This is a genomic window from Chromobacterium subtsugae (assembly GCF_001676875.1).
Classification (GTDB): Bacteria; Pseudomonadota; Gammaproteobacteria; order Burkholderiales; family Chromobacteriaceae; genus Chromobacterium; species Chromobacterium subtsugae.
In genome coordinates this window covers 1-182,144 of sequence record NZ_JYKA01000008.1, presented here as the reverse complement: position 1 = coordinate 182,144, position 182,144 = coordinate 1, and the positions used below count along the sequence as shown (strand labels likewise).

General features: G+C 65.2%; 154 protein-coding genes, 4 tRNA genes, 4 CRISPR repeat arrays and 1 riboswitch. Of the genes, 73 read left to right on the top strand and 85 right to left on the bottom strand.

What is annotated here, in order from left to right; translation table 11 throughout:
* Nucleotides 1-65 precede the first annotated feature (65 nt).
* The 5 genes from MY55_RS12860 to MY55_RS12840 all read right to left on the bottom strand — a co-directional run bounded on the left by MY55_RS12860 (nt 66) and on the right by MY55_RS12840 (nt 5,467).
* Nucleotides 66-2,378 (bottom strand): Tex family protein, encoded by a 2,313-nt coding sequence (locus MY55_RS12860; protein WP_043575265.1) that lies wholly within the window; start codon nt 2,376-2,378, stop codon nt 66-68.
* 59 nt (nt 2,379-2,437) lie between these two features.
* On the bottom strand, nt 2,438-2,794 hold the full coding sequence (locus MY55_RS12855; RefSeq protein ID WP_043575267.1) for a SpoIIAA family protein: 357 nt from the start codon (nt 2,792-2,794) through the stop codon (nt 2,438-2,440).
* A 42-nt stretch (nt 2,795-2,836) separates the two neighbouring features.
* Complete coding sequence (locus tag MY55_RS12850) at nt 2,837-3,649, bottom strand: DMT family transporter (RefSeq protein WP_043575269.1); 813 nt, start codon at nt 3,647-3,649, stop codon at nt 2,837-2,839.
* A gap of 92 nt (nt 3,650-3,741) precedes the next feature.
* Nucleotides 3,742-4,269 (bottom strand): hypothetical protein, encoded by a 528-nt coding sequence (locus MY55_RS12845; protein ID WP_043575271.1) that lies wholly within the window; start codon nt 4,267-4,269, stop codon nt 3,742-3,744.
* Between the two features lie 88 nt (nt 4,270-4,357).
* Nucleotides 4,358-5,467, bottom strand: coding sequence for an aromatic ring-hydroxylating oxygenase subunit alpha (locus MY55_RS12840; protein WP_043575273.1), 1,110 nt, complete (start codon nt 5,465-5,467; stop codon nt 4,358-4,360).
* A 634-nt stretch (nt 5,468-6,101) separates the two neighbouring features.
* On the opposite strand from MY55_RS12840, the gene MY55_RS12835 reads away from it, so the two are divergent.
* The 3 genes from MY55_RS12835 (at nt 6,102) to MY55_RS12825 (ending at nt 11,118) form a co-directional block, all read left to right on the top strand.
* The gene (locus MY55_RS12835; protein WP_047244341.1) at nt 6,102-7,295 is read left to right on the top strand and encodes an acetate kinase; all 1,194 of its coding nucleotides are present in this window, start codon (nt 6,102-6,104) and stop codon (nt 7,293-7,295) included.
* Between the two features lie 15 nt (nt 7,296-7,310).
* On the top strand, nt 7,311-9,386 hold the full coding sequence (gene pta / locus MY55_RS12830) for a phosphate acetyltransferase (protein WP_043575275.1): 2,076 nt from the start codon (nt 7,311-7,313) through the stop codon (nt 9,384-9,386).
* A gap of 223 nt (nt 9,387-9,609) precedes the next feature.
* Nucleotides 9,610-11,118 (top strand): methyl-accepting chemotaxis protein, encoded by a 1,509-nt coding sequence (locus MY55_RS12825; RefSeq protein WP_047238162.1) that lies wholly within the window; start codon nt 9,610-9,612, stop codon nt 11,116-11,118.
* Between the two features lie 18 nt (nt 11,119-11,136).
* On the opposite strand, the gene MY55_RS12820 is transcribed toward MY55_RS12825, so the two are convergent.
* From MY55_RS12820 to MY55_RS12810, 3 genes are read right to left on the bottom strand one after another with little or no spacing between them, the layout of a single operon-like run.
* Nucleotides 11,137-11,778: a response regulator gene (locus MY55_RS12820; protein WP_043575278.1), complete on the bottom strand. Its 642-nt coding sequence runs from the start codon at nt 11,776-11,778 to the stop codon at nt 11,137-11,139.
* Nucleotides 11,775-12,905: a histidine kinase gene (locus MY55_RS12815; protein ID WP_081284685.1), complete on the bottom strand. Its 1,131-nt coding sequence runs from the start codon at nt 12,903-12,905 to the stop codon at nt 11,775-11,777. Before MY55_RS12815 ends, MY55_RS12820 begins: the two co-directional genes overlap by 4 nt.
* Entirely contained in the window at nt 12,902-14,176 is a 1,275-nt protein-coding gene (locus MY55_RS12810; protein ID WP_053006831.1) for a sensor histidine kinase, read from the bottom strand. The genes MY55_RS12815 and MY55_RS12810 overlap by 4 nt, the downstream gene beginning before the upstream one ends.
* Nucleotides 14,177-14,515: 339 nt before the next feature.
* Between MY55_RS12810 and MY55_RS12805 the strand changes: the two genes are divergently transcribed.
* Nucleotides 14,516-15,178: a hypothetical protein gene (locus tag MY55_RS12805; protein ID WP_157889295.1), complete on the top strand. Its 663-nt coding sequence runs from the start codon at nt 14,516-14,518 to the stop codon at nt 15,176-15,178.
* Nucleotides 15,179-15,210: 32 nt separating this feature from the next.
* Here MY55_RS12805 and MY55_RS12800 read toward each other — a convergent pair whose 3' ends face one another.
* From MY55_RS12800 to MY55_RS12790, 3 genes are read right to left on the bottom strand one after another with little or no spacing between them, the layout of a single operon-like run.
* Complete coding sequence (locus tag MY55_RS12800) at nt 15,211-16,011, bottom strand: metal ABC transporter permease (protein ID WP_047238651.1); 801 nt, start codon at nt 16,009-16,011, stop codon at nt 15,211-15,213.
* The gene (locus MY55_RS12795; protein ID WP_053006891.1) at nt 16,004-16,798 is read right to left on the bottom strand and encodes a metal ABC transporter ATP-binding protein; all 795 of its coding nucleotides are present in this window, start codon (nt 16,796-16,798) and stop codon (nt 16,004-16,006) included. Before MY55_RS12795 ends, MY55_RS12800 begins: the two co-directional genes overlap by 8 nt.
* Complete coding sequence (locus MY55_RS12790; protein ID WP_047244320.1) at nt 16,795-17,664, bottom strand: metal ABC transporter solute-binding protein; 870 nt, start codon at nt 17,662-17,664, stop codon at nt 16,795-16,797. The genes MY55_RS12795 and MY55_RS12790 overlap by 4 nt, the downstream gene beginning before the upstream one ends.
* Before the next feature lie 120 nt (nt 17,665-17,784).
* On the opposite strand from MY55_RS12790, the gene MY55_RS12785 reads away from it, so the two are divergent.
* The 7 genes from MY55_RS12785 (at nt 17,785) to MY55_RS12755 (ending at nt 28,562) form a co-directional block, all read left to right on the top strand.
* Nucleotides 17,785-18,423, top strand: coding sequence for a DUF1826 domain-containing protein (locus MY55_RS12785; RefSeq protein WP_047238649.1), 639 nt, complete (start codon nt 17,785-17,787; stop codon nt 18,421-18,423).
* Between the two features lie 31 nt (nt 18,424-18,454).
* Nucleotides 18,455-19,666, top strand: coding sequence for a zinc metallochaperone GTPase ZigA (gene zigA / locus MY55_RS12780; RefSeq protein ID WP_065202450.1), 1,212 nt, complete (start codon nt 18,455-18,457; stop codon nt 19,664-19,666).
* A gap of 75 nt (nt 19,667-19,741) precedes the next feature.
* Complete coding sequence (gene hrpA, locus MY55_RS12775; RefSeq protein WP_065202449.1) at nt 19,742-23,677, top strand: ATP-dependent RNA helicase HrpA; 3,936 nt, start codon at nt 19,742-19,744, stop codon at nt 23,675-23,677.
* Nucleotides 23,678-23,822: 145 nt separating this feature from the next.
* Nucleotides 23,823-24,890: an HD-GYP domain-containing protein gene (locus tag MY55_RS12770; RefSeq protein WP_157889294.1), complete on the top strand. Its 1,068-nt coding sequence runs from the start codon at nt 23,823-23,825 to the stop codon at nt 24,888-24,890.
* Nucleotides 24,891-25,008: 118 nt separating this feature from the next.
* The gene (locus tag MY55_RS12765; RefSeq protein ID WP_065202447.1) at nt 25,009-26,466 is read left to right on the top strand and encodes an alkaline phosphatase; all 1,458 of its coding nucleotides are present in this window, start codon (nt 25,009-25,011) and stop codon (nt 26,464-26,466) included.
* A gap of 20 nt (nt 26,467-26,486) precedes the next feature.
* Nucleotides 26,487-27,845, top strand: a complete 1,359-nt coding sequence (locus MY55_RS12760; RefSeq protein ID WP_043575294.1) for an alkaline phosphatase — start codon at nt 26,487-26,489, stop codon at nt 27,843-27,845.
* A gap of 63 nt (nt 27,846-27,908) precedes the next feature.
* Nucleotides 27,909-28,562 (top strand): hypothetical protein, encoded by a 654-nt coding sequence (locus MY55_RS12755; RefSeq protein WP_065202446.1) that lies wholly within the window; start codon nt 27,909-27,911, stop codon nt 28,560-28,562.
* Here the strand turns inward: MY55_RS12755 and MY55_RS12750 are convergent.
* Complete coding sequence (locus tag MY55_RS12750; RefSeq protein ID WP_065202445.1) at nt 28,541-29,317, bottom strand: AraC family transcriptional regulator; 777 nt, start codon at nt 29,315-29,317, stop codon at nt 28,541-28,543. The genes MY55_RS12755 and MY55_RS12750 overlap by 22 nt on opposite strands.
* Nucleotides 29,318-29,412: 95 nt before the next feature.
* Here MY55_RS12750 and MY55_RS12745 point away from each other — a divergent pair, with 95 nt between their 5' ends.
* The gene (locus MY55_RS12745) at nt 29,413-30,561 is read left to right on the top strand and encodes a Bcr/CflA family efflux MFS transporter (protein WP_065202444.1); all 1,149 of its coding nucleotides are present in this window, start codon (nt 29,413-29,415) and stop codon (nt 30,559-30,561) included.
* On the opposite strand, the gene MY55_RS12740 is transcribed toward MY55_RS12745, so the two are convergent.
* Complete coding sequence (locus tag MY55_RS12740; protein ID WP_065202459.1) at nt 30,537-31,295, bottom strand: YdcF family protein; 759 nt, start codon at nt 31,293-31,295, stop codon at nt 30,537-30,539. The two genes, MY55_RS12745 and MY55_RS12740, sit on opposite strands and share 25 nt — an antisense overlap.
* 43 nt (nt 31,296-31,338) lie before the next feature.
* Nucleotides 31,339-32,109: a substrate-binding periplasmic protein gene (locus tag MY55_RS12735; protein WP_065202443.1), complete on the bottom strand. Its 771-nt coding sequence runs from the start codon at nt 32,107-32,109 to the stop codon at nt 31,339-31,341.
* A gap of 195 nt (nt 32,110-32,304) precedes the next feature.
* On the opposite strand from MY55_RS12735, the gene MY55_RS12730 reads away from it, so the two are divergent.
* Nucleotides 32,305-33,021: a substrate-binding periplasmic protein gene (locus tag MY55_RS12730; RefSeq protein WP_157889293.1), complete on the top strand. Its 717-nt coding sequence runs from the start codon at nt 32,305-32,307 to the stop codon at nt 33,019-33,021.
* A gap of 119 nt (nt 33,022-33,140) precedes the next feature.
* Here the strand turns inward: MY55_RS12730 and MY55_RS12725 are convergent, their stop codons facing one another.
* From MY55_RS12725 to MY55_RS12685, 9 genes are all read right to left on the bottom strand, one after another.
* Nucleotides 33,141-33,851 carry an ABC transporter ATP-binding protein gene (locus MY55_RS12725; protein WP_043575309.1) on the bottom strand — a complete coding sequence of 237 codons (711 nt, stop codon included), beginning with the start codon at nt 33,849-33,851 and terminating at the stop codon, nt 33,141-33,143.
* Nucleotides 33,848-34,618, bottom strand: coding sequence for an ABC transporter ATP-binding protein (locus tag MY55_RS12720; RefSeq protein ID WP_043575311.1), 771 nt, complete (start codon nt 34,616-34,618; stop codon nt 33,848-33,850). Before MY55_RS12720 ends, MY55_RS12725 begins: the two co-directional genes overlap by 4 nt.
* 2 nt (nt 34,619-34,620) lie before the next feature.
* Nucleotides 34,621-35,712, bottom strand: coding sequence for an ABC transporter permease subunit (locus MY55_RS12715; protein ID WP_047237220.1), 1,092 nt, complete (start codon nt 35,710-35,712; stop codon nt 34,621-34,623).
* A 15-nt stretch (nt 35,713-35,727) separates the two neighbouring features.
* Nucleotides 35,728-36,657, bottom strand: coding sequence for a branched-chain amino acid ABC transporter permease (locus tag MY55_RS12710; protein WP_043575315.1), 930 nt, complete (start codon nt 36,655-36,657; stop codon nt 35,728-35,730).
* Between the two features lie 668 nt (nt 36,658-37,325).
* Nucleotides 37,326-38,672, bottom strand: a complete 1,347-nt coding sequence (astB, locus tag MY55_RS12705) for an N-succinylarginine dihydrolase (RefSeq protein WP_043575317.1) — start codon at nt 38,670-38,672, stop codon at nt 37,326-37,328.
* A 151-nt stretch (nt 38,673-38,823) separates the two neighbouring features.
* Complete coding sequence (astD, locus tag MY55_RS12700) at nt 38,824-40,284, bottom strand: succinylglutamate-semialdehyde dehydrogenase (RefSeq protein WP_043575319.1); 1,461 nt, start codon at nt 40,282-40,284, stop codon at nt 38,824-38,826.
* Complete coding sequence (astA, locus tag MY55_RS12695) at nt 40,281-41,318, bottom strand: arginine N-succinyltransferase (RefSeq protein ID WP_043575321.1); 1,038 nt, start codon at nt 41,316-41,318, stop codon at nt 40,281-40,283. Before astA ends, astD begins: the two co-directional genes overlap by 4 nt.
* 12 nt (nt 41,319-41,330) lie before the next feature.
* Entirely contained in the window at nt 41,331-42,350 is a 1,020-nt protein-coding gene (gene aruF, locus MY55_RS12690; protein WP_047237219.1) for an arginine/ornithine succinyltransferase subunit alpha, read from the bottom strand.
* 142 nt (nt 42,351-42,492) lie between these two features.
* Entirely contained in the window at nt 42,493-43,707 is a 1,215-nt protein-coding gene (locus MY55_RS12685; RefSeq protein WP_043575325.1) for an aspartate aminotransferase family protein, read from the bottom strand.
* Between the two features lie 465 nt (nt 43,708-44,172).
* Here MY55_RS12685 and MY55_RS12680 point away from each other — a divergent pair, with 465 nt between their 5' ends.
* From MY55_RS12680 to MY55_RS12655, 6 genes are all read left to right on the top strand, one after another.
* The gene (locus MY55_RS12680; RefSeq protein WP_065202442.1) at nt 44,173-45,681 is read left to right on the top strand and encodes a carbohydrate porin; all 1,509 of its coding nucleotides are present in this window, start codon (nt 44,173-44,175) and stop codon (nt 45,679-45,681) included.
* A gap of 56 nt (nt 45,682-45,737) precedes the next feature.
* Nucleotides 45,738-46,856 carry an NHL repeat-containing protein gene (locus MY55_RS12675; RefSeq protein WP_047258314.1) on the top strand — a complete coding sequence of 373 codons (1,119 nt, stop codon included), beginning with the start codon at nt 45,738-45,740 and terminating at the stop codon, nt 46,854-46,856.
* Entirely contained in the window at nt 46,853-48,133 is a 1,281-nt protein-coding gene (efeB, locus tag MY55_RS12670) for an iron uptake transporter deferrochelatase/peroxidase subunit (RefSeq protein ID WP_047237217.1), read from the top strand. The genes MY55_RS12675 and efeB overlap by 4 nt, the downstream gene beginning before the upstream one ends.
* A gap of 51 nt (nt 48,134-48,184) precedes the next feature.
* On the top strand, nt 48,185-49,186 hold the full coding sequence (locus MY55_RS12665; RefSeq protein WP_065202441.1) for an iron ABC transporter substrate-binding protein: 1,002 nt from the start codon (nt 48,185-48,187) through the stop codon (nt 49,184-49,186).
* A 76-nt stretch (nt 49,187-49,262) separates the two neighbouring features.
* Nucleotides 49,263-50,879: an ABC transporter permease gene (locus MY55_RS12660; protein WP_099049644.1), complete on the top strand. Its 1,617-nt coding sequence runs from the start codon at nt 49,263-49,265 to the stop codon at nt 50,877-50,879.
* Nucleotides 50,867-51,982 (top strand): ABC transporter ATP-binding protein, encoded by a 1,116-nt coding sequence (locus MY55_RS12655; protein ID WP_047258317.1) that lies wholly within the window; start codon nt 50,867-50,869, stop codon nt 51,980-51,982. Before MY55_RS12660 ends, MY55_RS12655 begins: the two co-directional genes overlap by 13 nt.
* 83 nt (nt 51,983-52,065) lie before the next feature.
* On the opposite strand, the gene MY55_RS23485 is transcribed toward MY55_RS12655, so the two are convergent.
* The 4 genes from MY55_RS23485 to MY55_RS12640 all read right to left on the bottom strand — a co-directional run bounded on the left by MY55_RS23485 (nt 52,066) and on the right by MY55_RS12640 (nt 56,899).
* Complete coding sequence (locus MY55_RS23485; RefSeq protein ID WP_146008457.1) at nt 52,066-52,419, bottom strand: hypothetical protein; 354 nt, start codon at nt 52,417-52,419, stop codon at nt 52,066-52,068.
* A gap of 208 nt (nt 52,420-52,627) precedes the next feature.
* Nucleotides 52,628-53,380: a substrate-binding periplasmic protein gene (locus MY55_RS12650; protein ID WP_052258061.1), complete on the bottom strand. Its 753-nt coding sequence runs from the start codon at nt 53,378-53,380 to the stop codon at nt 52,628-52,630.
* Nucleotides 53,381-53,481: 101 nt separating this feature from the next.
* Entirely contained in the window at nt 53,482-53,928 is a 447-nt protein-coding gene (locus MY55_RS12645) for a lipocalin-like domain-containing protein (RefSeq protein ID WP_043575333.1), read from the bottom strand.
* Nucleotides 53,929-54,262: 334 nt separating this feature from the next.
* Nucleotides 54,263-56,899, bottom strand: a complete 2,637-nt coding sequence (locus MY55_RS12640) for a family 20 glycosylhydrolase (RefSeq protein ID WP_065202457.1) — start codon at nt 56,897-56,899, stop codon at nt 54,263-54,265.
* A gap of 421 nt (nt 56,900-57,320) precedes the next feature.
* Between MY55_RS12640 and MY55_RS12635 the strand changes: the two genes are divergently transcribed.
* The 11 genes from MY55_RS12635 (at nt 57,321) to MY55_RS12585 (ending at nt 72,728) form a co-directional block, all read left to right on the top strand.
* On the top strand, nt 57,321-59,450 hold the full coding sequence (locus MY55_RS12635; protein WP_065202440.1) for a TonB-dependent receptor domain-containing protein: 2,130 nt from the start codon (nt 57,321-57,323) through the stop codon (nt 59,448-59,450).
* Between the two features lie 116 nt (nt 59,451-59,566).
* Nucleotides 59,567-59,848 (top strand): DUF2218 domain-containing protein, encoded by a 282-nt coding sequence (locus MY55_RS12630; protein ID WP_043575337.1) that lies wholly within the window; start codon nt 59,567-59,569, stop codon nt 59,846-59,848.
* Between the two features lie 10 nt (nt 59,849-59,858).
* Complete coding sequence (locus MY55_RS12625; RefSeq protein WP_065202439.1) at nt 59,859-60,968, top strand: ABC transporter substrate-binding protein; 1,110 nt, start codon at nt 59,859-59,861, stop codon at nt 60,966-60,968.
* A complete protein-coding gene (locus tag MY55_RS12620; protein ID WP_065202438.1) occupies nt 60,965-62,032 on the top strand; it encodes a FecCD family ABC transporter permease in 1,068 nt (355 codons plus the stop codon). Before MY55_RS12625 ends, MY55_RS12620 begins: the two co-directional genes overlap by 4 nt.
* On the top strand, nt 62,029-62,799 hold the full coding sequence (locus tag MY55_RS12615) for an ABC transporter ATP-binding protein (RefSeq protein WP_065202437.1): 771 nt from the start codon (nt 62,029-62,031) through the stop codon (nt 62,797-62,799). Before MY55_RS12620 ends, MY55_RS12615 begins: the two co-directional genes overlap by 4 nt.
* Nucleotides 62,800-62,930: 131 nt before the next feature.
* On the top strand, nt 62,931-66,833 hold the full coding sequence (locus MY55_RS12610; RefSeq protein WP_065202436.1) for a non-ribosomal peptide synthetase: 3,903 nt from the start codon (nt 62,931-62,933) through the stop codon (nt 66,831-66,833).
* 209 nt (nt 66,834-67,042) lie between these two features.
* A complete protein-coding gene (locus MY55_RS12605; RefSeq protein ID WP_065202435.1) occupies nt 67,043-68,221 on the top strand; it encodes an isochorismate synthase in 1,179 nt (392 codons plus the stop codon).
* Nucleotides 68,218-69,825: a (2,3-dihydroxybenzoyl)adenylate synthase gene (locus tag MY55_RS12600; protein WP_065202434.1), complete on the top strand. Its 1,608-nt coding sequence runs from the start codon at nt 68,218-68,220 to the stop codon at nt 69,823-69,825. The genes MY55_RS12605 and MY55_RS12600 overlap by 4 nt, the downstream gene beginning before the upstream one ends.
* A 5-nt stretch (nt 69,826-69,830) precedes the next feature.
* Nucleotides 69,831-70,709, top strand: a complete 879-nt coding sequence (locus MY55_RS12595) for an isochorismatase (RefSeq protein WP_065202433.1) — start codon at nt 69,831-69,833, stop codon at nt 70,707-70,709.
* A gap of 2 nt (nt 70,710-70,711) precedes the next feature.
* Nucleotides 70,712-71,476 carry a 2,3-dihydro-2,3-dihydroxybenzoate dehydrogenase gene (gene dhbA / locus MY55_RS12590; RefSeq protein WP_047244338.1) on the top strand — a complete coding sequence of 255 codons (765 nt, stop codon included), beginning with the start codon at nt 70,712-70,714 and terminating at the stop codon, nt 71,474-71,476.
* 145 nt (nt 71,477-71,621) lie between these two features.
* On the top strand, nt 71,622-72,728 hold the full coding sequence (locus MY55_RS12585) for a 3-deoxy-7-phosphoheptulonate synthase (RefSeq protein WP_208856038.1): 1,107 nt from the start codon (nt 71,622-71,624) through the stop codon (nt 72,726-72,728).
* Nucleotides 72,729-72,827: 99 nt separating this feature from the next.
* On the opposite strand, the gene MY55_RS23480 is transcribed toward MY55_RS12585, so the two are convergent.
* From MY55_RS23480 to rimP, 10 genes are all read right to left on the bottom strand, one after another.
* Nucleotides 72,828-73,151, bottom strand: a complete 324-nt coding sequence (locus tag MY55_RS23480; RefSeq protein WP_146008456.1) for a hypothetical protein — start codon at nt 73,149-73,151, stop codon at nt 72,828-72,830.
* A gap of 187 nt (nt 73,152-73,338) precedes the next feature.
* On the bottom strand, nt 73,339-73,752 hold the full coding sequence (locus MY55_RS12580; RefSeq protein WP_152681994.1) for a hypothetical protein: 414 nt from the start codon (nt 73,750-73,752) through the stop codon (nt 73,339-73,341).
* A 101-nt stretch (nt 73,753-73,853) separates the two neighbouring features.
* On the bottom strand, nt 73,854-74,036 hold the full coding sequence (locus MY55_RS12575) for a hypothetical protein (RefSeq protein WP_065202432.1): 183 nt from the start codon (nt 74,034-74,036) through the stop codon (nt 73,854-73,856).
* 191 nt (nt 74,037-74,227) lie between these two features.
* Complete coding sequence (gene pnp / locus MY55_RS12570; protein WP_043575359.1) at nt 74,228-76,372, bottom strand: polyribonucleotide nucleotidyltransferase; 2,145 nt, start codon at nt 76,370-76,372, stop codon at nt 74,228-74,230.
* Nucleotides 76,373-76,567: 195 nt separating this feature from the next.
* Complete coding sequence (gene rpsO / locus MY55_RS12565) at nt 76,568-76,837, bottom strand: 30S ribosomal protein S15 (RefSeq protein WP_043575361.1); 270 nt, start codon at nt 76,835-76,837, stop codon at nt 76,568-76,570.
* Nucleotides 76,838-76,931: 94 nt separating this feature from the next.
* Nucleotides 76,932-77,855, bottom strand: a complete 924-nt coding sequence (gene truB / locus MY55_RS12560; protein WP_047237642.1) for a tRNA pseudouridine(55) synthase TruB — start codon at nt 77,853-77,855, stop codon at nt 76,932-76,934.
* On the bottom strand, nt 77,852-78,268 hold the full coding sequence (gene rbfA / locus MY55_RS12555) for a 30S ribosome-binding factor RbfA (protein WP_043575366.1): 417 nt from the start codon (nt 78,266-78,268) through the stop codon (nt 77,852-77,854). Before rbfA ends, truB begins: the two co-directional genes overlap by 4 nt.
* Nucleotides 78,269-78,437: 169 nt before the next feature.
* Nucleotides 78,438-81,326: a translation initiation factor IF-2 gene (infB, locus tag MY55_RS12550; protein ID WP_065202431.1), complete on the bottom strand. Its 2,889-nt coding sequence runs from the start codon at nt 81,324-81,326 to the stop codon at nt 78,438-78,440.
* A gap of 39 nt (nt 81,327-81,365) precedes the next feature.
* Nucleotides 81,366-82,844 (bottom strand): transcription termination factor NusA, encoded by a 1,479-nt coding sequence (gene nusA, locus MY55_RS12545; RefSeq protein ID WP_043575369.1) that lies wholly within the window; start codon nt 82,842-82,844, stop codon nt 81,366-81,368.
* Nucleotides 82,845-82,895: 51 nt separating this feature from the next.
* Nucleotides 82,896-83,321, bottom strand: coding sequence for a ribosome maturation factor RimP (rimP, locus tag MY55_RS12540; RefSeq protein ID WP_065202430.1), 426 nt, complete (start codon nt 83,319-83,321; stop codon nt 82,896-82,898).
* Between the two features lie 311 nt (nt 83,322-83,632).
* On the opposite strand from rimP, the gene MY55_RS12535 reads away from it, so the two are divergent.
* From MY55_RS12535 to MY55_RS12510, 6 genes are all read left to right on the top strand, one after another.
* Nucleotides 83,633-85,312, top strand: a complete 1,680-nt coding sequence (locus tag MY55_RS12535) for a long-chain-fatty-acid--CoA ligase (protein ID WP_065202429.1) — start codon at nt 83,633-83,635, stop codon at nt 85,310-85,312.
* Nucleotides 85,313-85,429: 117 nt separating this feature from the next.
* Nucleotides 85,430-86,560: a PilT/PilU family type 4a pilus ATPase gene (locus tag MY55_RS12530; protein WP_043575375.1), complete on the top strand. Its 1,131-nt coding sequence runs from the start codon at nt 85,430-85,432 to the stop codon at nt 86,558-86,560.
* Between the two features lie 9 nt (nt 86,561-86,569).
* Nucleotides 86,570-86,920: an arsenate reductase gene (locus MY55_RS12525; RefSeq protein ID WP_043575377.1), complete on the top strand. Its 351-nt coding sequence runs from the start codon at nt 86,570-86,572 to the stop codon at nt 86,918-86,920.
* Entirely contained in the window at nt 86,917-88,050 is a 1,134-nt protein-coding gene (gene dapE, locus MY55_RS12520) for a succinyl-diaminopimelate desuccinylase (RefSeq protein WP_065202428.1), read from the top strand. The genes MY55_RS12525 and dapE overlap by 4 nt, the downstream gene beginning before the upstream one ends.
* Before the next feature lie 135 nt (nt 88,051-88,185).
* A complete protein-coding gene (locus tag MY55_RS12515; protein ID WP_043575381.1) occupies nt 88,186-88,815 on the top strand; it encodes a MarC family protein in 630 nt (209 codons plus the stop codon).
* Nucleotides 88,816-89,143: 328 nt separating this feature from the next.
* Nucleotides 89,144-90,484, top strand: coding sequence for a methyl-accepting chemotaxis protein (locus MY55_RS12510; protein ID WP_065202427.1), 1,341 nt, complete (start codon nt 89,144-89,146; stop codon nt 90,482-90,484).
* Between the two features lie 6 nt (nt 90,485-90,490).
* Here the strand turns inward: MY55_RS12510 and MY55_RS12505 are convergent, their stop codons facing one another.
* From MY55_RS12505 to MY55_RS12495, 3 genes are all read right to left on the bottom strand, one after another.
* On the bottom strand, nt 90,491-91,156 hold the full coding sequence (locus MY55_RS12505) for a tetratricopeptide repeat protein (protein ID WP_047244410.1): 666 nt from the start codon (nt 91,154-91,156) through the stop codon (nt 90,491-90,493).
* A 157-nt stretch (nt 91,157-91,313) separates the two neighbouring features.
* Nucleotides 91,314-91,769: a hypothetical protein gene (locus tag MY55_RS12500; RefSeq protein ID WP_047237209.1), complete on the bottom strand. Its 456-nt coding sequence runs from the start codon at nt 91,767-91,769 to the stop codon at nt 91,314-91,316.
* Between the two features lie 189 nt (nt 91,770-91,958).
* Nucleotides 91,959-92,498 carry a hypothetical protein gene (locus MY55_RS12495; protein ID WP_065202426.1) on the bottom strand — a complete coding sequence of 180 codons (540 nt, stop codon included), beginning with the start codon at nt 92,496-92,498 and terminating at the stop codon, nt 91,959-91,961.
* Nucleotides 92,499-92,742: 244 nt separating this feature from the next.
* Here MY55_RS12495 and ccoG point away from each other — a divergent pair, with 244 nt between their 5' ends.
* Nucleotides 92,743-94,083 (top strand): cytochrome c oxidase accessory protein CcoG, encoded by a 1,341-nt coding sequence (gene ccoG / locus MY55_RS12490; protein WP_043575392.1) that lies wholly within the window; start codon nt 92,743-92,745, stop codon nt 94,081-94,083.
* Nucleotides 94,084-94,102: 19 nt separating this feature from the next.
* The gene (locus tag MY55_RS12485) at nt 94,103-95,488 is read left to right on the top strand and encodes an aminotransferase-like domain-containing protein (RefSeq protein WP_043575394.1); all 1,386 of its coding nucleotides are present in this window, start codon (nt 94,103-94,105) and stop codon (nt 95,486-95,488) included.
* Here MY55_RS12485 and MY55_RS12480 read toward each other — a convergent pair.
* Complete coding sequence (locus tag MY55_RS12480; RefSeq protein WP_065202425.1) at nt 95,480-96,370, bottom strand: LysR family transcriptional regulator; 891 nt, start codon at nt 96,368-96,370, stop codon at nt 95,480-95,482. The two genes, MY55_RS12485 and MY55_RS12480, sit on opposite strands and share 9 nt — an antisense overlap.
* Nucleotides 96,371-96,497: 127 nt before the next feature.
* Here MY55_RS12480 and MY55_RS12475 point away from each other — a divergent pair, with 127 nt between their 5' ends.
* A complete protein-coding gene (locus MY55_RS12475; RefSeq protein ID WP_065202424.1) occupies nt 96,498-97,595 on the top strand; it encodes an agmatine deiminase family protein in 1,098 nt (365 codons plus the stop codon).
* 399 nt (nt 97,596-97,994) lie between these two features.
* Entirely contained in the window at nt 97,995-98,147 is a 153-nt protein-coding gene (locus tag MY55_RS22655) for an H-NS histone family protein (protein ID WP_080770242.1), read from the top strand.
* 90 nt (nt 98,148-98,237) lie between these two features.
* On the opposite strand, the gene MY55_RS22650 is transcribed toward MY55_RS22655, so the two are convergent.
* From MY55_RS22650 to MY55_RS23475, 3 genes are all read right to left on the bottom strand, one after another.
* Entirely contained in the window at nt 98,238-98,441 is a 204-nt protein-coding gene (locus MY55_RS22650; RefSeq protein ID WP_076097984.1) for a cold-shock protein, read from the bottom strand.
* Between the two features lie 463 nt (nt 98,442-98,904).
* Nucleotides 98,905-100,245, bottom strand: a complete 1,341-nt coding sequence (locus MY55_RS12470; protein WP_043575411.1) for a glutamine synthetase family protein — start codon at nt 100,243-100,245, stop codon at nt 98,905-98,907.
* 13 nt (nt 100,246-100,258) lie between these two features.
* Nucleotides 100,259-100,420, bottom strand: coding sequence for a hypothetical protein (locus MY55_RS23475; RefSeq protein WP_155294745.1), 162 nt, complete (start codon nt 100,418-100,420; stop codon nt 100,259-100,261).
* A 187-nt stretch (nt 100,421-100,607) separates the two neighbouring features.
* On the opposite strand from MY55_RS23475, the gene MY55_RS12465 reads away from it, so the two are divergent.
* The 3 genes from MY55_RS12465 (at nt 100,608) to MY55_RS12455 (ending at nt 107,584) form a co-directional block, all read left to right on the top strand.
* Complete coding sequence (locus MY55_RS12465; protein ID WP_065202423.1) at nt 100,608-103,919, top strand: DUF748 domain-containing protein; 3,312 nt, start codon at nt 100,608-100,610, stop codon at nt 103,917-103,919.
* A gap of 164 nt (nt 103,920-104,083) precedes the next feature.
* Nucleotides 104,084-106,939, top strand: coding sequence for an adenosylcobalamin-dependent ribonucleoside-diphosphate reductase (locus MY55_RS12460; RefSeq protein WP_065202422.1), 2,856 nt, complete (start codon nt 104,084-104,086; stop codon nt 106,937-106,939).
* A gap of 366 nt (nt 106,940-107,305) precedes the next feature.
* Entirely contained in the window at nt 107,306-107,584 is a 279-nt protein-coding gene (locus MY55_RS12455) for a hypothetical protein (protein WP_047244415.1), read from the top strand.
* Nucleotides 107,585-107,617: 33 nt separating this feature from the next.
* Here the strand turns inward: MY55_RS12455 and MY55_RS12450 are convergent, their stop codons facing one another.
* Nucleotides 107,618-108,547 carry a LysR family transcriptional regulator gene (locus MY55_RS12450; protein WP_244270683.1) on the bottom strand — a complete coding sequence of 310 codons (930 nt, stop codon included), beginning with the start codon at nt 108,545-108,547 and terminating at the stop codon, nt 107,618-107,620.
* A 94-nt stretch (nt 108,548-108,641) separates the two neighbouring features.
* Between MY55_RS12450 and MY55_RS12445 the strand changes: the two genes are divergently transcribed.
* Both MY55_RS12445 and MY55_RS12440 read left to right on the top strand, forming a co-directional pair.
* A complete protein-coding gene (locus MY55_RS12445) occupies nt 108,642-109,640 on the top strand; it encodes an MBL fold metallo-hydrolase (RefSeq protein ID WP_047237201.1) in 999 nt (332 codons plus the stop codon).
* A 127-nt stretch (nt 109,641-109,767) separates the two neighbouring features.
* The gene (locus MY55_RS12440; protein ID WP_043575761.1) at nt 109,768-110,655 is read left to right on the top strand and encodes a substrate-binding periplasmic protein; all 888 of its coding nucleotides are present in this window, start codon (nt 109,768-109,770) and stop codon (nt 110,653-110,655) included.
* A gap of 144 nt (nt 110,656-110,799) precedes the next feature.
* On the opposite strand, the gene MY55_RS12435 is transcribed toward MY55_RS12440, so the two are convergent.
* The gene (locus MY55_RS12435) at nt 110,800-111,708 is read right to left on the bottom strand and encodes a LysR family transcriptional regulator (protein WP_047237200.1); all 909 of its coding nucleotides are present in this window, start codon (nt 111,706-111,708) and stop codon (nt 110,800-110,802) included.
* Between the two features lie 100 nt (nt 111,709-111,808).
* Here MY55_RS12435 and MY55_RS12430 point away from each other — a divergent pair, with 100 nt between their 5' ends.
* Nucleotides 111,809-112,792, top strand: a complete 984-nt coding sequence (locus tag MY55_RS12430; RefSeq protein ID WP_043575417.1) for a zinc-binding dehydrogenase — start codon at nt 111,809-111,811, stop codon at nt 112,790-112,792.
* 42 nt (nt 112,793-112,834) lie between these two features.
* On the opposite strand, the gene MY55_RS12425 is transcribed toward MY55_RS12430, so the two are convergent.
* Nucleotides 112,835-113,395, bottom strand: coding sequence for a murein L,D-transpeptidase catalytic domain-containing protein (locus MY55_RS12425; RefSeq protein ID WP_052878113.1), 561 nt, complete (start codon nt 113,393-113,395; stop codon nt 112,835-112,837).
* A 149-nt stretch (nt 113,396-113,544) separates the two neighbouring features.
* On the opposite strand from MY55_RS12425, the gene MY55_RS12420 reads away from it, so the two are divergent.
* Entirely contained in the window at nt 113,545-114,666 is a 1,122-nt protein-coding gene (locus MY55_RS12420) for an MBL fold metallo-hydrolase (protein WP_065202421.1), read from the top strand.
* Nucleotides 114,667-114,732: 66 nt separating this feature from the next.
* Here the strand turns inward: MY55_RS12420 and MY55_RS12415 are convergent, their stop codons facing one another.
* The 4 genes from MY55_RS12415 to aptA form a co-directional block, all read right to left on the bottom strand.
* Nucleotides 114,733-115,176, bottom strand: coding sequence for an SRPBCC family protein (locus MY55_RS12415; RefSeq protein WP_065202420.1), 444 nt, complete (start codon nt 115,174-115,176; stop codon nt 114,733-114,735).
* Between the two features lie 55 nt (nt 115,177-115,231).
* Nucleotides 115,232-115,804, bottom strand: a complete 573-nt coding sequence (locus MY55_RS12410) for a GNAT family N-acetyltransferase (RefSeq protein ID WP_052941513.1) — start codon at nt 115,802-115,804, stop codon at nt 115,232-115,234.
* Nucleotides 115,805-115,886: 82 nt separating this feature from the next.
* The gene (locus MY55_RS12405) at nt 115,887-117,380 is read right to left on the bottom strand and encodes a CoA-acylating methylmalonate-semialdehyde dehydrogenase (RefSeq protein ID WP_065202419.1); all 1,494 of its coding nucleotides are present in this window, start codon (nt 117,378-117,380) and stop codon (nt 115,887-115,889) included.
* A 32-nt stretch (nt 117,381-117,412) separates the two neighbouring features.
* Nucleotides 117,413-118,750 carry an omega-aminotransferase AptA gene (aptA, locus tag MY55_RS12400; protein ID WP_065202418.1) on the bottom strand — a complete coding sequence of 446 codons (1,338 nt, stop codon included), beginning with the start codon at nt 118,748-118,750 and terminating at the stop codon, nt 117,413-117,415.
* 99 nt (nt 118,751-118,849) lie between these two features.
* On the opposite strand from aptA, the gene MY55_RS12395 reads away from it, so the two are divergent.
* Complete coding sequence (locus MY55_RS12395; protein WP_043575426.1) at nt 118,850-119,758, top strand: LysR family transcriptional regulator; 909 nt, start codon at nt 118,850-118,852, stop codon at nt 119,756-119,758.
* Nucleotides 119,759-119,768: 10 nt separating this feature from the next.
* Here MY55_RS12395 and MY55_RS12390 read toward each other — a convergent pair whose 3' ends face one another.
* The 3 genes from MY55_RS12390 to MY55_RS12380 are packed head-to-tail and all read right to left on the bottom strand — an operon-like array spanning nt 119,769 to nt 121,699.
* Complete coding sequence (locus tag MY55_RS12390) at nt 119,769-120,059, bottom strand: hypothetical protein (protein ID WP_157889292.1); 291 nt, start codon at nt 120,057-120,059, stop codon at nt 119,769-119,771.
* A 39-nt stretch (nt 120,060-120,098) separates the two neighbouring features.
* A complete protein-coding gene (locus MY55_RS12385) occupies nt 120,099-120,449 on the bottom strand; it encodes a DUF1304 domain-containing protein (protein WP_236849613.1) in 351 nt (116 codons plus the stop codon).
* A 38-nt stretch (nt 120,450-120,487) separates the two neighbouring features.
* Nucleotides 120,488-121,699, bottom strand: coding sequence for an MFS transporter (locus MY55_RS12380; protein ID WP_065202416.1), 1,212 nt, complete (start codon nt 121,697-121,699; stop codon nt 120,488-120,490).
* A 158-nt stretch (nt 121,700-121,857) separates the two neighbouring features.
* Here MY55_RS12380 and MY55_RS12375 point away from each other — a divergent pair, with 158 nt between their 5' ends.
* From MY55_RS12375 to MY55_RS12355, 5 genes are all read left to right on the top strand, one after another.
* Nucleotides 121,858-122,376 (top strand): methylated-DNA--[protein]-cysteine S-methyltransferase, encoded by a 519-nt coding sequence (locus tag MY55_RS12375; RefSeq protein ID WP_043575436.1) that lies wholly within the window; start codon nt 121,858-121,860, stop codon nt 122,374-122,376.
* Nucleotides 122,377-122,531: 155 nt separating this feature from the next.
* Nucleotides 122,532-122,795, top strand: a complete 264-nt coding sequence (locus tag MY55_RS12370) for a hypothetical protein (RefSeq protein ID WP_047238666.1) — start codon at nt 122,532-122,534, stop codon at nt 122,793-122,795.
* A complete protein-coding gene (locus MY55_RS12365; RefSeq protein WP_152680433.1) occupies nt 122,788-123,027 on the top strand; it encodes a hypothetical protein in 240 nt (79 codons plus the stop codon). The genes MY55_RS12370 and MY55_RS12365 overlap by 8 nt, the downstream gene beginning before the upstream one ends.
* Entirely contained in the window at nt 123,020-123,922 is a 903-nt protein-coding gene (locus tag MY55_RS12360; RefSeq protein WP_052878115.1) for a sensor histidine kinase, read from the top strand. The genes MY55_RS12365 and MY55_RS12360 overlap by 8 nt, the downstream gene beginning before the upstream one ends.
* 29 nt (nt 123,923-123,951) lie before the next feature.
* Nucleotides 123,952-124,698 (top strand): LytR/AlgR family response regulator transcription factor, encoded by a 747-nt coding sequence (locus MY55_RS12355; RefSeq protein ID WP_043575442.1) that lies wholly within the window; start codon nt 123,952-123,954, stop codon nt 124,696-124,698.
* A 3-nt stretch (nt 124,699-124,701) separates the two neighbouring features.
* Here MY55_RS12355 and MY55_RS12350 read toward each other — a convergent pair whose 3' ends face one another.
* From MY55_RS12350 to ggt, 3 genes are all read right to left on the bottom strand, one after another.
* Nucleotides 124,702-126,351, bottom strand: coding sequence for a methyl-accepting chemotaxis protein (locus MY55_RS12350; RefSeq protein ID WP_065202415.1), 1,650 nt, complete (start codon nt 126,349-126,351; stop codon nt 124,702-124,704).
* 177 nt (nt 126,352-126,528) lie between these two features.
* The gene (locus MY55_RS12345) at nt 126,529-126,963 is read right to left on the bottom strand and encodes a GNAT family N-acetyltransferase (protein ID WP_043575444.1); all 435 of its coding nucleotides are present in this window, start codon (nt 126,961-126,963) and stop codon (nt 126,529-126,531) included.
* A 59-nt stretch (nt 126,964-127,022) separates the two neighbouring features.
* Nucleotides 127,023-128,696, bottom strand: a complete 1,674-nt coding sequence (gene ggt / locus MY55_RS12340) for a gamma-glutamyltransferase (protein ID WP_081284682.1) — start codon at nt 128,694-128,696, stop codon at nt 127,023-127,025.
* A gap of 205 nt (nt 128,697-128,901) precedes the next feature.
* Here ggt and MY55_RS12335 point away from each other — a divergent pair, with 205 nt between their 5' ends.
* A complete protein-coding gene (locus tag MY55_RS12335) occupies nt 128,902-130,092 on the top strand; it encodes an EAL domain-containing response regulator (protein WP_043575447.1) in 1,191 nt (396 codons plus the stop codon).
* A gap of 8 nt (nt 130,093-130,100) precedes the next feature.
* Here MY55_RS12335 and MY55_RS12330 read toward each other — a convergent pair whose 3' ends face one another.
* From MY55_RS12330 to MY55_RS12315, 4 genes are all read right to left on the bottom strand, one after another.
* Complete coding sequence (locus MY55_RS12330) at nt 130,101-130,844, bottom strand: copper homeostasis protein CutC (protein WP_065202414.1); 744 nt, start codon at nt 130,842-130,844, stop codon at nt 130,101-130,103.
* 125 nt (nt 130,845-130,969) lie between these two features.
* The gene (pflA, locus tag MY55_RS12325; protein ID WP_047244423.1) at nt 130,970-131,749 is read right to left on the bottom strand and encodes a pyruvate formate-lyase-activating protein; all 780 of its coding nucleotides are present in this window, start codon (nt 131,747-131,749) and stop codon (nt 130,970-130,972) included.
* Nucleotides 131,750-131,865: 116 nt separating this feature from the next.
* Nucleotides 131,866-134,193: a formate C-acetyltransferase gene (pflB, locus tag MY55_RS12320; RefSeq protein ID WP_047244424.1), complete on the bottom strand. Its 2,328-nt coding sequence runs from the start codon at nt 134,191-134,193 to the stop codon at nt 131,866-131,868.
* 270 nt (nt 134,194-134,463) lie between these two features.
* Nucleotides 134,464-135,246 carry a formate transporter FocA gene (locus MY55_RS12315; protein ID WP_047250358.1) on the bottom strand — a complete coding sequence of 261 codons (783 nt, stop codon included), beginning with the start codon at nt 135,244-135,246 and terminating at the stop codon, nt 134,464-134,466.
* Between the two features lie 1,094 nt (nt 135,247-136,340).
* On the opposite strand from MY55_RS12315, the gene MY55_RS12310 reads away from it, so the two are divergent.
* From MY55_RS12310 to MY55_RS12300, 3 genes are all read left to right on the top strand, one after another.
* Nucleotides 136,341-137,639, top strand: coding sequence for an HAAAP family serine/threonine permease (locus MY55_RS12310; RefSeq protein ID WP_043575455.1), 1,299 nt, complete (start codon nt 136,341-136,343; stop codon nt 137,637-137,639).
* Nucleotides 137,640-137,847: 208 nt separating this feature from the next.
* Nucleotides 137,848-139,248 carry an L-serine ammonia-lyase gene (locus tag MY55_RS12305; RefSeq protein WP_043575456.1) on the top strand — a complete coding sequence of 467 codons (1,401 nt, stop codon included), beginning with the start codon at nt 137,848-137,850 and terminating at the stop codon, nt 139,246-139,248.
* Between the two features lie 138 nt (nt 139,249-139,386).
* A complete protein-coding gene (locus tag MY55_RS12300; RefSeq protein WP_043575457.1) occupies nt 139,387-140,052 on the top strand; it encodes an HAD family hydrolase in 666 nt (221 codons plus the stop codon).
* A 3-nt stretch (nt 140,053-140,055) separates the two neighbouring features.
* Here MY55_RS12300 and MY55_RS12295 read toward each other — a convergent pair whose 3' ends face one another.
* Both MY55_RS12295 and MY55_RS12290 read right to left on the bottom strand, forming a co-directional pair.
* Entirely contained in the window at nt 140,056-140,646 is a 591-nt protein-coding gene (locus tag MY55_RS12295; protein WP_047258339.1) for a LysE family translocator, read from the bottom strand.
* A 12-nt stretch (nt 140,647-140,658) separates the two neighbouring features.
* Nucleotides 140,659-141,066, bottom strand: coding sequence for a DUF2000 domain-containing protein (locus MY55_RS12290; protein WP_047244425.1), 408 nt, complete (start codon nt 141,064-141,066; stop codon nt 140,659-140,661).
* 231 nt (nt 141,067-141,297) lie between these two features.
* Between MY55_RS12290 and MY55_RS12285 the strand changes: the two genes are divergently transcribed.
* Nucleotides 141,298-142,179 carry a LysR family transcriptional regulator gene (locus MY55_RS12285; protein ID WP_047258340.1) on the top strand — a complete coding sequence of 294 codons (882 nt, stop codon included), beginning with the start codon at nt 141,298-141,300 and terminating at the stop codon, nt 142,177-142,179.
* 59 nt (nt 142,180-142,238) lie between these two features.
* A CRISPR array of direct repeats spans nt 142,239-143,304; the repeat unit is 29 nt; unit sequence CGGTTCATCCCCACGGGCGTGGGGAACAC.
* Between the two features lie 94 nt (nt 143,305-143,398).
* Nucleotides 143,399-143,672: direct repeats of the CRISPR family, unit length 29 nt; unit sequence CGGTTCATCCCCACGGGCGTGGGGAACAC.
* Between the two features lie 101 nt (nt 143,673-143,773).
* Here the strand turns inward: MY55_RS12285 and cas2e are convergent.
* The 11 genes from cas2e to MY55_RS12230 all read right to left on the bottom strand — a co-directional run bounded on the left by cas2e (nt 143,774) and on the right by MY55_RS12230 (nt 156,739).
* Entirely contained in the window at nt 143,774-144,076 is a 303-nt protein-coding gene (gene cas2e, locus MY55_RS12280) for a type I-E CRISPR-associated endoribonuclease Cas2e (protein ID WP_047244616.1), read from the bottom strand.
* Nucleotides 144,057-144,974: a type I-E CRISPR-associated endonuclease Cas1e gene (gene cas1e, locus MY55_RS12275; RefSeq protein WP_065202413.1), complete on the bottom strand. Its 918-nt coding sequence runs from the start codon at nt 144,972-144,974 to the stop codon at nt 144,057-144,059. The genes cas2e and cas1e overlap by 20 nt, the downstream gene beginning before the upstream one ends.
* Before the next feature lie 10 nt (nt 144,975-144,984).
* Entirely contained in the window at nt 144,985-145,584 is a 600-nt protein-coding gene (gene cas6e / locus MY55_RS12270; protein ID WP_043575463.1) for a type I-E CRISPR-associated protein Cas6/Cse3/CasE, read from the bottom strand.
* Nucleotides 145,559-146,218, bottom strand: coding sequence for a type I-E CRISPR-associated protein Cas5/CasD (cas5e, locus tag MY55_RS12265; protein ID WP_065202412.1), 660 nt, complete (start codon nt 146,216-146,218; stop codon nt 145,559-145,561). Before cas5e ends, cas6e begins: the two co-directional genes overlap by 26 nt.
* A gap of 1 nt (nt 146,219) precedes the next feature.
* Entirely contained in the window at nt 146,220-147,356 is a 1,137-nt protein-coding gene (gene cas7e, locus MY55_RS12260) for a type I-E CRISPR-associated protein Cas7/Cse4/CasC (RefSeq protein WP_043575465.1), read from the bottom strand.
* A 27-nt stretch (nt 147,357-147,383) separates the two neighbouring features.
* Nucleotides 147,384-147,917, bottom strand: a complete 534-nt coding sequence (casB, locus tag MY55_RS12255; protein ID WP_043575466.1) for a type I-E CRISPR-associated protein Cse2/CasB — start codon at nt 147,915-147,917, stop codon at nt 147,384-147,386.
* A complete protein-coding gene (casA, locus tag MY55_RS12250; protein WP_043575467.1) occupies nt 147,910-149,457 on the bottom strand; it encodes a type I-E CRISPR-associated protein Cse1/CasA in 1,548 nt (515 codons plus the stop codon). Before casA ends, casB begins: the two co-directional genes overlap by 8 nt.
* Nucleotides 149,454-152,171, bottom strand: a complete 2,718-nt coding sequence (locus MY55_RS12245; RefSeq protein ID WP_047258693.1) for a CRISPR-associated helicase/endonuclease Cas3 — start codon at nt 152,169-152,171, stop codon at nt 149,454-149,456. Before MY55_RS12245 ends, casA begins: the two co-directional genes overlap by 4 nt.
* Nucleotides 152,172-152,382: 211 nt before the next feature.
* Nucleotides 152,383-152,826, bottom strand: coding sequence for an RES family NAD+ phosphorylase (locus tag MY55_RS12240; RefSeq protein ID WP_043575468.1), 444 nt, complete (start codon nt 152,824-152,826; stop codon nt 152,383-152,385).
* On the bottom strand, nt 152,823-153,296 hold the full coding sequence (locus tag MY55_RS12235; RefSeq protein WP_052258067.1) for an antitoxin Xre/MbcA/ParS toxin-binding domain-containing protein: 474 nt from the start codon (nt 153,294-153,296) through the stop codon (nt 152,823-152,825). The genes MY55_RS12240 and MY55_RS12235 overlap by 4 nt, the downstream gene beginning before the upstream one ends.
* 111 nt (nt 153,297-153,407) lie before the next feature.
* A CRISPR array of direct repeats spans nt 153,408-154,352; the repeat unit is 29 nt; unit sequence CGGTTCATCCCCACGCCCGTGGGGAACAC.
* Between the two features lie 143 nt (nt 154,353-154,495).
* Entirely contained in the window at nt 154,496-156,739 is a 2,244-nt protein-coding gene (locus MY55_RS12230; RefSeq protein ID WP_244270682.1) for a glycoside hydrolase, read from the bottom strand.
* A gap of 123 nt (nt 156,740-156,862) precedes the next feature.
* On the opposite strand from MY55_RS12230, the gene earP reads away from it, so the two are divergent.
* From earP to serS, 4 genes are all read left to right on the top strand, one after another.
* Entirely contained in the window at nt 156,863-158,008 is a 1,146-nt protein-coding gene (gene earP, locus MY55_RS12225; RefSeq protein ID WP_043575469.1) for an elongation factor P maturation arginine rhamnosyltransferase EarP, read from the top strand.
* 61 nt (nt 158,009-158,069) lie between these two features.
* Nucleotides 158,070-158,633: an elongation factor P gene (gene efp / locus MY55_RS12220; protein ID WP_031296347.1), complete on the top strand. Its 564-nt coding sequence runs from the start codon at nt 158,070-158,072 to the stop codon at nt 158,631-158,633.
* Nucleotides 158,634-158,702: 69 nt separating this feature from the next.
* Nucleotides 158,703-160,562: direct repeats of the CRISPR family, unit length 29 nt; unit sequence CGGTTCATCCCCACTCGCGTGGGGAACAC.
* Between the two features lie 210 nt (nt 160,563-160,772).
* Nucleotides 160,773-162,092 (top strand): replication-associated recombination protein A, encoded by a 1,320-nt coding sequence (locus MY55_RS12215; protein WP_043575470.1) that lies wholly within the window; start codon nt 160,773-160,775, stop codon nt 162,090-162,092.
* 15 nt (nt 162,093-162,107) lie between these two features.
* Nucleotides 162,108-163,391: a serine--tRNA ligase gene (serS, locus tag MY55_RS12210; protein ID WP_047237144.1), complete on the top strand. Its 1,284-nt coding sequence runs from the start codon at nt 162,108-162,110 to the stop codon at nt 163,389-163,391.
* Nucleotides 163,392-163,440: 49 nt separating this feature from the next.
* Here the strand turns inward: serS and MY55_RS12205 are convergent, their stop codons facing one another.
* The 4 genes from MY55_RS12205 to phaR form a co-directional block, all read right to left on the bottom strand.
* Nucleotides 163,441-165,963: an EAL domain-containing protein gene (locus MY55_RS12205; RefSeq protein ID WP_043575472.1), complete on the bottom strand. Its 2,523-nt coding sequence runs from the start codon at nt 165,961-165,963 to the stop codon at nt 163,441-163,443.
* 141 nt (nt 165,964-166,104) lie between these two features.
* Nucleotides 166,105-167,196: an RICIN domain-containing protein gene (locus MY55_RS12200; protein ID WP_167595296.1), complete on the bottom strand. Its 1,092-nt coding sequence runs from the start codon at nt 167,194-167,196 to the stop codon at nt 166,105-166,107.
* A gap of 161 nt (nt 167,197-167,357) precedes the next feature.
* Entirely contained in the window at nt 167,358-168,680 is a 1,323-nt protein-coding gene (locus tag MY55_RS12195) for a tetratricopeptide repeat protein (RefSeq protein ID WP_065202410.1), read from the bottom strand.
* An 82-nt stretch (nt 168,681-168,762) separates the two neighbouring features.
* A complete protein-coding gene (gene phaR / locus MY55_RS12190) occupies nt 168,763-169,323 on the bottom strand; it encodes a polyhydroxyalkanoate synthesis repressor PhaR (RefSeq protein ID WP_043575473.1) in 561 nt (186 codons plus the stop codon).
* A 183-nt stretch (nt 169,324-169,506) separates the two neighbouring features.
* Here phaR and MY55_RS12185 point away from each other — a divergent pair, with 183 nt between their 5' ends.
* Both MY55_RS12185 and MY55_RS12180 read left to right on the top strand, forming a co-directional pair.
* Nucleotides 169,507-170,061 (top strand): phasin family protein, encoded by a 555-nt coding sequence (locus MY55_RS12185; protein WP_043575474.1) that lies wholly within the window; start codon nt 169,507-169,509, stop codon nt 170,059-170,061.
* Between the two features lie 130 nt (nt 170,062-170,191).
* Nucleotides 170,192-171,325 (top strand): M14 family metallopeptidase, encoded by a 1,134-nt coding sequence (locus MY55_RS12180; protein ID WP_047237146.1) that lies wholly within the window; start codon nt 170,192-170,194, stop codon nt 171,323-171,325.
* 60 nt (nt 171,326-171,385) lie between these two features.
* On the opposite strand, the gene MY55_RS12175 is transcribed toward MY55_RS12180, so the two are convergent.
* The 3 genes from MY55_RS12175 to ygfZ form a co-directional block, all read right to left on the bottom strand.
* Nucleotides 171,386-173,107 carry a hypothetical protein gene (locus tag MY55_RS12175; protein ID WP_047237147.1) on the bottom strand — a complete coding sequence of 574 codons (1,722 nt, stop codon included), beginning with the start codon at nt 173,105-173,107 and terminating at the stop codon, nt 171,386-171,388.
* Between the two features lie 161 nt (nt 173,108-173,268).
* Nucleotides 173,269-173,574 (bottom strand): H-NS histone family protein, encoded by a 306-nt coding sequence (locus MY55_RS12170; RefSeq protein ID WP_043575478.1) that lies wholly within the window; start codon nt 173,572-173,574, stop codon nt 173,269-173,271.
* Between the two features lie 96 nt (nt 173,575-173,670).
* Complete coding sequence (gene ygfZ, locus MY55_RS12165; RefSeq protein ID WP_052258071.1) at nt 173,671-174,696, bottom strand: CAF17-like 4Fe-4S cluster assembly/insertion protein YgfZ; 1,026 nt, start codon at nt 174,694-174,696, stop codon at nt 173,671-173,673.
* A 220-nt stretch (nt 174,697-174,916) separates the two neighbouring features.
* On the opposite strand from ygfZ, the gene MY55_RS12160 reads away from it, so the two are divergent.
* The 6 genes from MY55_RS12160 (at nt 174,917) to MY55_RS12135 (ending at nt 177,441) form a co-directional block, all read left to right on the top strand.
* Nucleotides 174,917-174,992, top strand: a tRNA-Asn gene (locus tag MY55_RS12160).
* 35 nt (nt 174,993-175,027) lie between these two features.
* Nucleotides 175,028-175,103: transfer RNA gene (locus MY55_RS12155), tRNA-Asn, on the top strand.
* A 26-nt stretch (nt 175,104-175,129) separates the two neighbouring features.
* A tRNA-Asn gene (locus tag MY55_RS12150) sits at nt 175,130-175,205 on the top strand.
* An 85-nt stretch (nt 175,206-175,290) separates the two neighbouring features.
* Nucleotides 175,291-176,148 carry a DMT family transporter gene (locus tag MY55_RS12145; protein ID WP_043575480.1) on the top strand — a complete coding sequence of 286 codons (858 nt, stop codon included), beginning with the start codon at nt 175,291-175,293 and terminating at the stop codon, nt 176,146-176,148.
* Between the two features lie 55 nt (nt 176,149-176,203).
* Complete coding sequence (gene mscL, locus MY55_RS12140) at nt 176,204-176,665, top strand: large conductance mechanosensitive channel protein MscL (protein ID WP_043575482.1); 462 nt, start codon at nt 176,204-176,206, stop codon at nt 176,663-176,665.
* 31 nt (nt 176,666-176,696) lie between these two features.
* Nucleotides 176,697-176,845: riboswitch (yybP-ykoY riboswitch) on the top strand.
* 29 nt (nt 176,846-176,874) lie between these two features.
* On the top strand, nt 176,875-177,441 hold the full coding sequence (locus MY55_RS12135) for a TMEM165/GDT1 family protein (protein WP_043575484.1): 567 nt from the start codon (nt 176,875-176,877) through the stop codon (nt 177,439-177,441).
* A 50-nt stretch (nt 177,442-177,491) separates the two neighbouring features.
* Here the strand turns inward: MY55_RS12135 and MY55_RS12130 are convergent, their stop codons facing one another.
* From MY55_RS12130 to MY55_RS23470, 4 genes are all read right to left on the bottom strand, one after another.
* Nucleotides 177,492-179,291 (bottom strand): methyl-accepting chemotaxis protein, encoded by a 1,800-nt coding sequence (locus MY55_RS12130; RefSeq protein ID WP_047237148.1) that lies wholly within the window; start codon nt 179,289-179,291, stop codon nt 177,492-177,494.
* A gap of 80 nt (nt 179,292-179,371) precedes the next feature.
* Nucleotides 179,372-179,977 carry a methyltransferase domain-containing protein gene (locus MY55_RS12125; RefSeq protein WP_043575488.1) on the bottom strand — a complete coding sequence of 202 codons (606 nt, stop codon included), beginning with the start codon at nt 179,975-179,977 and terminating at the stop codon, nt 179,372-179,374.
* A 15-nt stretch (nt 179,978-179,992) separates the two neighbouring features.
* The gene (locus tag MY55_RS12120; RefSeq protein WP_043575490.1) at nt 179,993-180,373 is read right to left on the bottom strand and encodes a DUF1289 domain-containing protein; all 381 of its coding nucleotides are present in this window, start codon (nt 180,371-180,373) and stop codon (nt 179,993-179,995) included.
* A 182-nt stretch (nt 180,374-180,555) separates the two neighbouring features.
* Nucleotides 180,556-180,708: transfer RNA gene (locus MY55_RS23470), tRNA-Pro, on the bottom strand.
* 139 nt (nt 180,709-180,847) lie between these two features.
* On the opposite strand from MY55_RS23470, the gene MY55_RS12115 reads away from it, so the two are divergent.
* The 3 genes from MY55_RS12115 to MY55_RS12105 all read left to right on the top strand — a co-directional run bounded on the left by MY55_RS12115 (nt 180,848) and on the right by MY55_RS12105 (nt 182,084).
* A complete protein-coding gene (locus MY55_RS12115; RefSeq protein ID WP_065202409.1) occupies nt 180,848-181,135 on the top strand; it encodes a restriction endonuclease subunit S domain-containing protein in 288 nt (95 codons plus the stop codon).
* 55 nt (nt 181,136-181,190) lie between these two features.
* Nucleotides 181,191-181,610 carry a hypothetical protein gene (locus tag MY55_RS12110; protein ID WP_065202408.1) on the top strand — a complete coding sequence of 140 codons (420 nt, stop codon included), beginning with the start codon at nt 181,191-181,193 and terminating at the stop codon, nt 181,608-181,610.
* Between the two features lie 165 nt (nt 181,611-181,775).
* Nucleotides 181,776-182,084 (top strand): H-NS histone family protein, encoded by a 309-nt coding sequence (locus MY55_RS12105; protein ID WP_065202407.1) that lies wholly within the window; start codon nt 181,776-181,778, stop codon nt 182,082-182,084.
* The last annotated feature ends 60 nt before the right edge of the window (nt 182,085-182,144 follow it).

Below are 182,144 nucleotides of genomic sequence, written 5' to 3'. Positions count from 1 at the left end.
AAACCCCGAAAACAAACAGGCCGGCGCACCCGCCGGCCTGTTCCAATAGCTCTATATAGTCAAACTCAGCTCTTGCGCAGTTTGGCGAAGGCCGCCGCCATCGCGGTATCGCCCTGCGGCGCGGCAGACTGGCCACGCTGCTGGCGCGGACGGCTGTCGGCGCGGGCGTCGCTTCGGCCGCTGCGGCTATTACCCGCGCCGACCTCGTCGTCCAGCCGCATCGTCAGTGCGATGCGCTTGCGCACCACATCCACTTCCAGCACCTTGACCTTGACCACATCGCCAGCCTTGACCACCTTGCGCGGATCGTCGATGAATTTATTGGACAGCGCCGAGATATGCACCAGCCCATCCTGGTGCACGCCGATATCGACGAAGGCGCCGAAGTTGGCGACGTTGGTGACCACGCCCTCCAGCACCATGCCCGGCTGCAAATGCTTGATGTCCTCGATGCCGTCCTGGAAGGCGGCGGTCTTGAACTCCGGACGCGGATCGCGGCCCGGTTTGTCCAGTTCTTTAAGAATATCCATCACGGTCGGCAGGCCGAAACGCTCGTCGGTGTAGTCGGTCGCGCGCACCGACTTCAGGAAGGCGGAGTCGCCGATCAGCGATTTCACCTCGCGGCCGGCCTTGGCCACGATCTTCTCCACCACCGGATACGCTTCCGGGTGCACCGACGACGCGTCCAGCGGGTTGTCGCCGCCGGCGATGCGCAGGAAGCCGGCCGCCTGCTCGAAGGTTTTGTCGCCCAGACGCGGCACTTTCAGCAACTCCTTGCGAGTGCGGAAAGCGCCGTTCTGGTCGCGGTAGGACACAATATTGGACGCCAGCGTCGCATTCAGGCCGGAGATGCGCGTCAGCAACGGCGCCGAAGCGGTATTGACGTCGACGCCCACCGCGTTGACGCAATCCTCCACCACGCCGTCCAGCGCGCGCGCCAGCTGGCTTTGGTTGACGTCGTGCTGATACTGGCCGACGCCGATGGATTTGGGGTCGATCTTCACCAGTTCGGCCAGCGGGTCTTGCAGGCGGCGGGCGATCGACACCGCGCCGCGCAGGCTGACGTCCATGTCAGGGAATTCCTTGGCCGCCAGTTCGGAGGCGGAATAAACGGAAGCGCCGGCTTCCGACACCACGATCTTGGTCATGGAAAGTTGCGGGAAGGCCTTGATCAGGTCCTGCGCCAGCTTGTCGGTTTCGCGGCTGGCTGTGCCGTTGCCGATGGCGATCAGGTCTACCTTGTGGCGGGCGCACAGCGCGCCGAGGATGGCGATGGATTTGTCCCATTCGCGGCGCGGCTCGTGCGGATAGATGGCGGTGGTATCGAGCACCTTGCCGGTATCGTCGACGACGGCGACCTTGCAGCCGGTGCGCAGGCCCGGGTCCAGACCCAGCGTCGCGCGGCGGCCGGCCGGCGCCGCCAGCAGCAGGTCATGCAGGTTGGCGGCGAACACCTTGATCGCTTCGGCGTCGGCGGCTTCCTTCAGCCTCGACACCAGCTCCAGCTCCAGCGACAGGAAGATCTTGGCGCGCCAGCACAGGCGCACGCCGTCCAGCAGCCACTTGTCGGCGGCGCGGCCGGCGTCCCGGATATCGAAACGGTCGGCGATCAGCAGCTCATAGCCGGAACGCTCGGTGATCGGCGTTTCATCCGGCTGGTATTTCAACGCGACATTCAGCACGCCTTCGTTGCGGCCGCGCAGCAAGGCCAGCGCGCGGTGCGACGGAATGGCCTTGATGGCCTCGCGGTGATCGAAGTAATCGGAGAACTTGGCGCCCTCGGTTTCCTTGCCGGCCACCACCGTGGCCGCCAATTCGCCCTCGCTCCACAGCTTTTCGCGCAAGCGGCCCAGCAGCTCGGCATCCTCGGCGAAGCGCTCCATCAGGATGGCGCGCGCGCCGTCCAATGCCGCTTTGGCGTCGGCGACGCCGGCTTCGGCGTTGAGGTAGGTTTCTGCCAGCGCGTTAGGGTCTTGCGTCGGATCGGCCAGCAGGCTGTCGGCCAGCGGCTCCAGGCCGGCCTCGCGGGCGATCTGCGCCTTGGTGCGGCGCTTGGGCTTGTAGGGCAGGTAGATGTCTTCCAGCGTGGTCTTGTTGTCGCTGGCATAGAGCGCCGCTTCCAGCTCGGGGCTGAGCTTGCCCTGCTCGGCGATGCTCTTGAGTATGCTGGCGCGGCGGTCGTCCAGTTCGCGCAGATAGACCAGGCGCTCGGCCAGGTTGCGCAGCTGGGTGTCGTCCAGCCCGCCGGTGACTTCCTTGCGGTAACGGGCGATGAAGGGAACGGTGGCGCCGCCGTCTATCAGTTCGATGGTGGCGGCCACCTGGGATTCGCGGACGGCAAGCTCAGCTGCCAGGCGGCTGGAAAGGCTTTTCAGCATCGGTTCTTATTCTTTCGAATGGAACAAAAACCGCTACTGTAGCGCCATCCGCGCCAAAATCAAGCGGCGACCGGCCGCGCCAGCCAGGCCTGAGCCTCTTCGGTCAGATCGAAATACTGGACATGGGTATGCGACAGCAGGCCGGCGATATGGGTGGCCAGCCGGATCCACACGTCGCCCACCACGATGGCGACGCGGCCCAGCTTCTCCTCGTGGGCGCGCATGAACTTCACCTCTTCCAGCGCCATGTCCAGCGTGAAGTCCTTCAACTCCGACAGGTCCAGCAGCATGTCCGGCTTGTCGCGCTCTTCCAGCCGCTTGAGCAGCGCCTGCTCCAGCAGCTGGAAATCGGCCAGCGTGAATTCATTGAACAAGGCCACGTCCAGGCCATAATCCTGCTCGCGAATCGAGATCATCCACTTCTCCCTTCAAACGGTGATGGCAACCTTGACTGTATTCTAGCGCCGACTAGCCAACATGCCGCTGACCACGATCAAGCCCATCGCCAGCAGCGACGCCGGCGACAGCGCGTCGCCCCACACCAGCGCGCCGATCAGGCTGGAAAACACCACGGTCAGATAAGACAGGTTGGCCGCGGCCAGCTTGCGCCCCACCTTGTAGGCGCGGGTCATCGCCAATTGCGCCAGCGTAGCGCTGACGCCAAGGCCCAGCAACAGGCCGACATTGTCCAGCGTCACCGGGTGCCAGCGCTCCAGGCACATCAGCAGCACGCCGCCGACCGTGGAGATCAGCGCGAAATAGAACACCACCCGCCACTCGGCCTCGCCCTGCCGCCCCAGTTCGCGCACATGCAGGTAGGACCAGCCGGCCAGAAAGCCCGACGCCAGGCCCATCAAGCCGGCAAACCAGGCGTCGCCGGACAGCGTGGGCCGCAGCAGCAGCGCCACGCCGGCGAAGCCCAGCGCCAGCCCGGCCATCGCCTGCGCCGGCAAGCGCTCCCGCAGCAAGACCACTGACAGCAGCGCCAGAAACATCGGCGAGGTGTAGGTCAGCGTGGACGCCGTCGCCAGCGGCAGATGGGCGATGGCGTAGAACGACATCAGCAGCGAACTGTAGCCTATCACCCCGCGCTGCAGATGGTAGCGCAGCAAAGGCGTGGCGAAACGCTCGCGCCGCCACAGCGCCGCGCCGCCCAGCGCGACCACGCCGATCAGCGTGCGCCAGAACACCAGTTCGGTGGACGAGAATTGCTGCGCGCCCAGCTTGACGAACAACCCCATCAAGGCGAACAACGCCGCCGCCACCACCATCCAGCCGGACCCCAGCCGGAATCCGCCCTGCCTACCCTGCGCTACCACATCCTTACCTTTGCTTCCCATCCCCGCGGGGAAAATCGACGACTTCACTTCCTGGCCAGCGCCACGCTCAGACAGATGGCCTCCATCTGCCGGCGATAGGTCTTGAATTCCGACGCGTTGGCGGTGCAGCGCGCCTCCAGCAGCCGATTGCGGTCCACCAGCTGAATCACATGCAGATTATGGCGCACAATCCACAGCCGGTTGGAGACGAAGCGGCCGTCGCGGTATTCGGTCACCAGCCGGCCGGCTTTTGGATTGACGCGGACGAAGTTGGCGGCCTCGCGGTCGCCGTCCTCATTGCGGAACGCCGCCGCCAGCCGCGGCAGCGTGTCGCCGCGCCGCGGCTTGCGCACGCCGATCTGCACCTCGATGGCGGCGCGCTCGCGCTGATCGGCCTTCGGCGGCACCACCCGCAGCACGCGCACGCCGTCGGTGATGCTGGGGCGCACCTTCCAGCCCGGCGGCAGCGTGAAGCGGACTTTGCTGACCGGATCGGCATAGCTGGCAGCCTGGGCCATCGTGCTGCCCAGCAGCAGCGCGCCGAAAACAACCATGCGGAGAATTGCGGACATCGTCCTGGCCGTTGTTTGAAGATTGAAGAGGATAAAAAAAGGCGCGGAATCTTCCGCGCCCCTGCATTATGGCATTCAACTTGCCACTTTAACCAGCCAATGCCAACCCCATCTGGCGGCGATAGTATTCGTGGAAGTGCTGCATGCCCTCCTCGGTCGGCGACTGGTACGGCCCCACCTCGCTGACGCCGGCCATCCACAGCGCCTTGCGGCCCTCGTGCATGCGGATGCAGATTTCGTCGTCTTCCTTGGCGGTTTCGAAGTAGGCGGCCTGCTCGGCCTCGATGAATTCCGGCTCGAACCACACCACGTCTTCCGGGTAGTAGAACTCGGTGATCACCGTGCACTTCTCCGGGCCGCGCGGAATCACCACGCTCACCACCAGCACGTGCGGATACCACTCCACCATGATATTGGGGTAGTAGGTCAGCCAGATGGCACCGAACTCCGGCTGCTGCTCGGCGTAGCGGCGGCGCACTTCCTCGTGCCATTTGCCGTACACCTTGGAGCCGGCGCGCGCCAGGCGGTTTTTCACGCCCACGGTCTGCACGTGGTAGCTGTCGCCCCATTCCCACTTCAGATCGCCGCAGTCGACGAAATTGCCGAGGCCGGGATGGAAGGGATCGACGTGGTAGTCCTCGGAATACACCTCAATGAAGGTTTTCCAGTTGAAGTCGTACTCGGCGGACTGCGTCGAATGGAAGGCGTAGCCGTCAAAAGCCATGTGCTTGGCCACGCCCAGCTTGGCCAGGTCCGCCGCCACGTTGCGGCGCGCGTCGAACAGCAGGCCGTTCCAGCGCGTCAGCTCGGTCTGGCCCAGGTTCAGGCACGGCGTTTCCGGAAAATGCGGCGCGCCCACCAGCGTGCCAGCGGCATCGTAGGTCCAGCCGTGCAGATTGCAGACGATATGGTTGCCGTTGCCGCGGCCTTTATAGATGATCGCCTGTCGATGGCGGCAGACGTTGGAGATCAGCTTGATCTCGCCGTCGACGTTCTTGAGCATCTTGCCGTGCCCCAGCCATTCCAGCGTGTGATAGTCGCCGGCATTGGGCGCCATCAATTCGTGGCCGTAGTACTGGGGAGCGTCGGCGAACAGAAGCTCCTGCTCCCTGGCGTAGAACCCGGGATCGAAATAGGTATGAATGGGCAGCTGGGCTGCAGATGCTTGGAGCAGCTGCGCGGAAGCCAGATCAGACATTATTCCCACACCTCCGTGGAAGAAGATATAAGACCAGCCGAATCTCGCTCGGGACGAGTTTGCGGGACTATCAAAAACAATCAATCAAAACAAGGCCGAACCTTGCATTACGAGGGCGGAATTATGCCCTCGCCCCTCCCCCGGGGCAAGCGTTAATTCTATGTGACAATCCGCGCCAAGCCCCCGCTTGCGGGGCGATATCGCTGTCAAGCGTCCTCATCGCAAACAATCTGCGCGGCAGTTAATGCAAATCAAAGACTTGCCACTTTGAGTGCAGTGCAACATTAGAAGCTATTAATTTATGGTGGTATACTCTGGTCCATGTCCTTACTACATCGACTGTCAGAATTCCATCACAGACGGGCCGGCAAGCGGCGCCCGGTCCGAAAATACCGGCTCCGGACAAGCTAAGCCCTTGATGTAATGCGGCTGCGGGCTGCGGCGCCCTCGAAGCGCGCCCCCTGCATGTCAGGCTAGCCAAAGCAGCCGCGATACGCTACCACACGGTAAGAAGCCCGCCTCGGAAACGCCGCGGCCGGCCAGGCCGCCAGCGGCAGTTAATTGAGCGCAAACACTTCGCCGTGGATTTTTTCACCGATTTCATTCATTTTTTTCAAATTACATGTTCAAGCCTATGAATTCCAGCATCCTCGTCATCAATTGCGGCAGCTCTTCCCTGAAATTCGCGCTGATCGACAGCGCCAGCCACGAAGCGGTCATGACCGGCCTGGCTGAGAAACTGGGCCTGGCCGACGCCTGCATCACCTTCAAACACAATGGCGACAAGCAAACCGCCCTGCTGTCCGCTCCGGACCACGCCGCGGCCATGCACGCCATCATCGAGAAACTGCAACAAGTGTCGCTGCTGGACAGCGTGAAGGCCATCGGCCACCGCGTGGTGCATGGCGGCGAACACTTCAAGCAATCGGCGCTGCTGGACGAAAACGCCATCAACGAAATCGAACGCTGCATCAAGCTGGCCCCGCTGCACAATCCGGCCCACATCCTGGGCATCCGCACCGCGATCCAGGAATTCCCGAGCCTGCCGCAAGTGGCCGTGTTCGATACCTCCTTCCATCAGACCATGCCGGAAAAGGCTTATCTGTACGCCGTGCCGATGAAGCTGTACCGCGAGAACAGCCTGCGCCGCTACGGCATGCACGGCACCAGCTACCGCTTCGTCGCCGAAGAAGCCGCCAAGATGCTGGGCAAGCCGGCCGATGAAACCAGCCTGGTGATCGCCCACCTGGGCAACGGCGCCTCCATCTCCGCCATCCGCAACGGCAAATGCGCCGACACCTCGATGGGCCTGACCCCGCTGGAAGGCCTGGTGATGGGCACCCGCTCCGGCGACATCGACCCCAGCGTATTCGGCTACCTGGCTACCGAGCGCGGCATGGACGTGCAGGCCGTCACCAATATGCTGAACAAGGAATCGGGCCTGCTGGGCCTGTCCGAGCTGTCCAACGACTGCCGCGAGCTGGAAGACGCCGCCGCCAAGGGCCACGAAGGCGCCAAGCGCGCGCTGGAAGTGTTCGCCTACCGCCTGGCCAAGTACGTGGCCTCGATGAGCGTGGGCGCGGGCCGTCTGGACGCCGTGGTGTTCACCGGCGGCATCGGCGAGAATTCGTCCTTCCTGCGCGCCGAAGTCATCAACCAGCTGGGCTTCTTGGGCCTGAAGCTGGACGCCGCCGCCAACGAAGCGTGCATCCGCGGCAACGCCGGCCGCATCACCGCCGCCGACTCCGTGCCGGCGCTGGTGATCAACACCAATGAAGAACTGATGATCGCCATGGACACCGCCGAACTGGCCGGTCTGGCCAAGTAAGGAAAGCAAGCGATCATGCAGACATTCTTTCTTGCCCCAACCGGTTTCAACGCCGGTCTGACTTCGGTGTCGCTGGGCGCGATCCGCTCGCTGGAACAAGCCGGCCTGCGCGTAGGCTTCGTCAAGCCCATCGCCCAGGACACCAAGGATGGCGAAGTCGAGCGCTCCACCCACTTCGCCCAGGCCATCTGCCGCCTGAACCCGCCGCAGCCGATCAGCATGGAGCGCGTCGAGCACCTGCTGTCGCAAGGCCAGGTCGACCAGCTGATGGAAGAGGTGGTCAGCCTCTACCAGCAAGCCGCGCAAAACGTCGACGTGGTGATCGTGGAAGGCCTGGTGCCGGACCAGAAGCAGGTGTTCTCCACCTTCCTCAACACCAAGATCGCCCGCAACCTGCAAGCGCAGACCATCCTGGTCAGCTCGGTGAAGGATCTGGGCGCGGCGGAAATCGCCGAACAGCTGGAAATGAACATCCAGGCCTTCGGCGGCCAATCCATCGCCGGCTACATCCTCAACCATGTGCTGCCCGGCGCCGACCGCGCCGAACTGGCGCGCGAGGTGCAGCAGTCCGGCAATCTGAAAAAAACCGGCCTCGCGCTGCTGGGCGTGATCCCGTACCAGCCGGAGCTGCTGGCGCCGCGCACCCAGGACGTGGCCCGCTACCTGAACGCCAGCGTGGTGCACGCCGGCCAGCAGGCCAGCCGCCGCGTGCGCAATATGGTGGTGGCGGCCCGCACCGCGCCTAACATCGTCAACCTGCTGAAGCCGGGCGCGCTGATCATCACCCCGGGCGAGCGCGAAGACGTGGTGATGGCCACCTCGATGGCCGCGATGAACGGCGTGCCGCTGGCCGGCCTGCTGCTGACCTGCGACTCCGAGCCGGATCCGCGCATCCAGCAGCTGTGCCAGCAAGCCTTCACCGGCGGCCTGCCGGTGCTGGCCACCTCGCTGAACTCGATGGAAACCGCCAGCGCGCTGAACGCGATGAGCCACCAGGTGCCGTCCGACGACCTGGAGCGCATGGGCAAGGTGATCGATCATGTCGCCGAGTTCCTCGACGTGTCGACGCTGAAGCAAAGCGTCGGCGAGCCGCGCGAAATCCGCCTGCCGCCGCCGGCCTTCCGCTTCCAGCTAATGGAAAAGGCGCGCAAGGCCAACAAGCGCATCGTGCTGCCGGAAGGCAACGAGCCGCGCACCATCCAGGCCGCCGCCATCTGCCAGGAGAAAGGCATCGCCCGCTGCGTGCTGCTGGGCAAGCGCGCCGAAATCCTGCAAGTGGCCGAAGCCCAGGGCGTGACGCTGCCGGCATCGGTCGAGATTCTGGATCCGAACGAAATCCGCGGCCAGTATGTCGCGCCGATGGTCGAGCTGCGCAAGGGCAAGGGCCTGAACGAGCCGATGGCCTTGGCGCAACTGGAAGACACCGTGGTGCTGGGCACCATGATGCTGGCGATGAACGAAGTGGATGGCCTAGTTTCCGGCGCCGTGCACACCACCGCCAACACCATCCGCCCCGCGCTGCAGCTGATCAAGACCGCGCCGGGCTCCAGCATCGTGTCGTCCGTCTTCTTCATGCTGATGCCGGAGCAGGTGTACGTGTACGGCGACTGCGCGGTGAATCCGGACCCGACCGCGGAACAGCTGGCCGACATCGCCATCCAGTCCGCCGACTCGGCCGTGGCCTTCGGCATCAACCCGCGCGTGGCGATGATCTCCTACTCCACCGGCTCGTCCGGCAGCGGCAGCGACGTGGAAAAGGTGCGCGAAGCCACTCGCATCGCCCAGGAAAAGCGCCCGGACCTGCTGATCGACGGCCCGATGCAGTACGACGCCGCCTCGGTGGAATCCGTCGGCCGCCAGAAGGCGCCGGACAGCCAGGTGGCCGGCCGCGCCACCGTGTTCGTGTTCCCGGACCTGAACACCGGCAACACCACCTACAAGGCGGTGCAGCGCTCCGCCAACGTGGTGTCGGTGGGCCCGATGCTGCAAGGCCTCAGGAAGCCGGTCAACGACCTGTCGCGCGGCGCGCTGGTGGACGACATCGTCTACACCATCGCGCTGACCGCGCTGCAGGCCGAACAGCAAGGCTGATCCTCGGCCTGCCGTTCCCGATGCCGCCCGCGCCCGCCGCGGGCGGCATTTTTTTCGCTCCAACCCTCTCCTTCCCGTCGCATCCTGCGTTTTTCGCGCGCGGACCCGATGTGCATATTGCCGCTGATCAAACATTTGTTTTAAAGTGGCTGCCATCGCGCCCTGGCAATAAAACCTTACAAATCAGGGCGATTCAATCTGGGACATCCTTGGAGGGGAATCCATGTCTATACAGGCCATCACAGAATGGTTCATCCCGGACGCGGTCCGGCAGATTCCGGAGCAGGCGATACGCGCCCGCACCGTGGTCGGCGTCGGCCTGCTCGCCGGCCTGATGGCGCCGCTGTTCGCCGTCGAATACCTGGAGCTGGGCCACTATCCGATGGCCGAAGGCATCGCGCTGGGCGGCCTGGGCCTGCTGTGCGGCCCTCTGCTGCTCAAGCTTTGCGGCGCGGTGCGCTTCACCGCCGAATTCATCACCAGCTGCATGTACGCAATGGTGTGCTGGATGGTATATGTCAACGGCGGCATCCTCTCCACCAGCCTGATGTGGTTCGCCGCCATCCCCTTTACCGCGGTGTTCATCGGCACCCGCCGCTCCGGCATGTTCTGGCTGGCGATGTCGCTGGCCGCCGTCGGCGTCGTGATGTGGCTGTCGGCGACGCCCGGCGGCATTCCGACCAGCCCGCTGCCGCGCGAGGCCTTGCCCAAGCTGCAGGCCAAGTCGCTGGCCGGCCTGTCGCTGGTGGTGCTGGTGCTGGCGCTGGCCTTCGACAAGGCCAAGAGCAAGAGCTTTGAAAAACTGGAAAGCGCGCGCCAGGACGCCGAACGCGCCAGCCTGGCGCTGTCGCAGATGATGGAGCAGATCAGCCGCTCCATCCGCGACGCCTCCAGCGCCAGCCGACAGATAGCCGACAGCACCGGCAGCATGGCCCGCACCATGGCCGATCAGCACCAGCGTTCGGAAAACATGGTGGTGGTGGCGCAGCAGATGGCGGTGGTCACCAGCCAGAACGCCGAGCAGTCGAGCACCGCCACCCAGCTGGCGCAAACCGCCGGCAGCGCCGCGCTGGCCGGCGGCGAGGCGATGGACCAGGCGGTGGCGCAGCTGGGCCGCGCCGGCGAAGTGATAGGCCACGCGGCCGGCCGGCTGGAAGAGCTGGGCCAGCGCAGCGCCGAAGTCAGCGGCATCGTCCAGCTGATCCGCGACATCGCCGACCAGACCAATCTGTTGGCGCTGAACGCGGCGATCGAGGCCGCCCGCGCCGGCGAGCTGGGCCGCGGCTTCGCGGTGGTGGCCGACGAAGTGCGCAAGCTGGCCGAGCGCACCCAGAACGCCACCCAGGACATCGAAAGCAAAATCCGGGTGATCGTCGACGGCACCAACCAGGCCATGGTGGCGATGCGCGACGGCAACCGCCAGATGCAGGCCGGCCGCGACAACGCGCAGGACGCGCAGCAGAAGCTGTCCGGCATCATCCGCGAAACCGGCGAGCTGGCCGGCCTGCTGAGCCAGGTGTCGCAGGCGGAAACCTGCCAGAACCAAGGTTTCGCGCAGTTCGCCGGCGATATCGTCGCCGTCGGCGAATCCACCCGCAGCCTGTCCGGCGAAACCCACAACATCGCCGAAGCCATCCGCCGGCTGGACGCGCAGATGGAAACCCTGCACCAGGCGGTGAGCCAGCCGGCACACGCGCCGGCATCGACTAGACGCGAACCGAGCCGGGCCTGAGCAGAGAGGGAGCTGGGTTCAGATGTAGCCCAGCTCCAAGGCGCGCAACACCGCGCGCACCCGATCGCGCACGCCCAGTTTGGACAAGATGCTGGAGACGTGATTCTTGATCGTGCCCTCGCTTGGCCCCAGCGCTTCCGCGATCTCGCGGTTATTGAAACCGCCGGCCATCAGCGCCAGCACTTCCACCTCGCGGCCAGTCAGCCTTTCCGGCAAATCGAGGGAGGGAAAGCTTGCCCCGCCGCCGCGCACGCCGTCCAGCACGCGTTCGGTCAGCCCCGGACGAAACAAGGTCGCCCCCGCCGCCACGTTGCGGATCGCCTGCGCCAGCCGCTCCAGCGAGATGTCCTTCAGCAGAAATCCGCGCGCGCCCAAACGCATGCCGGCCAACAGCGCCTCGTCGTCATCGAACGTGGTCAGCAGCAAGGTCGGGGGCATGCCGCCGCGAGTCTGCAGGGCTTGCAATAGCGCTATCCCAGACATGACCGGCATGCGCACATCCAGCAACAGCACATCGGGCCTCTCCCCCTGCAACAGCGCCAGCGCCTCGGCCCCGTCCGCGGCCTCGAGCGCCACCCGGATGTCGCCGGTCAACTCCAGCAAACCGCGAATGCCGCTGCGCACCAGTATCTGATCGTCAATCAATCCCACGCGTATCATCGCGCCGCCTCCTGCCACACGGTCGTCCATTCGCCTTCGCCGCTCATCGACAGGCGCAGCTCCGCGCCGCCTTCGCCCTGCCCCCGCAGCCACAGGCGGCAAGACCGGCCGCCGGCGCGCTCCAGCGCCTGGCGGGCCGCGGAAAACGCCCGCCACGCCGCATCGTCCGCCAGCGCCGGCATCGGCTCCAACACCAACTCCGCTTGCGGCCGGACGCCGGCGCACAACAAACGCAGCGCCTCCGCCAATGGGGCTTGCTGTTGCCGCCGCTCCATTCCCACCAGGGTCCGCACCTCGGCCAGCATCTGCCGCGCAGCCTGCTGCGCCGCGCGCAGCGGCGCATCCGCCTCGCCTGCTCCGCGCCGCAACAACAGCTCCAGTTGCAGATTCAAGGCCGACAAATGATGGCCGATGCCGTCGTGCAATTCGCGGGCTACCCGCACCCGCTCGCGATTTCCGGCCGCGCCGGCCAACAGTTGCCGGGCGGCAAGCAGGCTGGCGCGGGTCGCTTCCAGTTGCGCGCGGCGGCGGCGTTCCGCCGCGCCCAGGCAACCAATGCCGAAGGTCAGCAGCTGGAAGCCACCGCCGACGACAGCGTCCTGCCACAACAACCAAGACCGCTGCTCCAACGGCGGGGCATGGACATTGGAGCCGCTGACATTGCACATCAGCTCCTTCGCCGGCAGACGCTGCAGCTGCCAGGCGCACGCCAGCAGCAGCGCCAGCACTTGCCCGCCCAAGCCGAGCCAGGCCGCGCGCGGCGGGAACAATAACGCAAGCTCGGCAGCGGTCAGCAATAGCAACTTGTCGTTTGTCAGCAAGGCCAGCGCGATCTGCAAAACGACCAGGCCGGCTTTCGCCGTCGCCCCCGGCGCGCGCGCGCCAACCGCGCTGGCCCGCCACAAGGCCCAGCCAAACGCCGCAAAACCCAAACCGTAGGCCGCCATCGCGCCGGGCAGGCCGATGGCCGGTCCCGTCAACAGCGGCAGTCGTTCGCGCATATGCGCCAATCCGGCGTCTCCTATGGGCCATAGGATGGCGATCTGCTGCAGCGCCAAAGCTAGACAAGCGGCCAAGCCGACCACCCGCAACAGGGTTAGCGGCGATGGTGTCGAGTTCGCGCTCATGACGCCTCTCCGGACAACGGCAGCCAGATGCGCAGGCAGCAGCCGCCGGATGCCGGCGACAGGATGTCCAGCGTGCCGCCGCGCGCTTCCACCCGCTCGCGCATGCCGATCAACCCATGACCTGCCCGCTTCGCCTCTGGCGCAGCCAGCCCCTTGCCGTTATCGCTGACGGTCACCGCCACGCCGGCGCCCGATCGCTCCAGCCTCACCACCGCGCCGGCGGCGCCGGAATGCCGCAAGGCATTGCTCAAGGCCTCCTGCACCGTGCGAAATATCGCATGCGCCAGCGTGGGCTCGCTCAACGTCAACGCATCCTCCATATCCAATCTGACCAGCGGCATCGGGATGCCGCGGCACAAGGTATTCAGCGCCTCGCGCAAGTCCAAGGATGCCAGGGCATCGCCGCGCGCGACGCCGCGCAGCTCCTCCGCCAGCCGGCTCGCGCCCTCGCGCGCCGCGGCGATCTGCGTGTCAGCCTCAGCGCCCAACTTAGCCTCAGCCAATCTCAGCTGCAGCTGCAAGGCCGCCAGTTGATCCGCCGCCAGCCGCGCCACTCCCTCGGCGATGCGCGCGCGCTCGGCTTCGCGCACCGCCTCGGTCAGCAGCAATTGCGTCGCCTGCAGCTCCGCATTGGCCTGCGCCTGCCGATGCCGCCCCCGCAACGCTTCCGCCCAGCCATAGCCCACACAGAAGGCGAAAGCCTGGAAAACCAGTCCTTGCAGCCAGTCCAGCGCGGCCACCGTCCAGAACGGCGGCGGCAGCGCACCGGCGATATTGCAGGCCGGATGGCCGTTTCCCACGCGCGCCAGATAAGGCAACAGCGCCGCATCGATCAAGGCCGCCTGCAACAGCGCCCCGGCCGCCGCGCCGCGCCAGGGCAACAGAAAGGCCAGTTCGGCCGCCACCAGATACCCAAGTCCCGGCTCGGTCCATGGTTCCAGCACGGCTGCGATGATCATCTGCCCCGCCAGCCATGGCCACCATCGCCGTGGCGGCGCCTCGCTCGACAAGCCGCGCCGCAGCGCAATCATGAACAGCAGCATCAGCGCGGCGAACACCAGCAAAGCCGCGTCACGCAAGCTCAGCCAACCGCGCAAGCCATGCGCCAGCCAGGCAGGCCACAACCAGGCAGCGGCCTGCTCGCGCAGCGCCGCTTCCGGCAGGGGCCATAAGTCAACGCCGCCAGACGCCAGCATCAGCGCGCAAGCCAGCAGCAGCGCGCGCCGGAACCAGGCGGAACCGGAGCCGATGGCATGGAGATAAGGTCGCATGGAGAAGGCTTTTTCCCGCGTCAATATGAAAAGCGCGGCCCATGCCGCGCAATATGCGCCAGCGTAACACAAGCCATATGTCATGCAGCCTGCGCTCTTCATGGAAAATCCCGGCCTGGCCCAACCATGCGCCAACGGCCACGCCGCCCACCTCAATCCTTCCAGCATTCCGCTCTCCCGCTTGTATTGGCAACAAGTCTGCCGCTCGCCGCATCGCGCCGGGAGTGCCGTTAGTCATGCGCGCCGTCTCTATCTTTCGGCACATGCGGACAGCATGGCCTGCCGCGACAATGCGCACACCCGGCTCGCCTGAGCCTTCAATCAACGATGAGGATTGCCATGAAAGCTAAATTCGCGATGACGGCCTGCGGCGCGCTGGCCATGCTGTACCTGGCAGCCGCGCATGCCGACGACACCTTCGGCTACGCCAAGCTAGGCACCGGCGTGGAGCTCGGCGTCGGCCGCGCCCTGGACAACGGCCTGGCGCTGCGCCTAGGCATCGCCGACACCTTCCGCTACAAGCACGACAAGGCGCTGGACGGCACGCCCTATCAGTTGAAGTCCAAACCCAATCCCGCGCTGGCGGCCAGCCTGGATTGGCGCCCGCTCAGCGACAGCGGCTTCAGGTTGAGCGGCGGCCTGACCTTGTCCGGCAAACCCAGGGAGGATCTGAACTTCGCGGCCAATGGCGCGGGCAACTACACGCTGGGCGGCAACCGTTATGCCGCGTCCGCCGTCGGGCCGCTGACCGGCAAGATGGAATACCAGCCACTCGGGTCTTATCTGGGTATCGGCTGGGATTTCGCCGTGCCGGGCGCATCCGCCTGGCGCATCACCTCCGACCTGGGCGCGCAGCTTCAGTTTGGCGGCAAAGCTACGCTGAGTCCGGCGGCCGGCGTCAGCGCCCAGGACCTGGCGGCGGCACAACAGAAGCTGGACCACGACCTGGGCGGCACCCGCTTCCGGCTGAGCGCCGGGGTGGGCCTGTCTTACGCGTTCTGATGGCAAACGCCGGGGCGAGCGCCCCGGCGGTGCTATCCGCGCATCACGCGCAGGCCTCGCGCGCCGCCCGCTGCCAGATAGGCAGCGCCGCTGAGGGTGGTGATCCAGAAGCTGGACGGCCAGTCGGTGTAGTAAGCCAGCGCGATGCCGCCCCAGGCCTCCCCCAGCGCCAGCAGCGCCGCCAGGCCCACGCCGACGCCCAGCCGCGCCGTCAGCTTCTGCGCGGTGGCTGCCGGCCCCACCATCAGCGTGAACACCAGCAGCACGCCGACGATCTGGATGCAGCCGGCGGTGGCCAGCGCCACGATAGCGAGAAACAGCATGGACAGCCGGCGCAGCGACACGCCCTTGGCCTCGGCCAGCTCCGGCTGCAGGCTGCAGAACACCAGCGGCCGCGAGATGAAAGCCAGCGCCGCCAGGCACAGCAGGCCCAGACCGGCCAGCGTCCACAGCGTGGCGGTGTCCACGCCCAGCACGTTGCCGAACAGCAGCGCCGTGGCTTGCGTGGCATAGGCGGTGAAAAAATGCAGGAACAGCATGCCCAGGCCCAGCGCCAATGACAGGATGGCGCCAATGGCGATGTCGCTGCCCTGCAGCCTCTCGCCCAATGCGCCCATCGCCACGCCCCCGCACAGCGTGACCAGCGTCATGCCCCATAGCGGCGGCAGCCCCAGCAGCGCCGCGCCGGTGGCGCCGGCGAAACCGACGTGCGACAGCGCGTGGCCGGCGAAGGTTTGGCCGCGCAGCACCAGGAAATAGCCGGTCACCCCGGCCACCAGCGCCACCAGGCCGCCGGCGATGAAGGCGTTGATCATGAAATCGTATTCAAACATCGTGACAGTGCGCCTCCCGCTCCACTTCCACCTCCCCCGACATCACGAAGATGCGGTCCCTCATTCTCACCACGTCTATCGGCGAGCCGTACAGCCGCGACAACACCGGCCGGGTGATCACCTCGTCCACCGTGCCCAGCGCCGCCTGGCCGCGGCCCAGGTACAAGACCTGGTCGATGGCCGGCAGCAGCGGGTTAAGCTCATGCGCGCTGAACAGCACGGTGATGCCGAAATCGCGCTGGATGCGCGACACCAGCTCCACCACCCCGCGCTGGTGGTGCGGGTCCAGGCTGATCAACGGCTCGTCCAGCAACAACAGCCGCGGCCGCCCCAGCAGCGCCTGCGCCAGCAACAGCCGCTGGCGCTCGCCGCCAGACAGCTCGGAGAGCGGACGCCGCGCCAACGAGCCGGCGCCCACGGTGTCCAGCGCCCACCCCACCTCGCGCCGCGCCGCGGCATCCAGCAGCGGCAAACCCCAGCGGTGGCCGCGGCAGGCGCTGGCGACGAAGTCCCAGCCGCACAGCCGCAGATGGGCGGCGTGGCTGCGCAGCTGCGGGATGTAGCCCACAGCCGGATTGCCGCGCCGGGCCGGCTGGCCCAGCACCCGCACGCTGCCGCGGTCCACCGCCTGCAGGCCGAGCATGGTCCGCATCAGCGTGGTTTTGCCGGCCCCGTTGGGGCCGAGCACGCCGATGAACAGCCCCTGCCCGATCTCCAGGCTGACATCGGCCAGCACCTGGCGCTGGCCATAGCCGACGCTGACGCCGGCCAGCGACACCGCGCTCACTTGCCGGACCCGCCCAGCGCCTTGTCCAGCGCGTTCAGCTGCGACAGCATCCACTCCTGGTAATGCTTGCCGGCCGGCGCGGTCTCCGTCACGCCCACCACCGGCACCTTGGCGGCGCGCGCCACTTTCTGCACCCGCTTGGCGGACTGGTCGGATGCCTGGCTGTTGTAGAACAGCACGTTCACCGCATGGGTTTTCAGATCGTTTTCAAAGGCGGCGATATCGCTGGCCGCCGGCTCGGTGTTGTTCATCACCGCCAGCTGGAATTTTTCATTGCGCATTTTCAGGCCCAGCGCCTCCGCCATATAGCCGAACACCGGCTCGGTGGCGGTCACCGGCTTGCCGGCGTATTTGCCGCGCAAGGCTTGCACTTTGGCGTTCAGCGGCTGCAGCGAGGCCAGGAAATGCTGCAGATTGTGATCGTAATCGGCCTTGTGCGCCGGATCGGCGCTTTCCAGCCCGCTGGCGATCGCCTTGGCCACTGCCGGCATGGTGGCCGGGTCGTACCACAGATGCGGGTTATCGCCAGTCTTGCGCTTCAGCAGCTCGCCGGCCACCACGGTCTTGCGCTGCGGAGCCTTGGCGGCGGACAGCAGCTTGTCCATCCACGGGTCGTAGTCTATGCCGTTGTACACCACCAGCCGGGCATCGCTCAGCGCCTTGGCTGTGGATGCGCTGGCCTCGAACAGGTGCGGGTCCTGGTCCGGATTGCTCAGGATGCTGGTGACGCGGACATGGCTGCCGCCGATCTGCTGCGCCACATCGCCGTAGAAGTTTTCGCCGGCGACGACATTGACCGCGGCATGAGCCAGCAACGGCGAGCAAACGAGCGCGGCAACAAGCGCGAGGCGGGGGAATCGTTTCATCTTTGCAATCTCCATGATTAAGGGGGCGGTTGGCGCCGGTGCTTTTTGTTATGTTATAACTTGCCCGTTATTTTATGTAATGCTATAACATTCTGCAAATCATTCGCATCATTCCTCGCCATGACCGCCGACGCCACCGCCGAAACCATCCACCTTTCCGATAACTTGGCCAGCCTTGCGGCCATCTTCGACGCCGACGCCGAGCTGTGCCTGTACCGCCGCCCGCCCAACGCCGCCATCGCCGGCTATCTGCGCCGCGCGGAGCAAAACGGCCTACTGGGCCTGGGCTGGCGGCGGATAGTGACGCCTGGGGAAAGCGCCGACTTGCCGCTGGCCGACCTGCCCGGCCGCGACGCGCTGCAAGCCGACATCGACTGGCTGTGCGAGCTGTACGCCACGCTGACCGGCTGTCCGCAAGTGGGCGCCCGGCTGGAGGTGCTGAGCCGCCCGATGTGCCCGCGCTTCCACGTGGACCGCGTCGGCCTGCGCCTGCTGTGCTGCTACCAGGGGCCGGGCACCGAATGGCTGCCTTCCCCCGCGGCAAACCGCTCTCGGCTGGGTTCGGCCGCGCAGGGCCTGCCCGATGCGGAATCCGGCCTGATCCTCGACGCCGCCGCCATCGGCAGCGCGCCGCCGTTCGCCGTGCTGCTGCTCAAGGGCGCGGAATGGCCGGAATCCAAGGGCGGCGTCATCCACCGCTCGCCCGCCCCGCATCCCGGAGAAGCCCGCGTGCTGCTGGCGCTGGACGCGGTGTGGTAGCCCCCTCTTTCCCTCATTTCAAGGAGCACACATGAACAAGCTGCCGGTAACGGTGCTGTCCGGCTTTCTAGGCGCCGGCAAGACCACGCTGCTGAACCACATCCTGGCCAACCGCGAAGGCAAGCGGGTGGCGGTGATCGTCAACGACATGTCCGAAGTCAACATCGACGCCCGCCTGGTGCGCGAAGGCGGCGCCCAGTTGTCGCGCGCCGAGGAAAAGCTGGTGGAGATGAGCAATGGCTGCATCTGCTGTACGTTGCGCGAGGATTTGCTGCTGGAAATCCGCCGCCTGGCGGCGGAAGGCCGCTTCGACTACCTGCTGATCGAATCCACCGGCATCTCCGAGCCGCTGCCGGTGGCCGAAACCTTCACTTTCCGCGACGACGATGGCCGCAGCCTGGCTGATCTGGCGCGGCTGGACACCATGGTGACGGTGGTGGATGCCTGCAATTTCCTGCGCGACTACGCCTCGCGCGACAGCCTCACCGATCGCCAGGCCAGCCTGGGCGAGGAGGACGAGCGCACCGTGGTGGATCTGCTGATCGAACAAGTGGAGTTCTGCGACGTCATCGTGCTGAACAAGACCGATCTGATCAGCGCCGAAGCGCTGGTGGAGCTGGAGGGCATCCTGCGCTCGCTGAATCCGCGCGCCGACATCGTGCGCAGCGAGTTCGGCTGCGTGCCGCTGGACAAAGTGCTCGATACCGGCCGCTTCGACTTCGACGCCGCGGCCGAAGCGCCGGGCTGGCTGGCCGAACTGCGCGGCGAGCATGTGCCGGAAACCGAGGCCTACGGCATAAGCAGCTTCGTCTACCGCGCGCGCCGTCCCTTCCATCCGCAGCGGCTGTGGCAATGGATGCGGCAGGAATGGCCGGGCGTGGTGCGCTCCAAGGGCTATTTCTGGCTGGCCAGCCGGCCGCAGTTCGCCGCCTTGTGGTCGCAAGCCGGATCGGTGGCCCGCCATTCCTGCGCCGGGCTGTGGTGGGCGGCGCTGGACCGCGCGGAATGGCCCCAGGACGAAGACAGCCTGGCGCTGATCCGCGCGCGCTGGCAAGAGCCGTTCGGCGACCGCCAGCAGGAGCTGGTGTTGATCGGCATGGATATGGACAAGCAGGCGCTGAAGGCCGGCTTCGACGCCTGCCTGCTGAACGATGCCGAACTGGCCGGCGGCATGGAGACCTGGCAAACGTTGGAGGACCCGTTCCCACGCTGGGAAATCCGCGAGGAGGAAGCCGAGGCCTGATGCCAAGCGCGGGCGGCTCGCCGCCGCCCGCTCTGCTATAATCTGCGCTTTCCGCAATTCTCCGTTCTTTAGCCGATGACACCTGCCGCCAGCCTCGCCGACCTGAAATCCGCCCTGTCCTGCTGCCTGATCCGCGACCGCCACATCCTGCGCCGCAAGCTGGCCGACGCCGCCGACCGGCTGAAGAAAAACCAGTCCGCCGACAAGCTGCTGGCGGACATCGCCAACCAGGTGGAGCGCTCGCGCGGCCGCGCCGACGCCCGCCGCGCGCACCTGCCCAAGCCGGAGTTCGACGACGCGCTGCCGGTCAACCAGAAGCTCGCCGACATCAAGAGCGCGATAGACAAGAACCAGGTGGTGATCATCTGCGGCGAAACCGGCTCCGGCAAAACCACGCAGATTCCCAAGATCTGCCTGGAATTGGGCCGCGGCGTGTTCGGCCTGATCGGCCACACCCAGCCGCGCCGGCTGGCCGCGCGCTCGGTGGCGACGCGCATCGCGCAGGAACTGGGCTCGCAACTGGGCGAGCACGTCGGCTTCAAGATCCGTTTCACCGACAAACTGTCGGAAAAGTCGGTGATCAAGTTGATGACCGACGGCATCATGCTGGCGGAGACACAGACCGACCGCCACCTGGAAGCGTACGACACCATCATCATCGACGAGGCGCACGAGCGCAGCCTGAACATCGACTTCCTGCTGGGCTATCTGAAGCAGCTGCTGCCGCGCCGGCCGGACCTGAAAGTCATCATCACCTCGGCCACCATCGACGCCGACCGCTTCGCCCGCCATTTCGACGGCGCGCCGGTGATCGAGGTTTCCGGCCGCACTTTCCCGGTGGAAGTGCGCTACCGGCCGCTGAAGCAGCGCGATGAAGACGAGCGCGAGATGGAGATGGAGGACGCCATCGTCGACGCGGTGGACGAGCTGTCGCGCCAAGGCCCCGGCGACATGCTGGTCTTCCTGCCCGGCGAACGCGAAATCCGCGAGACAGCGGAAAAGCTACGCAAGTCCGGCATCCGCGGCTACGAGATCCTGCCCTTGTTCGCGCGGCTGTCCAACGAAGACCAGCAGAAGATCTTCAAGCCGTCCGGCGGCCGCCGCATCGTGCTGGCCACCAACGTGGCGGAAACCTCGCTGACGGTGCCCGGCATCAAGTACGTGATCGACACCGGCCTCGCCCGGCTCAACCGCTACAGCCCGCGCGCCAAGGTGGAGCAGTTGCAAGTGGAAAAGATTTCGCAGGCCGCCGCGCGCCAGCGCTCCGGCCGCTGCGGCCGGGTGGCCGCCGGCATCTGCGTGCGCCTGTACGCCGAGGACGACTTCAACGCCCGCTCGCCGTTCACCGACCCGGAAATCGTCCGCTCCAACCTGGCGGCGGTGATCCTGCGCATGGCCGCGCTGCGCCTGGGCAAGGTGGATGCCTTCCCCTTCCTGGAAGCGCCGTCCAGCCGCCTGATCGCCGACGGCTACCAGGTGCTGACCGAGCTGGGCGCAGTGGACGACAAGGGCGAGCTGACGCCGGTCGGCAAGGAGTTGTCGCGCATTCCGGTGGACCCGAAAGTGGGCCGCCTGCTATTGGCCGGCCGCGACTTCCACTGCATGCGCGAGGTGCTGATCATCGCCGCGGCGCTGTCGATCCAAGACCCGCGCGAGCGGCCGTTCGAAGCGCGCGACGCGGCGGAGAAGGCCCAGGCCCGCTTCAACGACGAGAAGTCCGATTTCCTGTCTTTCCTGCACCTGTGGGACTTCTTCTCCGACGCGCTCAAGCACAAGAAGTCCAACCGCCTGCTGGTCAACACCTGCCACGACCACTTCCTGTCCTACCTGCGGCTGCGCGAATGGCGCGAGCTGCACGCGCAGCTGGCCGAGATCGCCAGCGAGCTGGGCCTGATCAAGCGCGACGAAGCCCACGCCGACGCCGAGCAGCCGGACGCGCAGATGACGCTGAAAAAGCGCCAGCAGCTGGACGCCGTCGCCTATGAAAACCTGCACAAGGCGCTGGTGACCGGCCTGATCGGCAACATCGGCATGAAAAACCAGGAAGGCGACGACTACCAGGGCGCGCGCGGCGTCGCCTTCCACGTCTTCCCTGGCTCCGGCCTGAAGAAAGCCAAGCCGAAATGGCTGGTGGCGGCCGAACTGGTGGAAACCACCCGCCTCTACGCCCGCTGCGTGGCCAAGATCGAGCCGGAATGGGTGGAGAAGCTGGCGCCGCACCTGGTCAAATACCACTACTTCGAGCCGCACTGGGAAAAGAGCCGCGGCGAAGTGGTGGCCAGCGAGCGCGTGACGCTGTACGGCCTGACGCTGATTCCGCGCCGCGCCGTCAGCTACGGCCGCATCGCGCCGGAAGAAGCGCGCGAACTGTTCATCCGCGGCGCGCTGGTGAATATGGACTACGTCAGCAACGCGCCATTCTTCCAGCGCAACCAGCAGCTGATCCGCGAAGTGGAGCAACTCGAGCACAAGGCGCGCCGCCAGGACGTGCTGGTGGACGAGGAGGCGCTGTACGCGTTCTACAGCGAGCGCATCCCAGCCGAAGTGGTGGACGCCGCCAGCTTCGAAGCCTGGCGCAAGGAAGCCGAGAAGGCCGAGCCCAAGCTCTTGCACCTGACCCGCGACGAGCTGATGCGCCACGCCGCCCAGCACGTGACCGAAAACCAGTTCCCGGAATGGCTGGAGCTGGACGACGGCAAACTGAAGCTGCGCTACCGCTTCGAACCCAAGCATCCGCTGGACGGCGTCACCATCGACGTGCCGCTGGCCATCCTGAACCGCCTGACGCCTGCGGCGTTCGAATGGCTGGTGCCGGGCATGATCCGCGACAAGCTGCAGCAATTGATCAAGGGCCTGCCCAAGCAGATCCGCCGCTGCTGCGTGCCGGTGCCGGACTTCGTCACCCGCTTCCTGCTGAGCAATCCGGACTTGCAGCAACCCATCGCGCCGCAGCTGGCGCGCTTCATCCTGCGCGAGACAGGCGGCGTCAAGGTGGACATCGACGAATTCAACGCGCAAGAGCTGCCGGAACACATGCTGTTCAACTTCCGGGTGATAGACGACGGCAAGCAGGAAATCGGCCTGGGCCGCGACCTGGCGGCGCTGCAGAAGCAGTTCGGCCAGGCGGCGCAGCTGACCTTCCGCGACACCAGCGCCGACTTCGAGCGCGACGACGTCAAGACCTGGGACTTCGGCGAACTGCCGGAAAGCATACAGTTCGCCCGCGGCCGCCAGCAGCTCACCGGCTACCCGGCGCTGACGCTGGAGGACGACAAGGTGGCGATCCGCCTGTTCGACACCCAGCTGGCCGCCGAGCGCCACCACCGCCAGGGCGTGGTGCGCCTGCTGCAGCTGCAGTTGAAGGAACAGATGAAGCAGTTGTCCAAGGGCCTGCCCGGCATCACCCAGATCGGCCTGCAGCTGCGCGCGGTGGCCAATGTCGACGAGCTGATGGCCGACGCCATCGCCTGCATCTGCGACCGCGCCTTCATCGGCGAGGACGCGCTGCCGCGCAATGAGAAAGCCTTCAACGACCAAAAGAACCGCGCCCGCACCCGCCTGCCGGCGGTGATCCAGGCGGTTTCGCAATACCTGCAGCAAATCGCCGCCGAATACACGCCGCTGGGCAACAAAATGCAGAAGCACAAGCTGGGCTACGACCTGAAGCCGCAGCTGGACAGCCTGGTCTACAAGGGCTTTCTCGCCGCCACGCCGTGGAGCCAGCTGCCGCAGCTGCCGCGCTACATGAAGGCGATGAGCCTGCGCATGGACAAGCAGCCGGCCAACCCGCAGCGCGACGGCCAGCGCGCGGCGGAAATCCGCGACCTATGGCAGAAATGGCAACAGCGGGTGGCGGAGCAGAGCGAGCAGGGAGAAGCGGCGCCGGCGCTGCTGGAATTTCGCTGGATGATAGAAGAGCTGCGGGTCGGCCTGTTCGCCCAGGAACTGAAGACCCCCTATCCGGTTTCGGTGAAGCGCTTGCTGAAAGCATGGGCAGACCTGCCGCGCTAGGTGTGAAAACTACCAGCTTGCGATGACAATAGATTATCATCCTGTAAACATTGACGTCGCAAGCGGGCCCATCATGCCTTTGGATTCCACAAAAAAACCAACCAGGGTCTACTCGTCCATGGTCGACATCGGCAAGGAATTGTCGATGGACGTCTATTCCAAAAACGGCTTTTTGCTGCTCAAGCGCGGCCATTACGTGCTGACGCCGGAATTGAAGCAAAAACTGGTCAATATGGGCTTCGCCGAAGGCAAGTCCGAGGCCAGGCCGGTGGACAAGCCCATTCTGAACGACAGCAGGAAACATTCGCTGTTCGAGGACATCGCCTTCTTGCAGCAGCGCGTGCGCAGCATGCTGTATTACGCGCTGGCCACCCCGGGTTTCGAGGCCAGGGCGATGGAGATCGCGCTGACGCTGATCCGGCTGGCCGAAACCCACCCGGACGCGCTGATCGCCTCCATCTTCCTGGTGCCGTTCGCCGAATACAGCGTCGCCCATTCGCTGCACACCGCGGCGCTGCTGGCCATCCTGTCCCGCAGCATCGCCCTGCCGCCGCGCCACCGCGAAACGCTGATCTGCGCGGCGCTGACGATGAACATCTCCCAGATCGAGCTGCAGAACGAGCTGTTCGGCCAGCCGGGCAGCCTCAGCGCCGAACAGAGGCAGGCGATCAGCGACCACCCGCTGATGAGCTCGGCCATCCTGCGCGAAGCCGGCGTCGACGACCAGCTGTGGCACACGCTGGTGCAAACCCACCACGAATCCTGGCACGGCAACGGCTACCCCCACGGCCTGTCCCGCGAACAGATCCTGCCGCCGGCGCACATGCTGCGCCTGGCCGACATCACCTGCGCCAAGCTGCTGCCGCGCCGCTACCGCTCCGCGCTGCTGCCGGCCACCGCGCTGGGGCAGATCTTCCAGCGCAAGGACAGCGAGTTCGACCAGTCCTTCACCACGCTGCTGATCCGCGAGCTGGGCATATACCCGCCCGGCAGCTTCGTGCGCATCGCCAGCGAGGAAATCTGCGTGGTGATCTCGGCCGGCGCCAAGCCCAGCGCGCCCATCGTCGCCGCCATCCGCCGCGCCGACGGCCCGCCCTACGGCGAACCGCTGCTGCGCGACACCAACAAGCCGGGGCTGAAAGTCCTCGCGCCCTGCCCCGCCGGCGACGCCAAGGTGAGAGTGTCCTTCCTCGCCCACCTGTGGAAATGCTGACGCGCCCGCCGCATGACATTTAACATTTTCTTATTCAAAGCTTAACCTCAGCTTATTTGGGCAGAAACCAGCAAAAAATAATATTTGTGCGCATTTTTTAATAAAAAAGGTTATTCAAATGCGCACTTTCAGTCTCAGCCTTCCATTTCTCATGGCCATCAGCCTGGCCGCCTGCAACAGCGGCGGCGGCAGCGCCGCCAACCGGCCGCAGGACAACGCGGAAAGCCGTCCGCCGGCGGCCAGCGCCAAGAACGTCATTTTCTTCCTCGGCGACGGCATGGGCATCGCCACCACCACCGCCGCCCGCATCTACTCCGTCGGCGAAGACGGCCAGCTGACAATGGACACGCTGCCGGAATCCGGCTTCGTCAAGACCTTCTCCAACGACGCCCAGGTCACCGACAGCGCGCCGTCGATGTCGGCCTACATGACCGGCGTCAAGATGAACAACGAAGTCATCTCGATGTCCACCGACACCGTGGCCAAATCACCCAAAGCCGACCTGACATCCAACTGCGGCGCCGGCAACGGCAAAGCGGTGTCCACGCTCTTGGAGCTGGCCAAGGCCGGCAACCGCGCCACCGGCGTGGTCACCACCACCCGCGTCACCCACGCCACCCCGGCCGCCACTTATTCACACGTCTGCCACCGCGACGCCGAAGCCGACATCGCCGCCCAGCTGGTGCCCGGCGGCGCGCTGTACAACGCCGCGCTGAAAGACGGCGTGGACGTGGTGTTCGGCGGCGGCCGCCAGTTCTTCCTGCCCAAGGCCGCCGGCGGCAAGCGCGCCGACGGCCGCGACCTGGTGGCGGAGCTGAAAACCCGCGGCTACGGCTACGCCGCCGACAAGGCCGGCTTCGACGCCATCGATCCGGTCCGGACCCGCCGCGCCGTCGGCCTGTTCACCGCCAGCCACATGAGCTACGACCTGGACCGCGACGCCGCCAAGGAGCCCAGCCTGGCCGAGATGACCAGCAAGGCCATCGCCATGCTGGCCGGCCGCAGCGACAAGCAGGGCATGTTCCTGATGGTGGAAGGCGGCCGCATCGACCACGCCCTGCACGAAACCACCGCCAAGAAGGCGCTGCAGGACACCGTGGCCTTCGACCAGGCGATCCAGGCCGCGATCAACGCGATGCAGCAGAAAGACCCCGGCCTGAAAAACACGCTGATCGTCGTCACCGCCGACCATGACCACACCCTGGTGCTGAACGGCTACGCCAAGCGCACCGGCAAGACCGCGCCGGGCAACCCCGGCGTGCTGGGCCTGGCCAAGGATTACGTCAGCGGCAAGAACCTGGTCGACGCCGACGGCATGCCCTACTCCATCATCGGCTTCGGCAACGGCGAAAACCGCGTCGCCGGCGACCGCAGCGCGGCCACCGCGCTGACCGACGACGCGGCTTCCGCCAACGACTACCACCAGGAAGCGGCGATACGGATGCCGGCCGGCGGCGAAACCCATGGCGGCACCGACGTCTACATCGCCGCCATCGGCCAGGGCGCTGACAGCGTCCACGGCTTCCTGGAAAACATCGAAGTGTTCGGCCTGGTCAAGAAGGCCGCCGGCCTGTAAACGCTCTGGAGAAAAACAATATGCAAACCGTGATGAAAACCCTGCTGGCCGCCGCTGCGCTGGCGGCGCTGTCCTCCGCCCCCGCCCGCGCCGCCGGCGAAGCCAAGAACGTGATCTTCTTTCTCGGCGACGGCATGGGCCCGGCCACCGTCACCGCAGCCCGCATCTACCAGTACGGCGAGGGCGGCAAACTCAATATGGAGAAGCTTGACCGCACCGCTCGCATCAAGACCTTCTCCAATGACGCGCAGACCACCGACAGCGCGCCGTCGATGTCGGCCTATATGACCGGCGTGAAGATGAACAACGAGGTGATCTCGATGTCGTCCGACACCCGCGCCATCGAACCCAACAGCGACGGCACCGGCAACTGCGGCGCGAACAACGGCGCGCCGGCCGCCACGCTGCTGGAGCTGGCCAAGGCCAAGGGCAAGGCCATAGGCGCGGTCACCACCACCCGCGTCACCCACGCCACCCCGGCCGCCACCTACGCCCACGTCTGCCACCGCGACGCCGAATCCGACATCATCGCCCAGGCGGTGCCCGGCGGCGCCGGCTACAACGCCAGGCTGGGCGGCGGCCTGGATGTGCTGATGGGCGGCGGCGGCAAGTTCCTGCTGCCCAAGGCCAGCGGCGGCAAGCGCGCCGACGGCCGCAACCTGCTGCAGGAATTCGCCGCCACCGGCTACCCGGTGCTGCAGACCGGCAGCGACCTGGCCGCCTTCGACGCCAAGTCCGCCAGCCGCGTAGTGGGCATCTTCGGCAAGGACCACCTGGAATACGAGCTGGACCGCGTCAAGAACAAGGTGGACCAGCCCAGTCTGGCGCAGATGACCGCGGCGGCGATAGACGTGCTGTCCAAAAACAGCAACGGCTACGTGCTGATGGTGGAAGGCGGCCGCATCGACCACGCCTTGCACGGCACCAACGCCAAGCGCGCGCTGACCGACGCCATCGCCTTCGACGACGCGATCAAGACCGCGCTGGCCAAGGCCAACCTGAGCAACACGCTGATCGTCGTCACCGCCGACCACGACCACACCATGACCATCAACGGCTATTCCAAGCGCGGCAACCCCATTCACGACATCTCGCGCAGCTATGTCGACGGCCAGCCGGCGAAGGACGCCGACGGCGCCGTCTACACCACTCTGGTGTTCGGCAACGGCCCCAACCGCAAACCGACCCGGGTGTCGGTGGATTCGGCCGCCGCCACCGCCGACGACTACCAGCAGGAGACCGGCATCCGCCTGTCCAGCGAAACCCATGGCGGCGGCGACGTGATGCTGATGTCCGGCGGCGCCGGCAGCAAGGGCTTCAAGGGCGTGATGGACAACACCAGGGTGTTCGGCCTGGTGAAAACCGCGCTGGGCCTGTAAACCGCCGCGCCATCGCCGCGCGGCTCCTGCCGCGCGGCTTTTCCTTTATCGAATGGAATGCCGATGAAAATGCTGTTGCTCTCCCTGCTGCTGGCGCTGGCAGCTCCCGCCCGCGCCGCGGCCCCCGACCTGCAGGCCGTGGTGCATTACGAAACCGTCAGCCTGGGCGCCGACGGCGTCGAGAAAACCATCCGCTACCGCGAAAAGCTGGTGCGCCAGAATGGACATGTCTGGCGCGAGCGCCTGAACGCCGGCGCGCCGCACCGCCACGACGACGACGGCCACCAGCACCTGGACTTCGCCGCCGCGCCACGCCATGTCTGGCTGGACGCCCAGGGGCGGCCGCAACTGGAGTTCATCCACGCCGGCAAAAAAGAGAGGATCCAGACCGCGCCGCGCGAATGGAGCGATGTCGGCTTCAACGGCTCCTGGGCGCAGGCCAGCCAGTTGGTGGACATCAGCCAGCTGCGCGGCTTCTCGCTGCGGCAGGAGGAAAAAGACGTCGCGCGCTACAGCAAAACCAGCGCCCAGGGCAGCAAGACGCTGCGCTGGAGCCAGCGCTGGCAGCTGCCGCTGGAAGTGGAAGTGCGCTCGGCCGACGGCCGCCAGCGCGAAACCATACGAGTCAGCCCGCAGGCTCTGGCCGCCGGCACCGTTCCGCCTTGGCGGCAATACGCGCGCTGGCCCGTCCGCGACTACCTGGACACGCTGGACTGAGCGCGCCGCGCCGGCGTCGCGCCGGTGTGCTGGCGGAAAAAGGCGATGAAGGCGCTGTCGCTGGCGAACGCCAGCCGCTGCGCCGTCTCGCTCGTCCCCATCCCGTCGGCCAGCATTTCCATCGCCCGCAGCAGGCGCCACTGCTGGCGCCAGGCCTGGTAGCTCATGCCGGTGTCGCGGATGAAGATGCGGCTGATGGTGCGCTCGCTGGCCCCCACCGCGTCCGCCAGTTGATTCAGCCGCGGCGGCTGCGCCCCGCCGCGCACGCCATCCAGCCATGAGGCCAGCCGGGCATCCGCCGGAAACGGCAGCCGCCAGTTTTCTCCCCGCGCCGCCTGCAACTCCTCGCCGAACACCGCCAACAGGCTGCGTTGCCGCTCCGCGGGCAAATCCCATGGCCACCAAGCCATCCGCTCTATCACCTCGCGCAGCAGCGGATTGACCTCCACTACCTGCAAAGGCGGCGCGGGGAAAGGCAAGTCGACGGCGAAATACAGCGAACGGTAAGCGACCACGCCGCGCATCCGCACCCGGTGCGCGGTGCCGGCCGGAATCCAGGCGGCGCGGCTGGGCGGCAGCAGGCACAGCGTATCCGCCAACTCGATGGTGATGCAGCCGGCGGCGGCGAACAGCAGCTGATGGCGGCGGTGGCAGTGGCGGCCGGAGTCATGCACGCCCATGTCGGCGGCGATGCCTATCATCGGCGCGTCGAAGCCGTCGGCGTCGAATGCCTGATCAGCGGGAATCCAAGCCATATGTCCGATTTTAAATAAATAAAGTCCTTATCATTGTAATCAGACAAACCGCCTTTCTCTAGACTGCCAATCGTCAAGAAAGAAAGGAAAAAACCATGAAAACGACGACCCGTCCGGCGCTGTGGCTGCTGACGGCGCTGATCACATTCCCGCAGCTGGTGGAAACCATTTACAGCCCGGCGCTGACCGACATCGCCTTCGCCTTCGGCGTCAGCCAGGCGCAGGCATCGCAAACGCTGTCGGTCTACTTCCTGGCCTTCGCCGCCGGCGTGGCGCTGTGGGGCTGGCTGAGCGACCGCATAGGCCGCCGCCCGGCGATGCTGCTGGGTTTGGCCTGCTATGGCGCCGGCTCCGCGCTGGCGCTGGCCGCGAACGATTTCAACATGCTGTTGCTGGCGCGGATGATTTCCGCGCTGGGCGCGGCGGCCGGCTCGGTAGTGGTGCAGACCATGCTGCGCGACAGCTACGATTCCACCCGGCTGGCCCGCGTGTTCTCGCTGCTGGGCGCGACGCTGGCCTTGAGCCCAGTGCTGGGCCTGCTCAGCGGCGGCTGGCTGGCCGGCCGCTTCGGCCACCACGGCGTGTTCGCCGCCTTGCTGCTGCTTGCCGTCGCGCTGCTGGCGCTGACTGCCCTGCAGCTGCCGGAAACCCGCCCGATAGGCACGGCGCGCCCCGATATGGCCCGGCTGGCCGGCCAGATGCTGCGCGACGCCGAACTATGGCGCGACGCGATGCTGGTGGCGCTGTTCAACACCATGCTGTTCAGCTACTACAGCCTGGCGCCCTTCCTGTTTCAGCGGCTGGGCTGGAGCCCGGAGCAGTTCGGCGGCTCAGGCGCGGCGCTGGCCGCGGCGTCATTGGCGGGCAGCTTGCTGAATCGCAGATTGTTGGGACGTGGCCTCCAGTCAGAACAGCTGGTGCGGGCCGCCTGCCGGCTGGCCTTGCTGTCCGGCCTGGCGGCCTGGCTGCTGCAGGCGTCGGCCTGGATCTTGTTGCCGGCCGCCGGCGCGGTGATAGCCTTCAGCATCGCCATTCCCAATGTGCTGAGCCGGGCGCTGCGCCATTACCGCGATCAGGCCGGCGCCGCCGGCGCGCTGTTCGGCCTGTCCTATTACCTGTTGCTGAGCCTGGGACTGGCGCTGGCCGGATTGGCGCAGCAGTTGGGGATGACGCTGACGCTGGCCGCCCTGCTGGCGCTGGCCTGCCAGCGGCGCCAGGCTCAGCCCGTCGGCCGGATGCGGTAAAACAGCAGGCCCAGGCGTTCGCTCAACAAGGTGCGGCACTCCGCCATCGCGTTGCCGCTGGGAATGTAGAGGAAAGCGGCGGCGCCGTCGTAGCGAATCAGCCCGGTGGGCGCCGGCAGCACTTGCAGGCCCTGGCGCCGGAAAAACGGCACCGCCCGCGCCAGGTGCCAGCCCTGGCTGACCAGCGCGATGCGCTTCACCCCGGCGGCCTGCAGCATCGGTGCCGACAGCTGCGCGTTTTCCAGCGTGGTGTTGGAGCGCAGCTCCACCCAGCGCGGCTTGAGGCCGTAATCCTCGCGCAGCGCCCGCGCCATCACCGCGCCTTCGGCCTCGCCGCCGCTCGGCGCGCCGCCGGTCACCAAAATCGGCTTGCCGCTGGCGCGGGCGAGGTAAGCGCCGTAACGCAGCCGCGTCAGCGTGTCGCCGCCCGGAGCGTTGCCGCCGAACTCTTCCGCCGGACGCTTGCCGCCGCCCAGCACCACGATGGCGTCCACGTCCGCCAGTTGCGCGGCGTCGATCACCGGATAGCGCTCCAGTCCATGCGCCAGCCAGATGGCGGTCTGCGGTATCGAAAGAAAATAGGTCAGCGCCACGCCGGACGCCAGCAGCAGCCGGCCGGCATGCGGACAACGCCGTATCAGCATGCCGCCGGCAATGATGGGCAGCAGATTGAGAATCGGCGGCAGCAGCAGCGCCCCAAGCAGCCGATGCGCCAAAACGGTGACGCTATACATGGTTTCCCCCTTGCAAGAAGACGCGGCGGCCCCGCCGTCCATTTCATTTTTCTGCGGCCGCCGCCGGCAATGGCTCGCCAGGCAGCCAGCGGCGGTAGATGGCGGCGAAGCTGCCATCCCGCTTCATGTCGTCCAGCGCCCGCTGCCACGCCGCCACCACCGCGTCGGAAGTTTGCGGCGAAAAGGCGATATAGCCCCAAGTGCGGATGAAGGTGTAGGCCTTGCGCACATCCGCCGGCTGATACCCCAGCTGCGCCAATTGTGTCGGCAGCGTGGTGTTCTCGCTGGCGATGACGTCGGCGCGCCCCCGCATCAGCATCGACACCATCTGGTTGGGCGTGGCGATGGCGCTGAGATTGGAAAAACCCTGCGCCGACAGCGTCAGTTGCAGATACCAGTCGCGCACCACCAGAATCTGGTCCAGCTTCCTCGCATCGTCCAGCGACACCAGCTTGAGCTTGCTGTCGCGGCGGACGAAGAAGCTGCCCAGCGTGGCGGTGACCGGTCCCACCCATTTGAACAGATGCTCGCGCTCGGCGATCCGATTGGTGTTGAACAAAGCTGTGTTAGCCTGGGTTTGCGCCAGCAGATAGCCGCGCGCCCAGGGCATCACGGTGATCGGGTCGTGGCTGCCGACCCGGCGCTGGATCTCCCGCACCACCTCCACCACCAGCCCCGCCGGCTGGCCGTTCTGGCTGAAGGTGAGCGGCGGATCGTCCTCGGTCAGGATATGCAGCGCCGGCAGCTGCGCCGCGGCGGACTGCGACAACAGCAGGACGAACAGTGCGGCGGACAGCGGGAAATAACGGCTCATGGCAGTCTGCGCCAGCAAGGGGCTTACCCTGAATTTAGCGAAATCGCCGCCTTTACTCAATCGGAGCCGAGCCAATCAGGCCTAGCGGCCGAGCATGCGCATCCGGGCTTTGTCGTTATACTCGAATAGGGCAGACGCCGCCGCCGCATGGCGGCAAACATGGGAGAGACGATGGCCAGCTGGAAATACGCGCTCATGCTTGTGGTTTCCCTGTCCCTCCGCGCCGGCGCGGCTTGCGCCGGCGAAACGCTGACGCTGGCGGCTTCCGAATACCCGCCCTATATGTCGTCGCAGATGGCGAACGGCGGCGTCGCCGTCGCCATCGTCCGCGAAGCCCTGCGCCGCGCCGGCTATTCGGCCAAAGCGGTCTACATGCCGTGGGCGCGCGCCGTCAACGAAGCTCGCGACGGCCATCTGGACGGCATCGTCGGCCTGTGGACCACGCCCGAACGCCTGCAGCGCTTCCTGTTTTCCCAAGCCTTCCTCGACAACCACATCGGCTTTTTCAAGCGCAGCGGCGACCCCATCCGCTACCGCGCGCTGGCCGACCTCAAGCCCTACACCATAGGGATCGTGCGCGGCTACGCCAACTCCGAGGCCTTCGACGCCGCCCGCCTGCAAACCGACGAAACCTTGAGCGACGCCAGCAATCTGTCCAAGCTGGCCGCCCATCACATCGACCTCGCCTTGATAGACCGCGGCGTCGCCAATTACCTGCTGGGCGGCAGCCTGGTCGCCCTCGCGCCCAAGCTGGAATGGCTGCCGCCGCCCGTCGTCGTCTACCCGATGCACCTGGGCATCTCCAAACGGCTGCCGCAGGCGGAAAAACGCATCCAGGACTTCAATCGCGGCCTGGAGACGATGCGGCAGGACGGCACGCTGGACAAGATGCTGAAAGAGGCCAAAATCTGAGCGCCCGCCGCCCGCCCAGCCGCGGGTTTGCATTGCCAGGATTCCCTGGCGGGCAGCCAAACAAAAATCCCCCGCCGGCAGGCCGGCGGGGGATTTGCGATATCGGCGAGCGAATCGCCTTATTCGCCCAGATAGGCGTTGCGCACGCGCTCGTCGTTGAGCAGCTCCTTGGCGTCGCCGCTCATGGTGATGCGGCCGCTTTCCATCACGTAGCCGCGCTGCGACACTTCCAGCGCCAGTTTGGCGTTCTGCTCCACCAGCAGCATGGTCACGCCCTGCTTGGCCACCATCTGGATGATCTCGAAGATCTTCTCGACGATGATGGGCGCGAGGCCCATCGACGGCTCGTCCAGCAGCAGCAGCTTGGGTTTGGACAGCATCGCGCGCCCCATCGCCACCATCTGCTGCTCGCCGCCGGACAAGGTGCCGGCCAGCTGCAGTCGGCGTTCCTTCAGCCGCGGGAACAGCTCGTAGACATGCTCGATTTCGCTCTGGATCGCCTCTTTGTCGTTGCGGTAGTAGGCGCCCATCTGCAGGTTTTCTTCCACCGTCAGCTTGGCGAACACGCCGCGGCCTTCCGGCACCATGGCCAGACCGTGGCGGACGAAGTCGTAGGAAGGAATCGACGCCACGTCCTTGCCGTCGTAGACGATGCTGCCGCCCGACTTCTTCACCATGCCCACCAGCGTCTTCAGCGTGGTGGTCTTGCCGGCGCCGTTGGCGCCGATCAGCGTCACCAGCTCGCCCTGGTCGATGTGAAAATCTATCCCCTTGACCGCCTGAATGCCGCCATAGGCCACTTGCAGGTTTTTGACTTCCAGAATGCTCATGCGTGGGCCGCTCCCAGGTAGGCTTCAATCACTTTCGGGTTTCGGCGCACTTCTTCCGGCACGCCTTCGGCAATCTTCTTGCCGTAGTCCAGCACAGCGATGCGGTCGCACAGGCCCATCATCAGTTTGACGTCGTGCTCGATCAGCAACACGGTCACGCCGCCGTCGCGGATCTTGCTCATCAGCTGTTTCAGCTCTTCGGTTTCGCGCGGGTTCATGCCGGCGGCCGGCTCGTCCAGCGCCAGCAGCTTGGGCTCAGTGGCCAGCGCGCGGGCGATCTCCAGCCGGCGCTGGTGGCCGTAGGACAGGTTGCGGGCGCGCTCTTCGGCCACGTCGGCGATGCCGACATACTCCAGCAGCTCCCAGGCCTTGGCCTCGATGGCGCGCTCTTCCGCCATGGTGCCGGGGTCGCGCAGCACCGCGCCCAGGGCGCCGGCCTTGGAGCGGATGTGGCGGCCCACCATCACGTTTTCCAGCGCCGTCATTTCGGCGAACAGGCGGATGTTCTGGAAGGTGCGGGCGATGCCGGCGGCCACCACCACGTGCGGCTTCTGCTGGAACAGATTGTGGCCGTCGAACTCGAACTTGCCCTCGTCCGGCACGTATAGGCCGGTCAGCACGTTGAACAGCGTGGTCTTGCCGGCGCCGTTCGGCCCGATCAAACCGTAGATTTCGCCCTTGTTGATGGTCAGGCCGACGTCGCTCAACGCGTGCAGGCCACCAAAACGCTTATGAATGCCTTCGATTTTCAGCAAAACTTCAGCCATGATTAACCTTTCTGCGCAGCCGCTTCTTCTTTGGCGTGCTGGAATTCAGCCTTGCGGCGCTTGGACGGCCACATCCCTTCCGGGCGGACCAGCATCATCACAACCATGGCAAGGCCGAACAGCAGCATGCGGGCGTTTTCCGGATCGATCAGCATCCGGCCGAAGGTTTTCATCTGCAGCGGGCCGATCACGTCGCGCAGGATTTCCGGGGCGATGGTCAGCACCACCGCGCCCAGGATCACGCCCGGGATATGGCCCATGCCGCCCAGCACGATCATCGCCAGAATCATGATGGACTCCAGCAGGCTGAACGACTCAGGGGAAACAAAGCCCTGGAACGAGGCGAACAGGCCGCCGGCCACGCCGCCGGACAAGGCGCCCAGGCCGAAGGCCAGCAGCTTGATGTTGCGGATGTTGATGCCCATCGCCGCGGCGGCGATGTCGTCCTCGCGCAGCGCCACCCAGGCGCGGCCGATGCGGGAGTGCTGCAGCCGCCACACCATGATCACCACCGCCACGGTCAGCGCCAGAAACAGGTAGTAATACAGGTACACGCTGTGAAAGCTGAGGCCGAACAGCTCGATGGTCTGGCCCAGGCTGACGCTGCCGACATGGATGGGATCGATCAGGTTGACGCCCTGCGGACCGTTGGTGATGTTGATCGGCGCGTTCAGGTTGTTCATGAAGATGCGCACGATCTCGCCGAAACCCAGCGTCACGATGGCCAGGTAGTCGCCCTTCAGCCTCAGCACCGGCGTGCCCAGCAACACCCCGCCCAGCGAGGCCAGCGCCGCGCCCAGAGGGATGGTCAGGAAGAACAGCCAGTGGATGTCGAAATGCGGCGAACTGAGCAGCGCGTAGGAATAGGCGCCGATCGCGTAGAAAGCGATGAAGCCCAAGTCCAGCAGGCCGGCGAAGCCCACCACGATGTTCAGTCCCAGCGCCAGCATCACGTACAGCAGCGCGAAGTCGATGATGCGCACCCAGGAATTGCCCAGCGCGCCGCCCACCACGAAGGGCAGCACCAGCAGCGCGATGGCGCTGAGGGCGAACAGGCCCATCTTCTTGTTGGTGTCCAGAGTATTCAGATTCATGTTTCTCTCTCCGGATCAGGCGCGATCGGCCATTTTTTCGCCCAGCAGGCCGGACGGACGGAAGATCAGCACCGCGATCAGCACCATGAAGGCGATGATGTCCTGGTAGTTGGAGCCGAGGAAGCCGCCGGTCAGCGTGCCGATGTAGCCTGCGCCCAGGCTTTCGATGATGCCGAGCAGAATGCCGCCGGCCACCGCGCCGCCCAGGTTGCCGATGCCGCCCAGCACCGCGGCGGTGAACGCCTTCAGGCCGATCATGAAGCCCATGTAATAGTGGGCCTGCTCATAGTTGGTGGCCACCATCACGCCGGCGATGGCGCCGAGGCCGGAGCCGATGACGAAGGTGGTGGAGATGATGGTGTTGACGTTGACGCCCATCAGGCCCGCCACCGCCGGGTTCTGGCTGGTGGCGCGCATCGCGCGGCCCAGCTTGGTCTTTTCCACCATCAGCAAGAGGCCGGCCATGATGGCCAGGCACAGCACGACGATGACGATCTGCAGCTTGGTGATGCTGGCGCCGAAGATGGTCACCACGTCATGGTCGAGGATTTGCGGGAAGGGGATGTAGTTGCGGCCCCAGATCAGGATGGCGACCTGCTGCAGCACGATCGACACGCCGATGGCGGTGATCAGCGGCGCCAGGCGCTGTTTGCCGCGCAGCGGCCGGTAGGCGATGCGCTCGATGGCGAAGCCCAGCAGCATGCAGGCGGGGATGGCCACCAGCAGGCCGATCAGCACCAGCGCCGGACCCGGAAGGTTGACGCCCATGCCCATCAGGGTGGTGATGACGGTGATGGTGACCATGGCGCCGAACATCACCACTTCGCCGTGGGCGAAGTTGATCAGGCCCATGATGCCGTACACCATGGTGTAACCCAGCGCGATCAGCGCGTAGATGCTGCCCAGAACGAGTCCGTTCAGGATTTGTTGCAGAAAAATGTCCACGTTTGGAGATCTCCTCTGATTGTCGACCGGCAGCTTGCGGGATGAATCCTCTTATTGACTGCTGCCTGTTGTAGCACCCGCGGCGGGCCTTTTTCTTGGCTTCTGTCCGACAGGCGAACCGATTATCACCATGTATCCAATCGACTGTCAATTGCGAAGATTCGCCAAAAAAACAGCTGCGCAAAAAGCATTTAATTCAATATATATCATTGATTAATATGGACTTTATCAACACCTCTCCAGGTGGAATTTTTCCAGGCTGATGATTTGACAAAACTCTTTCCCTTTCCATGCCGTTTTTACATTTCGGTCATAATTCCCATTCTTTTTATTCACATTCGAACATGCCCTGCCCGCCTGAAGCCAGCTTTGCGAACAATCAGACATGAGCTTCGTTCACTTGCATACAATCTACAGTATTAGCCGCTATCTATTCGGCCAAGGCGCTGCCGCCAGAAAAATTAATCTGCGCAGATTGTTGCCAGTTGTGACGCCCACCCCACACCAGCCAAGCGTATGCAACAACCATGCCAATTCTCACCATAGTCCGCATTTGGTATGGCGCGGCCGCAATTTGTTAACAGCCGTGGGGCGCGCAATGCGAACGGCCCGCCGCGCTTTTCGCGCGGCGGGCCGTTGTGCCAAGCCTGCTGGCTATGAATGCGGACTCAAGCCAGCTGGAAGGGATAGACGCTGCCCAGGCCCAGAATGCGGGTCAGCTCATCCAGCGCGCCGCGGCATTCGGACAGCAGCTGCGGGTCGGCCAGGTCGGCCGGCGCCAGGCGGTCGCGATAATGGCGGTCCACCCAGCCGTTCAGCTCGGCGAACAAGGCGTCGCTCATCAACACCTTGGGATTCACTGCCGCCAGCTCGGCCTCGTTCAACGCCACCCGCAGCCGCAGGCAGGCCGGGCCGCCGCCGTTCTGCATGCTCTGCTTCAGATCGAACACGCGGATTTCATCGATCGGCCCGCCGCTGGCTGCCAGCTTCTGCAGATAACGCCATACCCGTTCGATGTTGCGGCACTCTTCCGGCACCACGATCAGCATCTTGCCGTCCGGCTTGGACAGCAGCTGGCTGTTGAACAGATAGCTCTTCACCGCCTCCTCCACCGTCACCTCGGCGCGCGGCACCTCGATGGGCACGAAGCGGCCGCCGCGGGCGGCCAGCTTGCGGGCCAGCTCCTCCAGCACGTCGGCCTGATTGAGGAAGGCCTGCTGGTGATGGAATAGCACCTCGCCGTTGCCGACCGAGATCACGTCGTTGTGGAACACGCCGGCGTCGATGGTGTCAGGGTCTTGCTGCGCGTACACCACGCCGGCCTCGTCCAGGCCATGCAGCCTGGCCACCGCCTGGCTGGCCTCCAGCGTCTGCCGCGCCGGGAACTTGGCCGGCTTCGGGTAGCGCATGTCGAAAGCCGCCGCGCCGAACACGAAGAACTCCACCCCCGGCTGGCCATAGCCGGCGCAGAAGCGGGTATGGTTGGCCGCGCCTTCGTCGCCGAAGTGCATCTGCGCCGGCAACGCCGCGTGCACGGCGAAGCGCGCCTCGTCGGCGAACATCGCCCGCAGCACGCGGCCGGTGGTCGGATGCTCGATCGAGCGGTGGAACTTGTTGTTCAGATTGGCCGGCGTGAAATGCACGCGGCCGTCGGCGGTGTCGGCCGACGGGCTGACCGTGGCGGCGTTGGCGGTCCACATGCTCGACGCCGAGGTCGCCGCCGCCAGGATGGCGGGCGCTTCCTTGGCGGCGCGGGCGATCACCTCGGCGTCGCTGCCGCCGAAGCCCAGCTTGCGCAAGGACGCCACGTCCGGCCGCTCCTGCGGCGCCAGCACGCCCTGCTTGAAGCCCAGGTCGTGCAGCGCCTTCATCTTTTGCAGGCCCTGCTTGGCCGCCAGCTTGGGATTGGATGCCGCGCTGACGTTGCTGGTGGACGCGACATTGCCGAAGGACAGGCCGCTGTAATTGTGGGTCGGGCCGACCAGGCCGTCGAAATTCACTTCATAGGCGTTCATTTGGAGAATGCTCCCTTGCCTCAATCCATCTGAATGGCGAGGACGGTCCGCCGGATCGCCTCGCCATATTGCTCATGTCCCGCCATCAGACGGCGCCTGTCGGCGCCGCCCCCTCTCCCGCGAGGAAGAGCGCTTGGGGGAGAAGGCGCGCTTACAACACGATGCCCGGCGACAGCTGGGCCGGCAGCGCCAGAGTGTCGCACTCCAAGGACGCCACCGGGTAGGCGCAGTAGTCCGCCGCGTAGTAGGCGCTGGGGCGATGGTTGCCGGACGCGCCGATGCCGCCGAACGGCGCGGCGCTGGAGGCCCCGGTCAAAGGTTTGTTCCAGTTGACCACCCCGGCGCGCGATTCCAGCCAGTAACGGTCGTACAGCTCGCGGCTGTCGGACAGCACGCCGCCGGCCAGGCCGAAGCGGGTGTCGTTGGCGATGGCGATGGCCTGGTCGAAATCGCCGTAGCGGATCACCTGCAGCAGCGGGCCGAAGAATTCCTCGTCCGGGCGGACCACGGCGGTGGTGTCGATGATGCCCGGCGTCAGCATCGCCGCGCCCGCTTCCAGCCGGCGCATCGCCAGCAACGGCTTGCCGCCGGCGGCGAGCAGCGCGTCCTGCGCCTTCAGCAGCGCGTCGGCGGCGGCATTGGAAATCACTGCGCCCAGGAACGGCGCCGGCTCGGCATCGAACTTGCCAACGCGCAGCTTGCCGGCCACCTCGACCAGGCGGGCGACGAAGGCGTCGCCCCACTCGCCTTGCGGCACCAATAGGCGGCGCGCGCAGGTGCAGCGCTGGCCGGCGGAGACGAAGGCCGACTGGATCACGTGATGCACCGCGCCGTCCACATCGGCCACGGGGCCGACGATCAGCGGGTTGTTGCCGCCCATCTCCAGCGCCAGTATCTTGTCCGGGCGGCCGGAGAACTGCTTGTGCAACAGCGCGCCGGTGGCGGAGCTGCCGGTGAAGAACAGGCCGTCCAAGCCCTCATGGCCGGCCAAGGCCACGCCGGTGTCCTTGGCGCCTTGCGCCAGGCCGATCACGCCGGCCGGCAAGCCCGCCTCGGCCCACAGCTTGACGGTGATCTCGGCGGTCCACGGCGTCAGTTCCGATGGCTTGAAGATCACCGCGTTGCCGGCCAACAGCGCCGGCACGATGTGGCCGTTGGGCAGGTGGCCGGGGAAGTTGTACGGACCGAACACCGCCACCACGCCGTGCGGCTTGTGGCGCAACACCGCCTGGGCGTCGCCCATCGCCGCGGCGCGCTCGCCGGTGCGCTCGGCCAGCGCCTTCAGCGAGATGTCTATCTTGCCGACCATGGTGGCGACTTCAGTCGTCGCCTCCCACAGCGGCTTGCCGGTTTCCTGGGCGATGACGCGGGCCAGCTCGGCCTTGCGCTCGGTCAGCAATTCGCCGAAGCGGCGCACCACTTTGGCGCGCGCGTCGAGACCGGCGCGCGCCCAGGCCGGGAAAGCGGCGCGCGCAGCCTGCACCGCGGCGTCCACCTGGGCGCCGCTGGCGGCGCGGCCGCTCCACAATGGCGCATTGTCGGCCGGATTGGTTTTGGCCATGGCTACGCCGTCGCCGGCCAGCCACTTGCCATCGATGAACAGACTGCTCATTGCACTGCCTCCTTCGGCGTCAAGGTCACGCAGCGGACATGGCCGCCGTCCTGCACATCCAGCGCCCGCGCCAGCTCAGGCGTCAGGCAGAATTCGCCTTGCGGGCGCACCGCTTCCACCAGCACGCTGCGGAAACCCGCCAGCGCGTCGTTGCATACCAAGTACCATTCGCGCTCGCCCTGCGGCAGCGGGTCGCACACCTTGGCCGGCAGCCGCTGGCTTTCCTTCACCGCGCGGATATCGCTGACATAGGCCTGGATGGTGGGGCCGGCGTCGAAGATGTCGACATAGCCTTCATAGCGGAAGCCTTCCGACTCCAGCAGCGCCACCGCCGGGCGGGTGCCCTCGTGGGTCTGGCCGATCACCGCCTGCGCCTCCGGCGGCAGGAAGTCGACATACACCGGGTGCTTGGGCATCAGCTCGGCGACGAAGGCCTTCTGGCCGACGCCGGTCAGGTAGTCGGCCTTGGCGAAATCGATGGAGAAGAAGTGGCGGCCCAGCGCCTCCCAGAACGGCGAGTTGCCGGCTTCGTCGGACACGCCGCGCATTTCGGCCACCACCATCTTGCCGAACAGCTGCGGAAACTGCGCCAGGAACAGGAAGCGGCACTTGGACAACAGGCCGCCGTTGCGCTTGACGCGGTAGTCCGGGTGCAGGAACAGCGTGCACAGCTCGGAATAGCCGGTATGGTCGTTAGACAGGAACAGCGTCTCGTGGCGGCTGTACACGCCCAGCTCTTCCGAGGCGTGGACGATGGTGCCGACGCGGTAGTTGTACCAGGGCTCCTTCAGCCCCACCGCGGCCTCGATCGCGCAGATGCCGGCCACCGCGCCGGTGTCGGAATCTTCCAGCACGAACACATAGCAGTGGTCCGCCTTGTCCAGCTCGCCGGAAAAAGACAGCACCGAGCGCGCGATGCGGCGCGACAGCCGCTCCTCGTTCACCGGCAGCGTGGTCAGGCCGATGCCGGCGCTGCGCGCCAGGTTCATCAAGCCGTCCAGGTCCTTGTGTTCAACGGGACGAATAAACATCATGGCCGGTTCTCCTCACTCTGCCTGCAGACCGGCGACGCGCACCCGGTCGCCGCTGGCCACGCCCAGCGCCCTGGCGGCGTCGGGATTGATGAAGGCCACGCCGTCGACTACGGCGACGCGGGCGGCGGTGGCGGCGAAAGCCGACAGGCGCTGGTTGCTCACCAGCTGCAGGCTGGCCTGCGCCGGCAGGCTGGCCTGGATTTCCACCGGATGGCTGCGGCTTTGCTCCACCGTTTTCAGGCGGTCGAGCTCGGCGGTCAGCACCGCGCCGCCGTCGAAGATGTCCAGGTAGTTGTCGGCCTCGAAGCCTTCGTTGCACAACAGCCGGCACACCCGCTCGAAATCGGGATGGATCTGGCCTATCGCCTGCTGCGCCTCGTCCGGCAGCAGCGGCACATAGATCGGGTAGCTGGGCATCAGCTCGGCGATGAAGGTCTTGCTGTGGCTGACGAAGGCCTGCTCTACCTGCAGAAAGTCCAGATTGAAGAAGCGGCGGCCGATGGCGTTCCAGAACGGCGACTGGCCGGCCTCGTCGTGGATGCCCTGCATTTCGGCGATGATGCGGCGGCCGAAGCGCTCGCGCTCGCCGGCGATGAACAGCAGCCGGGCGCGCGACATCAGCTCGGCGGCCAGTTGATCCAGCCCGCCCTCCACGTAGAAGCCGCAAAGCTGCACGGTGCCGGTCAGGTCGTGGCAGATGTTGAGCACGTGGATGCGGTTGTTGACCTTGAGCGCGCGCGACGCATGCACCGCCGTTTCGCTGCGGTAGCTGTAGAAGGGCTCGTCGAAGCCCGCCGACGCGCAGATGGAGGCGGTGCCCACCACCGCGCCGCCATGCTCCAGCACGAACATATAGTATTCGCTGCCGGCATCGCCGATGGCTTCATGCTCGAAAGCGCGGATCGATTGCTGGATGCGCTCGAACAGTTTCTCGCGGTTGCTGGGCAGGCTGGTGACGCCGATGCCGCTGGCCTGGGCCAGCCTCTCTATCGCCGGCAGGTCCGAAGTCCGGATGGGACGCACGGTAAACATGGGAAATCCTCCCTCGTTGCGCAATGGCCGGCCCGAAAACCGGGCGCAGCCGCAGCCGCGACCCGGCGCAAAACGGGGTCGTGGCGATGGTATCGGGGTAGCTTGGGGGGCGCCGCATGAAGTGGTCCATGCGGCGCGGCGCTTACTTGGCGGCCGCCATTTCGGCGACGGCGGCCTCCAGGCGCTTCAGGCCTTCGTCGATGTCGGCGTCGCTGATCACCAGCGACGGCGCCAGACGCAACACGCTCAGGCCAGCCACCAGGATCATCAGCTGCTGCTTTTCGGCGGCCTTCAGGAATTCGCGGGCGCGGCCGTTGTATTCGTCGGTCAGCACGCAGCCGATCAACAAGCCCTTGCCGCGCACCAGCTTGAACACCTTGTGCTTGGCGTTGATGGCTTCCAGGCCGGCCACCAGGCGCTGGTGGCGCGCCTCGACGCCTGCCAGCACTTCGGGCGAGCTGACGATGGACACCACCTTGTGCGCCACCGCGCAAGCCAGCGGGTTGCCGCCGTAGGTCGAGCCGTGGGTGCCGATGACGAAGCTCTTGGCCACCTTCTCGGTGGTCAGCATCGCGCCGATCGGGAAGCCGCCGCCTATGCCCTTGGCGGAGGACAGGATGTCAGGCGTCACGCCGTATTGCTGGTAGGCGTACAGCGCGCCGGTGCGGCCCATGCCGCTTTGCACTTCGTCGAAGATCAGCAGCGCGTTGTGCTGGTCGCACAATTCGCGCGCGGCCTTGAGGAAGGCCGGATCGGCCGGCAGCACGCCGCTCTCGCCCTGGATCGGTTCGATCACCACCGCACAGGTCTTGTCGGAGATGGCCGCCTTCAGCGATTCGATATTGTTGAATTCGAAGTGGGCGATGCCGCCCGGCACCGGGCCGAAGCCTTCGGTGTACTTGGGCTGGCCGCCGACGCTGACGGTGAACAGCGTGCGGCCGTGGAAGGAATTGACGCAGGACAGGATCTGGTTCTTGTCCGCGCCGAAATGATCATGAGCGTACTTGCGCGCCAGCTTGAACGCGGCCTCGTTGGCCTCGCCGCCGGAGTTGCAGAAGAACACGCGCTCGGCGAAGGTTTTTTCCACCAGCAAGCTGGCCAGCTTCAGCGCCGGCTCGTTGGTGAACACATTGGACACGTGCCACAGCTTGTTCGCCTGTTCGGTCAGCGCCGCCACCAGCTCCGGGTGGCAGTGGCCCAGCGAGTTGACGGCGATGCCGCCGGCCAGGTCGACGAATTCGCGGCCGTCCTGGTCCCACACGCGGGAACCCAGGCCCTTGACCGGGATGAAGCCAGCCGGGCCGTAGTTGGGCACCATGACCTGGTCGAAATCAGCGCGGGATACGGTATTGCTCATTGATGGTTTCCTTCCTTGTTCTGTCGTGCGTTTTTTTATGCTGTCGATCGATTCTAAATTAAGCCGGCCGCGCCCCACTATCCGGGATGCGACATGGGCGTATAGAAAGTTTTACGCTGCCCGATTTAAATTGTCAGACAAAATACAGTCTATTCTTTCTCATCCGGCATGCCTGCTGCAAAAAATGCAGCAATCTCGTCAACCAAACAAGAATGATTGTCGTTTATTGAGAGGAACGCGCGGCGATCCCGGCAAAACCACCGGATGCTGCGAAGCAGCATAGCGCACAAACGCCATGCGGCTCCAGCTGTGGCGCGCTGATTTCGCTTTTTATGCGAATTCATTGCGAAATAGCACGCCGCTCGTCCGCTTGGCGCTGGCAATCATCGCGCCACGGGATATAACAGTAATAAGAATCAATTAGAACAGTGCCGCCAGGCGGCCGAAGAATGGAGAATCGACAACGTGAAACGCCCCTTCCTGCCGAACGCGGCCGCCAAGCCGCTCCGGATCTCCTCGCTGGCGCTGGCCGTGCTGCTGGGCTGCGGCCTGCAGGCCGCCCACGCCGAGGAAACCGACGCCGCAGCCAATCCGGCCGACCTGCCCGAGGCCGACCAGGCGATCAAAGCCAAACCCGACAACCAGTGGACCGGCTGGTGGAACCGCTCCACCCTGCTGGGCGACATGGGCGGCCTGCGCTCGGCGCTGGGCCGCCAGGGCGTCACCCTGGGCCTGACCGAGGCCAGCGAATACCTGCGCAACGTCAGCGGCGGCGTCAAGTACGGCGGCGACTACCAGGGCCTGGCCACCCTGACCCTGGGCCTGGATACCCAGCGCGCCGGCTGGTGGAACGGCGGCAGCTTCAATGTCAGCGCGCTGGACATCCACGGCAAGGCCTTCACCGCCGATCACGTCGGCAGCATCCAGAGCGCCAGCGGCATCGAGGCCGACCGCGCCACCCGGCTGTGGGAGGCCTGGTTCCAGCAGCAGCTGAACGGCGAGCGGCTGGACGTGAAGATCGGCCAGCAGAGCCTGGACCAGGAATTCATGGTCACCCAGTACGGCGGCGCTTTCATCGGCACCATGTTCGGCTGGCCGGCGGTGCCGTCGGCCGACCTGCCGGCCGGCGGCCCGGCCTACCCGCTGTCCGGCCTGGGGGTGCGCCTGCGCGGCAAGCTGGGCGACAACATCACGCTGCTGGGCGGCGCCTTCGCCGGCGACCCCACCCGCGACGTCAGCCAGAACCCGAACGACCCGCAGCAGCTGAACAAGCACGGCACCACCTTCAGCCGCCACGGCGGCACGCTGTTCATCGGCGAGATGCAATACGGCCGCAACCTGCCGTCCAACGGCGCGGTGGAAGCGCCGCGCGGCGCGACCGGCATCGCCGGCCTGCCCGGCACCTACAAGCTGGGCTTCTGGTACCTGAACCAGAAAACCGCCGACACCCGGATGGACGTCAACGGCCAGCCCATCGCCCTCACCGGCGCCAACCCGCAGCTGCACAGCGGCAACTACAGCATCTACGCGGTAGCCGACCAGACGGTGTGGCGTCCGGCCGAAGACAGCACCCAGACGCTGAACGTGTTCACCCGACTGATGGGCGCGCCGGGCGACCGCAACCTGGTCAGCTTCTCCGCCAACGCCGGCGTCACGCTGACCGCGCCGTTCGCCGGCCGCGACAACGACACCGTCGGCCTGGCGGTCGGCTATGTCAAGGTAGGCAACCACGCCGCCGGCAACGACGCCGACACCGGCATCGCCAACGGCAACTTGGCCTATCCGGTGCGCAGCGATGAAACCCAGGTCGAAGCCACCTACATTTATCAATTGACGCCATGGTGGCAATGGCAGGCCGACCTGCAGTACGTGCGCAACGTCGGCGCCGGCGCGGTGTCGCCCAACGACCCGACCCAGACCCAGCGCATTCCCAACAACTGGGTGGTGGGCCTGAAGACCACCATCACCTTCTGAGTCAGAACCTGCAGACAGGCCGGACCACCGATCCGGCCGCAATGGAGAGAGTAAAGATGAAGCGGAACTTCTCGCGCCGCGGCCTGGCCGCCGCCGCCACCCTGCTGGCCCTGGCCGGCGCGGCCCATGCCGACGGCGCCTTCCTCGCCGGCATCAAGCGCCACACCATCCTGGCCAACACCGTGCCCGACAACGGCGACCAGAACCCGTACGCGATCGCGGTGTCGCCGGTGAGCGCCGGCAAACTCAAGCAGGGCGACGTGCTGGTGGACAACTTCAACAACGCCGCCAACCTGCAGGGCCTGGGCAGCACCATCGTCAACTACCACCCGGACAGCAAGAGCCTGACCCTGTTCGCGCAAATCCCGCGCACGCTGCCGCAGTGCCCGGGCGGCGTCGGCCTGTCCACCGCGATGACGGTGCTGAAAAGCGGCTGGGTGATAGTGGGCAGCACGCCCAGCAACGACGGCACCACCGATACCAAGGGCGCCGGCTGCCTGATGGTGCTGGATTCGTCCGGCAAGCTGGTCGACACCTGGGCCGGCGCCGACATCAACAACCCCTGGGGCAATATGGCGGTGATAGACAACGGCGACAAGGCGACCCTGTTCGTCAGCAACGCCGGCTTCGGCGTCGGCAGCGCCAAGGGCACGCCGCCGGTGGTGAACCTCGCCACCGTGCTGCGGCTGGAGCTGGACATCCCCGCCGGCCAGCCGCCCAGGATCGTCAGCCGCACCGTGGTGGCCAGCGGCTTCGGCGAGCAGGCCGACAAGGGCGTGTTCCTGATCGGCCCCACCGGCCTCGCCTACGGCAAGGACGACAAGCTCTACGTATCCGACGCGCTGGGCAACCGCATCAGCGAGATCTGGGACGCCACCACCCGCACCACCAGCGCCGGCATCGGCCGCACCCTGACCCACGACGGCCTGCTGCTGCGTCCGCTGGCGCTGGCCACCACGCCGCAAGGCCACCTGCTGGTCACCAACGGCTCCAACGGCAAGGTGGTGGAAATCGACCCGGCCAACGGCGAGCAGCTGGGCGCGCGCTGGATAGACGCCAACAAGGCGCAAACCCCGCCCGGCAACGGCGACCTGTTCGGCATCGCCATGACGCCGGAAGGCGACGGCTTCTATTTCGTCGCCGACGACAACAACAACCTGGTATTGGCGAAATGACAGACCGCGACAAGCCGAAACAGCCGTCCCGGCGCGGCTTCCTCAAAGGCGGCGGCGCGCTGGCGCTGGCAGGCTGGCTGGGCGGCGGCAAGGCGCTGGCCGCAGCCGCCGGCCACACCAAAGCGGCGGCGCAGCCTGGCCGCGAGCCCTTCGACGGCGTCCACCAGGGCGGCATCCTCACCCCGCAGCAGCAGAACAGCTACTTCGCCGCCTTCGACCTGCAAACCGCCAAGCGCGAAGAGGTGATCGCCCTGCTCAAGGCCTGGACCGAGGCCGCGCGGCGGCTGAGCCAGGGCCTGCCGGCGCGCGCGCTGTCGGGCCAGAGCGACAAGGCGCCGCTGGACTCCGGCGAAGCCGTCGGCCTCGCCACCGCCCGCCTGACCCTCACCTTCGGCTTCGGCCCCGGCCTGTTCAGCAAGAACGGCGTCGACCGCTACGGCCTGGCCAAGCACAGGCCGGAAGCGCTGGTGGACCTGCCCAAGTTCAATGGCGACCAGCTGGTGCCGGAAAAGAGCGGCGGCGACTTGTCCATCCAGGCCTGCGCCGACGACCCGCAAGTGGCCTTCCACGCGGTGCGCCAGTTGGCCGCCATCGCCGACGGCATCGCCAGCGTGCGCTGGGTGCAGACCGGCTTCGCCAGCGGCGCGCCCGGCGGCGGCACCCCGCGCAACCTGATGGGCTTCAAGGACGGCACCAACAACCCGTCCACCAAGGACCCGGCGCTGATGAACCAGTTCATCTGGGTCGGCGACGAGGGCGGCTGGATGAAGAACGGCAGCTACCTGGTGGTGCGCCGCATCCGCATCGCGCTGGAGCACTGGGACAAGACCGAGCTGGGCTTCCAGCAGGAAGTGGTGGGCCGCTACAAGGACAGCGGCGCGCCGCTGGGCCAAAAGCATGAATTCGAGCCGATGAACCTGGCCGCGGCGGACAAAGACGGCAACCCGCTGATTCCGGACACCGCCCATTCGCGCGTGGCTTCGCCGCAGGAAAACGACGGCGCCCGCATCCTGCGCCGCGCGTATTCGTACAACGACGGCGCCAACTTCTACGCCGAGCGCTGGCCGCCCTGGCGCCAGGGCGTCGAATACGACGCCGGCCTGTTCTTCATCGCCTACCAGCGCGACCCGCGCACCGGCTTCATCCGCATCAACAAGAAGCTGGCGGCGATGGATATGATGAATCAGTACATCACCCATGTCGGCAGCGCCGTTTTCGCCTGCCCGCCCGGCGCGCGCCCGGGCGGCTACATCGGCGAAGCCCTGTTCCAGCTCTGAACCATCCAACCGGACGCCGCCCGGCGGCGTCCACAAGGGAGCCACCAAGCCATGAAACGCAAACTGATCTCCGCCCTGCTCGCCGGCTCGCTGCTGGCCGCCAGCCAGCTATCCACGGCCGCCAGCCTAGTGCTGTACAACGCCCAGCATCCGCAAACCATCAAGCTCCTGACCGCCGACTTCGAAAAGATGAGCGGCATCAGCGTCAAGGTCCGCTCCGGCGAAGGCCCGGAGTTGTCCGCCCAATTGCTGGCCGAAGGCAAGGCCTCGCCGGCCGACGTCTACTTCGCCTCCAACTCGCCCGAGCTGATGCTGCTGGAAGGCAAGCAGATGCTGGCCAAGCTGCCGGCCGCCACCTTCTCCGCCATCCCGGCGCGCTACAGCTCGCCGCAGGGCGAATGGGTGGGCGTGATGGCGCGTGAAAACGTGCTGGTGTTCAACAACAAGCTGGCCGCCGGCGCCCAGATGCCGGCCTCGCTGCTGGACCTGGCCAAGCCGCAATGGAAGGGCAAGCTGGCCATCGCCCCGTCCGACGGCGACTTCCTGCCGCTGGTCAGCGCGGTGCGCGCGCTGAAGGGCGAGCCGGCGACGCTGGCCTGGCTGAAGGGCCTGCGCGACAACGCCCAGACCTTCGACGACAACGAAGGCGTGGTGGCGGCGGTGAACCGCGGCGGCGTGGCCGTCGGCATCATCAACAACTACTACTGGACCCGCCTGCAGGTGGAGCTGGGCAGCAAGGGCATGCACAGCCAGTTGTACCACTTCGGCAACGCCGACGTCGGCGCGCTGATCAACGTCTCCGGCGCCGGCATCCTCAAAACCGCGCGCAACGCCGACGCGGCGCAGAAGTTCCTCGCCTACCTGGTGAGCCCGCGCGCGCAGCAGCTGATCGCCAAGAGCAACATCACCTTCGAATACCCGCTGCTGCCAAGCGTGGCGCCGGCCCCGCAGCTGAAGCCCTTCAACCAGCTGAACCCGCCGCCGCTGGACATGCAGAAGCTGGGCGACGACAGCCAGTCGGCCAAGCTATTGCGCCAGGCGGGCCTGCTGTAACGCCCGCGCCGGCCGCGAAAGCCGCGCAGCTTGGGGCTTTCGCGGCGCATCAGGCTTTTCCAATGAGGTTTTCAGGATGAACATCGCCATGCGCCTGGCTGGCGGCAGCAGCCGGCGGCCCGCCGGCCTCATCGTCAGCGCCGCCCTGGTGGCGCTGCTGGCCTTGCTGCCGCTAGGCTTTACCCTGTGGCAGGCGGCCAGCGTCGGCTCCGGCGACGCCGCCGAACTGCTGCTGCGCCCCATCGTCGCCCGGCTGGCCGGCAACACCGCCTTGATCGTGCTGGCCAGCACCTTCAGCTGCGCCGTGGCCGGCACCGCCTCCGCCTGGCTGGTGGAGCGCACCCGCTTGCCCGGCCACCGGCTGTGGGCATTGCTGTGCGTGGCCCCGCTGGCCATTCCGCCCTTCATCACCAGCTTCGCCTGGGTGTCCATCAGCCCGGATCTGCAGGGCTTCTGGGGCGCCTGGCTGGTGCTGACCACCGCCTACACGCCGCTGGTCTACCTGCCGGTGTCGGCGGTGCTGCGCAATATGGACCCGGCGCTGGAGGAAACCGCGCGCTCGCTGGGCCTGTCCGCCTGGTCCTGTTTCCGGCGCGTGACGCTGCCGCAGCTGAAGCCGGCGCTGCTGGGCGGCATGCTGCTGGTGGCGCTGTCGAGCTTGTCGGAATTCGGCGCCTTCATGCTGCTGCATTTCCACACCTTCACCACCGAAATCTACGCCGAATACCGCGCCAGCTTCGACAGCGCCGGCGCGTCGCTGCTGGCCAGCGTGCTGATGGCCGCCGGCGTGCTGATCCTGCTGGCCGAACTGCGCGTGCGCGGCGAAAGCCGCTACCAGCGGCTGGACCGCGGCGCGCGCCGCGCCGCCGGCCGGCTGGAACTGGGCTGGAAACGCTGGCCGGCGCTGCTGTGGCTGGTGCTGCAAGGCTCGGTCACGCTGCTGGCCCCCATCGCCACCATTCTGTACTGGACGCTGCAACCAGGCGCGGACGCGGTGACGCCGGCCGAGGTGTCGCCGCAGCTCTTGCTGTCGGCCACCGCCACCTCGCTGGGCCTGGGCCTGGCCGCCGCCGCGCTGACCACGGTGCTGGCGCTGCCGCTGGGCTATCTGCTGGCGCGCCATCCCGGCCGGCTGGCGCATTTGCTGGAGCGGGTGGTCTATCTGGCTCAGGGCGTGCCGGGCATCGTCATCGCGCTGGCGCTGGTCAACCTAGCCATCCAGTGGCTGAAGCCGCTGTACCAGAGCGCGCTGATGTTGGCGCTGGCCTACGCCATCATGTTCCTGCCGCTGGCGCTGGTCAGCGTGAGGAGCGCCTTGATGCAGGCGGAAAACAAGCTGGAAGAGCTGGCGCGTTCGCTGGGGCTCAACTGGTGGCAGGCGCTGTGGCGGGTGGTGCTGCCGCTGGCGGCCCCCGGGCTAGGCGCCGCCGCCAGCCTGGTATTCGTCTCCGTCATCACCGAACTGACCGCCACGCTGCTGCTCGCGCCCATCGGCACCGAGACGCTGGCCACCCAGGTATGGGCCGACACCGCCGCGCTGGCCTTCGCCGCCGCCGCGCCGTACGCCGCCATCCTGATCGCGCTGTCGCTTCTCGCCACCTGGCTGCTGATGTCCTGCCTGGGACGCGGCGCGGTGCTGGGCGGCCAGCCGCAACCATGGAATCAACAGGAAGATCCGCCATGTCGGAACTGAAAATAGAGAAGCTGGGCAAGCGCTTCGGCGAGCACCGGGTGCTGGACGACATCACCCTGACCGTCGAACAAGGCTCGCTGCTGGCCTTGCTGGGGCCGTCCGGCAGCGGCAAGACCACGCTGCTGCGGCTGCTGTGCGGCTTCGAGCGCTGCGACGAGGGCAGCATCCACATCGGCGGCCGGCTAGTGAGCAGCCCGCAGCTGTACCTGCCGCCGGAGAAGCGCCAGATCGGCTACGTGCCGCAGGAAGGCGCGCTGTTCCCGCACCTGTCGGTCTCGGACAACATCGTCTTCGGCCTGCCGCGCGCCGAGCGCCGCGAACGCCGCCGGGTGGCGGAGCTCTTGGACATGGTGGGCCTGCCGGCCGACTTCGCCGCCCGCGCGCCGCAGCAATTGTCCGGCGGCCAGCAACAGCGCGTCGCCTTGGCGCGCGCGCTGGCGCCCAAGCCGGCGCTGGTGCTGCTGGACGAGCCGTTCTCGGCGCTGGACGCCGCGCTGCGCGCCGAAACCCGCCAGGCGGTGGCCGACGCGCTCTCCGCCAGCGGCACCACCGCGCTGATGGTGACGCACGACCAGGCCGAAGCGCTGACCATGGGCCGCCAGGTGGCGGTGCTGTGGCAGGGCAAGCTGCTGCAAGTGGCCGCGCCGCAAACGCTGTACCAGCGCCCGGCCAGCCCGGAACTGGCCGACTTCGTCGGCGACGCGGTGCTGCTGCCCGGCCGCGCCCAGGGCGGCGAGGCCCACTGCGCGCTGGGACGGCTGCCGCTGCTGGACGGCATGCCGCAAGGCGAAGTCAATGTGCTGCTGCGGCCGGAGCAAATCCGCCTGCTGCCGGCATCGCCCGACCACGCGCGTCAGGCGAAAGTGCTGGACGTCAGCTTCAGCGGCCACGACGCCAGCGTGCGGCTGATGCTGGACGACGGCAGCCTGCTGGCCGCCCGCGTCCCCGGCCACCGCTGCCCGCAGCCCGGCCAGACGATGGCGCTGCAAGTGGAAGGCGCTGTCGCCTGTTTCGCCGCGCCCGGCAGCGCCAGCAGCGGCGGCGGCAATATCGCCACCACCCGCCTACAGCACAGCCCGGCGCTGTTTAGACAGGAGAAGTGAACCTTTATCTTCAGCAGAGAACAAAGCCCACTCTCGTAAAAAAGCCTTCCCGATATGGGAAGGCTTTTTCATTTCCGTTACTGCTAGAACTCATCCTTACCCTCAGCAAACACACCACCAGACTTCAGATGCTCGAGGATTTTCAACGCCAAGTAGCCATAAACAATCTCAGGTTTAGTGTCATTCTGAACATACCGAATATGTGTAACCGTGTGAGCTGTGCCTAGCCGCAGATTGGCCTCAACTACGCCCTTCACGACGCTAGCAATAACCTCTGCTTCGACTAACGGCTCATGACAGCATCCCCCTTTAGGCGGCAAACACTCGCAAGCCGGCTTATCTTGCACTCCGGCACCTAAACGGATCTGCAATAGATTATGCTTGGGACCTGTAATCATAAAAGCAGCTATAAATTCACCAAAACGAACAAAATGCATGTAATGTTTTTTAACGCAGAGTTAACTAGGCCCTAGGCTAGGCTGAATAGAATGAAGCTCAACGCTTACCAAGAAAATCATTATGAGCGTTATAAATCCCAAAGTAAACACTGAATTTATTGGATTCAGCCCAATCTATAACCGAGCCAAACCGCCAGTCAAAAAAGAATGGAATCCATCCTACTAACCTACATCCTATCTCTTTAATTCATTGAACCGCCTTGTCAGTCAGCCTGTATTTTTTCTTGAGCTCCATAACCAAAGGCTGGTTTTTAGCAAGGAATTCATTGAATTGCTTGATCACCTCTCCTTGGCGGATGCTGGAAAGGGAAAAATCATTGCTTTCAAAGGGAAGCTTTTTATCAAAAACTAGCGCGCCCGGCTTGTGAATCACCACATCAAGGTAGTAGTTGATGACTATCGGGCTGGCATAGACCGCGTCGTAGTGCCCCGTCATCCCCAAAGCGATCACCTTGCCGAACGAATCCTCCTGATAAACCCGAATGCTTCCATTATTGATCTTTTGCCGCATGGTCTGATCAAAAGGCCAAGGCGTAAACCCTCGCATGGTCACGATAGCCTGAAGCGAATCCTCGGACAATTGATCTATCTTCTCCGGCTTCACCAGCAATCCTTCGCTGACATTGACTACGGGATCGCTATAGAGGACGGATTTCCCTTTTTTCATGTCCGCTTGCCAATGCGGGTTGTCCGGATATTTGAAATCAATCGAATTGTCATTCAGAAATGTATGGAACAGCCTTGAAACTGGAAGCGGCATGTAAGTAAATGAATGGCCGGATTGTTTTGCAAATGCGTCAAGCAAGTCTCTGCCATAGCCGGAGAATTTTCCATTGGCGTAACTATGCAGCGGGTAATAGTCAATTTCTTCCACACCTACGACAAAGGAATCGGCAGCGGCGCTGCCAATGAATGCCGTGCAAAGAAGCGCCGTCACCATTGATGCCAGTCTCATTTCACACCACGCAATCACATCGACATGCATTGAAAAACATGAGCGAAGCCTCCTGCTTGAAAAGGTGGCTCTGGCAGACCAGAGGCTCATTGCGAACACAGCCCGGACGACTCCCGCACCAACCCAAGCACTCCTCGTCCCATTGCATTGTCCGCCGCCAACGGGTTCGGCATCCAGGCGGTGAAGACGACCAGCGCATCGCCATCCAACTGGTAGAAACGCTGCTGCTCGGTGCCGTTCCAGGCTTCGTTCCAGCAGCTGTCCACCTGGACGATGAAGCTGTCCGCATCCACCCTATATCGTCCGGTATAGGCCATCACAGTGCGATAGAGCGCGGCCTGTTGCGCGTCGGTGCCTCCCGGTTCGCGCGCCTTGGCGGTCACCAGCACCATCATCCGGCCGTCGGCGCCGAAAATCAGGCGGCCATTTGGGTCGGCTCCCCATGGCTGGGTACGCGCTTTCGATTCCTGCAGCTCCAGCTCAAAAGAAAGCAGCCGCCAACTGCCGTGAAGCCTGCTATCGCGCTCTGACATATTCCATCCTGTCGCCATTTGCCTGAATGGTTCTGCCTGCTGGCTGCAAGGCAAGCCGACTTTCCACCGCCGTAAGCAGCTCCGCGGGATGCTCGGCATCGCGCGAATCCGCAGACTACAACCATGCTAGCACAAGGGCATAGCCATGCCGGATGAAGCAGGCGCCAGCTATTCAACAAGCGTCCGCGCCCATGCCTTTTAAAGATTCATGCCAATAAAAACAGCGAGCCAAAGGCCCGCCGTTTCTTTGCCAAACCGATCTGGCATTCCAAACGCACCCGCACAAGACATCGCGGTTTTCATAGCACGGACCCGCATCTGGCCCGCGCCCCCTTCACTGTCCGGACAGGCTCTCCGCCCGGCCGGCGCGGCGGCCGTCCTGCGAGACGCCGCGCCAGTAATTCGCCTGCACCTGCTGGCCGGGCTGGTAGGTTTGCCAGCCATGGCCGTCGTACGAATATTGCAGGCGCGCGCCCGGCCATTCCGTCGTCGCCGTCTGGCCCTGGCTGCCGGTCCGCACCGCCGGCATCGACACCCGGTAGCCGACGCCGGCATGTTCCAGTTTCGGCGCTTCGCGCCAGCCCAGCACCGCGGCGAACTGCTGCCAGTCGGCGTTCAGCGCCGCCTTGTCCACCAGGTGCGTCACGCCCAGCTGGTAGGTTTCGCCCACCGTGTAGGGCCGCTCCCACGCCGCCTTGTGCCAGGCGCGCTCGGCCAGCGCCAGCAGGCGCGGATAGACCATGGTTTCGAACTCGGCGTCGGTGCGCATCACCTCGGTCCAGGCCTGGCCCTGGATGCCGGCGTAGCGCGCCGGCGCGGCGGCGCTGGTCACCGCGAACGGCTGGCCCTGGCGGTCCGGCATCACTTCGGCGTTTTGCGGCAGGTTGTCCGGCGCGAAACTGAACACCTTGTAGCTGTCGGTATCGCGCGAGGCCCAGTAGTAGCCGTGCTCGCGCGGGTTCAGCTCATAGGGGAAGTCGAAATACAGGTAGTCCGGCATGGCCAGCACGGTCTGGAAGCCCTTGGCGGCATAGCCGTTCACCGCCTGCGCCGCGCCCCAGTACAGCGTGTCCCATTCGGTGACCATGGTGTTGCGGGTGGCGAAGTCCGACGCGCCGCTGGCGCCGGCCACGCCGTCCTGCCACGCCGCCATCGTCGGGATGCCTTGCTCGGCGACGATGCGGCTGGCCGTCTGCGCAAACTTCAGCGGCAGCTGGTCCACGCTGCTCAGTTGCCCCTGGGCGATCTGCGCGAGGCAAGCCGGCGAGCGGCCCCATGGCTTGTCCTGCTGCGCCATGTTCACCTTGCCCTTGGACGGGTCGCCGCCGCTGGCGTCCTGGAAGCCGGCGCCCAACAGGATGTTCTTGGCCTCGTCGCCGCCGAAATGCCAGATCTGCAGCGGCTGGCCGGCCTCGCGGTGCATCTGTGCCACTTCGGACACCAGCTTGGCGACGAAGCGCGCGCTGCCCGGCACGCAGGGATTGAAATAAGTGCGGCGGTCGTAAAACTGCACCGACAGCGTATTGGATTGGTCCTGCGGATCCAGCAGCCGGTATTCGGCCGCCGCCTGCGGCCGGCCCTGCGCCGCCAGCTTGCGATAGCGCGCCTCCATGGAGACCACGGCGGCGCGGGCGTGCGCCGGCATGTCGAACTCCGGAATCACCTCGATGAAGCGGGCCTGGGCGTAGCGCACCAGGTCGATGTAGGCGGCGCGGGTCAGGTAGCCGCCGCCGGACTGGTTGGCCGGACCGGAGCCCAGCTGCGGCACCAGGCACTGGGTTTCGCTCAGGTCGTGGCAGCGGCGCGCGCCGACCTCGGTCAGCTCCGGCAGGCCGGGAATCTGCAGCCGCCAACCTTCGTCGTCGGACAGGTGCAGGTGCAGCTTGTTGAGCTTGTAGGCGGCCATCTGATCTATCAGCCGGCGCACGGTGGCCGGCTGTTTGAAGTTGCGAGCCAGGTCGGCCATCATGCCGCGGTGGGCATAGCGCGGCGCGTCCTCCACCGTCATCCATTGCGCCTTGCCGCCGTTTTGCGGCAGCAGGCCCAGCAGCGTCTGCACGCCGTAGAACACGCCGGCGGCGTCGTAGCCTTCCACCTTCACGCCCTGCCGGCCGATCTGCAGCCGGTAGCCGCCGGAGACGGCGATATCGGCCGGCAGCCGCGTACCGACCACGCCGCCCGCCACCCGGCCCCCGGCCGGCCGCAATCCCAATTGCGCCGCGCGCTGGGACAGCGCCTGGCTTTGCGCCGGGCTCAGGCCGGACAGACTCAGGCTCAGCCCTTTCACCTCCAGCTGGCCGCCGCCCAACTGCTGCCGCAGCGCGGCCGGGATGACGCGGTTGGCCACCTGGGCGGCCGACAGCTGCTGACCGCGCTGGGTGAATGTCAGATAGCGTTGCTGCGGCGTGGCCAGCGGCCGCAGCTCGCCGGCCGGGTTCTTCCAGTTGTCGCCGCGCAGCGGCAGCAAGTAGCTGGCCTCGTCGCTGCCATCGTGCGCCAACAAGGCAGGCGCCTGGCCGTCCACCACCACGTAGGGGCGCGGCAGCACATCGCTTTCCTGCAGGATCCAGTATTCGTCTATCAGCGGCAGCTCCAGCCGCTGGCCGGCGGCCAGGCCCTGGAAAGCGGCGGTGGGCGTCACCTGGTACAGGTCGCCGGTGATGTGGCGGATGGCGAACTGCGGCGTATCCAGCTTCAGGATGCGGCGGATGCTGTGCAGGTACAGGCTCCAGCCGCCGCCGGCCGGCACCGCCTGGCCGCCCTGGTTTTCCAGAATCAGCCGCCCTTTCAGGCAGGACGCCCAGTCCGCGCCCAGGTCGGAACACGGCGCGCCGGCCGCCGCGCCTCTGTTGCTGTCCACCGCCACCCGCATCGACAGGCTTTGCCCCAAAGCCGCCGCGTCCGGCGCCGCCCACGCCGCCGTTGTCGCCGCGGCCAGCGCGGCCGCGCCCAGCAATCGCTTCACGCTCATCATCCACTCCCCGTTTATGCACTGCGCCATGAGCTGGGCCGCCATGCGGCGTCCCACTGGAATTTCCACTCGCGACCATCATGCGAATGACATTTGGCATTTAAGTGGTATTAGAGGTGGTATGCAAGCGGTATCGACACGCCTGCTTGATGCAAGGCAAGCGCATCCAGATTTGCGGCGCGCGGCGGACAGCCGCCGCCGGTGTCCTGGATGGCGGCGGTTTTCACGCGCGCGAACCTCGCCACTACGTCGCGCCAACGATAATGAAAACAATTCCTATTTACACAAAATAGACTTAATGCGAAAATAGCGGGCCATTTGACATTCTATTGCGCATTTATTCCATAAAAACGCAGCAACGATCGCCGCAGCGCGCCTGCCAAGTGGACATACGTTCCGTGATGAACTCTGGGTAATCAAAATGAAAAAAAATCGCCTCCCGCCTCGCGCCGTCGCCAGGCATGGTTTCCGTCTCGCCCTGCTGTCCGCCGCGGCAGGCAGCCTGCACATTCCCGCGGCCTTCGCCGCCGAATCCGAAGCGGTGCTGCCGTCGGTGGTGGTGACCGCCTCCGGCTACGAGCAGAAGATCAAGGAAGCCCCGGCCAGCATCTCGGTGATCACCCGCGAAGACCTGGAAAAGAAGCCGTTCACCAATCTGACCGATGCGATCCGCGACCTGGAAGGCGTCAACATCAACGGTTCCGGTCCGGGGGACAAGGACATTTCCATTCGCGGCATGCCCGGCGAATACACGCTGCTCCTAGTGGATGGCCGCCGCCAGAACACCCGCGAATCCCGCAGCCGCGGCACCGGCGGCTTCCAGCAGTACCAGATTCCGCCAATGGAGGCGATTGAGCGCATCGAAGTGGTGCGCGGCCCGATGTCGTCCTTGTACGGCTCCGACGCGATGGGCGGCGTGGTCAACATCATCACCCGCAAGGCGCCGAAGGAATGGCACGGTTCGATGACGCTGGGCGGCACCATCACCCAGCATTCAGATGAAGGCAATACCGGCCAGAGCAGCTTCTGGGTCGGCGGCCCGCTGGTGAAAGACCTGCTGTCGCTGCAAATCTACGGCGCGCTGAACAACCAGGCCGAAGACAACATCTACTACTCCAACAGCGGCGATGGAGGCAAAGTTGCGACTCACGCCTCAGACATCAACGCCAAACTGACCTTTACCCCGAACAAGGACAATGAGATCACGTTCGAGGCAGGGCACAACGAGCTGCGCAAGACCACCACGCCGGGCAAGAGCGTGGCCTCCCTAATAAAAGTCAAGGGAGGCTTTGGACCGAATACAAAAGACGACTATTTCGACACCAGGGATCACTGGAGCCTGAGCCACAACGGCAAATACGGCATCATCCGCTCCAATGTCGCGCTGTATCAGGAAATCGAGAAGCCCAGCCACAGCGCCAACAATATCGACGATGGCAAAGGCCTGAAGCTGACCAACACCACGTTGGATGGCCAGCTATCCTTCCTGTTCGACAGGCACACACTGAAACTCGGCACCCAAGTCGGCCAGCAGGTTGGCGACAACATGCGCGCCCAGGAAGCCATTGCCGGCTTCACCGGGCCGGCCAATCCGAACAAGATCACCGTCAATACCTGGGCACTGTTCGCCGAAGATACCTACGACATCACCGACAGCCTGAAGCTCACCGGCGGCGGCCGTCTCGACCACCACAGCGTGTTTGGCAGCCATTTCACGCCGCGTCTGTACCTGGTTGAGCAACTGAATTCGCAGTGGACTCTGAAAGGCGGCGCCGGCAAAGGCTTCAAGGCCCCGACCATCCGCCAGAGCACCGGCGGCTACTGCATGCGCACCGGGGCAGGCAACGAAGCAGGCGTTCTGTGCGGCAACTCCAATCTGAAGCCGGAGGAAAGCACTTCCTACGAGGCCAGCCTGCATTTCGATAACAACAAGGATCTGAGCGCCAACGCCACGCTGTTCTACAACGACTTCAAGAACAAGGTGGTCAGCTACGGAACGGATAAATTCTCCAATCAATACGATCCTGGTATCTCACCCGCTCGCATCTACGTCTACGACAACGTCGACTCCGTGAACATCCGCGGCCTGGAGCTCTCCGGCAGCTGGGCGTTCGCGCCGCGCTGGACCGTATCCGGCAACTACACCTACACCAAGTCCAAGCGCCACGGCGGCAAGGAAACCAGTTTCGGCGGCCAGTCTCTGGATGGCATGCCGCTGGACAAAACGCCTGAGCATGCGGGCAACGCCAAGCTGGCCTGGAACCCGATGGAAAAGCTGGATCTGTACACTCGCCTGAACTTCGAAGGCAAGCAGTACTACACCGGCTTCCGCAACGGCGCCAACGTCGCCCGCACTCGTGGCGGCTCCAGCACCTGGGACCTGGGCGGCACTTACCGCATCAACAAGACCTTCGACGTCAATTTCGCCGTGTTCAACGTCGGCGACCGCAAGGTGGCCATCGATGATCGAGGCCGCTACAACGGCCTGGACGGCAACTGGATGGTCGACGAGGGCCGCCGCTATTGGCTGACCCTGAGCGGCAAGTTCTAAACCCCGCGCTCCCCATCCGCACCGCAAAAGCGGACGGGAAGCTACGCACGGCAGTTGCCGGACCCCATCGGTCCGCCAACTGCCTGTTCCCGTTTTAAAAGAATGGAGAAATCATCATGCTGAGCAGCCGCGCTTCCCTCACCACCGCCAACGCCGACAAGGTGCTGTACAAACTGTGCAAGCACTACGCGCTGAAGGTGCCGGTGGATTTCGACACCGAGCGCGCCCATGTGCAGTTCCCCATCGGCACCTGCGACATCCAGCGCGCGGGCGACACGCTGGACATGGTGTGCGCGGCGGACGCGGCCGACAAGCTGGCCAAGATCGAATTCATCATGGACGAGCACCTGGGCTTGATGGCCAAGCAACCGGAACTCAAGCTCGACTGGCAAAAGTAAAGGACGCCCGATGAAGACCGTATTCTCCCGTTTGCTGGCCGCCACGCTGATCGCCGCCACCGCGCTGTCGGCCCAGGCCGCCACCATCACCGACATCGCCGGCCGCAAGGTGGAAGTGCCGGCCAAGGTGAACCGCATCCTGCTGGGCGAAGGCCGGCTGTTCTACTCGCTGGCGCTGCTGGAAGGCAAGCAGCCTCTGGCCCGCGTCGCCGGCTGGCAGGGCGATTTCCGCCAGCTGGACCCGCAAACCTACGCCCAATACAAGAAACGCTTCCCGGAGATCGACCGCATCCCGCTGATCGGCAAGACCAGCGAAAACTCGGTCAGCGCCGAGAAGGTGCTGACGCTGAAGCCGGACATCGCCATCTTCAGCATTTCCGGCCACGGTCCGGGCCTGAACAATCCCATCGTCCAGCAGCTGCAGGCGGCCAAAGTGCCGGTGGTGTTCGTCGATTTCCGCAACGCGCCGCTGGAGCACACCGTGCCCAGCCTGCGCATCATGGGCAAGGCGCTGCAGCGCGAGGCCGAGGCCGAGCGCTTCATCCGCTTTTACCAAAGCCGGATAGACGCCATCCGCAAGACGGTGGCCGCCATCCCGGCGCAGCAGAAGCCCAATGTCTTCCTTGATCTGCGCGCCGCCGCCTTCCCCAACGTCACCAGCGCCGGCAAAGGCAGCCTGGGCGAGCTGGTGGATGCCGCTGGCGGCGTCAATATCGGCGACAAGCTGATTCCCGGCGCGGTGGGCGAGGTGAACATGGAACACGTGCTGGCCTCCAAACCCGACTGGTACATCGGCACCGGCACCGCCGACGCGGCCGACAAGATCGGCATCCAGTTCGGCGCCGACATCTCGCCGGCCCAGGCCCGCGAATCGCTGGCCCGCGCCGCCGCGCGCAAACCGGTGGGCGCGCTCGCCGCCGTGCGCGACGGCCGCACCTTCGGCGCCTGGCACCACTTCTACAACACGCCCTACCACATCGTGCTGCTGGAAGCCTTCGCCAAGACGCTGCAGCCGGCGCGCTTCGCCAAACTGGACCCGGACGCCAGCTGGCAGCAGCTGCACCGCGACTTCCTGGCGATTCCGCCGCAGGGCACCTACTGGGTCAAGGGAGGCAAATGAACGATTCCACCCTGCCCCCGCTCACCGCCGCCGCGGTGAGCGGCGACTACCGCCGCGCGCTGCTGCGCCGGCTGCTGCTGGTGGCCGGCCTGTTGGCGCTGCTGGCGCTGTCGCTGTCGCTGGATGTCACCACCGGCGCCAGCGGCATGCCGCTGGCCGAATTCTGGCGCACGCTGCTGGAACCGTCCGCAGCCGATCCGGCCACCGCCGTCATCGTCTGGGACATCCGCCTGCCCTACGCGCTGATCGCCGTCGGCGCCGGCCTGGCGCTGGGCCTGGCCGGCGCGGAGATGCAGACCGTGCTGCACAACCCTCTGGCCGACCCATTCACGCTGGGCCTGCAGCCGGCCGCTGCCTTCGGCGCGGCGCTGGCGCTGCTGCTGGGCATCAGCCTGCCCGGCATTCCCGCGTCGTGGATGCTGCCGGTCAATGCCTTCGTGTTCGCGCTGGGCTCGGCGCTGCTGCTGAACCTGGTGGCGCGCTGGACGCGGATGGCTGCCAGCGGCGTGGTGCTGTTCGGCATCGCGCTGTTCTTCAGCTTCAACGCCCTGGTGTCGCTGCTGCAATTCGTCTCCACCGCCGACGCGCTGCAAGACCTGGTGTTCTGGCTGATGGGCAGCCTGTCCCGCGCCGACTGGCCCAAGATCGGCCTGATCTTCGCCGCCTTCGCGCTGATCCTGCCGTGGTCGCTGGCCAACGCCTGGCGGCTGACCGCGCTGCGCCTCGGCGAGGACCGCGCCGCCAGCTTCGGCATCGACGTGCGCCGGCTGCGGCTGACCGCGCTACTGCGCGCCAGCCTGCTCACCGCGCTGGCGGTGGCCTTCGTCGGCACCATAGGCTTCATCGGCCTGATCGCGCCCCACATCGCCCGCAGGCTGGTGGGCGAGGATCACCGCTTCTATCTGCCGGTGAGCGCGCTGACCGGCGCCGCCATCCTGTCCATGGCCTCGGTGGTCACCAAGAACCTGATTCCCGGCGTCATCGTGCCGGTGGGCATCGTCACCGCGCTGGTGGGCATCCCCTTCTTCATCGTCATCGTCTTGCGCAACGGAGGCCGGACATGAGCGAGCAGCTGTCCATCGAGAACCTGTCGGTCAGCTACGGCAAGCGCCGCGTCATCGACAAGCTGTCCGTCCCCTGTATGCGGGCGGGCGAGGTCACCGCCCTGCTCGGCCCCAACGGCAGCGGCAAGTCCACCCTGCTGCGCGCGCTGGCCGGCCTGCAGGGCGGCGACGGCCTGGTCCGCCTGCGCGGCCGCCCGCTCAGCCGCCAACGCGGCGAGGTGGCCTACCTGCCGCAGACGCTGCCGCCCAGCGTGCACCTGACAGTGTTCGAATCGCTGATGGTGGCCGGCCAGGCCACCGCCGCCGGCCTGTTCCGCCGCCACGACGACCAGCAGGTGTTCGCGCTGCTGCAATCGCTGGGCATCGACCACCTGGCGCTGCACTTCCTCGACCAGCTCTCCGGCGGCCAGCGCCAGCTGGTGGGCATCGCCCAGGCGCTGATCCGCGAGCCGGCGGTGCTGCTGCTGGACGAGCCGCTGTCGGCGCTGGACCTGAATTACCAGTTCCACGTGATGGACCTGCTGCGGCGCGAAACCCGCCGCCGCGGCATGGTGACGGTGATCGTGCTGCACGACCTGAACGCGGCGCTGCGCCACGCCGACCGGGCGCTGATGCTGAAAGCCGGCCAGCTGCTGGCCAACGGCGATCCGGACCAGGTGATAGACGCCGCCACGCTGCAAGCGGTCTACGGCGTCAACGGCCGGGTGGAGCGCTGCTCGCAAGGCGTGCCGCACGTGCTGGTGGACGGCCTGGCCGCCATCCGCTGAGCCGGGGACGGCAGCCGGCTGCCGTCCCGCCGCCACAATCACATTGAAATTGATACTCAATCGCATTTATGATGTCAGCCTTCGCTCAGAGGCCGCCAAACGGCCCGCAACCATAACAGGCAGACATCCCCATGACCGAGACTCCCACGCGCCTTCCCGTCAGCCATGCCCAATACGGCATCTGGATGGGGCAGCGGCTGGCGCCCGACAATCCGGGCTACTGGACCGCCGAAGCCACCGAGCTTGACGGCCCGCTGGACATCGACGCCTTCCGCGCCGCCGCCGCCGCCGCGCTGGCGCACTGCCCGGCGCTGCGCATGCGCTTCGAATTCGACGGCGAACAGCTGTGGCAATGCCCGCAAGCCGCCCCCGCGCAAGCGCTGCCCTGGCACGACCTGAGCGGCGCGGCCGATCCCGAAGCCGCGGCGGATGCCTGGATGCGCGAAGCGCTGTCCCGCCCCTGCGACCCGGCGGCGGACCCGCTGCACCGCAGCGCGCTGCTGCAACTGGGACCTCATCGTTTTCTGTGGTATGTGCAAACCCACCATATCGCGCTGGACGGCTTCGCCTACGGCCTGCTGGCCAAGGCCGTATCCGCGCGCTACAACGCCGCCCAACGCGGCCAGGACGCGCCGCCGCTGCCCGACTGGCGGCTGGAGCCGGTGCTGGCCGAAGACCAGGCTTACCAAGCGTCCGAACAGCGCGAGCGGGACCGCGCGTTCTGGACCGCGCGGCAACAAGCCTTCCCTCCCGCCGCCACATTGGCGCCGCCGCAACCGCTGGCCGACAGCGTGCGCAAAGCCGGCCGCGCGCTGACCGCAAGCCAGATCGACGCCTGGCAGCGCGCCGCCAAGGCCTGCGGCGTCAACTGGGCCGCCTGGCTGATGGCGGCGACCGCTGCCTGGCTGGCACGCCGCAGCGGCCGGCGCGCCATCACCCTGGGCCTGCCGGTGATGAACCGCATGGGCTCGGCCGCGCTGGCCGTGCCGTGCATGGCGATGAACATCGCGCCGTTCAGCCTGCGGCTGGACCCGGCCGCCAGCCTGGGAGAGCTGGCCCGCCAGGCCGCCGCCGGCCTGCGCGACATCCGCCCCCACCAGCGCTACCGCTACGAATGGCTGCGCGGCGATCTGGGCCGGCTGGACGGCCGCCAGCGGCTGTTCGGCCCGGTGCTCAACCTGATGCCCTTCGACCGCCACGCGCCGTTCGACGGCCTGAAAACCCGCATCCGGCCGATCAGCTCCGGCCCGGTGGAAGATCTGTCGATCAACATCAGCCTGCTCAACACCGAATGGCGGCTCAGCCTGGAAGCCCATCCGGACGCCTATCCGGCCGAGCGGCTGGACGCGCTGTGGCATGAGCTGCCGCAATGGCTGGACCAACTGGCCCATGCCGAGCCCGGCACGCCGCTGGCGAGCTTGCTGCCGGACTTGCCGCCGCTGTCCATTCTGCAAGGCCCGGCGCTGGAACGGCCCGCTGTCCCGGTGATGGAGCGGCTGGCCGCGCAGGCCGTCGCGCAGCCCGACGCGGTCGCGCTGGAAGGCGAAGGCCAGGCCCTCAGCTACCGCCAGTTGCTGGACCGCGCGCGCGCGCTGGCCGGCCGCTTGAAGGCCCAGGGCCTGGAAGACGGCGATCGCGTCGCCATCCTGCTGCCGCGCTCGGTGGACGCCATCGTCGCCATCCTCGGCACGCTGTGGGCCGGCGGCTGCTATGTCCCGCTCGATCCGCTCGGCCCATCGGCCCGGCTGGCCATGGTGCTGGACGACGCCCGCCCCAGGCTGGCGCTGACCCATCGCCGCTGGGCCGCGCTATGCGGCGACGCGCCGGCGCTGTGCCTGGACGAAGCGCCGGGCGAAGACGCGCCGCGTCTGGACGCTTGCGCCGCCGGCGTCGACAGCCCGGCTTACCTGCTCTACACCTCCGGCTCCACCGGCAAGCCCAACGGCGTGCTGGTCGGCCACCGCGCGCTGGCCCACTTCGTCTCCAGCGCCGGGCAGTTCTACCGCGTCCATGCCGGCGAGCGCATCCTGCAGTTCGCGCCGCTGCATTTCGACGCCAGCATCGAGGAAATCTTCCTGGCGCTGTGCCACGGCGGCACGCTGGCATTGCGCGACGACGCGATGCTGGAATCGATGCCGGCCTTCGCCGACGCCGTCGCGCGGCTGAAGATAGACGTGCTGGACCTGCCCACCGCCTTCTGGCACGAGCTGGCTTACGCGCTGACGCCGGAATTGGCCGGCCGGCTGTCCCGCGTCCGCCTCGCCATCATCGGCGGCGAGGCCGCGCTGACCGAGCGCGCGCGCCGCTGGCGCGAGCTGCTGCCGGATGCCACGCTGCTCAACAGCTACGGCCCCACCGAGGCCTCCATCATCGCCACCGGCGCCGCGCTGTCCGGCCCGGACGCGGTGTGGGACGGCGGCGACGACATTCCCATCGGCCTGCCGCGCCCCGGCGTGGCCGCCGCCATCGTCGACGCCGGCCTGCAACCGGTGGCGCAGGGCGAGGAAGGCGAGCTGTGCCTGCTGGGTGACGCGCTGGCCATCGGCTACCTGGGCCGCGACGAGCTGACCGCCCGCCGCTTCGTGGCGCTGGACGCGCTGCCCGGCGCGCCGCGCGCCTACCGCACCGGCGACCGCGCCGTCTGGCAGGGCGGCCAGCTGCGCTTCCTCGGCCGGCTGGACCACGAGCTGAAGATCAGCGGCCTGCGCATCGACCCGGCCGAAGTGGAAAACGCGCTGCTGGCCTGCCCCGGCGTGCGCGAGGCCGCGGTGATCGGCTTGCCGCAGGCCGGCGGCGGCTACACGCTGGCCGCCTTCCTCGCCGCCGACGCGGAGCCGGATGCCGGCGCGCTGCGGCGCCAGTTGGCCGAACGGCTGCCCGCCGCCGCCATTCCCGACCGCTGGCAATGGCTGGAACAGCTGCCGCGCAACGTCAACGGCAAGATAGACCGCAAGCAACTGGCCGCGCTGAGCGATGCCCCGGCCCGCGACGCGTCCCCGGCCGCCGAGGCCACGCCGCTGGAGCGGCAGATCATGGAAGTGTGGAGCCAGGTGCTGGGCCGCATGCCGGAAGGCCCGCACGCCAACTTCTTCGCGCTGGGCGGCAAGTCGCTGCAGGCGATCCAGGCCGCCAACCGGCTGGCCCAGCTGCTGCAGCGCGAAGTCGCCGTATCGGCGCTATTCAGCTACAACACCGTCGCCGCGCTGGCGCAGGCGCTGAGCGCGCCGGCCGCCCACCGTCCGCCATCAGCGAGCCAGGGCGGCGAGTTCGCGCCGCTGCTGACCATCCAGCCCGGCAAGCTGCCCGCGCTGTTCTGCCTGCATCCGGCGGAAGGATTGTCCTGGTGCTATCTGGGACTGGCGCGCCACCTGCCGGACACCGCCATCTACGGCCTGCAGGCCACCGGCATCCAGGGCGAGGCGCCCGCCAGCTTCGACGCCATGGTGGCCGATTACGTCGCCCGCATGCGCGCCGTCCAACCGTGCGGCCCGTACCGGCTGCTGGGCTGGTCGCTGGGCGGCGCGCTGGCGCAGGCGATGGCCGCCGCGCTCGCCGCCGCCGGCGAAACCGTGGAGCTGCTGGCGCTGATGGACAGCTACCCCGCCGCCTGCTGGGAAACGCGGCCGCAACCCCAATTGCACGACGCCTTGGTGACGGTGCTTAGCGTCAACGGCGAGGTGGACGCCGACGCCGACGGACTGCCGCTGGACAACGAGGCCATCTACCAGCGCCTGCTGCGTCCCGGCAGCCCGCTGGCGCCGCTGGGCCGCGCCGCGCTGGAAAAACTGGGCCAGGCCTCGTTGCACGGCATGCGCCTGTTCCGCGACAGCCGCACGCCGGCCTACGCCGGCGACGTGCTGTTGTTCCGCGCCGGCCGCCACCCCGGCGACGCGCCGACGCCGGCCGACTGGCAGCCCTATCTGCAAGGCCGGTTGGACTGCGTGGAGCTGGACTGCGACCACTTCGGCATGAGCGATCCGGAACCGATGCGCCGCATAGGAGAAGAGCTGGCCCGCCGCTTGCAATCTATTTAACGCGGTCAATCCGGCGCGGCCGCCGCCGCGCCACCCCGCACGATCATGCCAAATCCATTCATGATCGTGCTTTTTCACGCCCATCAACCCCCAAATACCCTGACTTTACGCTATTCCCAACGCATGGAATCGGCAGCATCCAGTTGACAACCTTCTGCTTTGAATATACCTTGAACGATAATTATTATCATTATCATCGGAGTTAAGCCATGCACACCCAGTCGGCCGCGACCGGCAACGCCGAAGACGGCGAGTTTTATTTCCTGTCGTCCCACCGCAGCCTGAAGGCCGGCGGCATACACTCCCGAATCGATACCCCCGCGCGCGGCGCGCTCGACGCCGGCAGCGCCTTTTCCCGCGAAGTGGCCGAAGCCTTCGCCCGCGCCCGCGCCGACGGCATCGCCTCCCCGGTGCTGATGGGTGCCATCCCCTTCGACATCGATCAGCCGTCCGAACTCTTCATCCCCGCCCGCCACGCCTTCTTCGACCGCCAAGAACGCTTGCAGGCTGCCACCCAGCGCGCCGGCGACGGCGGCAAGGTGGTCGGCTCGCGCAGCATCCCGGACGAGCAAGGCTTCAAGGCAGCCGTCAGCCAGGCCATAGAGCGCTTCGGCCGCGGCGAGATCCGCAAGGCGGTGCTGTCGCGCGTGCTGGAAGTGGACTTCGACCGCCCGGTGTCGGCGGAGCGCGTGTTCGACGCCGTCTGCGCGCAAAACCCCAACGGCTACCAGTTCCAGCTGCCGCTGGCAGGCGGCGGCCGCCTGGTGGGCGTCAGCCCCGAGCTGCTGCTGCAGAAGGAAGGCGCGCGCGTGCGCACCTTCCCGCTGGCCGGCTCCGCCAAGCGCCAGAGCGACCCGGCGGCCGACGCCGCCGCCAGCGCCAAGCTGCTGGATTCGTCCAAAGACCATTACGAGCACAGCCTGGTCATCGACGACATCCAGAACGTGCTGGGCCCCTATTGCGCCGAGCTATCCATCCCGTCCGCGCCGTCGCTGCTGGGCACCCGCGCGATGTGGCACCTGGGCTCGCCAATAGACGGCGTGCTCGCCGACGCCTCGCTGCCGATTTTGCAGCTGGCCTGCCGCCTGCACCCGACGCCGGCCATCTGCGGCTTCCCCACCCAGGCTTCCCGCCAGCTGATCCGCGAGATCGAGCCGTTCGAGCGCGGCGTGTTCAGCGGCATCGTCGGCTGGTGCGACGAGCATGGCAACGGCGAATGGGCGGTGACCATACGCTGCGCCACCGTGGCCGATACCCGCGTGCGGCTGTTCGCCGGCGCCGGCATCGTCGCCGCGTCCACCCCGGAGTCGGAATGGGCGGAAACCCAGGCCAAGCTGGGCACCATGCTGGGCGCCTTCGGCCTGTCCGGCCAGGAGGCGGCGGCATGAGCGTAGCCTTCACCCGCTGGCCCGACGACCTGGCGGCGCGCTATCGCGCCGCCGGCTACTGGAACGACCAGCCGATGACCGAGATGCTGGCCCGGCAATGCCGCGAGCGTCCCGACGCGCCGGCCGTGCTGTGCGGCGAGCGCGAGATCAGCTACGCCGAGCTGGACCGCCGCGCGGGCAACCTGGCCGCCTGGCTGCTGGCGCGCGGCGTGGCCCGCCACGACACCGCGCTGGTGCAGCTGCCCAATGTCGCCGAGTTCTACATCGCGCTGTTCGCGCTGTTCAAGATCGGCGCCGCCCCGGTCAACGCGCTGTTCAGCCACCAGAAGCTGGAGCTGTCGGCCTACGCCCGCCAGATCCAGCCCAAGCTGCTGATCGCCGACCGCCGCCACCCGCTGTTCGGCGACGACGCGATGGCGGACGAACTGGCGGCCATCTCCCCGGCGCTGAGCGTGCGCCTGTTCGCCAACGACGAGCTGGAAGCCGTGCTGGAGCGGGACTGCGGCGGCCTGCCGGAGCAAGCCGGCCCCAGCGCCGCCGACGAAGTGGCGTTCTTCCAACTGTCCGGCGGCAGCACCGGCACGCCCAAGCTGATTCCGCGCACCCACAACGATTACTTCTACAGCGTGCGCCGCAGCGCCGAAATCTGCGAGCTCGGCCCGCATACCCGCTTCCTGTGCGCGCTGCCTGCGCCGCACAACTTCCCGCTCAGCTCGCCGGGCGCGCTCGGCGTGTTCCACGCCGGCGGCGCGGTGGTGTTGGCGCCTAATCCGGAAGCGCTGGCCTGCTTCGCGCTGGTGCAGCGCCACCAGGTGGACATCGCCGCGCTGGTGCCGCCGGCCGTCGCGCTGTGGCTGCAAGCCGCGCCCGGCCGCGAATCCCAGTTGAAGAGCCTGAAGCTGCTGCAGGTCGGCGGCGCCAGCTTCGCCGAAGCCACCGCCCGCCAGGTGCCGGAAGTGCTGGGCTGCAAGCTGCAACAGGTGTTCGGCATGGCCGAGGGCCTGGTCAACTACACCCGCCTGGACGACGGCGACGACATCGTCTATGGCTGCCAGGGCCGGCCGATGAGCGACGCCGACGAAGTGAAGGTGGTGGACGAAGCCGGCCACCCGGTGCCAATCGGCGCGCCGGGCATGCTGGCCACCCGCGGCCCCTACACCTTCCGCGGCTACTACCTGGCCCCGGAACACAATGCCCGCGTATTCGACAACGAAGGCTTCTATTACTCGGGCGACGTGGTGGTGGCCGACGAGCGCGGCTACCTGCGCGTGGTCGGCCGGGTCAAGGACCAGATCAACCGCGGCGGCGAGAAGATCGCCGCCGAGGAGATCGAGCACCTGCTGCTGCAACACCCGCAGGTGGCCCAGGCCGCGCTGGTGGCGATGCCCGACGCGATGCTGGGCGAGAAGAGCTGCGCCTACGTGGTGGCGCATGAGGACGGACTGAAATCGGTGGCGCTGCGCCGCTTCCTGCGCGAGCAGGGCGTGGCCGACTACAAGCTGCCCGACCGTTTCGAACTGGTAAACACCCTGCCGCTGACCCATGTCGGCAAAATAGACAAACAAGCGCTGCGCGGCATGCTGGCCGCCGCGGCCGGAGCCTGAACACCATGAGCATTCCCAAGCTGAACGCCTACCCGCTGCCGCAGGCGGCCGACTTCCCCGCCAACAAGACCGACTGGCGCGTGGAGCCCAAGCGCGCCGCGCTGCTGATCCACGACATGCAGCGCTACTTCCTGGCCTTCTACGGCGAGGACAGCGCGCTGGTCAATGAACTGGTATCCAAAGTGGACGCGCTGCGCCGCTGGGCCGACAGCCACGGCGTGCCGGTGATCTACACCGCGCAGCCCACCGAACAAAAGCCGGAAGACCGCGCGCTGCTGAACGATATGTGGGGCCCGGGCCTGACCACCGCCGATCCGGCGGTGCAAGTGGTGACCCCGCGGCTGGCCCCGCGCGAGCAGGACACCGTGCTGGTCAAATGGCGCTACAGCGCCTTCCAGCGCAGCGACCTGCAGGAAAGAATGCAAGCCTGGGGCCGCGACCAGTTGGTGATCTGCGGCGTCTACGCCCACATCGGCTGCATGATGACCGCCTGCGACGCCTTCATGCGCGACATCCAGGCCTTCATGGTCGGCGACGCGGTGGCGGACTTCAGCGAGGAAGAGCACAAGATGGCGCTGCGCTACGTGGCCACCCGCTGCGGCGCGGTGATCTCGCAGTCCGACCTAGCGGTTGCCGGCGGCGACGCCGCGCTGACCCGCGAATGGCTGAAGGCCCAGGTGCTGACCGTGCTGGAAGACGGCGACGACAGCCTGGCCGGCGGCGACAACCTGCTGGACTACGGCCTGGACTCCATCCGCGTGATGGAGCTGGTGGCGCAATGGCAGAAGCTGGGCCTGGAAATCGGCTTCGAAGATTTGGCCCAGGACCTGACGCTGGACGGCTGGTGGGCCGCCATCGAGGCCAAGCTGCCGCAGGAGGCCTGATCATGGTCGGACTGGATTTCACCGGCCAATGCGTGTGGGTGACCGGCGCGGCCCAGGGCATAGGCCAGGAGGTGGCGCGCCGCTTCGTCGAGGCCGGCGCGCGCGTCGTGGCGCTGGACCTGCAGTTCGAACAAGCGGCCGCGCATTGCGGCGTGATGCGCGAGCTGCCGCTGGACATCCGCGACGCCGACGCCGTGGCCGCGCTGTGCCGCCGCCTGGCCGAAGAGGACGCGCTGCCGGACGTGCTGGTCAACGCCGCCGGCGTGCTGCGCCTGGGCGCGTTCGACGCGCTGTCGGTCGACGACTGGCAGCAGTGCCTGGCCGTCAACGTCAGCGGACCGTTCTACCTGCTGCGCGCGCTGATGCCGCACTTCAAGGCGCGCCGCGCCGGGGCCATCGTCAACGTCGCCTCCAACGCCGCCCACGTGCCGCGCATAGCCATGGCCGCCTACGGCGCGTCAAAGGCGGCGATGGCCAGCCTCAGCCACAACGCCGCGCTGGAGCTGGCGCCGTACGGCGTGCGCTGCAACGTGGTGTCGCCCGGCTCCACCGACACGCCGATGCTGCGCGGCATGTGGCAGGACGAGCACGGCGCCGCCAGCACCATCGCCGGCAAGCCGGAAGCGTTCCGCCTGGGCATCCCGCTGGGCAAGCTGGCCACCCCGGCCGACATCGCCGGCGCGGTGCTGTACCTGGCTTCCGACCTGGCCGGCCACGTCACGATGCAGGACATCGTGGTGGACGGCGGCGCCACCCTGGCCGCCTAGCATGCGGCCGCCGCGACGAAAAGCAGGCCTGCGCGCCGCCGGCGCGCGGCCGCCCTGTCGCCGACACCGGGGCCGCGCGCCGGCCCTGCCGCAAACGACGGGCTGAATCCGCGGCTCGTTTGCGGATCATCCTGTGGAGAACATCATGACTACGCTTGCCAGGCCGGAACACGGCCTACTCGCGCCCGAACACGGCCACGCGTCGCCGCCGTCCAGCCAGGCCGACTACCGCTCGATGGCCAGCCCCGCCGAATTATTGCGCAGCCTGCCGGCCAGCGCGCGCGCCAGCGCCTCGGTCCATGCCGGCCGCGACGCGGTGAAGAAAGTGCTGAACGGCAGCGACCCGCGCTGGCTGGTGGTGGTGGGCCCCTGCTCCATCCACGACCCGCGCGCCGGCCTGGACTACGCCGCCCGGCTGGCGGAGCTGGCCGCCGAACTGGACGACACGCTGCTGATCGTGATGCGCGCCTACTTCGAAAAGCCGCGCACCAGCGTGGGCTGGAAGGGCCTGATCAACGACCCCTATATGGACGACAGCTACTGCGTCGATGAGGGCATGCACATCGCCCGGCGCTTCCTCTTGGCCGCCGCCGAACTGGGCCTGCCGCTGGCCGGCGAGGCGCTGGACCCGCTATCGCCGCTGTACTTGGCCGACCTCTACAGCTGGACGGCGATCGGCGCGCGCACCACCGAATCGCAAATCCACCGCGAACTGGCCTCGGCGCTGGACAGCGCGGTGGGCTTCAAGAACAGCACCGACGGCACGCTGGACGCGGCGCTGAACGCCATCGTCTCCGCCAGCGCGCCGCACGCCTACCTGGGCATGGGCAAGGACGGCCGGGTGGCGGTGGTGAACAGCCGCGGCAACCCGCACTGCCACCTGGTGCTGCGCGGCGGCGGCGGCCGGCCCAACTATGATTCGGTGAGCATTGCGCTGGCCGAACAGGCGATGAAGAAGCACGACATCCCGCCGGCCATCATGGTGGACTGCGCGCACGCCAACTCGTGGAAGCAGCACACGCTGCAGCCGCGCGTGCTGGCCGACGCGGTATCCCAGATCCGCCACGGCAACCGCAGCATCCGCGCCTTCATGCTGGAAAGCTTCATCGAGCCGGGCAATCAACCCATCCCGGCCAACCTGGCCGAGCTGCGCTATGGCTGCTCGGTGACCGATCCCTGCGTGGACTGGAACACCACCGCCGACATCCTGCGCGACGCCCGCGCCAAACTGCGGCCGCTGCTAAAACATTGAGCGACCGCTTGCGGGCCATGTCGCCAACATGGCCCGCTACCTCGCTAACCTTAACCATTCCTTCTCGGTCACATGCCAGGCTCACCCGCCGGTCAACCCTCAGGACAAGTGCTGCCCATCGTCAAAAGCTCCTGAACTTACTAGGGCTTGGGCAATCTGTGAAACAAGTCCGGCCTCTGGAAAGAAGCCAAGCTTATGCAACTGCTGCAGTACCGTTTCAAATTGGCGGTAAGAAATTGCATGACCTTCCGCTGCGTTGTTGGCAAGATTCTCCAACTCGGTCGCGAGCAGTAATATTTGACCTTGCTTTTCTTGCGTCTCATTGGTACCCGCTAACTCTGGCCCAATTTTGATAAAGCATCCAGAAGTTGATCGAACGTGATCCGCAAGAGTCCTGAGTACACTTTCCGCCGAGTGTCTCATATCATTCTCCTTCGCTTCAGCACACCCCAGATATACATGCAGGCCAAACAAAGCGCGGTTTAAAATTATCAAATTAACTCACCTGCGGCCAAATCCGCGCCACAATGGTTGCCTCCTCTAAAGATGCACCTCTTCCTTGCACTGCGATGGTCGCTAGCCAACTCATGCAGCGAACGAGGCTAATCCTCTAAGGCTCCATTTGCTGAAGCTGAGCCTGCTCCCTATCCGGCCCAGGCGGCAGATAATGCTGGATCTGCTGCAGGAAAACCGTTCCCGCCGCCAGCAAAGCCAATGCGGCGACGCATCGTTTCAGCCAGCGCAGCCGCAGCGTCAATATCCAGACCAGCCAACTGCCGATGCTGACCAGCAAGGGCAGGAACTGGGTGAACAGCGAGATCGCCCCATAATACTGGGGCAAACGCGGATTCATATAGCCGATGCCGATCACGAACAGGACAAAACCGTAAAAACACCAAGCGAAAACCACGCCAGGCACAAATACAATGATGCGCATCGCCAGCGACCTGCCCTCAGCGCAAGCTTTCTCCGCATCCTCAACCCGCACCGCATCTCCCGCGCCAAACCCGCCATTCCATCCCAACCCGCCATTCCTGACAAGCAGGCCCAAGCAACAAACAAATTGATCGGCAAGCCAGATCCGAGCGTGCCGCCACAGCGCAGTCGCCAGCCTAGCCGCGCTTACTAGCGCCGAGATGGCGCGCCGTATGCCGCATAGTACTGTTCGAAAACAGTGGTCAGCTCGTCAAAACCCATGCTGGCTGAAATGTAGATCGGGCTACCGCGCGTTTTCCAGCTGATGCGCGCCAGCATTTGCTTGAACAATCCGAGCTCGCGCAAGTATTTTTCAGGCTCCGCCACATCCATCGCGTCTTTCTCTCTGCCTCCGACCCGCCACTTAATACCAAAATCATACGATAAAATTTATTTTCGGCATTTTAACATGGCGCTTTCGAAATCCGCCCATCGCCGCATCCCAGCCCACGCACGAAAAAACCCCCGCCGGGGCGGGGGTTGTCGTTTGAGTCCGGCCACCCCGCAGGATGGCGGCAAACTGCTTACTGGGTCTTCAGGCCGAAGGAATCAGCGGTCGCCTGGGCGGTTTTCGCTTCTTCTTCCAGCAGGGCCTTGATGGACAGGCGGATGCGGCCGCGGTCGTCCATTTCGATGGCCTTGACCTTCACCACTTGGCCTTCCTTCAGGTAGTCGGCCACGTTCTTGATACGCTCGTTGGCGATCTGAGAAATGTGGACCAGACCATCCTTGCCCGGCAGGATGGAAACGATGGCGCCGACGTTGTTGTCGAGGATCTTGACCACGGTGCCTTCGTACACCTTGCCCACTTCCACTTCAACGGTGATCTCTTCGATGCGCTTCTTGGCCGCTTCCGCGCCCTCGTTGCTGATCGAAGCGATGGTGATGGTGCCGTCTTCCTCGATGTTGATCTCGCAGCCGGTGTCCTTGGTGATGGAGCGGATGGTTTCGCCGCCCTTGCCGATCACTTCGCGGATCTTTTCCGGGTTGATCTTCATCACGTACAGGCGCGGAGCGTGGGCGGACAGTTCTTGCGGGCCGTCCACGGCTTCCTTCATCAGGCCCAGGATGTGCAGACGGCCTTCCTTGGCCTGGTCCAGCGCAACCTGCATGATTTCCTTGGTGATGCCCTGGATCTTGATGTCCATCTGCAGCGCGGTGATGCCCGAAGCGGAACCGGCTACCTTGAAGTCCATGTCGCCCAGGTGGTCTTCGTCGCCCAGGATGTCGGTCAGCACCGCGAAGCGGTTGCCTTCCAGGATCAGGCCCATGGCGATGCCGGCCACGTGCGCCTTCAGCGGCACGCCGGCGGACAGCAGCGACAGGCAGCCGCCGCACACGGAAGCCATCGACGAGGAGCCGTTGGATTCGGTGATTTCCGACACCACGCGCATCGAGTAGCCGAATTCGTCTTCCGGCGGCAGCACCGCTACCAGCGCGCGCTTGGCCAGGCGGCCGTGGCCGATTTCACGGCGCTTCGGCGGACCCATGCGGCCGGCTTCGCCGGTGGAGTACGGCGGGAAGTTGTAATGCAGCATGAAGCGCTCGGTGTATTCGCCGGCCAGCGCGTCGATGATTTGTTCGTCCTGCTTGGTGCCCAGCGTGGTCACGACCATCGCCTGGGTTTCGCCGCGGGTGAACAGCGCGGAGCCGTGGGTGCGCGGCAGCACATTGTTGCTGATGCGGATCGGACGCACGGTGCGGGTGTCGCGGCCGTCGATGCGCGCTTCGCCTGCCAGGATCTGGCCGCGGACGATTTCAGCCTCCAGGCCCTTGAAGATGCCCTTGATCTCGTTGGCCACCAAGGTGTCGGTGGTTTCGTTGATCAGCGCAGCCTTGACTTCGGCCCAGGCTTCGTTGATGACCACGGTGCGCGCTTGCTTCTGGCGCAGGCGGAAAGCGTCGGCCAGCTTGGCGCCGGCGATGCCGCGCACTTGGGCGATCAGCTCTTCGTTGGCTACCGGAGCGGCCCAGTCGAACATCACCGGGTTCACTTCGTCGGCCAGTTCGTTGATGGCCTTGATCGCGGCTTGCATCTGCTCGTGGCCGAACACCACGGCGCCCAGCATCACGGCTTCGGACAGTTCCTTGGCTTCGGATTCCACCATCAGCACGGCGCGCTGGGTGCCGGCGACAACCAGGTCCATCTGCGACGATTGCAGTTCGGTCTTGGTCGGGTTCAGGATGTATTCGCCATCGGCGTAGCCGACGCGGGCGGCGCCGATCGGGCCGGCGAACGGCAGGCCGGAAATGGCCAGCGCGGCGGAAGCGCCGATCATCGCCGGAATGTCGGAATCCACTTCCGGATTCAGCGACATCACGGTGGCGACGATCTGCACGTCATGGTAGAAGCCTTCCGGGAACAGCGGGCGGATCGGACGGTCGATCAGGCGGCTGGTCAGCACTTCTTTTTCCGACTGTTTGCCTTCGCGCTTGAAGAAGCCGCCCGGGATTTTGCCGGCGGCGTAGGTGCGCTCCAGGTAGTCTACGGTCAGCGGGAAGAAGTCCTGGCCCGGCTTGACTGACTTGCCGCCAACCACGGTCACCAGCACTACGGTGTCGTCTACGGATACGATGACGGAGCCGGATGCCTGGCGGGCGACTTCGCCGGTCTCCAGGGTGACGGTGTGGCGGCCGTACTGGAACGATTTGGTGATCTTGTTGAACACGAGGGTTTCCCTATCTTGAGTTCGATTATCAAAACACGCGAGCCGGAAAAAACAACGGGAACCCCTAAAAATTCTGACCTGCACGATAGATCGGAATTCTTAGAGGCTCCCCCCGTTGTTACGACAATATGGCCCGCTTTGCTGCCGGTGTGAAAAAGTCGCAGCAAGCTGCGACTTTTTCAGAACCGTTGCCGATTACTTGCGCAGGCCCAGGCGGGCGATCAGCGCGCGGTAAGCGTCAGCGTCGGTGGTCTTCAGGTAGTCCAGCAGACGGCGGCGACGGCTAACCATCTTCAGCAGACCACGACGGCTGTGGTGGTCCTTGGTGTTGGCCTTGAAGTGGGGGGTCAGGTCGTTGATGCGCGCGGTCAGCAGGGCAACCTGCACTTCGGACGAACCGGTGTCGCCTTCAGCGCGTTGGAAGCTCTTGACGATTTCAGCTTTTTGTTCGGCGGTCATTGCCATTTGGATTACTCCAGTTTCATTTAGGGGGTTTGAAAACCCGACAAGTGCGGCGAGCCGGAAAACCAACCCATTCCACACTCCGGTAGTTTGCCGCTCAGGACGTTGCCGCCTGGTTGGCCAGGAGCCGGATCGGATGCAGGCGACCATCGTCGCGCGCCTCGCCCAGCCCCATGAAGCGCCGGGTAGACTTTTGGTATACCCGGAAGCGCTGCATTTTCTCACACTTTTCAGCAAAAAGCACGGCTTGTCCGTTCATGAACTTGCCGATTTCGCCGTCGGCCAGTTCGGTTTCCGGAAAATGTTGCACCAGCACGTCGGCCGGCAGCAGCAAGGCTTCGCGCCCGGCCATCTCCAGCGCCTCCAGCGCCGCCAGCGTGTGCGCTTCGTCCAGGCCGAAGCCGCCGGTGGCGGTGCGGCGCAGCGCGGTCAAATGCGCGCCGCTGCCCAAGGCTTCGCCGATGTCGCAAGCCAGGGTGCGGATATAGGTGCCCTTAGTGCACAGCACGTCGATTTCGGCAGACACGCCGTCGAAGGCCAGCAGCTCCAGCTTGCGGATGGTCACCCGGCGCGCCTCGCGCGGCACTTCGATGCCGGCGCGCGCGTATTCGTACAGCGGCTTGCCCTGGTGTTTCAGCGCCGAATACATCGGCGGCACCTGGCTGATTTCGCCGCGGAACGACGCCAGCGCGGCTTCCAGCTGTTCGCGGCTGAAGCTGACCGGCCGCTCGGACACCACTTCGCCCTCGACATCGCCCGTCGTCGTCACCGCGCCGAATTTCACCGTGGCGCGGTAGCCCTTGTCGGCGTCCAACAGATACGAGGAAAACTTGGTGGCCTCGCCCAGGCACACCGGCAGCAGCCCGGTGGCCAGCGGGTCCAGCACGCCGGTATGGCCGGCCTTGGCGGCGTTCAGCAGCCAGCGCGCCTTTTGCAGCGCGTTGTTGCTGGAGATGTCGTAAGGCTTGTCTATCAGCAGCACGCCGTCGATCTGGCGCTTGGTGCTGCGCGGCTTGCTCATTCCTTGTCGCCTTCGCCCGCTTCTTCGCCAGGCGCGGCGGTGCCGAATTTTTCCGCGTCTTCGCGCGCCACCTGATTGATCAGGCTGGTCAGGTGCATGCCGCGCTCCACCGACTCGTCGTAGACGAAATGCAGCTGCGGCATGCTGAACATCTTGATGCTGCGGCCCAGTTCGTTGCGCAGGTAGCCGGCGGAGCTTTCCAGCGCCTCCTGGGTGGCCGCGCGGGTGGATTCCACCATTACGGTGTAATACACCTTGGCGTGCGAGTAATCGCGGGTCACTTCCACCTGGGTGATGGTGATCCAGCCCGCGCGCGGGTCTTTCAGGCCGGTGCGGGTCAGTTCTGCCAGCTCGCGCTGGATCTGCTCGGACACGCGGTCGGCGCGGGAGAAACCTTTTTTGGCTTTTGCCATGTCACTTCCAATTCTGTTCTGTCGCGGCCGGTTCGGCCGCCTGGCCGCAAACCCCGGCAAAGCGCACGCCTGTCGGCATGCGCTTTGCGGGTTTTTGCAGCATCGATATGAAAAAGGGCGAGCGCCCGCCGGCCTTTCGGCCAACCGGCACCCGCCCCTGGCGTTCCCCTTACAGGGAGCGCGCCACTTCCACGATCTCGAACGCTTCCAACTGGTCGCCTTCTTGGATGTCGTTGAAGTTCTTCAGCATCAGGCCGCATTCGTAGCCTTGACGCACTTCCTTCACGTCGTCCTTGAAGCGCTTCAGCGATTCCAGTTCGCCGGTATGCACCACCACGTGGTTGCGGATCAGGCGGACCGAAGCGGTGCGCTTGATCATGCCGTCGGTGACCATGCAACCAGCGATGTTGCCGACCTTGGACACCGAGATCACCTGACGGATCTCGACGGTACCCAGAATCTGCTCCTTCTTCTCCGGAGCCAGCATGCCGGACAACGCAGCCTTCACCTCGTCCACGGCATCGTAGATGATGCTGTAGTAGCGGATGTCCACGCCTTCGTTTTCGGCCAGCTTGCGCGCGGCGGCGTCGGAGCGGGTGTTGAAGCCGATCACGATGGCCTTGGAGGCGATCGCCAGGTTGATGTCCGATTCCGAAATGCCGCCCACGCCGGAGTGCAGGATGGAGACGCGCACTTCGTCGGTGGACAGTTTTTGCAGGCTGCCCGCCAGCGCTTCGTACGAACCCTGAACGTCGGCCTTGATGATCAACGACAGGGTCTGCACTTCGCCTTCGGTCATCTGGGCGAACATGTTCTCCAGCTTGGAAGCCTGCTGCTTGGCCAGACGCACGTCGCGGAACTTGCCGGCGCGGAACAGCGCGATTTCACGCGCCTTCTTCTCGTCGGCCAGCACCATGGTGTCCTCGCCCGCTTGCGGCACGTCGGACAGACCCAGGATTTCCACCGGGATAGCCGGGCCGGCCGATTCGATCGGCTTGCCGTTTTCGTCCATCATCGCGCGGACGCGGCCGAAGGCGGTGCCAGCCAGCACCACGTCGCCCTTCTTCAGGGTGCCGGACTGAACCAGCAGCGTGGCGACCGGACCGCGGCCCTTGTCGAGGCGGGCCTCGACGATGATGCCCTTGGCCATCGCGTCGACCGGAGCCTTCAATTCCAGCACTTCGGCTTGCAGCAGGATGGCTTCCAGCAGCGCATCGATATTGGTGCCCATCTTGGCGGACACTTCGATGAACTGGGTATCGCCGCCCCAATCTTCCGGGACCACTTCGTGCGACACCAGCTCCTGGCGGATGCGCTCGACGTTGGCGCCCACCTTGTCGATCTTGTTGACCGCCACCACCATCGGCACCTTGGCGGCCTTGGCGTGGTGGATCGCTTCGATCGTTTGCGGCATCACGCCGTCGTCGGCAGCCACCACCAGCACGACGATGTCGGTGGCCTTGGCGCCGCGGGCACGCATCGCGGTAAACGCTTCGTGGCCCGGGGTATCCAGGAAGGTGATCATGCCGCGCGGGGTTTCCACGTGGTAGGCGCCGATGTGCTGGGTAATGCCGCCGGCTTCGCCCGCGGCGACCTTGGCGCGGCGGATGTAGTCCAGCAGCGAGGTCTTGCCGTGGTCGACGTGGCCCATTACGGTCACCACCGGGGAACGTGGCAGTTCCACCACTTCGACAGCTTCGCCATCGGTCACTTCCAGGTAGGCTTCCGGATCGTCCGCCTGGGCGGCCTTCGGCTTGTGGCCCATTTCTTCCACGACGATCATCGCGGTTTCCTGGTCCAGCACCTGGTTGATGGTCACCATCATGCCCATCTTCATCAGGGCCTTGATCACTTCCACGGCCTTGACGGCCATGCGGTGGGCCAGTTCGGCCACCGTGATGGTTTCCGGCACCAGCACTTCATGGACGATCGGTTCGGTCGGGGCCTGGAAAGCGTGCTGATTGTTGCTTTGCTTGTGCTTGCCCTTGCCGCCGCGCGACTTCCAATCGTTGCCGGCGTCGCCGCCCTTGGTCTTCAGACCGCCGCGGCCGCCCTTCTTGTTGTCATCCCAGCGGTCGCCGCCCTTCTTGTTGCCGCCTTTCTTAGCATCCGGACGGCCGGCGACGGTAGCCGGAATCGCCGGAGCGCCGGGCGCGCCAGCCGTAGCCGGACGCGGGCCGCGGTTATCGCCAGCCGGGCGCGGGCCGCGGTTGTCGCCAGCCGGACGCGGGCCACGGTTGTCGCCAGCCGGGCGCGGGCCGCGGTTGTCGCCAGCCGGACGCGGGCCACGGTTGTCGCCAGCCGGGCGCGGGCCGCGGTTGTCGCCAGCCGGACGCGGGCCGCGGTTGTCTCCAGCCGCCGGACGCGGGCCGCGCTCATCGCGCTGCTCTCGTTGCGGTTCCGGCGCGCGCGGGGCCTCCACCACCGGAGCCGGCTGCGATGCGGCCAGCTTGGCTGCCTGACGGCGCTCTTCGCGTTCGATCTTTTCGCGCATCAGCTCTTGCTGACGGGCGCGGAATGCCGCCTGGCGCTTTTCCTCGGCTTCACGCGCGGCGATTTCTTCCGGCGACAGGATGGAGGCCACGGTGCGGGCCGCCGGAGCCGGCTTCGGTTCCGGCTTGGGCTCGACCTTGGGTTCCGGCTTCGGCTCAGGCTTGGCCTCCACCTTCGGCTCCGGTTTCGGCTCCGGTTTCGGTTCCGGTTTGGCTTCCACCTTGGGCTCAACCTTGGGCTGCTCGATCTTCGCCTCCACCGGAGCAGCCGCCTTCGGCGCCTCTTCCGGGCGAACGACCACGCGCTTCTTGCGGGTTTCCACGGTCACGGTGCCGCCGTCCGCCTTCTTCACTTCGGAAGTGGACTTGCGGGTCAGCGTGATGTTGGAATCCTCGCGGGCGCCATGAGAGCGCTTCAGGTAGTCCAGGAGCTGGGACTTGTCTTGCGCCGACAGTGTGTCTTCCGGCGAGCGCTTGCTCACACCGGCAGCCTTCAGCTGTTCCAGCAGGCGTTCCGGCGTGAGATTCATCTCACCGGCAAATTGTTTTACATTCGTCAAAACCATGCGTCTTCCCAAATTCCGTAAATACTTCCCGAGAAAGCCTTACTGGTTGAACCAGTGTTCGCGCGCCTTCATGATGATGGCGCGTGCAGCTTCCGCTTCCATGCCGGTCATGTCCACCAGATCGTCAACGGCCAGGTCGGCCAGATCGTCGCGGGTGGACACGCCGCCTGCGGCCAGCTTGCGAACCAGCTCGGCATCCAGGCCTTCAACGTCCTTCAGGTCGTCGGATACATTTTCAACCTGCTCTTCGGACGCGATGGCCTGCGTCAGGAGCGCATCACGGGCGCGGCTACGCAGCTCGCCCACCAGCTCCTCGTTGAAGCCTTCGATTTCCAGCATTTCTTCCAGCGGCACATAGGCCACTTCTTCCAACGCGGCGAAACCTTCGCCGACCAGCTTCGCGGCGGTCTCTTCGTCCACGCTCAACGCGGTGACGAACAGCTGACGCAACGCAGCGTCTTCCGCCTGGTTCTTCTCTTCCGCCTCGGCGACGGTCATGATGTTCAGGTACCAGCCGGTCAGCTCTGCAGCCAGCTTGACGTTCTGGCCGCTGCGGCCGATGGCCAGCGCCAGCTGCTCTTCCTCGACGATCACGTCCATGCTGTGATTGTCTTCGTCCACCATGATGCGGCTCACCTCAGCCGGCGACAGCGCGTTGATCACGAACTGGGCCGGTTCCGGCGCCCACAGCACGATGTCGACCCGCTCGCCCGCCAGTTCCTGCGTGACGGCCTGTACGCGGGAGCCGCGCATGCCGATGCAGGTGCCTTGCGGATCGATGCGCGCGTCGTTGGCCTTGACGGCGATCTTGGCGCGCATGCCCGGGTCGCGCACGGCAGCGCGGATTTCCAGCATGCCTTCGTCGATCTCCGGCACTTCCAGCTCGAACAGCTTGGTCAGGAATTCCGGCGCGGTGCGCGACAGGATCAGCTGCGGGCCGCGGCCCTGGCGATCGATGCGCAGCAGGTAGGACTTCACGCGGTCGCCCACGCGCAGGTTTTCCTTCGGAATCATCTGGTCGCGCGGCAGAACGGCTTCCAGCTTGCCGCACTCGACGATGGCGTTGCCGCGCTCGATGCGCTTGATGGTGCCGATCACCAGGTGCTCGCGGCGCTGCAGGAACTCGTTCAGGAGCTGCTCGCGCTCGGCGTCGCGGATGCGCTGCAGGATCACCTGCTTGGCGGTCTGCGCGCCGATGCGGCCGAACTCGACCGCTTCCATCGCGTCTTCGATGACGGCACCGACCTCCACCCGCGGATCGCGCTCGCGGGCGTCGGTCAGACCGATTTCCTTGCTCTCGGACTCAAGCAGGTCGTCCTCCACCACCGTCCAGCGGCGGAAGGTCTGATGCTGACCGGTGTGGCGGTCGATCTCGACGCGCACATCCATCTCGTCATCGGTAAACTTCTTTTTGGTTGCCGAAGCAAGCGCCATCTCAAGGGCGGAAAACACCACATCCTTGCTGACATTCTTTTCGCTCGCCAGGGCATCCACCAGCAACAAAATCTCGCGACTCATGCATTCCTCTCCGAATTTTGTCCTTTTACGTGGCCCAGTGCCGCGCCGACCTCAAAACTCAGGCTCAATCCTGGCCTTGTCGATATTGGCAAACGGTATCGCCACGATGCGGCCATCCACCTCAAGCTTCACGGAGCCGTCTTCGACCCCGGCAAGACGACCGGTAAATTTCTTCTGCTGCTCGATCGGCATGCGCGTCTTGATCTTGGCGAGCTGACCTGCGAAACGGACAAAATCGGCTTCCTTCTTCAGAGGACGATCCAGGCCCGGCGAAGACACTTCCAGCCGCTCGTAGTCCACGTTCTCGACCATGAAGAGTCGAGTGAGGTGATTGCTCACCAGCACGCAGTCTTCCACGGTGATGCCACCGGGCTTGTCGATAAATACGCGAAAACCGCCACCCGGGGTGATTTCAAAATCGACCAACTCGTAGCCGAACCCCTGCAGTGTGCTTTCCAGCAGCAAACGAACATCCATTGCTTTTTCCACAAATAAAAAATGGGCGAAACGCCCATCCCTAACCGCTGCGATTGTAACCTATTTCCAAAGAAAAGAAAACCTTGTAGCCCCTCCCGCCTCCAGCCGGAGGCCGGGCTATGCCAGACAATTTTTGCGAGACGATTTCAGTTACGGTACATTACCGCGGATCAAACCCAAGTTTGAGCGCAGCGGCCCGAAGCCGCCAAGACAACGACTAAAAAAATAGCGACACGCTAAACCGATTCGCCTCCGGCCCGCCGGGGGCGATGCTCGCTAAAACAACCTGCACGACGGAGAAACCCGGATTTATGGACAAGGTGTGGCTTAAAAACTACCAGGCTGGGGTTGCCCACGAAATCGACATCAATCAGTTCCAGTCGGTGACCGAGGTGTTCGACCGCAGCGTCAAGAAATTCAGCGATCGGCCCGCCCTCGCCTGCATGGGCAAGGTGCTCAGCTACGCGGAGCTGGACGCGCTCAGCGGCCAGTTCGCGTCCTTCTTGCAGCACAAGCTGGGCCTGGCGAAGGGCGACCGCGTGGCGGTGATGATGCCCAATCTGCTGCAATACCCGCTGGCGGTGTTCGGCACGCTGCGCGCCGGCGGCATCGTGGTCAACGTCAACCCGCTGTACACCCCGCGCGAACTGGAGCACCAGCTGAAGGACTCCGGCGCGGAAACCATCGTCATTCTGGAGAACTTCGCCGGCGTGCTGGAGCAGGTGCTGCCGCGCACCCGGGTGAAGAACGTGGTGATCGCCTCCATCGGCGACATGCTGGGCTTCGCCAAGGGCGCGCTGGTCAACTTCGTGGTGCGCAAGGTGAAGAAGATGGTGCCGCCGTGGCACATTCCCGGCCACATCCGCTTCAACGACGCCCTCTCCGCCGGCGCGGCCAAGCCTTACGTCAAGCCGGCGCTGACCCACGACGACATCGCCTTCCTGCAATACACCGGCGGCACCACCGGCGTGGCCAAGGGCGCGGAGCTGCTGCACAAGAACATCGTCGCCAACATGCTGCAGGCCAACGCCTGGGTCAAACCGCTGATCCGCGAAGGCCAGGAAGTGATCGTCACCGCGCTGCCTCTGTACCATATATTCTCGCTGACCGCCAATCTGATGGTGTTCACCAATATGGGCGCGCTCAACCTGCTGATCACCAATCCGCGCGATATCCCGGGCTTCATCAAGGAGATGAAGAAATACCCGGTGACCTGCATCACCGGCGTCAACACCCTGTTCAACGCGCTGCTGAACCACCCGGAATTCTCCAAGCTGGACTTCTCCACCTGGCGCCTGACGCTGGGCGGCGGCATGGCGGTGCAAAAAGCGGTGGCGGACAAGTGGAAGGCCGTGACCGGCGTGACCCTGGCCGAAGCCTACGGCCTGACCGAAACCAGCCCGGCCGCCTGCATCAATCCGATGGACCTGAAGGAATACAACGGCACCATCGGCCTGCCGATTTCGTCCACCGACATCGAGATCCGCGACGCCGAAGGCAAGCCGGTGGCCCAGGGCGAGCAAGGCGAATTGTGCATCCGCGGCCCGCAGGTGATGCGCGGCTACTGGCAGCGCCCGGATGAAACCGCCAAGGTGCTGGGGGCCGACGGCTTCCTCGCCACCGGCGACATGGCCATGGTCACGCCGGAAGGCTTCGTCAAGCTGGTGGACCGCAAGAAGGACATGATTCTGGTATCCGGCTTCAACGTCTATCCGAACGAGATCGAAGACGTGGTGGCCAGCCACCCGGACGTGCTGGAAGTGGCCTGCATCGGCGTGCCCGACGACAAATCGGGCGAGGTGGTCAAGGTGTTCGTGGTGAAGAAGAACCCCGCCCTCACCGACAAGGACATCATCCGTCACTGCCGCGAAAACCTCACCGGCTACAAAGTGCCCAAGCTGGTGGAGTTCCGCAGCGAGCTGCCCAAGACCAACGTCGGCAAGATCCTGCGCCGCGCGCTGCGCGACCAGGAAACCGCCAAACCGGCCTGACGGACGCATCCGCCGTCCCAGCAACCGCCGCGCCCCGCCCGGCGGTTTTTTGTTGCCCGCCGCCGGCGCGGCTACACTGAAGCACAGGCGCCGCCGACCGGCGCGGGAGAGCCACCGATGCTGATGCTGCCCTTCTTCAAGCTGATGGCCGAGCGCAAGGCCAGCGACCTGTTCATGACCAGCTTCTCGCCGCCGATGCTGAAGCTGGACGGCGACCTGCAACCGGTCAACGACAAGCCGCTGACCGCCGACATGGTCAAACAGCTGGCCTACAGCCTGATGAGCGAAGAAGAAATCGCGGTTTTCGAACGCGAGCGCGAGATGAACCTGGGCCACCCAGTGCCAGGCCTCGGCAGCTTCCGCGTCAACATCTTCTGGCAGCGCGGCTCGGTCGGCATGGTGGTGCGCTACATCCTGCCCAGCATTCCCTCGCTGGAGCAGCTGCAGCTGCCGCCCATGCTGGCGAGCCTGATCCAGCAAAAGCGCGGACTGATCCTGGTGGTCGGCTCCACCGGCTCCGGCAAGAGCTCCACCGTGGCGGCGATGCTGCAAACGCGCAACCAGACCATGAAGGGCCACATCCTCACCGTCGAGGATCCCATCGAATTCCTGTACCGGCACGACAAATCCATCGTCAACCAGCGCGAAGTCGGCTTCGACACGCTGTCCTACGCCCGCGCGCTGAAAAACGCGATGCGCGAGGCGCCGGACGTGCTGATGATAGGCGAGATCCGCGACGCGGAAACCCTGGGCCACGCCATCACCTACGCCCAGTCAGGCCACCTGTGCATCTCCACGCTGCACGGCAACAACAGCTATCACATGCTGAACCGCGTCATCAATTTCTTCCCGCCGGAAAGCCGCAATACCTTGCTGATGGACCTGTCGGCCTCGCTGCGGGCGGTGGTGTCGCAACGGCTGATCGCCACGCTGGACGGCGGCCGGGTGCCGGCGATCGAGCTGATGATCAACACGCCGCACATTTCGGAGTTGATTCGAACCGGAGAGATAGACAAAATCAAGGAGGCCATCGAGAGCAGCATGAGCGATGGCTCGCAAACCTTCGAGCAGGCGCTGTTCCAGCTGTACAAGGCCGGACGCGTCAGCCTGGACGAGGCGTTGAAAAACGCCGATTCGCCGACCAATCTGTACTGGCTGGTCAATCAGTCCAAGGAAGGCGCCGCGGACAAGAACAAATCTGGCCCCGACAGCGCGGCCAGCTTCGACAGCATCAAACTGGACCTGTAAACCCACCCCATGATTACCCTGTACGGCATTCCCAACTGCAGCACCGTGAAGAAGGCCCGCCAATGGCTGGCCGACAACGGCATCGACTACACCTTCCACGACTTCAAGAAACAGGGCATAGACGCCGAGCGCCTGTCGGCCTGGGCCGAGCAAGTCCCGCTGGCCAAGCTGGTGAACCGCCAGGGCACCACCTGGCGCGCGCTGCCGGACGCGGCCAAAACCGCCGCCGACACCCGCGACGGCGCCATCGCGCTGATGCGGGAGCAAACCTCGGTGATCAAGCGCCCGGTGCTGGAGTGGGACGGCAAGGTCGGCGTCGGCTTCTCCGAGGCCGACTGGGCGGAGCGCTTCGGCAAATGAGCGCGACGCTGGATCTGGCCCGCGAATTGATCCGCCGCGATTCCGTCACCCCGCGCGACGAAGGCTGCCAGGCGCTGATGATAGACCGCCTGGAGGCCATCGGCTTCAAGGTGGAGAAGATGCGCCACGGCGACGTCGACAACTTCTGGGCGCGCAGGGGCGGCGCCGGCCCGCTGTTCTGCTTCGCCGGCCATACCGACGTGGTGCCCACCGGCCCGCTGGAAAAATGGGACAGCCCGCCGTTCGAGCCCACCGTGCGCAACGGCCTGCTGTACGGCCGCGGCGCGGCGGACATGAAGGCGTCGCTGGCCGCCTTCGTCACCGCCTGCGAGCGTTTCGTCGCCGCCCATCCGGACCACGAGGGCTCGCTGGCGCTGCTGATCACCTCCGACGAGGAAGGCGTGGCGGTGGACGGCACGGTGAAGGTGGTGGACGCGCTGGAGGCGCGCGGCGAGACGATAGACTACTGCATCGTCGGCGAGCCGACCTCCGAGCAGCGGCTGGGCGACACCATCAAGAACGGCCGCCGCGGCTCGCTGTCCGGCCGCCTGGTAGTGCACGGCATCCAGGGCCACATCGCCTACCCGCAGCTGGCGAAGAACCCCATCCACCTGATGGCGCCGGCGCTGGCCGAATTGGCCGCCACCCGCTGGGACGAAGGCAACGACTTCTTCCCGCCCACCAGCTGGCAGGTGTCCAACATTCAGGCTGGCACCGGCGCCACCAATGTCATCCCCGGCCACTGCGAGCTGCTGTTCAACTTCCGCTTCTCGCCGGAAAGCCCGGCAGACAGCCTGAAGGAACGGGTGTGCCAGATCCTGGACAAGCACGGCCTAGGCTACGAGCTGCACTGGCAGCTGTCCGGCCAGCCCTTCATCACGCCGCCGGGCGCGCTGACGGAAGCCTTGAGCGCCGCCATTGCCGAAGTGGCCGGCTCCAAGGCCGAGCTGTCCACCACCGGCGGCACCTCGGACGGCCGCTTCATCAAGCGCATCGCCCGCGAGCTGGTGGAGTTCGGCCCGATCAACGCCACCATCCACAAGCTGAACGAGTGCGTGGAAGTGGCAGACGTGGAGCCGCTGTCCGATATCTACCGGCGCACGCTGGAGTTGCTGCTGGCCAAGGCGTGAGCGCCGCCGCTTCGCTATGCTGAAACCGGCAGGGATGCCGGTTTTTTTCTTTTCGCCGCGCCGCTGGCGCAGCCGTGGTGGTTTGCGTCCCCCCTTTGAATGTGCCCGACAACGCTAACAGGTAAGCTCCGCGACATGGAAATCGAAATCGCCAAAATCTTCATCGCCCTGCTGGTGCTGGTCAATCCGCTCGGCGCCATCCCCATTTTCATCAGCCTGACGCCCAATGCCAGCCAGGAAGAACGCCAGAAGATAGCCAAGACCACCGCCATCGCCGTGGCCGTGGTGCTGTGCCTGTTCGCGCTGGTCGGCCAGACCCTGCTGCGCTTTCTCGGCATCAGCATAGGCTCGTTTCAGGTGGGCGGCGGCATCCTGCTGATGCTGATCGCCATCGCGCTGATGAACGCCAAGCCTGGCCCCACCAAAACCACCAAGCAAGAAAGAGAAGAAGCCGGCCACAAGACCAATATCGCGGTGGTGCCGATGGCCATCCCGCTGATGACCGGCCCCGGCACCATCTCCACCGTGATCATCTACGCCACCACCGCCCATTCCTGGGTGCAGGTGGTCTATCTGCTCATCAGCGGCCTGCTGGTCGCCATCACCTGCTACGGCGCGCTGGTGCTGGCTTCGCCGCTCACCCGCCTGCTGGGCCAGACCGGCATCAACATCGTCAACCGGGTGATGGGCATGCTGCTGGCGGCGGTATCGGTGGAAATCATCGTCGACGGCGTCTACCGGCTGTTTCCGCAGCTGACGCGCTGAACACCGGCGCCGCCGCCGGCGCATAGGGCCGGCGGCCGCCGCGTTCAACGCATGCCGTCGCCGGATCGACCGCCTGATTGACGCCATCCAGCGGGGTCCCGCGCCGCACCACGCAGCCCCCGTTCCGCTGATGAACCAGAAAATCCATAGCCCTCTGCGCTCGCCGCCAGCCGGCGCCGCCTGATTTCAAAATCCGCCGCGGCGCCGAATGCACGCTCCTGTCTACAAGCCAGCCTCTCGCATTTGCCACTTGACTAAGCAGTTGCGGCTTTCATACACCGAATAAACACAAGCGCGCACACCATCTATCCGTTGAGGATATCTGAGCATGTTCAATCAAAAGCTGAAGTCCGACCTGAGTCACGCTCTGTCGCAACTGGAAGGGCAGAAAAGCGTGCTGGATGCGCTGGACCGGTCGACTGCCATCATCGAATTCAGCCCCGACGGCATCATCCTGGCCGCCAACGCCAATTTCGAACAGACCATGGGCTATGCCGCCGCCGAGATCATCGGCAAGCATCACCGCATGTTCTGCCCGCCGCAGCTCGCCGCCAGCCAGGAATACCTGGCTTTCTGGCAAATGCTGCGCGAGGGGCGCTTCGTCAAGGATCAGTTCAGGCGCATCGCCAAGGATGGCCGCACCGTCTGGCTGGAGGCCAGCTACAACCCCATCCGCGACCACAACAACCAGGTGGTCAAGGTGGTCAAGTTCGCGCTGGACATCACGCATGAAGTCAAGATCGCCCACGAGGCGAGCAACACCATGAAAGCGGTGGGGCGCTCGATGGCGGTGATCGAGTTCACGCCGGACGGCGTGATTCTCGCCGCCAACGCCAATTTCCTGGCCGCCACTGGCTACAGCGCCGATGAGATCGTCGACAAGCACCACCGCATCCTCTGCCCCGCCGACTTCGTCAACAGCCCGGCCTACGAGGAACTGTGGCGCACGCTGAAACAGGGTGTGTTCGTCACCGGGCGCTTCGAGCGCCGCCACAAATCGGGCCGGCCGGTCTGGCTGGAAGCCAGCTACAACCCGATCTTCGACGACGATGGCGCGGTATGCAAGGTGATCAAATTCGCCACCGACATTTCCGACCAGGAAACCGCCCGCCAGGAAGACCTGCGCCTGGTGCAGGAGGCTCACCGGCTGTCGGCGGCGTCGGACAGCGCCTCCAACGACGGCCAGCAGGTGATCCGCGACACCATCCGGGCAATGAACGTGATCGCCGACAGCGCCGGCAAGTCGGCCCGGCTGATCGAAGACCTGGAACAGAAAACCGGCCGCATCACCACCATCGTCAACACCATCCATGAGATCGCCGACCAGACCAATCTGCTGGCGCTGAACGCGGCGATCGAAGCGGCGCGCGCCGGCGAGCAAGGCCGCGGCTTCGCGGTGGTGGCCGACGAGGTGCGCAAGCTGGCCGAACGCACCAGCGCCTCCACCAAGGAGGTGACCGAGATGATAGACGACATCAAGACCGGCACCGGCAGCGCCACCGACAGCATCCACGAAATGCTGGTCAAGGCCCAGCTGGGCGAGGAACACGCCAGCGTGGCCAGCACCTCGATAGACGAGATCCGCGCCAGCACTTCGCAGCTGGCCGACGTGGTCAACCATTTCTCCGCGGTGCAGGCCAACTCGACCCACCCGCCGCGGGGCAGCTAGCCCGCGCTAGCGCTGCACCGAACCGGCGCCGCTGCGCACGGCTTCGATGAGGCCGCCTACGCTGCGGTCGTTCGGATGGCCGGCTTGATAGGCTTCCAGCTCGCGCAACGCGGCGGCCTTGTCGCCCAGCGCCAGATAGGCCATGCCCAGCGAGTAGAGCGCCTCCTGCTGGCCCAGCTCCACTGCCCGGTCCAGATGCGGCAGCGCTTCTTTGGCATGTCCCATGCCGGCCAGGAAGCTGCCGTACAGATAGTGGGCGTTGGCGTTGTCCGGCTCTCTTTGCAGTACGGCGGCGAAGGCGGCCTGGGCTCGCCCGCCGGACTTCGGCACGTCCAGGTTGTAAGCCATGCTGTTCAGGAAACCGGCCCGCATCAGCAGTTCGGTGTCGGCCTGGCCGCCGCCGGCGACGATTTCCAGCATGTCGGACAGTTTCTTGGCGTCATTGAGGGCCTGGCGCTTGTCGCCTTGGCTGTCGAACGCGGGCGGATAGTTGCGCGCGTGTCCGGCCAGATCGTCCAGCACGCGGTCCAGATACTCCAGGTTCAGCCGGTACGACGCATCGCCCTCGGCATGCGGCATCAGCATCTGGCGCATGTCGAAATGGCCGTAAGGCTGGGCCTGGGCCACGCCGAAGGCCAACAGCAGACTACAGGCGAGAATCATCTTTTTCATATCGCATTCTCCCAATTCATCACGGAAGCCGGCAATGCCCCCGCACGACGCGCAGGCTCGTGGCCGGGTTAAAGCGTCAACAGTCTCCGACATAGCAAGCCGGACAGCGCCCCGCCGGGCAAGCCGGCGACGGAAAACAAGATCAACATGATGACTATCATGTCACTGCGGCCTCCACCGATGCAGAGCAAAAATCCGCCGCCCCCCATACCGCCAGCAAGCTGCACAAACCGCCGGTTCTGGGCGCCACAGCTCGCGCCCGCTCGTAGCCGCTGCCCGCGATCACTTTGCGGATCACGCGGGTAAAAAGCCACCCGGCCAGACAAGAGGGAAACAATGCCAAAAACATGGCTGTCGGCAGCATGAAGTACAGCACAAAGGGCCTGCTCTCCTCAGAGGGAGACGGCGCCAGCAGCAGTACCGCCGCAGGCGTCAAAACACCCACTATCGCAAAGCGGGCGCAGACGCCGCGGCTGCGGAGCTCCATCCGGCTAAGCCCGGTTTCCGGCGCACCGGCGCCGGAAGAAAACCTATTCGGCCCCGCCAGCGCCTCGCGCGGCAGCAAGCCCAACGCGCAATAGGCCAAGCCCAGCAATAAAAACGGCCACCACATATTCCACCCCTCCCGGAGTCGCGATGCGGGTGCGGAATTCATCCGCGCATCGCGCCACAAGCTGCTCAATTGCTTGCCAACATAGCACCGGCGGCGGGCGCGCCGAAGCGACCCGCCGCCGACAGGATGGGAACATGGGAAGGCGCAGGACTGGCAGGATCCGGGAGAGTGATGGGCGCGGCAGGCGCCTCAGTTCTTGATGAAAAACATGCCGTAGATGGCCAGCAGCCAGAGTATGCCGCCCAACACAATCGCGGCGATGTTCCAGCCGCTGTAGCCGTCGTTGCGCGCATGGCCGGGAGCCAGCGCCTCGTTGGCCCGGCACGCCGCCGCCTGCACCGGCAACAGCAGCAGGATCGCGGCGTGGCTGACCAGCCAGTAAGGCTCGGGCAGCTTCCACAGCAGGCAGATGACAACCCAACCCGCCGCCAGCGGCCCGGCCGCCAGCCCTTCCACGCTAGCGCGCTCGCAGTCGTCGTGAATGCGGCGGAACAGCGCGTAGCAAAAGAAATAGCCGAACAGCGCGCGCCAGAAAGGCCAGATATCGCTGCCTTCCCGCTGCTTCACCCGCTGCCAGTGGCGATACATCCAGTAGACCTGGTACATCCCCAGCGTGCTCAGCGACATGACGAAAAGCTTCTGCGGCGAAACGGCGAAAAACGCCGGCTGCTGATCCGCGTCTTCCACGCCGTCTTGCCCGGGCGCGGGCTGATCATTGATATAAATCATGAAATTTCCACTTCGTTCAAAACCCTATGCGGCGCAAATATACCATGCCCGCCATCCCGGCCGCCGCGCCGGCAAGCGGCCGCAGCCGGCCAAACCCTTGCAGGAAGCGGTTCCGCGCCAAGCCTAGCCTGCCGCTGTAGGTATACAGCCGCATCTGTGCACATAATCCGGCGCAGTTCTGTGCATTGTTTGTACCGATGCCCGGCAGTACAAATGACCCATCCTTCATCATGCGATGGCAGCCATGTCCAAGCTCGAAACCAAACCGATCAAGATCTATCCCCGCCTGACCAGCGGGCGCTTCAACACGCTGCGCGTCTCGATGGTGGCGTTGACCCAGCTGGTATTCTTCGGCCTGCCCTGGCTGCAATGGAACGGCCGCCAGGCGGTGCATTTCAACCTGGCCGAGCACCACTTCCTGATCTTCGGCATCAGCCTGTGGCCGCAAGACTTCATCTACCTGGCCGCGCTGCTGGTGGTGTGCGCGCTGGGCCTGTTCCTGTGGACCACGCTGGCCGGCCGGCTGTGGTGCGGCTACAGCTGCCCGCAAACCGTGTACACGCAGATCATGATCTGGATAGAAAGACTGGTGCAGGGCGACCACAACGCCCGCCGCAAGCTGGACGCGGCGCCGATGAGCGCCGGCAAGTTCGCCAAGAAGGGGCTGACCCAGCTGCTGATGGGCGCGTTTTCGCTGTGGACCGGCCTGACCTTCGTCGGCTACTTCACCCCGATGCGCGAGCTGGCGACGCTGAACATGGGGCCGTGGGACCTGTTCTGGACCTTGTTCTACGCCGGCTTCACCTGGCTGCTGGCCGGGGTGCTGCGCGAAAAGGTCTGCCTGCACATGTGCCCGTACGCCCGCTTCCAGGGCGCGATGTTCGACGACCACACGCTGGTCATTTCCTACGACGCCCGCCGCGGCGAGCCGCGCGGCAAGCAGCAGGCGCGCAGCGAGGCCAAGACCAAGGGCTGCATAGACTGCGGCATCTGCGTGCAGGTCTGCCCCACCGGCATCGACATCCGCAACGGCCTGCAATACGAATGCATAGGCTGCGCCGCCTGTATCGACGCCTGCGACCAGGTGATGGACAAGATCCAGGCGCCGCGCGGGCTGATCAGCTACACCAGCGCCCAGGCGCAGCAGGGCCAGCCCGCGCCGGCCAAGTCGCTGCACCGGCCGCGCATCGTCGTCTACTCCTGCCTGCTGGCCGGCATCATCACCTTGTCCACCACCGCGCTGGCGCTGAAGAAGCCGTTCAAGGTGGACGTGCTGCGCGACCGCGCCAGCCTGGTGGAACAAACCGACGACGGCCTGCTGCAGAACCGCTACAACCTGCGCCTGATCAACACCACGGAACAAACCCAGCGCTACAGCCTGGCGGTGGAAGGCCTGCCCGGCATCCGGCTGGACCAGCCGGACCAGATCATCGCGGTGAAGCCGGCGCAAACCGAAACCGTGGCAGTGCGGGTGCAGGCCGATCCGGAGCACGCCGGCCGCGGCGCCCACCCCATCCACTTCGTGATACGCTCGTTGGGCGATGACGTCACCATCAAGGAAAAGTCCAGCTTCATCGGAGAATGAGGCGGATCGGAATCAGCACATGAACAAGACCGGGCAATTGAGCCAACGTTTCCGCCACGCGATAGAACAGGGCCACCTGCGCGCCGGCGACCGCATGCCCTCGCTGCGCAAGGTATGCCAGGACCACAAGATCAGCATCACCACCGCGCAGCGCGCCTACGCCGAACTGGAGAAACTGGGGCTGATCGAATCGCTGCCGCGCTCCGGCTTCCGGGTGCTGGCGCGCAGCGCCGTCCTGCCCAGCAACCTGCCGCTGCAAAGCGACGGCAGCGGCATCCGCATCGAACACCTGACCAGCGCGCTGCCCATGCCCTGGGGCTGTCCGTACATGAACCCGGCGCTGATCAACACCACCCCGCTCAACCGCGCCCTCACCCGCGCGCTGCGCGACTACCGCTACGCGCTGTCCGGCAACGGCAGCACCGGCTACGAAGGCCTGCGGCGCGAGCTGACCCTGCGTTATCTGGCGCAGGGCGTGGAGCTGGACGGCGACGAGCTCTTGGTGACCTGCGGCGGCATGGAAGCGCTGAACCTGGCGATACGGGCGGTGACCAAATTGTCCGGCAGCGCGGCGATGCTGGTGCTGACCCCGGCCTTCCCGGCGCTGTTCGACCAACTGGAGCAACTGGGCATCGCGGCGCACACGCTGGCCACGCCGCCCGGCCAGGCGCTGGACCTGGAACGGCTGGAGCAACTGATCGTCCAGCACCAGCCGGCCGGCATCCTGGCGATGGCCAACTTCCAGCACCCCACCGGCCTGACGATGAGCGACCATGACAAGGCGGCGCTGCTGGCGCTGGCGGACCGGCACCGCCTGCCCATCATCGAAGACGACACCTACCGCGAGCTGTACTTCGGCGAAAGCGCGCCGCTGCCTTTGAAGGCCTACGACCAGAAAGGCAGCGTGCTGTACTGCTCGTCATTCAGCAAATCGCTGGCGCCGGGCTACCGCGTCGGCTGGATCGCCGCCGGGCGCTACCGCGACAGCATCCTGGGCCTCAAGCTGTGCAGCTCGCTGTCCACGCCGCTGCCCAGCCAGATGGCGCTGTCGCGGCTGCTGGCCGGCGGCCACCACGAGGACATGCTCAGCCTGCTGCGCAGCCGGCTGCAGGCCAACTGGCTGGCGATGCGCCAGCAGCTGGACAGCCACATGCCGGCCGGCAGCCGCCAGATCGCGCCGCAAGGCGGCTATTTCCTGTGGCTGGAGCTGCCGGAAGGCACGGACTGCCGCCGCCGGCTGGCCCAGGCGATGCAGCAAGGCATCCATTTCGCGCCGGCGCCGCTGTTCTTCCAGGACAATCAGCCGCGCTTGAACGCGATGCGGCTCAACTTCAGCTTCTACGACCCGCTGCAGCAGCACAACGGCGTGGCGATGCTGGCCGAAGCGCTGGCCGCGCTAGACTGAAGCCGCCAGCCCTGCCTTGGCCAGCAGCCAATCCGCCACCGCCGCCACGATGGCGGCGCGCGGCTCGCCGTCGGCGCGTGCCAGCCAGTACTGCGCGCCGGCGGCGGCAGGATAGCCCGCCAGGCGGCGCAACCGCCCATCCGCCAGCGCTTCATCCGCCAGCAGCGCCGGCAGACAGGCCGCCCCCTGTCCGCGCAGCGCCGCGTCCAGCAGCAGCCGGGCATCGTCGTAAACGCCGGCGCGGCGAAAGCCGGCCAGGTGGCCGCGAAACAAGCCGCCGGCGCGCGCGTCGGTGAAGCCGTCCTCCAGGCAGAGCAAGCCGGCCAGCTCGGGATGCCGCTCGATGGGCGCCGCCTCCAGCCGCCGCGCCAGCTCCGGCGCGGCCGCCACCACCCACTCGTCGCGCAGCCAGGGCCGCTCCGCGACGCCGGCCTGCTGCAAGGGCCGGTCGGCGATCACGATGTCGACGTCGATTTCATCGATGAAGCGCGCGCTCTCGTCGGTGGACAGCAACAGGCTCAATTGCGGCAGCCGCCGCTGCAAATCCGCCAGCCGGGGCTGCAGCCAACCATGCGCCAGCCCCGCCGGACACACCAGCACCACCAGACCCGGATCCATATAGCCGGCGATCCGCCCCAGGCCGCCCTGCAGATTGTCCAGCGCCCGCCGCACGCTTTGCTGCAGCACTTCCCCGGCCACCGTCAGCTCCACGCCGCGCCCCACCCGGCGGAACAAGGGCTGGCCCAATTGCGCCTCCAGTTGCTGCACCTGGTGGCTGATCGCCGATTGCGACAGGCACAGCTCGTCCGCCGCGCGGGAAAAATTGCCGTGCCGGGCGGCGGCCTCGAAGCCCAGCAGCAGTTTCAGGGAAGGAGTGCGCATCGCCGAATCATGAAAAAAGTTGATTAATAGCCGCAATTATCATCAATTTTCAAAATAGCGGCCAACACGGACAATGGCGACGACTATTTGATAAACCAGCGGCGCCCGCCGCCTTCCGGAGTACGCCATGAATCGACGCCGTTTTTTGCGACACGCCTCCCTGCTGTCCGGCAGCGCCCTGCTGCTGGGCGGCGCCCTCGCCGCCCCGCCGCGCCCCGCACAGTCCGGCTGGCGCATACCGGATGAGGGCGAACCGCACGCAGCCACCTGGATGGCCTTCGGCGCGCGCGCGGACATCTGGGGCGAGCGCCTGCTGGGCCCGGTCCGGCAAAACCTGGCCGGCATCGCCCGCGCCATCTCGGCGTTCGAACCGGTGGCGATGCTGGCGCCGAAAGACAGCCTGGAATTGGCGCGTCAATTGTGCGGCGACGGCGTGCGCCTGATCGAGCAGCCGCTGGACGACCTGTGGATGCGCGACACCGGACCCGTTTTCGTCAAGGACGCCCAGGGCCGCGCCGCCGGCGTCGGCTTCCATTTCAACGGCTGGGGCGGCAAGCAGGCGCATGGGCGCGACGCCAGGGTGGCAGCCGCGGTCTGCGCGCAATCGGGCCGGCCGCTGCTCTCCAGCCGCCTGGTGCTGGAAGGCGGCGGCATCGAAGTGGACGGCCAGGGCACCGCCATCATCACCGAAAGCTGCGTGCTCAACCCCAACCGCAACCCTGGCCTGGGCAAGGCCGCCTGCGAGGCCGAACTGAAGCGGCTGCTGGGCGTGGACAAGGTGATCTGGCTGCCCGGCGTCGCCGGCCGCGACATCACCGACGGCCACACCGACTTCTACGCCCGCTTCGCGGCGCCCGGCGTGGTGGTGGCCGGCCTGGACAGCGACCCGTCGTCCTACGACTACGCGGTGACGCGGCGCCATCTGGCCATCCTGCGCACCGCCCGCGACGCCCGGGGCCGCCCGCTGGAAGTGGTGGAGCTGGAAGGCCCGTCCAGCGTGCGTCCGCGCTTCGAAAACCGCGAATTCGCAGCCGGCTACGTCAACTTCTATATCTGCAACGGCGCGGTGATCGCCCCGCAATTCGGCGACTCCCGCGCCGACGCCAACTGCCGCGCCATCCTGCGCGAACTATTCCCCGGCCGCGAAGTGGTGCAGCTGGACATCGACGCGGTAGCGGCAGGCGGCGGCGGCATCCACTGCACGACGCAGCAGCAGCCGGCGTAGGTCTGCGCTGGATGGCCACTTAAGTGATGAGGCAAACTGTCCTTGCCGGATGCGAAGGGCCGCCCGATTGCGGGCCCCCCAGCGGTAGCCGAAGGCCATAGCAACCTTGACCGACATGTCAAACGCATGCCAAGCATCGTAGAATGCGAACCCGGCCTTCACCGGATGCATGAGGCCAACCCAACCGCCAGGCATCGCACCGATTGGCGTGTTGGGCAGAAGCGGCGCGACGCCCGGCGAATGACGCAGCGTGGCGGAAAGGTCGAGGCCGGGTATCGCACCCTACGATTGCACCGTACGGCCGTAGAACTCCGGACCAAGAAGGTTGGGCTTCGCAAGCTTAGCCCAACGGTCCTTTGCTCAAGCTGGCTTTCTCATTGATCTGCATGCGATTTATCGATAGGTTTTGCTAGCAGGCCTAAGAAGCCGGTAGAGGAAAAGTACCGCCATCCTGCTGATGCTTCCCTAACTTGGTGTGGACGCGGTCGTAAGCCGCTGTGGGGGCAAGCACTGCTGGATCAAGGCAAGACGCAGGAAGAGCTGGCTATTTAATCGCTATCTCGGTAGACATCCAGCAATGCCGAAACGGAAGGCCTAGACAAAAAAAAGCCCCTACAGGGCTTTTTTGATAGCAGCGATAAATTAAAGAGGCTGAATGCCAGTTGCTGCCGGACCCTTTTGGCCCATACCTCGGGTGTAGCTCACCTTTTGGCCTTCATGCAGGGATTTGAAACCATCAGCACGAATTTCAGAAAAATGAGCGAACAGATCATCACCACCATTGTCCGGCGTGATAAAACCAAAACCTTTTGCGTCGTTGAAAAACTTAACGGTACCCGTTTCCATAATGCACTCCTTGTGTTTGTAAAGGGCAATAAAATCGCCAAAAGCATGATAATCAAGGAATAGATAAGGAAACTATGTAGACCAACTGGGTGGGCAACGAGGTGTCGATAGATATGACGCTTGAAGATCCTGCCTTTTTGATTGTGCACAGGTTACTTTTCAATTGTCAACATAATTTTGCAGTTGAAAATTTAGACTCCCCACATCCACAGCAAAATGCATAAATAATTTTAAAATCCATTGAAACCAACTGATCTATTTCTTTTGCACATTAGGCTCATATTTGAGCCTTATTTTTATAGCGTTTCCCAATCCGTTCCATGATGTCGCCTGCCAAATCGCACTGCCCAGGGCGGAGGCGCGACGCGCACTTGCTCCTGCCGCCCTCCCCCTTCCGCCGCCTGACACAAAAATGCCTTCCAGCCGATTAAGGCGGGAAGGCGTGGACACACAGCAGGTACGATTAGACGTGCAACAGCAGAAACCGCCGCTCCCAGGGGCTGATCACGTCGAAATACTCGCGGTACTCCACCTCCTTGATCGCGGCGTAGGTTTCGACGAAATGCTCGCCGAACAACTCGGCCAGCGGCTTGCAGCGCAACAGCATGTCGATGGCGTCATCCAGATGGCGCGGCAGCTGGTGCGGCTGCTCGTAGGCGCTGCCGGTCAATGGCTCGGACGGCTGGATGCCTTCCCGCATGCCCAGGTAGCCGCAGGCCAGGCTGGCCGCCATCGCCAGGTAAGGATTGACGTCCACCCCGGCCAGCCGGTTTTCCACCCGCCGCGCCTCCGGCCCGGAATGCGGCACCCGCAGGCCGCAGGTGCGGTTGTCGTAGCCCCAGGACAGGTTGATCGGCGCCGAGGTGTAGCGGCTGAGACGGCGGTAGGAGTTCACATAGGGGGCGAAAAACGGCATCGCCGCCGGCAGGTAGCGCTGCAGGCCGCCGATGAAATGCAGGAAATCCGGCGACGGGCCGCCGTCCTGCAGGCTGAAGATGTTGCGGCCGCTGGCGATGTCCACCACGCTCTGGTGCATGTGCATGGCGCTGCCGGGCTGGCCCTGCATCGGCTTGGCCATGAAGGTGGCGTACATATTGTTGCGGATGGCCACTTCGCGCACGGTGCGCTTGAACAGGAACACCTGGTCGGCCAGCTGCAAGGGGTCGCCGTGATCCAGGTTGATCTCCATCTGCGCGGTGCCCATCTCGTGGATCAGCGTGTCCAGCGCCAGGCCTTGCGCCTCGCACCAGTCATACATCACGTCGAAGATGTCGTCGTATTCATTGACCGCATCGATGCTGAAGCTTTGCATGCCCGCTTCGGTGCGGCGGGTGCGGCCCACCGGCGGCCTGAGCGGCAGGTCCTCGTCCGGCTGGATTTCCACCAGGTAGAACTCCATCTCCGGCGCGATCACCGCCTTCCAGCCCTTGTCTTCGTATAGTTTGAGGATGCGCTTGAGCACATTGCGCGGCGCCAGGTCCACCGCGTCGCCGGCGAAGGAGTAACAGTCGTGGATGATCTGCGCGGTGGGTTCCTTGTTCCACGGCACCGGGCGCAGCGTGCTGGCGTCGGGGATCAGCTTCATGTCGGGGTCGGCCACCGAGGTGAAGTCGCGGTCGGGGTAATCGCCGGTCACCGTCATCGACAACACAGCCTCCGGCAGACGCAACCCCTCGGCGGGGTTGTATTTGTGGCGCGGCACGATCTTGCCGCGGGCGAGGCCGGTCATGTCCGGGATCAGACACTCCACCTCGGTGATATGGTGTTCGTCCAGCCATTGATTGATTGCATTGGCACTATCCATTGAAACCTCTGTCTTATGTATGGGTACCGGAGCTACCCAGCAGCCTGGCCGGATTGGCCAGGGTGTGGCGCCGCCCGGCCTGCAGCAGGAACAGGCAGCGGTCCGCCAGCAGCGGCGTGGCCGCGTCTGTTGAAAATAAGATGAATGACCGGCGTGGCCGGTAGCTTTGTTGCAAGATAATCAACCTTTCCTGATAAAAATTTGGCAAATTTTGCGTTCAATATCTTGAACACCTGCCCATCCTAGCCAGCAGTCGGCGCCGTCGGCAACGGTTCGCCCCCATTCCGCCGTCAACTTTGGTCAACAATAGGACAAACAACGCAACAGGACGGCAGGGCCAAAGTGTATTAGAATTAATCGATATGAATACCCATGTTCAGGCCGACGCGGCCGCCCCTTCCCCCTCTCCCCGCAAACCCCGCCGCTGGCTGCGTTGGCTGGCTGTCGCCCTCGCGCTGCTATTGGCGTTTTGGGCCTTTCTCGGCCTGGCCGGGCCGCGCCTGCTGCAAAAGGCCGCCGCCGACTGGGCCGGCAAGCATGGCCGCCAGCTCAGCATCCAGCAGGTGCGCATCACGCCCTGGAGCATGGAGCTGGCGCTCGACGGCGTGGCGCTGCGCGAAGGCGACGGCCGCCCGCTGTTCCTCGCCCGCCGCCTATACCTGAACGCCGACCTCTACGCGCTGCTGCTGGGGCGCTGGCAAGCCAGCGAATTCACGCTGGACAGCCCGCAGCTGTGGCTGGAGCGCGGCGCCGACGGCATGTGGAACTGGGAAAAGCTGGCGGCCGACCTATCCGGCCCGCCCAAACTGGAAGACGGCACCGCGCCGGAAAAGTTGCCGCGGCTGAAGATCGCCGCGCTGAATCTGCGCAGCGGCCAGATCCGCCTGAGCGACCATAACGACGGCCAGCACGAGCGCTTCCGGCTGATGCCGATCAACCTCAACCTGGCCGACCTGTCCACGCTGGCCGAAAACGGCCGCTACGCGCTGCACGCCGAACTGCAAGGCGGCGGCCGCTTCGACTGGAAAGGCAGCATGCGGCTGCAGCCGCTGCAATCCAGCGGCGAGGCCAGCATGCAGGACCTGCCGCTGGCGACGGTCTGGGACTACGTCCATCCCTATTTCGCGACGGCCAAGCCGCAGGGCGCGCTGTCGGTCAACGCCCGCTACCAGTTTGAAATGAACGGCAGCCGGCCCGACCTCACCGTGTCGCCGATCCGCGCCAGCCTGAAAGACCTGAAGCTGGCGGCGCCGGGCGGCGCCAGCGAGCTGTCGCTGCCGGAATTGACAGTGGAAGGCGGCGCGCTGGACCTGTCGCGCTCGCTGCTGACCATCGCCAAGGTGGAGTTGAACCATGGCCGCGTCAGCGCCGGCCGCGGCGCCGACGGCATGGTGGACTGGCTGCGCGCGCTCCCCGCCGCGCCCGCCGCCGCCAAACCGGTCCAAGCCGCCAAACCGTCGCCCTGGCTGGTCAAGGTGGATAGCCTGCGTCTGAACCAATGGCATGCGCAGTGGCGCGATGACGTCTTCGTCAAGCCGATGGCGCTGCAAGCCGACATGCCGCGCATGCAAGCCAGGATTTCGCTCAGCCCGGAACACGGCCTGCAGTTGGGCGATCTAGGCCTCAGCCTGGCCGGCGTCAAGCTGGGCTCGGCTGGCGCGCCTGACTGGCTGACGCTGGACGGCGCCGAGCTCGCGCCGTCGCAGATCGACCTCAAGCAACAGCAGCTGAAACCCGGCGACCTGACCCTGCGCGGCCTGCAAGTGGCGCTGCAGCGCGAGCGCAACGGCCAGCTGCAACTGCAGCAGCTGTTGGCGCAGCGGCCGCCAAAAGCGGCCAAGGCAAAGGCCGACGGCGACGCCAAGACGCCGGCCTGGAAATTCAGCTATCCGGCCATCCGGCTGGAAGACAGCCGGATGAACTGGCGCGACCTGACCCTGGCCAAGCCGCTGGCGCTGAGCATGGACCAGCTGTCCGGCCAGCTTGCCACCCGCGACGGCCAGCAGCTGGCGCTGGACATCGCCGGCCGGATGGGCGGCGGCAAGCTGGCCGCCAAGCTGGACCTGAACCCGGACAAGCTGGCCGCCCGCGGCAGCGTCAAGCTTGACGCGCTGCCCATCGCCCCGCTGGCGCCGTACGCGCTGGCCGGCACCCCGCTCAAGCTCTCCGGCGGCGCACTGTCCGCCGACCTGCAGCTGGACGCCGCCTCCGCCAGCCAGTGGAAGCTGGCCGGCCAGTTGAAACTGGCGAAAATGGCGCTGCAGGAGCCGGGCGAAGCGCTGCCGCTGCTGGGCTGGAACAGCCTCAGCCTCAGCAGGCTGCAAGTGCAGGGCATGCCGCTGAAGGCCAGCATCAACGACGTGCGGCTGGACCAGCCGCGCGCGCGGCTGATCCTGGATCCGCAGCGCCGGCTCAACTGGCAGAAGATCTTCGCCGGCGCGCCGGCGGCCAAACCCGCGCAGCCTGCCGGCAAGAGCGCGCCGCTGCCGCAGGTGGACGTGCACAGCATCCACGTGCAGAACGGCGCGGTGGAGTTCGCCGACCACGGCATGACTCCAGACTTCGCCACCCGCATGCACCATCTGCGCGGCAGCATCCAGAACCTGTCGACCCGCGCCGGCGGCCGCGGCCGCATCACGCTGGACGGCGCGGTGGACCAGTACGGCGAGGTGAAGGTGCGCGGCGCGCTGTCGCCGACGTCGCCGACCGACAGCACCGACATCCATCTCGACTTCCACAACCTGGCGCTGAACAACCTGAATCCGTATTCGATGAACTTCGCCGGCTGGCAGGTGAAGGACGGCCGCCTGTCGCTGGAGCTGCGCTATCTGCTAGAGCACCGCCAGCTGAAGGGCGAGAACCGCATCGTGATCGATTCCATCCAGCTGGGCGAGGAACTGCAGGGCGACAAGTCGCCGCACCTGCCGCTGCGCCTCGCCGTGGCGCTGCTGGAAGACAGCAACGGCCGCATCGACCTCGATCTGCCGGTGGCCGGCAGCCTGGACGACCCGCAGTTCAGCTACGGACAAGTGGTGTGGAAGGCGCTCGTCAACATCGTCACCAAGGTGGTCACCGCGCCGTTCCGCGCGTTGGGGGCGCTGCTGGGCGGCGATGGCTTCGACGACATCCGCTTCGTCGCCGGCGAAGCCCACGTCAGCCCGCCGGAGCGCGAAAAGCTGGACAAGGTGGCGGCGCTGATGGCCAAGCGGCCGAAGATGCAGCTGGCCATTTCCGGCGGCTACGCGCCGGACGAGGACAGCAAGCAGCTGGCGCGCGCGCGCGTCGACGCCGCGGTGCTGGCCGCCGCCGGCCACGCGCCGATGGATGACGAGCCGCTGGCTTCGCTGGACCTGAAAGACGCGCAGATCCAGTCGGCGATCAAAACCGTCTACGGCCAGCGCATCGGCCGGCTGAAGCTGCTGGGCCACACGCTGAAGCCCGGCGGCCCGTCCGGCGCCGAACTGGCCAAACTGCTGCGCGACGAGATGCTGGCGGCGGAAAAAGTCAGCCAGGCCGATCTCGTCAAGCTGGCGGAACTGCGTGGCGCCAACGCCCGCAAGGTGATGCTGCGCCATGCGCCCGACCTCGCCGAACGCGTGACGCTGGACGCGCCGCAAAAAACCTCGGCCAACCGCGACGGCGTGGAGCTGGCGGTGAAAATCACCGCGAAATAGCCCCCGGCGCCGCATCCGGAGTACAATCCCAAACGGCGCCGGAACACAACAACTTGCGTTTCACCCCATCACGGCGTAACAACATATAGTGTGCTACGCCGTTTTTCATGCGCAGCCGGCCATGCCATCGTCGTTGAACACCGTTTCAGAAGGATGAGCGCTCCATGCAGCAGGAAAACATCGCCGCCATGGCGGAACAGGACATCTCGCGCGAGGTGTTGCTGGAAAAGTACGCCAAGAATGGCGAACAAAGCGTCAGCGAAGTGCGCCGCCGCGTCGCGCGCGCGCTGGCCGGACTGGAACATGACCCGGCCCGTTTCGAGCCGCTGTTTTTCGAGGCGCTGGACCACGGCTTCATCCCCGGCGGCCGCATCAATTCCGCCGCCGGCACCGAGCTGTCCGCCACGCTGATCAACTGCTTCGTGCAGCCGGTCGGCGATTCGGTGTCAGAAACCGAACACGGCAAGGCCGGCATCTACCAGGCGCTGCTGCAGGCGGCGGAAACCATGCGCCGCGGCGGCGGCGTCGGCTACAACTTCAGCCGCATCCGCCCCAGGGGCGCGCATGTGAAAGGCACCAACAGCCGCGCTTCCGGCCCGGTGTCCTATATGCGCGTGTTCGACCGCAGCTGCGAGACGGTGGAATCGGCCGGCGCGCGGCGCGGCGCGCAAATGGGCGTGCTGGACGTCAGCCATCCGGACGTGGAAGCCTTCATCCACGCCAAGGATCAGGGCGATCTGCGCAACTTCAATATCTCGGTCGGCGTCTCCGACGCCTTCATGCAGGCGGTGGAAGCCGACGCCGACTGGCAGCTGACCCACGCGGTGGAGCCGGCGTCCGACGCCTTCCCCGACAGCTTCCGCCGCGAAGACGGCCTGTGGGTGTACCGCACCGTGCGCGCCCGCGCGCTGTGGCGGCAGATCATGGAATCCACCTACGACCACGCCGAGCCCGGCGTGCTGTTCATGACCCGCATCAACCAGGACAACAACCTGTCCTACTGCGAGGTGATCGAATCCACCAATCCCTGCGGCGAGCAGCCGTTGCCCGACTACGGCTGCTGCGACCTCGGATCGGTCAACCTGACCCGCCACGTGCGCGCGCCGTTCGGCGACAAGGCCCACTTCGACTTCAAGTCGTTCGAGAAGGTGGTGCGGATGTCCATCCGCATGCTGGACAATGTGCTGGACCTGACCGTGTGGCCGCTGCCGGAACAGGAGCGCGAGGCGCAGAACAAGCGCCGCGTCGGCCTGGGATTCACCGGCCTGGGCGACGCGCTGATCATGCTGAAGATACGCTACGACAGCGAGGAAGGCCGCCGCTTCGCCGCCCGCATCGCCCAGAGCATGCGCGACGCCGCCTACGACGCCTCGGTGGATCTCGCCATCGAAAAAGGCGCCTTCCCGCTGTTCGACGCCGACGCCTACCTGGCCGCGCCGCACTGCGCCAGCCGGCTGCCGGACAAGATCCAGGCGCGCATCCGCAAGCACGGCATCCGCAATTCGCACCTGCTGTCGATCGCCCCCACCGGCACCATCTCGCTGGCCTTCGCCGACAACGCCTCCAACGGCATCGAGCCGCCGTTCTCCTGGTTCTACACCCGCAAAAAGCGGATGGCCGACGACACGCAGCAGGAATACCTGGTGGAAGACCACGCCTACCGCGTGTGGCGGATGCAGGGCGGCGACACCGCGCGCCTGCCCGACTACTTCGTCTCCGCGCTGGAAATGAGCGCGCTGGACCACATGCGGATGGTGGCCGCCGTCGCGCCCTTCGTCGACACCGCCATCTCCAAGACCGTCAACGTGCCGGCCGACTACCCGTTCGCCGACTTCGAAAGCCTGTACCTGGAAGCCTGGCGCAACGGGCTGAAAGGCATCACCACCTACCGCCCCAACAATGTGCTGGGTTCGGTGTTGTCGCTGGAGCCGGCGCAAGCCGCCGCCGCCGCGCCGGAAGACCTGTCCGGCGCCGCCAACGACCCGGACCGCCGCGTAGTGCTCAACACCGCGCCCACCCCGGCGCTATCCAGCTTGAAATGGCCGAACCGCCCCAAACTGAAGGAAGGCAACCCGTCGTGGACCTTCATGGTGGAAGGCGACGCCGGCGATTTCGCCGTGGTGGTCGGCCACATGGAAAACGGCCGCGTCCAGCCGTTTGAATGCTGGGTCAACGCCACCGAAGTGCAGCGCGGCCTGTCCGCCATCGCCAAAACGCTGTCGATGGACATGCGCTGCCGCGACCGCGCCTGGCTGGCCGCCAAGCTGGACGCGCTGTCGCGAACCAACGGCGACAAGCGCTACCAGTTCACGCTGGGCGACAAGGCCATCCACGCCACCTCGGCCGCCGCCGCGCTGGGCCAGGTGGTGCGCCACCGCGTCGAGCAACTGGGCGCGCTGCGGCTGGACGCCGGCGAAGCCACGCCGGTGATGGACGCGCTGTTCGCCCGCAAGGAGCCGAAATCCGGCAGCGACGGCACCATGAGCTGGTCGGTGGACGTGGTGAATCCGCAAACCGGCGATGACTTCGTGCTGTTCATCAAAGAGCTGATCCTGCCCAACGGCAAGCGCCGGCCGTACTCGGTATGGCTGGCCGGCGCCTACCCGCGCGAACTGGACGGCCTGTGCAAGATGCTCTCCCTCGACATGCGGGTGATAGACCCGGCCTGGATAGGCCTGAAGCTGCGCAAGCTGCTCAACTACGCCGAGCCGCAGGGCGACTTCTTCGCCCGCATTCCCGGACTGGAAAAATCGCAAAGCTGGCCATCCACCGTCGCGTATCTGGCGCGGCTGATCATCCACCGCTACGCGATGCTGGGCGTGCTGACCGAGGAAGGCGTGCCGCTGGAGGAAATGGGCGTGATGGCGCCGGAGCAGAGCGACCTGTTCGCGCTAGAAGCGCCGGCCCAGCTCAAGCCGCTGGCCGGCAAGGCCTGCCCGGAATGCGGCAACCACGCGCTGATAAAAAAAGACGGCTGCGAGTTCTGCACCGCCTGCGGCCATGTGGGGGCATGCGGCTGAGTCAAGCGCGATGCTGCGCAGTTTTTTCCTCCGCCCCGCGGCCTCAAGCCGCGGGGCTTTTTCGTCGCCGCGCGGGAAAACAACCACGGCCCCCGCCACGATCCCGGCCATCCCATCCACGCGGGGCCGCTCCAATGGATTCCGTGCTCCGCGGCACTTGATCCACATCGCCCTCTGCCAACCAGCGCCAACGCGCCATCCGCTAGCGTGTTGGCCGCTTAATGGCGAAATGGCCTCGTTTTTACTTAAAACCTGATTTGACGTAATCCAACCGCCCGGCTTTTAAAATAAACATGGTTTTATTAGACGGCCTCTCGCTTTCGGTGGAAGAATGTCCGCAACACGCAAAACCACACCGGAGAAAAAATGAACGCCTGGATGGTCATCGCGGTTTTGCCGATCGGCGCCGCGTCATTCTATTTTCTGGCCTACCAGCCGGCCGCGCAGAAGTACTGGCTGCGATTCCCCACGCTGGAGAAATACCGGCAAGACCATCCAGCCAGCCATAGCCATGGCGTCCCGCATTGCCACGTTTGCGGCGGCAGCGACATTCTCTCCGTCGGACTATTGCGGCCGGTGGAATACCGCCGCATCTACCAATGCGCGCAGTGCCAGACCAAGCTGTGGCGCGCCATGGAACCCTGAGCCAGACCTCGGCGCGCCAGAACTCCGCCCCCGTCAAACCAGCGGCGTCCGCGCCGCCTCCGCCACCACGCCGCGCAGCCATTCCAATGCTGGGTCCTTGTCCTTGGCCGCATGCCAGAACATCGACAACTCGATTTCCGGCGACGGCAGCGGCAAGGGATGCGCATGCAGATCCTGGCAATACGCCCAATGATCGGCTAGCGCCGCCGGCACGCTGGACAGCGCCGCCACTTCGCGCAGCAGGCTGGGCAGGGTGCTGAACTGCTGGGTGGTGTATTGCACCTGCCGCCGCAGGCCGCGCGCTTCCAGCAATTGGTCTATGCCGCTGCGGAACGCGCCGCGATAAGTGACCAGCACATGGGGATGGGCCACATAATCCCGCAGGGTGAGCGGGCCGGCCAGCGGCAGCCGCTTTCCGTGATGAACGCAGCTGAACCCCATCCTGGCCAGCGGAACGCTGCGCAGCCAAGCCGGCTTGTCCGGCAGCGTCGCCACGCCCAGCTCCATTTCATGCCTCTCCAGCATGGCCGCGCCCTGGAAGGGGTCGGTGGCCTTGACGGCGACGCGGACGCGCGGCGCCTGGCGGCGCAGTTCGGCGAAAACCCGCGGCATCAGCCAAACCTCCACCCAGTCCGGCATCGCCAGCGTGAAAGCTCGTTCGGCGCCGGCCGGATCGAAACGCTCGGAATGAAACAAGGCCGCCTGCACATCCTGCAATGCCGGCAACAGCTCGGCCTCCAGCCGCAAGGCGCGCGCAGTCGGCTCCATGCCGCCGGCGCCGCGCACCAGCAGCTCGTCGTCGAACAGGCTGCGCAGCCGCGCCAGCGCGCCGCTCACCGCAGGCTGGCCGATGAACAACCGCTCGGCCGCGCGCGATACGCTGCGTTCGCGCATCAACACCAGGAAAGTCACCAGCAGGTTGAGATCAACCGCGCGAAAATCTCTTTCGCTGATAGTCATCATCTTTTCAATCGATTTGAATGATATGACTGCGTATTGGAACATGATCAGGCCACGCGAGCAAACCGCTTGCGCTACCGCCTGATAAGGAACCAACATGCCTCAGCTCCGCCAATTGAAAGCCATCGCCGCCGCCGTCGCCATCAGCGCGGCAACCCTGCTCTCCGCAACCTCCAGCCTGGCCGCCGCGCCGCAAATCCATGCCCAGGCGCCGGGCTATTACCGGATGATGCTAGGCCGGTTCGAAATCACCGCGCTGTCCGACGGCACCGTCAAAGTGCCGCTGGACAAGCTGTTGCATGGCGAGTCCCCGGAGCAGATCCGGCAGCAGTTGGAAAACGGCTTCCAGACGCCGGGCCATGCGGAAACCTCGATCAACGCCTTCCTGATCAACACGGGCTCCAAGCTGCTGCTGGTGGACAGCGGCGCCGGCGACCTGTTCGGCCCCAGCGCCGGCAAGCTGCCCGCCAATATCCGCGCCGCCGGTTACCGGCTGGAAGACATCGACGCCGTGCTGCTCACCCATGTGCACCTGGACCACTCCGGCGGCCTCACCGTGGCCGGCAAGGCAGTCTTCCCGAACGCCGACGTCTATCTGAATCAAAAGGAGGAAGACTTCTGGCTGAACCCGGCCAACCGCGCCAAGGTGGCGCCGGCGCAGCCATCCGGCTTCGATCAAAGCAAAGGTTTCGCCCAGGCCCAGGCTTCGCTGGCGCCCTATCTCGCCGCCCATCGCGTGAAGGCTTTCGCCGCCGGCGCCGAGCTGTTCCCCGGCATACGCGCCATCGCCGCGCCTGGGCACACGCCGGGGCACACCTTCTATGAGGCGCAGAGCCAGGGCCAGCGCATGCAGTTCTGGGGCGATACCGTGCATGCCCAAGTGGTGCAGTTCTCTCAGCCGCAGGTGAATATAGACTTCGATGTCGACTCCTCCGGCGCGGTCAAACTGCGGCGCCATGCCTTTGCCGACGCCGCGGCCCATGGCTATTGGGTAGCCGCCGCGCACATCTCCTTCCCCGGCATCGGCCATGTCCGCCGCGACGCCAAGGCCTACGCCTGGATTCCGGCCAATTACAGCGAGGACATGGGAAACTGAGCCCACGATGCCGCGCCCCGGCAAACCGGGAAGGGAAAGAAGGGGCAAATAGAAAACAGGCCGCGGTTTTCTTTTAACCGTGGCCTGCCCCTATTTTCTCTTCCATCCGCTGTCCTATTCTTTGTTCATGAACGCAAAAACCTGCCGCCTCCTCGCCCTCATTCTGCAAGCCTGCTGCGGACTGCGGGCCATGGCGGAAACCGAGATCGTCTATCCGGCGCCGGAATCGCCACGCGATGTCAGACATGCCGACATTCTGGAATTGTTGAACGGCGCGCTGGCCCATACGGATAAGCGCTATGGTCCGGCGCTCGCCAGGCCATCGCTCGAGCCGATGAACAAGAACCGCCAATTGCTGTCGCTGACACAAGGCCAGGGCCTCACGCTGATGTGGGGCTCAATCAGCCGCGAACTGCAGCAAAAGACTTTGCCGGTATACATTCCGCTACGCAAAGGCCTGCTGGGCTACCGCATCGCGCTGATTCGACGAGACCGTCAAGACGAGTTCAACCGGACAGCCTCGCTCGCCGATCTGAAAAAGTTCAGCCTTGGCCAGGGGCGCGGCTGGGCGGATGTCGATATTCTGCGAGGGGCCGGATTCCATGTGATCACCAACGAATATCCACAGCTGTTCGGCATGATAGAAGCTCGTCGGATCGATCTATTTCCTCGCGGCATCAACGAAGTGTATGCAGAATACGCAGCGCATCGCGACCAGACGCCGTCTTTGGCGGTGGAAGCGCATTTAGCGCTGCATTACGCCAACCCCTACTATTTCTACGTAGCCAAGGACAACGCCGCGTTGGCGCAGCGGCTGGAACAGGGCTTGCGCCTGATGATGCGCGATGGCAGCTTCGACGAAATCTTCTGGCGCTATAACGGCCAGGCGATACGCCAAGCGGACCTGGCGCACCGCGGCATCATAGAAATCCCATCCGACGATACGCTGACGCCGCGCAAGGTTCTCAAGGATTCCCAGCTTTGGTTCGACCCGCGCGGCGCGGCGTACCGATAAGTTCGCCAGGAGGCGCAGCCCCCAACCCCGGCTGCGGCTGCGGCTGCGATTGATGCTGGACAAATAGGGCATAGGCCGCGTTTTCGCATCGCTCCGCGCCTAGCCGCCGCGCTCAAGAAAACCAGCGGCCCTGCCGCATGACGCTCAGCGGAGCTGAGCGCCGCCTGGCCGCCCTTCGCCCTCCGCCGCCAGGAAGGACCAGAGCGCGGACGCCACGGGGCCGGCGGGACGGCCGCGCAAGCGCGCGGCGACGATGTCCAGCGCGCTGCGCCGGAAATGCCGCCCCTCCAGCGAAAGCAGCGCGCCGCTGCGCAGCTCCTCCGCCACCAGATGCAAGGGCATATGGCCCCAGCCCATGCCGCGCACGATCAAGTCTTTCTTGGTGTATTGATCCGCCACCGTCCAACTCGGCGCCTCCTTCACCACAAAGTAATCGCGCCCCGGCGCCTGCGCGGAATCCCGTATCACCACCTGAACATGACGCGCCATCTGCTCCGGGCTCACATCGCGGGAAATGGGGCCATCCAGAAAACCCGGCGCCGCCACCGGCACCAGCTCCACCCGGCAGACATCCGTCCATTCGAAACGCGTGTCCGACTTATCGACGTGATGCAGGATCAAGTCCGCGTCCTCGGCAAGCAGCCTCTCCCACGGACCGCTTATCGCCTCGAAGTGGAGGTGCAGCCGGGTATGCGGCCAGTTCCGGAAAAAGCGCCGCAGCAAATCCAGCGCCTCCGCATTGGGCGTGAGATCGCCCACTACTACGCGCAAGTCCGTTTCTTCGCCACTCCGCAGCTGGCCGCACATCGTGCCCAGGCTAGCCGCCTGCGCCAGCAAGGCCTGGGCCTGGCGATGGAACGCCTCGCCTTGCGGCGTCAGCCGGACGCGATAAGACGCGCGGTCCAGCAAGCTCAAGCCCAGACGCGCCTCCAGATTCTTGATCGCCGCGTGGACGGCGGGATGGCTGCGGTGCAGTTTCAGCGCCGCCGCCTGGAAGCTGCCTTCTCTCAGCACGGCATCCAGGCAGACCAACTCATGCAGTGTGAAGTCCATTGTTATTTAATCTTACAATCTTTTGTTAATCTTTTGAATTTTTTCAACATGCTCCGCTAGCTAAACTGCCGCTGTCACCCACCAAACAGGAGCGAATCCCATGCGCGCAATCGTCAGACAACAATATGGCGGCCCGGAGCAGCTGAGAATCCAGGACATCCCCGCGCCGCAAGCCGGCGCCGACGAAGTGCTGGTGCGCGTCCGCGCCTTCGGCTTGAATCGGGCCGAGCAGTATTTCCGCCAAGGCCTGTGGGGAGAAGTGGCGGCGGTATCCGGCATAGAGTGCGCCGGCGAGGTGGCCCATGACCCCGGCGGCGTTTTGCCGCCCGGGCAAACCGTCATCGCCCTAATGGGCGGCATGGGCCGCAGCCGCAATGGCAGCTATGCGGAGTTCGTCAGCGTGCCGGCCGCCAATGTGGTGCCGGTGCGCACCACGCTGGACTGGAGCGCGCTCGCGGCTCTGCCGGAATCCTACGCCACCGCCTGGACCTGCTTGCACGGCAACCTGGCGCTACAAAACGGCGACACCTTGCTGATCCGCGGCGCGCTGTCCGCCCTGGGTCAAGCCGCGATGGCGCTGGCCAAGCTGCATGGCGCGCGCGTCATCGCCACCGTCAGCCAGGCATCCCGGCTGCAAGCGGCGCGCCAGCTGGGCGCGGACATCGCGCGCGTGGAGTCCGCCGAACTTGGCGCGGAATTGGCGGAAATCGCCGGTTGCAGCATGGATAAAGTGCTGGATCTGGTCGGCACCTCGACCCTGCTCGATTCGCTGCGCCTGGCCAAACGCGACGGCCGCGTCTGCGTGGCCGGCTTTCTGGGCGGGCACGAACCGCTGGCCGGCTTCGATCCCATGGCCCACCTGCCCAGCGGGCGGCAGCTCAGCTTCTTCGCCAGCGCCCTGGTATTTGGCAGCCGCGACTATCCATTGGGCGACATCCCGTTCCAAAACATCATTGAATGGGCGGAAAGCGGCGCCATTCCCGCCAGGCCGGCGCGGGTATTCGCCTTCGAGCAGATCCAGGAGGCCCATAGCGTGCTGGACGCGCAATCGGCCGGCGGCAAGATCGTCGTCACGCTGGACTGAGAAAAACAACGCCGCGCGCGGAGGCCGCGCCGTCAGCAACGATCAAATGCGCGAGCGGATGCAATTGATGTACGACCCGCCCTGCAGCATATTGATCAGGCCCACGCTGTATTGCGGGTCTATCGCCAGGCTGCCGTCCGAGCATCCCGGCGCGCCGTGTTGGCGGATGTAGTCCGGCGCCACGTACTGCGCGCCATGCAGGGTCAGCCGGCGCGCGCGCATATTGGCATTGTCCGGCCCCATGCCGTCCAGCCACAACGCCAGGCCGTGCGGGCCGAAGCAGGTGTCGGCGGCCCGGCACACGCCCAGGCAGGAAGCCAGGGAGCCGGGCGCATCGGAAAAGTGCTGGGCGTAATGCGCATGGCCGGCCGGGTCTTCTCCCCGGCCATGCGCCACCAGAAAACGCTGCACCGAACCCTCCAGCGTATCGAAAACGAACAGCCTGGCCTCCGTGGACGGCAGGCTGAAGTCCACCACGGCCCAATACAGCAGGCTGGCGCGAGGATAGCGCTGGCGTTGCACCACCCGCATATCCAGCACGGCATGATCCGGCAGGCCTTCTTGCCGGCATAACTGCAGCAGCACTTCATCCAATGCGTCCACGCCACACCCCCAGCCAAGCGACCCGCAGCTTTTCATTCTAGCCAGCCGGCCATCCGTCGCAAGCGAGCCGCGCGCGCACCAAGCTCGACGCGGCGGACGCGCTTATTTACAGTGTGGGCAACACGTCAACACGCATGGGAAGGATGGCGATGAAAGCACTGGGCAAGAAAGCGGCCGGCGCGCGGCTGGAAAGGATGCGCGCCTCCCCGATGTGGGCGGACGACGGCTTCCGCAACATCTATCCGATCGCTCCCGGCCTGCGCGACCCGGCGGTGAAGATGCCGTCGCTGAAAGACTTTCTGTGCGGCGGCGAAAGGCGGACGCCGAATGGCCCGCTGCCCGTAGCGGACCCGCGGCATGCCTGGCGCAAGCCGCCGGAGTCCGGCCTGCGCGCCACCTGGCTTGGGCACTCGACGGTGCTGCTGGAAATAGACGGCCTGCGCGTGCTGACCGATCCGGTATGGGGGCCGCGCGCCTCGCCGACGCGGCTGGCCGGCCCCAAACGCTTCCAGCCGGCGCCAGTGCGGCTGAAGGAGCTGCCGCCGCTGGACCTGGTGCTGGTTTCCCACGATCACTACGACCATCTGGACTACCCCACGATACGCGAACTCGCCAAAACGCCGGTGCCCTTCGTCACCTCGCTGGGCGTCGGCGCGCATCTGGAAGCGTTCGGCGTGGCGCCGCAGCGCATCACCGAGCTGGACTGGTGGGAAAGCTACCGCCACCCCAGCGCCGACCTGACCGTCACCGCCACCCCGTCGCAGCACTTTTCCGGCCGCGGCCTGAAAGACCGCAACGCCACGCTATGGTCGTCGCTGGCCATCCGCACGCCGCGGCACTCGGTGTTTTTCAGCGGCGACACCGGCCTCACCGGCCAGTTTGAGGAAATCCGCGAACGGATCGGCGCATTCGACCTGGTGATGCTGGAAGTGGGGGCCTACCACCCCGCCTGGGGCGATATCCACCTGGGGCCGGACAACGCGCTCAAAGCCCTGGAGCTGCTGGGCGGCGGCGCTTTCCTGCCGGTGCATTGGGGCACCTTCAACCTGGCGATGCACGCCTGGGACGAACCGGCGGACACCCTGCTGGCCCTGTCCGAGCAAAGCAATGTCCAACTGCTGATGCCGCGCCAGGGCCAGGCGCTGGAGCCCGCCCACGCCGATCGGACGGAGCCGTGGTGGCGCGCGGTGGATACCGTCGCCGCGCCTGCCGTGCCGGCATCCGATGCCGCCGCCGATCAGGCCAAAACCATTCCCTGGCCGCTGGATTGACAAGGCTGGCGCGCAGGCCGCAAAACCAAGCCGGGCATGCGCCCGGCTTGTTGCGCTTCGTCCGGCCTAGCCCGGAATGTCCGGCTCCACCAAGGCCGCCAGCTGCCGCAGCGACTGCTGCCAGCCCAGATAGCAGTTCTCGGGCGGAATCGCGTCCGGGATGCCTTGCTGCACGATGGTGAGATCGGCGCCGCAGGACAATGGCGCCAGCGTGATGGTGGTGGTCATCTCGCCGGCAAGATTCGGATCGTCGAACCTATCGCTGTAGCGAACCCGCTCGCCGGGAATCAGCTCCAGATAGCGGCCGCCGAACTCGTGCTGCTGGCCGCCGGAGAAATTGACGAAGGCCATCCGGTAGCCGCCGCCCACGGTGGCGTCCTGCTCCAGCACCTGGCAGACGAAGCCGTCTGGCGGCAGCCACTTGGCCAGTGCCAGCGGATCGATGAAGGCGCGGTAGACGCGCTCCGGCGGCGCGTTCAGCACGCGGTGCAGACGTATGGTGTTGGGCATGGCAGGCTCCTTGGCGGCGGGAAAGCTGGCTTAAGCAAGATAGCACAATGACATTTCACTGGCGCGCCAGGTCGTACTCCAACTGCCAATCGAACGGTTCCCGTTCGATCTGCGGAACATGCAGCCAGCGCGCCGGCACGCAGCCGCAGCGCTCGTAGAACGACACCGTTTCAATGGCGGAGTGCGAGGAAATGTACAGCCGGCCCGCGCCCATCTCCCTGCCGCCGGCGACGCAGGCGGCCATCAGTTCGCGCCCCAAGCCGCGCCCCCGCCAGCGGGCATCGACCTGCAATTCCGTCAATTGCCGGTATTCGCCATCCGGCCCCAGCGGCGCCGGCGCAATGGCGGCGAAGCCGGCCAGGCGTTCCCCTTCCATCGCCGACCACACCCGCCCGGCATCCGCCATCGCCGCCAGCTCGCGACACAGCGCCCGCCGCTCGTCCGCCGACCAGTCGTCGATGAACGGCTCGGCCACGATGCGCCGCTCGCCGGGCGCGCCGCGATACACCAGCGTCACCTCCTGCCGGCGCTGGAAATCGTCCAGCCAATCCGCGCCGATATCGGCCGCGCTCAGGCGGCGGATGGACCAAGGGGAAGAAACGATGGTTGCGGAAGCAGACAGTTTCATGGCGAGCAGACAGGATCAGGACATTGCCATTATGCCAGCGAAACGGGCCGCCCTCGCGAGCGGCCCATCCGCCACTGTTGATTTACAGGCTGGGAAAGGCGAACTGCGAGGCCTCGTGGCTGGCGCGCTGCGGCCAGCGCTGGGTGATTGCCTTGCGCCGGGTGTAGAAGCGCACGCCGTCCGGGCCGTAGGCGTGCAAGTCGCCAAACAAGGACCGCTTCCAGCCACCGAAGCTGTGGTAGGCCACCGGCACCGGCAGCGGCACGTTGATGCCCACCATGCCCACTTCCACCGTATCGGCGAACAGGCGCGCCGCCTCGCCGTCGCGGGTGAAGATGCAGGTGCCGTTGCCGTATTCGTGGGCGTTGATCAGCGCGATCGCCTCTTCCAGGCTGTTCACCCGCACCACGCACAGCACCGGGCCGAAGATTTCTTCCTGGTAGATGCGCATCTGCGGCGTCACTCGGTCGAACAGGCAGCCGCCGAGGAAGAAGCCGCCCTCATGGCCGGGCACCGCGATGCCGCGGCCATCGACCACCAGCTCCGCGCCGGCCGCCACGCCGTCGGCGATATAGCCGCTGACCTTGTCCAGATGCGCGTGCGTCACCAGCGGGCCCATGTCCAGGCCCGGCGAGGTGCCCGGCCCCACTTTCAAAGCCTGGATCTGCGGCGTCAGCTTGGCGATCAGCGCGTCGGCCGCCTGATCGCCGACGCAGACGGCGACCGAGATGGCCATGCAGCGCTCGCCGCAGGAGCCGTAGGCCGCGCCCATCAAGGCGTTGGCGGTATTGTCGAGATCGGCGTCCGGCAGCACCACCGCGTGGTTCTTGGCGCCGCCCAAAGCCTGCACCCGCTTGCCGCGGCGGCTGCCCTCGGCGTAGATGTATTCGGCGATGGGCGTGGAGCCGACAAAGCTGACTGCCTTGACTTCCGGCGCCGCCAGCAGCGCGTCCACCGCCTCCTTGTCGCCGTGCACCACGTTGAGCACGCCACGCGGCAGGCCGGCTTCATGCAGCAGGCGGGCGATCAGCAGCGTCGAGCTGGGATCGCGCTCCGACGGTTTCAGGATAAAGGTGTTGCCGCAAGCGATGGCCAGCGGATACATCCACAGCGGCACCATGGCCGGGAAGTTGAACGGCGTGATGCCGGCCACCACGCCCAGCGGCTGGAAATCGCTCCAGGCGTCGACATTGGGGCCGGCGTTGCGGCTGTACTCGCCCTTCAGCAGCGCCGGCGCGGCGCAGGCGTATTCCACATTCTCGATGCCGCGCTTCAGCTCGCCGGCGGCGTCCTCCAATGTCTTGCCGTGCTCGCGGCTGATCAACGGCACGATCTCGGCCTCATGCTGCTCCAGCAGCTGCTTGAAGCGGAACAGCACTTGCGCGCGCTTGGCCGGCGGCATGTCGCGCCAGGCCGGAAACGCCGCCTGGGCGGCAGCCACCGCCTGCGCCACGGTGGCGGCGTCCGCCAGTTGGACGTCGGCGATGGCTTGACCGGTGGATGGATTGAAGATCGGCGCGCGGCGGCTGCCGCCGTCGCAAGCCTCGCCGTGGATCAGGTGTTGCAAAGTCGTCATTTCAGGATCTCGTTTTATTGGTGACAATCATTTCAGGCCAGCTTGGTCAGCGTCTCGCCGACGGCGTCGAACAGGCTGTCCAGCTCCTGCGGCGTGGTGGTGAACGGCGGGCCGAACTGCAGCGCGTCGCCGCCGTAGCGGACATAGAAGCCCTTGCGCCACAACGCCATCGCCGCCTCGTACGGCCGCACGATGGCGTCGCCGCCGCGCGGCGCGATCTGCACCGCGCCGGCCAGCCCGCAGTTGCGGATGTCGATCACATGCGGCAAGCCTTTCAGGCCGTGAATGCCGCGCTCGAAATGCGGCGCCAGCTCGGCGGCCCTGGCCACCAGGTTTTCGTTCTCCAGCACGTCCAGCGCCGCCAGCGCCGCCGCGCAAGCCACCGGATGGGCGGAATAGGTGTAGCCATGGGCGAACTCCACCGCGTACTCCGGCGTCGCCTGCGCCATGAAGGCCTCGTAGATTTCGCTGGTCGCCACCACCGCGCCCATCGGCACCGCGCCATTGGTCAGCTGCTTGGCGACATTCATGATGTCCGGCGTCACGCCGAAATAGTCGGCGCCGAACAGCTTGCCGGTGCGGCCGAAGCCGGTGATCACCTCGTCGAAGATCAACAGGATGCCGTGCTGCGTGCAGATCTCGCGCAGGCGTTGCAGATAGCCCTGCGGCGGCACGATCACGCCGGCCGAGCCCGCCATCGGCTCCACGATCACCGCGGCGATATTGGACGCGTCGTGCAGCTCGATCAGCCGCAGCAAGTCGTCCGCCAGCTCCGCGCCCTGCGCCGGCAAGCCGCGGCTGAAAGCGTTGGCCGGCAGCAAGGTGTGCGGCAGATGGTCCGCGTCCATCAGCGGGCCGAACAATTTGCGGTTGCCATTCATGCCGCCCAGGCTGGTGCCGGCGATGTTGACGCCATGGTAGCCGCGAGCGCGGCCGATCAATTTGGTTTTGGACGCCTGGCCCTTCAGCCGCCAGTAGGCGCGCGCCATCTTCACCGCGGTGTCGGCGCACTCGGAGCCAGAGTTGGTGAAGAATACGTGGTTCAGCGCGCCCGGCGCCATCGCCGCCACCCGCTCGGCCAGCCGGAACGACAGCGGATGGCCAAACTGGAAGCCGGGCGAGTAATCCAGCGTCGACAGCTGGCGATACACAGCCTCGGCGATCTCCTTGCGGCTGTGCCCGGCGCCGCAGCACCACAGGCCGGACAGGCTGTCGAAGATGCGGCGGCCTTGGTCATCGACCAGATAATTGCCTTCGCCGGCGACGATCAACCGCGGATCGCGCTGGAAGTTGCGGTTGGCGCTGAACGGCATCCAGTGCGCGCGCAGATCGAGATGGGAAAATTCGGAACGGGTGGTGAGCGGGTTCATGTCAGGCACCTGTGGCGGGAGTATGGACACAGCATGCCGCGGACATTGCGTGAGTTAAATGCTATCTTTCTTATGTTCAGATAAATAAAAACTCAACTTATGAAACCCGCGCTGGGACAAGTCAGCGATTTCGATATCCGCCTGCTGCGGCTGTTCCGCGCGGTGGCCGAATGCGGCGGCTTCTCCGCCGCCGAGGGCGTGCTGGGCATCAGCCGCTCCGCCATCAGCCTGCAGATGGGCGATCTGGAAAAACGGTTGGGCATCCGGCTGTGCCAGCGCGGCCGAGCCGGTTTCGCGCTGACGGACGAAGGCCGCGAAGTGCTGCGCGCCAGCCACACGCTGCTGGCGGCGCTGGAGGATTTCCGCGGCGAAGTGAACCTGCTGCACCGCCAACTGCGCGGCGAGTTGAACATCGGCATCGTCAACAACCTGGTGACGCTGCCCAGGATGCGCGTCACCGGCGCGCTCAAAGCGCTGAGCGAGCAAGGTCCGGAAGTGAAGATCTCCATCGGCATGATGACGCCCAGCGACATCGAAACCGGCCTGCTGGACGGCCAGCTGCACGCCGGCGTGGTGCCGCTGATCCAGCCCTTGTCCGGGCTGGACTACCTGCCGCTGTACGACGAGCGCTCGCAGCTGTACTGCAGCCGCGAACATCCGCTGTTCAGCCGGCCCGACAATGACTTGAGCGAGGTGGACCTGGCCGCCGCCAACGCCGTCGCGCCCGGCTACCGCTTGCCGCCGCAAGCGCAGGCGCTGCAACAACGGCTACGCGCCGCCGCCACCGCGTCCGACCGCGAAGGCATCGCCTTTTTGATCCTCAGCGGCCGCTACATCGGCTACCTGCCGGATCACTTCGCCGCCGGCTGGGTGGCGCAAGGACAGATGCGGCCGCTGCTGCCGGACATCTGCCATTACGACGCGCCGCTGGCGCTGGCGGTGCGCAAGGGGCGCCGCGCCAATTTGGTGTTGGAGCGGTTTTTGCAGGAGCTGGAACACACAAGCTGATCCTGCGAAATCAAGCGATGAACTGGCAGATTCGCGCGACCAAGCGCTCCAGGTCCTCCGTCTTATACTCCAGGGTGGGTTCGAGATAGAACTTGCCGCCGCGAGACTCCGCCACCAGCCACCGGCCGAACGAAAACAGGCCGAACAGACGCCGCCCCCGCCTCAGGCTAACCGACGCGATCTCCTCCAGCGGCACGCGCCATCGCAAGGCATCGCCTCGGAGCACGGACAAGCCCTGCTCATCAAACACGACGCGCGCCGGCTTGAGCCTTCTGCCTGAAAACCGCCCCAAGATGCTCATTTCCGGAACCATCCGCCCTCCCCGCGACGCGCTCGCCGCTCAAGCCAGCCACAACAGCGCGATGCCCAGCGCCGCCGGCAGCCCCTGCACCAACAAAATGCGCCGGTTGACGGTGGCGGCGCCGAACGCGCCGGCCGCCAGCACGCAGGCCAGGAAAAACAGCTTGATCTGAAAACCGCCCGCGCCCAGCCACAGTCCCCAGGCCAGGCCGGCGGCGAGAAAGCCGTTGTACAGCCCCTGGTTAGCGGCCAAAACCTTGGTGTCGCGCGCCCGCTCCGGCGTCAGCCGAAAGGTCTTCATGCCCAGCGGTTTGTCCCACAGAAACATCTCCAGTACCAGAAAATACCCATGCAGCAGCGCCACCAGCGCGATCACCGCATCAGCCGCCATCGCCATATCCGCCCCCCATCGTCGTCAAGTTTCGCCTCTCAAGCCCGCAATCCCTTGCCCGCCCGCCACGCCAGCGGCAAGGTCAGCAACAGCAGCGCCGCCAGCCACAGCGAGGCCACCGGCACGCCGACGGCGTCGCCCAGCCGGCCGAACAGCACCGGCGACAAGGCGCCGCCGCCTATCGTCCCGGTATAGAACAGCGCGAAAGCCTGGTCGCGCCGGCTCCCCGCGCCGGCCAGCTCCGGCACCGCGCCGTACAGCACCGACGATGTGCCGTTCAAAGCCAGGCCCAGCAGCGGCAGGATCGCCATCGCGCCGAACAGCGGCAGCGCTACCGCCAGCGCGATCAGCAATGCGGTGGCCGTCTCCGTCAGCCACACCGTCCTCACCATGCCGATGCGCGCGCCCAGATAGCCGCAAAACAGTTTGCCGAACGCGCCGCCGACGAACAACAGCGCCAGCGCCAGGCCGATGCCGGCGCTGCCGGCGCCCTTGCTCTTCAGCAGGAAAGGCAGAAAGGTGAGAAAACCCATCCGCGCCGCGCTGTCCAGCACGCCGGTGAACAGCAGCGCGCGCATGGCACCGGCCGAGCCCTGGCCGGCCGCGGGCGCGGCCGCCTTGGCCTCGCGGCGCGCGGCATCCAGCCGCGCCGGGATCAAGCGCCACAGCGCGGCGGCCGCGGCCAGGCCCAGCAGGCCGGCCAGGCTGACCACCGCGCGCCAGCTCGCCACCGTCAGCAGCAGGCCGGCCAGCGCCGGAATCAGCGTTTTGCCGATATCGCCGGCAAAGTTGTACTGCGCCAGCGCCTGCTTGACGCCGCCGCCGGCCTCGTGGGAATCCGCCACCATCGCCGACGCCAGCGGATGCTGGACGCTGGCACCCAGCCCGCCCAGCAGCAAGGCCGCCAGCAACACCGCCAGGCCGCCGGCCTGGCCGGCGACCAAGTAGGCGATGCCGGCCAGCGCCGTTCCCGCCGCCAGCAGCCGTTTGCGCCCCCAGCGCGCCGCCGCCCGGCTGGCCAGCAATTGAAAGCCGGCCATCATCCCCGAGTAAGCGCCGCGCAGCAGACCGACCTGCGCGTAGCTGATGCCGAACTGCGCCTGCCACAGCGGCAGCAGCACGTACACCAGGTCGGTCAATCCGTCGTGCGCCGCATGGGCGCTGGAGGCGGCCAGCAAGGCGCGGGAGCGGCTGGGGTCATCGGCCGGCGGCGACTCGGCGGCCAAAGCGGCGCTTTTGGTATCGTTCATTCCAGAGATGGCGAGGGGAAAGACACCGCCATTTAATCAGAGCCGCCCGCGGCGGGAAAGATGACATTTCGCTGCTCGCCGGCGCCAGGCATCGCATGCCGCTATTTATTCTTCGCCGGATTTGGATTCCAATGGCGACAGGACAAACCGGACTCGCCATGACCACCACCTTCCCCGCCTCCCGCCACGGCCTGCTGGACACCCGCTTCGGCCCGGCGGCCGCCTGGCTGAACGCCGACGGCGCGCTGCTGCGGCTGCTGTTCAACCCGACGCCGCAACAACTGGCCGAGCACGCCTGCCGCCGCGACGACGGCGCGCTGCGCGAAGTGGCGCGCCAACTGGCCGAATACCAGGCCGGCGAGCGCCAAAGCTTCGAGCTGGCGCTGGCCCCCGCCGGCACGCCGTTCCAGCAGCAGGTGTGGGCCGCCTTGCGGCGCATTCCCTACGGCCGCACCGTCAGCTACGGCGAGCTGGCCTTGCTGCTGGACCTGCCCGGCGGCGCGCGCGCGGTGGGCCGCGCCAACGCCACCAACCCCATCGCGCTGATCGTGCCCTGCCACCGCGTGCTGGGCGCCGACGGCAGCCTCACCGGCTACGCCGGCGGACTGCCGCTGAAGGCCGCGCTGCTGCGTTTCGAGCTGGAGCGCAGCGCTCCGCCCGGCCTGTTCGCCGACTGAACGTCCCGCGCGCGCCGCGGCTCACCCCGCCGCGGCGCGCATTTCATCCACGCCAAACGCAGTTCATCCCCACCGCCGCGCAGTCCGTCGCATGTCGATATCGCCCCGATTCCCGCTCGCCTACAGTCACAACACAAACCAACCAGGAGAGCACCATGAACTACCAAACCATCGCCGCGCTGTTGGACTCGCTGATCCAGCTCTGCCATCATATGCCCCTGTACTTCACCCAAGGCCTGGACTGGCTGTCGCAGCTGGAATGGGGCCGCTTCACGCTGTTCGCCCTCTTGGCCTCTCTCGCTGGCGGCGCGCTGATCGTGCCGGTCGTGCTGGCCTGGCAGGCGCTGGACTACTGCGCCGCCAAGCCGCTGGCCCGCCTGCACCGCCTGTCGCAACACAAGGAGGCGCATCATGGCTAAGCCGATGCTGCACGCCGCCGGCGCCGCGCTGCGCTGCGGCTGGGAACACCTCGCTGGCTACGCGGCGCGCACCGGCTGGGGCCGCTTGCTGCTGACGGCGCTGCTGGTGCAGATTCTGGGCGGCATGCTGCGGGTGCCCGCGCTGACGCTGATTTTGATTCTGGCCACCCTGCTGGCCAAGCTTCAAGCCGGCAAGAATGAGCAAAGCAAACAAGAGGCCCATCATGAATGAACGAGCACAAGCCGCTCCGGCCGACGGCGACAGCGCGCTGCGCGGCATCGAACACTACTGGTGGCTGTTCGTCGACCAGGTGGCGCGTCTGGGGTGGGGGAGGCTGTTCATCGCCTCGCTGCTGGTGCAGACCCTGGGCGGCATCCTGAACGTCCCGCTGCTGACCCTGACGCTGGTCCTGGTCTCGGTGCTGGTCAAGATTCTGGCCAGCGGCAAGCGCCAGGCGGAGCAGATCGCCGACCGCGCCATCGCCCGCAGCGAGCGGGCCGAACAGCAAGCCGAGCTGGAAGCGCTGCAGCGCCAGCTGGCGGAAACCCGGATGGGCGCGCTGCAGGCGCAAATCGAGCCGCACTTCCTGTTCAACACCCTGTCCTCGGTGTGCCAGCTGATGGAAACCGCGCCGGAACGCGCGCTGTCGATGCAAAAGGCGCTGATCCGCTACCTGCGCTCCTCGCTGCCGGAATGGCGCGAATCGCCGGGCGAAACCAGCCTGGGCCAGCAACTGGAGCTGTCGCGCGCCTTTCTCGACATCATGCAGCTGCGGATGGAAGAGCGGCTGCAGGTGCGGCTGGAAGTGCCCGAAACGCTGCTGCAAGCCAGGTTCCCGGTGATGATGCTGCAAACCCTGGTGGAAAACGCCATCAAGCACGGGCTGGAGCCCAAGGCCGAAGGCGGCTTCGTCGAAGTGCGGGCCAAGGTGCTGGACGGCAAGCTGCGGCTGACCGTGTGCGACGACGGCGTCGGCTTTCCCGACGAGCCCGGCCAAGGCATGGGCCTGGCCAATATCCGCGAGCGGCTGGCGCTGCGCTACGGCGCGGAGGCGGAACTTTTGCTGGAAGTGCGGCCCGAAGGCGGCACCCGCGCCACCATCGCGCTGCCGTTCGTGCTGGCCTGACCCTTGCCCCGAAACACTGGAGACCCCGCATGCCCCCTGTCACCGCCCTGATCGCCGACGACGAGCGCCTGATGCGCGAACAACTGACAATGGCGCTGGCGCGGGTATGGCCGGAATTGCAGGTGGTGGCCGAGGCGCGCGACGGCGCCGAAGCGGTGGAGCTGGCGCGCCGCCACCGCCCCGACCTGGCATTTCTAGACATCACCATGCCGGTGCAAAGCGGCCTCGCCGCCGCGGTGGAGCTGGACGGCGCCTGCCCGGTGGTGTTTGTCACCGCCTACGATCAGTACGCGATCAAGGCTTTCGAGGAAGGCGCGGTCGACTATCTGCTCAAACCGGTGGAGGACGACAGGCTGGAGCGCACCCGCCAGCGCTGGCAGCAAAGGCAGATCGCGCTGCCGCCGCAATGGCAGGACACGCTGCGGCTGCTGGGCCGGCAGCTGGAAAAGCCCAACTACCTGCGCTGGATACGCGCGTCGGTCGGCAACAGCCTCAGGATGATCAGCATAGGCGAAGTGCTGTTTTTCCAGTCGGACGAGAAATACACCCGGGTGCAGACCGTCGGCTGCGAAGCGCTGATCCGCATGCCGATCAAGGAGCTGCTGCCGCAGCTGGACCCGGAGGAATTCTGGCAGATCCACCGCGCCACCCTGGTGCGGGTGGACGCCATCGATCAGGTGCGCCGCGACGAGCGCGGCCTGCTGCTGGAGCTGCGCGGCCACGACCAGCCGCTGGAGGTGAGCCGCAGCTACGCCCACCTGTTCCAGCGCATGTAGCCGTCAGTCCAGCTTGAAGGCCATGGTGGTCTGCTGCAGTTGCTCCGCCACCATCGCCAGCTCGCGGGTAGCCTGCGAGAACACATCCACCGCGATGCCGTTTTCCTTGGACATCTGGGCGATGGCCTCCACCCGGCTCGCCAGCTCGGTGCTGGCCTGGCGCTGTTCGCGCATCGCCGAGGCGATCTCGCCTATCGCGCCCACCACCTCCGCCGCGCTGGACTCCACCGTGCTGATGGTGGCCGAGGCGTTCTCCGCCGCCACCACCACGTCGGACACGATCTGGCGGCTGCCGCGCATGCCGTCCACCGCCACCCGCGCGCCGTCCTGGATCTTGCCTATCATGACGGTGATTTCCTGCGCCGACGTCGTGGTGCGCTCGGCCAGCTTGCGCACTTCGTCGGCCACCACCGCGAAGCCGCGGCCCTGCTCGCCGGCGCGCGCCGCCTCGATCGCCGCGTTCAAGGCCAACAGATTGGTCTGGTCGGCCACGTCCTTGATCACGGTGGCGATGCTGCCGATCTGCTGCGCCTGATCGGACAGCGACTCCAGGCTGTCGGCCGAACGGCTGACGCTCTCGTTGACCTTCTTCACCTGCACGGTGGAATCCTGCACGTCGCGGTTGCCGGCCTTGGCCTGCTGGCCGGCCTGGCTGGCCTGCTCGTTGGCCTGGCCGGCGTTGCTGGAGCACAAGTCTATGCTGACCGTCAGCTCCTCGATGGAAGCCGCCGCGCTGGAGGTGGCGTTGACCTGCTGGCCGATGCTGGCGCTGACCTGCTCGGTGGACGCCGCCAGTTGCTCGGACGTGGCCGCGACATTGGTGGCGGCGCGCATGATGTCGCCGACGGTCTTGCGCAGCCGCTGCTGGGTATCGGCCAGCGACTGCATCATCCCGGCGATCTCATCCTTGCCCTGCGGGCGGATTTCGCCGTTCAGGTCGCCATTGCCTATCCGCACCATCGCCTCGCCGGCGCTTTTCAGGCTGCCGACGATGCCGTTCTGGATCGCCAGGCCCAGCCCGGTCACCAGCACCAGGCCCACCACCAGCACCCCGATGGCCATCGAACGCACCCGCTGGTATTGCGCCTGGGCGTCGTCCAGCGCCTTGTCGGCCAGCTTGATGTTGATGTCGGACAGTTCCTTCAGGATGTCGTCGGCCGCGGTGAACAGCGGACGGCACTCCTTGGCCATGATTGACAGCGCCTTCTTGTTGTTCTCGCCGTTGCCGGTATCGGTGTAGCTGAGCTCGCGCACTTTCTTGCATGGCGCGTTCATCGCGTCCCAGGCGGCGTCAAAGCGCTTGAGCCCGTCCACTTCCGGCGGCGTCAGCTCGGTCTTGCGGTATTGGTCGAGAAAGCCCTTCATATTGGCCTCGAACTTGTCGCGGTTGACCTGCACCTGGTCCATCTGCGATTTTTCGCTTTCTGCGATGTAGCGGTAGTCGGCGCGGTTGACATACGCCGCCTGCTTGCCGGCCTGCCCCAACAAGTACACCGGTTTGAGCATATTGTCGTGCATGTCTATGGTCAGCTGGAACATGCCGCTCGCGCCCGTGATGCCATTGACGCCGATGATGAGGGCCGCGGCGATGCCGAGGAGGATCAGTCCGAAGATTTTGGCGCGGATGCTGAACTGGGCAAGCAGGTGAGTCACGATACGCTCCAACCACTTAATGTAGATTTACTTAAGTGTTTTAGTTGAAGCTAGAACCAATCACCAAGCATTACTTACCCGGACTTTCTCTTGCCGAATGAAAGCGGCGCGGCATGGCTGGCCGCGCCGTTTATCCAGGCTGATTGCGAGCCGGCCCCGCCACCGGCCGGCAGAGGCTCAGCCCGGCTCCGCGTCGAAACGCTTGTGGAAGAACACCCGGCTGTGGCCGGGCGGATAATCGGCCAGTTCGGCGAAGCGCCGGTAGCCCAGGCTTTCGTAGAACGCCGGTGCCTGGAAGGTGAAGGTATCCACCCAGGCGCCGACGCAGCCGCGCGCGCGGGCTTCCGCTTCGGCCTCCTCCATCAGACGCCGGCCCAGGCCCTGGCCGCGCGCTTCCGCCGGCGCCGCCAGCAGTTGCACGTACAGCCAGCCGAAACCGGTATGGCCCCATAGCCCGCCCGCCACTTGGCCGGCCTCGTCCTCCACCGTGATCACCAGCGGCCTGTTGTTGCCCGCCCCTGCCTGCGCCTGATTGTAGGCGATCAATGGCGCGACGATAGCCGCTCGCGCCGCCTCGTCGGCCACATCGCTCAAAACCGTCCGGTACCGCATGTCCCGCTCCATTCGTTTGCCCAGTCAATCTATCGCACTCGCGCCTTTGGCGCCGGCTGTCACTTCACCACCACGCCCACGCCGCGGCCGCGCGGGTCGGAAGCGGTTTCCGCCTCGTCGCCGTTCATTCTCACCGCCTGGATGTCGCCCATCCGCCAGCCCTGGTCCTTCAGCGTGTAGCCCATGGTTTTCAGCTCGCTGGCCGCCGCGCCGGTCAGCGGCGCGTAGTCGTCGTAGAAGATGGTGTCCTTGGGCAGCAGCTGGTGATGGACGCGCTGCGCCGCCACCGCCTGCTTCAGCGGCATGTCGAAATCGTACAGATTGTTCAGCACCTGGAAGATGGAGGTGAAGATGCGCGAGCCGCCGGGCGTGCCGATGGCCAGCGTCACCTTGCCGTCGCGGGTGACGATGGTGGGCGCCATCGACGACAGCATGCGCTTGCCCGGCTGGATGGCGTTGGCGTCCTTGCCCACCACGCCGAAAGCGTTGGCCACGCCGGGCTTGGCGCTGAAGTCGTCCATTTCGTCATTGAGCAGGAAGCCGGCGCCCTGCACCACCACGCCGCTGCCGAAGTCGAAATTCAGCGTGTAGGTGTTGGCCACCGCGTTGCCCCATTTGTCGACGATGGAAAAATGGGTGGTCTGGCGCGATTCCAACCCCGGCTTGACGTCCGGCGTCGGCGAGATCGCCCGCGGGTTGATCTCGGCGGCGCGGCGCTGCAGATAGGCGGCGTCGGTCAGCTGCGCGGTCGGCACCTTGCTGAAGTCTGGGTCGCCCAGGTAGTCGGCGCGGTCGGCGAACACCCGCTTTTCGATTTCGGCCAGCAGGTGGATGTAGCGGGCGGAGTTGTGCGCGACGCCGGCGAAATCGGCGGCGCGCGCCTGCTTGATGGCCAATAGCTGCGCCAGCGCGATGCCGCCGGAGCTGGGCGGCGGCGCGGTGTAGACGACATTGCCGCGCCAGTCTATCCGGATCGGCTCGCGCCAGCGCGCGCGGTAGCCGTTGAGGTCGTCGGCGTCGACCAGGCCCTTGTCGCGCTTCATCTGCGCCACCAGCAGCCGGGCGGTTTCGCCCTGGTAGAAATCGGCCGCGCCGTAACGGGCGATGCGCTTGAGGGTGGCCGCCAATTCGGGCTGGCGGAAGGTTTCCCCGGCCTTCAGGCTGCCGAAATAGCGGTTGAAATTGGTTTTGCCGGCGAACAGCTGCGCCGCCTCGTCGCGGTACTGGTACTGCCGCGGCGCGACGGTGAAGCCGTTCTCGGCGTAGTTGATCGCCGGCGCCAGCAGCTGCCGCCATTGCAGCTTGCCGAAGCGCTGGTGCGCCTGCCACATGCCCATCACCGTGCCCGGCACGCCGGCGGCGCGCGCGCCCACCAGGCTGAGATTGGCCGTCACCTGGCCCTTGTCGTCCAAGTACATGTCGCGGCTGGCGGCCCTGGGCGCGGTTTCGCGGTAGTCGAGGAAATACGGCTTGCCGCCCTGGTACAGCGTCATGAAGCCGCCGCCGCCGATATTGCCGGCTTCGGGATAGGTCACCGCCAGCGCGAAGGCCGTCGCCACCGCGGCATCCACCGCGTTGCCGCCGTCCTTGAGGATTTGCGCCGCCACCGCCGCGCCGTATGCGTCCGGCGCCGCCACCGCGGCCTCTGCGGCGAGAGCCGGAGCGGCGGCCAGCAGCAGGCAGGGGCCGAGCGCCGCGATGTGAAACCAGCGGACAGGGGAACGGGCAAGCATGGCGTCTCCTTGGGATCGAACAGGCAATATCATGCTTATGCCATTTATCGCGTCAAGATTCCAGCCCCACGCTTGAGCGCAGCGACGAAAAGCCGGCGAAAAATCTGGTGGCGGCACGCCGCCGCGCCTTATAACTCAGATAGCGGACGCCCCGCCCGGCCGGCCATCCCCATGCCGCCGCCCGCCACCATCGCCGGAGTATGCGATGCCCCGCCAGATACTGATCGCCGAAGACAGTCCGGGCCAGCTCCAGCTGCTGGCCGAGTTGTGCCGCAAGCTGCCGGACACCGAAGTGTTCGAGGCGTCGGACGGCCGCTGGGCGATGCAGATCGCCCAGCGGCATCCGCAGCTGGACCTGGTGGTCACCGACCTCAACATGCCCGGCATGGACGGCATAGAACTGGCGCAGGCGCTGTCGCACCGGATACATTTGCCGGCGCTGATGTTCCTCAGCGGCGATGTGCCGGAGCTGCTGGCCGGCTGTTCCCGGGCGGCCGAGGCGCTGGGCTTCTCCCAGATCGACAGCTGCGCCAAACCGATAGACCCGGACCGGCTGCTCGCCCGCGTCCATCGCCTGCTGCAGGGCTGCCGCCCTCCGTCCCGGCCCGACATCGCCATTGCGCTGACCGAAATCATGACCGGGCTGGCGCACAACCAGTTCTGCGCGTTCTACCAACCCATCTTCAACCAGCAAAACCACCGGGCGGGCCAGATGGAGGCGCTGGCGCGCTGGCGCCATCCGCTGCACGGCCTGTTGGGGCCGCAGCATTTCATCGACCGGCTGGAGCACGACGGCACCATCATGCTGCTGACCCGGCGCATGGCGCAGACCAGCCTGGACCTGCTCAGCCTGAACAGCTGGACCGGCGGCATGAGGGTATCCATCAATCTGTCGCGCAGCCTGCTGCACGACCGGGAGTTCTTCGACTGGCTGCAGCAAGAAGTGGAGCTGCGGCGCATAGCGCCTGGCCAGGTGGTGCTGGAAATCACCGAAACGCTGGCCTTCAACAATCTGGGCAACACCCTGGCCTCGCTGCTGCGGATGCGCATGCGCGGCTTCGAGCTGTCGCTGGATGACTACGGCGCCGGCAACACCACGCTGGAGCATGTGCGCGATCTGCCGCTGACCGAGCTGAAGCTGGACCGCAGCCTGATTCTGGACATACACCGCGACCGGCGCAGCCAGGGCATCCTGGCCAGCACCGTGGAGATGGGACGCCGGCTGGGCCTGAGAATGGTGGCCGAAGGCATAGACAACCCGCAGGACTTCGCCTATCTGCGCCAGCACTATCCCGATCTGGAGATGCAGGGCTTCTACCTGAGCCGGCCGATGTCGGCCGCCGAGCTGCCTTTGCACCTCAGCTGGAGCCCGGACGGCGATTCCGCCTCGGCCTGACAGCCGGCCTAGGCCTGCGCCGCCTGGCGCGCCAGTTCCCGCACCAGCTGCGCCGACGTCTCTTGCCGCGCGTACTCGTCGGCACCCGGCGCGCCCATGGACAAGCCCGGCTGGCGATGGCGCATGCCGCTGGCCGCCGCGGCCCGCGCCGAGGCGTGAAACTCCAGGCAGCCGGTCTGCCGCCGCAAGGCGGCGATATTGTCGGCCCGCACGCCGGCGCCGGGCATCACCGCCAGCCGCGCGCCGGCCTGTTCGCGCAGCGCGCGCAGCAAGGCCGCGCCCTGCGGCGCCGCCGGCGCCTGGCCGGACGACAGCAGCCGGCGGCAACCGGCCGCGATCACGTCTTCCAATGCCCGCGCCGGATCGCGCGCCATGTCGAAAGCGCGGTGAAAGGTCACCGCCAGAGGCCCGGCCAGGCCGGCCAGTTGCCGGGTCCGCTCGACGTCGACATCGCCGTCGGCGGTGAGCAGGCCCAACGCCACGCCGTCCACGCCCAGCCGGCGGCACAGCTCGATGTCGCGCGCCATCTGTTCGAATTCCAGTTCCGAATACAGAAAATCGCCGCCGCGCGGCCGGATCAGCGCGTGCAGGCCGATCGCCAGCCGGTCGCGCGCCAGCGCCAACGCGCCGTAGGACGGCGTGGTGCCGCCTTCCAGCAGGTTGTCGCACAACTCCACCCGCTGCGCGCCGCCTTCCTGCGCCGCCAGCGCCGACGCCGGCGAGCCGGCGCAGATTTCCAGAACGATATCCATCGCTTGCCTTTGCTTATTGAATGACCTGCGCCGCGGCGGGACATGCCTGGCCGCCATAACGCGAATGCCGCCGGCCCCATCCGAGGCCGGCGGCATGCGTCGATGGCGGCGCGGTCCAGCCCGGCTCAGGTTACCTTCATGCCGCGGCTGGCGAACAGCGCGCGCGCATGCGCCACTTGCCCGGCGGTGGGAATCGGCGTGTCGTTCAGCTGGTACTCCATCCCCAGCTGCGCCCATTTGTCCTTGCCCAACTGGTGGAAAGGCAGCACTTCCACTCGTTCCACCACCTCGCCCAGCGCGGCGACGAAATCAGCCAGCCGTTCGATGTCGGCGTCGCCGTCGGTCAGGCCAGGCACCAGCACGTAGCGTATCCACATTTTCTTGCCCAGCCGCTGCAAACGCTGGGCGAAGTCCAGCGTCGGCTGCAAGGGCTGGCCGGTGAGGGCCAGATACTTTTCCGGATCGGAGTGCTTGATGTCCAGCATCACCAGGTCGACATCGTCGAACCATTCATCCGGCACCCGCTCGTGCAGGAAACCCTGGGTGTCCAGCGCGGTGTGCAGGCCGAAGCGCTGCTTGATCGCGTGGAACAACTCGCCGACGAACTCGTGCTGCATCAGCGGTTCGCCGCCGGAGATGGTGACGCCGCCGGCGAACTTGAGGAAACGGGCGTAGGAAGCGACTTCGGACAGCGCCTGCTCCACCGTCACCTGGCGGCCATTGTGCAGCTTCCAGGTATCCGGATTGTGGCAGTACAGGCAGCGGAACTGACAGCCCGAGGTGAAAAACACGAAACGCATGCCGGGGCCGTCGACGCCGGCGCCGCTTTCGGTGGAGTGCAGATAGCCTATGGTTTCGGCCTTAACGCATGCTTCGGTGTGATCTGCGGCAATAGGTGGGATCATGCCGTTTCTCCGGTGAATCTTGTGAAAAAGCGGGGCTTTCCTTCCGGACCGCCCCGCCATTGATGCGATGGTGTTTCCGCGCGGGCAAGCCCAAGAGCCTGCCCGCCCTACGCGTCTTACATCTTGCCGTGGAAGGTGCGGTTGATCACGTCCATCTGCTGCTCGCGGGTCAGCTTGATGAAGTTCACGGCGTAGCCCGACACGCGGATGGTCAGCTGCGGGTACAGTTCCGGGTGCTCCATCGCGTCCAGCAGGGTTTCGCGCTTGAACACGTTGACGTTGACATGGAAGCCGCCGCCGGCGATGTGGCGCTCGCCTTCGCAGTCGAACGGCGTGCAGTTGGCGCTGCTGAACTCGGTCGGGTGCGCGGAGCAGAAGCCGTCCAGGCAGTTGGCCAGGTTCAGGATGCGCTCTTCGGCGGTGTGGCCCAGCGCGTCAGGCGTGGCCGAAGCGGTCCAGCTGATGCCGTCCAGCGCCGAATCGTACGGCAGCTTGGCCACCGAGGCGCCCGCGGCGACGAAGCCCTTCACGTCGCGGCCGTTCATCGGGTTGGCGCCCGGGGAGAACGGTTCGCCGGCGCGGCGGCCGTCCGGGGTGTTGCCGGTCTTCTTGCCGTACACCACGTTGGAGGTGATGGTCAGCACCGACTGGGTCGGCTTGGAATCGCGGTAGAAGTACGGCTGGGCCTTGATCTTGTCCATGAAGGACTGGGTCAGCCACACCGCGATGTCGTCGACGCGATCGTCGTTGTTGCCGTAAGCCGGGTAGTCGCCCTCGATCTTGTAGTCGACGGCCAGGCCGTCTTCATTGCGGATGATGTGGACCTTGGCGAACTTGACCGCGGACAGCGAGTCGGCGGCCACCGACAGGCCGGCGATGCCGCAAGCCATGGTGCGGACGATGTCGCGGTCGTGCAGCGCCATTTCGATGCGCTCGTAGGCGTACTTGTCGTGCATGTAGTGGATGCAGTTCAGCGCCTTGACATAGGTGGCGGCCAGCCAGTCCATCATCTTCTCGAACTTGGGCATCAGCTCGTCGTAGGTCAGCACGTCGCTGGTGATAGGCTCGAAACCGTGAGCCACCAGCGCGCCGGATTTCTCGTCGCGGCCGCCGTTGATCGCGTACAGCATGGCCTTGGCCAGGTTGGCGCGGGCGCCGAAGAACTGCATCTGCTTGCCGATCTTCATCGCCGACACGCAGCAGGCGATGCCGTAGTCGTCGCCCCAGTAAGGCAGCATCAGATCGTCGTTTTCGTACTGGATGGCGCTGGTATCGATGGACACCTTGGCGCAGAAGTTCTTGAAGCCTTGCGGGAATTTCACCGACCACAGCACGGTCAGGTTCGGTTCCGGCGCCGGGCCCAGGTTGTACAGGGTGTTCAGGAAGCGGAAGCTGTTCTTGGTGACCAGGGTGCGGCCGTCTTGGCCCATGCCGCCGATGGATTCGGTCACCCAGGTCGGGTCGCCGGAGAACAGCTGATCGTATTCCGGCGTGCGCAGGAAGCGGACGATGCGCAGCTTGATCACCAGGTCGTCGATCATTTCCTGAGCTTGCGCCTCAGTCAGCGCGCCGGCGGCGATGTCGCGCTCGATGTAGACGTCCAGGAAGGTGGACACGCGGCCGAAGGACATGGCGGCGCCGTTCTGTTCCTTGACGGCGGCCAGGTAGGCGAAGTACACCCACTGCACCGCTTCGCGGGCATTGGCGGCCGGGCGGCTGATGTCGTAGCCGTACTTGGCGGCCATCTGCTTCAATTCGTCCAGCGCGCGGAATTGCTCGGACAGCTCTTCGCGCTGGCGCATCACATCGTCGGTGAAGGTGGCGTTGTCCAGTTCATGGAACACTTGCTGGCGCTCGGCGCGCAGGAAGTCGGTGCCGTACAGGGCCACGCGGCGGTAGTCGCCGATGATGCGGCCGCGGCCGTAGGCGTCCGGCAGGCCGGTGATCACGCCGGACTTGCGGCAAGCCATGATTTCCGGGGTGTAGACATCGAACACGCCCTGGTTGTGGCTCTTGCGATACTTTTCCCACACTTCCTTGATCATCGGGTCCAGCTTGAAGCCGAAAGCTTCCAGGCCGTTCTCGACCATGCGCAGGCCGCCGTTCGGCATGATGGCGCGCTTCAGCGGGGCGTCGGTCTGCAGGCCGACGATCACTTCATTGGCCTGGTCGATGTAGCCGGCGTCGTGCGCGGTGATGGAGGAGCCGCGGTCGGCGGACACGTCCAGCACGCCCTTGGCGCGTTCCTGCTTCAGCAGCTCGCCCAGCGCGTCCCACAGTTTCTTGGTGCGATCGGTCGCGCCAGCCAGGAAGCTGTCGTCGCCTTCGTACGGCTGATAGTTCAGCTGGATGAAGTTGCGGACATCGACCTTGCTCTGCCAGTCGCCGGCGGCGAAATCGCGCCACGGGTTGGCTTGGGTAGCATTTTGAGTGATGGCGTCCATCTGGTGCCTCCTTCTTGGCTGATCCAGTAAGTGTTAGATATTGAACACATCGTACATTCGAATTCGAAAATTTCGCTTGATCTTAGTCAAGTCAGCCATCGCTTTCGGCGCGGTTTCGATCCCGCGGCGCAACATGCCGGATGCGTCCAATATCCTTATTTTCTCAATGGTTTATAGCAAAGTCGGCGCAGTACGCCATGTACCGCGCCGACTACATTCGAAACCGAACATCCACATACCATCCACCGGCAGGGATGCTTCCCTAAGGCATCAGACCGCCCGCAAGGTGTGACGTTCCAGCCGGAACACCACCAGGCCGACGCCGATGGCGCCGCCGACGATATTGCCCAGCGTGGCCGGCAGCATATTGTGCAGGATGTCGCTCCACGCCAACCCGGCCATGCCCTGCATCTTCGCCAGCGCGAAAAAGGCCATATTGGCGATGCTGTGCTCGAAACCGGAGAAGAAGAACACGAACACCAGCAGCATGATCACCAGGATGCGCGCCGCCTCGTTGGCCAGCCGCATCGGCACCCATACCGCCAGGCAGATGATCCAATTGCACAGCACGCCTTTCCAGAAGATCTCCATCGCCGGGGCATGCACCTTGTGCTGCACCACATTGAACAGCAGGTGGTCGGCCGGCAGCGCGCCCATGCCGCCCGCTCCCGCCAGCACGGCGACGAACAACAGCACGCCGGCCAGATTGCCCAGATAGACCATCGCCCAGCTGCGCAGCAGATAGCACAGCCGGCAGCGGCCGCTGAGCGCGCCGACGGTGAAGTACATCACATTGCTGGTGAACAGCTCCACCTTGCAGACGATGATGCTGACCAGCGCCACGCCGAAAAAGCCGGCGGTGGCGATGTAATAGCCGGAGTCGCCGGCGGCGAAGAACACCTGGCCCAGCTTCAGGCTGACCGCCAGCACCACGGCGATCAGCGCGCCGGCCATCGCGGCGCTGAGGAGGTAGCGACCCGGCTCGCTGCGCAGCGCCTGTTGCTTGCTGGCGGCCTCGTCGGCCACGTAGGCGAGAGTGGAGGAATGACTCATGGCGTTTGTCTCTATCAATATGGAAAAGCGACAGGCAAGGGGCGAACCGGTTCCCATCTGGCGGCAGCCATTCGCATTCCTTGCAAATTAGGAAAATTCTATGTTCGTTTCCGTAAATTCGTGTTTGATAACCATCAACACAAGCCCGCCTTCCCATTCTGGATAAACCCGCCAGCCGCCACGACTTCCCCGCGCCCATGCCGCCCAATCCGCCCGCCGCCGGGCGAAACGCCGCCATGCGGCCGCCGCGAAAACGCCGGCGCCGTCGTTTTCATTGGCTTGCCGGCGGCAGCGGCGGCGTGACCACTTTCGGCTCATTTCTCCCCGCAACCCACGGAAAATTCGCATACGAAACATTAAATGTTCATTTGAAACAAAATATTTTCACATTCGAACATTAAATAGCCAGTATTCTTCATATTCAATCCTACTCCGAACAATTTCCAACAACGAAATCGCCCTGCCAGGTTCCGCTCGCCTGGAACCCAGCGCGCCGCCCCCCCATCCGAATCCGTCAGATAATAGTCTTTTAATTTCATCAAGATACAATCCATTCACAATCGCCAGCCATTTGGACGCGGATCCGCGCCGCCGGATGCGGCCATGCCGAAATCGTCGAAGCCAGCCTGCCCCGCTCTCTTCCAGCCGCCCCGCGCCAAAATCGAGCAAAAACTCGAAGCAATGCCTCAACGCCGAACCCCACCATCACGGCTGTAAATTTTCACAACAAGGAATTTCATTAAAATTTAATGCCAAAAACCAAGATTAATAAAACTTAATTACTGGTTTTTGAAACAAAATTGCCAATTTATCTTTTTAGCATTTTAAAACCAGCATCCACGCCGGCCGCAAGCGATGTTCGCTTGTTCGTTTAGATACAAATTTAACTTGATTAGAATCAACTGATGTTCTTAAATGTGTACCTTGTTAATTACAAAGCACTTACGATGAGCAGCAAGTCAGCCGGACACAGCGCGATCCGCTCAATCGCTCCCCGGCAAGCACCAAGCTTCTCTCGATGGCCGGCAGCCTGAAACGACTGCGGGAAATCGACTCGGTAATTGCAAAAACTTGTCTTTAGAAGGCACCACATCATGTCTCAAGCCATTGCTTCAACCGCCCCGCGATCCGGCTCCTCCGGCTGGACCAAGCACGACACCACCTGGATGCTCGGCCTGTACGGCACCGCCATCGGCGCCGGCGTCCTGTTCCTGCCGATCAACGCCGGCATCGGCGGCCTGTGGCCGCTGATGCTGATGGCCATCCTGGCCCTGCCGCTGACCTTCTTCGCGCACCGCGGCCTGACCCGCTTCGTGCTGTCCGGCAGCAAGGAAGGCGCGGACATCACCGAAGTGGTGGAAGAGCACTTCGGCGCCGGCGCCGGCAAGATCATCACCCTGCTGTACTTCTTCGCCATCTACCCGATCCTGCTGATGTACAGCGTGGCCATCACCAACACGGTGCTGTCCTTCCTGAACAACCAGCTGCACATCGAAGTGGGCACCGGCATCGCCACCCGCGCGGTGTTCTCGCTGGCGCTGATTTTGGGCCTGATGTCCATCGTGCGCCTGGGCGGCCAGATGATCGTCAAGGCGATGAGCATTCTGGTGTATCCGTTCGTGGTGGTGCTGATGATGTTGGCGCTGTACCTGATCCCGCAATGGAGCGACACCGCCATCCGCCACGCCGGCAGCCTGGGCGACGCCGTGTCCAGCGGCGCCTTCTACAAGACGCTGTGGCTGGCCATCCCGGTGATGGTGTTCTCGTTCAACCACTCGCCCATCATCTCGTCCTTCTCCGTCGACCAGCGCAAGCTGCACGGCGATGACGCCGAGCAATCTTCCAGCCGCGTGCTGATCCGCGCCCACACCATGATGGTGCTGACCGTGATGTTCTTCGTGTTCAGCTGCGTGTTCAGCCTGAGCCCGGCCGACCTGGCCGCCGCCAAGGCCCAGAACATCTCCATCCTGTCCTACCTGGCCAACCACTTCCAGAACCCAGTGATGGAATGGGTAGCGCCTATCATCGCCATGGTCGCCATCAGCAAGTCCTTCCTGGGCCACTACCTGGGCGCGAAGGAAGGCTTCAACGGCCTGGTGATCAAGCAGCTGCGCCAAAGCGGCAAGACCATCGAATCGTCGAAGCTGGACCGCTACACCGCCATCTTCATGATCGTGACCTGCTGGATCATCGCCACCATCAACCCGTCCATCCTGGGCATGATCGAAACCCTGGGCGGCCCGGTGATCGCGATGCTGCTGTTCCTGATGCCGATGTACGCGATCCAGAAAGTGCCGGCGATGAAGAAATACTCCGGCGCCGCCAGCAACATCTTCGTGACGCTGATCGGCCTGATCGCCATCTCCGCCATCTTCTACGATCTGATCGCCTGATCGTAAGCCAGCGGGCCGCGCCCGCTCCTCTCCGCCCGGCGATACCGCCTTGCCGGGCCAGCAGGGGCGCCCGCGGACCCTAACACAGCCATCAGGAGGCCCGGCCGCGCCGGGCCCTCCGGAATCGCCCCCACTCACGTGTCGGCAGCCTGACAGGCCGCGGATCGCGCCTGCCTTCCCGCCGCACCCGCTTCAAAGAGGCAGCATCATGTTCAGCATGAGCGACATCTACAAAATCGGCGTAGGCCCCTCCAGCTCCCACACCGTCGGCCCGATGAAGGCCGGCCACCAGTTCCTCGGCGCGCTCAAGGAAACCGGCAAGTTCAACCAAGTGAACCGCGTCCACGTGGACTGCTACGGCTCCTTGGCCCTCACCGGCAAGGGCCACTGCACCGACCAGGCCATCATCCTCGGCCTCGCCGGCAACCTGCCCGACACCGTCGACCCGGACAACTCCGCCAGCCTGCTGGCCGACGTCGAGCAAACCGGCCAGTTGACGCTGGGCCGCACCCACCAGCGCGTGGCCTTCGGCATGGACTTTCACACCGCCAACCTGCCGCTGCACGAAAACGGCATGCAGATCCACGCCTTCGTCGGCGACGAAAAAGTCCTGACCAAAACCTATTACTCGATCGGCGGCGGCTTCATCGTCGACGAGGAGCACTTCAATCAATCCAGCTGCAGCGACACCCCGGTGCCATACCACTTCGTCACCGCCCAGCAGTTGATCGACATGTGCGAAGAAACCGGCCTGTCCATCGCCGCGCTGGTGATGGAAAACGAGAAGGCCTTCCATGACGTGAAAGACACCCAGGCTCACTTCCGCCGCGTGTGGGAAGTGATGAAGGGCAGCATAGAGCGCGGCATGCGCACCGAAGGCAACCTGCCCGGCCCGATGCGCATTCCGCGCCGCGCGCCGGCGCTGCACCGGATGCTGACCAGCTCGCTGACCGTGGCCAAAGACCCGATGAGCGTGATGGACTGGGTAAACATGTACGCGATGGCGATGTCGGAAGAAAACGCCGCCGGCGGCCGCGTGGTGACCGCGCCCACCAACGGCGCCTGCGGCATCGTGCCGGCGGTGCTGGCCTACTACAACCACTTCATCCAGCCGCTGGACGACGACAGCTGTCTGCGCTTCTTCCTGTCCTCCGGCGCCATCGGCTGCCTGTTCAAGCTGAATGCGTCGATCTCCGGCGCCGAAGTGGGCTGCCAGGGCGAGGTCGGCGTCGCTTGTTCCATGGCCGCCGCCGGCCTGACCGAGCTGATGGGCGGCAGCCCGTCCCAGGTGTGCATGGCGGCCGAAATCGCCATGGAGCACAACCTGGGCCTGACCTGCGACCCGGTGGGCGGCCAGGTGCAGATTCCCTGCATCGAGCGCAACGCCATCGCCGCGGTCAAGGCGATCAACGCCGCCCGCATGGCGATGCACCGCGTCAGCAGCCCCAAGGTGTCGCTGGACAAGGTGATCGCCGCCATGTACGAAACCGGCAAGGACATGGACGCCAAGTACCGCGAAACCTCCTGCGGCGGCCTGGCCATCCAGATCAAGGTGGAGAGCAAGGTGGTGCCCAGCCAGGCCATCCGTTGGGTGGACGACGCCGCCTGAACCCTGCCGCATGACGCAAGACGCCACCCTCGCGGTGGCGTTTTTGTTTCGAGAGTGCCATCATGGCCTCTCCGCAAAACCATACGCATCGGTACAGTTAAGAAAACGGCCGATGCGTTTGACAACAAAGGCCCAGCCGTGAAAGCCAAAGCCGATTTCAGCCTGCTGTTCGACCTGGACGGCACCCTGACCCATACCGACGACCTGCATTTCGACGCCTTCCGCACCCTGATGGCCGAGCACGGCCGCGCGCTGGATCACGACACCTTCCTGCACCACATCGTCGGCGCCGCCAACGAAGCCATCATGGCCCGGCTGTTTCCCGACCAGCCCGCCCAACACCTGGCCCTGGCCGCGCGCAAGGAGCAGTTGTTCCGCGATTCCGTCACCCGGCTCGTCCCCACGCCGGGCGCGCGGGAACTGTTCGACTGGGCGGAACGCCATGGCGTCGGCATCGCCGTGGTCACCAACGCGCCGCGCGCCAATGCCGAGCTGATGCTGGGCGGGCTGGGCCTGGCGCAGCGGATAGACGCGCTGGTGATAGGCGACGAATTGGCCCACGGCAAGCCGCACCCGCTGCCTTACCAGACCGGCCTGGCCCGCCTGGGCGGCCGCGCCGAGCGCGCCTGCGCCTTCGAGGATTCGCCGTCCGGCATGCGCGCGGCCTGCGCCGCCGGCATCCACAGCTATGGCATCGCCGGCGCGCTGCCGCCGCAAAAACTGCTGGACGCCGGCGCGGCAGCCGTCATCGCCGACTTCGCCGCGCCCGAACTGTGGCGCTGGCTGGAGCGCGCGCTGGCCTAAGCCTCAAGCCAGCGCCGAATACAAGCCGCAGGCGATCAGGCAGCAGCCGCACGCCCGACTGAGCCGGCCAGCCCGGCCGCGCGGCATGGCGCGGCCCACCGTCAGCGCCGCCGCCATGCACAGCAGAAACACCGCGCCCACCGTCAGCAAAAACAGCGGCCCCAGCAGCAGCAGCTGGCCGGCCGTATCGCGCCCCGGCTGGATGAATTGCGGAAAGTAGATAATCAAAAAGGCGATGATCTTGGGATTGGGCAGCGTCGCCGCCAATCCGCGGCGAAAAGCGCCGCCCGATCGGCCGCTCGCTTCCGCCGCCGCCCCTTTATTTCCAGCCCGCAACACGCTCGCGCCCAAATACGTCAAATACGCCGCGCCCAGCCACTTCAGCCCCAGCAGCGCCAAGGGCGAAGCCTGCGCCAGCGCGCCCACGCCGCTCAGCGCGATGGCCATCAAGATGGCGTCGGCCAGCACCACGCCGCCGGTGGCGGCCGCCCCGGCGCGCCAGCCCTGGCCCAGCGCGCAGGCCACGATCACCAGCATCGACGGCCCCGGCAACAGCGTGATCAAGGCGGTGGCGGCGATAAAGCTCCAGACCATTCTCCCTCCTCCTCAGCGCAACAGGCCCAGGCTGCCGGTCAGCCGCCGCACCTGCTTAGCCGGGCCGCACAGCGCCAGGCCTTGGTAACGCAAGTCTGGCTCGGGCGTGCCGCGCAAGGCGGCGGCGTACTCCTGATAACTGCGGGTGCTGCGGGTGGCGTCCGTCAACTCCACCACCGTCAATCCGGCCTCCAGCGCCTGCGCCCGCAAGGCGCGCAGCAACGCCGCGCCGCCTTGCAGCACCGGAATTGGCGTCGTGACGATGCCCAACCGCACGCTGCCAGCGGCGTCGGCCAGGTCGTCTCCCACCAGCTCCGGGTGGCGGCGGCCCAGCGTCATCGCCAGCACGGCGGCGGTATTCGCGGCGATGCCGGCGGGCAGATCGGGGTCGACGATGATGGCGCAGCGGCGTTCTTCCATGTTTTCTCTCCAGGCAATGACCAGGTCTTGCCAGACTGCCGACACCGCGAAGCGGGAAGGCGCGGCGGCTGCGGCCCATTCCGCGCCTGCCGATTCGCATCCCGCCCCCTGCCCTGCGAAAGGGCGAAGGTCAGCAATCCGGGCGATGATTCAAGTCTTGCCACTGTGCGCCAAGGCCAGGAAATCTACAATTCAGAGCAATTGAAACTAACTGATCGAAAAAATAGAACAATGATAGAAGAATTGCGCGCATTGGCGGTATTCGCCAAAACCGTTGAAACCGGCTCCTTCCGCGCCGCCGCCCGGGCCTTGCAGCTGTCGCCGTCGGTGGTCAGCCACCATGTGTCGCAGCTGGAAAGCCGGCTGGGGGCGGCGCTGCTGTACCGCAGCACCCGCCGGCTGTCGCTGACGGCGGACGGCGAAACGCTGTTCCAACACGCCCAGGCCATGCTGCGGGCGGCGGAAAGCGGGCTTGACGCCCTGGCCGGCCGCGCCACCGAACCGACCGGACGGCTCAGCCTCACCCTGCCCGCCTTTTTCGCCCGTTCGCCGCTTACCGCCCGGCTGGCCGGCTTTGCCCGCCGCCATCCCAAAGTGGAGCTGGCGTTGGACTACAGCGACGAGAAGCGCGACCTGGTGCGCGACGGCATCGACCTGGCCATCCGCATCGGCGAATTGCCGGACAGCGCGCTAAAATCGCGCCGCCTGTTCGACATGCCGCGCCTGCTGGTGGCCGCGCCCGCCTTGCTGTCGGCGCGCCCCGCGCCCCGCCACCCGCAAGAGCTGGCCGACTGGCCCTGGCTGGGCATACGCATGCGGCCCGACCGCAAAACCCTGCTAGACGCGGCCGGCGAGGCGCACAGCTTCTCCATCCAGCCAGCCATCCGCGCCAACAGCCTGGATGCCGTCTGCCAGCTGGCCATCGCCGGCTGCGGCCTGGCCACCCCGCCGGCCTTCCTGGCGACGGACGACATCGCAGCCGGCAGGCTGAGCGAAGTCGAGCCCGAGTGGCAGGTGGAAGCTCTGGGGGTGTACGCGGTATGGCCAGCCAACGCCGCCCGCGCCAGCCTGACGCTGCGGCTGACGCAATATCTAAGCGAGATGCAACAGTAGGTAGAAGGTACGCGGAGAGCGGGACACGCAGTGCAAAGCGTAAGTTGCCGAATTTTAGTCCGACCGTCACCACGGGCGTGGGGAACACTCCGGCGCGTATCTGTTGGTTGGATGGGAAGACGGTTCATCCCCACGGGCGTGGGGAACACAGCACCGTTTGAGCCAAACGCTCGATGTCTTTCGGTTCATCCCCACGGGCGTGGGGAACACTCTCAGACCGGTTTCGCCAGGCTGGCAGTCTGCGGTTCATCCCCACGGGCGTGGGGAACACCGCATCGGCATCGAGCTCGAACCCGCCGGGCGCGGTTCATCCCCACGGGCGTGGGGAACACGGTCAAGAGGATGTTTGCTACGGCAATCTGTCCGGTTCATCCCCACGGGCGTGGGGAACACGTCCAGGACGTAGACGGCGACGGCGTGCGGCGCGGTTCATCCCCACGGGCGTGGGGAACACGACAGGTCAACCGCACCAGGCGCGTGCGATAGCGGTTCATCCCCACGGGCGTGGGGAACACTGCCGTGGCCGGCAAGCCGTCGTGTTCCGTGTCGGTTCATCCCCACGGGCGTGGGGAACACGCCTGGTTCAGCCCGTTCGACGGCGCACTGACCGGTTCATCCCCACGGGCGTGGGGAACACGGTCAGCGTCACCCCCGCCACAGCGCCGGCCCCGGTTCATCCCCACGGGCGTGGGGAACACTTCTGGCCGTTGATGGTGATGGTGTCCGTCATCGGTTCATCCCCACGGGCGTGGGGAACACTTCTTTCATCGCGCATTCCCTAGGGTTTCGGTCGGTTCATCCCCACGGGCGTGGGGAACACAGCACGGCATCAACTACGTGTCGCTGTTCCAGCGGTTCATCCCCACGGGCGTGGGGAACACGAATTCCAGGCCCGCTCGCGTCGCGCAGCCGGCGGTTCATCCCCACGGGCGTGGGGAACACCGGAAGAGGGGAGGGGGAAGCCCTAGCTAAAGCGGTTCATCCCCACGGGCGTGGGGAACACTTCCGTCACGTTCTACATCGTTAACACTACCACGGTTCATCCCCACGGGCGTGGGGAACACTTCAACGCTGCCGACGTGTCCACCGCGCCGTCCGGTTCATCCCCACGGGCGTGGGGGAACACCCCTGGTTCGCCGCACCGGCCATGCCCGCAGCCGGTTCATCCCCACGGGGCGTGGGGAACACGCTCGGCCAGCAGCTGGACGATCTGCCAGCCGCGGTTCATCCCCACGGGCGTGGGGAACACGATCTGTTTGTACTGCGCCCACGCAGCATTCGCGGTTCATCCCCACGGGCGTGGGGAACACAGCGTTGTCGGCAGCATCATCCACTGGGAGGCCGGTTCATCCCCACGGGCGTGGGGAACACAGACGATAGTCGCGTTGCGAACAGTTATATCTCGGTTCATCCCCACGGGCGTGGGGAACACTTTCGTGGAATGCAAAGCGCCCGGCCGGAAGCCGGTTCATCCCCACGGGCGTGGGGAACACACCAATTACAAGTAATTGATTTTTAAAAACAAAAATACCACTCAAAAATCTACCGATTTTTAAAGAACCCAACTCCCCATTCCGTCCAAGCCGACAACATCCTATTCGCCAGCCCCATCCGCCCCGGGTGGAGGCCAAAAAGACACCAGCTTGGCTCCGTCGAACTCGGCCGGCATCCGCCGGTTGGCGCCTAGGGTGACGAAGTCGAAGCCTGCCTCGGTGACGGCCTGCCAGGCCATCACCGCATTGCCTTCTTCCAGCCCCTCCTCCACCTGTTGCCACAGGTAGTCGCGGATTTTCCGGTTGTAAGTGCCGACGTAAACGCCGGCGCGGATTTCCAGCAGCCAGATCGCCATCCGGCCACGCAGCCGGGGCGGCGCGTTTTCAAGTACGATGACCAGCATCGCCCAGCCCCTCGTCCTCCGGAAACGCCGCGTCCACCACGCCTTGGGCTTCCGGTTTGTCCAGGCCGCCGGCGTCCAGCATCGTCTCGATGTCCGGGATGATGCGCTCCAGCAGCCGCGTCTTGCGGAACATGTCGCGGCAGCGCTGGCGCACTTCGCGCTCCACGTTGTGCACCGGCTTGCCGGCGACGGCGAAGGCCACCGGCACCACGGTTTCGAATTTGTAGACGTCCGCCACGTCGTAGACGAAGGACAGCGGCTTGCCGCTGTGGATGAAACCGATGGCCGGCGCGTAGCCGGCCGCCAGCACCGCCGCCTCGGTCACGCCGTACAGGCAGGCGGTGGCCGCGGACAGACAACGGTTGGGGATGTCGGCCTGGTCCCAGTCTTCGCGGTCGTAATTGCGCGCCTGCCATTTGACGCCGTACTGCTGCGCCAGCTGCTGGTACATGGCCCGCACCCGCGCGCCCTCGATGCCGCGCAGCTGCTCCACGCTGCGCTTTTGCGGCGGCTCGTCGCCAAAGCGGCGGCGGTACATCTCGCGCACCACCTTCAGCCGCGCGTCCTCATCCAGCGCCAGCCGCGCCTGGTACAGCAACCGGTCCGCCCGCGCGCCGCCGGGCTGGCCGGCCGAATACAGCCGCACCCCAGCCTCGCCCACCCACACCAACAAAGTACCCACTTGGGCCGCCAGCTTGCAGGCGGCATGCGATACCCGCACGCCGGGCTCCAGCATCAAGCAGGCCACGCCGCCCACCGGGATGTGGGTGCGCACGCCTGTCACATCCACCGCGACGAAAGCGCCATCCAGCACATCCAGCTGGCAACGCTCGACGAACAAGACGGAAAGCCGCTCCTTGATGGGAAGCGGCTTCAAGGGCGGGAGGGGTTGGCTCATCCCGATTCCTTTACAGTTGAGCCAGAGAGAGCAGGCCCAGACCCATGGCTTTGGCGTGCCCCAGGCCGGAAGCCATCGCCAGCCGCAATTTCTGCGCGTCGTCCACCGCCAGCACGCCGTCGAAACGCGCCGCTTGCAAGGTCATCAGGCAGCCCGGCTTGCGCAGCCGCCATTGCTGGCTCAGGCCACGCTGCACATGCTGGGCCACCGCACCGGACCTCTCCAGCTGCCGCGCCAGCCATGCCAACTGCTCCTCTTCCCTTTGCAAGCCGTAGCGCTTGCCTTCCCGCGTCACGGTGGGATTGGCCAGCAAGCGAAAGAAGTAGCGTTTGTCAGTCTGCACCAGCGTTTCCAATGGCAAAGGCTTGCAGGCGATATCCAGCAGATGGCCTAAAGGCTGCCAGTTGCCAGGTTGTTCCGACTGAACCAACACCATCGCCTCACCCTGCGCGGCATCATGCCGCTCCAGCCGCCACAGGAAACGCGAAGGTTTGGTCTGCTCATCCACGGCAAATGCCCGGCACAAACTCCGATGCATGTCATAGGCGTTGGCCAGATCGCGGCGCGCGGCGGCCTGCCTGGCGTCAAGCTTCAGTTGTGTCAGGTACATCCACCACCTCCGGCTTTACAAACCGCGGTCCGAAACGCCGCTCGGCAAAGGGAGCCGCCGGCTGATCCAAGCGCACCGCGCCTTCGCTTGGATGCTCGCTCATCAAACGCAAGGGCTGGCCCTTATGCTCGGCGCGGCATGGCGCGATGCGCGGCCAAGAAGAAAGCACCTTTTGGGCGGTTTCATCCTGAATGCCCTCCGGCAACCAAACCGGCAGCCCGGGCGGCATGGATTTGCGGCCCAGGGACAAAGGCCAAACGGGGCGCTGCAGGGCCTGCTGCATGGTTGCCAACAAACCATGCTCTCCCTCCAGCGCCACCAGAAACGCCGCATCGGCCAGGTAATAGCGCGGGCTGATCACCGTACGCTTGGCATCCGCCTTGCCGGAAGCCAGCAACACACCAGTAGCGGTCTGATAATCGCGCATCAGCAGCCCTTCACGGTCCACCCGCACGCTCATTTTCAGCGCGGCCAGATCATCCAGCGGCTCCGAACGGTCCCGCCCCAGCGCCGCGCATATCAGCCCCAGCACGCCGGACTTGGACGGTTCCAGGCCGCTGTCGCGTTCATCAAAACGGCTGGTCGTGCCCCAGGACTGCATGGGGCCGGCCAGCCTGAGCAGCAGCGTGGCCATTTCATTGCTCCAGCTTGGCGCTGACCTGCGCCGCCACCCAATCGGCCAGCGCATTCAGGCTGGGCAGCTTTTCGCCCTTGCCCGCAGGCCAGGCGCCGGACAGGTCGATATAGGCCCAGGCGTCGTTCGCATTGCCGTAAATGCCGGACAGATTGCTGTCGTAGTCGGCCAACGCGGCTACCGAGGGCGAGGTCAGCGCATCGCCGCCACGCGCGTAAACCGGCTTTTCGAAAGCATTGGCCAGATTCAACGGGCTCGCGTGGCGGATGGCCACGCCGATGAAGCTGGGCGGGTTGTGCGCGGCGAAGGTGTTTTGCTTGCCGGTGGGAATGGCGCGCGCCGTCGCCAGGGTCAAGGCGCGCAGGCCGGTCAAGGCCAGGTCTTTGTCTTGCTGCAGATTAGCCGCCAGCTTGACGGGGTCGACTACTGAATAGCGATAGAAGGTGGCGGAATTGAATTCCACCTGCCCGATCATGCCGGCGCCGGTCTCGTCCGCGCCGCCCATGTCGTCCACCGCGGTGAAGTAATCGAACTCGCGCTCTACCCGGTGGGTGCTGATCGCGTGCGCCACCTGGCAGGCGGCATCCTGATTCACCTCCGGCATATCGGCCAACATGCGGCCGAACAAGGCCACATCCAACGCCTTGCCGCCATTCATGATGGACTTTGCCTGCTTCACCACCTCGGCCGGCGCGCTGGCCTTGGCGTCCTTCTTGCTCTTTTTTTCGCCGCTTGCCGGCGCGGCCAAGGCCTCCCAATGCTCGTTCACCAGCTTGGCGAAGGCATCAATCTCTTGCTGCCCCAGGAACAGCAGGTACTCGGTCTTGCCGTCATCCTTCAGCTTGAGGCCCGCAGCCGCCAAGGCGGCTTCGATGCGGGCATTCACATCCTCGCTCTCCCGGCCGTATTGTTCGCTCAATTGCGCGCGCAGCAGGTCCAGCAGCTTCTTGGTGCGCACGCCCTGGTTTTGCGACGGAAAATCCGCGCCCAGCCGAATGGTGCGCTTGAAACACTGGCTGCTGACCCGCGCTCGGCGGTAGCCGCCAAACATGGCGTCCTTGGGCGCGCCGGTGTCGTCGCGGTTCAGATTGGACGGCGCGAAATTCTGGATCAGATGGAATTCGACAAACAGGCTCATGGCTATCTCTCGGGTAAATGGAAAAAATCAGCCCTGCTCGGTTTCATGCTGGCGATAGAAATCCCGCGCCCAATTGCGGCGCGCCTTGTCGCGCGAGGTGGTGCCGTCGTATTGCTCCCTTTGCCAGGGCGACAGCCAATCATTCAAATCCCGCAATAAAGCCTGGTAATCCAGGCCGTAACCATCCGCCGCCAACAGCGCGGCCGCTTGGCGCAGATAGTTGGGCAGTTGCTCCGGCTCGGCATCCAATAGCGCGATGAAACGCTTCTCCACGCTGTCGCTTTTCCGGTGCTGCCAAAGCTTGCCCAAGGCGGCGGCCAAGCTCTGTCCCGGCTGATGCCTGGGCAGCAAGGCAAACAGGCCGGCCGCGACATACAGCGCCAGCCGGAAGCTGTCTTCGGCATGGCTGTCCGCCGGCACAAAGCGCTCCACATGGGGAAAAGCCGGCGGGTATGCGCCGGGCGGGAAACCAACGCTGCGGCGCAAGGCGGCCAGCGCGCCCCTATCGTGTTCCGCCAATTGCTGCAGATGCAGGATGAAGTCCTGCGCGTGTTCAGACATGGGCTTGCTCCTCGACAGACGATGGGGACTTAAGCGGTTTCAACAACGAGTGGTAAGCCGGCTCCGCCCGCGTCTGCGCGCGGAGCGCCTTGGCCGTGGAGCCTGACTGCTTGCACGCGGCAGACCAGGCCTGAACCACAGCGGCGTGCCGGGCATCGCGCCAATGCGCGTCCGCCTCGTCCAGGCGCGACTCGCCTATCAAATCCAATAGACGCGGCAATTGGCGCTCCAGCGCTGAAAAATACAGCGCGCCAGCCGGACCGTTCTCGAACAAGCTACGCGCCCGGCTGCGGGTATCTTTGTGCGATTCGTCCGGCATGGAGCGCGCCAGCATCGTTGTCGCCGTTTGGCGCAAATGGGAAAAATCCTCTTCCGTCGGCCGCAGGAAACCGCGCAGCTCATCGGAAGCCTCGGCCTGCTCCAATAAGCGGCGGGGCAATAGAAAGCGCTCCGCGCGCCAGCGCAACAGCTTGGCCTGATCGCTGGCGAGACCGGCCACCAGGATAGGCATCGAGGCCGTTTCGCCCATCGACTGTCGCAATGCTTCCGCCCAGCTCAACACGGCTGCCGCTACAGCATGCTTGCCGCTGGCGTCAGGCAAGAATGTCGCCAGATCGCGCCACAGCGCCCGTCCTTCGGTAAAACTCAAGCGCACCAGACCGACGCTGCCCATCCGGTAACTAGCCATCGGGTCCGGCGCATGCTCGTCGTCGGCCAAAGCCACGCCTGCGGCGAAACGGATGCGCGCCACAGCCAGGCCGTCATCCTCGGGCAGCAGCAACACCGCCCGGCTCAAACGGGTATAGCGGTCATTCGGCCCCGTCGCCAAGGTAGGCTCGCCCTTCAAGGCAGCAATGGCGACAGCACCTTTCTCCCACGCGGGCCTGTCCTGCTCGGTTTGTACTGGCGCGGGATGCAAAGCCAGGCACAAGGTTTGCGCCAAGGTATCGCCCTGCGGCATGGCCGCCGCGGTATTGGCCAGCGGGCCGGCTTTGTCCGAATCGCGCAGCGTCTTCACCAAACCGCCCGGCGTGAATTGCAAGAAGCCCAGCAACTGTCTCAGCAACATGGGCGCGGCGATGGCAACGGGTACGGTATCCACCGCGTGGTCGAACACCACCGGCGCATTGCCGGTGCTGCTGGACAAAGCGATCTGCGTCCACGGTTTGGTTTTGTCCCGGGTTTCCTCCGCCGTGGCCAATGCCGCCACCTGCATGAAGGGAAACTCGGGGTGAAACAGGAAGAAGCGCTCCCGCCATTGCTCCAGGTAGCCATGAATCAGCTGGAGCGGCAGTCCATCGCGGTAATAGCCCGCCATGTCGCGCAAGCGCCACTGCCCTTTACCCTGCGACAAAGCGCGATGAAAGATGACGAGCAGCAGCCGGTATTGCGCGATCAGATTGGGCGGATCGGTTTCCGCCAAACCGCTTATTTCGCCCGCCCGGGCGAACAGCTCCAGCAGACCGACCGCCTCCACCCGGCCATCCAGCCCGCGCACCGGCAGCCAGGGCTCGTCCAGCAGATTGAATCTTGCGTTCATGCCATCTCCTGTTTCGGCGCCGGGCCGTATACCAAGCCCAGCCTAGAATCGAGACTCACCAGCGTATTGCCCAGCAGGCTGCCATCGGCCTGCAACAACAATGGCTGGCAATGCGTCAGCAAAGCATGCTCCTGCAGCGCGGGAAATAAAGGCTGCTGCAACAGCGCCTGAACCACATCCTTGCGGGACAGCTTGATCTGCCGCGAGTACAAGCGCTTGGCCAGCGCGTCGTCTACCGGCTGCTGCGGATTGAATGGCGCGTCATCCGGCGCCAGCCGCCAATGGCCTTCGCCATCCGGCCACAGCGGTAGCGCGGTGACGCTGTCCTCGCCTAGCCGCGTCTTGTTGCGCAGCCCCAGAATGTCGTCCTCATCCGCGCCATGCGGTTTGTCCGCATAGGCATAGGCGGGCTCGGCGCTGGGGTCGATGGCGATATGGCTGGCCAACTGGGCCTGGAAGGTCGTCTTGGCACCGTGGCGGGTTTTGTCCACCATCTCGATCCGGTCCTGCAGCTCCTGCGGCAGATGGCTCAAATCCGGCCACGGCGCGTAAACCGCCTGCACCAGCCGGTCGATATCCAGCGGCAAGCGCCAGGTGGGGTCATTCAATAAAACGGCCCAAGTCACCACGCACAGATAATCGCCGTAGATGCTTCCCCACTTGGTTTGTTTCAGCTCCGGCAGGCGGTCCGGCAACAAGCCGGCAACCCGCAAATGCGGCGTTAAATGAGCAGCGGGCCGCTGGTCGCGGCGATGGCGATGCAGCCGGCCGGCGCGCTGCAACAGCAAATCCACCGGGGCGAGGTCGGAAATCAGGAAGTCGAAGTCGATATCAAGGCTTTGTTCGGCCACTTGGGTTGCAAGCAGCAGGGCTCGGTCTGGCCGTTGTCCAGAGGCACCAGGCGCGCCAAAAGTCTGCAAGACTTGCCGCTCGCGCAACAGCCGTTCATCAGCAGGAAAACGGGCGTGGAACAGCAATAGTTCGACGCCATCCCCCAGTCTTCCCGCCAACATGGAATACAACTGCTGCGCCCTGTCCACGGTATTGACGATCACCGCACCGCAGCCGCCATCGTCCAACGCGTCCAACGCGGCGGCGGCTATGCTCTCCAGCGACTCATCCAGGCCGGATACCGCAATCGGCTGCTGTTCACGTACTTTGAATGTCTCTCCACGCACTCCGCCATGGTCCGCCAGCAAGACTCTGGGATAGGACAATGCCGGGATGTCCGAGGCATCAACTCCCCAGGCGTTCAACAAGCGGGCCCGCCGGGCGTCCGGCAAGGTGGCGCTCATCAGGATGACCGAACAACCCATGCCCTTGAGCCAGCGCAGCAAGGCCTCTATCAGCGTGCTGGTATAAGCGTCGTAAGCATGGACCTCGTCCAGCACCACCACCTTGTCCGCCAGCCCCCATAAGCGCACAAAGTGATGCTTGACGTTCATCACGCCAAACAGCGCCTGATCCACCGTGCCCACGCCATACGGCGACAACAAGCTGCGGCGGCGCTGCCCGAACCAGGCTGACGAGCGGACTGAGTCGTCGCCCTCATCCCCCCAGACATTGCGCAGCTTGGCCACCGTTTCATTCATGGCCGCGCCGCCATGCGCCAGCTGGATGTCCAAGCGGACGCTGTCTGCAAACGCTCGCAAAAACACCAGCGCGCGCTCGAACAGCGCGTTGCCGGTGGCTTGAGTCGGCAGGGCGAAATAGATGCCGCGATGGCCCAGCCTGGCCTGCAGCCGCAGGCTGGCCAGAAACGCCAGCTCGGTCTTGCCCTCTCCCATCGGCGCTTCCACCACCATCAAGCTGGGGCCGGCCCCTTCGGCAAGCAACGCGTCCGCGACGCGTTGCAGCGGCCGGGCGGCAAGCGGTTGCTGCGCGTTCAAAATGCGAGTCAGCAGCTCATCGCAGGCAAGATCGGGCTGTGGGAGCAAGGCGCGTTGGGCTGGCCAACCCAGCTTGTCGACATCGACCAAAACTGCGCGCGCTATTTTTTGCGCGCATTGAAAATGTTCAAGCGGCGTCGCGCCGCGTTCGCCAGGCGGAAACCACTCAGCGTTGGAACCTATCCAGTCGCATACGCTGGTCAGACCCGCCAGCCACTCCACCGCGATCAGCGATAGATCGCGATCCTGCGGCCACTCCAGCGGCGCAACCGTATCCCAATAGACGTCGAATAGCTGCTGCCGCGCCTGCTTCCAGGTATCCGGTTCGCGCAGAGGCGCACCCTTGCGCATATCGACGAAGTTGAAGCCATGATGGGCGCTGACCGCCTGGGCCACGCACAAGGCCCAGGCAAAAGGCGCATTGCGCGCCTGCAACAAGGGCGGCAGCAGGCTGGCGGTGGCCAAATCGTGACGATCTTGCTCCAACGCCTTTTCCGGCATGAATGGCAGGCCCGCGCGCTCATCCAGCGCGCGGCCCTCATCCCATTTCGCCTGGAAGCCGGGAGTCGCCTTGCCCAGATCATGCAAACCCACCAAGCCGGCCAACCATGAAAACACCGCATGCTCCGGCAAGCCGAAGCGCTGCGCCAACACCTTGGCCGAAATCCCGCAGTAGTCGAGCAAAGCCAGCGTCACCGCCGCCACATCCAGCATATGGCATAGCAAACCATGGCCATGGGGATCGCCGCTTTTGGCCCAGAGTTGCCGGACGGATAACGATAGGCCGTTAAACGGCTGCCCGCCTTTTCCTGAAGTTTCAGTGATCTTGCTTTTGCAGCCCCGCTCAGCCTGCATCGCTCCTCCGGCAAAAACCGGTCAGCCCGCTGGACCCGACCCAAGCGCGCAGATTAGCAGCAGGAAAATCATTCGTCATTTCACATTGAAAATGTCATGGCGCGCATTACGCGGCAGCATCGCCAAAGTAAAAAACCGAACGGCGACGTTCGACTTCAGGGAGGGGGAGGCAAACGGCGGCTCAGCCGGGCCGGAAGCGGGGATCGAGCGGGGCTTGCATCGCCGCCAGTATCTTGCAGGCGGCGGCATCGGGATGGACGGGGTTGAGCAGGTAGTTCCAGCCCTCCACCGCCAGCGCGCTGGGCACCCGCAGCACCGCGCCGGGCGCCTGGGCCAGCCAGGTGTCGCCCAGCGCGCGGGTTTGCTCTTGGTCGTCGCGCCAGTCTGCCGACAATTGGGCCGGATCCAGCGCCTGCACCAGACCATCAGGGATATCCACCTTCAGCAGAGTGAAGGTGTTGGGCAACACGGCGAACTCGCTGTGCACCAGCATTTCCAGCATGGCGCTGGCCGCATGGTCGGCCAGGTAGACGATGGGCTGGCCGGCATTGTGCCAGCGGCCGCGGGCGCGGATGCCGCCCAGGCCGCGCAAGTCTTCAAAGCGGCTGATCCGCCAGGCGATCATGCCGCATAGCCTTCCTCGATCTGGATCAGCAGCTCTTCAACCAGCCGCGCGCCCTGCTCGGTTCTGGCCACTTCCAGCGCGCTGCGGCCATCGAAACGGCGCAATGGCTGGCGCAGCCAGGCGGTTGCCGCCTCCTTGCCGCCCAGCAGCTGCTCGGCCTGCAGCAGCAGGTTGACCAGCCGCACGCTGCGTTCGGATTCGTCGGTGCTCAGGCGTTCGCCGTTTTTGATGCGGTGGGTCAGCGTACGCGGCGGAATGACGAACTCCAGCTCGCGCCGGGTCAGCCCCTCATCGGTCAGGCGAGTGATCACGCCGGGATCCAAGCCCTTGGCTACCTCTTTCACGATGTCGTAATCGCTGCTCACCGGCGCGCCCAGCAAGTCGGACTGGCGGGAGCGGCGCTCTCCCTCCCTGACCGTGGCGCGGCGGATGAGAACGGGGTCGGGCCGGAATGCGGCGCGTGCGGGCATGGCAATCTCCAATCAGGCAATTTGCTCAATCATTATCGGCATTTTGCCAGGCAGGCACAAGCCGAGACATTCCATCCAGAAAAACAAGCCGCACATCACGTTTGCAAGCCGTGGCCCATCCCCACGCCCGTGGGGAACACCGCGTCGGATCTCGGGGCAACCCATGCCCAGCGGGTTCATCCCCACGCCCGTGGGGAACACTTTGGCTTCGTTGGCGTAACTGCTCTGTTAGACGGTTCATCCCCACGCCCGTGGGGAACACGTACTGGGATCATTACCATTTTGGAGACGAGAAGGTTCATCCCCACGCCCGTGGGGAACACGAAACGGAGGAAATTGGCGGTGATTCGCAACTCGGTTCATCCCCACGCCCGTGGGGAACACGCCGTCGTCGTCATCATCGTCCGGATCATCGCCGGTTCATCCCCACGCCCGTGGGGAACACGTCTTTCAGACCGGAGCGGTTCATGGTGGGGTCCGGTTCATCCCCACGCCCGTGGGGAACACGGTGAAGCGGATCGGGTTCATTGCGCCCCCAGCGGTTCATCCCCACGCCCGTGGGGAACACGCCCTCCTGGTTGGTGTCGCCGAAAAGCATGGCGGTTCATCCCCACGCCCGTGGGGAACACCCGTCGATGCCGTCCGGGCGAAATACCCGGCTCGGTTCATCCCCACGCCCGTGGGGAACACCGAAGCATAGGCGAGAAAGCGTTACTGTAACGCGGTTCATCCCCACGCCCGTGGGGAACACGTGCGGACGGCGATTTCATACGGCTGCATCGCCGGTTCATCCCCACGCCCGTGGGGAACACGTCCGCCAAGGGAGGTGTATGAAGAATGCTGCCGGTTCATCCCCACGCCCGTGGGGAACACCCGATCCTCGTCCGCCTCGGTAAATTTCGCGCCGGTTCATCCCCACGCCCGTGGGGAACACCTCTAGATAAAGGCCCTCTCCTGTTAGCACGCCGGTTCATCCCCACGCCCGTGGGGAACACCTGCGATCCGTCGAAACCCCGCTGAGAACGCGCGGTTCATCCCCACGCCCGTGGGGAACACACCAAATTCAACTCACTGATTTTTCAAAACAAAAAAGCGCATCCCAATCCTACCGAGAATTCCGTACCCAAATTGCGGCCAGCGCGGCGGAGGTCACCGCAGGCACAGCGCCCGCAAAACGACAACGGCATTATCGCCGCGCATCAGCCCCCGCCGCAATCCGCCACCCGCAGCAGCCGCGGCGGCTGGCCAGCCAGCTCCACCCTCAGGCTTTGCGGCGGCAGCGCCTGATCGCCCTCGCCCACCGCCGTCGCGCCGAAGTTGGCGCTCAGGCGGCTGCCGTCGGCGAAGCGGGTTTGCTGCGCCGTGCGCTCGGCGTTCAGCCAGACGAAGCCGGTCAGCGCCTGCAGCGCCAGTTGCAGGTGAACCGGGCGGAAGGCGCGGTCGGCGCATTGTAGCTGCGGCAGCCTGGCCTTGAGGCTGGCGGCGGACAGGTGGAACAGCGGCGGCACGTTGTACAGCCACTGCGCCAGCAGATTGTCGGCGTAGGCGTTGGAAAACTTCAGGTTGTCGTACAGCCAGTGGTTGGTGGTGATGATGGAGCCGTGGAACACCGCCTGGTATAGCGGCAGCCGGTACTGCGGCGCGTAGTAGAGGTCGCGGTACGGTTGCTTCAGCGGCGCCTGGCGGAAGAAGATTTCCGGCTGGTCAGCCGGGAACCAGCGGCCGAGGAAATACGGCGACTGCCGGTTTTTCTGCAGGTCCGCGTCGCCCCAGCCCAGCACCGGCACCTGCATGCCGTGAGCGAAGGCGATGCCGCCGCTGGTGGCGGCGTTGCCCATTTCCGAGCCTACCGGCTGCTTGAAGCGGTCGGCCAGCCAACGCATGCTTTGCTCGTTGCCGGCGGCCAGTTGCGCCTGGCTGCCGCGATGGCCGGCGCTGTAGTCGTCAAACACCATGCCGGTGGCGTAGGCATCCAGGAACCAGCTGTTGAAGCCGGCGGCGGTTTGCAGGGCCTCGGCGCGCCGCCGCAGCGTGGCGCGCACGCAGTCCGGATTGGTGTAATAGCCGGCTTGCTGGAAGCCGGTTTTCTTCTTGCCGCTGGCCAGCGTGACGCCGCAGTCGCGGTAGACTGCCGCGCCTTGCTGGGCGGTGAGCCAGTCGACATGCTGACCGGGCGGCAGCGCGGTTTCGTAGGAATCGTAGGCGGCCATCAGGTAGCCCGCCTTGATGCCGGCCGCCACCGCCTGTGGCTGCCACAGGCCGCCTTCCCAATTGTCCGCGCCCAGCCACAGCCGCTTGAGGCCGGCCGCCGCCAGCGCGTCCACGGTTTTGCGCGACAGCCCGCCGCCCCAGCGCGTGGAGTCGGCGGCCAGCGCCGGGCCGAAGTCGCGCTCCACCTGTCCGCGCAGCCGGCGGTAAGGCTCGGCCATGCCTTCCCAGTCCGGCTGCGGCCCCAGCCAGCCGGCGCGGGCCTCGGCGGTCAGCGCTTGGTTGAAGGCCTCGATCAGCGTTTTCTTCTGGTAACGGTCAGGCCGGGAGCCGACTTGCTGCAGCAGTTGCCGCGCTTCGGCGTCGAAACGGCCGCGCAGCTTGCGCGCCAGCGCGCCGCCGCCGCGCAGCCGCTGCACAAAGCCGGGCCAGTCGGCCACGTCGTCGGCATCCAGCAGGTTATTGCCCCACAGGTAAACATGGCTGGCGCCGATCAGCCGCGCAGCTTCGGGCTGCGCCCGGATCTTGTCCGCCAGCGTCTGGTAGCGCCCTTCGTCTTCCAGCCATTGCCGGTAGCGTTGCGCGCCGGACAGGAGGTTGGCTTCGCCCAGGTGCAGCAACAGCGTCATCGGCTGCTGCTGATTGAGCGCGTTGAACTCGTGGCTAAGCGACAGGGCCAGCCCCTTGCCTTCGGCGCGGATGGCCAGCGCATTGTTGAACGGGTTGAGCAGCAGCCAGCTCAGGCTGTGATGGCCATAATCCATGCCCCACAGCGGCAGGCTGAGATTTTCCGAAGTATTGAGGCCGTCGCCGGCGAAGCCGGGCAGAAAGTCCTGCCACAGTTTGTCTCCCGCCGGGATGTAACTGCCCTCGGCCAGCGGCAGCAGCAAACCATGCCCCATCGCGGCGGCGGGCTGGCGCAACAGCTCCACCTTGCCGGCCTCGCGGGCCGTCAGCGTCAGCTGCAGATCGCGGCCCTGCAAGCTGGCGCGCCAGCTGTATTTGCCATCGTCCCATTGCCATTGCGCCGTTTGGCCATCCTGGCTCAACGCCGACACCGCATGCGGCGCCGCGCCTTGCGACAGTTGCCGCGCCATCGCTCCCGCCGGCTTCGCCGCGATGGCCAGCGTGGCCGGCTCCAGCTCCACCTGCCACAAGCCATTCTGCAACAACACCCCCGCCCAGGCTGGCAGCGGCAGCGCCGCCAGCAGCCATGTCCATGCTTTCTTGCGCACAGGCATACCTTTATATATGTATCGTCGCTTGTATCGACTCCCCCGGCCGCTAAAAATTCGCAACCGGTGATATTGCCGCGCCGCCCGTGATAAGCTCGCGCGGTTTTCATCTTTAGCCTAGCCATGACACGCCAACACTGGGACATCTTCTGCACCGTCATCGACAACTACGGCGACATCGGCGTCGCCTGGCGGCTGGCGCGCCGGCTGGCGCATGATCGCGGCCTGGCGGTGCGGCTGTGGGTGGACGACCTGGCCAGCTTCGCGCGCATCGCCCCGGGGCTGGACCCGGCGCTGCCGCAACAGACGCTGGCCGGCATCGACATCCGCCAGTGGCCGCTGGCCGGCTTCCCCCCCGATGTCGTCCCCGGCGACGTGGTGGTAGAGGCCTTCGCCTGCCGGCTGCCGGACAGCTTTGAAGAAGCGATGGCGGCGAAGCCGGCCAAACCGGCGTGGATCAACCTGGAATACCTGTCGGCCGAGGACTGGACTCTCAGCCATCACAAGCTGCCCTCGCCCCATCCCAGGCTGCCGCTGACCAAGCATTTCTTCTTCCCCGGCTTCGACGCCGCCAGCGGCGGGCTGATCTGCGAAGACGGCCTCATCGCCGCGCGCGAGGCCTGGCAGGCCGACCCGGCGGCGCAACAAGCCTACTGGCGGCGGCGCGGCCTGCCGCCGCCGCAAGCCGGCGAACTGCGCGTCAGCCTGTTCGCCTATGAGAACCCGGCGGCGACGGCGCTGCTGCGGGCCTGGGCCGATGGCGCGCAACCGGTCTCCTGCCTGGTGCCGGCCGGCAAGGTGCAGGCCGATGTGGAGCGGGTGTTCGGCAAGGCGTTGCGGCCGGGAGAACCCGCCAACCTGGGCAATCTGACAGTCCATATCCTGCCGCTGAGCGGCCAGGACGACTACGACCGCCTGCTGTGGGGCTGCGATTTCAATTTCGTGCGCGGCGAGGACAGCCTGGTGCGCGCGCAATGGGCGGCGCGGCCGCTGGCCTGGCACATCTACCCGCAGGACGACGACGCCCACCTCGACAAGCTGCGGGCTTTTCTCGACCATTACTGCCAAGGCCTGCCCGCCGAGGCGGCGCAAGCCGCGCGCGCGCTCAACCTGGCGTGGAACCAGGGCGGCGACATCGCCGCGGCCTGGCGCCGCGCCGCGCCCTGCCTGCCCGCCTGGCGGCAACATGCGACAAACTGGCAACAGGCGCTGCTGCAACCGGGCGATCTCGTCGTGAGACTGCTGCACTTTATCGCCGATATCGGCTAGAATACTGCGTTTTGTCGGGAATCTTTCCCGGCTTCAATCAAGAGTTTGGGATTAGACAAGCATGAAAACCGCACAAGAACTGCGCGCTGGCAACGTATTCATGGTAGGCAGCGACCCGATGGTCGTGCAAAAGGCTGAATTCAGCAAATCCGGCCGCAACGCTTCCGTCGTCAAGATGAAGATGAAGAACCTGCTGACCGGCGCCGGCAGCGAAGCCGTATACCGCGCGGACGACAAGTTCGACGTGGTGGTTCTGGACCGCAAGGACTGCACCTACTCCTACTTCGCCGACCCGATGTACGTGTTCATGGACACCGAGTTCAACCAGTACGAAGTGGAAGCCGACAACCTGGGCGACACCCTGAACTTCATCGTCGACGGCATGGAAGACATCTGCCAGGTCACCTTCTACGATGGCAAGGCCATCTCCGTAGAACTGCCGACCACCGTAGTCCGCGAAGTGGAATACACCGAGCCGGCCGTGCGCGGCGACACCTCGGGCAAGGTACTGAAACCGGCCCGCCTGGTAGGCACCACCTTCGAAGTACAGGTTCCGGCCTTCGTCAACACCGGCGAAAAGATCGAAATCGACACCCGCACCAACGAATTCAAGAAGCGCGCCTAAGCCTTCTTCAGCTCGTGATGCCGAAAAGCGCCCCAAGGGCGCTTTTTTCATGCCGGCATTCGATACAGGCGAGTCATCCCCACGCGCGTGGGGAACACAGTGGCCTGTTTCCCCCCAACCCCACCAGCCACGGTTCATCCCCACTCGCGTGGGGAACACGCCGCCTATTACGGCCTGACACCGGACCCCCACGGTTCATCCCCACTCGCGTGGGGAACACACCTGCATTCCATTCGCCTGAAAACCACTCGCCGGTTCATCCCCACTCGCGTGGGGAACACGCCCTGGTGGTAACCGGCGGCGACGCCACGGCCGGTTCATCCCCACTCGCGTGGGGAACACGGGTTCGACGTGCAGAACCAGTACATCGCCGGCGGTTCATCCCCACTCGCGTGGGGAACACATGATGGCGAAGTGCATGCGCGGCATCGGCACCGGTTCATCCCCACTCGCGTGGGGAACACACCTGACCGCAATCATCAGAAGCGCGGTTTATCGGTTCATCCCCACTCGCGTGGGGAACACCGAGCCTGGCCCAAGCCCAACAAGCCGCAACTCGGTTCATCCCCACTCGCGTGGGGAACACATTGGCAACTGTTTTCGGATCAACCACCTGGACGGTTCATCCCCACTCGCGTGGGGAACACTCGCCCTGGAACAGCAGTACATCGGATCCCGCCGGTTCATCCCCACTCGCGTGGGGAACACACGGCCGATCCGACGGTGCCGAACTCCGGCTACGGTTCATCCCCACTCGCGTGGGGAACACATCTCCTCCGCGCTGATCGTAGGCGAAAGGAACGGTTCATCCCCACTCGCGTGGGGAACACACATCGTCATCGTGGTTCACCGGAAGGAACTGCGGTTCATCCCCACTCGCGTGGGGAACACCGTCAAGGATCACCGAGGAGACAACCTCATAACGGTTCATCCCCACTCGCGTGGGGAACACTCGTCACAAACAAAAATCGCGCCCGGAGGTAACGGTTCATCCCCACTCGCGTGAGGAACACAAGCCGCAAATCCATTTCAGGCCATCCGGGAACGGTTCATCCCCACTCGCGTGGGGAACACACCTGCATCCCATTCGCCTGAAATCCAGAGGACGGTTCATCCCCACTCGCGTGGGGAACACTCTCTCTACATTCGACCCCTTTGTACATGAACCGGTTCATCCCCACTCGCGTGGGGAACACGTGCGGCACGGTTGTCGGCGTGGCTCAGTTGCCGGTTCATCCCCACTCGCGTGGGGAACACCTCGGGGTGATGCGCTACGGCGACGCAGTGGTGCGGTTCATCCCCACTCGCGTGGGGAACACCCTTTAAGTTCGTCACAACATCGATCAGGACACGGTTCATCCCCACTCGCGTGGGGAACACTAAGCTCGGACCGCGCTATCAACCTCCATGTGCGGTTCATCCCCACTCGCGTGGGGAACACACCTCCAGGTGCAGTCGATTTCTGATGGTGTCCGGTTCATCCCCACTCGCGTGGGGAACACGTTAGCTTCGGTTGTAGACCCGGCGTCCTCGACGGTTCATCCCCACTCGCGTGGGGAACACGGCCTCCATGCGCGCTTTGATCAGCGCAACGGCGGTTCATCCCCACTCGCGTGGGGAACACGGATTGATCTGAAAGCTGGCGTAGTCGTCCGGCGGTTCATCCCCACTCGCGTGGGGAACACTAGCCCTTAGGGACTGGATCAGGAGGAGGCGGCGGTTCATCCCCACTCGCGTGGGGAACACCAGGTCCACAACCTCAAGCAGACCACCATCGTCGGTTCATCCCCACTCGCGTGGGGAACACCTATTCTGCAAGGAAGTGCGCTGCCATGGGGGCGGTTCATCCCCACTCGCGTGGGGAACACAACTCATTTTCCACACCCCAAGTGCGTTCAATCGGTTCATCCCCACTCGCGTGGGGAACACACCATTTTCAATCCACTGATTTTTAAAGATAAAAAACCACTCCCAAATTCTACCGATTTTTCCGGAACAATACTTCGCTCAAATCGCCCAGATCCATAGCCTGCCGCCATCCCGCAAGCATGCACGCCCAAAACGCCTGGCTGGCGCTTTTTTCATGCCTGCCGCCAACTGTTATACTGTTGCTCCGCAATATCCCGCCCGAAGCCCGCCATGCCCGACCTGTTCGCCGCCGAACCCCAGAAGCCGCTCGCCGAAGCGCTGCGCCCCGCGCGGCTGGACGATGTCATCGGCCAGCAGCACCTGATCGGGCCGGGCAAGCCGCTAAGCCTGGCGGTGGCGGCCGGCAAGCCGCATTCGATGATTCTGTGGGGGCCGCCAGGCGTCGGCAAAACCACGCTGGCGCGCATACTCGCCGCCAGCTTCGATGCCGAGTTCATCCCGCTCTCCGCCGTTTTCGCCGGCGTCAAGGACATCCGCGAGGCGGTGGAGCGCGCGCACGCGGTGCTGCAGCGCGACGGCCGCCACACCATTCTGTTCGTCGACGAGGTGCACCGCTTCAACAAAAGCCAGCAGGACGCGTTTCTGCCCTTTGTCGAATCGGGCCTGGTCACCTTCATCGGCGCCACCACCGAGAACCCGTCGTTCGAGGTGAACTCCGCGCTGCTGTCGCGCGCCCAGGTGTATGTGCTGAACAGCCTGAGCGAGGACGAGCTGAAGCAGCTGCTGGCGCGCGCCCGGCACGAACACGCGCTGGACGGGCTGAATTTCGACGATGCCGCGGTTTCCACACTGACCGGCTATGCCGACGGCGACGCGCGCCGCTTCCTGAACCTGCTGGAGCAAACCCGCACCGCGGCGCAGGCGCGCGGCGCGGCCGACATCGACGCCGCCTTCCTGGAGGAAGTGCTGACGCTGAACGCGCGCCGCTTCGACAAGGGCGGCGACGCCTTCTACGACCAGATCTCGGCGCTGCACAAATCGGTGCGCGGCTCCAATCCGGATGCGGCGCTGTACTGGCTCAGCCGCATGCTGGACGGCGGCGCCGACGCGCGCTACCTGGCGCGCCGCATCGTGCGCATGGCCTGGGAGGACATCGGCCTGGCCGATCCGCGCGCGATGCAGATCGCCAACGACGCCGCCGCCACCTACGAGAGGCTGGGCAGCCCGGAAGGCGAGCTTGCGCTGGGACAAGCGGTGATCTATCTGGCGGTGGCCGCCAAGAGCAATGCCGGATACAACGCGTATAATGAGGCCCGCGCCTTCGTCAAACAGGACAAATCGCGCCCGGTGCCGGTACACTTGCGCAATGCCCCCACTCGCTTGATGAAGGAGCTGGGTTACGGGCACGCCTACCGTTACGCCCATGATGAACCCCATGCCTACGCCGCCGGCGAAACTTACCTGCCCGAAGGGATGGAGGACATCCGCTGGTACCGCCCGGTGCCGCGCGGACTGGAAAGCAAGATTCAGGATAAACTGGCCTTTTTGCGCCGGCTGGATGCCGACGCCCAGCAAGATCCCGACAAGTAAAAAACAGGAATAACCATGCTCGACATTACTCTGCTTCGCAACGACATCGACGCCGTAGCCGCCCGTCTGGCCGCGCGCGGCTACGCCCTGGACACCGTGGCTTTCAATCAGCTGGAATCCGACCGCAAATCGCTGCAGTCCCGCATGCAGGAGCTGCAGGCCAAGCGCAACGCGTCTTCCAAGCAGATCGGCGCGGCCAAGAGCAAGGGCGAGGATGTCTCCGCGATCATGGCGGAGGTCGCCACCCTGGGCGACGAGCTGAAGGCGGCCGAACAGGCTTTTGAAACCGTGCAGAAGCAACTGGACGGCTGGCTGATGACCATCCCCAACCTGCCGCACGAATCGGTGCCGGCCGGCAAGGACGACAGCCAGAACGTGGAAGTGCGCCGCGTCGGCGTGCCGCGCCAGTACGACTTCGAAGTGAAGGACCACGTCGATGTCGGCGCCCCGCTGGGCCTGGATTTCGACACCGGCGCCAAGCTGTCCGGCGCGCGCTTCACCGTGCTGAAGGGCGACATCGCCCGCCTGCACCGCGCCATCGCCCAGTTCATGCTGAACACCCACACCGGCAGCCACGGCTACGTCGAGCACTACACCCCTTACATCGTCAACGACACCGCGCTCTTGGGCACCGGCCAGCTGCCGAAATTCGCCGACGACATGTTCAAGGTGACTCGCGGCGGCGATGAAAGCGCCGCGCCGCAATACCTGATCTCCACTTCGGAAGTGACGCTGACCAACACCGTCGCCGACACCATCCTGAAGGAAGACGAGCTGCCGCTGAAGATGACCGCGCACTCGCCGTGTTTCCGTTCCGAGGCCGGCAGCTACGGCCGCGACACCCGCGGCATGATCCGCCAGCACCAGTTCGACAAGGTGGAGATGGTGCGCGTGGAGAAGCCGGAACACTCGTACGCCGCGCTGGAAGAAATGGTGGGCCACGCCGAAAACATCCTGAAGGCGCTGGAGCTGCCCTACCGCGTGGTGACGCTGTGCAGCGGCGACATGGGTTTCGGCGCCGCCAAAACCTATGATCTGGAAGTCTGGCTGCCGGCGCAGAACACCTACCGCGAAATCTCCAGCTGCTCGAACATGACCGACTTCCAGGCCCGCCGGATGAAGGCGCGCTACAAGGACGAAAACGGCAAGAACCAGCTGGTGCACACGCTGAACGGCTCCGGCCTGGCGGTGGGCCGTACCCTGGTGGCGGTGCTGGAAAACTACCAGAACGCCGACGGCAGCGTCACCGTGCCGACCGTGCTGCGCCCCTTCATGGGCAAGGACAAGATCGGCGGCTGATTCCCGTCCGCGTCTTGCAAAAACCGGCATCTCGCGATGCCGGTTTTTTTCATTTCTGCAGCAACGCAGGCGCGCGCGGCCGCGCCTGCGCCGCCAGCAAGGCCTCGAACGCCTCGCGCGGCACCGGCTGGCTGAACAGATAGCCCTGCGCGCAGTTGCAGCCCTGCTCCAGCAGGAAACGGCGCTGCGATTCGCGCTCCACGCCCTCCGCGACGATATCCAGGCCCAGGCTGCGGGCGATGGAGACGATGGCGCGGGTGATGGCGGCATCATCGCTGTCGCAGTGCAAATCGGCGATGAAGGAGCGGTCTATCTTCAGGCCGCGCACCGGCAGCCGCTTCAGATAGGCCAGCGAGGAATAGCCGGTGCCGAAGTCGTCTATCGACAGATACACCCCCAGCCGCTGCAGCCGGCGCAGCGTCTCCACCATGCCGCCACCCTCCTCCATCGCCACGCTCTCGGTGATTTCCAGCTCCAGCGCCGCGCTGTCCAGCCCGTACTCCGCCAGCACCTGCTCCAGTTGCCGCACGAAATCGCCATGCTTGAGCTGGCGGCCGGACACGTTGACCGCCAGCCGTCCGGCGTCCAGCCCGGCGTCGCGCCAGCGGCGGATGTCGGCGCAGGCGGCGTCCAGCACCCAGGCGCCCATCTGCACGATCAGCGCGCTCTCTTCGGCAATGGGAATGAAGCGGTCCGGCGCCACCAGGCCCAGCTCGGGGTGGCGCCAGCGCAGCAGCGCCTCGGCGCCGATGATGCGCCGGCTGTCCAGCGCCACCTTGGGTTGATACCACAACTCCAGCTCGCGCTGCGCCAGCGCGCGGTGCAGGCTGTATTCCAGCTTCAGCCGCTCCAGCGCGCGGGCGTTCATGTCGGCGGTGTAGAACTGGAAACCGTTCTTGCCGCTCTCCTTGGCGCGGTACATCGCGGTATCGGCATGCACCAGCAGGGTGTCGGCCTCGCGGCCGTCGTCCGGGAACATGCTGATGCCCATGCTGGCGGAGACGAACACTTGCTGGCCGGCGGCGCCGGACAATTCGGTGATGGCGTCCAGCAGCGCCTGCGCCCGGCCGGCCACCTGCGCCACGCCGTCAACACCTTCCAGCAGCACGGTGAATTCGTCGCCGGACAGTCTGGCCACGGTTTCCGTCGGCTGCAGCCGCGCCTGCAGCTGGCGCGCGATGCGGATCAGCAACTGGTCGCCGGCGTGGTGGCCCAGGGTATCGTTGACCAGCTTGAAGCGGTCCAGGTCGATGAACAGCAGCGCCAGGCCGCGGCGGTCGGCGGCGGCGCGCGCCACCGCGCCCTGCAGTTTTTCCAGGAACAGCGTGCGGTTGGGCAGGCTGGTCAGCGCGTCGTGGTTGGCCAGAAAGTGCAGCCTTTCCTCCGCCTGCTTGCGTTGGGTGATGTCGGAGAACACCGCCACGTAATGCAGGCATTCGCCGGCGGCGTCCCGTATCGCGGTGATGCTCAGGTGTTCGGTGTACAGCAAGCCGCCTTTGCGCCGGTTCACCACCTCGCCCTGCCAGCGGCCGTCGCGCAGCAGGCTGCGCCACAGCTGCTGGTAGAACTCCGGCGGCTGCTTGCCGGATTTGAGCATCGCCGGCGTCTGCCCCAGCGCTTCTTCCCGGCTATAGCCGGTGATGCGGGAAAAAGCCGGATTCACCGACTGGATCAGGCCGTTGCGGTCGGTGATGACGATGCCCTCCATCGTCGATTCGAACACCTTGTCGGCCAGCAGCAGGCTGTGGCGCGACTGCTGCAGCGCCTCGTCGCGCTGGCGCAGCGCCGCGTTCAGCTCATGCTGGTATTCGTGCTCGATGCCGCGCACGATGTCGTCGAAGCCTAGCAGCCGCAACGGCGCGCCATCGTCGCCGAACACCGCCAAGTGGCGGATGTCGTGCTGCTGGATCAGCTGCCGCGCCTGCAGCAGGCTGGCATGGCGCGGCACGCCTATCAAGGGCTGGCGGCAGCCCTCGGCCAGCGTGGCCGGGAACCCGCCCAGCGCCAGCCAGCGCAGCGCGTCGCGCTGGGTGAGGATGCCGAAGCCGCCCTGCGGCAAGGCCACCGCCAGGGCGCTGAGCGCCTGCTCCCGCATCACCCGCAGCGCCTCGGCCGGCGCCTGGCTCCCGGCCAGCACCACCGCCGGCGGCCCCGGCAAGTCGCTGACGCGCTTGACGATGAGGAAGGACTCCACGCCCTGGTTGCGGACGATATCGGTCAGCGTCAGCATGCCCAGCGGCCGGCCATGCTCCAACACCAGCGCGTGGCGCAGCTGGCGGCTGCGGAAGACCGCCACCGCGTCCGGCAGCGGCATGTCGTGCGGCAGCGTGGCCGGCGGCTCGCCCACCGCCCGCGACACTGGCGCGTCGGCGTCCGCTGGCGTCAGCGCCGTCCGCAGCGCGTCGGCCTCGGTCCAGATGCCGTGGATGGCGCCGTCGTCATCGCGAACCAGGATGGAGCTGCAGCCGGCGGCCACCATGCGGGCGGCGGCTTCGCGCAGACTGAACGACGGTGGGCAGCAAAGCAGATCGCAGGAAGCGATTCCGGCTATCGTCTGTGGCGGATGGGACATGGCGTTGAAATGGCTTCGTCATAAACGGTGGCGGCCATTATACCCGCAACCATGCCAATGAAAGGGTTGCCAGGTCAAAGTCCATGCAGAATGAAAAACGGCGCGCCCATCGCGCGCCGTTTCGCTCAGGCCCGCCGCGGTCTAATGCGCGGCAGCCGCCGGCAGCGACCACTGCTGTCCCGGGCCGCCGCATTGCAGCAGGCTGACCGGCTGCCCCGGCCGATTGGCGCTCAGGCACAAGCCGGAGCGCAGGCTGCGGACATGGCCGGCCGCCAGCTCCCAGCGCGACTTGCCGCTGCAGCTGCGCACCTCCACCCCGCTGCCGGTTTCTTCCAAGCAATAATTGTTTTGCAGCTGCAGCGACTGGTCGGCCGCATGCACCCAGGACTGGTTGGCGCCGCCGTTGCAGGCGTAGATGATCGCCGCGACGCCGTCGCCCAGGCCGCCCTTGGCGTCCAGGCACTGGCCGGCGTTGGCGATGGGCGCGCGCGCGCTGTTGCCGATGCCGTTTTCCTGCTCGCTGGATTGGCTGTAGACCGTGACTTTGGAATACGCCGGGCAGGCATCGCTGACCGAGCTGCCGCTGATGGCGGCCGCCATCGTCTTGCCGCCCGCGCTGCCGACCGGCGCGGCGAAGGCGGCCAGGCTGTAGGGCTGGCCCAGGCAGGTGGAGCGGCTGTTGTTCCACTCGAAATACTCGGTCCAGTTCACCATATTGCGCGGCGAGATCTTGCTGGCGGCGGTCTTGATGCTGCCCAGCTTGAACGAGCTGCCATCGGTCTGATCGGTGACGGTCACGCCCAGCCAGCCGCCCGGCTCGTAGGCGGCGCGGAAGCGGTAGCTATGGCCTTGCTTCCAGTCCACATGGATGCGGCAACTGCGGCCGGTGCCTTCGCCGGAGAAGGTGGTGCAGTAGCTGCCGGCGCTGCCTGGCTTGGCGTCGGTGGTGTCCCAGGCGGAAAACAGGAAGGTGCGCGCCCCGCCGCCATTGCTTTGCATGCCGGTGTAGGCGCCGGAAGTGCCGACCAGGTCGAACTGGTTGGCCCAGTACACATTGGCGGAATAGCCCGGATCGCGCTTGACGGTGATGGTGAAGTCCACCGCGTCCAGCCCGGCCGACGCGGCCGCCGGGAAACGGTAGTGGGTGTAAGTGCCGGGCGTCTTGCCCAGCGCATGGGCCAGCGGGGAGAGGGAGAGCAGCAACAGCAGGGGCAGCGTGGTCTTGGCGCGCATCGCGGTCATCCTTGGCATCGATTGACGGAAGGCCTGCGCTGGCGATGGCGGCTGCCTGCGCATGGCGGCGGCTATATCAATAACCAAACTCTGGCGGCGCATCAATCACAATTAATTACAAATAGCCGCCGCATATATTTGTATTTTTTAAAACTACAACCCTAGGCGCCCGGCTCGCCCACGCTGTCCACGCGTTGCGCGCAAATGAATTCGCCGGCCACCGGACAGCCGCCCTCGTCGCGCACCGGCAGCCGCTCCCGCGCCAGTACCCGCCAGCCGTCCGCCAGCAGACGCTCCAGATAGCGGGCGTGATGGCGGTAGCGGCCGCTGTGATGCAGCCGGTAATCAGCGTCGTCGCCATCATCCAGCCTTTCGGTGCAGAACAGCAGCAGCCCGCCCGGCCCCTGCCGCCGGCGCAGCAGGCCAAACAGCGGCGCCAGCTCGCCGAGGTAAGTCAGGGTGTCCATGCAGGCGATCAGCTGATAACGGCAGTCGCCGCCGTCACGCAGAAAGTCCAATAAGTCAGCCTGCGACAGCGCGTCGTACAGCGCCTTGCCGCGCGCCTGCGCCAGCATGCCGGCGCTCAGGTCGACGCCATCCAGCCGGCTGGCGTAAGGCCGCAGCGCCGCGCCGGCTAGGCCGGTGCCGCAGCCCAGGTCCAGCGCGGACAGTGAGCGCGGCGCGATGCCCTGGCCTGCCAGGCAATCGGCCAGCCATTGCGGCCCGCGGTAGCGCAGCCGCGCCAGCGCCGCTTCGAAATCGGCCGCAGCGGCGTCGAAAGCCCGGCCCACATAGGCGCCGTCGCAGACCGGGGGCGGCTCGCCCTTGCCGAAAGCGGCCAGCATGTGCAGCGCCACCGGATGGCCGGGCTGCTGCCGCAGCCAGCTCTCCGCCAGCGCCTGCGCCTCGTCGCGCCGGCCCAGTTCGCACAGCGCCTGTCCCACCGCGATCGGCGCCATCTTGCCCGGCGGCTCGGCCAGCACGCCTTCGGCATTGCTGCGCCTGGCCTCGTCGAAGCGGCCCTGCCGCAGCAGCAGCGCGGTCAACAGGTGATGCGCGTCCGGGCTGCCTGGTTCCAGCGCGATGGCGCGCCGGCAGGCGTGTTCGGCCTCTGCGTCGTCCCCTGCCTCGTCCAGCAGCGCCGCCAGATTCGTCCAATAAGCGTAACGGCCGCCATCCCCGGCCACCGCCGCCCTCAACGCCGCGATGGCCTCGTCGCGGCGTCCCAGCCGGGCGCAGGCCAGCCCCAGGTTGAAATGCCACTCGGCATGGCCGCCATCCATTGCCACCGCCTGCGCCAGCTCCCGCCGCGCCTCTTCCAGGCGGCCTTGCTGCAGCAATAGAAAACCCAGCCAATGCCGCGCAGCGACGCCGATCGCCGCATCCGCCAGCAAGGCGCGGTAATCCGCCTCGGCGCCAGCGGTTTCGCCGGCCAGATGCCGGCGCTGGGCCTGCCGCAAGCGCTGTCCGCCTTCCTGGCTCATCGTTGCTCCGTCGTCAAACGACAAAGCCGGAGACGCATCCGCCTCCGGCCGGTATCGGTGCCGCGCGCCGCCAAGCTGCGGCTCAGGGCTTGTCCTTGGGCTCCACGCCCGGATAGCCGGGGAAACCGAAGCCGCCGAACAGCTGCTTGGTCTGCTCCTGCATACGGTTCTGCATTTCCAGGAACATGCCGGTGCTCTGCTCCATGTAGTTAGCCATCATGTTCTGGATGGCCGGCCCCTGCAGATTCATGAACTCGCTCCACAGCGTGGTGTTGAGCATGGCGTTGTCGCCATACATCGCGCGCGTCTGTTCCTGCATTTTTTGCTGCAGTTGCGAGAAAAGCTGCAGGTTTTTCTCCAGGAAAGGCCCCATCATGCCCTGCATCGCCTGGCCGTAATAACGGATGAACTGGGTCAGCACTTCGTAGCTGAACATCGGCATGCCGCCGTTTTCCTCTTCCAGAATGATCTGCAGCAGCACGCCGCGGGTGATGTCCTCCTGGGTCTTGGCGTCCTGCACCTGGATGTCGACATTGTCCAATACCAGCTGCTTTACGTCTCCCAGCGTAATGTAGGAACTGGTGGCGGTATCGTACAGACGGCGGTTCGGGTACTTCTTGATGACCCGTTTCTCAACACTCATTTAACGCTCCTGGTTATTGTCGTGGCGTTGTGCGCTGGCAATCTAACATAAATACAACAGACTAGAGTAAATCTTCTACCACCTCCAGACGCGGCGTGCTACATTTCCACGTCATTGTGCGGCGCACAATCATCTTTACGGAAATCGTTGGCCCCATTTTCCACGCAATGGAGGTTTTACACCATGTCCTACAACAATGAACAGCTGAACAAACTTTCCCTCGCCGGCTTCGAATCCACGCTGCGCTTCGCGCAAATCGCGCTGGACAGCGCCGAGCGCCTGGTCAAACTGCAGCTGGACGCGTCCAAGCAATCGCTGGAAGACAACACCAAGGCCGCCAAGCAGCTGACCGAGCTGAAGGATCCGCAAGAAGCGGTCAATCACCTGAACAAACTGGCCACCCAATCCATCGACAAGGCGGTCAGCCATTCCCGCAATCTGTACGAAGTGGTTTCCGGCGCGCAAAGCGAGCTGAGCAAGCTGGTTGAGGAAAGCGTCGGCCATTTCAACAAATCGCTGATCAGCTCGATCGAATCGGTGGCCAAGAACGCCCCGGCCGGCTCCGACGCCACGCTGAACGCGGTGAAAACCTCGTTCGCCGCCGCCGCCGCCGCCGTCAACACCTTCAGCAAGGCCGCCCAGCAAGTTGCAGAATTCACCGACAGCAGCGTCAAGGCAGCCACCAGCGCCACCGCCGACGCGGTGAAGAATTCGGCCAAGCGCGGCGCCACCGTTTAAGCGCCCGCCGCCGCCCTCCAGGCCCCGCCACGCACCGGCGGGGCTTTTCCTTTATTAAAGGATGCGCAGCCCCCGCGACAGGTTTACAATCCGGGTTCTAGAGATTCAGCAAGCACTACGGGTTCCACGCATGAAAATCAGCAGCAACTTCGACGCCGGCAGCATCGAAATCGTCTCCGCCGACACCGCCGAGGACATCCAACTGCGCATCCGCCGCGACAACGCCGCGGAATTCGCGCAATGGTTCTACTTCCGCGCTCAGGGCGCTGCCTACCAGCACTGCAACTTCCGCTTCCTCAATGCCGGGGAGTGCGCGTACCCGCAAGGCTGGGTCGATTACCAGGCGATGGCCTCCTACGACCGCATCAACTGGTTCCGGGTGCCCACCCGCTACGAAGACGGCGTGATGACGATAGAGCATGTCCCGCTGTCGGGCAGCATCTATTACGCCTACTTCGAACCCTACTCCTACGAGCAGCACCTGAACCTGATCGGCCAGGCGCAGGGCTCCGGCCTGTGCCAGGTCTCCGACCTAGGCTCCACCGTGCAGGGACGCGACATCAACCTGCTGACCATAGGCCACGAAGTCGAATCCGATCTGAAGATCTGGATCACCGCGCGCCAGCATCCGGGCGAAACCATGGCGGAATGGCTGGTCGAGGGCCTGCTGAACCGCCTGCTGGACCCGCAAGACCCAACCAGCCGCGCGCTGCTGGATCGCGCCACCTTCTACGTGGTGCCGAACATGAACCCCGACGGCTCGGTGCTGGGCAATCTGCGCACCAACGCCGCCGGCGCCAACCTCAACCGCGAATGGTCGGAACCCAGCCTGGAGCGCAGCCCGGAAGTGCTGCTGGTGCGGGAAAAGATGCTGGAAACCGGCGTCGACCTGTTCCTGGACATCCACGGCGACGAAAACCTCCCCTACGTTTTCCTGGCCGGCACCGAAGGCGTGCCGTCCTGGAACGAAAAGCTGGAGGCGCTGGCCGACAACTTCCGCCACCACCTGCTGCTGGCCAGCCCGGATTACCAGACCGAACACGGCTACCCGCGCAACGAGGCCGGCAAAGCCAATATGGGCATCGCCACCAACTGGGTGTGCGAACAGTTCGGCTGCCTGGCTTTCACGCTGGAAATGCCGTTCAAGGACAACAACAACCTGCCGGACGACGACTTCGGCTGGAACGGCCAGCGCAGCCTGCGCCTGGGCGAAGCCCTGCTGTCGCCGATCTACGCGGTTCTGAACGATCTGACCGGCGAATAAGCAACGCCAGCCAACAAAAAGCCGACCCCGGGGTCGGCTTTTTTCATGCCGGCGGCGGCCTCACAGCACCACCGGCAACTTGTCCAGCGTCTTCACCAGCTCCACCTCCACCATGCACCAGTCACTGCCTTTTTCCAGCACCTTGCCGAGCGCGATCTGGAAATGCTTGCCGCGCGCGCTCATGTAGAACTGCTTGCCAAGCATGTACAGCGACAAGGGCAGGATCAGCGCGTTCACCAGCTTGCCGCTGCGGCGGTAAGGCATGAACAGGCTGATATGGCCGGCCAGCCACACCTGGTCGGGCGGCAGAGTGGGGTCGATCAATCTGGCGTCGGTCGGCCGCAGCGATGCCGCCAGCGGCCGGGTGCTCAGCGTTTCTATGCCCAGGTAGATGCGCTCGCGGCTGGTGCGCTTGACGCGCCGGATGATGCCGAGATTCCAGGACTCGCCATCCGCCTCGTGAAAACCTATCAGGCTGCCCAGGCTCACCCATTCGTTGCCCATCACATCCAGCGATACCCCCAAGCCGGTCTGGCTGATATTTTCCAGCGCCCACTTCTGGAATTCCTGCGGCGTGCCGGCCTCGGCGGTCTCTCCGGCCATCGACAGCGAGCCGGCCGGCAGCGGCGACAGCGATTTGTCGCGCTTGCGGCTGGTGACGAAGCCGTAAATGCGGATATTGGCCGCATCGTCGTAGCTGTCGCTGTCGACGCCGCGATGCTGCTGCATCGACTCTTCGTCCGGCTTGCGGATCAGCTTGTGCAATATGGTCAGCCGGTGCGCGACCTCGACATGGCGGTTGCTGACCGCCACCCGCTCCGCCCGCTCGAACACCACCGGCTTGGCCGCCCATTCCCGCGTCAGCACCCGCAGCAGCCCGGCGTCTATGCCCGGCTCCACCAGGCGCTTCAACTCCGGCGGAATGCGCCCGCCCTCCATCACGATCGCCCAGCCGTGCAGGATCTCCACCATATCCGCGGTATTCCAATAGCGGGTCTGCTCCCCTCCCCCCGCGCCCCGCGCCCTGGCGGCGGGTTTGGGATCGGTCAAGGTGACAGAGAAGCTGGCCTCGGCGAAATAGGCCTTGGTCATCGTCATCCGGTTGCTGAGCAGCGACAGCAACTCATAAGAGAAGTTGATTTGCCGGACGCTGAGGTTGCCGGTGCACAGCACCGACAACATTTGCAACGCCAGGTATAGGTCCTGGACGGTAGTGGCGGCGGATTTCTCGCCGAACAGGAATACCGGCTGGGAGTCGAAACCGCGCTGCTCGGCAAAACGATAAAGCTGATTGGCATTCATCCAGAAAACTTCATCCGGCTGAAAGTTGCGAATATATTGCCATCTGGCATATTCGGTCAGGTAATGCAGCATGCGAGCCAGCACCAACGGCAGATGGCTGCGTATTTTCAGTCCATTGGGATTATCTGCTGAGGCCGGCAATGCATATTGATAAAAATCGGTAAACTGCTTGCCATAATTAAGGATCTGCCCGCGCAACTGGCTTTCCAGCACCTTGGGCATCCGGGTGTTCATCAGGTATTGGACGCACAAGGTATCATGCAGCGCCTGCGTCTCCAGATTCAGGGTCAGCACTGCCTCCAGCAGGTCGGCGGAAAGTTCCAGCGAAGGCGAATTCAGGCCGCCCAGCAGTTCGGCCACCTTATCGTGCGCGGACGCGCCAAACTCCATGCGCAAAGCATCGACATAAGCCTTGGCCGCCGCCGCATTGGCCAAGGGATCCGGCTTGCCCTTGGACCCCCTTGAAAAGAAATCCAGCATGCGCTTGTCCAGTCTCGTTCAAAACCCGGTGCCGCGTCGCAGCACTGCCCTGAGCAATGCTACAAGTATTTATAGCAAGCGTAAAACGCTATCGCAGGCCGCTTGGCGCACCCGAAAAAAAAGCGCCATGGCGGCGCTTTTTGTAATGCGAATGACTAAGTTCAGATAGCCAGTTGTTCCAGCGACTTGCCGCTGTCGATCCAGGCTTGAACCCATGCCGGCTTGCGGCCGCGGCCGGTCCAGGTCAACTCGTTGTTGGACGGGTGACGATACTTGGCCTCCACCGGCTTGCGCACGGCGACGGTCTTGCTCAATACGTCTTCAACGCTCAAACCGTAAGCGCGGGCCAGTTCGATAATCTGCTTCTTGGCTTTGGATTTTTCTTCAACTTCACGGCGCTTGATTTCGTTTTCAACGTCAGCTTTCAGCGTGACCAGTTCGGTGAATTCCAGCTTGGACAGATCCATAACATGTTCCTTGATTATTGGTTTACCGATTACAGGATGTAATGTAGCCAATGCAATTGGGACAAGTCAAGAATTAAAAAGAAAACGCATTACCCCTTATTCTGTTACGGATTCCAGCGCATATGGCAATTCCAAAGCCGTCAGCGCAATAGTTCCCGCTTCATCGCCGAATATTCCAGACGACCAGGTCTGCGATTGCACCACTGCCAGGCCGCGATAACGGTCTTCAGCCACCTGGCACGACGCAGCCAGCATGCCAATACTCTGATCCGGCAATTGCGGGCTATATAGCTTGGAGCCGACAGCCAGCGCTTGCGAGAACTCCACCAAGAACATCCTGCGCTTCATCTTGCCCAGATACTGGCTGCGCGCGACGATTTCCTGGCCCGGATAGCATCCCTTCTTGAAATTTACCGCGCCGATCAATTCCATATTGGCCATTTGGGGAACAAACTGTTCCTGAGTGGCTTGCGACACCCAGGCAATGCCTGCATTGATATCGCGCAGCGCCCAGATCTCAGGCGCAAGCGGGCGCAGCTCGGCTGCGGCAATATCCTGCCGCAGCGACGCATTTTCGCCCAACGCCAACATAAAGCCCCCCTCCGGCAGGGCCAGCAGCACTGCGCCATCGGCGCTCAGCGTTTGCAAGCTCTCCAATCCAGCCACGCCCGGGAAATATTTGCGCAAAGTTTCAACCGCCTGCGGCCCCGACATTCCCAGCAAAGACCATTCGTCCGCCAGCGATATCTTCACCTTGGAGCGCAGCACGAACATGGTCAGGCGTTTGACTATCGCAGCCGCAATATCCGCCGCCACCATCAGATAATAGGCGCCTTGATGCTGCCAAATCATAAAACTCGCCAGCATGCGGCCTTTCGCGCTGGAGTAAGTGCTGTACTGCGCCCGGCCTTCTACCAGCTCGCGAATATCGCTGGACAATTGGCTTTGCAAAAAGGCAGCGGCGTCTTCGCCTTCCGCTTTTATCACGGCGAAATTCGCCAACGGCGCCAACACCGACTGCCGCAGCAAAGCCTCGACCTGGCTCAATCGCTCGCCAAGCGGCAACTCGCCGTCGCTCGCCAGGCCCTTCTGTCCCAGCCATTCATTCCAGAACGCGTCCATGCTTCCCATCCTTTGAATCGTTATTTCCATCCGCGATCTTAACGCCAAGCAATGCGCCGTCGCCAGCAGCGCAAACCATGCCAATGCCGGGGAGCGGAAAATTTCATTCCATAACAAGAGCCTACCCGCTCCCCACCCAAAACCCCAAAGAAAATCGCCCCTGTCGCCGCGAAAACCGTTGACACGCCTGACTGCCGCGTATATAGTTCGCCCTCTCAATTCCCTGATAGCTCAGTCGGTAGAGCGACGGACTGTTAATCCGCAGGTCGCAGGTTCGAGCCCTGCTCGGGGAGCCAACCCATCCTAAGGTTGGACAATTTGAGACGCGTGTTCCCTGATAGCTCAGTCGGTAGAGCGACGGACTGTTAATCCGCAGGTCGCAGGTTCGAGCCCTGCTCGGGGAGCCACACGCCGCCCGATTTCAAAGTTTTGTTCCCTGATAGCTCAGTCGGTAGAGCGACGGACTGTTAATCCGCAGGTCGCAGGTTCGAGCCCTGCTCGGGGAGCCAGATTGCACGAGAAGCCGCAGCCTACGCTGCGGCTTTTTCGTTTGGCGTTTCCCACTTACAATCAATCTCCATCCTTGGAGACGCCATGCCCAGCAAACCCACCCTGCTCGCCGCCGGAGCCATCGCGCTCTGGGCCTCGCTCGCCACCCTGGGCGCGCTGACCCGCTCGTTGCCGCCCTTCTTCGTGGTCGGCGTCAGCCTGACCGTAGGCAGCCTACTGGCGCTGCCCCGCATCCGCGAGTGGCGCGTGCCGATCCCCACCCTGCTGGTCGGCGTCTACGGCCTGTTCGGCTACCACTTCCTGCTGTTCTTCGCCTTCCGCATGGCCCCCGCGCTGGAGGCCAACCTGCTCAATTACCTGTGGCCGCTGCTGATCGTGATGCTGACGCCGCTGTTCCGCCCCGGCTCGCGCCTGGGCGCCCGCCACCTGATCGGCGGCGCGCTGGGCTTCGCCGGCGCGGCGCTCATCGTCAGCGGCGGCTCTCTGAGCTTGTCCCAACAATACTTACCCGGCTACCTGCTGGCCATGGCCGCCGCGATCGTATGGTCGACCTTCAGCCTGGCGCTGGGCAGGCTCCCCGACTTTCCCGGCAGCGCCGTCGGCGGCTTCTGCCTGATTTCCGGCCTATTGTCGCTGCTGTGCCATGCGCTGTTCGAGCCCGCGGCCCAGCCCAGCGCCCTGCAATGGGCCACCTTGCTGCTGCTGGGACTAGGCCCGATGGGCGGCGCCTTTTTCCTGTGGGAGCGCGCGCTGAAGCATGGCGACCCGCGCCAGATCGGCTCGCTTTCCTACGTCACGCCATTGCTGTCCACCCTGTTGCTGGCCGTCAGCGGCCAGGGCCAGTTGAACCCGCTGGCGCTGCTGGCCATCCTGCTGATCCTGGGAGGAGCGCTGCTAGGCACGTTGTCCGACAACCGCAAGCCTGCCGATCAAGCGGCCTGAGTTTTCACAAAACAACAAAACAGTTAAAATTATTTAAATCAAAAAAGGAGGTTGCATGTCCGTTCTGAAAGAATTCAAGGAATTCGCCGTCAAAGGCAATGTCATCGACCTGGCGGTCGGCGTGGTCATCGGCGGCGCTTTCGGCTCCATCGTCAAATCGCTGGTCGACGACATCATCATGCCGCCGATCGGCTTGCTGATCGGCAATGTCGATTTTTCCAACCTGTTCTTCGTGCTGAAAGACGGCGCCAAGCAAGCCGGCCCCTATGTATCGGTTGCCGCCGCCAAGCAGGCCGGCGCCACCACGCTGAACCTGGGACTGTTCATCAACGCGCTGGTCAGCTTCACCATCGTCGCCTTCGCCATCTTCATGCTGGTCAAGGCCATCAACCGCCTCAAGCGCGAGGAAGCCGCTCCGGCGCCCGCTGCGCCCGCCACCAAGGAATGCCGCTACTGCCTATCGTCCATCCCGGACAAGGCCACCCGCTGTCCTTGCTGCACCTCTCAGCTCGACTAAGCTTGCCGACGCCGGGCAATTCCCCTACAATCCGGCTCGTTCTGGGGGAGTAGCCTCGGCGCGCGACAGCGCCGGCAAGCGTCAACATGCTTGGCTTCGGCCATGGCGCTTGCGACGAGCTTCCGTTTGGCAAGACCCATGACATGCTTGCGTATCGCGGGGCCGCGGCGCAGGTTTGTCATGGCGCACGCGCGGCCCCTGGAGTTCCCATGGAAGCATTCCTGATTTCCACCGGCGTGGTGGCCTTGGCCGAAATCGGCGACAAGACCCAGTTGCTGGCCCTGCTGCTCGCGTCCCGCTTCAAGAAACCCATCCCCATCATTCTCGGCATTTTCGTCTCCACGCTGGTGAACCACTTCGCCGCGGCAGCCGTCGGCCAATGGCTGATGACCAAGATCGGCCCCGACTTCATGCGCTGGGGCCTGGGCATCTCTTTCGTGATGATGGCGGTCTGGATGCTGATCCCGGACAAACTGGATGAAGACGGCGGCCTGCGCGAACGCTTCGGCGTATTCGGCACCACGGTCATCGCCTTTTTCCTGGCCGAAATGGGCGACAAGACCCAGATCGCCACCGTCGCGCTGGCCGCCCGCTTCCACGAGCTGCCGATGGTGGTGGCCGGCACCACGCTGGGCATGATGATAGCCAACGTGCCCGCCGTGCTGCTGGGCGAAGTGGCCGCCAAGAAGCTGCCGCAAAAACTGATGCACGGCATCGCCGCGGTATTGTTCGTGGTGCTGGGCGTCATCACGCTGATGTCGCCGCTGACTCTCTAAGCGACCCAAAAAAAGGGAGGCTTCCGCCTCCCCGCCTCATCACCCTCGGCTCAGCCTTGAGCCAGCAGGCTGTTGGGGTCGAAGCCCACCCGCAGCGCCCCCCAATGCCGCCCGCGCAGTTGCAGCGGCAGCACCACTTCGGACAACACTTCGCCGGTATCGCGGCTGTAAGTCTGCAGCAGGAACGGTTGATTGTTGCGCGCCGCGCGCAAACCGGCTGGATCGTTGAAGATGCGCTTGTCGCGGCTTTCGGCCAAGTCCCGCGCCGCGTCGCCGCTCAGCGGCCGGCTGTACCAGCTGTTATGGGTGGGCGCGTAACCGTTGCCATCCACCGCCACGCAGAACTTGCCTCCCGGAATCAAGCCCACCAGTTTGTCCAGCATCGGCTGCAACAGTTTTTCCAGCTTGCCGTCGTAAACGGTGCGGTATTTGACCGGCGCGGTGCCCGCGATGGGCTGGTAGCGCTGATCGAACAGATCCACCCCGCGCTGCAATTCGGCCTGCAGCAGCTGCTGCACCTCGTCGCGCACTCCCCGCGCTTGATTCACCGCCTGATCGAACACGCCGTCGCCGATCACGAACTTCGACACCAGTTCCTGCACCTGCTCGGCTGCCGCGGTCAACTCCGCCGCCGCGCTCTCGGTCTGGCCCAGGCGGCCGCTCACCTGCCGCCCCAACACGTGGATTTCCGCCACGTGCTCGTTCACCTGGTGATTGGACTCGGAGAAATCGTGCATGGTCGCCGCGATCTGGCTCAGGCTGGTCGAGGTGGCCTCGAAGTCGCCCATCATCTTGCTGAAGTGCTCGGAAGCGCGTGAAATCACGTCGCGCGCCTGATTAGTATCCTGGGTGATCGCCGCCGTCTCCTGCTGCGTTTCCGCCACCAGGCCCAGCATGCCATCGATATTGTGCGAGATTTCGTCGGTGGCCTTTTTCACCCGCTCCGCCAGCTTGCGCACCTCGTCCGCCACCACCGCGAAGCCGCGGCCGCTTTCGCCGGCGCGCGCCGCCTCGATCGCCGCGTTCAAGGCCAGCAGATTGGTCTGCTCCGACACGTCCTTGATCAGATCGACGATGGTCTTGATGCTCGCCGAACGCTGGCTGAGATCCTCCACCGTCAGATTGAAATGACCCACCTTGCGGCTGATGTCGTGGATGCTGCCGGTCACCAGCCGCAATTCCTCGCAAGACTCCTGCGCCACCTTCAAGTTTTCCGCCGTGGTGGCGGAAATCGCCTCGGTCTGCTCGGTCACCTGCTCCACGCCGCGCGTGCTCTGCTCGCTGGCCTGGCTCACCTGCCTGGCCAGCTCGTCTTGCTGGCGCGCGCTGCCCAGCGATTCGGTGACGTTGCGCCGCGTCACCGCCGAGTCCATCGCGATGCGCACCGTCATCAGGCGGACGTTGCTGATGATCTCGCGCATCTTCAACAGGAAACGGTTGTACGACAGCGATAGATCGCGGATTTCATCGTAAGTCACCGTGGGAATCTCGCGCGACAGGTCGCCGGCGCCGGCGCCGATTTCATTGAAGATCTGGATGATCATGTTAAGCGGCCGCACGATCAGATAACGCAGATACCACACCATGAAAGCGATGAAGACGAAACTGACCAGCCATAAGCCCAGCGTCCAGGACAACGCGCTGTCGATATTTCCCTCCACGCTGGCCAGCACCTGCGGCGCCACCCCGGCCGTCCGCAGAGTCGCGCGGATATCAGACAGCGCGTAATAGCAATATCCCACCATCAAAAGCTGAAAGCCGCTGATGAAGAAGAAGCTGCATAATTTTCTGCTGAGGGTATTCCAGAAGTTTTTTTCCGAAAACGTGTAAAGACGCCAAAACCACTCCATTTGCTCTCCTCCTGAACAGTCCGCATCATTATTTTTATTGGTCGGTATTTTTTCTTAAAACGATTCGAATGGCCAGAACCTCACGCCGTCAAAGCTTGATCCAGATCAAGCTTGCGCCTGCGCCAGACCATCCAGTGCTCCTGGCCGCGGAACACTGGCAATCCAGTCGGCAACAATTGCTTTTCCTCCAGCGAAAACCAATTACCCAGCAACGCTTCCAATTGCGCCTCCGCAATGCCGAACGGCGGCCCGCGGTCGGTTTGCGCCAGGAAGAACACCCCGGCCAGCGCTCCGCCAGGCGCCACCAGCCTCGCCACGCCATCAGCATATCCCTTTCTCATGGCAATGGGCAAAGCGCACAAAAAAGCCCGCTCGAACACACAGTCGAAAGCGGGCAAATCCAGTTGGAAAAAATCGGCCAGCATCAGCTTGTCCGCCAGGCCTGGCCATTGCCTGCGCGCCAGATCCAGCGCCGACTGGCTGAAGTCCACCGCCAGCACCTGATGGCCCATGGCGTGCAGCGGCGGCATATCCGACGCGCTGCCGCAGCCGGGCAGCAAGACCCGCATCGGCACCTGGCCAGAAAAGAAGTCCCGGGCCGGCGCTGGCAGCTCCGCCCCCTCCCAAGGCATCACGCCCTCCTGGTAGCGCTGCTCCCAAAACTGCGGCTGCGAACTATCCTGCATGCGTCCTCCAGAAAATCAACGTTGCGCCAGCAGCCAGCTGGCCGCCCGCTCCAGCGTCAAGCCCTCGCAACACAGCTGTTCGTCCCGCCCCGCGGCATCACGCCGCAGCAGCGCGCCGCCGCCTTCCTCCAGCCGGTAGTGCGAGCCGTCCGGCAACCTGCCCCACTCGACGCCATCCAGGCTGTCCAGCTCCAGCAGCGCCGAACACGCGGCCGCCAGCTGCAACAGCCGCTGCCGCTGCGGCAGGCGGCTCCATACCGCTTCGCGCTCATCCGCGCCCATGAAGCACCACTGGCTGATCTCGCCGAAAGTGCGGGCGCAGCCGCGGCAGACATTGTCGCCAAGCGCGGTCGAACACAGGGCGATGCAAGGCGAATCGGGACGGGTCGTACTCATGGAAATCCATTGCTCAACACAAATGAAAACAAAATCTTGCGGAAATAACCGCCCGTTTATTCAAAAAGGCGGAATAGCAGAATATATCAGTTGCGGAGAAAATCAAACGACGCGGAGAAACCGCGGGAGGAAAACAAAAAGCCCGGAATGATCCGGGCTTTTCATCAAACTGAATTTGGTTTTGGTCGGGGTGAGAAGATTCGAACTTCCGACCCCCTGCACCCCATGCAGAATGCCCGCACCACCATCATTTAAAATCAACAACTTACAGGATTGTCTTACTGAAAATTCGTAGCAACCTAGCATGACGCGGAACCACGCGGAACTACACCCCCCCACAATTCCCCCACAGCACCAAAAAGCCTCCCGCCCTTTACATCTAGGCTAATTTAGCCTAACATGTGGATATTAGGTGGCGCGCAGAAAGCCACTCAGCAGTCCGAGGGGGCTAGTCGTCGCCGCCTTGAGAACGGCATGAAACTTTCACAATTAGCAACCATTCGTACTAATTTTCCAGAAGCCCATTTTTGGATCATCAGGCGAGGCTCAGCAGATCGATGCGGCAAACCAATCCGAGAGTTCAACCCTGAACATATTGGCATACGGATCGAAGCAACCGACATGCTCTTACCTGACTATCTGTACTACGTCATGATGCACATCCATCATGCCGGATACTGGCAAGGCATAGCAACTGGTAGCTTGAGCTTGGTTAACATCAAGGTTTCAGACGTTCGCAATATCCAGCTGCCACCTAAGTAAGCCCGCCCCAAGCCTCAAGGCTTGGGACTGGCCTACCCATCCTTGAGGCACCCAAATGAAAATTCATCTTCCAAGCATCGCTGATCAGCAGAAATTCATTTTTGAGGAGGCGACCAAAGAAGCCATTGCTCTCTTGCAAGCAAATCTACAAGCCCCCGTACTTCCTGGCCAGCAAGAAGTAGATGAAAGCCAGTACAAGCGCGACCACTTATTACGACAAGATGAAGGCTGGGAAGCCCCCTCGCCGGATATCGTTGGCGCATACTTCCGCCACTTTCAAATGCATTTTCCTGAATATGGGACCGATGCGCAACTTGGCACTTTGCTAGGCTTGCGTGGCAAGAATAGAGATCGGCGCATCCGATCGTTCAAAGATGGCAGTGTTGTCATGCCCTACGAGCTATGGCGCCGATTCCTCATTATTACCGGCCGTGCCCCGCAAGATGTCTTGAAAGTATTGGCCTACATGGCCTGACAGGTACATTCTCTTTCGCAAAGATGAGCCATGGGCTAAATTGATGGAAGCAATGAGAAGTTGAAAGAAAATTTAAATTAAATCCTTTAATTCTTGACTTACCCCACTACCATTAGCTACATTACAGCCTGAAATTATCAAACCTATAATCAAGAGGGATATCTCATGGATTTGTCCAAGCTGGAATTTACCGCACTGATTGCCCTGAAGGCTGACGTAGAAGGCGAAATCAAACGCCGCGAAGTTGAAGAAAAATCCAAGGCCAAGAAGCAGATTCTCGAACTGGCTCGCTCCTTTGGCCTGAGCGTAGAAGATGTGCTGAGCAGCAAAATCGCCGGCACTCGCAAGCCCGTTGAAGCCAAGTACCGCCATCCAGATGATAGCAGCCTGACGTGGACCGGCCGTGGTCGAAAACCTGCCTGGGTACAGGCTTGGATCGACAGCGGCAAAGCTATGGAAACACTGGCTATCTAACTCCAAGATAAGTCTCATAAAAAAAACGACGCTTCGGTCGGCGTTTTACTTTTTAACTTA

What these genes read in the sequence shown, in the direction of transcription:
- MY55_RS12685 (WP_043575325.1), bottom strand. Translation starts at nt 43,707, where the DNA reads ATGAGCAATACCGTATCCCGCGCTGATTTCGACCAGGTCATGGTGCCC.
- MY55_RS12530 (WP_043575375.1), top strand. Translation starts at nt 85,430, where the DNA reads ATGCTGATGCTGCCCTTCTTCAAGCTGATGGCCGAGCGCAAGGCCAGC.
- MY55_RS12630 (WP_043575337.1), top strand. Translation starts at nt 59,567, where the DNA reads ATGCTGAGCAGCCGCGCTTCCCTCACCACCGCCAACGCCGACAAGGTG.
- MY55_RS12430 (WP_043575417.1), top strand. Translation starts at nt 111,809, where the DNA reads ATGCGCGCAATCGTCAGACAACAATATGGCGGCCCGGAGCAGCTGAGA.
- MY55_RS12755 (WP_065202446.1), top strand. Translation starts at nt 27,909, where the DNA reads ATGAAAATGCTGTTGCTCTCCCTGCTGCTGGCGCTGGCAGCTCCCGCC.
- MY55_RS12360 (WP_052878115.1), top strand. Translation starts at nt 123,020, where the DNA reads ATGAATGAACGAGCACAAGCCGCTCCGGCCGACGGCGACAGCGCGCTG.
- MY55_RS12585 (WP_208856038.1), top strand. Translation starts at nt 71,622, where the DNA reads ATGACTACGCTTGCCAGGCCGGAACACGGCCTACTCGCGCCCGAACAC.
- aruF (WP_047237219.1), bottom strand. Translation starts at nt 42,350, where the DNA reads ATGTTTACCGTGCGTCCCATCCGGACTTCGGACCTGCCGGCGATAGAG.
- cas5e (WP_065202412.1), bottom strand. Translation starts at nt 146,218, where the DNA reads ATGGCCACGCTGCTGCTCAGGCTGGCCGGCCCCATGCAGTCCTGGGGC.
- MY55_RS12725 (WP_043575309.1), bottom strand. Translation starts at nt 33,851, where the DNA reads ATGAGCATTCTGGAAGTCAAAAACCTGCAAGTGGCCTATGGCGGCATT.
- infB (WP_065202431.1), bottom strand. Translation starts at nt 81,326, where the DNA reads ATGGTTTTGACGAATGTAAAACAATTTGCCGGTGAGATGAATCTCACG.
- MY55_RS12390 (WP_157889292.1), bottom strand. Translation starts at nt 120,059, where the DNA reads ATGAGCATCTTGGGGCGGTTTTCAGGCAGAAGGCTCAAGCCGGCGCGC.
- truB (WP_047237642.1), bottom strand. Translation starts at nt 77,855, where the DNA reads ATGAGCAAGCCGCGCAGCACCAAGCGCCAGATCGACGGCGTGCTGCTG.
- zigA (WP_065202450.1), top strand. Translation starts at nt 18,455, where the DNA reads ATGAACAAGCTGCCGGTAACGGTGCTGTCCGGCTTTCTAGGCGCCGGC.
- MY55_RS12785 (WP_047238649.1), top strand. Translation starts at nt 17,785, where the DNA reads ATGACCGCCGACGCCACCGCCGAAACCATCCACCTTTCCGATAACTTG.
- cas7e (WP_043575465.1), bottom strand. Translation starts at nt 147,356, where the DNA reads ATGAGCCTGTTTGTCGAATTCCATCTGATCCAGAATTTCGCGCCGTCC.
- ggt (WP_081284682.1), bottom strand. Translation starts at nt 128,696, where the DNA reads ATGCTTGCCCGTTCCCCTGTCCGCTGGTTTCACATCGCGGCGCTCGGC.
- astB (WP_043575317.1), bottom strand. Translation starts at nt 38,672, where the DNA reads ATGAACGCCTATGAAGTGAATTTCGACGGCCTGGTCGGCCCGACCCAC.
- MY55_RS12440 (WP_043575761.1), top strand. Translation starts at nt 109,768, where the DNA reads ATGAACGCAAAAACCTGCCGCCTCCTCGCCCTCATTCTGCAAGCCTGC.
- MY55_RS12635 (WP_065202440.1), top strand. Translation starts at nt 57,321, where the DNA reads ATGAAAAAAAATCGCCTCCCGCCTCGCGCCGTCGCCAGGCATGGTTTC.
- MY55_RS12365 (WP_152680433.1), top strand. Translation starts at nt 122,788, where the DNA reads ATGGCTAAGCCGATGCTGCACGCCGCCGGCGCCGCGCTGCGCTGCGGC.
- efp (WP_031296347.1), top strand. Translation starts at nt 158,070, where the DNA reads ATGAAAACCGCACAAGAACTGCGCGCTGGCAACGTATTCATGGTAGGC.
- MY55_RS12105 (WP_065202407.1), top strand. Translation starts at nt 181,776, where the DNA reads ATGGATTTGTCCAAGCTGGAATTTACCGCACTGATTGCCCTGAAGGCT.
- pflB (WP_047244424.1), bottom strand. Translation starts at nt 134,193, where the DNA reads ATGGACGCCATCACTCAAAATGCTACCCAAGCCAACCCGTGGCGCGAT.
- MY55_RS12205 (WP_043575472.1), bottom strand. Translation starts at nt 165,963, where the DNA reads ATGTCCCATCCGCCACAGACGATAGCCGGAATCGCTTCCTGCGATCTG.
- aptA (WP_065202418.1), bottom strand. Translation starts at nt 118,750, where the DNA reads ATGAACCCGCTCACCACCCGTTCCGAATTTTCCCATCTCGATCTGCGC.
- MY55_RS12760 (WP_043575294.1), top strand. Translation starts at nt 26,487, where the DNA reads ATGCAAACCGTGATGAAAACCCTGCTGGCCGCCGCTGCGCTGGCGGCG.
- serS (WP_047237144.1), top strand. Translation starts at nt 162,108, where the DNA reads ATGCTCGACATTACTCTGCTTCGCAACGACATCGACGCCGTAGCCGCC.
- MY55_RS12575 (WP_065202432.1), bottom strand. Translation starts at nt 74,036, where the DNA reads ATGGATGTGGCGGAGCCTGAAAAATACTTGCGCGAGCTCGGATTGTTC.
- MY55_RS12115 (WP_065202409.1), top strand. Translation starts at nt 180,848, where the DNA reads ATGAAACTTTCACAATTAGCAACCATTCGTACTAATTTTCCAGAAGCC.
- MY55_RS12355 (WP_043575442.1), top strand. Translation starts at nt 123,952, where the DNA reads ATGCCCCCTGTCACCGCCCTGATCGCCGACGACGAGCGCCTGATGCGC.
- astD (WP_043575319.1), bottom strand. Translation starts at nt 40,284, where the DNA reads ATGAGCAGTCTGTTCATCGATGGCAAGTGGCTGGCCGGCGACGGCGTA.
- MY55_RS12455 (WP_047244415.1), top strand. Translation starts at nt 107,306, where the DNA reads ATGAACGCCTGGATGGTCATCGCGGTTTTGCCGATCGGCGCCGCGTCA.
- MY55_RS12610 (WP_065202436.1), top strand. Translation starts at nt 62,931, where the DNA reads ATGACCGAGACTCCCACGCGCCTTCCCGTCAGCCATGCCCAATACGGC.
- MY55_RS12375 (WP_043575436.1), top strand. Translation starts at nt 121,858, where the DNA reads ATGACCACCACCTTCCCCGCCTCCCGCCACGGCCTGCTGGACACCCGC.
- nusA (WP_043575369.1), bottom strand. Translation starts at nt 82,844, where the DNA reads ATGAGTCGCGAGATTTTGTTGCTGGTGGATGCCCTGGCGAGCGAAAAG.
- MY55_RS12730 (WP_157889293.1), top strand. Translation starts at nt 32,305, where the DNA reads ATGCTTGTGGTTTCCCTGTCCCTCCGCGCCGGCGCGGCTTGCGCCGGC.
- MY55_RS12315 (WP_047250358.1), bottom strand. Translation starts at nt 135,246, where the DNA reads ATGAGTCATTCCTCCACTCTCGCCTACGTGGCCGACGAGGCCGCCAGC.
- MY55_RS12120 (WP_043575490.1), bottom strand. Translation starts at nt 180,373, where the DNA reads ATGAGTACGACCCGTCCCGATTCGCCTTGCATCGCCCTGTGTTCGACC.
- MY55_RS12595 (WP_065202433.1), top strand. Translation starts at nt 69,831, where the DNA reads ATGAGCATTCCCAAGCTGAACGCCTACCCGCTGCCGCAGGCGGCCGAC.
- MY55_RS12240 (WP_043575468.1), bottom strand. Translation starts at nt 152,826, where the DNA reads ATGATCGCCTGGCGGATCAGCCGCTTTGAAGACTTGCGCGGCCTGGGC.
- cas2e (WP_047244616.1), bottom strand. Translation starts at nt 144,076, where the DNA reads ATGCTGGTCATCGTACTTGAAAACGCGCCGCCCCGGCTGCGTGGCCGG.
- MY55_RS12290 (WP_047244425.1), bottom strand. Translation starts at nt 141,066, where the DNA reads ATGGAAGAACGCCGCTGCGCCATCATCGTCGACCCCGATCTGCCCGCC.
- MY55_RS12850 (WP_043575269.1), bottom strand. Translation starts at nt 3,649, where the DNA reads ATGGTGGTGGCGGCGGCGTTGTTCGCCTTGATGGGGTTGTTCGTCAAG.
- MY55_RS12495 (WP_065202426.1), bottom strand. Translation starts at nt 92,498, where the DNA reads ATGATTTATATCAATGATCAGCCCGCGCCCGGGCAAGACGGCGTGGAA.
- MY55_RS12640 (WP_065202457.1), bottom strand. Translation starts at nt 56,899, where the DNA reads ATGAGCGTGAAGCGATTGCTGGGCGCGGCCGCGCTGGCCGCGGCGACA.
- MY55_RS12180 (WP_047237146.1), top strand. Translation starts at nt 170,192, where the DNA reads ATGAAAATCAGCAGCAACTTCGACGCCGGCAGCATCGAAATCGTCTCC.
- MY55_RS12450 (WP_244270683.1), bottom strand. Translation starts at nt 108,547, where the DNA reads ATGATGACTATCAGCGAAAGAGATTTTCGCGCGGTTGATCTCAACCTG.
- MY55_RS12185 (WP_043575474.1), top strand. Translation starts at nt 169,507, where the DNA reads ATGTCCTACAACAATGAACAGCTGAACAAACTTTCCCTCGCCGGCTTC.
- rpsO (WP_043575361.1), bottom strand. Translation starts at nt 76,837, where the DNA reads ATGGCAATGACCGCCGAACAAAAAGCTGAAATCGTCAAGAGCTTCCAA.
- MY55_RS12535 (WP_065202429.1), top strand. Translation starts at nt 83,633, where the DNA reads ATGGACAAGGTGTGGCTTAAAAACTACCAGGCTGGGGTTGCCCACGAA.
- MY55_RS12525 (WP_043575377.1), top strand. Translation starts at nt 86,570, where the DNA reads ATGATTACCCTGTACGGCATTCCCAACTGCAGCACCGTGAAGAAGGCC.
- MY55_RS12615 (WP_065202437.1), top strand. Translation starts at nt 62,029, where the DNA reads ATGAGCGAGCAGCTGTCCATCGAGAACCTGTCGGTCAGCTACGGCAAG.
- MY55_RS12835 (WP_047244341.1), top strand. Translation starts at nt 6,102, where the DNA reads ATGAATTCCAGCATCCTCGTCATCAATTGCGGCAGCTCTTCCCTGAAA.
- MY55_RS12675 (WP_047258314.1), top strand. Translation starts at nt 45,738, where the DNA reads ATGAAGCGGAACTTCTCGCGCCGCGGCCTGGCCGCCGCCGCCACCCTG.
- phaR (WP_043575473.1), bottom strand. Translation starts at nt 169,323, where the DNA reads ATGAGTGTTGAGAAACGGGTCATCAAGAAGTACCCGAACCGCCGTCTG.
- MY55_RS12625 (WP_065202439.1), top strand. Translation starts at nt 59,859, where the DNA reads ATGAAGACCGTATTCTCCCGTTTGCTGGCCGCCACGCTGATCGCCGCC.
- MY55_RS12790 (WP_047244320.1), bottom strand. Translation starts at nt 17,664, where the DNA reads ATGAAACGATTCCCCCGCCTCGCGCTTGTTGCCGCGCTCGTTTGCTCG.
- MY55_RS12825 (WP_047238162.1), top strand. Translation starts at nt 9,610, where the DNA reads ATGTCTATACAGGCCATCACAGAATGGTTCATCCCGGACGCGGTCCGG.
- MY55_RS12110 (WP_065202408.1), top strand. Translation starts at nt 181,191, where the DNA reads ATGAAAATTCATCTTCCAAGCATCGCTGATCAGCAGAAATTCATTTTT.
- MY55_RS12770 (WP_157889294.1), top strand. Translation starts at nt 23,823, where the DNA reads ATGGACGTCTATTCCAAAAACGGCTTTTTGCTGCTCAAGCGCGGCCAT.
- MY55_RS12465 (WP_065202423.1), top strand. Translation starts at nt 100,608, where the DNA reads ATGAATACCCATGTTCAGGCCGACGCGGCCGCCCCTTCCCCCTCTCCC.
- MY55_RS12195 (WP_065202410.1), bottom strand. Translation starts at nt 168,680, where the DNA reads ATGAGCCAGGAAGGCGGACAGCGCTTGCGGCAGGCCCAGCGCCGGCAT.
- MY55_RS12485 (WP_043575394.1), top strand. Translation starts at nt 94,103, where the DNA reads ATGAACAAGACCGGGCAATTGAGCCAACGTTTCCGCCACGCGATAGAA.
- MY55_RS12650 (WP_052258061.1), bottom strand. Translation starts at nt 53,380, where the DNA reads ATGGTGACGGCGCTTCTTTGCACGGCATTCATTGGCAGCGCCGCTGCC.
- ccoG (WP_043575392.1), top strand. Translation starts at nt 92,743, where the DNA reads ATGTCCAAGCTCGAAACCAAACCGATCAAGATCTATCCCCGCCTGACC.
- MY55_RS12600 (WP_065202434.1), top strand. Translation starts at nt 68,218, where the DNA reads ATGAGCGTAGCCTTCACCCGCTGGCCCGACGACCTGGCGGCGCGCTAT.
- MY55_RS12200 (WP_167595296.1), bottom strand. Translation starts at nt 167,196, where the DNA reads ATGCGCGCCAAGACCACGCTGCCCCTGCTGTTGCTGCTCTCCCTCTCC.
- MY55_RS12655 (WP_047258317.1), top strand. Translation starts at nt 50,867, where the DNA reads ATGTCGGAACTGAAAATAGAGAAGCTGGGCAAGCGCTTCGGCGAGCAC.
- MY55_RS12415 (WP_065202420.1), bottom strand. Translation starts at nt 115,176, where the DNA reads ATGCCCAACACCATACGTCTGCACCGCGTGCTGAACGCGCCGCCGGAG.
- MY55_RS12370 (WP_047238666.1), top strand. Translation starts at nt 122,532, where the DNA reads ATGAACTACCAAACCATCGCCGCGCTGTTGGACTCGCTGATCCAGCTC.
- MY55_RS12810 (WP_053006831.1), bottom strand. Translation starts at nt 14,176, where the DNA reads ATGCGACCTTATCTCCATGCCATCGGCTCCGGTTCCGCCTGGTTCCGG.
- MY55_RS12515 (WP_043575381.1), top strand. Translation starts at nt 88,186, where the DNA reads ATGGAAATCGAAATCGCCAAAATCTTCATCGCCCTGCTGGTGCTGGTC.
- MY55_RS12860 (WP_043575265.1), bottom strand. Translation starts at nt 2,378, where the DNA reads ATGCTGAAAAGCCTTTCCAGCCGCCTGGCAGCTGAGCTTGCCGTCCGC.
- MY55_RS12295 (WP_047258339.1), bottom strand. Translation starts at nt 140,646, where the DNA reads ATGGTCTGGAGCTTTATCGCCGCCACCGCCTTGATCACGCTGTTGCCG.
- pflA (WP_047244423.1), bottom strand. Translation starts at nt 131,749, where the DNA reads ATGATCCCACCTATTGCCGCAGATCACACCGAAGCATGCGTTAAGGCC.
- MY55_RS12820 (WP_043575278.1), bottom strand. Translation starts at nt 11,778, where the DNA reads ATGATACGCGTGGGATTGATTGACGATCAGATACTGGTGCGCAGCGGC.
- cas1e (WP_065202413.1), bottom strand. Translation starts at nt 144,974, where the DNA reads ATGAGCCAACCCCTCCCGCCCTTGAAGCCGCTTCCCATCAAGGAGCGG.
- MY55_RS12720 (WP_043575311.1), bottom strand. Translation starts at nt 34,618, where the DNA reads ATGGCTGAAGTTTTGCTGAAAATCGAAGGCATTCATAAGCGTTTTGGT.
- MY55_RS12170 (WP_043575478.1), bottom strand. Translation starts at nt 173,574, where the DNA reads ATGGATCTGTCCAAGCTGGAATTCACCGAACTGGTCACGCTGAAAGCT.
- MY55_RS12470 (WP_043575411.1), bottom strand. Translation starts at nt 100,245, where the DNA reads ATGGATAGTGCCAATGCAATCAATCAATGGCTGGACGAACACCATATC.
- MY55_RS12645 (WP_043575333.1), bottom strand. Translation starts at nt 53,928, where the DNA reads ATGTCAGAGCGCGATAGCAGGCTTCACGGCAGTTGGCGGCTGCTTTCT.
- MY55_RS12510 (WP_065202427.1), top strand. Translation starts at nt 89,144, where the DNA reads ATGTTCAATCAAAAGCTGAAGTCCGACCTGAGTCACGCTCTGTCGCAA.
- MY55_RS12395 (WP_043575426.1), top strand. Translation starts at nt 118,850, where the DNA reads ATGAAACCCGCGCTGGGACAAGTCAGCGATTTCGATATCCGCCTGCTG.
- astA (WP_043575321.1), bottom strand. Translation starts at nt 41,318, where the DNA reads ATGATGTTTATTCGTCCCGTTGAACACAAGGACCTGGACGGCTTGATG.
- MY55_RS12800 (WP_047238651.1), bottom strand. Translation starts at nt 16,011, where the DNA reads ATGTTTGAATACGATTTCATGATCAACGCCTTCATCGCCGGCGGCCTG.
- MY55_RS12215 (WP_043575470.1), top strand. Translation starts at nt 160,773, where the DNA reads ATGCCCGACCTGTTCGCCGCCGAACCCCAGAAGCCGCTCGCCGAAGCG.
- MY55_RS12405 (WP_065202419.1), bottom strand. Translation starts at nt 117,380, where the DNA reads ATGACGACTTTGCAACACCTGATCCACGGCGAGGCTTGCGACGGCGGC.
- MY55_RS12845 (WP_043575271.1), bottom strand. Translation starts at nt 4,269, where the DNA reads ATGTCCGCAATTCTCCGCATGGTTGTTTTCGGCGCGCTGCTGCTGGGC.
- dapE (WP_065202428.1), top strand. Translation starts at nt 86,917, where the DNA reads ATGAGCGCGACGCTGGATCTGGCCCGCGAATTGATCCGCCGCGATTCC.
- MY55_RS12815 (WP_081284685.1), bottom strand. Translation starts at nt 12,905, where the DNA reads ATGAGCGCGAACTCGACACCATCGCCGCTAACCCTGTTGCGGGTGGTC.
- MY55_RS12740 (WP_065202459.1), bottom strand. Translation starts at nt 31,295, where the DNA reads ATGTATAGCGTCACCGTTTTGGCGCATCGGCTGCTTGGGGCGCTGCTG.
- MY55_RS12475 (WP_065202424.1), top strand. Translation starts at nt 96,498, where the DNA reads ATGAATCGACGCCGTTTTTTGCGACACGCCTCCCTGCTGTCCGGCAGC.
- hrpA (WP_065202449.1), top strand. Translation starts at nt 19,742, where the DNA reads ATGACACCTGCCGCCAGCCTCGCCGACCTGAAATCCGCCCTGTCCTGC.
- MY55_RS12435 (WP_047237200.1), bottom strand. Translation starts at nt 111,708, where the DNA reads ATGGACTTCACACTGCATGAGTTGGTCTGCCTGGATGCCGTGCTGAGA.
- MY55_RS23485 (WP_146008457.1), bottom strand. Translation starts at nt 52,419, where the DNA reads ATGCATTTTGTTCGTTTTGGTGAATTTATAGCTGCTTTTATGATTACA.
- MY55_RS12855 (WP_043575267.1), bottom strand. Translation starts at nt 2,794, where the DNA reads ATGATCTCGATTCGCGAGCAGGATTATGGCCTGGACGTGGCCTTGTTC.
- casB (WP_043575466.1), bottom strand. Translation starts at nt 147,917, where the DNA reads ATGTCTGAACACGCGCAGGACTTCATCCTGCATCTGCAGCAATTGGCG.
- MY55_RS12460 (WP_065202422.1), top strand. Translation starts at nt 104,084, where the DNA reads ATGCAGCAGGAAAACATCGCCGCCATGGCGGAACAGGACATCTCGCGC.
- MY55_RS12285 (WP_047258340.1), top strand. Translation starts at nt 141,298, where the DNA reads ATGATAGAAGAATTGCGCGCATTGGCGGTATTCGCCAAAACCGTTGAA.
- MY55_RS12605 (WP_065202435.1), top strand. Translation starts at nt 67,043, where the DNA reads ATGCACACCCAGTCGGCCGCGACCGGCAACGCCGAAGACGGCGAGTTT.
- MY55_RS12765 (WP_065202447.1), top strand. Translation starts at nt 25,009, where the DNA reads ATGCGCACTTTCAGTCTCAGCCTTCCATTTCTCATGGCCATCAGCCTG.
- MY55_RS12735 (WP_065202443.1), bottom strand. Translation starts at nt 32,109, where the DNA reads ATGAGCCGTTATTTCCCGCTGTCCGCCGCACTGTTCGTCCTGCTGTTG.
- MY55_RS12305 (WP_043575456.1), top strand. Translation starts at nt 137,848, where the DNA reads ATGTTCAGCATGAGCGACATCTACAAAATCGGCGTAGGCCCCTCCAGC.
- MY55_RS12345 (WP_043575444.1), bottom strand. Translation starts at nt 126,963, where the DNA reads ATGCGGTACCGGACGGTTTTGAGCGATGTGGCCGACGAGGCGGCGCGA.
- MY55_RS12420 (WP_065202421.1), top strand. Translation starts at nt 113,545, where the DNA reads ATGAAAGCACTGGGCAAGAAAGCGGCCGGCGCGCGGCTGGAAAGGATG.
- MY55_RS12445 (WP_047237201.1), top strand. Translation starts at nt 108,642, where the DNA reads ATGCCTCAGCTCCGCCAATTGAAAGCCATCGCCGCCGCCGTCGCCATC.
- MY55_RS12135 (WP_043575484.1), top strand. Translation starts at nt 176,875, where the DNA reads ATGGAAGCATTCCTGATTTCCACCGGCGTGGTGGCCTTGGCCGAAATC.
- rimP (WP_065202430.1), bottom strand. Translation starts at nt 83,321, where the DNA reads ATGGATGTTCGTTTGCTGCTGGAAAGCACACTGCAGGGGTTCGGCTAC.
- earP (WP_043575469.1), top strand. Translation starts at nt 156,863, where the DNA reads ATGACACGCCAACACTGGGACATCTTCTGCACCGTCATCGACAACTAC.
- MY55_RS12665 (WP_065202441.1), top strand. Translation starts at nt 48,185, where the DNA reads ATGAAACGCAAACTGATCTCCGCCCTGCTCGCCGGCTCGCTGCTGGCC.
- efeB (WP_047237217.1), top strand. Translation starts at nt 46,853, where the DNA reads ATGACAGACCGCGACAAGCCGAAACAGCCGTCCCGGCGCGGCTTCCTC.
- MY55_RS12805 (WP_157889295.1), top strand. Translation starts at nt 14,516, where the DNA reads ATGAAAGCTAAATTCGCGATGACGGCCTGCGGCGCGCTGGCCATGCTG.
- MY55_RS12385 (WP_236849613.1), bottom strand. Translation starts at nt 120,449, where the DNA reads ATGGCGGCTGATGCGGTGATCGCGCTGGTGGCGCTGCTGCATGGGTAT.
- MY55_RS12335 (WP_043575447.1), top strand. Translation starts at nt 128,902, where the DNA reads ATGCCCCGCCAGATACTGATCGCCGAAGACAGTCCGGGCCAGCTCCAG.
- MY55_RS12480 (WP_065202425.1), bottom strand. Translation starts at nt 96,370, where the DNA reads ATGCGCACTCCTTCCCTGAAACTGCTGCTGGGCTTCGAGGCCGCCGCC.
- MY55_RS22650 (WP_076097984.1), bottom strand. Translation starts at nt 98,441, where the DNA reads ATGGAAACGGGTACCGTTAAGTTTTTCAACGACGCAAAAGGTTTTGGT.
- MY55_RS12745 (WP_065202444.1), top strand. Translation starts at nt 29,413, where the DNA reads ATGAAAACGACGACCCGTCCGGCGCTGTGGCTGCTGACGGCGCTGATC.
- pta (WP_043575275.1), top strand. Translation starts at nt 7,311, where the DNA reads ATGCAGACATTCTTTCTTGCCCCAACCGGTTTCAACGCCGGTCTGACT.
- MY55_RS12145 (WP_043575480.1), top strand. Translation starts at nt 175,291, where the DNA reads ATGCCCAGCAAACCCACCCTGCTCGCCGCCGGAGCCATCGCGCTCTGG.
- MY55_RS12330 (WP_065202414.1), bottom strand. Translation starts at nt 130,844, where the DNA reads ATGGATATCGTTCTGGAAATCTGCGCCGGCTCGCCGGCGTCGGCGCTG.
- MY55_RS12660 (WP_099049644.1), top strand. Translation starts at nt 49,263, where the DNA reads ATGAACATCGCCATGCGCCTGGCTGGCGGCAGCAGCCGGCGGCCCGCC.
- MY55_RS12505 (WP_047244410.1), bottom strand. Translation starts at nt 91,156, where the DNA reads ATGAAAAAGATGATTCTCGCCTGTAGTCTGCTGTTGGCCTTCGGCGTG.
- MY55_RS12125 (WP_043575488.1), bottom strand. Translation starts at nt 179,977, where the DNA reads ATGCAGGATAGTTCGCAGCCGCAGTTTTGGGAGCAGCGCTACCAGGAG.
- MY55_RS12310 (WP_043575455.1), top strand. Translation starts at nt 136,341, where the DNA reads ATGTCTCAAGCCATTGCTTCAACCGCCCCGCGATCCGGCTCCTCCGGC.
- mscL (WP_043575482.1), top strand. Translation starts at nt 176,204, where the DNA reads ATGTCCGTTCTGAAAGAATTCAAGGAATTCGCCGTCAAAGGCAATGTC.
- rbfA (WP_043575366.1), bottom strand. Translation starts at nt 78,268, where the DNA reads ATGGCAAAAGCCAAAAAAGGTTTCTCCCGCGCCGACCGCGTGTCCGAG.
- cas6e (WP_043575463.1), bottom strand. Translation starts at nt 145,584, where the DNA reads ATGTACCTGACACAACTGAAGCTTGACGCCAGGCAGGCCGCCGCGCGC.
- dhbA (WP_047244338.1), top strand. Translation starts at nt 70,712, where the DNA reads ATGGTCGGACTGGATTTCACCGGCCAATGCGTGTGGGTGACCGGCGCG.
- casA (WP_043575467.1), bottom strand. Translation starts at nt 149,457, where the DNA reads ATGAACGCAAGATTCAATCTGCTGGACGAGCCCTGGCTGCCGGTGCGC.
- MY55_RS12620 (WP_065202438.1), top strand. Translation starts at nt 60,965, where the DNA reads ATGAACGATTCCACCCTGCCCCCGCTCACCGCCGCCGCGGTGAGCGGC.
- MY55_RS12235 (WP_052258067.1), bottom strand. Translation starts at nt 153,296, where the DNA reads ATGCCCGCACGCGCCGCATTCCGGCCCGACCCCGTTCTCATCCGCCGC.
- MY55_RS23480 (WP_146008456.1), bottom strand. Translation starts at nt 73,151, where the DNA reads ATGAGACACTCGGCGGAAAGTGTACTCAGGACTCTTGCGGATCACGTT.
- MY55_RS12130 (WP_047237148.1), bottom strand. Translation starts at nt 179,291, where the DNA reads ATGGAGTGGTTTTGGCGTCTTTACACGTTTTCGGAAAAAAACTTCTGG.
- ygfZ (WP_052258071.1), bottom strand. Translation starts at nt 174,696, where the DNA reads ATGGACGCGTTCTGGAATGAATGGCTGGGACAGAAGGGCCTGGCGAGC.
- MY55_RS12715 (WP_047237220.1), bottom strand. Translation starts at nt 35,712, where the DNA reads ATGAATCTGAATACTCTGGACACCAACAAGAAGATGGGCCTGTTCGCC.
- MY55_RS12380 (WP_065202416.1), bottom strand. Translation starts at nt 121,699, where the DNA reads ATGAACGATACCAAAAGCGCCGCTTTGGCCGCCGAGTCGCCGCCGGCC.
- MY55_RS12750 (WP_065202445.1), bottom strand. Translation starts at nt 29,317, where the DNA reads ATGGCTTGGATTCCCGCTGATCAGGCATTCGACGCCGACGGCTTCGAC.
- MY55_RS12410 (WP_052941513.1), bottom strand. Translation starts at nt 115,804, where the DNA reads ATGAAACTGTCTGCTTCCGCAACCATCGTTTCTTCCCCTTGGTCCATC.
- MY55_RS12175 (WP_047237147.1), bottom strand. Translation starts at nt 173,107, where the DNA reads ATGCTGGATTTCTTTTCAAGGGGGTCCAAGGGCAAGCCGGATCCCTTG.
- MY55_RS12500 (WP_047237209.1), bottom strand. Translation starts at nt 91,769, where the DNA reads ATGTGGTGGCCGTTTTTATTGCTGGGCTTGGCCTATTGCGCGTTGGGC.
- MY55_RS12840 (WP_043575273.1), bottom strand. Translation starts at nt 5,467, where the DNA reads ATGTCTGATCTGGCTTCCGCGCAGCTGCTCCAAGCATCTGCAGCCCAG.